Source organism: Nesterenkonia pannonica (assembly GCF_019575955.1).
Lineage (GTDB): Bacteria > Actinomycetota > Actinomycetes > Actinomycetales > Micrococcaceae > Nesterenkonia > Nesterenkonia pannonica.
This window is the reverse complement of the sequence record NZ_CP080575.1, coordinates 2,197,699-2,412,450: the sequence shown is the minus strand read 5'-3', so window position 1 is coordinate 2,412,450 and position 214,752 is coordinate 2,197,699. Positions and strand designations below refer to the sequence as shown.

Sequence of the window (214,752 nt, the reverse complement as noted above, 5' to 3'; positions counted from 1 at the left end):
GGCCCTTGAGGCCGAAGGGGCTGACGCAGACTCGGCCGCCGAGGTGGCTGCGGTGCTGATGCGCTGCGCCCTGGGCGCTGTCGCAGTGGAGCAGAACGCCAGCCTCTTCGGAACGGCTGATGAGGATCGCAGCGCGAAGCTGTATGAGCATGCGATGCGCTCGGTGCTGAGCGGCAGCTGACCCCGTTTTGTACACCGTTCAATGGCGGGCTAGTCTCGACCTATGCTTGCTGAACACCGTTCAAATACCGAGGCCACCGCAGACGAATCCGCCGGACGAGCTGCGCAGCGCTCCCGCAGCCCGGAGACGGTCATGAACGTCGCCCTCATCGGCGTCTTCGCGGCGCTGATCGCGGTGCTGACCTTCGCCCCGCCCATCCCGGCGGGCAATGCTGGTGTTCCGATCACCCTGCAGAGCCTGGGGGTCGCTCTGGCGGGGCTTGTCCTGGGCCCGTGGCGCGCGCCGCCGCAGCAGGCCTCTATGTATGCCTGGGCCTGTTGGGACTTCCCATCCTTGCCGGATTCACCGGAGGGCTGGGCGCGCTCGTGGGCCCCTCGGTAACTACCTGCTGGCCTTCCCCGTATCAGCCCTCATCGTGGGCCTCGTCGCGCGGGCCGCGCTGAGGCGAACGGCCCCCGCTGGTGGATTCCGCTGCTCTTTGCCGCGGCGCTGAGCGGAAGCATCCTGGCCATACATCCGCTGGGCATCGCAGGCATGATGCTCAACCTGGACCTCTCGCTGCAGCAGGCGTTCCTAGCCGACGTCGTCTTCTGGCCGGGCGATCTCGTGAAGTCGTTCGTCGCCGCCCTTGCCGCAGCCCTGATCCATCGAGCATTCCCCGCTCTGCTGGTCCGGCCGCGGTGACCCCTGCTGCCGAGAGGCTGATCGCCTTCGACCGCGTACGCGTGCTCGTCGGCGAGCGAGAGCTGCTGCGCGTTCCTGACCTGTCGCTCACCGAGAAGCGCATCAGTGTGATCGGCCCCAACGGCGGCGGAAAGTCCACGCTGCTTCAGCTCATCAACGGCCTGGTCGAGCCCACCCACGGGTACGTCTCAGTCCATGGCGCCGACACGGTCGACAGCGGCACCCATGTGCGCCGACGCGCAGGGTTCGTCTTCGCGAATCCGGCTGCCCAGCTGGTGATGCCCACCCCGCTCGAGGACGTGGAGCTGTCGCTGCGTCGCCGCACGAAGTCACGGTCGCGGGGCCGCGAGGAGGCGATGGCGTGCCTGGAGGAGCTGGGCATCGCCGAGCTTGCCGAGCGCAGCTCCCATGAGATCTCCGCGGGCCAGCAGCAGCTCGTCGCGCTGGCGACCGTTCTGGTGCTGCAGCCTGAGGTTCTGCTCCTCGATGAGCCGACCACCCTCCTCGACCGGGTCAACGCCCGGCGCTTCACCGCGGTGGTGGATCGCATCCAGTCCCGACAGGGCATCCAGGTCATCACGGCTACGCACGATCTCCAGCTCGCAGTGCAGGCCGAGAGGACGATCCTGGTGCAGGATGGGCAGATTGCCGCTGACGGAACCCCGAGGCGGTCGTCGCCGAGTACATCCGACGGGTCGATGCATGAGCACAGAGACTCGGCGCCCCGAAGGGAAGCGGCGCACCCGCAGACGACCGCGGCCTATACGTCCCCGCGATCAGGTCTTCGGCCAGCGATCTCCCACCGTGGGCTTCCTGCACCGGACGCCGGCGGGGGCGAAGGTCGCAGGCATGGCGGCCACAGCGATCCTCGTCATGGCAGTGCGGGATCCTGCCGTGAGCGCAGCCGTGGTGGTAAGCATCATCGTGCTGGCGGTGGGCGCCTGAGTCCCGCTGCGCATGCTGCTGGTGCTGCTCAGGAGGATCTGGCTGCTGATCGCCGCTGTGCTGCTGGCCCAGCTGATCTTCAACGACGTCGCCACGGGGCTGGAGGTCATCACCCGCGTCCTGGCGGGGTCCTGGCCGCTCAGCTGATGATTCTGACAACTTCCGTCCCGGAGCTCCTGCGGGTCTTCTCAGCCCTGCTGCGTCCGCTTCGGCTCATCGGGCTGAGGCCCGGCAGGATCGTGCTGGCGGCGATGGTGATGCTGCGTGCCGTGCCGTATCTGGCGGACCAGTTCCGTGTGGCCGAGCAGCAGGCGCGGGCCAGGGGCCTGGAGAGGGATCTGCGGGCCAGGACGGTCCCTGTGCTGCTGGCCGCGGTCGCCTATGCCAGAGACACCGGAAAGGCTCTTGCCGCCCGCGGGATCGACGACGTCGAGTGATGCAGACGGGCTATGACCCGTTGGTCCTGCCGATGTCTCCTGTGGTCACGCCGAAGCTGCCGAACAGCTCGGAGGCTTCCACGTAGAGGTTCAGGTCAGGCTCGCCTGCGCCCATCGCGATCCGCCCGCTGATGCTCTCATCCGCGTAGACCGGAAGGGCCGAGCGGGTGCCGAAGGGAGTGATTGTCCCGGGGTGGTATCCGGTGGCACTGAGTCCTTCCTCGGGGGTGGCCATCGCCATCTTCTTGAAGCTTACCAGTCTGCGCAGCTTGGCCCAGTCGACCGCTCGGTCGCCGGGAATGAGTGCGAGGACGAACTCGGACTCGGAGGCCGTCTGGGTGCGTCTGGCGCGGACCACCAAGGTCTTCACGATCCTGCTGACCTCGACGCCGAGTGAGGCCGCCGCCTCCTCGACGGAGCGGGCCGGTCCTCGTCCGGCGAATTCAACGGGGACCCCGCGCTGGTCGGCGTCGTGCTGCACGCGATCGCGTCCGGAAGATTCAGTCATGATGCTCAGTTTTTCACAGCAGAGCACTGAGGACGGGGACGTGGGACCATGGGTGCTGTGGCAGGACTGATCAGGCGCGAAGACATCGATGCGGTCCGCGAGCGTGCCGATCTGCGCGAGATCGTTGAGCAGTACGTCACCCTCAAGAAGGCGGGGTCGACTCCTACAAAGGACTCTGCCCCTTCCATGACGAGCGCACGCCCTCGTTCCACATCCGTCCCCAGGTGGGCACCTACCACTGCTTCGGGTGCGAGGAGTCGGGGACGTCTTCGCCTTCATCCAAGGCATGGAGCACACCAGCTTCGCCGAGACCGTCGAGCGCCTGGCCAACAGGTACGGCGTTGAGCTTCGCTACGAGGACGGCGGCTCAGGCCCGGACAAGCAGGAGGTAAGTAGGCGGCAGCGTCTCCTCGACGCCCACAAGATCGCTGAGGAGTTCTTCGCGCACCACCTGAACTCGCCGGAGGCGCAGATCGCCCGCGACGAGCTCACCTCCCGAGGGTTCACGCGGGAGCATGCCCTGCGCTTCGGAGTGGGCTACGCGCCCCGAGGCTGGAACAACCTGCTGGGACACCTGCGCGGCAAAGGGTTCAGCGATGAGGAGCTCAAGCACACCGGCCTCTTCTCAGAGGGCGGCCGAGGCCTCTACGACAGGTTCAGGGTAGGCTGCTGTGGCCGATCAAAGACATGGCGACGAACACCGTGGGCTTCGGCGGCCGCCGCCTCTATGACGACGATCAGGGCCCGAAGTACCTGAATTCCCCGAGACTCCGATATACAAGAAGTCTCAGGTCCTCTACGGCATGGAGCACGCCAAGCGCAGCATCGCCAAGAAGCGCCAGCTGGTCGTCGTGGAGGGCTATACGGACGTGATGGCCTGCCACATCGCCGGGGTGGACACCGCCGTGGCCACCTGCGGCACCGCCTTCGGCGACGGGCACATCAAGATCGCGCGCGGCTCCTCTCCGACGACGGCTCCCCGGCGGAGGTGATCTTCACCTTCGACGGCGACGAGGCCGGTCAGCAGGCCGCGATTCGGGCATTCAATGAGGCCAGCCAGTTCAACGCCCAGACCTACATCGCTGTCGGCCCCGACGGTATGGACCCCTGCGATGTTCGGCAGCACCGCGGAGATGACGCCGTGGCGCAGGTGATCGAGTCCAAGGCCCCACTGGTGGAGTTCGTGCTGCGGCGTCGTCTGGCGGACTGGGACCTCGCCACGATCGAGGGCGGGTCGGAGCCCTGCGGGTGACGGCTGCGGTGGTGGTAGGCATTCGGGATGCGGCGCTGCGCTCGGCGTACACGCGGGAGCTGGTAGGCTGGCTGGGCACCGACGTGGGCGAGGTGGACTCAGCAGTCCGGTCAGCGGCCAAAGCGGGCCAGGCCAAGGCGAACGCCGCGTCGGGCCCCGATGCTGCCGCGCGCGGCCAGCAGCGATCCGAGGGTGCATCCGGGCAGCCTCCGCAGCCGCGCTACCAGCGCCCTGACACGCGGGATCCTGCGGTGCTGATGGAGCGGCAGGCGCTGGAGGTGATCCTGCAGCACCCGGCACGGCTCACTGCCGAGCAGTGGGAGGAGGTCTTCAGCGTCCGCTTCACCGCCGCGGCGCACCAGGCGCTGCACGACGGCATCCGCCTCGCAGCGGCCAAGGCGACGGATCCTCGCTCGTGGGTGGCCACAGTGCGTCAGGAGGTCCCGGAGCCTCTGCGCGGACTGGTGGGGAGCTGGCCGTCACTGAGCTTCCGGCCAGCACCGAGGAGAACATGGAGCGGTACTGCCGTGAGATCCTCAACCGGCTCGTCGAGCTCAAGATCCAGCACGAGAAGGCCAACCTGCTCGGTCAGCTTCAGCGGATGGACCACTCTCAGCAGTCCCAGGAGTATCGCCGCCTCAACGAGGAGCTGATGCTCCTGGAGCGCAAACGCCGGGCCCTGCGCACGGTCGACTGAGTCCTCGGTCCGCCGGGGCGCGAGGACCTTTCACGTTGTGACCTGCACCACCGCCCCCGCTGTTAGTGTGTGATTCATGACTCAGGATCCTTCCCGTACTGCCGCCCGCCATGAAGTGCCGGAGGGTATGCGCCGAGATGTCGGCCTGCTGGGCGGGCTGCTCGGAGAGGTGCTCCAGGAGTACGGCACCGAGAGCTCCAGCCCTGCCAGCCTCTACGACGACGTCGAGCGGCTGCGCGGACTGTGCATCGGCGCCGTGGAGGACGACACCGAGGAGAAGCTCGCAGAGGCCGAGAGCTTCGTCGAGTCGCTGGACCCTGAGCGTGCCAAGGAGGTCGCCCGCGCTTTCACCTGCTACTTCCTGCTGGCGAACCTCGCCGAGGAGCAGCAGCGGATCCGCACCCTGCGCACCCGGGACGGGGAGACCTCTCTCGAGGAGCAGTCGGCTGCCGACTCGGTCGCTGCGGCCTTCCGGCATCTCTCCGACGAGGTGGGTCAGCGGGAGGCCGAGCGTCGGCTCAAGGAGCTGCGCTTCCACCCGGTGCTCACCGCCCACCCCACAGAGGCCCGGCGCAACGCGGTGACCGCCTCCATCCGTCGCATCGGCCAGCTGCTCGACATCCGCGATGACCCGCGCACCGGGCCCGCCGCCGCGGCGCGCAACACCCGCGAGCTCTTCGAGGAGGTGGACAACCTGTGGCGCACCGCGCAGCTGCGAGTCTCCAACCCCTCGCCGCTGGATGAGGTCCGCACCGCCCTCAGGGTCTTCGACAACTCGTTCTCCAGCGTCTTCACGGAGGCCTATCGGCGGATGGACGACTGGCTCCAGGAGGAGCGGGCCGGTGCGGCCGCTCCCAAGGCCCCGCGTTCATCAGGCTCGGCTCATGGATCGCCGGAGACCGTGACGGCAACCCGAACGTCACCGCGACCATCACTCGCAAGGCGGTGGCCCAGATGGCTGACCGCGTGCTCGAGGACCTGACCCAGCGGGCCCAGCGCCTGGCGCTGTCCATGACGCTGGACGAGGCGTTACACCCCGCCGAGCAAGGGCCTCCTCGCCCTGTGGAACCGGCAGAAGCAGCTCTCCGAGGAGCTGACCTCGACCGCCGCCGAGCACTCGCCGCGGGAGCCCCACCGCCAGGTCATGCTCGCGGTGGTAAGCCGCATTGCCGCCACGCGTGATCGGAACGCGGATCTTGCCTACGACGTCCCGGCTCGGCTCATCGAGGACCTCCGCTGCGTGCAGGAGTCACTGGTGGAGGCGGGGCGAAGCGGGCCGCCTACGGCGACCTCCAGGAGCTCATCTGGCAGGTCGAGACGTTCGGCTTCCACCTGGCCGAGCTGGAGGTCCGTCAGCACTCGGCAGTCCACAGCCAGACCCTCCGGTGGCTCGAGAATCCGGACTCGGAGGAGCGCATGGCGGTGCCGGGCGAGGAGGTCCTTGAGACCTTCCGTGCGGTGGCATCCGTGCAGGGCCGGTACGGCCCCGACGCAGCGCGTCGCTACATCGTCTCCTTCACACAGTCGGCGCAGAACCTCGCAGATGTCTATGATCTCGCCGCCCAAGCTCTGGGCGGGGAGGAGAACGCACCCGTCATCGACGTCATTCCACTCTTCGAAACCTATGAGGACCTTCAGAACGCTCCCCGCATTCTGGAGGAGGCTCTGGCCCACCCCAAGCTGCAGCAGCGCCTGGACGAGACCGGACGTCGCATGGAGGTCATGCTCGGCTACTCGGACTCCTCCAGGACGTGGGCCCGGTGGCAGCGACCCTGGCCCTGTACGAAGCCCAGGAGAAGATCGCAGCCTGGGCGGTCGAGAACGACATCACACTCACTCAGTTCCACGGTCGCGGAGGTGCGCTGGGGCGCGGCGGCGGGCCCGCCAACCGAGCGATCCTTGCCCAGCCGCCCCACTCCGTCGACCTGAGGTTCAAAGTTACGGAGCAGGGCGAGGTGATTTCTGCGCGGTACGGCAACCCGGAGATCGCCCTTCGCCACATCGAGCAGGTCGCAGCCGCCGCACTGATGGCCTCGGCCCCGTCGACGGAGAGGCGAAACGCTGAGGCCGCACGACGTTACGCGGACCTGGCCGAGCAGCTCGATGAGGCCTCGCGCACCCGGTTCCACGCACTGATCCGAGCGGACGGCTTCGCCCCGTGGTTTGCTCAGGTGACCCCGCAGGACGAGATCGGCCTGCTGGCCATCGGATCCCGTCCTGCCAAGCGCGGCCTCTCGGTGGAGTCCCTGGAGGATCTGCGGGCGATCCCGTGGAACTTCGCCTGGTCGCAGGCGCGCATCAACCTCACCGGGTGGTACGGCCTGGGGACGGCGCTGGAGGCTGTGGGCGATCTTGACCAGCTGCGGGAGGCCTACGCTGACTGGCCCCTGTTCCGGGCCATGATCGACAACGTGGAGATGTCGCTGGCGAAGACGGATGAGCGCATCGCCCACCGCTACCTGGCGCTGGGCGACCGCGAGGACCTCTCCCAGGCGGTGCTCGATGAGCTGAGGCTGACGGTCAAGTGGGTGCTGGCCATCACCGATCAGGATCGGCTCCTGCAGAAGCACCGTGTGCTGGGGCGCGCCGTCCAGCTGCGCAACCCCTACGTGGACGCGCTGAGCCTCATTCAGCTCCGTGCGCTGAAGAGCCTGCGTTCCAAGGACCTGCAGGAGGACGAGATCCAGGATCCGCGCAACCTGCTGCTGCTCAGCCTCAAGGGCGTGGCGGCTGGCCTGCAGAACACCGGCTGAGTCCCTCTCAGTCGAGGGGCGTCCCTCTGATGTGCTCAGCCCTTCGCGAAGCGGCCGAGGAATGCGCCCACTGCGGGAAGCTCGTCGTCGTGCAGCAGGTGGCCGAAGTGTCGCTGCAGGCCGCGAAGGTGCGTGCCTGACGCGCGCCTGAGGGACTGTTCGCCCTCAGCGGTGATAGAAACCCGCGTGACGCGGCGGTCTTCGGAGAAGGTCCGGCGCTCCACCAGTGCGCGCTTCTCCATCCGGTCGATCAGGCGGGTGAGGCCCCGGTGGAGTAGAGCAGCGCACGGGCAAGCTCCGACATGCGCAGACAGTGCTCGTCCGCGTCCTGAAGACGATGGAGCACGTCGTACTCGGAGAGGCTGAGGCCGTGCCCGTCGCGGAGCTCCTGCTCCAGCTCGTGCATGACGCGGGTGTGTCCCTCCAGCAGCTGGGTCCATGCATGGAGCCGCTGCTCGTCGATCCTTTCGGGACCGCTCTGCGCTGAGGTCATGCGGGCCATCGTAGCGCCCTGGCCATGCCGCATAGCTGCATCTACAATATCTGTATGTACAGTATCTGCACATACGAGCAGTGCAGTGAAAGCGCCCCGAGCCATCAGGAGCACGCGTGACGGACGAAGGTCAGAGCCCCCAGTCGAACGAGTCCAGCCCCAGGGAGGGGTGAACAGGCGGTCATTCCTCGTCGGGGAGCGGCAGGCCTGGGACTGGCCGCCCTCGGCGCGCATGGATATCAGCTCACCGCGCGCACCCTTGAGGCGGACCCGGCCGAAGAGTTTCAGGACGGGCGGCCCGTGCTCTTCCGCAGCGCCACCGTCGTCACGCAGGATTCGGACCTGGGGACCCTGCGCGAGGCAGACGTGCTCGTCGCCGACGGTGAGGTCCAGGCGGTCGGCTATGACCTCTCCAGCCCAGAGGACGCGACCGTCATCGACGCCGCTGGCGCCATCCTGATGCCCGGCATGATCGACACCCACCGCCACATGTGGCAGTCCGTCCTGCGGGGAGTCGGCGCGGACTGGACCATCACCAACTACTTCCAGCGGATCTACGAGGAGTGGGGTCCGCTGTGGAGGCCCGAGGATGTCTACGCCGGGAACCTGCTCTCCATGGTCGAAGCGATCGACGCCGGTGTGACCACCAGCCTCGACTGGTCCCACGGCCTCCGCACCCCGGATCACGCGGATGCCGCCGCCGACGCGCTCTTCGACTCCGGGGCCGGGCTCGGCTGGCCTACGGAAACATCTTCGACCTCCCGCAGAACTGGGTGCCCGGCGGTGATCCGGACCGGCTGCTCAACGAACGCTTCCCCTCCTCGCACACCAGCACCGACCAGCTGGTCACGATGCAGCTGGCATGGGACGGCGGCGGAGAGGACCCCGACTTCCCCGAGCGGCCCGCCTGGGAGTTCGCCGTCGACCGAGACCTTCCCGTCACGCTTCACGCCGGAGTCTGGGGTACCCGCTGGACATCGCGATCGAGAACCTCAGCAGCAGCGGATTTCTGCTGCCCACCAACACCTATGTCCACGCCGCATCCCTGCAGTCCTCGTCCTACGAGCTGCTGGCCGAGTCCGGCGGCACCGTGTCGATCTCCGCAGAGTCCGAGCTCAACGCCTACCAGGGTATCCGCCGACGGGTGAGGTGCGCGACCACGGCATCCCCATCTCCCTGTCGATGGACACCTCGGTGTGGTGGAGCGCGGACATGTTCGCCGCCATGCGCGCCACCCTCAACGCCGACCGCGGCCTCGACCACATGCAGGCCCACGAGCGCGACGAGACCGTCATCAACAATGATCTGCGCACCGAGGACGTCCTCGGCTATGCGACCCAGGGCGGCGCCGATGCGCTGCACATGGGAGCTCGTCTCGGGTCGATCACCCCGGCAAAGCCGCGGACCTCGTCATGCTTCGCACCGACACAGCCTCCATGTCGCCGCTGAGCGATCCGGCGCACCACGTCGTCTTCCAGGCGCAGCGGTCCGAGGTGGACACCGTGATGGTCGGAGGGACAGTGATGAAGCGTGCTTAGGCTGCTCCGCAGCGACTCCTGGAGCGCGCTCGCCGACTTGCGCAGGAGTCTCAGGACCACCTCCGCGAAGAGATCGGCGAGGAGGCGTGGAGGAGGCGCTGCACCCGCCCGAGTTCGAGACTCAGCCCGCTGACCACAGCGTCGAATAGGACCCCTCGCACTCTCCCGCCGCAGCGCGTCATGACCTACTCTTGAGGCTATGCTTTCAGTTTCCTCCGACTTCGCTGTCCAGACCCGCGGGCTGGTCAAGCGCTTCGGCAAGAAGACCGCGGTCGACGGCGTCGACCTGGACATCCCGCGGGGAGGGATCTACGGCGTCCTGGGCCCCAACGGGGCTGGCAAGACGACGGTGATCAGGATGCTTGCAACCCTGCTGCGGCCGGACGCCGGCGAGGCGACCGTGCTCGGCCATGACGTCTATGCCGAGGCCCGGCTGGTCCGCGAGAAGATCGCGCTGACCGGCCAGTTCGCCTCACTGGACGAGGACCTCACCGGCATCGAGAACCTGACCCTGCTCGGTAAGCTGCTCGGCTTCTCGAAACCGGCTGCCAGAGCTCGCGGACTGGACCTTCTGAGCGCCTTCGGGCTCGCGGATGCGTCAGCGCGTCAGGTGAAGAACTACTCGGGGGCATGCGGCGCCGCCTGGACATCGCGGGTTCGCTCATTGTGACTCCGGAGCTCATCTTCCTGGACGAGCCCACCACCGGCATCGACCCTCGCTCGAGGAATCAGGTGTGGGAGATCATCCGCACCCTGGTGGCGGGCGGGGCGACCATCGTGCTCACCACCCAGTACCTGGAGGAGGCCGACCACCTGGCGGACCGTCTGGCGGTGATCGATCACGGCACCGTGATCGCCGAAGGCACGCCGGGCCAGCTCAAGGCCCAGGTCGGCGCTAAGCGCCCTGAAGGTCAGGCTGACTGACCCCGCGGAGCGCGAGCGTGCCGCATCGGCTCTGGGAGGCGCGCTGGGCGTGGAGATCGTCCGCGAAGCCGACTCGGCGGGGCTGAGCGCAAGCCTGGCCGACGGCCAGTCGGCCGCACCGGGGCTGAGCGCACTGGAGGAGGAGCAGATCGGGCTGGAGACGTTCGCACTGGGTCAGCCCAGCCTCGATGAAGTGTTCCTGGCACTGACCGGCCAGCCCACAGAGGGGCAGGCCGAGGAGAATGAGGAGATTCCCGCATGAGCGTCGACGCACCTGTCCAGGCCGAGGCCCAGGCTATCCATTCCGTGCTGCTGCCCGCTGACCAGCGGCTAAGCCCCTGCGAATGCGGTCAGTTCGTCGTTGGCCTTCGGCTGGCGGGCGATGCTGAAGATCAAGCACATCCCCATGCAGCTGTTCGACGTGACGGTCTTCCTCTGATGATGACGGTGATGTTCACGTTCATCTTCGGCGGCGCGATCGGCGCCACGGTCTCGGAAGGCGGGGAGACAGGCGGCGCGGCCGTCGGCGACTACGTGCAGTTCTTCATCCCCGGCATCTTTGTGCAGACCCTGATTATGGTGACGATGTACACCGGCATGACCCTGAACAAGGACGTGTCGAAGGGCATCTTCGACCGGTTCCGCTCCCTGCCTACCTGGCGCCCCTCCCAGCTGGTGGGAGCGCTGCTGGGCGATCAGGTGCGCTACACGCTGGCCGGGATCATCATTCTGAGCGTCGGCTTCGCAGTCGGCTTCCGGCCGACGGGTGGGCTGACGGGAATCCTCGGGTCCTTTGTGCTTCTGCTGGTGTTCTGCTTCTGCCTGTCATGGGTGTGGACCACCATCGCCCTGCTGCTCCCCAATGAGGAGGCGGTGATGGGGGTGTCGATGACGATCATGATGCCGCTGACCTTCGCCTCGAACATCTTTGTGCCCACGGAGACCATGCCGGACTGGCTGCAGCCGGTGGTGGATGCCAATCCGGTCTCGATCGTGGTCGCCAGCATCCGTGACCTGATGCTCGGCACCGACCAGGAAGCCTGGCCCTGGTGGCGCTGTGCTGTGCAGTGCTCGTCGCCGTCTTCTCGCCGATCTGCATGGTGCTGTACAACCGCAAGAGCTGAGACCTGGCTCACAGCGGTACATTGGTGCCATGTCTGCCGCCCACCCTCCCGACCGGATTCCCGACGATGTCGTCCAGCTTGTCGCCCAAGCGCGCAGGCCGGTGGTGCTGACGGGGTAAGCATCTCGGCCGAGTCAGGCGTGCCGACGTTCCGGGAGGTCCAAACGGGGCTGTGGGAGCGATTCTCCGCCCAGGATCTGGCGAGCGTCGAGGCCTTCGAAGCAGACCCTGCCCTCGTCTGGACCTGGTACCGGTGGCGCCAGTCGCTGATCCGCGCGGTGGAGCCCAACCCGGGGCATATCGCCATCGCAGAGTGGCAGCAGCTTCCCGGTGTGGGGCTCACTCTCTCGACGCAGAACGTCGACGATCTCCATGAGCGTGCCGGGGCTTCCGTCCTGGCCCACCTGCACGGGAGCATCTTTGCCCACCGGTGCTTCTCCTGCGATGAGCCTGTTGAGCTCCCGGACGCTGACTACGACGGATTCCAATCCCTCCCGCAGCGCAGCCGCCGCCCACGTGCGGTGCGTGCGACGGGCCGGTGCGTCCCGGTGTGGTGTGGTTCGGCGAGATGCTGCCGACGGAGGCCTTCGAGCAGACGGCAGCCGCCGTCCGGGCCGCGGACCTGGTGCTGGTTGCAGGGACCTCAGGCATTGTCCAGCTAAGCCGCCTCTCTGCCGCTGCTTGCCCTGGAGCGGGAACGCCGCTGATCGAAGTCAATCCGGAGGAGACGGAGCTCTCTGAGCTGATGGACCACTGCGTGCGCGGACCCAGCGGCGAAGTCCTCCCGAAGCTGGTTCCCACACGCTAGGGTGTTGAGCATACGACACACGCCCTGAGGGAGAAATGATCATGACTGACTATCCGCCGCAGCATCCTGATCCGGCTCAGTCGCCGGTGAGCCCCAACGACGAGAAGACCATGGGCATTCTGATGCACGTGCTCGCCATCTTCTTCGGATTCCTGTCGCCGCTGATCTTCTGGCTCATCTTCAAGGACCGCAGCTACGTGCTGGACCAGCAGGGTCGGACGGCGCTCAACTGGAACATCAGCGCCATGATCTACTACGTCGTCTCGTTCATCCTGGCGTTCATCCTCATCGGCTTCCTGACGATGCTGGTCATCTACGTCCTGCACATCATCTTCTCCATCCTCGCCGCGGTGAAGGCCAGCGACCGGGTCATCTACAAGTACCCGCTCTCGATCCCCTTCCTGAAGCTGTCCTGATCCCCCATGTCTGAGGTGCTGGCTCGCGTCACCGGCAAGGTCCAGGGGTCTCCTACCGGGCCGCCGCGCGAAAGAAGGCCCAAGGCCTCGGGGTCACCGGCTGGGTCCGCAACCTGCCGGACGGATCCGTGGAGCTCCTCGCATCGGGCCCCGATGATGCGGTGGAGAGCCTGATCGAGTGGTGCCGCCGGGGCCGAGCGGCGCCGAGGTGGAGCAGGTGCACACCCGTGACGCATCGCCCGAAGAGCTCGTCGAGCTCCCGGAGAGCTTCGACATTCGGCGGTAGAGTGTGCCGCTATGAGCTTTTGGAATACCCGTGGTCGAACCCTGACCGCTGCGGCAGCGCTGAGCGTGCTGCTGGTCACCTCCTGCGACCTCATGCCGGGCGGGGAGCAGGAGTCTGCCGGGGATGAGCAGAACGGTGCTGGGACGGAGCCCCAGGGTGACGGCGGCGCTGAAACTGGCGGGCAGGACGACGACGGGTCCGAGGATTCAGCCGAGGGCACGGGTGCGGACGCAGACTCCGGCGACGACGCCTTCGCATCGGCGGAGCTCTCCGATGTGGCAGGAAACAGCGTAGGAGAGGTCCGCTTCAGCGACGCAGACGATGCTTGCGTCATGGTCGACATCGAGCTGTGGGACATCAACCCTGGATTCCGAGCCGTCACCCTTCACGAGGAGGGGGTCTGCGAGCCGCAGTCCTCCAACGAAGCCGGGGAGGTGGGCGACTACTTCTCCTCCGGCGATGTGCTGCCGGGCACGGGCTCCGGGGAGGCTGGAGTCGTCGAGGGTGAGGACGAGCTCGAGACTGAGGACCCCGACGCGGAGACCGACGGCGAGGAGCAGGAGGAGGGACTCGGTGAGGCTGAGGACGGCGCAGAGGCCGACGGGGTGAGCACCAGTCTGGAGGGCTACCCCGAGGGCTCCGTCGAAGGTCACACAGCCGCGCAGGTCACCGACCCGGGGAGGTAGCGATGAGGATGAGGACATCATGCACCCTGACCGCGCCGGAGACCTGCCGAACGTCTTCGTCATGGAGAGCGGGGAGGGGCAGATGAGCTTCGTCTCGGACCGACTGTCTGAGAGCCTCCTCACAGAGACGGAGGGCACCTCGGTCATTCTGCGCGGCGAGCCCACACACCATGGCTCCCTTCCCCAGCGCTACGCCCCTATGGGCCGGACGAGACCTCGCAGATCACCGGGGATCTGGGGAGCGGACGGCCTGCGGGGTCATTGAGTAGGTTTTGCGCCCAGGCCGCTGAGCCGCATACGATCTTGTCCTGGTGCGCCGGGAAGACGGGTCGGCAGATGTAAGGACGCTTCAGTCCTGCGCAGAAGCGCGTGCCCATCGCTGCCGAGAGTCGTTGCCCGAGTACGCCCCACTGAAGAGGAGGACCCCTGGTGAGCCTCATACTATTGGTCCTTCTCACTCTTCTTCTGGTGCCAAGCGGCCTCTGCCGTGCACATTGTTCTGCGACGCAACACCGGATGGTTCGCGGCGGCGGCCCTCACCGTGCTGGGGCACTCTCGCTCACGTGGCTCCCGGGCTGCTCGACGGAGAGAACGTCTCCGAGCAGGTGCCCTGGATCCCCACGGCGGTCGATGTGAGCATCTCCCTTCGGCTCGACGGCCTCGGCATGGTCTTCCTGCTGCTGGTGCTGTTCATCGGGGCCCTGGTGATGGCCTACTCCACTCGTTACTTCAGCCCCAAGAAGAAGACCAGCGACTTCTACATGTGGATGCTGCTGTTCGTCTTCGCCATGTCCGGCATGGTGCTGGCCGACGACATGATCCTGCTCTTCGTCTTCTGGGAGTTCACGACTCTCTGCTCGTTCTTCCTGATCAACCGCAGCGGCGACAAAGCCCCGCGCTTACTCAGCGCACCCTGCTGATCACCATGGTAAGCGGGCTCGGCCTCCTCACCGCAGTGCTCTGGATCATTGTGGAGACAGGCACCACAAGTCTGTCTGAGGCGCTGGCCTCGGATGTGTGGGCGGAGAACGCCACCTTCACCTCCGTGGTCGCCGTCCTCATCGCGTTCGCCGCGTTCACCAAGTCGGCCCAGTTCCCGTTCCACCTCTGGCTGCCGGATGCGATGGTGGCCCCCGCGCCGGTCTCGGCCTATCTCCACGCGGCCGCCATGGTGAAGGCCGGGATCTATCTGCTGCTTCGCTTCTCCCCGTCTTCGAAGGCGTGGTCGTCTGGCAGACACTGCTCATCGTCTGCGGCCTCATCACTGCTCTGATCGGGGCGCTCTTCGCTCTTCAGCGCCACGACATCAAAGAGATCATGGCGTACTCCACGGTCTCCCAGCTGGGCTTCCTCGTGGCGATCATCGGAGTGGGGACGCCCACCGCGATCGCCGCAGCGGTCATCCACGTCATCGCCCACGCGCTGTTCAAATCGGCTCTGTTCATGATGGTCGGGATCATCGAGCACGAGTCGCACACCCGTGACATCCGTGTGCTGAACGGCCTGCACCGCACCATGCCGGTCAGCTTCGCCATCACCCTCGTCGGCTGCCTCTCCATGGCAGGCATCCCGCCCCTGTTCGGGTTCGTCTCGAAGGAGAATCTCCTGAAGGGCTTCCTCTCCGCGGGCGAGGACCCGGCGGGCTTCGGGACAGGCCTCACCTGGACCATCACCGTCCTCGGCGTGCTCGCCGCAGTCGGAACCTTCGCGTACTGCGGCCGCATCGTCCTGGGAGCGTTCGGCAGCTACCGGGGCGTCAGCCGGAAGGACGCTTACTACGACGACGGCGAATACCCGCCCATGGACAGGGACGGCGCCCACGAGGCATCCCCGGCCTTCTACCTGTTTAAGCACTGATCCCGGCCTTCGCCGGAGCCGTCCTGGGGTTCATCCCGTTCATCTTCGACGACCTGATCACCCAGGCGACCCAGGCGGCGAGCACCTCGGACTACATGCCGCACTTCTACCTGTGGGGCGGCCTGAGCACCGATCTGATGCTCTCTGTGGTGATCATGGGCGTTGGTGCGGTGGTCGTCCTCGGGCGGACACGCATCGACAGCTTCATCCCACGCACCATCCTCCCGTGGACGGGTGTGGCCGTCGCCGAGAAGATGCGGACCGGCTCCATCACCCTCGGCCGGAGGGTCGGGGACCTCACCCGCACGGACATGCACGCTCTGCACCTGACTGTTCCGGGCATCCTCCTCGCCGCCATCTTCGTGGCGGGTCTGCTCCACGTCGGGGACGTGGGCAGCTTCGACGCGGGGCACACAGTGATGACGGACTGGGTGCTGATCGGCCTTCTGGCCATCTTCCTGCTCGGCTCGGTCATGAGCGCATCGCGTACGGCCGCTGCGGTGCTCGTCGGCGGCGCCGGCTTCGTCGTCGGCGCGTGGTACTTCGCCCTCGGCGCCGTCGATGTGGGCATGACCCAGCTTCTGGTCGAGATCCTGACCGTCGTGGTCCTCGTCCTGGTCCTCCAGAAGCTCCCGCGCAAGTTCCACCGGGTCTCCCGGGGACGCACCGTCGTCTCCGCCGTCATTGCTCTTGCCTTCGGCCTGATGGCCTTCATCGCAGCGTTCGCCCTGACCGGACGCAACGGGCAGTCGGATGCCGGGGAGTGGTACCTGACGGAGACCTACGAGGCAGTGGGCGCACTGAACACCGTGAACTCCATCCTGGTCGACTTCCGTGCCTTGGACACCTTCGGGGAGCTGGTGGTGCTCGGCGTGGCCGGGTTCGCCATCCTCGCTGTGCTCAATTCCGCCTTCTCCACCACGGACACCCAGCCCAGTGCCGCTCAGCAGTGGCAGGGCACCGCTCTGGATGACTCCACCGACAACACGGTGGCGATGCGGACCGTCTTCAAGTGGATGACCCCTTCATCATCCTGCTCTCACTGATCCTGCTGCTGCGCGGGCACTACGAATCCGGAGGCGGCTTCATCTCCGCGCTGGTCCTGGGCGGGTTCTTCGCGCTGCGCTACCTGGTGGCCCCCACGACCACATCGGTGAAGCTGCGCTTCGACTACGCGATGATCATCATCGGCGGCATCCTCGTCGGCGCAGCCACCGGCCTGTTCGGCTTCATCGAAGGCTCCTACCTGCGGCCCATCGTCATCGCCGAAGGGCTGACATGGGTCCCATGGGGCACGGACGCAGGATTCACACTGACCACGGCCCTGGTGTTCGACGTCGGAATCTACCTGGCCGTGGTGGGCACAGTCCTTGTGGCCCTGGACCGGCTGGGGCAGGCCCAGCGGTATCCCGCCGACCTGCTGCGCAAGCACATGCACATCCAGAGCCAGCGCGAGGAGATCGAAATGCATGCTTAGCGCCGACCCCGGAGATCCGCCGCTGGAAGTGCAGGCTGAACACCGGCATGCGCCGAAGGCGGGTGATCAGGCATGAGCATCTCCATCGCCATCGGGCTGCTCGCGGCGGCGGGGTCTACATGATCATGCAGCGCGGCATGGTGCGCATCATCCTGGGCTTCATCCTGGTCTCGCACGCGGCCAACCTGATGTTCTTCGCCGCCAGCAACACCGCATTTCGAGGAGTGCCCTACATCGGCACGTCCGACTTCGGCGAGGGGCGGATCCTCTTCCGCAGGCCTTCGTCCTCACGGCGATCGTGATCGCCTTCGCCATCACGATGTACATGCTCGCGCTGGCCATCACCACCATCCGCGACGACGACACCGAGGATGACGAGCAGTCTGCCGTCAAGATTCTGGGTCCGGCGGGCTCCGCACCCTCCGCCGCAGCAGAGCGGAACATCGACTATGCGGATGAGGAGCTGCCCGACCGCGGCGATGAGCACGACGCGGCAGGATCAAGCTGGACACCATCACCACCGGCGCAGCGGGTGCCGCGACAGGCGGCGCGGATGCGTCGCTTACCAGCCCGGTCCACGACTTTGAGGGCGATATCGACGCTGACCCGAATTCACGCACCGTGCGCAGGGAGGAGAACAGATGACAGAGCTCACTGAGATCCTGCCTCCCCTTCTGCCGCTCCTCGTCGCAGGACCCCTCATCCTGGGCGGGCTGGGGGCTGTCCTGCGCAGGAACGTGGGAGTGCGGCATGCCATCAGCCTCACCACCATGAGCCTGATGCTGGCGGCCTCCATTCTGCTGCTGATCGCCACCCACGACGGCACGGTGCTGGCCCACCAGGTGGGAGGCTGGGACTACGGCATCTCCATACCGTTCGTGGTCGACCAGCTCTCCGCTGCTGTGCTGATGATCATCAGCCTGCTGGGACTCACCTCCGCCCTCTTCGCCATGGCCACGCACGAGGCCCGGGCCAGGTTCTTCCACCCCTTCGTCCTCATCCTGATGGCGGGCGTGGCCGGTGCGCTGATGACCGGGGACATCTTCAACTTCTTCGTCTTCATCGAGGTCATGCTGCTGCCCAGCTACGGGCTGCTGGCCATGATGGGCGCGAAGCTGGGCGCCCACGGAGCCAGGGTGTACGTCTCGGTGAACCTGATGGCCTCCACGCTGCTGCTGGTAAGCATCGCCCTGATCTATGCCACCGCAGGCACCGTGAACCTGGCAGAGCTCCACGGCGCGGCCAACGAGGACCCTGCCGTCGCGGCTGCCGGGGCGGTGGTTCTCGTCGCGATCAGCATCAAAGCCGCCGTCGTGCCGGTCCATGGGTGGCTCACCCGGACCTACCCCATGACCTCTCCGGCGGTCACCACGCTGTTCAGCGGCATCCACACCAAGGTGGCCATCTACGCGCTGTACCGGTTCTACTCGGTGATCTACGACGGGGACGACCGGTTCCTCTGGGTGGCGCTGCTGGTCACGTCGATGACCATGCTGATCGGTGTGCTCGGCGCGATCGGGGAGAAGTCCACGCGCTCCATCCTCGTCTTCCACATGATCAGCCAGATCGGCTACATCCTCATCGGCATCGGCCTGTTCACCGGTCTGGGCCTGACGGCCGGGATCTTCTACCTCCTCCACCACATGGTGGTGAAGGCCAGCCTCTTCCTCTCCACCGGGGCCATCGAAGAGACCTACGGGTCATCGCAGATCGACCGGCTCGGCGGCATGCTGCGACGCGAGCCCCTGATCGCCGTGACCTTCATGATTGCCGCGCTGTCGCTGGCCGGGCTTCCGCCCTTCTCCGGGTTTGTGGCCAAGTTCTCGATCATTCAGGCCACCCTCGCGGAGTCCCACTACTGGGTGGTAAGCGTCGCGGTGCTGGTCTCCATCTTCACGATGCTGTCGATGCTGAAGATCTGGACGGGCGTGTTCATGGCCAAAGAGCCGGAGGGTATGGAAGATCGGGCTCTGGCCTATCAGGAGCGGATGCACGGCAAGCGCTACCTGCGCAGCGAGGCTCAGGCCGAGACGCCCACGCTGACCATCGTCCCGCCGGAGGACCCCACCACTCAGCACGGGCGGGTGAAGGTGCCCATCAGGCTTATCATTCCCGGCATGATCCTGGCAGCTGTGACCCTGTTCTTCGGCGTGGGCGCCGAGGTGCTGATGAGCATCTCCGAAGTGGCGGCGGAGAACCTGCTGAACCCTGAGAACTATGTGGAGGCGGTGAGCGGAGCCTGATGAGTCCCAAGAACCCATCATCTGCGGCGTGGCCGCTGCGGATCCTCTCGTTCCTGCTCTGGTACGCCAAAGAGTTCTTCCTGGCCAACCTGCAGGTCACGGCGGACACCCTGCGCCGCCACCAGCGCATGTCGGCCGCGATCGCGGCGATTCCGGCTGCCTCCCGCACCGAGGCTGAGTGGACCATGATCAGCGTGCTCATCACGCTGACCCCAGGCACCATGACCATGACCGTCTCACGGGATGAGGGGCTTCTCTACGTCCACGGCATGTTCGCGGAGACCCGCGACGCCCTCGCCGAAGAGATCCAAGACATGGAGAACCGCATGCTCCGCGCCATGCGCCGAAGCCCGGGCGATCTCAGTCGGCCCCTGGCTCCCGAGGCAAGGGAGAAGCCATGATCACCGAAGTCGCACTCGAAGTGCTGCTCATCCTGCTGGGCATAGGAATGCTCCTGGCTGGGATACGCGCCTTCCTCGGGCCGCGCATCACGGACAGGGCTGTGGCGGCTGACCTCATCTTCTTCGCCTTCATCGGCTTCATCGCACTGATCGGGCTGCGCGTAGAGATCGAGGCGCTGTTCGACATCATCCTCATCGCCACGCTGCTCGGGTTCATGTCTGCCATCTCGATGGCCCGTCTGGGATTGGGAGGCAAGCGCTGATGAACGAGATCTTCACCGACACCAGCACCGGTGAGCTGGTGATGGACAGCATCGGCCTGCTGCTCATCCTGCTCGGCATCGCAACCATCATCGTGGCAGGCATAGGGCTCTTCAGGCTCCCGGACCTGTACCTGCGCGCCTCGGCGGTCGGCACGTCGGCCTAGGCCTCGGGTGGCGAGCATCGTCGTGGGCGTGCTGTTCATCGACTTCAGCACCGCGAACCTTATCAAGGCCGCGTTGGCGGTCGTGGCCCAGCTGCTGACATCCGCAGTGGGCTCCATGGCCATCGCGCGGTCCGGCTATCTCAACGGTTCGCCGCCTACCTCCGTGACCCACACGGACGAGCTGCAGCTGATCAAGCCGGACGGCAACTAGTTCCAGCCGCCGTTCAGCGCTCGTCCAGCCGGGCCTCCCATAGTGTCGTCCATGAGCGCTGATCAGCCAAGAGAAGGAACCACTCAGGAGTCTGCGCAGGGCCTGGCTCCGCACCAGGCACCGGCGCGGAGCAACGAAAACGACGCCTTCGCGGAGAGTGCGACCTATGAGGACGCTCTGCGTCCCGGATCAGTCGTCGCCGCCGCCGATCAGCCCCATCTGGTGAAGGTTCGTCAGCGCGAAGAGGTCGCAGAGCGCACCAAGCCAAGACACCACGACGATAAGGCCGCCTCACCGGTGAAGCTCACCGGCGTCACGTGGAAATACAGCCTCAAGCGCGCCCTGACCGAGTTCGGCCGCGATCAGTGCACAGACCTGGCGGCCGCCCTGACCTACTACACGGTGCTGGCCATCTTCCCGGCCCTCATCGCACTGGTGTCCCTTCTCAGCCTCGTGGGGAGGCCGACCGGGTGACCGGCTTCTTCGTCGACACGGTGGATGACCTGTCGAACGGCGACGAGGACGTCATGGGCGCCGTGGAGACGGTAGTGGGCAACATCAGCACCGCCGAAGGCGCAGGCATCGGCCTTGCGATCGGCATCCTGGCCGCGATGTGGACAGCCTCGAACTACGTCAATGCATTCTCCCGCTCCATGAACCGGATCTGGGAGGTCACCGAGGGGCGTCCGTCTACAAGCTTCGCCCCATCCTCTACGCGCTCACGGCCGTCATGATCCTTCTGGTCGCGATCGCAGGGCTGAGCCTGGTGATCTCCGGGCCGATCGCAGAGTCCGTGGGCAATACCGTCGGCCTGGGGAGACGGCTGTGACCGTCTGGAACTGGGCCACGCCCGTGCTGCTCGTCCTCGTCGCAGCGGCCGCCATCGGCCTGCTCTACTGGACCACTCCCAACATCCGGCAGCCCAACTTCAAATTCGTCAGCGTGGGCGCCCTGATCGCCATCGTGGTGATGGCGATCGCCACGATCGGCGTGGTGCTCTACGTGACGTTCTTCGGAAACTACGACGCCACCTACGGATCCCTGGCCGGTGTCATCATCCTGCTGTTCTGGCTCTACATCATGAACATGGTTCTGCTGCTGGGCGCGGAGGTGGACGCCGAGCTCGAGCGTGGTAAGCAGCTCCAGGTAGGCATCGAGGCGGAGCGGACCATCATGCTTCCCGCTCGCGAGACCAAGGGGTCGGACAAGAAGGAGAAGAAGTACGAAGCGATCGTCACTTCGGGCTATGCTCTACGCATCTCCAAGGGCGAAACGTCCAGCGTGGACGACCTCTGGCGACGCTAAGTCCGTAACATCGTGTCATAAATCACCCTTTTCTCCCAGCATGTGAAAAAAGCCCGCATCTCCTTGTGAATGGAGGCGTGGTGTCGTCATTACCGGCCCGTCACATGGGCTACGGTGAGACGCACATCTCTTGGCCAGGGTTTCGGCAGGTGCCCATGTTATGGGCGTGCTGACCGAGGATTCGCGGCCAGGCACGCACCATGAGGAGAGAGAACTAAATGGCTGAGACATCTACTTGGCGCAGGTCCGCGCTGGCCACAGCCGCGCTCGGAGCTCTCGTGCTGACCGCCTGCGGCGGCGGCAACGGCGACGGCGACGCTGACGACGCCGAGGGTAGGCGAGGGCGAAAGCGGCGGCACCATTTCCGCGTACAACTGCGAGCCCCAGCACCTTGTGCCGGGCAACTCCACCGAGGTCTGCGGATCCTGGGTCCTGGAGCACCTCTTCACCGGCCTCATCCAGGCCGACACGGAGAACTACGAGCCCATTCCCGGCGTGGCAGAGTCCTGGGACACCGAGGACAACGAGACCTGGACCTTCGAGCTGGGCGAGGACTGGACCTTCCACAACGGAGAGCAGGTCACCGCGCAGAGCTTCGTCGACACCTTCAACTGGGTGGTGGACCCGGAGAACGCGCAGCAGAGCGCCAACTTCTTCGAGCTCTTCGTAAGCTATGACGAGGTCATCGACGGCGAGGCCGACGAGCTTGAGGGCGTCCGCGCAGTGGACGACTACACCCTGGAGATTGAGCTCACCGAGCCGTTCTCCCCGCTTCCCGACATGCTCACCTACACGGCGTTCTACCCGATGCCTGAGGAAGCCTTCGAAGACATCGACGCCTACGAGCAGGCGCCGATCGGCAACGGTCGGTACCAGATCGACGGCGAGTGGGAGCACGACGTCCAGATCGCCGCAGACCGCTTCGAGGACTACAGCCGGCGAGGAGGCTGGTCTCCCCGACCGCATCGAGTGGCGCATCTACTCGGACATCGACACCGCGTACATGGACGTGCAGTCCGGAAGCCTTGACATCCTGGACAACGCTCCTCCGAACCGCATTCCTCAGCTGGAGAGCGACTTCGGAGACAACTACGCCTCGTTCGACACCGGATCCTTCACCTACTTGGGCTTCCCGCTCTACCAGGAGGAGTTCCAGGACGCAGACGTGCGCCACGCCCTCTCGATGGCCATCGACCGCGAGGCGATCATCGACGCGATCTTCGACGGAGCGCAGACGCCTGCCACCAGCATCATCCCGCCGTTCCTGCCTGAGGGCCGTGACGGAGTCTGCGAGTACTGCGAGTTCGACCCGGATGCCGCAGCTGACCTCTACGAAGAGGCTGACGGACCCAGCGAGCTGACCGTCTACTTCAACTCCGGCGCCGGGCACGAAGACTGGGTCGAGGCCGTCTCCAACCAGTGGGAGCAGAACCTGGGCATCGAGGACATCACCTTCGAGTCCCTGGACTTCGCGCAGTACCTGGACCTGCACGACGAGCAGTCCATCACCGGACCGTTCCGCCTGGGCTGGACGATCTCCTACCCCAACGCTCAGTACGCCATGGAGCCGATCTACACCACCGGTGAGTCCTCCAACTACGCCGACTTCTCCAACGAGGAGTTCGACAGCCTGATCGGCGAGGCCAACGCGGCCACTGATGAGGACGAGGCGTCCGAGCTGTACCAGGAGGCCGAGGAGATCCTCCTTGAGGAGATGCCGGTCATCCCCATGTGGTTCTCCACCTTCAACGTGGTCTACTCCGACCAGATCAACGGCGACACTGTCCAGATGGGCGAGGGCAACACCTTCACTCACCTGTGGCAGATCGAGGTCAACCAGGACTGACGCCCTGTGAGGCGAGGGCACGGTCGGCGCGCGTCAGCGTCGGCCGTGCCCTCGGCCATCTTAAACTCCAGCTGATCCGAGGACACCATGACCCGTTACATCATCAGGCGTCTGATCCAGTTCATCCCCGTGGTGATCATCTCGACGCTCATCGTCTACGCGATGGTCTTCGCTCTGCCGGGTGATCCCATCCGCGCCCTGGTAAGCGACCGGCCTATGAGCGAGGCGGCCCAGGAGGTTCTGCGCGAGCAGTACAACCTCAACGACCCGTTCTTCGTCCAGTACGCCAAGTACATCTGGGGCGTGTTCACCGCCGGGGACTTCGGCACCACCTTCAACGGTAAGCCGGTGATGGACATCATCGCCCAACGCCTCCCGGTGACCCTGCAGCTGGCTGCAGTGACCTTCGTGGTGCAGGCCATCATCGGCATCGCAGCCGGTGCACTCGCTGCGATCTTCCGGGACCGGTTCATCGACCGGCTGGTCCAGGTCTCCACCGTCATCGTGGTCGCTATGCCGGTGCTGGTGATCGCGTTCCTGCTGCAGCTGGTCTTCGGCCTGAACCTCGGCTGGTTCCCGATCGCAGGCGCCCAGGAGGGCCTGCGCAGCTTCATCCTGTAAGCCATCGCCCTCGGCGCAGTCTCCATGGCGATGATCGCCCGCCTGCTCCGCAGCGAGCTGCTGGATGCTCTGCACTCTGATTACGTGCGCACCGCCGCCGCCAAGGGTATGAAGCGCAGCCGCGTGGTCACCCGGCACGGTATGCGCAACTCCATGATTCCGATCGTGACATTCATGGGTGCCGACCTGGCCACCATGATGAGCGGCACCATTCTCGTGGAGACCATCTTCAACCTGCCCGGACTGGGAGAGCAGGTCTTCCGCTCCATCCAGCAGCAGGAGGGCACGGTGGTCGTGGGAATCGTCACCCTGTTCGTCCTCTTCTTCGTGGTGATCAACCTCATCGTCGACATCATCTATGGCCTGCTCGACCCAAGGATCCGCTATGAGTGACACCGCACCCGACAAGGCGCATGTGCCTGCCGCGCAGAGCAGCGGGGAAGCCGCTTCCTCATCCCACGAGGCCAGCCTGTGGGCGGATGCGTGGCGCCAGCTGCGACGCAACCCCTGGTTCATCATCGCGGGGCACTTCTCGTCGTCATGATCACGATGGCGCTCTTCCCCAGCTCTTCACCACCACTGATCCTCGAGAATGCCTGCTGGGCAGAGCCCGTGAGAGTCCGTCCGCGGAGCACTGGTTCGGCACGGACGTTCAGGGCTGCGACTACTACACCCGCGTGGTCTACGGCGCACGGAACTCGATGGCGATCGGCGTCGTCGTCGTGCTCGGAACCCTGGTGATCGGCATTGTGCTGGGTCTGCTCGTAAGCTACTTCGGACGGCTGGTCGACACGTTCATCTCCCGCACCGGCGACATGATCTTCGCTGTGCCCTACATCCTCGGCGCCATCGTCTTCCTCAACGTGATCGAGTCCCGAGGCGTCTGGGAGGTTGCGCTGGTGCTGATCGTGTTCACCTGGCCCACCCAGATGCGTCTGATGCGATCATCGGTGCTCTCCGTGGTGAACTCCGACTATGTGATGGCAGCCCGAGCGCTGGGCGCCTACCATATGGCCATCATGCGACGGCACATCCTGCCCAACGCTCTCGGACCCGTGCTCGGCTACTCCGGGCTCTACGTCGGCATCATGATCGCCGCAGAGGCAGCGCTGACCTTCCTCGGGGTGGGGCTGGAGCTTCCTGCCATCTCATGGGGCCTTCAGCTGCAGCAGGCGCAGGGCTACATCCAGCAGCAGACCTACCTGGTGGTCTTCCCGATGATCTTCGTAGGCATCACCGTCTTCGCCTTCATGGCCATGGGAGACGCCGTCCGGGACGCCATCGACCCCAAGTCGAAGAAGAAGTGAGGCCAGCAGTGACACAGCAGCACAGCACTGGGGCTCAGCAGGGCCCGCCTCTGCTGGAGGTCGAGGACCTTCAGGTGGAGTTCGGACCCGCAAAGGTACGGCCCAAGCCATCAACGGGCTGAACTTCACCCTTCATGCCGGCGAGACCCTGGCCATCCTCGGCGAATCCGGGTCCGGCAAGTCGGTCACGGCCCAGACCATCATGGGTATTCTGGACATGCCCCAGGGCACATCGTAAACGGTCAGATCCGATACCGCGGTGAGGATCTCCTCCAGATGCCGGAGGAGAAGCGCCGCAGGCTGCGCGGGGCGAGCATCTCGATGATCTTCCAGGATGCTCTCTCGAGCCTGAATCCTGTACTTCCCGTGGGCTGGCAGATCGCCGAGACGTTCCGCGTCCACCAGGGGATGAAGCGTCGTGAGGCCCGGGAGCGGGCCATCGAGATGATGCGCCGGGTGGGGATCCCGCTCCGGAGAAGCGAGTCGGGGATTTCCCTCATCAGTTCTCCGGGGATGCGGCAGCGCATCATGATTGCGATGGCCATCGCCCTGGATCCGGACGTGCTGATCGCGGACGAGCCGACCACAGCGCTCGATGTGACAGTTCAGGCGCAGGTGATGGCGCTGCTGAAAGAGCTCCAGGAGGAGTTCAGCATGGGCCTGATCCTCATCACCCATGACTTGGGCGTCGTCGCAGACTTCGCGGACAAGATCGCAGTCATGTACGCCGGTCGGGTCATGGAGACTGCTGACGTGTACGAGACGTACGCACGCACCGCGAACCCCTACACGAAGGGGCTGTTGGACTCCATCCCGCGCATCGACCATGAGGGCGATCGGCTCAAGGCCATTCCTGGGCTGCCGCCTACCCTGACGGACATGCCGCCCGGCTGCCCCTTCAGCCCCGATGCGAGTTCGCGACCAGCCGCTGCAGCACGGACCGGCCGGAGCTGCGTGAGATCGTTCCGGGCATCGCTCCGCGTGCCACTACGCAGAAGACATCTACGCTTTGAGCGAGGAGGGCCAGAATGAGCCAGCGTGATCCGTTTGAGCGCGCGGAGACCGTGCTGGACGTGCAGAACCTCGTCAAGCACTTTCCCCTGACGAAGGGGCTCTTCATGCCCCGCAAGGCTGGGGCGGTCCGAGCCGTCGATGACGTGAGCTTCAGCCTTCGGCGGGGAGAGACCCTCGGCATTGTGGGGAGTCAGGCTGCGGCAAGTCGACGCTGGCCAAGCTCCTGATGCGTCTGGAGCAGCCGGACTCCGGCGCTGTGACGTTCCGCGGTGAGGATTTCCTCTCGCTGCGGGGCGAGGAGCTGCGGCGGATGCGCCGAAAGATCCAGATCATCTTCCAGGACCCGTACACCTCGCTGAATCCCCGTATGTCCGTGGGGACATCATTGCCGAGCCGTTCAAGCTCCACCCTGACGCGAAGCCGGCGGAGGGCGTGCGCAACCGGGTCAAGGGCTCCTCGATGTGGTGGGGCTGAACCCTGACCACATCAACCGGTATCCGCACCAGTTCTCCGGCGGTCAGAGGCAGCGAATCGGCATCGCCCGCGGTCTGGCGCTGAAGCCGGACGTCATCATCTGCGACGAGCCGGTGTCCGCGTTGGACGTATCCGTTCAGGCGCAGGTCATGAACCTCCTCGAGGATCTGCAGAAGGAGTTCGGGCTGAGCTACATCTTCATCGCCCATGATCTTTCCGTGGTGCGGCACATCTCTGACCGCGTCGGTGTGATGTATCTCGGGAAGATGGCTGAGCTGGGCCGCCATGAGGACGTCTACTCAGGCCCGGCCCATCCCTACACTCAGGCGCTGCTCTCAGCCGTTCCGGTTCCCGACCCGACGCTGCGCGGCAGGCGCGAGCAGATTGTGCTCCAGGGCGACCCGCCGAACCCTGCCGATCCGCCGTCGGGGTGCCGCTTCCGCACCCGCTGCTGGAAGGCTACTGACATCTGCGCGGAGGTGGAGCCGGAGCTCATCGTCCGGCCCGGCATCTCGCAGCAGGCTGCCTGCCACCACGCCGAGCAGAACGAGAGCGTCGCCGCGATCGACTAGCAGCCTGAGCTGAGCAGCGGGGTGCCGCCCTGCATCGCATCATGAGGCGAGACGGTTTGGCGCTGACCCGTACACTAGACAGGTTGGACTCGCATCTCTTCCGGAAGGCACCATCCGCGTGACTATCACCACCCGCAATGATCTGCGCAATGTCGCGATCGTCGCCCACGTCGACCACGGCAAGACCACCCTGGTGGACGCCATGCTCACCCAGACCAAAGCCTACGGCGGCCACGGTGAGAATCAGGAGCGGGTGATGGACTCCGGTGAGCTCGAGAAGGAGAAGGGCATCACCATCCTGGCCAAGAACACCACCGTGTTCTACTCGGGCCCTGCCGCCCAGGAGAAGGCGGACGCTGAGCAGGTCACCATCAACGTGATCGACACCCCCGGCCACGCCGACTTCGGCGGCGAGGTCGAGCGCGGCCTGTCCATGGTCGACGGCGTCGTCCTTCTGGTGGATGCCTCCGAGGGCCCCTGCCCCAAACCCGCTTCGTGCTCCGCAAGGCGCTCAACGCGAACCTGCCGGTCATCCTCGTGGTGAACAAGACGGACCGCCCCGACGCCCGCATCGACGGAGTCGTCTCCGACACGATGGACCTGCTCCTCGGGCTGGCCTCCGACGTTGCGGAGGAGAACCCCGACCTGGACCTGGACTCCGTCCTCGACGTGCCGGTCGTCTACGCGTCGGGCAAGGCGGGCCGCGCGTCCACGGAGCAGCCCGAGGACGGCGGCCTCCCCGCGAACGAGGACCTCGAGCCTCTCTTCTCCACGATTCTTGAGCACGTCCCCGCACCGACCTACGACAACGAAGAGGTCCTGCAGGCGCACGTCACCAACCTCGACGCCAGCCCCTTCCTCGGCCGTCTTGCCCTGCTGCGCGTCCGCAACGGCACGCTGAAGAAGAACCAGCAGGTCGCATGGGCCCGCAAGGACGGCACGCACAAGACGGTGAAGATCACCGAGCTGCTCGCCACCAAGGGCCTTGAGCGCGTATCAGCTGAGTCCATAAGCCCCGGCGAGATCGTCGCCGTGGCAGGCATCTCCGACATCATGATCGGCGAGACCCTCACCGACCTCGAGAACCCCAAGCCGCTGCCGAACATCGTCGTCGACGACCCGGCCATCAGCATGACCATCGGCATCAACACCGCCCCCACCGCTGGTCGGGTCAAGGGAGCGAAGGTCACGGCGCGCCAGGTCAGGACCGGCTCGACCAGGAACTCATCGGCAACGTGTCCATCAAGGTTCTGCCCACTGAACGCCCTGACATGTGGGAGGTGCAGGGCCGCGGTGAGCTCGCCCTGGCCATCCTCGTGGAGCAGATGCGCCGGGAGGGCTTCGAGCTCACCGTCGGCAAGCCGCAGGTGGTCACCAAGGAGGTCGACGGGAAGCTCCACGAGCCGATGGAGAACATGACCATCGACGCTCCGGAAGAGTTCATGGGCGCCATCACCCAGCTGATGGCGGGCCGCAAGGGCACCATGAACACGATGACCAACAACGGCACCGGCTGGATCCGTATGGAGTTCATGGTCCCCGCCCGCGGCCTCATCGGATTCCGCACCAAGTTCCTCACCGAGACCCGCGGCGTGCATCGCGTCCTCCTACGCGGTAGGCTACGAGCCGTGGAAGGGTGAGATCGAGTACCGCCTCGCAGGCTCCTGATCTCAGACCGGGTAAGCACTGCTACCCCGTTCGCCATGATCAACCTCCAGGAGCGCGGCATGTTCTTCGTGGAGCCCACCTCCGAGGTGTACCAGGGCCAGGTCGTCGGCGAGAACTCCCGGGCCGACGACATGGAGATCAACATCACCAAGGAGAAGAAGCTCACGAACATGCGTGCAGCCTCCGCAGATTCCTTCGAGGGACTCACCCCACCGGCGAAGCTGACACTTGAGGAGTCCCTCGAGTTCGCCAACGAGGACGAGTGCGTCGAGGTCACTCCTGAGGCCATCCGAATCCGCAAGGTCATCCTTGACTCATCCGAGCGCATGAAGGCATCGCGTCGGAAGAAGCAGGCCGACGCGGCCGTCTGAGCTCAAGGATGCCTCGAGCTGGACTTCTCGGCGCCTGTGTCACCATCGGCGTCGTCCTCGGAATCATCGGCACCGCCCTCCACGGCAATATATGGATGGTGGGTGAGGCGGGCTCGCTCGCCCTGGTGCCATGGGGCGTGCTCGTGGCCCTCGGACTGCTGCTGGCTGCCCAGCTCTGGGCCGGGACCACAGCCCGCGCCGCACTGGAGCCGATGGTCATGGGCGCCTCCGCGTTCACCGTGGCCACAGCCGCCTACATATGGCCCGGTCCGGACCAGCTCGTCATTCCCTACAATGAGCTGACCTGGGAAGCTATGCCGGGGCCTGTGCTGGTGTCATTGCTGTGGTGGGGCGGCACCGCAGCAGTCACCGCGGCGTCCATGCTCCTGACCCAGTGGGTGCTCGCACGAGATGACCTCTCGCGTCGTCGAGCGGCGGCCGCGCTTGATCGCCACCCGTAGAATGTTCAGCAGAAGACCATGCACTCCGCGAGCCCGTGAGGACCTATGACCTACATCATTGCGCTTCCCTGTGTGGACGTGAAGGACAAAGCGTGCATCGACGAATGCCCCGTCGACTGCATCTATGAGGGCGAGCGCGCCCTGTACATCCACCCGGACGAATGCGTGGACTGCGGCGCCTGCGAGCCGGTGTGCCCCGTGGAGGCCATCTACTACGAGGATGACCTGCCTGAGGAATGGGACGAGTACTACCGCGCCAACGTCGATTTCTTCGACGACATCAGCTCCCGGGCGGGGCCGCCAAGATGGGCAAGATCGATAAGGATCACGAGGTCATCGCCGCTCTGCCGCCGCAGGCAGAGGGCCTTAGACAGCACTCCGCCCACCGCATAACCCATTGGCGCGTGTGGCCTGGAACACGATAAGTTAGGGCTGTCTTGCCCTAGCTTGAAGGAGAACCTATGACTGAGCAGGCTGCCGCGAAGCTGGCGTACCAGGACCACGAGCTTGAGCTCCCCGTCGAGAGCGCCGTTGAGGGCAACGATGGCCTCGACATCGGTCCGCTGCTGAAAACCACCGGTGCCGTCACATACGACCCCGGATTCATGAACACCGCCAGCACGAAGTCGGCGATCACCTACATCGACGGCGAAGCAGGCATCCTGCGCTACCGCGGATACCCGATTGAGCAGCTTGCGGAGAAGTCCAACTTCCTCGAGGTCTCGTACCTGCTGATCCACGGCGAACTGCCCACCCAGGACCAGCTGGCCGACTTCGACCACGTCACCCGGCGGCACACGCTGCTCCACGAAGACCTGAAGGACTTCTTCTCCGGATTCCCCGGGATGCGCACCCCATGCCGGTGCTGTCCTCGGCCGTCTCGGCTCTGTCGACCTTCTACCAGGACTCGCTGGACCCGTTCGACACCGACCACGTCGAGCGCTCCACCTACCGGCTTCTGGCCAAGCTGCCCACCATCGCCTCCTATGCCTACAAGAAGTCCATCGGCCAGGCCATGCTGTACCCCGACAACAGCCTGAACCTCGTCGAGAACTTCATCCGCGGCTGCTTCGCCGTCCCCGCGGAGGGCTACGAGGTCGACCCGGACATGACGAAGGCCCTGGACACCCTGCTGATCCTGCACGCGGACCACGAGCAGAACTGCTCCACATCCACTGTCAGGCTCGTCGGGTCTGCTCAGGCGAACATGTTCGCGTCCGTCTCGGCAGGCATCAACGCTCTCTTCGGCCCAGCCCACGGCGGCGCCAACGAGGCCGTGCTCCACATGCTCAAGGAGCTTCAGGCCTCCGACATGAGCCCCGAAGAGTACATGACCAAGGTCAAGAACAAAGAGGCCGGAATCCGGCTGATGGGCTTCGGCCACCGGGTCTACAAGAACTACGATCCCCGTGCGCGCATCGTCAAGGGCCTCGCAGACGAGCTGCTCGGCAAGCTGGGCGGCGACAACGAGCTCTTCGAGATTGCCCAGCGCCTCGAGGCAGTGGCACTGGAGGACGACTACTTCGTGGAGCGCAAGCTGTACCCGAACGTCGACTTCTACACCGGTCTCATCTACAAGGCCATGGGCTTCCCCGAGAAGATGTTCACGCCCCTCTTCGCGCTGGGTCGCCTCCCCGGATGGATCGCGCAGTGGCGAGAGATGATGAGTGACCGCGGCACCAAGATCGGTCGCCCCCGTCAGCTCTACACAGGCTACGAGGAGCGCGAGTACCCTCCTGAGCGCAATCCTTCCATGAGAGATGCCCCGGCCGATCGGCCGGGCATCTCTCATGGTGCGGGCTCCTCGTCAGTCCTCATCCCAGTCACGGTCGAAGCCGATGCGGACCGCATCCTCAGCCACGTCCCCGGCGGATGAGTCGGTCCACTCAGCAGCATCGCGATCCCACATGCGGGAATCCAGCTCCACCGTTTGGATGCCGTACTCCCGTGCAGACGCCACAGCCCAGTGGGCCAGCATCCAGTCCATGCTGTAGCCCTCGTCCAGCAGCTCCGAATCCTCTGGCGGCGTCACCGTCACAGTGCCGCTCTCGGAGGATCCCTCCAGGTCGACGATGCCCTCCGGAATCGGCTCGGGATCGAAGTCCTCCGCCTCCTCCTCGTCCTCGTCGCCCTCGTACTCGGTGCTTGGGATCTCCAGGGCCGCAGGAAGGAGAGCCGTGAGCTCCTCGGCGACTCCCTCAGGGTCAGGGAGGGGATCTCATCCTCCAGCTGGGAGAGGGTGCAGGTCAGGGTCGCTTCCGACTGCCCGGCCAGAGGTGAGAGGAACGTCTCAGCTCGGGACCTGTGCTCAGGGTAGAACTGAGGGTTGTGCGGCCTGAGCAGCGCCTCAGAGGCTTCGTCGAGAGGCATATCGCGCTCCCAGACGACCTCCTCCTCGTTGTCGCTGTCTTCGTCCTCCGCAGCTGCGGCGCGCTCCTCCAGCAGATCGTAGAAGCCCGCTGAGTCGATAGGCGTGCCCTCGGCCGATCCCTCGCAAGCCCAGCTGCCCTCCTCGGGCGAACAGCACGCGCTCGCCCAGTTCGCCCTCATCCTCCCGCAGCTCGAGATCCGTCTCCTGCAGCGAGATGGCGATGGCGTGGAGGGCTGCCTCCGGAGGCAGGCCTCGTTCTGCCGCTGAGGCGCTGAGGAAGGCCGCACTGTAGGCCTGGGCGGGACTCAGGCGCTGAGTCTCCCCGCGACCACTGCTTCACAGTGCTCGTCCAGGAGGTACTCGTTCTCATCGATGTAGCGCCAGGCGCCGTAGGCCGTTCCCGCGATAAGGGCGCCTGTCAGCGCCAGCGCGGCCAGCGCCCGGCGGCGCCGTCGTCGCCGGGCCATGGAGCGGGTCGCCGCCGCGTCACGAGGCGGCCGGGAGCGCGGTGCCATCAGTTCTTGTGCAGCGCTTCGTTGAGCTCCACCTTCTGGCCCTGCCGCGGCGAAGCCTCCACTGTGCCGGTGGTGGAGTTGCGCACGAAGAGCAGCCCCGGCACACCGGAGAGCTGTGAGGCCTTGACCACGTCGGTGACGCTGCGGCCCTGGTCAGGACAGAGACTTTGGTGCCTGCGGTGACGTAGAGCCCGGCCTCGACGACGCAGTCGTCGCCCAGGCTGATGCCCACACCGGAGTTCGCTCCCAAGAGGACCCGCTCACCGAGAGTGATCTTTTCCTTCCCTCCGCCGGAGAGGGTGCCCATGATGCTGGCACCGCCGCCCACATCGGTGCCGTCCCCGATGATGACGCCTGCGCTGATCCGTCCCTCCACCATGGAGGCGCCGAGGGTCCCGGCGTTGAAGTTCACGAAGCCCTCATGCATGACCGTGGTGCCTTCGGCCAAGTGCGCGCCGAGCCGGACTCGATCGGCGTCGGCGATGCGAACGCCGGTGGGAGTCACGTAGTCCACCAGCCGGGGAACTTGTCGATCGAGTGCACGGTGACGTGTCCGCGCGCCCGCAGCTTCAGACGAGTGCTCTCAAACCCTTCCACCGCGCACGGCCCAAAGTTGGTCCACACCACGTTCGTCAGGTAGCCGAAGATGCCGTCGAGGTTGATGCTGTTGGGGCGGGCGCGCCGGGTGGAGATCAGGTGCAGCCGCAGCCACACATCCTCGGTGGAGGAGGCGGGGAGTCGAGGTCGGCCTCCACGGAAACGGCCTGCGTTCGCACGCCTCGCGCAGGGTCGGTGCTCTCCGCGTCCTGCAGGGATGCGAGCAGCGCCTCATCGGTGTTCTCAGCCAGCGTCGTCAGCGAGGGCTCGGGAACCACGTGTCGAGAACGGTCCCCTCGTCGGTGACGGTGGCCAGGCCATGTCCGGAAGCAATGCGTGAAGTCATGCCGCCCATCCTATCCAGGGGTGGAGCAGCTCCTGTGTAACGGTTGTGTTTCGGATCACTCCCCAGCTGGTCGCGGACGGGTCTGGTCGCATAGCCTGTGTGAACCCTAGTCTCGGCTGATGTTCAGCTGGGAGCGCACCATCACTTGCAGGAGGAACCCGTATGAGCGTCCGTCGAATGACTCGACTCACCGCCGGAATGACCGCCATCGCCGCCATGACTGCCCTGGCAGCCTGCGGCAACGGCGATGACGCCGAAGACAACGGAGACAACGGAGACGGCGAGGTTGAGACGGGCGACGAGGGCGACTTCATCGACGACCTCGAGTTCGCCACCGGCGGCACCGGCGGCGCGTACTACCCGCTCGGCGGCGACCTCTCCACCATCTTCGAGAACGAGACCGACGCCACGGTGAACTACGTGGAGTCCGGCGGCTCGGTGGACAACCTGGGCCGCATCCTGCAGGAGACTGCTCAGCTGGGGCTCTCGCAGAACGACACCGCCGCCAGCGCCGTCAACGGCGAGCTGGACATCAGCGATGATGACGAGGACGAGGAGCTCATCGCCGTCGACAACTTCGGGTGGATCGCCAACCTCTACCCCGAGGCCATGCACATTGTGGTTCGCGACGACGCCGGAATCGACTCCATCGAGGACCTCGACGGTGCCACCATCGCTGTGGGTGATGTCGGATCGGGAACGCGTGCCATCTCCGACGCGATCCTCGATCACTATGAGATCGACTACACCGCTGAGGAGACTGAGTTCGGCGACTCCACTGAGATGCTGGCCGACGGTCAGATCGACGCCTCCATGTTCGTGGTCGGCGTGCCCGTCGGCTCCCTCACCGAGCTGGCGCAGTCGACCGACACCAGCCTGCTCTCCCTGCCCGACGAGGAGGCCGAGGAGATCGCCGAAGGCGGCCTGTACAGGCCTACACCATCGACTCCGACGCGTACGACTTCCTTGAGGAAGACGTCACAACCCTCTCCGTCTTCGCGGCGCTGGTGGCCTCCACCACGCAGGTCAGTGAGGATCTCGCCTACGACATCACGGCCGCACTGTTCGACAACGTCGACGACGTGTCCGTGGCCCAGGGTGAGAGCATCGACATCGACGAGGCGCTTCTCGGCATCGGTGACATCCCGCTGCACCCCGGCGCTGAGCGCTACTTCGACGAGCAGGGCATCGAGATGGAAAACGGCGACGATTCCGCTGGGGACGCCGATGAGGACGCTGAAGCTGACGAGGATGAGTGAGTCGAGGCTCCCCAACTCTGACTGAGCGGCACCGCTGTGAATAGAACCGCGGCAGAGCAGCCCCGGGCCGGAGCGTTCCCTGAGGACGTCAAGCCCGGGGCTGCTGCTGAGGAGAGCGCCGAAGACATCCTGCGCGAGCATGACATTTCCAGCCGGTTCCGTACGGAGCTCGGCTGGTGGGGGTGGCTCGTCAGGGAATCGCGGTGGTCTTCACCGCGTACCACCTCTTCTCGGCGTTCTACCGCCCGTACAACACATGGATGCATGGGTCCCTGCATGTGGCAGGGGCCCTTGCTCTGATCTTCCTGCTCTACCCAGCCTCTAAGCGGCTTCTGCACACCCGGAGAGCAGCAGCCCAGCGCTGAGCCTGGTTGTGGGGCGCCACCGCGGGGTGCCCTGGTACGACATCATCCTGGCGGGCGCCTCGGTCTACTGCAGCACCTACATCTTCTTCAACTATGACCACCTGGTCTCCAACCGAGTTCAGCTGGTCGGCTTCGAGGACCAGGACATCATGGTGGCGCTGATCGGCGTTGCCCTGGTCCTCGAAGCCACACGCCGCTGCGTCGGTCTGCCGATCGTGATCATCGCGGGCCTGGCTCTGGTCTACGCCGTCTACGGGGATAACCTGCCGATGTTCGCGCATCGAGGTCAGGACTGGACAGAGGTGGGAACCAATCTCTTCCTCAGCTCCGGCCAGGATCTTCGGCACTCCGATCCAAGTCTCAGCGAACTTCATCTTCCTGTTCCTGTTCTTCGCCGTGGTGCTGATGCGCACCAACATCGGACAGTTCTTCAACGACCTGGCCTTCCGCGCGGTAAGCAAATACTCAGGCGGCCCGGCCAAGGCTGCGGTGGGCGCCTCGGGGCTGCAGGGCATGATCTCTGGGTCATCCGTGGCGAACACGGTCGCCTCGGGCTCCTTCACGATCCCCATCATGAAGAAAGTAGGCTTCAAGCCGCATGTGGCGGCCGCGACGGAAGCCACCGCGTCCACCGGCGGTCAGCTGATGCCGCCGATCATGGGAGCCGCAGCCTTCATCATGGCTCAGAACGTGGCCGAGGTGGAGTACAACAGGCTGATCGTCATCGCCATCATTCCCGCAGGTCTGTACTTCCTCGGCGCCCTGCTCTCCATCCACTTCGAGGCCAAGCGCAACGGGCTCAAGGTATGGATCCCTCTGAGCTTCCGGCCTGGCGATCCCTGCTGCTCCGAATGGATATGCTGCTGCCGCTGGTGGTGATCATCGCAACCCTGCTCTCAGGCATGAGCGCCATGCGTGCCGCGCTCTTCGGCATCGGCACAGCGCTGGCGATCGGCCTGATCCGGGCCACATTCCAGAACTTCATCCCGGTGATCGCGCAGGCATCTCAGGAGGGCCGGAGCCCCGTCGTGGAGACGGGCAAGCTGCTCCTGGCTCTGCTTCACGCAGTGATCGAGATGTTCATCGCCGGCGCCCGGACGGCCCTGCCGGTCATCGCAGCATGTGCTACGGTAAGCATTGTGGCCGGAACCGTGACGTCGACAGGGTTGGGCAGCCAGCTCGGATCGGGGCTGATTCAGATCGCAGGCGGGAACTTCCTGCTCGTGCTGTTCTTCGTGATGATCGCCTGCATCGTGCTGGGCATGGGCCTTCCGACCACAGCGAACTACGTGGTGACCGCCACGGTGGCCGCACCCATCCTGTACTCGAACTTCGATGTGCCGATGATCGCTGCGCACATGTTCGTCTTCTTCTTCGGAATTCTGGCTGACATCACGCCGCCCGTCTGTCTGGCCGCCTACGTAAGCGCGGGCATCGCTCACGCGAATCCGATGGCCCGTAAGCGTGACGGCGCTGAAGATCGCATTTGCGGGGTTCATCATCCCGTATGCCTTCATTCTTCAGTAAGCGCTGCTTCTCCAGGGAACGTGGGATGAGACGCTGAGGTACCTGGCCATGACGATCCTCAGGCTCGTCGGTCTCGCGTCAGGCCTGGGCGGGTACCTCCTGATGCGTGCTGTGGTGATCGAGCGTGTGCTGCTGATGGTCGGCGGCGTCCTGCTCGTGTATCCGGACATGCTGATCTCCGTCGCCGGCATGGTCGTCTTCGGGGTGGCAGTCGCCTCGCAGGCGGTCCGTCGTCGTCGGGGCGGCGGGTCGGGCGAAGCCGACGAGGAGTCTCCCGCACGTGCCGCTGCCGCTCCCGCATGACCCGACCGGTCGTCTAGGGTGGGCCTATGGCTGACAAGGTTGCTCTCATCACCGGCGGAACACGCGGCATCGGCCGTGCCATCGCGGCGGATCTGGGCCGTGATCACCGCATCATCGTCGGAGGCTCCGATGCCGAGCGGGTGCGGAGCGCCGCGGAGGAGCTGACCCGGGCAGGGTTCGATGCCTCCGGCTGGACGGCGGATCTGAGCGACGTCGGTTCGATCGCGGATGCGTTCGCGCAGCTGAATCTGACTCGCCTGGATGTCCTGGTCCACAGCGCCGGTGTGGCCTGGCTGCAGCCGGTGGCCGAAGCATCGGCAGAGGAGTGGCAGCGCATGTTCAGCGTGAACCTGTTTGCCGTGGCGGAGCTCACGCGCGCAGCTCTGCCGCTGCTGAGGGCCTCACACGGTCAGGTGGTGTCGATCAATTCGGGCTCAGGCTTTGTGGCTCGGGTCAACAGTGCGATGTACTCCGGCAGCAAGTTCGCCCTGCGGGCCTTCACCGATTCGCTGCGGGAGGAGGAGCGCGGCCAGGTGCGGGTCACCTCCATCCACCCCGGCCGGGTGGACACGGACATGCAGGCGGCTCTGCAGCAGCAGTCGGGCAGCACCGACTACGACGGCAGCATCTATGTCTCGCCGCAGTCGATCGCTGAGACAGTCCGCACCGCGGTGGACCTCGATCCGGCGTCGACGGTTGAGGAGCTGGTCATCCGCCCCGTCGCCCAGAAGCGCTGAGGCTCAGGCCTGCTCACTCATGAGCGCGGCTCATAGTCGCTGAGGTCCACGCCCGCAGCGTGGAGATGAGCTCGTCTGGGGTGTCGGCGACGACGAGGGCGTCGCGCCGCCATTCGGCGATGAAGCCCTCGGCAACCTGGTGGTCGATCATCTCCACCAGCGGGTCCCAGAACCTCTTGGTGCCGTAGAGGGCCACAGGTTTGGTGTGCAGCCCCAGGTACTGCCAGGTCAGGCTTCGAAGAGCTCCTCCAGGGTTCCCATCCCGCCGGGAAGGGTGACGAACGCGTCTCCGAGCTCCGCCATGCGGGCCTTGCGGGCGTGCATGTCCTCGACGATCTCCAGCTCGGTGAGCCCTCGGTGTGCGACCTCTCGGCTCACCAGCACCTCCGGGATCACACCGGTGACACGTCCATGCGGCCTCCAGGGTCGAATCGGCGATCTGGCCCATCAGTCCCACCTTGCCCCCGCCGTAGACGACCTCGACGTCGGCCTCGGCCAGCGCCGCGCCCAGCCGACGGGTCTCGCGCTGGTAGGCCAGATCGGCTCCGGAGGCGCTGCCGGTGAATACGGTGAGACGGTTCAGTTCAGCCACGCCTCTCATCCTATGAGGGGACTTCGCGATGGATCGATCGATTTCGCGCCGATGCGTCGTTCCTGCTAAGATTTCTAAGTCCCATTCCTCCATAGCTCAACGGCAGAGCACTCGACTGTTAATCGAGGCGGTTGCTGGTTCGAATCCAGCTGGGGAGCGAGTTCTCTAGGAGGCCTCCGTCGTGATCGGCGGGGGCCTCTTGTCGTCTGGTGGGGAATCGTCGGCTCACTGCAGGGGCGTAAGCCCAGGCCCGAATACTAGGATGGAGCGCTGTGACAGACTCCGCCGACATCGCACGCCTCATCATCTCCTGCCCGGACCAGCCCGGCATCGTCGCCGCGGTCTCGCAGACCATCGCCGATCTGGGCGGGAACATCATCACCTTGGACCAGTACTCAACTGACCCCGAGGGGACGCTTCTTCCAGCGGACAGTCTTCCGTCTCCCCGGCCTCGCTGCGGTGCGCCCGCAGCTGGAGCAGGCGATCCAGGAGCGGCTTGCGAACCGGTTCGGCATGGAGTGGTCGCTCCACGACACTGCGCGCCGCAAGCGAGTGGCGATCTTCGCCTCCAAGACCGACCACTGCCTTCTTGACCTGCTGTGGAGGCATCGGCGGGGTGAGCTGCCCATGGACATCGCCATGGTCGTCTCCAATCACCCGGATCTCGCCGAGGACGTGCGCACCTTCGGGATCCCGTTCTTCCACGTGCCCGCCACTCCGGCGTCAAGGCCGAGGCGGAGTCGAAGCACCTGGAGCTGCTCGGAGGAAACGTGGACCTCGTGGTTCTGGCCCGCTATATGCAGATTCTGTCCCCGGAGTTCTTGGATGCGGTGGGCGCGCCCGTCATCAACATTCACCACAGCTTCCTGCAAGCCTTCATCGGCGCGGGCCCGTATCAGAAGGCGAAGGACCGCGGCGTGAAGCTCATCGGCGCCACGGCCCACTACGTCACCGAAGACCTCGACGAGGGTCCCATCATCGAGCAGGACGTCATTCGCGTCTCCCACGCGGACGACGTAGCCCAGCTGACCCGGTACGGCGCCGATGTCGAGCGTGCAGTGCTCTCCCGTGCGGTGAAGTGGCACTGCCAGGACAGGGTCCTGCGCCACGGGAGGACCACCGTCGTGTTCTGATGAGCTGACGGGCCGCCCCGTGAGGAGCGGCCCGTCAGTCGGGAAGGACCTGTCAGGCGTCGATCCGCGTGTGGTCCTTCTCCTGGTTCCGCTCGACGCCGTCGGCGCCTGAGCCGCCGGTGCTGATCCGGATCCTGCGGGGCCTGTCCTCGGCGTAGACGCCCGGCACCCGGACCGTCAGCACTCCGTTCTCATAAGTAAGCGCTGATGGAGTCCTGGTCGACGTCGGACGGAAGGCTCACCGTGCGTGAGAAGGTGCCGTAGCGAATCTCGCGCAGACCGTCCGCCTCATGGGCGGAGCGACGTTCCCCGGAGATCGTGAGGTTCCGGCCGGAGAGCTCGACGGTCACGTCGGACTCAGCGTCCATGCCCGGCAGGTCTGCGGCGAGGACGAGGTCGTCCTCCACGCGGCGGGCATCGAGGGCAGGGATGAACCCGGAGGTGCGCTGGACCTCCTGGCTCAGTGGGCCGCGTCGCGCGGACAGCATCTCCTCGAGCACCGAGAAGGGGTCCACGCGGGGGCCGCAGACAGGTTCGCCCCGTGCTGGTTCGAGCGATCGCGGTTAGGGTGACCTTATGTCGGACAAGCCGCGCAAGATTCGCCGCCAGACTCTGCTCCACGTGGTCAGCCGCGAGCAGCTCAGCCCTCATATGGTCCGCCTTGTCCTCGGCGGGCAGGATTTCCGCGCCATCGAGTTCAAAGAGGACACCGACCAATACATCAAGCTCCTCTTCGCCGACCCCTCGCTCGGCCTGGAGCCCCGTTCGACATGGAGGCCCTGCGGGACCGGCTGCCCAAGCATCAGATGCCGACGACGCGCACGTACACCATCCGCCACATCGACCGCGAGGCGGAGCAGATCTGGGTGGACTTCGTCACCCACGGCGACGAAGGCCTCGCGGGCCCATGGGCTGAGCGTGCTCAGCCGGGCGACCCGATCAGCTTCTTCGGCCCCGGATCCGGATATTCTCCGAGGCCGGACGCGGACTGGCATCTGCTCGTAAGCGATGAGGCCGCACTGCAAGCGATCGCACGATCCGTCGAGTCGATGTCGCTGGATGCCTCAGGCCTCGTACTGGTCGAAGTGCGAAGCGAGGAGGAGCGTCAGCAGATCGACGCGCCGGCCGGAGTCGAGGTGAGGTGGCTGTATCGTGGTGCTGACTTCACGCCGGAGACGACGGTCCTGGCCGATGAGATCCGTCGCACCGAGCTGCCGCCGGGAGACGTGCAGGCCTTCGTGCACGGCGAACGGGCCCAGATGAAGGAGATCCGTCGCCATCTGGTGAAGGAGCGGGGCCTCAGCCGCAAGGAGCTCTCGATCTCTGCCTACTGGGCCTATGGGCGCAAGGAGCAGGACTTCCAAGCCGAGAAGAAGACGCCCGCTGGCCAGATCGACGACGACTAGCCGCTGAGCGGAGTCCTCGCGCGGAGGGTGGGAAGCGCTGGGCTAACTCCCGGCGACGCCTGAACTTGTGCCCATGACCAGTGCCACCACCAGCATTCCCGCGAAGAGCAGGACGGTGACGGCTGCGCACGGCCCGGCCCACCTCTCATAGTAAGCCAGCTCATGATCTCTTCTGTCTCTCATGGTGCCTGACAGGAGAAGGAACAGGTCAATGATGGTCCAGGCGCCGGTGATCGACATCGCGGCGAGCGCTGGCCCTATCTGGTCCACTGCGAAGAGCATCAGTGCCAGGCCGAAGAGCATAGTCTTCACGGCAGCCGTGGCGAACAGCCCCAGGTACCAGCGCTGGGCACCGACCAAGCCGCCCACCACGGCCGCTGCCCACGCGATGACGAATCGCTTGCCGCTGATCGGGCGGTTCCGGTGAGCGAGCCGATCCTCTTCGGTGTAGGTGTTCGCGTACAGCTCGTCGAGGTCGTAGTCCGGGCCCACGGGCGCTCGCTTCCTGTCGCATCGCTGATCGGCTGAGTCGGCCTTCCGACTCCTGAAATCCATGGTACTCGGGGATGCGGCTCTCCCGTGAGGCGTAGGCATGTGAATGCGTATGACGGCGGCTCTCGACGCGGAGAGCGCAGTGCCCTACTGTTCTGTGGCCTGCCGCAGCGCTGCGCCGCGACCCCCTCCCTCACCGCTCGTTCCACGAAGGAGCTTCCTCCCCGCTATGCCGACCAACAGAACCCGGATCGACTCCTCGATCTTCCAACCGGCCCCACATGTGCGGCGCCTCCCGTCCCCGACCCCGCACAGTCGCCCCAGGCCCGCAGAATCTCAGTGTTCCTTCTGCTTGCTGCCTAAGCCTGCTGGCCTGGGTCTTCTTCTCCAACGCACTGCGCGAAGGCGCTGAGCGGGGCGTGTACTTCGCCGTGCTTCTGGTGCTGGGGCTCGGTCTCGGAATTGCGCTCTTCCACTCCCGCTTCGGCTTCACCTCTGCGTGGAGGCGGCTGGTGGCCGTGGGCAACGGCCAGGGCGTCCGCAACCATGCGCTGCTCCTGGGCACGACGGCGACGATCTTCATGCTGCTGTTCGTGACCGGCTGGTCGGCGTTCGGCAACGAGCCGACTCCTACAGCGGAACGATCGGAGTGGGACTGCTCATCGGCGCGTTCATCTTCGGCATAGGGATGCAGCTCGGCGGCGGATGCGCCTCCGGCACGCTTTTCGCGGTCGGCTCCGGCCAGTCCACCGTGGTGCCGACGCTGCTGGGGTTCATCAGCCTACTCGGTGATCTTCACGGCACCATGGTTCTTCCCCTGGTGCGGAATCTTCCGGGCATGGACCCCGTGCTGCTGTCCGACCATGTAGGCCATGTGGGCGGATGGGTCGTGACCATCGCAGCTCTGCTGGTGATCGTCGCTGTCTCGAAGGCGGTTCAGGCGCGCCGCAATCCGCCCCCGGCGGGGTTCCTCCGACGACGCGCGGCTGGGCCCGCGCCCTGCGCGGCTCGTGGCCCATGTGGGTCGGGGCTCTGACGCTGGCCGGTCTCGGGGTGCGGTGATGTGGGTGTCCGGCGGCATCTGGGGCATCACCAATGCCCTGGCGCTCTGGGGAGCCAAGTTCCTTCAGCTGTTCGGCATGCAGCCGGAGACGTGGGACTTCTGGCAGCAGGACGGATGGTCCGAGATGCTTGCGAATCCGGTGCTGTCCCACCAGAACTCACTGACGAACTTCGGCATCATGATCAGGGCTGCGATTGCCGCAGCTGTAAGCGGATCCTGGGTTCTGAACAAAAGCATCAGCTGGGGGCACGTAGGGGTTGCCTTCTTCGGCGGGATTCTTATGGGAATCGGCGCGCGCATGGCCGAGGGCTGCAACATCGGCGCCTACTTGGGCGGCATCGCTTCGGGGTCCGTCTCCGGGTGGCTGTGGGCGCTCGCAGCGCTGGTAAGCACCTGGGCCGGGCTGAAGGCGCGCTCGCTGGTGGGGCTGGCCAACCCCGCCCGACTGATTCGGTCTGCTGACAGCCGCGTGTGGTAGCTGCCGCCCTCCCCTGATGCCCAGGCTTCGGCGGGAGGGTGGTGATAGTTTGGGGCAGAAGATCAGCTCGCCCCTCACCGGATGGAGGCACCCACCGTGGCAGAGAACGTCGCGCCGCCGCGCAAGTCAAGACCTCGACGCTCGACGTCGCGAAGCTTCTGCTGCGCCTAGGGCCCAAGCAGATCAATGACGAGATCGGACTGGCCCTTGCGCAGATGAAGGCCAAAGGCGTCGCCGCCGGTGTGGCTGCTGCGCTGATGGTCATCGGGCTGGTCTTCGTCGCCTTCCTGGTGGTGGCGCTGATCGTCGCCGCGATCGCCGGACTGTCCCTCATCTTCCAGATGTGGGCCGCTGCGCTGATCGTCGGCGGAGCCTTCCTGCTGATCGCACTGATCTTCGTGCTGGTGGGACTTGCCAAGCTGAAGGCCGCGATGCCCCTGAAGCCTGAGGACGCCATCCGCGGATTCCGCCTCGATCTGGGGTGGCGCGTGAGGGCACCAGCTTCGACCCGGCGAGCCTGGACCGTGCGGATGAGCAGAAGCGCCAGGCCAAGGCTGAGGCGAAGCGCCAGGCCGCTGAGCAGCGGAAGACTCCCGGCACCGGTGAGCCCGAGAAGCCGAACTACACGGAGCTGCTGCGTCGCACCTCCCTGCGTCGTGACCACATCGCCGGGCTGCAGGATCAGTTCATGGCCCGTCTGCCCAAGGGCAAGCAGGCTGACGACGAGCTTGCCTCGAGCCCCGTGGAGCCCGACCCTCGCGCGGAGCCCGCTCGGCGCGATCCGATCAGGCCCGCGAATTTGTGGCCGGTCGGTGGAAGCCGCTCTCCGTGGCCGCGGGGCTACGGCCGCTGGTGCAGTGTTTCTGCGCGAACTGGTCAAGCGCTGACCGCCCGGAGCAGCCGCGTCGACTCCGAGTAGAATTGAATCCGTGAGACGCATCGGGGTGGGGGCCAGGAGCGGCTTCGAGAACACCGTGCATGAGACGTTCTGGACTGCGCCGAACATCATCACGTGTCTGCGCTTCCTCCTCGTCCCCGTCTTCGTCATATTCGTGCACAACGACGCGTTCATGGCGGCGTTCTGGACGCTGATCGTCCTGGGGATCACAGACTGGGTCGACGGCTTCCTCGCCAGGATCCTGGATCAGGTCAGCGTGATCGGTCTGTGGCTGGACCCCTGGCGGATCGGGTGGCGATGATCATCATCGCCGTCACGCTCGTGGTGTACGGGGTTGTTCCGTCGTGGGTCCTGTGGACCATCGTGATCTCAGACGCAGTCCTGCTCGTCGTCGGGCTCGCACTCTTCCGGGGTCGCCTCAGCTGAAGGTGTCGCCCCTGGGCAAGGTGCGCACCGCGTTCCTGATGCTGGCCTTCCCGCTCAGCCTCCTGGTGTAAGCTGAAGTGTTCGAGGGTCAGATCCTGCCCGTGGTCGCAGAGTCCGCACTCGTCGCAGCGTGCGTTCTGCATGGAATCACATGCCTCGACTACCTCTGGCAGCTGTGGGCCAAATTCTGGCGCCTGCGGCACCTCGGCATCAGCAGCTGGGACCGCAGCGCCTGGGCCCACCCGGAGACCGCACCGGTGCACATCGTGGACCCGGACCAGTACATCGACCCGGCCGACTTGGAGCCGGTGGACCCTTCCGGCTGCCGAGGAGGCCGGTGTCCGAACCCGACCAGACAGACCCGACCCCGCCACGGAGGGCCGCACCAAGTGAGCGACGCTTCGTCACCGTCCACCCGATCCCCGCTTCGAGTCCTCATCGTTGCTGATACGTACCCTCCCGATGTCAACGGTGCCGCAGTCTTCGGCCACCGCTTGGCCAAGCACATGACGGCGAGGGGCCACGAGGTCCACGTCGCGGCCGCGCGTCCGGGGCCCGGACCGGACATGGTGGAGCCGGCCCGAGGCGACCATCCACCGGTTCCGCTCCTTCAAGGCCCCGACGCACGAGTACTTTCGTCTGTGTCTGCCGTGGACGGTCGAACCGGGCATGGAGAGGCTGGTCGACGAGCTGCAGCCCGACGTCATCCACGTGCAGTGCCACTACATGATCGGCAAGGCCGCCATTCTGGCCGCACAGAGACGTCGCATCCGGCTCATCGCCACCAACCACTTCATGCCGGAGAACCTGGATCCTTTCCTCCCCTTCCCCCAATGGTTCAAGAACGTGGTCTCGCGCAACTCGTGGAAGGACATGAGCAGGCTCATGGGCCTCGCCAGCGTGGTCACCACGCCCACACCGCTTGCTGCGCAGACTATGCGCGAGAAGGTAGGCTTCGAGAACGTGCTTCCCCTGTCCAACAGGATAGACGTGGACTACTACGCCCTCCGCCCGGGAGAGGACAGGCCTGCACGCGACCATCCGACGGTGCTCTTCGTCGGGCGCCTTGCGGTGGAGAAGAACGTCGACATTCTCATCGACGCCCTGTCGCGAACGGATCCTCGCCTCGACATCCGCCTGGAGGTCGTCGGCGACGGTGAGCAGCGCGATCATCTGCGCGCGCAGGTGGAGGAGCTTGGCCTGGCCGACCGCGTCCAGATGCGCGGGCATGTCAGTGAGGAGGAGCTGCGGGAGGCGTACTTGGCGGCGGATGTGTTCTGCCAGCCCGGCACGGCGGAGCTGCAGTCGCTGGTGTCCCTGGAGGCGATGAGCGCAGGGAAGCCGGTGGTGCTGGCCGATGCGCTGGCGCTGCCTCATCTGGTCTCCGAGGATCAGAACGGCATGCTCTTCGCTCCCTACGACGCAGACGATCTCGCTCGGAAGCTCGATGCAGTGTTCAGCCGTCCGGCAGCTCAGCGACGCGCGATGGGGAGGCAAGCCGCGACAAGGCCAACCAGCACGCCATCGACAGGACCATGACGGCGTACGAAGGCCTGTACTGCGGCGCTGACTGGTGGGAGACAGGCCAGTTCTTCGAAGAGCCGCCGCGTCGTCGGTGAGCGTCCCGCACCGGGAGGCTGCCGCCAGGGGCTCTGAGACTCAGGCGTAGGCGCCTCGTACGGATTCTGCTGCAGCAAGAAGCCGTTCCGCGGAATCCGTCCACGAGTAGGCGCGCGACCGTTCGAAGGCGCTGCGGCTGGCAGCCTCGAAGACCGCAGGGTCCTCAGTAGGCGTACGGCGAAGGCAAGATCCTCAGGAGTCGCGGCGACCTGCGCCGCGGGGTGTCTGCTGCCTCACCGACGACTTCGCGGAAGATGGGCAGGTCGGAGACGATGACTGGTGTGCCGTGGCTCATCGCCTCGATGACCGGCAGCCCGTATCCCTCCGCCTGGGAGAGCGTCACGAGGGCCGCTGCGGAGCTCAGCAGCCTGCTGTAGTCCTCCTCGGAGATGCCGTTGTGGAAGAGCAGCTGGCTTGGGCGGTGCGCTGCTCCCATCAGCTCCTGGCGCCGTGCGGGGTCGATGGGGAGCAGAGATGGAGGCGGTGCTCGGGCAGCATATTCAGTCCGGCGATGACGGCTTCCACGTTCTTGTATGCCATGAACGAACCCATGTAGATGAGTTCCCGCTGCGGGGCGGCCTCAGGGTCCCGCGGCTGCGCCACAGGCTGGGGCGCGTTGGGCACCAGGTGCACCGGGCGCCGGGTCAGCCGGTGCTCCTCGATGAGCTGTGCGGTGGTGTCGGAGACGGTGGCGACGGCGTCGGCGCGGTTCAGCGTCCACCGCTGGGGCGCATAGCTCAGGTGGTAGAGGCGCCATCCGAGCCGGATGGGTGCAGGCAGGTTTCGAGGCGGTGCGCTGTGCTGGTAGTAGATGAGGTCGTGCAGCGTGAGGATCAGCGGGTAGGTGCGTCCGGCGCTGCCCATGGTCTGCATGGGGAGAAGACGACGTCGGGGGAGTGGGGGTTGATCTGCCGGGAACGAACGGCTCCAGGGGAGGTGGGCGAGCTGATCCGAAGGTGAGGCAGGTCAGGAGCATCTCCAGCTGTGCCGGGTCGCTGATCAGCATGGTGACGTCAGCTCTGCGGGAGAGCTGCGGGAGGCCAGCGCCTGGACCAGGGAGGCAGTGTAGCGGGAGATCCCGTCGTGCACCCGGGTGCGCACATACCGGCAGTCCACGAAGAGTCGCATGCCCGCCATCATGCCGCATTCAGGTTCCATACGGTCTGGGCTGGGAGGCTTCTGCCTGATGCGCAGCCTGCAGTATTGGACCACCGGCCCGGGGACCTCCGAGATCCGTGAGGCAGATGCGCCGACACCGGGTGAGGGCAGGTGCTGATCGAGACTCTGGTCTCCGGGATCTCACGAGGCACCGAGGGGCTGGTCGCTCGAGGACAGGTGCCCTCTGAGATCGCTCATCTCATGCGGGCGCCCAACCAGCTCGGGAGCTGCCCTTTCCGGTCTCCCACGGGTACCTCAATGTGGGCGTGGTCCTCGACGGGCCTGACCGCCTGATGGGGCAGAGAGTATTCACCCTCTCCGGGCATCGCCAGCACGTCCTCATGGCCGCCGAGGACTGCCACGTCGTCCCGCAGGAGATGCCGACCGAACGGGCTCTCCTGGCGGGAATCGCCGAGTGGCGCTGAACGCCGTGTGGGAGGCGCAGCTTACGCTGACGGACCGTGCGGCGGTCGTCGGGTAAGCCTGGTCGGCCTGTGCGCCGGACTGCTCGCCCAGCGGACGGGCGCCGAAGTGCTGATGGTGGAGCCCCACGAGGGCCGACGCCACCTGTGCCGCCAGCTGGGGCTGAATGCCGTCGCTCCGGAGGACGCGCCGGGCAACCACGACGTCGCGGTCCACACATCTGCCGCGGCCGCCGGTCTGGAGACTGCGCTTCGCATCGCGGGCGACGATGGGTCCGTCATTGAGCTCTCCTGGTACGGGACTCGCTCGCCCGAGGTTCCGCTGGGGCCGACTTCCATGCGCGCCGGCTGAGGATCGTCGGAGTGCAGGTGGGTGAAGTGGCAGCGCCGAAGCGCCTTCGCCGGACTCGTCGAGAGAGGCTGGGTGCGGCGCTGAGCCTGCTGGATGATGACCGGTTCGATCGCCTCATCACCGGGCACTCGGCTCTTCAGGACCTTCCGCAGCGTATGGGGCCGCTGCTCGATGAGTCTGAGACGATTCTTCATGTTGTTGACCACCCCAGATACAAACATTCGAACCGCTGAGGAGCCCCTGATGCCAGAGTCCAGCACCGCTGCCCCACCTTCTCCCTGCAGGTGGACGACCATGTGATGATCGCGCACTCGCTGCAGCATGAGTTCTTCGGCCCGGCCCAGCAGCTGCATGGGGCCACGCTGGCCATTCATGCCAGCTTCGAGCGGGAAGGGCTGGATGAGCACGGTGTGGTGATGGACATCGGCGAAGCGTCGCGGCTGCTGGGACAGGTGCTGGAGCCTCTGCGGTTTAAGAACCTGGATGAGCACCCGGACTTCGCGGAGAAGTTCTCCACCACCGAGGTCATCGTGCACTACGTCGCCCTGCAGCTGGCAGAGCTCCTCCCGGAGGGCCACGGGCTGAAGGCGCTGACGATCGAGGCCGAGGAGAACCCCACCGCGCGGGCCAGCGTGCGCCTGCCTCTCACCCCTTAGTCCCCAGCAGCAAGGACGGGGATCCCTCCACTCGGATAGGATAGGGCGGTCCCCTCTGCAGGGGGCACGGGGAGTTAGCTCAGTTGGTTAGAGCAGAGGACTCATAATCCTTTGGTCGCGGGTTCAAGTCCCGCACTCCCTACACGCTGCATCCCCGCCACGATGCGGAAGGGCCCCACTGGATGGTTCCGGTGGGGGCCCTTTTCGCCGTCTGACGGCAATTCTGACGGCCGTTGCTTATCCAGCCTGCCTGGCGGCGGCGTAAGGCATCCAGCTCCACCACTGTGTCCAGGGACGCTGAGGGGCCGTCTACGGATAGGAGCCGTTTCTTGCCGACACGTTGGTCCATCACGAAGCGGCCCCTCAAATTGTGCACTTGTGCAATTAGGTAACGAGTGCATAAAATGCACTCGTGCAAAATGACTTGAGTCAGCGTGAGCGGAATCAGCGCGACACTTGGAATGCCATTCACGAGGTCGCCTATGATCTGGCGCGCCGCGAAGGGCTGACCGCTGCCACAGCAGATGCCATCGCGGCCCGTGCGGCGTCTCCCGAAGGACCCTGTTCAACTACTTCCCCACCAAGGAGGATGCGATTCTCGGCTCCCGGCTCCCCACCGTGTCTGAAGAGACCGTCGAGACTTTCGTGAACTCCCAGGCCGACGATCTGACCCGCGTGGTCCGACTGCTGGTCGCCGTCCTGCGAACCTCGCTTCCGGAGGAGCAGTCTCTGCGGCGTCGCGAGATCCTCAAGCACCATCCCGGGCTGCGCAGTCGCATCGGTCAGCTGCTGACGGAGGTGGAGCAGGCCGTCGGGAGCGTGCTGCGTGAGCGTTCGGGGCCCGGCAGCGGGGACCACCTGGCTCCCACTGCCGGGGACAGCGGCACCCTGCAGACGCTGCTGATGCTCTCAGGCGCCATCACCAAGCATGCGTTCTCCCGTCACCACGAGGACGAGGCCCAGCCTCTGGAAACCTGCCTAGAGGACTCCATTGCGCTGTTCCGAAGGTGGTCGACGAGACGCGATGACATCTCCCACCGAACCCGCTGCCTCGACTCGGGAGAACGAGGGTGACGGCAGTCGGCTGAGACTCATCTTCTCCGCGCTGATCCTGACCATGCTGCTGGCCGCTTTGAGCCAGACGGTTCTCGCCACGGCGCTGCCGACCATCGTCGGCGACCTGCAGGGCGTGGAGCACATGGCCTGGGTGATGACGGCCTTCATCCTGGCCTCCACCATTACGATGCCCGTCTACGGCAAGCTCGGGGACATGTTCGGGCGCAAGCCCCTCTTTCTGGCCGCGATTCTGCTCTTCGTCCTTGGCTCCGCAGGGCGGCGCGGCCCAGGACATGAATCAGCTGATCGCGGCGCGAGTTGTTCAGGGATTGGGCGGCGGGGTCTCATGATCCTCTCCCAGGCCACGATCGCCGATGTCGTTCCCGCCCGCGAACGTGGGCGCTACATGGGCGTGATGGGCGGAGTCTTCGCCTTCTCCTCGGTGGCCGGGCCGCTGCTCGGCGGCTGGCTCACCGACGGGCCGGGCTGGCGATGGACGATGTGGATGAATGTGCCGCTCGGCCTGCTGTCACTGGTGGCCGTTGCGGTGCTGCTGAAGCTGCCCCCACCTCGACGCGGCAGTCCGGACGCATCGACTTCTGGGGATGGCGCTGCTGGGCACGGTCACGACCTGCATCGTGCTGCTGGCCACGTGGGGCGGAACCGAATATGCCTGGGATTCGCCCCTGATTCTCGGACTCGGGGCTGCGGCGCTGGTGACTGGTCTGCTCTTTGTGCTGGTGGAGCGAAGAGTGAGGAGCCGATTATGCCGCTGCTGCTCTTTCGCAGCCGGAACTTCGTCCTCACCATGATCGCCGGACTGATCACCGGTGCCGCCATGTTCAGAGCGTTGGCGTACATGCCCACATATCTGCAGATGGTCACCGGCTACAGCCCGGCGCAGGCGGGACTGCTGATGGTGCCGATGATGGGCATGCTGCTGGTGTCCTCGGTGCTGGTCGGCCGACGCGTCAGCGTCACCGGCCGATACAAGGCGGTCATGGTGGTCGGCAGCCTCATCACCGCGGGCGGACTGGTCCTGCTCTCAACGCTCGAGGCGGGCTCGCCCGTCATCCTGGAGTGCCTGTACCTGGGTGTCCTGGGACTGGGGCTGGGCTTCAATATGCAGCTGCTCACTCTCGTCGCCCAGGATTCCTTCGCGGCACGTCTGGTGGGCACCGCGACGGCCGGTCAGAACTACTTCCGGCAGGTCGGCGCGACGTTGGGCTCAGGCGTGATCGGGGCGCTGTTCGCAGCTCGCCTGTCGACCATGCTGGATGAGCGGCTGCCCGCCGGGGGCTCGACGGCACGCGTGTGGACTCGCTGACTCCGGAACTGGTGCGCCACCTGTCCGCTCCGGTGCACTCGATCGTGGTCGAGGCCTACAACGACGCCCTGGTGCCGCTGTTTCTGTGGGTGGCGCCGCTGGTCCTGGTGTCCGCTGTGCTGCTGCTGTTCATCCAGGAGAAGCCGCTGTCGACCACTCTCGAGCGCTGAGGCTGCCCCTGCGGTCCGCCTCAGCGGCTGCTGGCCTTTGCTGCGACTCGTCTCAGCAGGCGCACGGGCCTGCGCGCTGTGCGGACGAGCCGGTCGAGCGGGGATGGTCCTTGCGGGCTTGGCGGAGCGCGCCGCCGAACGTCGCAGGCTCCGGGGCCTTGGCTGGGCCGCGATTCGCTCGGACCCAATGGGCGGCCGCGCTGTGCGCCCGGGCGAGACGTTCATTGATCGCAGGATCAGCGCCCTCCTCGGCCAACTGGGTCTGTGCCTCTGCGAGCCTGAAGCCGCCCAGCTCGCCGAAGTTGTACAGATAATGGGCGAGCCGCTCGTACTCCTGCGCCCCCACCATCGGCTGCTGAGTCAGGGCTGCCTCATCCGCGGACTCGATGAGAGTGCTCCAATTGTCGGGACGCGCGACGTGCTCACCGCTCAGACGCCTCTCCGCATCGAGGAACAGGTCGTCGAATGTCTCGATCAGCGCATTGCTGAATTTGATGGTTCCCTTGAACTCGGCTCCCGAGGAGAACGTGAATTCCCGAAGTGCGGCCCGGCGAAGGTGTCGTAGAGGTCGACCCTGACGAACGGAGCATCCGTCAGCTTGGAGAGCTCGATCGCCCAGCGCGAGAGCATCGCCGCCGAGCGGGGCACCAGAGGCGCTGCTAAGCTGCACCTTCGAGGGGAGAGCCTGAAGTCTCGCTCGTTGCTCAGCGGGCGGAAGTTCCCGTCGAAGAAGGCATTCCGAATGGGCCCTGAGTTTCGGTCGATCTGAGAGATCATCCCGATCTGGCCCTGGAACATATAGAACTTGTAGTCGAACGGCAGCGTGCCGGGCTGGGGGCCCGCGAGGAGCTCCTCGACGATCCAGGTGGTCTTCTTGCGCCGAAAGCTGGCGGCCGCGTTCTTCTGGGCTTCGCGGATCTCCTCGACCGTCATCTCGCGAAGCGACAGATGGTCGAAGTAGCTCTCCGGGCCTGTGCGCTCCAGGAGCATGACGCCCCGGGCGGACCATCCGTGGGCGAACTTCAGGGCGGCTTTGTCGCCGAGCACCTCCGGCGTGATGTCTTCCGCATTCTTGAGGAAGTGGTGCTGCTGGGGAGACCGAGTAAGCCCCGTTGAGCCTCAGCTTCTCCAGCCTTCCGTGCACCTGCGTCTTGTTCGACAGCTCGCGGCGCAGATCCGTGCCTCGCCTGCCGAACTCACGGGCAAGGAAGCGGAGGTACGGAGAGTTCTCCGGAGTCTTGTCGAATTGCATCTGGCTCCCAGTTCTCTTCGTGCCGTCGACCTCGGCCATCATGTCACGGGAGGCCGCCGAGCCCTCCCTCCGCAGACGCTTCTGCGGCGCAGGGCTGACGCTGGGAACAGGGCTTGGGTGAGGCTACGGTGTACTTCACTCATTAGCTCACATGGTAGTGTTCTATTCATCCCGACGGGGCTTAGAGGGTGATCGAGGCCCCCTGTGCGGGTGTGGCACCCAAGCACCGCCGCTGCTCGCTCCTGTGAAAGGAAATCTCAACCATGCTCCATCAGCGACACCGCGCAGGCCTGTCGGCCATGCTCGTCCTGGCTCTGAGCGCCAGTGCGTGCGCCGACAACGACGAGGGCGCCGACAGTGCCGAAGGCGCCGAGGGCCAGGAAGCTCTGGTCCTCTACTCGGGCCGCGACGAAGTCCTCATCCAGCCCCTCGTGGACGACTTCGCCGAAGAGACCGGCATCGATGTCGACGTCCGCTACGGCGACACAGCCGAACTTGCTGCTCAGATCATCGAAGAGGGGAGAACTCGCCCGCCGACGTCTTCTTGGCCCAGGACAGCCAAGCGCTCTGGGCGCCGTTGCTCAGGAAGGACTCTTCGACGAGCTGCCTGAGGAGCTGCTCAACGAGGTTCCCGAGACATTCCGGGACGACAGCGACCAATGGGTCGGGCTCTCCGGCAGGCTCCGGACACTGATCTACAACACCGACGAGGTCGACGAGGCTGACCTGCCCGACACCGTCGCGGAGCTGACCGGTCCCGAGTACGAAGGCCGGGTCGGCGTCGCCCCGACCAACGCCTCCTTCCAGTCCTTCGTCACCGCCCTGCGTGTGACTGAGGGTGAAGAGACTGCCCAGCAGTGGCTCGAAGATCTCGCAGACAACGACCCCAGTACCGGGAGCGCAACGGCCCGATCGTCTCGGACGTGCTCGACGGCACCCTGGAGATGGGCCTGGTCAACCACTACTACCTCTACGCGCAGGCAGCCGAGCGCGGCGTCGAGCCCGAGGAGCTGCCTGCTGCCAATCACCTCTTCGGCGACGGTGACATCGGTTCACTGATGAACGTTGCTTAAGCGCCGGTGTCTTCGACGGGGAGAACGAGAGCAGCGTAGAGATGCTGGAGTACTTCCTCAGTGAGGAGGGCCAGGGTACTTCGTCGAGGAGACCTCTGAGTACGCACTCATCGATGGGTTCGAAGCACCCGACGGCCTTCCGCCGCTGGACGAGCTCGACGTTCCCGACATCGACCTGAACCAGCTGGAAGACTTGGACACCACCGTGGAAATGATCACTGACGCGGGGCTGGTGGGCTAGCCCATCTCAGCCGTTGCCGACGCTGCACAGGAGGCCACCCGGGCCCAGGAGCCCGGTGGCCTCCTTCAGCGTGCCCGGCGCCGAGGCAGATCAGGAGCAGAACTGGGTCGCGTGCCCAGCTGGCTGCCCCCTCTGTCGGTCCTCTGCGCAGTCGTCGTCCTGGTCCCGCTGCTCTACTTGGGCATACGTGCCACGGAGTACCCTGCCGAGGAGTTCTTCGGAACCGTCTTCAGCGCTCGCACCGCACGGCTCACTCTCACATCCCTGACACTGACCGGAGCCGTCACCGCCTGCTGCGCCATCATCGGTGTGGCGCTCGCCGTGCTGGTGACCCGCACGTCCATACCCTTCCGGCGAACCCTCGCAGTGTTCGCGGCTCTTCCGCTCGCCGTCCCGAGCTATGTGGCGGCGTTCGGGTGGCAGGCCATGAACGGCCTGGTCAGCCCGGGAACCAGCTTCGAAGGACTGGCGGCAGCGGTGGTGGTCATGACATCGGTGACCTACCCCTACGTCTACCTTCCCGCCGTGGCAGCCCTGATGAGCGTCGACCCAGCCCAGGAGGAGGCGGCCCGGTCGCTCGGCAGGGGACCGGCGCAGACGCTCTTCTCCGTCACCATGAGACAGGTGACCCCTGCGATCACAGTAAGCAGCCTCCTCTGCGCCATCTACGTCATCGCCGATTTCGGGGCGCCGGCGATCCTTCGGGTCGATACCTTCACCCGCGCCATCTTCACCAGCTTCTCCATGGGCTTCGACCGGCTCGGAGGGATCGCGCTCTCCTCCATCCTGCTGGTGCTCACCGCCCTGGTGCTGGTGATCGAGGGCGCATCCGCCGCCGCTCCACCCGCTACGCCGCCCTGGGATCGGGAGGAGCGACGACTCCTATCCGCCTCGAGCTTGGACGATGGGGCGCGCCCGCCTCTGGCGCTGCGTGGGTGACGGTGCTCGGCTGCCTCGGCGTCCCCGTGGCCGCGGTGTCCTACTGGTCCTACCGAGGCGTCTCGACTCCCGGGTCCCTGGAGGAAGTGGGCAGCGCCTTCGTCGGCTCTCTGTGGGTGGCGGCCCTGGCCGCTGCGGCCACCACAGTGCTTGCCGTCCCGCTGGCTCTCTACCTCGCCCGTCGTCCTCGCTGATCGCGCGCGGTCTGGAGCGGGCGGCATACTTCGCGCACTCACTGCCCGGCGTGGTGGTTGGGCTGTCCATGGTCATGCTGGGCATCTCGGCGGTCCCCGCGCTGTATCAGACGATCCCCATGCTGATCGTGGCCTACTGCTCGCTGATGCTCCCTCTGGCGATGGGCCCGGCGCTCGCCTCAGCGCTGAACTCCCCGCCGGAGCTCGAGGAGGCCGCCCAGTCCCTGGGCTCCTCATCCGGGCTCGCGTACCTGCGGGTGACGCTGCCGATGATGGCGCCGGGCATCGGGTAAGCGCTCTCATGGTGATGCTGACCGTGATCAAGGAGCTGCCCGCAACGCTGATGCTGCGACCCACCGGCTTCGACACCCTGGCAACACGGCTGTGGACCTACACAGGGAATGAATCCTTCGCCGCCGCCGCGCCATTTGCGGTGCTGCTCATTCTGCTCGCTGCGATTCCGACCGGGATCATCATTTCCAAACTGCTCAAGGAGGTCCGATGAGCGTCAGTGCCGTAGGACGAACTCTCGACGTGACGTCGCTGAATGTCAGCCTGGCCGGTCATGAGGTGCTGACGGATGTTGCCCTGAGTCTGCTTACCCGCACCACCACGGCGGTCGTGGGCCCCTCGGGGTCGGGGAAGACGACGCTGCTGCGCAGCATCGCGGGCTTCCTCCAGCCCTCCAGCGGCGAGATTCTGCTGGACGGGTCGGCGATCACCAAGCAGCCCGTTCACCGCCGCCCGATCGGGCTGGTGTCGCAGGACGGCGCACTGTTCCCGCATATGAGCGTCGAGCGCAATGTCGCGTTCGGCCTCGATTCCTCTGCCCTCAGCAGGAGCCAGCGGCGCGCCAAAGTGGGGAGCTCCTCGACCTGGTCAGCCTGCCGCAGAGCTACGGCGAGCGGAGGCCCGATGAGCTGTCCGGTGGACAGCGCCAACGTGTGGCCCTGGCCCGAGCGCTTGCCCGCGCACCCCAGGTGATCCTGCTGGATGAGCCGTTCTCCGCGTTGGATGCCGGGCTGCGTGAGCGCACCCGCAAGGCGGTGCAGAAGGTGCTGCGCGCCACGGGGACCACGGCTCTGCTCGTCACCCACGATCAGGACGAGGCTCTCTCCTTCGCCGATCAGGTGGCCGTCCTCACCGAGGGCCGCATCCGGCAGACGGGGCGCCTCAGGACGTATACGCCTCTCCCTCGGATCTGGAGACCGCGCAGTTCCTCGGTGAGGCGGTCGTGCTGGACGCAGTCATCTCGGATGGTTGGGCCTCGTGCGTCCTCGGTGAGATTCCGCTGCGCTTTCCCGCCGCAGCGGGTCCGGCGCGAGTCATGCTCCGGCCGGAGCAGCTCACCCTGGCTCCTGCAGGCCGAGGTGTGCTGGGCGTGGTGCTCGACTCGGACTACTTCGGACATGACACCACCGTGACGGTGCGTGTTCATGGACAGGACGAGGTGCTGCGAGTGCGGCAGCTGAATACGCCGCCATGCGGCGCCGGGCGAGACGATCGGGCTGGACGTTGAAGGCCCGGGGATGGCCTACGCGGTCGCCTCGGCCCAATGACAGGGCAGTGAAGCCCTTAGTGGGTCACCTTGGGGTTCTCGCCCCGACTGTCGCGCGCCTGGCGGGCCGAGGCCACATCGTCCACGACCACGACGATGTGGCGCAGGCTCGAGATGAGTGACCCGTAGGTGGGCCACGAATCGGTGGGGAGCCCTTGTCCTCGGCCATGTCGACGGAGAGGGACGTCAGCTCATCATGGAGAGGAGCGACTTCCCTGTCCGGGTCCGCAATGGCTCGTCCTACCTTTGCGACGATCTGTGTCCAGCGCTCGCGGAACTGGTCATCCCACTGGCCATCGGAGTATGAGGCCTCCCTGAGGGAGCGGGCGAGGTGGCGCAGGTGGGAGATGCCTTCATCGGTGCGCTCCAGGATCTCCTCGTAGCTGGCCTCGCGGGTGTCCCAGGTGCTTTGGTCCAGTCTGCTCCTGCCGTGGCGGCCGCGCGGATTCGCCCGGTGAGACTCGCGGGCGAAGCGCACCACAGCCCAGGCGGAGTCGAGCTCCTGGCTCATCGATTCGGTCTCTTTGAACCATGCTTCTGCCTTGTCGGTGTCCCAATCGTCGGAGAACTCCTCCGAGATGCTCGCCAGGACCCCGCCCATGCGCTCGTTGAGGCTGTCCACGTACCGTGCAGCCTGCTTGTCGCCCAGCGGCGGCACGATCAGCAGGTTCACTGCGACGCTAACCGCCACTCCGACGGCGACTTCGAGGATGCGGTCGTCCAGCAGCGGCGCCTGCTCGTCGAAACCGCTTCCGAAGATGAAGATGGCGGTGGTGGCGATAGCGACGCCCTCATCGCGGATCCATGAGATGCGGGCTGCCGCGACGCCGACCAGAAGCGCGAGGGCGAAGGTGAGGATTCCGACGCCCAGGAAGTAGCCGATGAGGAACGAGAGCCCGACGCCGATGCTGGAGGCGACGGTGGTCTGCACCCCTCGCGACAGCGAGCGGTGGACCGTCGCGTGGACGGTGAGCAGCGCCGTCCAGGGAGAGAGGAATGCGAGCTCCGATCCCAGCACGGCGGTGGAGAACCACCACGCCGCCGTGCCAGCGATCACAGTCTTGAGGACCTGAATGACATCGGTCAGGAACTCAGGCTTCTGCATCCTGCTCCGCGCCGAGTAAGCGACGGTTCGCAGAGACGGCACACGTTTGGGCTTGGAGCTGCTCCCGTCGTCGACGCGGTCCTCCAGGTCTTCCTTCGCTTGCTCGGCCACGCGTTCTCCTCGATGTCAGGGAGCAGGGAATGAGTCATGATTCGCCGCAGAGGATGCCCTGCGGCGACGGCTCGTGACCAGAATAGGTCTTTCGCCCCCACGTGGGTATGCCCCGCCCCTGGCGTGTGGCCTTCGACCCTCTACTCGAAGAGAGGCCCGAAACCTGCGGGCAGCTGCGAGCGGAGGTCCGAGATCTCGCCGTCTGACACGGCGTGGGAAAGCGTGGTGAGAACCGCTGCGACCTGGGTGCGCGCCTCAGCTGGGTCGGTTCCTTCGCCCAAGTGGTCGGCGACGCGCCGCAGGAAGTCGTCGACATCGTCGACGACGGGGTCCGCTGCCACGTGCTCAGTCACTGGGCCCTTGAGCTCGGCGGGAAGCTGGGCTGCCAGGTTCTCCGCCTCTCCCCTTGAGGCGCTGCCCCAGGTCTGCCAGGACGACCTGGGTTGTGCGGAGGGCAGCCTCGCGGTCGCTGTGGCCGCCGCGCTCGCCGACTGCTTTGATGAACTCGTCGTACTGCATGATGTGTGTCTCCTTCTCACGGGCAATGCCGTCTTGCTTCGATGCGTCATTCCTGGGGGCAGGCGGTCTTGCCGCTGAACTGGCCCTCGTATGGCGAGAGGTTCAACTCCCGACTTCGATGACGGTTGCACACGGAGTCATGCAGGAGCACAGGACCAGCTGAACAGGCGCCGGGCACAGGAGCCAGCGTCTTCTCCAGAACCGGCCCTGTGGGATAGGTGTAGATTCATGGTCGCTGATCCAACCGCACGACGGTGCGATGCCCGGGAGGGAGTCCACGCGCGATGAATGGCCTTCACCGGCAGCTTCCGCTGTGTCGCATGCTGGCTGTTCGCGCCGATGCCGAGCTGCACCAGGGCTCCAGATATGACTGAGCGGCCCATGCGCGGATGGCTGTGGGTGCTGGTGCTCGCAGCGGTGCTGAGCCAGGCGACAGTCCACATGGTTCGCCCGGCGACCACGTACAAGCTTCTGGCGCTGGACGCCAGCGAGATGACCATCGGGTTGGTCACCGGTGTCTATGCGGTCCTGCCGCTGGTGATGGCCATGCAGATAGGAGCCAGGGCCCAGCGAGCGGTGAGCCTCAGGCCGCTGCTGATAGGCGGCACCGCTCTGAGCGTGCTGGGAGTGGCCTTCGTCGCCGCCGTGAACGATCTGTGGGCGGTCGCAGCGGGCAGTGCGGTGCTCGGCTTGGGGCAGCTGATCTTCACCGTCGCAGGACAGTCGGCGATCGCCCGGTTCGCCTCCAACGCGCAGATGGATACCGCCTTCGGGTGGTTCACTGCGGGGTTCTCTGCGGGACAGCTCATAGGACCGCTGCTGGGAGGTCTCATTCTCAACGCCCCGAGCGACGGGGCCGGAAGCGGGAATCTGTCCCTCATCAACCTCGCCCTGTGGATCGGTGGGGCGCTCTCCCTGATGGTCATCGCGCTGCTGCAGTTCGCCCGGGCCGCCTTTCGAGGCGAGGAGCGGGCGACGGGCAGCACCGACGACGCCCCTCCTCGAGCGGGATTCACAGCGGCTGTGTGGGGAGCCTCAGTCAGAGGCGGAGAAGCCCTCGATCCTGGGGATCCTCACGGTGCCCAACGTGCCCTCCCACATGCTCGCGTCGATCGCCATGATCTCGATCCTGGACATCCTCTCGGCGTTTCTGCCTCTGCTGGGCGAAGAGGCGGGCATCTCCCCTGATGGTGGGCATTCTGCTGTCTGTTCGTGCTGCGGCCTCCGTCGCCTCGCGGCTGTCGCTGCCGCTCCTCAGGAGAGTGTGGAGCCGAGGGGTGCTGGTGCTCGCAGCTCTGTGGATGTCGAGTCTGACGCTGGCCGTCCTGCCGATGGTCACGGGCTGGCTGTGGGCCCTGTTCGTGCTGCTGGTCCTTGCAGGGTTCTTCCTCGGGCTGGGGCAGCCGCTCACGATGAGTCTGGTGACGCAGGCGGTTCCGGTCTCCTGGCGCTCCAATGCGTTGGCGCTGCGCCTGATGGGCAACCGGGTGGGCCAGGTGGCCGTGCCCATCGCCGCAGGCGCACTCGCAGCTCCGCTGGGCTCCGCGGGCGCGATCTGGGCTGGGTGCTTTCTGCTCTTCGTCTCCGGCGCCGAGAAGTCTGTGCGTGCGGCCCGCGGTGGCAGTAGGCGTGCAGGGCACTCGGTGCGCCGAGGCGGTGTCACAGTCCGGTGCTGTGCACGCGTGCGCGTGTGTGCATCACGGACCTGAGAGCGCCTCCCGGACCGCTCCGAGGAACCACGCGTGAGCTGAGGATGCTTCGGCGTCACGGTGGGAGATGAGGTGGACGCCGGTGTGCGGCGATGCGAACGGAAGCTCGAGCAGCTTGGTTCCCTCGAGCCCGGGGATGAGCCTCGAGAAGGCATCCACCGGAACGATCGCGAAGAAGCCGCACTGCGCAACGATGCGTGGCAGCGACGTAAACCGGTTCACCTCGACGTGAGGCACATCCGACAGGACTCCCGCGCCGAGAGTCGTGACCGCTTCGGTGATGATGCGGTGCCCGGCCGAGGTTCCCACGCGCACCTCGGGAGGGCCCGCAGGGTGTCCAGGCTCACGATGCCGTCCTGCGCCTCCAAGTCCTCAGGCACAAGGCAGCCGTACCTGTCATGGAAGAGCACCTCCTGCGCCACGGGTCCGTGCACAGGGAGCTGCCGATCGCTGCATCCACATGTCGGGAGAGCACATCCTGCGCCACGGTCTCGATGTCGAGTGGGACCGTCTCCACCTGAATCCCCGAGCCTGCGCTTCCGGTCGCCTGAAGGATACGGGGAGGAGGCCCGCTTCACCGAGGTCGGTGAGTGCCAGCCGGAAGCGTCTCGTCGAGGTCGCGGGATCGAAGCGCGTCCGATCCTCCGTACTGGCGGCGACCTGCGACAGCGGTCCGTTGACCTCGGCGTAGATGCTGGCTGCCAGTCGGGTGGGAGCGACTCCCGTGCGAGTGCGCACAAACAGAGGGTCTTCGAAGTGGTGGCGAAGTCGCCTCAGCGCGTGGCTGACAGCGGGCTGAGACAGATGCAGAATCTTCGCAGCGCGGGTGATGCTCCGGGCTCGGTAGACGACCACAAAGGTTCTCATCAGGTTGAGATCAATGGTGAGGTCCATCGTTAGATATTAGTCCCATGCATGTTGAAGATGCCGAATATCTATTGGACACACATCATCCGGGACCATAGCGTCTGTGACAGAGGTCACAAACAACGATGGGGAGGCTTGGTGGCATGGCACAGACGATGAGAGTCGCCGACGCGGTGGGCCGCGTTCTGGGCGACCTGGGACTGCTGCAGATCTTCGGTGTGGTCGGCAGCGGAAACTTTCGGGTCACGAACGCATTGCTTCGAGAGGGAGCAGAGTTCACGGCAGCCCGACACGAGATGGGCGCGGCGACGATGGCCGACGCATATGCGCGCGTCACAGGTGATGTGTCGGCGGTCTCGCTGCACCAGGGCTGCGGCCTCACCAATGCGCTGACAGGTGTTGCCGAGGCTGCGAAATGCCACACCCCGGTTCTGGTCCTCGCCGCCGACACCGCCCAGGGCGACGTCACATCGAACTTCTACGTCGACCAGGATGCGCTTGTCGCCTCAGTGGGAGCGACGCCCATGCGCATTCATTCCGCAGAGTCAGCCGTGACCGACGCGGCCCGGGCCTACCACGTCGCGCAGGTCGAGCGGCGAACAGTCGTGCTCTCGATGCCCATCGACATACAGGAGGAGCAGACTCAGTACCCTGCGGCGCGTCCCACGACGGCGCTGAGCTTACCGCAGCCTGCCGTGTCGCACGCGGAAGTGCAGACCCTTGTGGACCTGCTCGACGCAGCCGAGCGGCCCGTCATCGTCGGCGGACGCGGTGCGCGTGCGGCGAAGCACGACATCCGAGAGCTGGCGGAGACGGCCGGTGCCCTGCTGATCGCGTCCGGAGGCGGCCGCGGAGTCTTCGAAGGAGATGAATGGGCTCTGGACATCATGGGCGGGTTCGCCACGGAGGGGCCGCCGCCCTGGTCCGTGAGAGCGACCTCATCGTCGCCTTCGGCGCTTCGCTCAACACATGGACGACCCGCGGGGATCGCTGACCGACGGGACGCAGCTGGTGCAGATCGACGACCGTGCCGAGGCGATCGGTATGCACAGGGGCGTTGACCTGGGAATCGTCGGCGATGCGGCTGCGGTCTCACGAGCAGCACGCGATGCCTTGGCGGCCATGGGGCCAGCACGCAGAGGATATCGCTCACCTGAAGTCGCTGAGCGTGTCAGATCCTCGCGCTACTGGAAGGACCAGCCCGTTGAGCGCGTCGAGGAGCCCGGGTATGTCGACCCTGCCCAGCTGACCAACGAGCTCGACGCACTCGTGCCGATGGAGCGAACGGTGGTCGTCGATGGAGGCAACGTCAACTGCTATCCCGGCGCGCACCTGAGAGTGCCTGACGATGCCGGCTTCGTTCTCCCACTGTCTTTCCAGGCGATCGGCATGGGGCTTGCGAGCGCTGTGGGAGCTGCGATCGCCCGACGCGATCGGATGACAGTGCTCGGCGTCGGCGACGGTTCGCTGCTGATGGCGGCGGCGGAGCTCGAGACGGCCGCGCGGCTGGGCCTGGGCATGCTCATCGTCGTCTATAACGACGCAGCCTACGGTGCCGAGATTCACCTGTTTCCCGACTCGACGGCGGAGGAGCAGGAGATCGTGCGCTTCCCCGACACAGACATCGCCAGCGTCGCTCGCGGCTACGGCTGCGATGCTGTGACGGTGCGCTCGATGGATGACATCGAGCCGGTGCGAGCATGGCTTGAGTCGCCGCGCGAGCGGCCCTGGTGGTCGACGCGAAGATCACTGGCCGACCCTCATGGCTCATGGCCGCTTACCACAGTCCCGATCACAAGTAAAAGGGCAACGGAGCCCTCCAGCTACGCAGAGACAAAGGAGTTTCCGCATGAACAGCACACCAGCAGTCCCAGAACTCACGCCGACCTCATCGCGACGCCGTCGCGTCCCCGTGGCAGTGGGCGCCTTGGCCGCTCTCGTCCTCGCTGTCGGGTGCGCAGAAGGAGACGGACTCGGAAACGGCGGTGAAGGAGCAGACGCCAACGGGGGCGGGGCTGAGAGTGAGAGCGATGCGATCCAGATCGCCTATCTCGCGACCGGCTCGTCCCTCCTCTTTTCCTCATGGCTGAGAAGTATGCCGAGGAAGTCGGCGTCGACGTCGAGATGGTCGAGGTCAGCAGCGGCAACGACGCCATCACGGGTGTCGCAACAGGCCAGTACGAGACCGGCTTTGCAGGCATCGGCTCTGCCTCGTACAACGCCTTCGCAGATGATCTCCCGGTTCGCTACGTGGCACCTATGCACTCAGGCTACGTGGAGGACTATTTCATCCTTTCGTCGGAGGTCGCAGACTCTTCGGAGGAGGCCGAGTCGGTTGCAGAGGACATGTCGGACTACGCGGGTGAGACGTTCGCTGTGAACGGGCCCGGTGTGGTGACCGAAGCGGTCCTGGGCTTTGCCCTGGAGCGGATGGGACTGTCCATAGAAGAGGTCAATCTCGAATACATCCCGTTCCCGGACCAGGTTCCCGCCCTGGCCAACGGGGAATCGTCGGCGGCGTCCTGTCGGAGCCGTTCCCGACCCAAGCCGAGAGCAACGACTCCGGCTACCGGCCCTGGGAGACTCCTGACGAGCCGCCGATTCCCTTCACCGGGATTCTCTTCAACACCGACTGGGCGGAGGAGAACGAGGAAGCTGCCACAGACTTCATGCGGGCATACGCAATGGCCGCTGAGGAGCTGGAGACGGGCGGCTGGGACACTCCGGAGATGCTCGACCTGGTGGAGCAGTACACCGGTGCCGACCCTGATCTCATCGCCGCGTCGCGCCAGCACCACATCGATGAGGATCTGGAAGTCGACCTCGACCTCGTGCTCGAGCTGCAGGAGTTCTACATGGAGCAGGGATCGCTGAACTACGACGAGATCATCCCGGAGGAAGAGATCTGGGACTTCACCTGGCGTGATGCCGCGCTCGAGAACTGACGGAAGGGCTGAATCAGATGAGCGACCCGAAAGTAAGACTCAGAGACGTGACGAAGCGGTTTTCGAGTGCGGAGGAGGTGACTGCCCTCGAGGACGTGTCGCTGGACATCGGCGAGTCGGAGTTCGTCGCAGTCGTCGGACCGTCAGGGTGCGGCAAGTCGACGCTGCTGAGGCTCGTCGCGGGCCTCCATCATCCGACGTCCGGAACGGTGGAGATTCGACAGTCGAAGCCGGGCCGCCCGAAGACGGCCATGGTGTTCCAGGAGCACGCGCTGTTCCCGTGGCTGTCGGTGCGGGACAATGTGGCCTTCGGGCCGCGCAACCGTGACGTGCCGAAGAAGGAGGCGGCAGAGATCGCTCAGACGCAGCTGGCGAGAATGGGGCTCGCCCGTTTCGGCGACTTCTACCCGCACCAGCTCTCGGGCGGCATGAAGCAGCGCGTGGGCATCGCTCGCGCACTTGCGCAGGATGCCGAGATCCTGCTGATGGATGAGCCCTCGGGGCGCTCGACGCGCAGACGCGCACACTTCTGCAGGAGCAGATACTGGAACTGCGGCAGGAGTCCCGGCCTACGGTGATGTACATCACCCATGCCATCGATGAGGCCGTGTTCCTGTCCGACCGGGTGATGCTGATGTCTGCGCGCCCAGGCCGGATCAGCGAAGTCATCGACCTCGACTTCCCTCTCGATCGCGGGCCCGAGCTTCGCGGCACACAGGAGTTTGCGAAGCTGTCCCAGGACATCTGGAATCACCTGCGCGACGAGGTGCAGGCAGCGATGGCTGGCGGGGACCAATGAGCGTGATCGGACGCTTTCTCCGCGAGCGGTGGGCACTCGTCGTAGGCCCACTGGCTCTGCTGACAGCCTGGGAGCTCCTGTCCCGCGCTGGAGTGATCCCGGTGACGTTCTTCCGCCGCCGACGCAGATCGCTGCGGGTGCGTCGATCATCGTCGACATGGAAAGCGGCCTGGGCGGCGATCTTCTGATGACGGTCTTCCGTCTCATCGTGACGATCGTGCTGGCTGTGCTGATCGGCGTCAGTCTCGGCATCGCGATCACGGCTTCACAGTGGACGGAGCGCGGAATCAGCACCGTGCTCGCCTTCGTCTATCCGATTCCGGGTGTGCTGTTCTTCCCGTTTCTCACATTCATTCTGGGCCGTACCGAGACAGCGGTCCTGCTGACCGCGCTCGTGACACCGCTCATCGTGATGATGCTGTACACCGTCGCAGGGTGCACAGCATCAGCAGGACGCTGATCGAAGTGGCCGACAACTACGACTGCCGCGGAGCGAAGCGCTTCTTCTGGGTCTTCGTTCCGGGTGCGCTGCCGTCGATCGTCACGGGCATCCGCATCTCACTGGGCTTCGGGCTCATCGCCGTGATTGCGATCGAGATGATCGGTGCGTCGTCGGGGCTGGGCAACTTCCTGTGGGAGAACTGGCAGATTCTGCGCGTCACCGATATGTACGTCGCCCTGGCCTGCATCGCTGTGCTCGGCCTGCTGGCGACGGTCGGGTTCGATGAGATCGCCAACAAGATCCTGCCGTGGCGGGCCGAGGAGAGGAGCGCATCATGAGTCCCACAGTTCTGCGAGGGCTGCATACGTGGACGACTCCTGTTGCCATTGTCCTGCTCTGGGAGGTCCTGACCAGGCTGGGCGTACTCGACCAGCGCTTCTTCGTCCCGCTGAGTGAGGTCGTCATGACGATCATCGCGCAGCTGACCGACGGACGCTTGGGCGGAGACATCGCCATTACGATCCAGCGTCTGCTGATCTCGTTTGCGATTGCTGCGGTGCTGGGCGTTGCGATCGGCATCGCGTCGGGCGTGTGGCGCACCTTCGAGCTGCTCATCCGACCTGTCACCGACACGCTCTACCCGCTGCCGAAGATTGCCCTGCTGCCGCTCTTCATCATCATCGTCGGCCGCGGCGAGATCGCGTACATCATGACTGCGTTCGCCACCGCGTTCTTCCAGATCATCATCAGTACGCGCAGCAGTGTGCGGAGCATCGACAGCGAGATCATCGAAGCAGGACGCAACTTCGGAGCGACCGGCTGGAAGTACGTCACGAAGCTCCTGTTCCCAGCCATATCGGGACCGCTGTTCAACGGACTGCGGCTCGGAATGGCGACGTGCCTGATCACCCTGATCGCTGCGGAGTTCGTAGGCGCCGAGACGGGCATCGGGGCGATGATTCGCCGGGCCTACCAGCAGTTCGCGGTCGATGAGATGTACGCCGGTCTTGTGCTGACGGGCCTGCTCGGGCTGCTGATCAATCTGCTCTTCCGGGTGCTCGAGCCTGTTCTGCTCCCATGGCAGCGCGGCGCTTCCGGGACGGGCGACCAGTCGCTGCGGGCGCTTAGCTGCACCAGCTGAGCATCTTCGGATGCACAGCATCAGATCGGCCCCAAGCGAGGACATCCTCGCTTGGGGGCCGAATCATGCTGATGGGGAAGCGTTCCCGAGTCCGCAGGACACGGGGACGACGGTCAGCCCTTCAGGACGCCCAGTGCATGAGGCTCCTGGAACTCGCGGAGGCCGATGGTTCCCATCTCACGCCCGATGCCGGACTGCTTGATGCCGCCGAACGGGGCACGCTGATCGAGCAGGGCTTACCCGTGCGTATTGTGGAAGACGTAGCCGGACTGCAGCCGGGTCCCCACGGAGTGGGCGGTCGCCTCGTCGGCCGTCCATACCGAATTGCAGAGTCCGTACTCGGTGTCGTTGATCATGCGGATGCCGTCCTCGACATCCTCGAAGGTGATGATGGGGATAGTCGGACCGAACTGCTCCTCGGTGACGACGCGCAGGTTCGGATCGGGGTCCAGAACGAGGGAAGGACGCATGAAGTTCCCGTCCGCCCATTCGCCGCCGGGCAGCTCCCGAACTCCCGGACGTCAGCGCCGGAGTCCTTGGCCTCCTTCACCAGGGTCTGGACGAACTCCAGCTGGGCCTTCTGGTGGAACGGGCCCATCGTGGTGGAAGAGTCTGATGCGGGTCCGAGCTGCACCTGCTCGAGCCGTTTGGTGAGCTCCGCGACGAGCTCCTCCTTCTTGGAGGAGTGGACGTAGATTCGTTTGGCGTTCATGCACACCTGGCCGGTCGTGCCGAAGATGCCCATGAAGAGCAGGTCCATGTTCTGCTCGTTGAACTGTGCGTCCTCGAGGATCAGCACTCCATCGTTGCCGCCGAGCTCCAGGGTCACATTCGTGAGGGTCTGCGCGGCCATGGTCATGATGCGCTTCCCGCCATTGACCGAACCGGTGAAGCAGACCTTGGCGACGTCTTCGTGGGACACCAAGGCCTCACCAATCTCCGCATCTTCGCCGGTGACGACGTTGAGAACACCCGGTGGAAGCTGCTCAGCGATGCGCTGCACCGCCCGCGTGGTCGCCAACGGGCAGGACGGCGGCGGCTTGACCACAACGGTGTTTCCCGCCATCAGAGCGTATGGCAGTGACGCGCCGAGAATGGCAGCTTACCAGTTGAAGGGCACGATGATGGTCACGACTCCCATGGGCTTGTGAGAGACGTGCACCTCGGTGGGCGGTCCCGGCAGGACCTCGACCGCATCGACCTCCTCGGCCAATCCGCAGGCGAGCTCGAAGCGCTTCGCGAGTCCCATGAGGTCGAATGTTGACTCGCCGACGACCTTCCCATTCTCGCGGGACAGGATCCCGGCTTCCTGCTCTGAGTTCTCCATAATGGCGCCAGCAGCCTGCGTCAGCTGCTGAGCGCGCTCCGCACCGGTCAGAGCGGCCCAGGCAGGAAGGCTTTCTTGGCAGCGCCTACGGCTTCCAGCGCCTGGTCACGGCTGGCCGCGGCCGCCTCACCCACCACCTGGGATGGGTTGGCAGGGTTTGTGATGCGCAGCGTCTGATCGGTGTGGTGCTCTCGGCCTCCGTAGAACAGCGGTGTCCTCGTCGGCGTCTGCTGATCCGTGTGCTGCAACGGCGTGGTGGTGTCCGTCATGATCTCTCCCAGTGAATGCGTGCGGTTTGTGGGCGTGCCGTGAAGTCTCTCGAACGTCAGAGAGTTGCTCTGAGCAGCCGATGACCTCGCTCCTCGAGCATAATGCTCAAATGTGAGCTAGGTCACTGTGGCAAAGTGAAGCAACACTTTGTGGGTGTGTCAAGGGTTTGTGCGGGGCCATGCAGGGATCCGGGCTGTGGGCGCTGTTGCGTGCCGCTCCGCTCCCGTGCCCCTAAGCCTTACGGCTGTCCGGGGGCTGGCCGCTCGCGGGCCGTGCGAACGGCCGAAGCAAGCCGCAGCTGCCGGTCACGGCCCTGACGCGACCACTTATCGCAAGATTGAGCAAACAGCTCTTTACAGCCCTGGGGGCGAGCCTATAGTTCCAGGTGACATAGATCACATTTCGTCAAAGTAGCCGAAATGACGCAAGTTCACTGGAGGATCAGATGCCTAAAACGATCACGCGGCCGGAGGCCAGTGTCGCCGAGTTGGAGGACCTTTCGTACGAACTGCGCGAAAAGCTCCTTCTTCTATGTGGTGAATACGACGGCGCCGTGCACATAGGTGGGGATCTCTCCTCCGCCGATATCTTCACCCTGCTTTTCGAATACGGAATGCATGTTGATCCCGATGATCTCTGGAATCCGGAGCGGGATCGCTTTGTGCTCAGCAAGGGTCACGCTGCGGTGTGCATGTACATCGCAATGGCCATGCGCGGATTCTTCGAGTATGACGACATCGTCCGCACCTATGGACGTCTTGACTCGGCCTACGGGATGCACCCGTGCAAGGTGCAGCTGCCGGGCGTTGAGGTCTCGACCGGTTCGCTCGGCCACGGTCTGCCGCTCGCCACCGGCATGGCGCTGCATGCGCGGCGCAACGGCATGGACCACCGAGTCTTCACCCTGATGGGGGACGGAGAGACCGGCGAGGGGTCAGTGTGGGAGTCCGCCCTGGCGGCGCACAGCAACGACCTGGGCAATCTCGTCGCCTTCATCGATCGGAACCGCCAGCTCATGACCAGCTTCTCCGAGGAGCGCGTCCGATTGGAGCCCTATCCCGACAAATGGCGAGCATTCGGTTGGAACGTGATCGAAGTGGATGGCCACAATATGGCCGAACTGGTGACGGCATTCGACTCACTGCCGGATCCCAAGTCATCGGTGCCGACCGTTGTTATTTGTGACACCATCAAAGGAAAAGGCGTTGATTTTATGGAAAGAAATCTGGGGTGGCATGCGGGATCACTCAACGAGAAAGATTTGCAGCGCGCATTGTCCTCACTGGCTGAAGGTCGAAAGGCGGCTCGATCATGAGTGTCACCACACAGCAGGAAGCATCATTCACATTCGGCGAGATGCTGTCCTCTCGCACCGTGATCGGTCAGACCCTGAAAGAGATCGGCGACGCGAACGACAACCTGTGGGTCCTGACGCCGGACATCGGGGCCACCCTCAAAGAGTTCCGTGACGCACACCCTGACCGTTTTGTGGATGTCGGACTGTCAGAGCAGGCGTGCGTCGGCATCGCAGCAGGCCTCGCCAACGAGAGCAACATCCCCGTGGTCTCCGGCATGCTGCCCTTTCTGAGCATGCGGGCCCTCGAGCAGGTGCGCTCAGACATCTGCTACCCCAATCTTCCCGTCAAAATCGTGGGCACCCACGGCGGACTCGTCGGCAACGGGGATCCACCCACTACGCCGTCGAAGACCTTGGACTCATGACGAGCCTCGTCAACATGACCGTCACCTCGATCGGCGACCCTCTGATGGTCGGCGAGGTTCTGCGACAGTCGATGTCCATGTCGGGGCCCTCTACATTCGTCTTGCCGTCGGCAAGAAGGACAAGGTCATCTACGAGCCCGGGTCCGTCGACATCGAGATCGGGAAGGGCATCACGGCTCGTGAGGGTGAGGATCTGACCATCTTCGCCCACGGGGAGACCGTCGCGCAGGCTCTCGAAGCTGCCGACGTGCTCGCCGCAGACCACGGCATCAGCGCCCGTGTGGTGGACATGTTCACCCTCAAGCCTGTCGATGAGGATCTGATCGTCCGCTGCGCGGAGGAGACGGGCCGCTTCGTCGTCGTGGAGGATCACCTCGCCTACGGCGGGCTGGCCTCCCAGATCTCGGAGGTCCTTGCCGACCGGCAGATCCGCCTGGACGGCTTCCGGCGATTGGGCATCCCCAGGTCTTCGCAGGATTCGGCGAAGCCGACGAGCTGCGGGACAAGCACGGATACGGGCTCAGGGCCACCGTTGAGGCTGCTGCTGCGATCGTGGGAGAGAAGGAATGAGCGGCGTGAACTCCATGACGAGCACCGACCCCGCTTCACCTGAGACCAGTGCGTCCGGCGGAGTGCCGACCGTGGCGGTCACCAAGATCGGCAGCCTGACGGCACTCCACCCGGAGGACCGCGGTGAGATCGGGGTCGTCGAGCTGCCCGCAGACGCCCTAGGCCCTGAGGACGTCCGCATCGATGTGGCATACGCGGCGATCTGCGGCTCCGACCCGCACCTTGCCGAGGGCTTCTTCGGCACCGACGTGCCCATCGGCCTGGGGCATGAGATCTCCGGCGTGGTCGCAGAGGTCGGCCCCACGTCAGCCGTTCCGACATAGACGTCGGAGACCGCGTCTCAGGAAACTTCGTCCGCTTCTGCGGGGCATGCTCCCCCTGCCGAGACGGACGCCAGCAGTTCTGCGAGCGGCTCTTCGACTCCAACCGGCCCGGCATGGCCCGGTCCATCGTCTGGCACGAGTCTCAGGTCCATCGTCTGCCGGAGAGCGTCTCACTCCTCAAAGGCTGCCTGCTGGAGCCCACCTCCGTCGCTGTGCGCATCGCCGACAAGACCCGAGTTCGCGCGGGAGACCGCGTCGCCATCTGCGGGGCGGACCCATCGGCCAGCTGACGCTGCAGGTGATGGAGCGCTTCGGGGCGACGTCGCTGACCATGATCGAGCCGATCGCGGAGCGCCGCCTGCTCGCCCAAGAGTTCGGGGCGCGGCATGTCGTCGACCCGACCACGGAGTCTCTGGCTGAACGAGCCCATGAGATCACCGACGGAGAGGGCTTCGACATCGTCGTCGACGCCTCCGGGTCTCGGCACGCGGCGGCGGGACTGCTGGACATCGCAGTGCCCGGCGGGACCATCGTCTACGGCGCCATGTACCCGGAGGACTACGACCTGCCGCTGAACCTCTCGACCTATCTCTATCGGAAGGAGCTGACGCTCACGGGCGTATTTGTGAGCCCCTATACGTTTCCCCGTGCGCTGCGGCTTCTCGATGAGCTGGATCTCGAACCCTTCCTGCAGTCGGTCTTCGATCTGGAGGACGCGGCTGCTGCCTTCGAAACACACCTCAGCGGACTCCACCCCAAGGTCGTCATCCGCTGCAGCCGAGCGGCGGACGAAGCATGAGCGCCGTGATGGTCCAGGAGGACCAGGACAGCTTACTTGCCCTGCGAGCTCACGACATTCACAAGCACTTCGACGGCGTGGCGGCCCTCAGCGGCGCCAGGCTCGATGTCCGAGAGGGTGAGATCCATGCCCTTCTGGGAGAGAACGGGGCTGGAAAATCCACGCTCATCAAAGTTCTGACGGGAGTCCACCAGCCGGATCAGGGTTCTCTGGAGCGCGACGCAGAGCCCCTGGAGATCCGCACAGTTCGCGACGCGCAGCGTGCAGGCGTGGTGGCTCTCTACCAGGAGACCTCCATCATTCCCACGATCAGCGTGGCGGAGAACATTCTGCTCGGCGAGCGCACCCCAGCTCAGGAGGGATTGTGAGCTGGCGCGCCATGCATCGCCAAGCCCGCCACTACCTGGATCGCCTGAACCAGGGGAATATTCCGCTCCGTCGGCTGGCCGGGAGCCTCTCTCCCGTTCAGCAGACCATGGTCTCGGTGGCACGCGCCCTGGCCTCCAATGCGCGGGTGCTCATTCTTGACGAGCCGACTGCGGCGCTGACCGACACGGAGATCCAGGACCTCTTCGCAGTGCTGCGCGGACTCCGCGACGAAGGGGTCGGGATCGTCTACGTCTCGCACCGCCTCGAAGAGGTGTTCCAGCTGTGCGATCGGGTCACGATCATGCGCAACGGCCAAACCATCATGACCAAAGACGTCGAAGACGTCACCATCGACGAAGTCATCAGCACGATGGTGGGGGATCCCCGACAGCATGTTCCCGATCGAGGCACCGCGACGGACAGAGTGGTTCTCAGCGTTGAGGCGCTGTCCGGGAACAAGGTCCGGGACCTGAGCTTCTCCGCGCATGCAGGCGAAGTGGTGGGCATCGGGGCCTCGCTTACTCCGGGCGCAGCGAAGTGATGCGACTCCTGGCCGGAGACCAGAAGCGAACGGCCGGCACGATCACCGTCGATGGGTCCACACTCGCCGGGGCGGCGGCGTCGACCGCTCGCTGCGCGCTTAAGCATCGCTCTGGTTCCCGAGGAGCGACGCTCCCAGGGGGTCTCGCTGGGCGACACGATCGAGAACAACGTCGCGATGGCGAACCTCTCCAAGGTCAGCGCAGGGGCTGGGTCTCGGCCAAAGCCATCACTGAGCTGGCACGCAAGAGCATCGCCGACCTGCGGATCAAGGCGCGCGGCCCCGGCAGGAGGTCGGTCTGCTCTCCGGAGGGAATCAGCAGAAGGTCGTGCTGGCCAAGATGCTCGCCCGCAGTCCGAAGGTTCTGCTGCTCGACGAGCCGACGCGCGGCATCGACGTCGGCACCAAGGCCGAGATCTATCGGCTCATCCGGGCCCTCGCAGCGAACGGCACGACGATCATCACTGTCAGCTCCGAGCTGCCCGAACTCATCGGCCTGTCCGATCGGATCCTCATCATGCATGAGGGACGTGTATCCGGGGAAGTGTCTGCCACGGGTGCCGACGAAGAAATGCTTCTCTCCTACTGCTACGGAAGGGACGCCTGAGATGACTCAGACGGAAACCGCACCCAAGAAAGTCGACATCGAGCACAAGACTCCTGTGACCCAGATGCTGTGGCAGGAGGGACCGTAATCGCCTTCCTCGGTCTGATCGTCGTCTTCGGCACCCTGAACCCCGGTGCATTCCTGAGCGTCGGAAACCTCACGAATGTGCTCGCCCAGGTGGCCATTCTGACGATCATTGCTGCGGCGCAGACCGTGGTCATGGTCACTGGGTACATCGACCTTTCAGTGGGGACCACCGCGACGCTGGCAGGCGCGACCTCCTCAGCGCTGATGATCGGCGGCACACCCATACCGGCAGCCATCGTCGCCTACTACTCATCGTGGGCGCGCTGGTGGGAATCGTCAACGGGATCCTCGTCGCCTACCTGAAGATCTCCGCGATTGTCGCCACGTTGGCGACGATGACGACCGTCGGAGGGCTCGCCTTCATCGTGACGGACGGTACGACCCTCTACGGGATGCCCGACTCGTTCCACGTCATCGGACAGGCACGAGTCATGGGTCTTCCGATGCCGGTGCTCTTCGCGGCTGCCGTGGCGCTCATCATCTGGGTCGTACTGCGATTCACCACGATCGGCCGCCAGTGGTACGCCGTCGGAGGCAATGGTGAGGTGGCGCGCCTCTCCGGCGTGAACGTGCGCCTGAACACGCTGCTTGCCTTCTCCGTGTCAGGTCTCGTCTCTGCCATAGGCGGCATCATCCTCGTCAGTAAGCTGTCCAGCGCGAGCGCCACCAGCGCCAACGATTACATGATGTTCGCCATCGCAGCGGCGTTCCTCGGCATGACCGTCCTGAAATCAGGCCAAGCGAACATCGGCGGCACTCTCGTGGGCGTAGGAATCATCGGAGTGCTTCAGAACGGGCTGAACATCGAAGGCGTCAACACCTACGCGCAGCAGGTCCTCACTGGAGTGATCATCGTCGGCGCCGTCCTGATGTCGTCCTTCAAATCACGAAACCGCTAGACCGCACACCGCACGAAGAACCTATAAGCAGCAGTTCCAAGGCCACAGCGTCGTGGCACCAATCTAAGGAGAAAAAAATGCGTGCTGATTTCAAAGCCATTGTCGGTTTCACCGCTGTGGGGATGCTGGCGCTGAGCGGATGCTCAGCCGGGGCCGATGCCGAAGGCAGCGCCGACGGCGGAGGCGAGGGCGAGGAGCTCAAGGTCGCTGCCTTCACCGCCGGCTATGGAACGCCGGCAGGCAAGCTCACCCTCGACCACTTCGTCGACGAGGGCGAGGAGCGGGGCTGGGACGTCACTCTACACCAGCGACTTCGACTACGACAAGATCAACTCCGACATCCAGTCCGCCATCACCCAGGGGCGGATGTGATTCTCGCCGGGTTCCCGACCCCGACAGATCGCCCCGCTGGTCACAGCAGCTGAGCAGGCAGACATCCCGATCTTCTCCATCGACGGGGAGTGGAGCCCAACGAAGACTTCGTGGTGGACGTGACCTTCGACCAGACCCAGCTCGCGGAGCTCACAGTGGGTGCCCTCGAAGAGGCGATGGGCGGCCTGGAGGGCAAGGACGTCATGGTCATCGGCCACGACCCGCATGTCGGCATCATGACTCGGAGCAACATCGCGGTGGACATGCTCGAAGAGGCCGGTGCGGACATCGCAGGGGGACAGATGAGACAGGTTCTGAACCCGGGGACCTCGCAGGAGGAGGCGCTGAAGGTCGTCACGGACCACCTTCAGGCGAACCCGGACGGACTTGATGGGGTGTGGGTCGGCTGGGACCACGCTGCCCTCGGTGCCGCTCAGGCGATCGATGAGGCAGGACGGGACGACATCTACGTGACCGGCATCGACGCACTCGGCGTGGCGGTCGAGGAGATCAGGGACGAGGGGCCGTTCTACGCATCGGTTCAGCAGGACTGGTTCAGCGTCGTCGACCTCGTGCTCGCAGACATTGAGGAGTATCACGAGGACGGCTCCTGCCTGAGGAGAGCTTCGTCGAGGTCGAAGGTGAGCTGATCGATCGAAGCAATGCGGATGACTTCACGCCGAGCATGTGACGTCGTGCGACGCGCCGCATAACCCAGCACGAAGCCTGGGGGCATTCGCTCTCAGGCCAGACGGCGGGAGACGAACAGCTGCCGCGCCTGCGTGAGCCTGACCCGGTGAGGACGGGTGGGGGCGATTAAGCCCCATCCGTCCTCACCGGGCCTCACCTCGGGCCCCGCTCTGCTGCGGCGGCTGGCATCGGAGTTCCGCTCATTTCTAAGGAGAATCTATGGGCACTTTGCAGAACAAAGTTCTGATGATCACGGGGAGCCAGCGGCATCGGTCGCGCGACCGCCCTGCGCTGCGCTGAGAAGGGCGCTGAGGTGGTCGTCGCCGACCTGAACCGTGAAGGAGCAGAGGCGGTTGCCGATGAGATTGAGGCCGCAGGGGGCAAGGCCCACGCGGTCGCCGTGGATGTCTCAGACTTCAGCGCCGTCGAGAAGGCGGTGCAGTCTGCTGTGGATGCCTGCGGGCGTCTTGACGGGATCTTCAACAACGCGGGCATCGCTTACGGCAAGCCTCTGCTCTCCCACGAGCCTGAACGCGACTATCACCCGATGATCCGGATCGATCAGGACGGCGTCTACTACGGCATCCTGGCTGCCGCGCGCCAATTCGTGAAGCAGGGGGCGGGGAGTGATCGTCAATACGTCCTCGATCTACGGCGAACAGGCTGCTGAGCTGTCCTTCACGTACAGCGCCGCGAAGGCCGCCGTCATCTCGTTCACCCGGTCAGCGGCCTACGAACTCGCCCAGCATGGGACTCGGGTCCTCGCCATCACGCCAGGGCGGGCCAATACCGCCATCATTCAGCAGTTCCCGCAGCACCTTAAGGAACTGTTCGCATCAGAGCAGCTGCGGAACAGAATGACCGAACCGGAGGAGATCGCCAATGTGGTGGCCTTCCTCTTCTCAGAGGAGTCGAACGCGATGAATGGAACCGTGGTGAACGTCGATGACGGCTACTCGGTGTTCAAGCACCGCTTCGATCTCCCGGAGTTCTGAGATGTCCGCGATGGCAGCGACAGAGACGTCGGACCGGACGGCGCTGGCAGCGGACCTGGCGTGCCAGAGCGCAGCATTCACCACTGACCCGTTCAGCAGCACCTTCGCCCGTTCGCTTCTGATCATGAGGGACGCGGGGTATCGGCGCGTGGTGCTGCCCCCGATAGCTCCCAACGCCCGAGGTGTGGAGCAGCTCGGTGAGCGCATCCGCAACTCGGGCCTGGCCCCATCACCATGGCAGCACAGTCCCCGGAGGCGAACGTCGCCTCCGATGATCCGTACGTGCGCTCGCGAGGCTTTCAGCAGCTGCGACAGTTCATTGAGCTCACCGCAAAGATGGGAGGGGACCAGCTCAACGGGATTCCCTACGGGGTCCACGGCGACACCGGCTCCCGCCCCTCCGAAGGGCGACTGGCTGACACGGCCCAGCTTGTCGGCGATGTGGCGGAGGAGGCTTACCGGTCGGGGATCACGATGACGTTCGAAGTGGTCAACCGCTACGAAACGTCAATGATCAACACTGCGGCGGAAGCCGTGCGGTTTGTGGAGATGTCGGGTTCGGGAACCTCAAGATTCATTTGATACGTTCCATATGTCGATCGAAGAAATCGACATCAGGCGTGCCATAGAGACAGCACTTCCGCATGTGGGGTATATGGAGTTCGGGCAGTCCTCCCGCGGTTTGCTTTCTGAAGGAAATCTGAACTTGAGTGAGCTGCTGGCAGATGTTCGAGCGATGGGCTATGAGGGACGCTGGGGCACAGAGGGATTCAGTCGGCCTCTCATGGAGGAACCGGTGGCCGATGCCCTCAAGATCTGGTCCGCGACCTTCGCCACGGGTGAGGAATTCGTCCGTGACGCAGCGAATCTCTTCGCCTGAGAATCTGCACTCCCATGCGGAGAGGCGCCCAATCCGACCCGATATACTGGCGAGTATGCCCCAGAACGCACTGACCTGCTTGCATATCCGCGGCCCTCTGTCGCTGTCGACGTCGTTCTGCTAACTGTGGCTGATGGAGAATTGAAAGTCGTTCTGCGTCAGCGTAAGAACGATAGTGAATCGGATAGTTGGATGCTGCCGGGGACTATGCTGCGTCATCGTGAGCGGCTCGGCGACGCCGTGCTTCGGTGCTTGGAGACTCGTATGCACATTCAGGGCCGATCTCCTCGGCAGCTGCACGTCTTCGACGACCCGAACCGTGACGAGCGGGGCTGGGTGCTCACGGTGACCCATTTGGACGTGCTCCCGCTCGCCGAGCTCGAGCTGGGGCTGCGACATGGGCACGCGAAGCTGTCGCCTGTGACGGGCATTCCGGGTCTGCCGTTCGGTCACGATGCCATCATCGCGTGGGCAGTGGATGTCGTGCGGGAGAAGTACAGCCAGGAGCCCGATCCGTGGGACCTCCTCGGGAGTCGCTTCACCGTGACTCAGCTGCGCGAGCTTCACGACGCGGTCCTTGGTCAGCCTCACAAGAAGGACACGTTCCGCCGGAGAATGGAGCCTCACTTGGATGCTCTGGAGCAGCGCGCCACACCGCCTGGGAGCAACGGCTTGGGGCGCCCGGCGCGGATCTACCGGAAACGCTCGGAGGGCGATCGGGTCGGGTCGATCATGGCGCAGGTGTGACCAGCGTGCCCCGCTGAGCGGCTGGAGCAGCCTACGAGGCTCGCTGCGGCTCCGCGGCCTGCAGGTCCTCCCGCGGTGAGCGGTTGGCCTCCACGTCGAGCCGCCGCATGGAGAGCAGCGCCGCAGTGGCGATGAGAATGATGAGGCCCACTCCCATATAGATCGTCTGAGGCGTCCAGCCCGCATCGGTCAGCACGCCGGTGACTGTCGGGGCGATGATGGCGCCGAGGCGGCCGACTCCCAGTCCCCATCCGACGCCTGTGGAGCGCAGCCTGGTGGGATACGACTGCGGGGTCAGCGTGTAGAGCCCGGCGATGCAGCCGTTCGCGAAGAAGCCGACGAGGATGCCGACCACCAGCACCAGCGCCATCCAGTTGGCGGTGAAGACGAAGACTGCCATCAGCGTGCTTACCAGGAGGGTGAACCAGGTGAGGGTCTGCCTCGTCGACCACCGAGCGGTGAAGAGTCCGAAGACCACGCAGCCGATCGCCCCGCCCAGGGTGAGCATCACGGTCACGAACATGGCCAAGGATTCGGTGAGTCCGCTGTCGTGCATGAGCGTCGGGGTCCACGAGTTCACGAAGTAGTAGCCGAACATCACCACAAAGAAGCTCACCCAGATCACGATGGTCACTCTCCGCTGCCCGGGAGCGAACAGGCCTGCTATCTCGTTTCCTCCGGACGTCTCAGGCTCCTGCGCCGAGAGGGAGGCAGGCTTGGCCTGCAGGTCCACCGGCTCGGTGTAGCCGAGTCGCCGAGCAATGGAGTCGAGCTTCCGCTGGGCTCTCGCGGCTGCCGCTGGTAGAGGTACTGCGGCGATTCGGGAAGGATGCTGAGCACGAGGGCCAGGGCGAGAATCGTCATCACGCCGCCGAACACGTAGACCGAGCGCCATCCGAAGGCATCGATGAGAGCCATCATGATGGTGCCTCCCACCGCGCCGCCGAGTCCGAAGCCTACTGCATAGATGCTGACCATCAGTCCGCGCCGCTTGCGGGAGGAGTACTCCGAGGCGATCACGTTGGTGCCGACAAGGATCCCTCCGACTCCCAGGCCCGTGACGAAGCGCCACAGGCTCAGCTCGGCCGGACTCTGAGCGGTGGCCGAGAGGAAGAGGCCCGCAGCATTGACGATGAGGGCGGCCACCGTCATATTGCGCCGTCCGATCCGGTCGGCGACCGGGCCCATCGTCACTGCGCCGATCGCCATGCCGATCAGTGCGGCGCTCATCAGCAGCCCCAGAGCTGTGCCGGAGAGTTCGAACTCGCCACGGATCGACGGTGCGGTGAAGGAGATCGCCAGGACGTCGTAGCCGTCCAGGGCGTTCAGGAACGCGACGACGCCGATGATGACGAACTGGTACATCCTCATCGGCGAGGATTCGATCTTTCGCGCAGGTCCATACGGCTCCCTAAGTGTGATACGCATCTCAGTGCTGAGACCTGGATCACGCTAAGCCGGGGGTGTGAGGGGTCAAGCGATGGTGGCCGCCTTGCGAAGAAGGGGGACAAATGTCCCGTTCCGCTTAGGTCGAGGCGCCTATGTCGCTCGCGCTGGAGTCCCCTAGACTCATGAGTGAGCAACATCACACTGTACGCAGAGAAATGGAGGCGGTCGTGTCGTCCTATACCCCAGAGGTGGAGGGGACCCACATCTTCGACGCCCGCAAGAGCTTACAGGCTCGGGCTCTCAACAAGATGCTGTTTTCGCTCAAGCACCCGGAGAACCGGGAAGAGTTCACCGCCGATGAGGCTGCCTACTGCGACAAGCACCGGCTCAATGAGGAGCAGAAGCGGGCAGTCCTCGAGAGGGACTGGAAGGGGATGACCGAAATCGGGGCGTCCATCTTCTACGTCATCAAGCTGGCCGCGATCGACAAGAAGTCGATGCAGGACCTCGGGGCGTCTTCACGGGCATGAGCACAGAGGAATTCACCGCAGAACTACGAGCAGGAGGGCGGAAGTTTGGCTGAGATCATCTGGGGACTGGCGACGTCGCATGTGCCGTCGATCGGCGCAGCCATGGACAACGAGAAGACAGAGGACGACCTCTGGAAGCCGCTCTTCGACGGGTACGCCCCGCCCGGGAATGGATGGCTGAGCACACTCCCGATGTGGCGATCGTCGTCTACAACGACCATGCGAATGCTCTGACATGTCCTTCATCCCCACATTCGCCATCGGAGCCGCTGAGGAGTACGACGTCGCGGATGAGGGGTACGGACCGCGCCAGGTGCCGCAGGTGGTCGGGGATGCTGAGCTCTCGGAGCACCTGCTGGTCAATCTGGTGGACGAGGGCTTCGATATGACCGTCTTCCACGAAATCGACGTGGACCACGGGCTGACCGTTCCGCTCTCCGTCTACACACCTGATCCGGGAGACTCGTGGCCCTGCCGGGTGGTGCCGATGCTCGTCAACGTGCTCCACTACCCACAGCCGACCGCGAAGCGCTGCCTCCAGCTGGGCGAAGCTCTGGGCAGGGCGATCCGCTCCTACCCCGAGGACATCAAAGTGGCGGTGTTCGGCACCGGGGCATGTCTCACCAGCTCTCCGGCGAGCGGGCCGGGCTCATCAACCAGGAGTTCGACCGGAACTTCCTGGACAAGATCGAGACTGACCCGCAGTCCCTGGCAGAGATCTCCCGCGCTGAGTACGTGGAGGAAGCAGGTGCCGAAGGCATTGAGATGATCATGTGGCTCATCATGCGAGGAGCACTGGGCGAGAACGTTCGCCGGGTCCATGACACCTACCACGTGCCTAAGATCCAACACTGCGGCCGCGATGGCGCTCTTCGCCACCGATGCTGCCGAGTAGGACGGTGCCGTCCGGGCGGCCGTCTGAGCTGAGGAGGCTCCTTCGATGAGCACATTCGTTCTGATATCCGGTGCGTGGCACGGAGGCTGGTGCTGGCAGCGTGTGGTCCCGAGGCTCCAGAAGTCGGGGCACGAGGTCCACACCCCACCCTGACCGGCCTTTCGGACCGGGCCCACCTGGTCGCACCGTCGGTGGGGCTCGACACCCACATCGACGATGTCGTGAACTACATCCAGGCCTATGACCTCACCGAGGTGGTCCTGGTGGGGCACAGCTATGCCGGACAGGTCATCACGGGAGTGGCAGACCAGCTGCCGGAGCGTCTCGCCCGTCGCGTCTATCTGGACGCCTTCATAGGAGACGGCCGCCCGGCCATCGAGCTGCTTCCGGAGCAGGTGGCGCACCACTACCGCGAGTCGGTGCAGGATTCCGGGTTCGGATGGCTGATTCCGCCGCGACCGTTGGAGAAGCTCGGCGTCACTGAGGAGCGGGACCTGAACTGGCTCACGCCGCGGCTCACGCCGCACCCGTGGAAGACCTACACGGATCCGCTCACGCTGCTCGGCAGTGCAGACCGAGTGCAGCTTACCTATGTGGAGTGCACCGACTGGATGCGAGTATTCCGGCCCTTCCGCGAACAGGCCGAGGAGGCAGGGTGGGAGGTCCGGGAGATCGCCACGGGCCACGAGGCTATGGTCACAGCCCCTGACGAGCTCGCGGAGGTCCTGCACGATCTTGCCGAACAGACACGCGCCTAGGAGCAGACGCCCATGGAATTTCTCGTACGATTCGAAACCGACCTCCCTGACTCGCTGAGCAGCGCTGAGAAGGCGGAGCTCAAGAGCGCAGAGCGAAGCCGCGCCGCAGAGCTGCGCGAAGCAGGAATCCTGAAGAGGCTCTGGCGGGTGCCCGGACGCAGAGCCGTCGTGGGGCTGTGGGAAGCCTCGGATGCGACTGCGCTCCACGAGGCGCTGTCCTCCCTGCCTCAGTTCCCGTGGATGGATGTCGACGTCGAGCCGTTGGCAGTCCACCCGCAGGAGAGGTGAGCGATGCCGATGCCGTCCGTCGGTGCGCCCTCGGCCGTACCGCAGCGGCTGGAAGGGACAGTGTCCATCGTCACCGGAGCTGCCGGAGGACTCGGCCGCAGCCTGGCGGCAAGGCTCGCCGCAGAGGGAAGCACGGTCGCCTGCCTCGATGTCACCGAGCCTGTACCGGACTCGGCCGACGATTCGCCGGGACAGAACGAGCATCTCTTCGACTGCGACATCACCGATGAGGGCCAGGTCAGCAGGACTGTCTCCGAGGTGGCTGAGCGGTTCGGGGGATCGACATCCTCGTCAACAATGCCGGGCTGCTCTCCGGGCGCCGGAGCTTTCTTGAGGCGACTCCCGAAGAGATGCACCGGTACTTCGACGTCAACGCTGTCGGCCCGCTGCTCATGTCGCAGGCCTGCTGCCCGCACCTGCGAGACAGCGAATGGCGCGGCCGCATCATCAACGTAGCCTCCCGAACGTTCTTCACCGGCAACCCCGGTCAGCTGGCATATATAGCCTCCAAAGGCGCGCTCATGGGCATGACCCGGGTCCTGGCCCACGAGTTGGGCGAGGACAGGATCACCGTCAACGCTGTCATGCCCGCGCAGGTGGCGACCCCGGAACCAGGGAGCACTCCGGGAAGAGGTCTTCGCGAAGACCATGGAGAGGCAGGCGATCAGGAGTTCGTCACGCCCTCCCACTTTGCTTAAGCATGGTCGCCTACCTCGCCTCGCCGGACGGCATGCTGGTGACCGGCCAGACCATGGTCTGCGACGGCGGCGGCCTGATGAGATGACCCAACTATCCGAACTGCAAAGGCGGTAACCGATCCATGGCACAGGAGAAGAACTCAGTCGTAGTCTTCAGCGCCCATTCCGGCGATTTTGTCTGGCGCGCAGGAGGAGCCATCGCGAAATCGGCGGCCAGAGGGGACGACGTGCACGTCATCTGTCTGAGCTTCGGCGAGCGCGGCGAATCGCAGGGGCTGTGGCGCCAAGAGGGCATGACCATGGACACAGTGCGTCGGGTGCGCCGTGAGGAAGCGTCCTCTGCGGCTGAGATCCTCGGTGCCAGCACAGACTTCCTGGACCTCGGCGACTACCCCTGTCCGTCGACGAGTCAGCATTCGACACTGTGGTCGACCTGCTGCGTCAGTACCAGCCGAACACCATCCTGACGCACGTAGCCCAGGACCCGTACAACCGTGATCACAACATGGCTCACGAGGTTCTGCTGCGTGCCCGCATGGTGGCGCAGGCGATGGGCCATCAGACCGAGAACCCGCCCATCGGGGCGCCGCAGGTTCTGATGTTCGAGCCCCACCAGCCCGAAATGTGCGGCTTCTCGGTGGATCTGCTGCTGGACATCACGGACGTCTTCGACCTGAAGCGCCGGGCGATGGAGTGTATGGGGGCCCAGAGCCACCTGATCGAGTACTACACAGACCTGGCGGTGCGCCGGGGAGTTCAGGCGGTGCGCAACGGCGGGTCGAAGTCCATCACGCACGCCGAGGCGCACGCCCGGCTCTTCCCCGTTGTGGGGGAGAGCTCGTATGACTCACAGGATCGTCCGGACCCGCTCCATACGGCCCCTGACCCCGCTGCGCTTGAGACGTTCGGCAGGCTCGGCGTCGCCACTGTCCACGAGGCGATGGGCAAGCGGGGATTGGCGGATCCGGTGCTGCGCCCTATCTATCCCGGGGCCCGCATCGCTGGCCGTGCCGTGACCGTCCTGAGCCACCCGGGGACAATTTGATGATCCACGCGGCTGTGGAGCAGTGCGGGGAGGGCGATGTCCTGGTGGTCGCTCTCACCTCAGGGTCCACCGACGGAATGTTCGAGATCTCTTCGCCGCTGCGCTCAAGGCTCGCGGCACGCGGGGCCTGATCATCGACGCCGGCTGTCCGTGACGTCGCAGATCTCACGGAGATGGGCTTCCCGCATGGTCGAAGGCCGTGCACTCCCAAGGCACCAATAAGCTCAACCCCGGTTCGGTGAACGTTCCGATCCAGCTGCCGGGCGTCACGGTCCGTCCGGGGATGCTGTCGTCGCCGATGACGACGGCATCGTCGTCGTGCCCCGCGATGAGGTAGGCGCCGTTGCGGCGAAGGCCCAGAGCCGCGCGGACAACGAGGCGGAGAAGCGTGAGCAGTTCATCGGGGGTGTTCTCGGGCTCGACCTCTACAACCTGCGCCCGAAGCTGGAAGAATTGGGCATCGAGTACGTCGACGCCGAGGAAGACTGACCAAGGGGGTGAGCTGATGTCGCCCGACCCGCATGGTGATCCCGAGGTGGTGCGGCGCCGAGAGCGGCGCGCGTCAGCCGTCGCCCGCACTGCTGCGCGGGTGGCCTCAGAGCGCTCCCTGCCCGCTACCCTGCGCGCGCTGGCCCACGAGATCCTGCAGACGGACGGGCTGGCCGGGGTGCAGGTTCTCACGAACCTTCACCCGGGGAGAAGCTCCATATGCTGGGCATCGCCGGATTTCCGGCCTCCCAGAGCAGCGACTTCTTCTCACGCCTGATGGAGTGCCAGCGCCTGGGCGCAGACCTGCGCATGCTGGATGTGTTCCACAGCGGCGAGCGGGTAGTGATCCCCCATCGGTACCAGGCGGTGATGAGCAACCCGGCCTGGGGGCCGCTGCACGAGTATCACCGGCACCCCGAATGGGACGCCTTCGCCTCGGTGCCCATCAAAGTCCGCCAGTCCACCATCGGCGTCCTCAACGCCTTCGTCACTCCGGGCAAGGAGATTGATGAGGAGGGCCTCGAGTTTCTCACCGCGATGGCCGAGCAGGCCGGTCTGGCCATCGACTACGCCTCCTCCTGGAGCAGGAGAGATCCGCAGCCCAGCGCGAAGAGCGGCAGCGCCTCGCCCGAGACCTTCACGATTCTGTGGTCCAGCAGGTGTTCTCCATGGGGATGCTGACGCAGACCCTCAAGGTGCTCGGCGAGGACGGCCGCCCGGAGAGCCTGGACCGGATCCGCGAGATCACCGCTGACCTGCAGGACATCACTGGATCAGTGCTCAAGGACCTGCGGGGTCTGGTTGCCCAGCTTCGTCCCTCCGCGACATCCGGGACCGGACTGCGCCACGCGCTGAGGGAGCTCGAAGCAGCCACCCACCGCCAGACCGGAGTCCGTTTCCGCACCAGCATCGGAGGGATCGCAGATGACGTCGAGGGGGATTTTGCCGAGGACCTCTACCACGTCATCGCAGAGGCTGTGCACAATGCGGTCAAGCACTCCTCGGCGGACCTCATCACGGTGACCCTGGAGCTGGACGAGGCTTAGGCACGGTGCAGCTCTGCGTCCGCGACAACGGCAGTCAGCCCGGGAGCTCGGTGGTGCCTGCGGATCCGCAGGAGGGTCACGGGCTGAGCTTTATGCGCCAACGAGTGAGGCGCTGGCGGGGTGAGCTGACTATAGAGTCGGGCCGAGGGGGTGCCGGCACCGCGGTGCGTGCGGAGATTCCCTTCCGGACTCTCAGCTTCACCGATGACGAGGCGCCCCGCACCTCAGAGAGACAGGACGAAGACCTCCTATGACTGAGCCGCTCACCGTTCTCATCGTGGATGATCATGCCGTCGCCCGGCGCGGGATCTCCGCCTATGTTGATGTGCTCGATGACATCGAGTCCCGGGGAGGCTGCGGACGGTCAGGATGCGCTGGACCAGCTCGCCCAGCTGGAGCGGAGCGGACGGCTGCCGGACGTCGTGCTGCTGGACCTGGTCATGCCGCGTATGGACGGCATGACCGCCATGAAGGCGATGCGCCAGCAGTTCCCTCCGTCAAGGTGGTGGTGCTGACCAGCTTCGGCGAGACGGAGCGGCTGAACACCGTCATGCAGCTCGGGGCGGTCGGCTACCTGCTCAAGGACGCCGGGCCGCTGGAGGTCGCCTCGGCGATCCGCGCTGCGGCTCGGAACGAGGTCTTCATCGACACGGCCATGGCGAAGAAGCTCACCCAGATCATGGGCTCTCCTGCCAGCGGCATCTCCTCGCTGACTCAGCGGGAGAGGACTGTGCTGACCCTCGTAGGGAGGGGCGCTCCAATCGGGAGATCGCCAAGGAGCTGTACATCTCTGAGCGTACGGCGCGCACGCATGTGTCCAACATGCTCGGCAAGCTGAACCTGAGCTCCCGGACCCAGGCGGCCCTGGTAGCGGTCAACGCCGGGCTGGTCGCGCCTCCGGCCTGAGCGCGCCGACGCCGACGCCGAAGGCGCAGTGCGAGACATACGTCTCGGAAGAAGTCAGGCCTAATACCCTACGGAGTTAGCTGCGTCACATCTTAGAGTTGCGGTGAAGCAGGTCACGGACCCGACGGACGGCAGTGATCGCCGCTACAGCTCGAACTCTAGGAGATCGCCCATGGCCAAACCCATAGCAGCCACTGACGCGGAGAAGCAGGCGCTCGCCAAGCTTCTGAGTCACATCGGCTACGAGATCATGCCGTTCAAGTCGGCGAAGGACAAGGTTCTCGCCGAAGTGCCCACTGACGTCCCCTCACCGTCACCGCGACAGGGGGCAAGGGGCTGGAGCCGACTCTTGAGCTCGCGATCCTCCTCCACCAGCAGGGGTACACGGTGGCTCCGCATATTCCGGCCCGGCTGGTCACCGGGCGGAGGAGCTCGATCGGATCGCCACCCGTCTGGAGGCCGCTCAGATCAAGCGGATCTTCATCATTGCTGGAGACGCCGAGGAGCCTGCAGGTGAGTTCCATGGAGCTCTCGATCTGCTGAAGGCCCTCGAGCGGCGCGGGCACCACTTCGAGAACATCGGCATCGGCGGGTATCCCGAAGGTCATGCTTTCTTCCCGGCCGAGGACATCGACCAGGCCCTGCGCGAGAAGGCTCCCTATGCCGACCGGATCCTCACCCAGATATGCTTCAGCGCCGACACGTTCCTCACGTGGGGCGAACGTGTTCGCAGCGAAGGCGTGGACCTCCCCATCTACGCAGGCATGCCCGGACCGGTCAGTCGTCAGAAGCTGATGCGCATCTCCGCGAGCCTCGGACTCGGCCAGTCGGCGAGCTTCCTGAAGAAGCAGCAGAACATGCTCTGGAAATTCTTCAGCCCCAGCGGATACAAGCCCACCAAGCTTCTCCGAGGCCTGGTCCAGAACCTGGCGGGTTCTGAGGCCAATATTGCTTACCTGCACATCTTCACCTTCAACGACCTCGCGGCGGCGGAGCAGTGGCGACAAGAGCTGATCGCCCAAACTCGGTAGCCCCACCCCTATTGACGACTGACCCCCACGTGACAGGAGTTCCAGTGGAGACACTCACTTCCAGACCCGAGAGCAGCTCGGCCCCGCATCCATGGACAGCACCGTCGCCGACCCTCAGCAGGAGAACACGGCGCGGCTGATCGTGCAGGGCACTGACTGTCCGGGCATCGTCAGAGCGATCACGGGCACGCTGGCCGATTTCGGCGCCAATATCGCGTCCCTGGACCAGCACACCTCCGACCCGGAGGGTGGGAGGTTCTTCCAGCGCACCCTGTTCTCACTGCCGAACCTCTCCGCCGTGGTCGAGGATCTCCGCACCAGGCTCGGGGAGGTCCTGAACGAGTTCGGGATGGAGTGGCAGCTGGTCGAAGCCAAGAGGCTCAAACGGGTGGCCGTCTTCGCCTCCAAGTCGGATCACTGCCTGCTGGACCTGCTGTGGCGTCAGCGGCGCGGGGAGCTTCCGGTCAGCATCACCATGGTGGTCTCCAACCACCCTGACCTCAGCGATGACGTCCGCGCGTTCGGAATCCCCTACTTCTATGTGCCGGTGGAGAAGGGCAGGCGCGAGGAGGCTGAGGCCCGGCACTTGGAGCTTCTGCAGGACAACGTGGACCTGGTGGTGCTGGCGCGCTATATGCAGGTCCTCACCGAGGACTTCATCAACCGAGTGGGCGTGCCGATCATCAATATCCACCATTCCTTCCTCCCCGCCTTCATCGGTGCGGGCCCGTACCGCAAAGCCAAGGAGCGCGGCGTGAAGCTCATCGGGGCGACGGCGCACTACGTCACCAAGGACCTCGACGAGGGTCCGATCATCGCCCAGGACGTCATCAGCGTCACCCATCGGGAGACTGCGGATGACCTGCAGCGCCGCGGCGCCGATGTGGAGCGCCGCGTCCTGTCCACTGCGGTCGAAGCTCACTGTGAGGATCGGGTGCTGCGAGACGGCAACGCCACGATCGTCTTCTGACCCACGAGTTCGAAGGAGGCAATATATGTCCGCTCAGATCCTCGACGGCCGCGCGACGGCACGTGCCATCGTCGAAGACCTCGGTGACCAGGTCCAGCAGCTCAAGGCAGAGACCGGCAAGGCTCCGGTTCTGGCCACCGTCATCGTTGGCGATGATCCGGCCTCGCACACCTACGTGCGCATGAAGGTCGACCGCAGCCGCAAGGCAGGCATCGAGCCGCGGCAGATCACTCTGGACGCAGCGTCGACCACCGAGCAGGTCGTCGCAGAGGTCAGGGCCCTGTCCGAGGACGACGACGTCGACGGAATCCTGGTCCAGCACCCGGCTCCGCCCCAGGTCGACGAGGCCCAGGTGTTCGGCGCGATCGATCCGGCGAAGGACGTCGACGGCGTGACCCCGGATCGCTGGCGTCGATGGCGTTCGCCGAGCGGGGCTTCCGCTCTGCCACCCCGGGCGGAATCATGCGCCTCTTCGATCACTACGGGATCGAACGTGCTTAAGCGAGGCGGTGGTCGTGGGGCGCAGCAGGATCCTCGGCATTCCGATGGGACTGCTGCTGCTGGCAGACGATGCCACCGTCACGTACTGCCACTCAAAGACCCCAGACCTGCAGGCGGCCGTCTCACGGGCCGACATCGTCGTCGCCGCAGCGGGCCGCCCCCATCTGATCAGGGGCGAATGGATCAAGGAGGGGGCGGTCGTGGCTGATGCCGGATATGCGGACAACACCGGCGATGTCGAGTTCGAGGCGGCCTCCGAACGCGCCAGCTGGATCACTCCGGTCCCGGGCGGGGTGGGCCCGATGACCATCGCATGTCTGCTGGAGCAGACCGTCCAAGCCCATCGGCATCGTCATGGTCTGACCTGACGCCTTCTGCCGAACCCGATAAATCTGTCTCAACGAGAGGAACATGAACATGTCGACCAAGTCCCTGCAGGACGTCCTGACGCATCCGGCGACGTCGTCAACCACCTGCGCAACGTCCAGGTGGGCGCCTACGTCTACCCGGTGGTGGCGGCCGAGTTCACGAACTGGCGCAACGAGGTCCAGGCGTGGCGAGAGAGCGCGGTGCTCTTCGACCAGACCCACCACATGGACAACCTCTACATCGAGGGGCCCGACGCGCTGAAGCTGATCTCTGACACGGCGATTAACTCGGTGGCGAACTTCCCCGTCAACAAGGCGAAGCAGTACGTGCCCGTGACCCCTACGGCCACGTCATCGGCGACGGCATTCTGTTCCGTGAGGCGGAGGAGAGGTTCGTGTACGTCGGCCGCAGCCCTGCCGCCAACTGGCTGATGTTCCACGCCGAGACAGGCGACTACAACGTCGAGCTGACGATCGACCGTCGTTCGCCATCCCGTCCGATGGGCAAGAAGGTCACCCGCGAGGAATGGCGCCTGCAGATTCAGGGCCCCAACGCCTGGAGCGTCATCGAGAAGCTGCACGGCGGGCCCCTGGAGAAGCTGAAGTTCTTCAACATGTCATCGATGAACGTAGGCGGCAAGCAGGTCCGGACGCTGCGCCACGGTATGGCGGGCGCCCCGGGCTCGAGCTCTGGGGCCCCTACGAGGACTACGACTTCATCCGCGAGACCATCCTTGAAGCTTAGCGCTGAGTTCGACTCGAGGCCGGGGCCCGGGCCTACTCCTGCAACACACTGGAGTCCGGCTGGATCCCCTCCCCGCTTCCTGGCATCTACTCGGGGACGAGCTCGCGGACTACCGCAAGTGGCTGGGGCTGACAGCTACGAGGCCAACTCGGCAGTGGCAGGGTCCTACGTGCCGGACTCCATCGAGGGCTACTACACCACTCCTTGGGAGCTGGGCTACGGGGCCTTCATCAAGCACGACCACGACTTCATCGGCGCTGACGCGCTGAAGAAGATGGACCCGGAGGCCCAGCGCAAGAAGGTCACCTCGCATGGGACGGCGACGATGTCGCCACCATCAACGCCTCCATGTACCAGAAGGAGCTGCCACCATATAAGTTCTTCGACCTGCCGAACGCGAACTACGGCGCATCGAACTTCGACGCAGTTCTCGATGAGTCAGGTGCAACGGTGGGACTGTCCATGTTCACCGGGTACAGCTGGAATGAGAAGCGTGCGCTCTCACTGGCCATCGTCGACCCCTCGGTGGAGATCGGCTCCCAGGTCCAGGTGCTCTGGGGCGAGCCCGACGGCGGCACAGCCAAGTCCTCCGTTGAGCCGCACCGCCAGTACGCAGCCAACGCCGATGTGAGCCCGGTGCCCTACTCCGAGGTGGTGCGCCAGACCTACACCGACGGCGGATGGCGCAAGAAGGCTGAATAGGCCTAAGCCGCGAAGCGCCGAGCCGACTACCACCGGGCCACCGGAGAGCACGGCCTAGATGTGAACATGGTCCCCGGTGAGGGCGGCGCAGCAATGCTGCCTGCAGTCCAAACCGGGGACATGGACTTCGCGACAGGCCATCCGCTGTCCCTGCTCGTGGCAGTCGAGCAGGGGTTGGACATGCGCATCGTTTCGGGGTGGTCCCACTCCCTGACCGAAGGTCAAGACATCAATGCCGTGGTGGTGCGTGCAGACTCAGAGCTGGAGACGTGGAGTTACCTTGAGGGTCAGTCCGTTGCGGTGAACGTCCTCAACGGGCAGGGCGATCTCACGATTATTGAGGCCGCTCAGAGCGAGCCCGAGGGCACCGCCGAGACTCTCTCCAACTTCTTGGATATGGACGAAGAAGCAGCTGCTCCGGTGAACATGGAGGAGTTCGATGGTGCGATCCGTCGAGAGCCTCTCGAAGACATGGGTGAGCTGATGGTCGATTACGGCTTCATTGACGAGATGCCTGATCTGGACACTGTCATAGTCGACCGGGAGGACGTGGAGTAAGCGAGGGCTCAGGCGCTGCGCGGGGTGGCATCAGTCGCAGCCTCGGCTGCGTGAACGGACGAAACGACAAGTCTTGCGGAATAATCGCAATCAAGCCATGTAGGCATTGATTGACTCGACGGTCAGTTTTTCTTCGACGAAATTATTCCAGAAAGTCATAATCGTTTCTAAGATGTTGACCGAGCTTGGGTCTACGGCCCAGCGCGACTGTAGGCCGTCCAGCAGGGCAATGATCATGGTGGCCACCTGATGCGCGTCGACAGACGGGTCGAAACGGCCATCGTTCTGTCTTATAGATATATCCGTGGCAACACGATTGCTCACCGTCTCATATCTGCTTCTGAAATACTCGTGTCCCGGGTGGTTCGGGTCGCTCGCATCAGCTTCCACGTTGACGAAGAGATGAATGAGGCCAGGCACCCTCACGTTATGGTGAGCCACTTGCAGACTGCTCGGCACCGGCCCAGTGCCCAGGGGTGCGAGGCGTTGTGTATCCACGAAATCCCGCCTTCTCAGTATCTCGACCAGGAGGTTCTCCTTCGAGCCGAAATGGTGAAGGAGTCCCGCAGGAGTCATGTCCGCCTCGCGCGCAATATCCGCGAGCGATGTCGACCCGTATCCCTGAGTCGAGATTGTCTTCAGAGCTGTATCGAGAATACGCTCTTGGGCCGCTCGGCCTTTGGTATACGGCTTTCGAGGCATCAGCCTGGCTCCTGAGGTGCGGTAGAGAAGTCTTGCCTGATCGTAAACAAGACTAGGCGTTGCATGGGGTCCCGGGCTAGCTGCCCGGAACCCCATGCAACGCTGCAGGCTGGCGCTATGATTCGTCGCTTGGGGAGTAGTTATAAAGGTAGGGGACATCGTTCATGAACTGGTTCTCAACCTCTACGTTGTCATTCCAATAGAACAAATTCATAGGTCGCAGCACAGGTATGAACCAGTATTCATCCACGACGTACTGATTGATCGCCTGTGCAGCCTCGGCCTGTTCGGTCTCGTCACCCTCTTTCGCCGTGCTGACCAAGTCATCGAGCTCATCCGACTGAGTCTCCATCGGGTTCCACGGAGCGTCAGGAGTAAGGAGGAAGTTGATGTGTCTCCATGAGTCACGCGCCGCGAGCTGCATGTAGGCCAGCTCGTGATCACCGCCCTGCATAGCAGGGATAGCTTCGCCGGGACCCCATTGATGGCGCTCTACGGTGATTCCGACGTCTTCCCAGTTCTGCTGGACGGAGTCGTAGATGGCAGGGTCGAAAGTGGTTGAGATCGGAAGTTCGACACTGAGATCGGCGGCCCCCGCCTCCTCCAGCAGCTCCTCGGCGCGTTCCGGGTCGTAGTCGTACTCTTCGTCCAGCGCCTCTACGAAGCCGGTCGAGTCGAGGGCGAACGTTTGGCTGGTCATCTCTCCCTGGCCTTGGGCCACCGCCTCAAAGATTGCTTCCGGGTCGAGAGCCAGAGCGAGCGCCTCGCGCACGCGGCGATCCTCGAGCTCCGGAACGATGTCGCCGTCTCGGTCGAAGAGGAGGACGCCTTGCCAATTGACCTGCAGCTCTTCGGAGTTCAGGTAGCGCCCTCGAGCTCCTCGCCGCTGCTGGGCCGCGCGAACCAGGCGGCGTCGACCTGGTCACTCCGCAGTGCGTTCAATCGTGCCGTTTCATCGTCCATCAGGCTGAATTCGACGGAGTCGAACGGGAGCTGCTCCCCCAGTACTCCTCGTTGCGGCTGAACGCGATCCTGGAACCTGTGACAGTGCGCGTCTCATCCACGACATACGGTCCGGATCCTACTGGCGAAGTGGTCACTTCATCGGTGCCCAGGGCGGCCGGGCTTCCCATGAAGCCGCCCGCTGTGCTGAGTCGCATCTCCAGTGAGGGGTCCGGCTCCGAAAGCTCCAGCACAGCGGTGAACTCTTCCGGAGCGGAGACCGATTCGACAGCCTTGAGTGCGGTGCCCATGGGGCCGTTCGCCTCCTGAAAGTGCTCGATGTTCGCCTTGACAGCTTCTGCGTTGAAGGGTTCGCCATCGCTGAAAGTGACATCCTCACGCAGTTGGAGCGTGAGAGACAGGCGGTCCTCTGAGAGCTCCCAGGATTCGGCGAGCATGGGCGCGAGCTCGCCGTCCGGCTCCATTCTGATAAGCGTGTCGTACGCCGCCTGGTACAGGGGAGCAGGTGCCCCTCGTTCACGTGCGCCGGATCCCAGTTGGTGGGTTCCTGCAGCTGACCGATGCGCAGAAGAGGTGCCGTCTCCGGTGAATCAGCTTCCGCTGAAGAGGCGCCGTCGCTCCCGCACGAGGACAGTGCCAGCGCTCCTGCCAATGCAGCGGCCAAAACCGCTTGTTCCTGTTTCCTCATCGTTCCCTCCTGAGATCGAGTGCTGCGACCAGCCATTCGCTGGGCGGTGTCGAGAAGCGCCAATACCGAACGCTATTCAGTATTACTCATGGTGACCGAGATCACAACCCTTGGGGTGTCACACCCAGACGTCCAGACCGAGTACGTCGTACGCCAGACGCGATTTCGTCAGGGCGTGGCAGTGCGGAAGCCCGTGTTGGACGTGGACGAGTCTGGGTCGTTGCCGGAGCGAGCCGCATTCCGGTAGCGATTGCAGTAGGAGTCGTGGCACAGAAACGATCCGCCGCGCGTGACACGGGCACGGCCTCTCTCAGGCCCAGTGGGGTTCAGGCGGCTCGACCGGGTGTAGTACCTCGGGTCGTACCAGTCCTGGCACCATTCCCACACGTTGCCGACGGTCTGCCATAGCCCATAGCCGTTAGGAGAAAAGCTGCGCACCGGAGAGGTCGCGAGCCAGCCGTCCTCGCCCGTATTGCGAGTGGGGAACTCTCCCTGCCAGATGTTGAGGGGCCACCGCCCAGCTTCTCCTTCGTCGATGCCGAGCGTGTTGCCCCACGGAAAGCGAGCACTGCGCACACCGCCCCGTGATGCGCACTCCCATTCCGCCTCAGTGGGGAGGCGTCGGCCTACCCACTCGCAGTAAGCCTGCGCGTCATTCCAGCTGACCTGCACGACAGGGTGGTCCTCGAGTCCGTCGAGACTGCTGTGCCGCCCCCGGGTGGCGCCAACTCGCTCCCCGGACTTCCAACCACCAGTGCATGCTCGGATGCCTTCCCAGCATGTCTCTGTCCATTCCGTCAAATGCCAGATGGAATACCGCCGATGACCCGAAGAGCTCGGCTTCGGTGAGGTAGTCGGTGTCGTCAACGAAACGCTGGAAGTCTGCGTTGGTGACACAGGTGGTGTCGATGGAGAACGCGTCCAAGCGCACCTCGTGGACCGGCGTCTCACCGTCGGTCGGCTTCCCATCGTCGTGGGAATCGCCCATAAGGAACGTTCCCGCGGGTATGCCAGCCTGCGCGATCATGTGCGTGCCACGACCAGGCGCACGCTCAACGGGTTGGGCGCGTGACTCGCGCCCCGTGCTTCCGGAACCTCGAGCGGGCGCGCAGCACGAGGCGGCAGACCTATCCTGCGGATACGGATCCGGGGAACGCTCACGGTCATTTTCTGAGTCGCGCGGTATTGATCTCTGCCGCGGCATGCCATGACACCGGCACTGAACCGGTAGAAGCGGGGAGGAGCGCTCCTCGAGCTCGCGAGCCTGCTCCTCGCGCCCCGTCGCCCGCAGGTGGGCCGCATAGTCCTGGGGTCGGGAATAGAGGGTCGGCCCCTCCTGCATCGCATTCTGCATCGGATCGGGGAGTGCACCGGGGCGGTTACGTGTGCCTGCCACCATTCCTGGAGCCGAGCACGGAGGAAGTCGGCCGTTTCGGTGTCGCTGTCGATCAGATTGTGCTGCATGTGGGGTCATCCACCATGTTGTAGAGGGCCTCCCAGGCCACTCCGTAGGAGCCGGGGTGATACGTGCAGACATACATGCGGTCCCGGGTGCGCACAGATCGCTGGAAGGTGTGCGCACCATGTCCCAGGACCAGGTAGTCGCGATCCGGGACCTCCGCACCTGTGAGTGCGCTAAGCAAAGGACTCTCCCTGCCACTTCTCCGGAATCTCCAGTCCGAGGAGTTCACAGATCGTCGGTGCGTAGTCGATGTTGTACAGCAGAGAGCTGTCGCTGGAGTTCTGCGCATCTTCGGAGAGCCCGGGCCACGAGATCAGGAGCGGAATGTGGTGCACCGGCTCACTGGCGAAGCCATGCTCGCCGTAGGATCCCAGTTCGCCGAACGCTTCGCCGTGGTCCGCACTGACCACGATTGCGACCTCGTCCCTGATGCCCATCTCTTCGAGAGCGTCCAGAAGCAGACCGAAATGGTGGTCCCAGTAGTGGATAGCACCGTCGTAGCCGTTGATGAGGTGCTTGAAGTCGCCCCGGGTCCTGATCTGATCCGGCATATTGTGGGGCACCCTCGATGCTCGAGGCTGGCCCGCATAGTGCAGATCCTGTGCGGTGCGGGGTCCGTAGATGTCCTGATGGCTGTCGATCGCCTCCTGGTCCGGCCATTCGGGTGCTGGGCCGCTCTGTGCTGCGGCCTCAGTCCACTCCGCTGACTGCAGGTAGTCCATGTGGGGATCCCAATAGGTCACGTGCAGGTACCAATCATCGGTCTCCCGGTGGCGTCGGACCCAGTCGATGGCGGTGTCGGTGATGAGGCTGGCAGGTTCATCACCGATCTGCGGCTCTGCCTGAATGTTCTGCTGAAAGTTGCCCATGAAGAAGTAGGCGCGGTGGCGTTCTGCGAAGGAGGATATCGCTGCAGTGAGGTAGCCGTTGGCCGTCAGGTGCTGCCCGAGGAGGGGCTTAGCCAGACTGGGGGCGATGGCCCGAGTCGAGCCGAAATCGAGCTGCGCTGCCTGCGTGGCCGACCACACCGTTGGTGATGCCGAACTGGCCGCTCATCAGAGCTGTTCTGGAGGGCAGGCACGGAGAGTCCGAGCAGTAGTAGCGATCGAAGCGCACACTCTTCTCGGCGAGCTTGTCGAGATTCGGCGTGATTCTGCGGGGGTACCCGTAGGGGCCCGTGTGGTCTGGCCGCAGGAGTCGACGTCTATGTAGATGATCTTCATCAGAGCCTCCGATGGGCGTTCTCTGGGAACTTCGTCATGTGATGTGTGCGGAAAGTGGGGTGGTCAGGTGGAGCAGTAACGAACATTATTGGAGAGCTGGCGGGCGGGCCTGGAGCTAGGCCTGGTGGCGGACTTCTGCGTCCCAGTAAGCGGAGCTCTCCAGCCTGAGTCCGTGCCCCAGCGGGTAGAGGCTGTGGAAATCTCCGCCCGCGTCCGGTGCCGAGTCTCTGATCGATTCCGAGCTCCGAGGGATGGTGAATGGAAGCCTACCTTGAGGCGGAATCTCGTTCGTCAGCGCTTTCATCAAGGCTTCGTCCGACGTGCCGTAGACCCCCACCAATGCAGAGACATGTGGCTCCAGCGCGGTCAGGACGGCAGGGCGATCCAGGTGGACGATCAGAATGACCGGCACGGACTCCGAGAGGCTTCTCACGGAAAAGATGAACGCTTCATCGAAGTCCAGCGACCCTGCCCGGAACGCGTTCTCCAGCATGTACGTGTCACGGTGCTCATACGGCGCATCGACGCGTATCAGAGCGGCATCGGCATCCTTCGGCTCCTTGACTGGCTGCAGCCCGGCCTCCCTCAGTACGGCGTCTTCGATATTGGTGCTGCAGATCCGCATCCCCGGTCGCAGGGGAGAGCCGTCGGTTCGTTCTTCAGCACGGTGGCCGATTGGGCCTGTGCTCTGAATCCCGCGCGGACGTACTCGGGCGTCTTCGTGCTCTCGACGGCCGCGTCCGCATCGACGAATGGATTGTCGAAAAGGCCAAGATCGAACTTGATTCTGAGGAGGCGTGCCACCGACTCGTTGATGCGAGCCTCGGTGATTAGCCCCGCTCCACGAGATCAACAACGAGCTCTGGGCGTTCCTCACCGCCCAATTGGTCACAGCCCGCGTCGATGATCTTCAGCACTCGCTCCTCAGGTGAGAGATGCTCAACGCCCCATGCCCTCGGGGGCAGCACCTTTCCGCCCAGGACAGACTCGGTGACCAGGCCCCAGTCCGTGCAGACCACGCCGTCATAGCCGAGCTCGTCGCGGAGCAGTCCCGTGATGATCTGCTTGTTGTAGCCGAACCCCACCTGTTCGATCTCCCGTCCGCGATGACGCAGTCCCACGGGCATGCCGTAATAGGGCATGATCGCTGAGACGCCGCGCGCGATCACCTCACGAAAAGGCTCGAGGTGGTACTCGAACTGCCCGGCTGGATAGACCTGCTCTCTGCCGTATGGAAAGTGGGGATCCTCACCGTCCTGCTGCGGACCCCCGCCGGGAAAGTGCTTTGCCATGCACGCGATCGAATCTGCCCCTAGAGCTGGTCCCTCCAGGCCGTCCAGGTATGCCTTCGCCAAGCGGCCGACGGTGGAGGCGTCCTGTCCGAACGTCGTATACTGCCTGGACCAGCGCGGCTCCGTGGCCAGGTCGAGGGTCGGGTGCAGAGCCGCGCGGATTCCCACCGCACGATATTCGGCCCCAGCAATCTTGGCATGCTCATAGACGGCCGCTTCGTCGTTCAGCGCAGCCAGCCCGAGCGGTTCAGGCCACGCTGAGAAATGCTCAGCGATGAATGAGGCCCCGAAATTCTCCGAGAACGAGTGTCGCGGATCGGTCGAGAAGCTGAGAGGGATTCCGTGAGGGCTGGCCTTCTTGGCTTCTGCCTGCATGGCGTTGGCCCAGCGTGCCATCGTCTCTGGGTCCGGTATGGAGTGCAGATTGATGTGGTTGATGGCCTTCTGCCCCACAAGGTCCACGATCTTGCTCGCGCCGATGCGAGGGACCTCGTCGTGGGGGTCTCCGCTGGTAAGCACTGAGGCGGAGGTTTGAAACATCAGTCCCGCCTTCTCGCGCAGCGACAGTCTGCCGACGAGGTCCTTGACTCGCTCTTCTGTGCTGAGGCGCGAGTCTTCGAAAGGGTCGATTCGGCCATTGCCATTGACGCCTCGGGGCTGAACTCGTGAGCCGTCTCGCCTGAGGTGCAGTGACTAGGCCTCATCGGTGATCTCCTGTCGTGTGTGTGCAATACGAGCTGCGCGCCGTTCGCGCTGCCTGTTCGGGTCCGGTACGGGCGCAGACATGAAGAGCTTCTGCGTGTAGGGGTGCTGTGGGGCTTCCGTGACCTGTGAAGCACGGCCCGTTTCGACCACGCGACGTCTGTGGAGCACCGACACGTTGTGGCTGATGGCCCGCACAACTCCCAGGTCGTGAGTGATGAACAGATAGGAGACGCCCGTGTCCTCCTGGATTTCGGTGAAAAGCTCCAAGACTCGAGCTTGGGTCGTGAGATCCAGAGCGGAGACCGGTTCGTCGCACACGATCAGTTTTGGCTTGAGCGCCAGTGCCCGGGCGATGGCGATACGCTGCCTCTGCCCCCGGAGAACTCTCGGGGAGTCGGTGGCGCGCGTCTGCGGGCAGCTGAACACGGTCCAGAAGCTCCGTGATTCGGTTCAGGGCGGGTCGCCTGTCGGACCCAGCCGCTATCAGCGGTTCAGCAAGGATGTCCTCGATCGTCATGGAGGGGTTGAGTGACGTGTAGGGATCTTGGAAGACCACTTGGATGTCCCTGCTCAGGGCGCGCCGTTCGGCTCGACGTATTCGGGTGATGTCCTTCCCCTCGAACGTGATGGTGCCCTCTGAGACTGGCACGAGGCCCAGAACCGCACGGCCGATCGTAGATTTACCCGAACCGGATTCACCGACAAGCCCCAGGGTCTCGGAAGGTCGAATCCTCAAGGAGACGCCTTCCAGTGCCTTGAATGTCTTCCTTGGTCCGCGAACGGAGAATTCAACCCCGATATTTTTGATGTCAAGCAGCGGATTAGTCATCACTTGTTCGTTTCTGTCGGGTCGCTTGGTGCGGAATCGAAGGATTCACTCGCGTCTTCGAACGGGTACGGACGGGGTTCGACGTCCTCGAGGATGGCGTCCAAGAGCCGCTGAGTGTAAGGATGCTGGGCATCTTCGAATGTCCTCTCGACGGTGCTTAAGCCTCGACGAGCCGCCCCTCCTGCATCACCGCGACTCGGTCACATATGTCGGCGACCACGCCGAAGTTGTGGGTGACCAGCAGCATGGACATCCCGAGCTCGCCCTGCAGCTCTCTCAGCAGTTCAAGAACTTCGGCCTGAACGGTGACATCGAGGGCTGTTGTCGGCTCGTCGGCGATGAGCAGCCGAGGTTCGCATGAGACTGCTCCTGCGATGAGGACTCGCTGTGCCATGCCTCCCGAGATTTCGTGAGGATAGGCGTTGAATGTTCGTTCTGGATCAGGAATTCCTACCCGTGCCAGGAGAGCGAGGATCTTCGTCCTTGCGTGTGATGCGGACATGCGCGTCTTCTGCCTGAGTGGAACCGTCAGCTGATGGCCGATCTTGAAGGAAGGATCAAGATTGCTCATGGGCTCTTGGGGAATGTATGCGATGTCGCTACCGCGCAGAGCCGCATGCTGCTTCTTTCGCAGAGCAACAAGGTCGGTGCCTGAGAAATGCACTGATCCCCTGATACACGTCCGCCTTCAGGAGCAGTCCCAACACGGCGAAAGCTGATTGGCTCTTTCCTGAGCCCGATTCGCCGACTAGGCCCAGCACCTCTCCCTGGTGCAGATCGAAGCTCACGCCGCGCACCACTTCCTGGCTGTACGAGACGCGAAGATCTCGCACGCTCAGAAGCGCCTCATGGTCAGGAGCGGGGACCTCCTCCCGATATGCTGCAGAGGCGGAGTATTCCGTCGTCGCACCAGCGGCCTGCTCTGCCCGCACATGAGGTGAGGCGACCGAATCTCTGTCTTCGAGGGCGTCGCGCAGGGCGTTGCCCAATAGGACCAGTGAGACGGAGACCAGGCCGATGACGATGGAGGGCCACAGAACCAGCAGCGGGTCCGCATCGATGCGCCGGAAGCCTTCGTTGAGCATTTGGCCCCAGGAGGGTTGTCGCGAATCTGAGATTCCGAGGAACTCCAGCCCTGCTTGCACCCCAATGGCGATCGACCCCAGACGAGCGCACTGGATCAGCACCGGCGCCCTGACCACTGTGAGGATGTGACGCGAGATGATGCGCGCGTCGCTGAGCCCGGAGACGCGCGCCGCGTCGATGTAGAGCTCGTCGCGCACGGCCATCACAGCCCCGCGAACGATTCTGAAGAAACCGGGTGAGAGGATGACGCCGAATATCGCCATGGCGGTCCATACTGAGGGGCCGATCACGGAGCTCACCGCCAAGAGGACGACGATGCCCGGGAGGGCCATGTTGAGGTTGTTCAACCAGCTCGCGATCGAGTCGAGCCATCCGCGGTAGTAGCCCGCGAGCAGCGCGGCGGTCACTCCGATGACGAAGGCGATGCTCACGGCGATGGCAGCTCCGACGAGGTTGACGCGGCTGCCCCACATCAGGCGGGACAGTATGTCTTGGCCTGACGTATTGGTGCCCAGCCAGTGGTCACCGCTGGGGGCTCAGTAGCATTCCGCAGGTTCGTCGCTCCTGGATCGGGCAGGCCGAGCAGCGGGACGACCAGCGCGAGGACGATGATGATTCCCAGACACAGGGCAGAGGCGACGCCGAGGGATTCTGCAGGAATCGTCTCAAGGCTGCGCGCTGACGCTGCCTGCTGCTGGAGGGAGGAGTCATGGGCGTGGGATCGGCGTTCATGGATTGTGATGTCATTACAGACGCACCTTCGGGTTGAGCCAGGCGACAGCGAGGTCGACGAGCAGGTTCACTGCGACCACGATCAGGACAAAGGCCATGACGGTCCCGATGACCACGGGCAGGTCCGTACGCCGAGCGGACTCGATGGCGAGGAGCCCAGTCCGGGCAGTGCGAAGACCTGTTCGATGACGACGGCGCCGCCCAGGATGCCGACGATCTGCACTCCGAGTGCTGTCAGTCCGTTCGTTGAGCTGTTCTTGAGAACTGACGTGAAGATGATGCGGCGCTCCGACAGTCCCCGACTGCGGAGGGTGCGAATATAGTCGTTCTGAAGCACCCCTATCGTCGCGGACCGCACTTGCTGCACCACCGCCGCGACGCCGCTGATGGTCAGCGCAGCCACGGGCAGAGTGAGTGAAAGGGCCCAATCTGCCGGGGAGTCTCTCAGAGCTGTGTACCCGGTGGCTGGGAACCATCCCAGCTGCAGTGCGAAGAAGGTCACGAGGAAGATGGCGATGATGAAGTTCGGCAGTGCATCTCCGAGGGTCGATATGAGCTGCAGAAACCGATCCAGACGGCCTCGTCGAATTCCGGCGTAGGTGCCGATCGCAAACGCGAAGAGGGCTGTCAGGACCATCACGAGGGCGACCACCGAGAGGGTGACGGGCAGTCTGACCGCCAGCATGTCTGCGACGGGTTGGCTCGTGAAGTACGAGACGCCCAGGTCGCCCGTCGCGGCCCCGAGGAGCCAGTCTCCGTATTGGACCGGAAGAGGCCGGTCGAGTCCCAGCTGCTCATTGAGAAGGCTCACCTGCTCCTGAGTGGCGTTCTCCCCCAGGACATTGGCCGCGATGTTCCCCGCAGCTGGATAGAGGAGCATATAGATGACGAATGACACAGCGACGAGCAGAGTGAGAGCCGCCCCTAGGCGTTTGGCGAAGAACAGCAGCATTACATCTCCTCGTAATGCGGCGATGGGGTGCGGAAGATGTCCATAGAAAATCCTGTCCTCTGGGCGAAGAGCAGCCGCAGCGAGATATGCGGCAAGTGTGATCCTAAACACAACCTTGACTTAAATGCTAAACACCGTTCAGTGTTGGTGCAAGCCGCCTCACACGCTGCGCTGACTGTCTGGGGTATTTTGCCGTCGAGGAGTGCGATGTGGGCGGCACGCAGGCGAAGCGTCCTGTGAGTTTCCCTGCGCCGCAGATTCGAGGAAGAGCATGTTTGCCCCAGCCCTGATGTTCGACAGTTCGCATCCTCGTAGGCTCACGCCAGTATGCAATCGAGTACAGCCGCACCGGTGGCCCTCGTGAGCCAACCATTGTCGAATGATTGGCAGACCCGCCTGCTAGGCGGTGGAGACGATCCTGCTCCACGGTTCACGCTGGCGAACGAGTGAACCTTCCTCGCCTGGATCCGCACGTCACTCGCGCTCGTGGCAGCTGCCATTGGTCTGGAGGCGTTTGAGCACGGTGTATTCGACCCAACGGTGCGAGTGGTGATCTGCTGCTCAAAAGATCACTTCCTCTGCCCCTCATTGGGCCAGTTGTCGCTGTGGTCATCGCTGCTTAAGCTCAGGAGGGCCTCTGATGGCAGTTTTGGGAGCCTGATGCCATGCCTTCGAGCAGCCATCTGCCCCTGCACCATGATCCGGGGCTGCAGCCCGAGCGCACGATTCTTTCGTGGGGAGAACGGCACTGCTGCTTGCCGTCCTAGCAGGTTTCGCGCCGCGTTGGGTTCCCGAATACGGAGCACAGGTGCTTTCCGTCTCAGCTGCGGCCCTGGTGACGAGTGTGGGGCTCTATCTCGGTCAGAGGCGGCGCTACCGGAACTACGGACCCGGACTGAGTGACAACAATTTGCCGAAGAACGTTCCGAGCCTCCTGCTGCTGTCTGCGGCAGTGTCTGGCCTGGGAGTTCTGATACTGATAATCCTTCTGCGTTCCCATATGTGATGGTGCTGTACGCAGGGTGGCCTGACTCTTTGCAGCCAAATAGGGATCAACTGCTTTGTAGTCTCGGGTGCCGCAGATATAAAGGCATCTGAAGTGTTTAAGGGTGTATGGCCCTTCGTCGCTATAGAAATAGCGCTCATCGTCGTATTCTTCGCTTTTCCAGACCTCGTTCTATGGCTGCCCTCGCTCGTGAATTAGTGGGCACGAGATGCGGTGCTAGAGAATCGACCAGAGGTTGATCAGGACCGCGGTCGGTGTTCGCACGCCAAGCCCCCACAACTACTGTCGACTCAAGCCACTTGAGATCCTCGCCCGCGACTTCGAACCTGGGAGAGCAGCGGAAGTAGATTCTTTCCGGAGGCACGGGAGTGCCTTGTGCCAAGGCTGCGATGTCTTCAGCCGAACCGGTGCGATACGCCAGGTTGGACACGAAGATTCGCTCGCCGCTGTCGGCCTCAATGATGTAGCGGGCATCGAGGTCTGAAACCGTCGGCGATCGAATGACCTGAAAGTCCGCGCTTAAGCAGGCAGAACCGTCCCGTTCAGCGCTGGTCCTTGTGCCGTGCCGCCGAGGATGGGAACCACTCTTCGCCGACCCGCGTGCGTATTGCCGACCTCAATGGGGTGGTCAACGTTGATTTCGAGGCAGGTCAGGTACTCCATCTCCAACGAGCTGGGCAGGTCATGACGAGATGCTGGTTTCATGATTCTCCTTCTTTGCGGTTGTCGGAGGGCATTCGAGCCCCTGTCAGTGAGTACCCGTGAGGATGAGCTTCACGGCCTCATGCGGTGCGTCCCACTGGGAAGTGCCCGCACCGGGGAACCAGTGCAGGGCCGCGTCGGGAACGCCTCTGCGGCCCGGTGCGCCTGCCGCGGAACGGTGACGAGGTCCCGACGTCCCCACCCGATGGTGACCCGACCGGGAACTGTCCCCAGTGGTGCACCCTGCTGCTTGGGCCCCTTCGTGAGCGCGTCTATCGCCGGATCCGTCGCTGGGCTGTCGGCCAGTCCGAGCAGGTCAGGCAGCACAGTCTGCTGAGTCAGCGCCCAAGGGCGCGGAGAGAACTGCGCGAGCAGCGCGCTCCGACTGACACGGTTCCCCAACAGTGCCGGCAGGCTACCGCGCAGGGCGCGAACCAGGGCGATGGAGGGCCGAAGCGTATAGCCGAAGATCGCCAGCTCGCGATCGCTCCAGAACCCTCCGGGGGCGAGCGCCACGGTGTCACCGCCGACCCCGCGTCTGGCGAGCTCAAGGACGATTCGCCCACCCATCGACTGCCCGGCAGTCGCAACGCCGTCCAGACCCTGCTCGCTGATGAATTGTGAGACGGAATCGGTGAGCGTGGCGATCGACACCTCGCCAGGCAACGGCGGCGTCTCACCGAAGCCGGGCAGGTCGACGGCGATGACTTCCCGGTGCTCTGCCAGCTCGTCGATGATGGGATCCCAGGAGCGCAGGCCCGCGCCGAGGCCGTGCACCAGCAGCAACGGGCTTCCGGCGCCTCGCCGGACGTGGTGGAGAGTCATCAGACCATCGTACGGCGGGGTTCCGCACCGCATAGCCGGGTCAGGGGCGGACCTTGCTGGAGCGATGGAACTGTTCAGCGGAGTCGATGAACCACCGCATCGACTCAGGATTCGCCAGCGAAGCCAGGTTCACGGCGCGCTCGGGCGCTGTGCCCGCGAACAGCTTCTTGATCGGGACTTCCACACGCTTGTTGGAGTGGGTCTTGGGAATCGCGGGAGCGCTGATGATCTCGTCCGGAACGTGACGCGCGGACGTGCGGCTCCTGATCTGTCGCTTCATCCGCTCGATGAGGTCCTCGGTGAGTTGCGCCTCCCCGCGGAGCACCACGAACATCGGCATGTAGTACCCACCGTCGGGCTGCTCCGCTCCCACCACCAGTGCATCTTCAATCTCGTCGATGCCTTCCAACGCTCCGTAGATGTCAGCGGACCCCAGCCGGACCCCTGACGGTTCAGGGTCGCGTCGGAGCGGCCGTGAACGACGAAAGTGCCCTCGGGCTTCTCCGAAATCCAGTCGCCCTGGCACCACACTCCGTGGTATTTTTCGAAATAGGCCGCCATGTACTTCGAAGCGTCCGGGTCGTCCCAGAACCGGACCGGCATGGACGGCATGGGGCGAGTGATCACCATCTCACCCACATCGCCGATGACTCGTCCGCCGTCGTCGTCCCAGGCCTGCACTGCCACGCCGAGCAAGGGGCCCTGAAGCTCTCCGAGGTGGACCGGTTCCAGCGGGTTCGAGCCGATGAATCCGCTGCAGATATCAGTTCCGCCGGTGTCTGAGCCCAGATGGACATCGGCCTTGACCGAGCGGTGAACCCATGCCCAGGTGGAGTTCGGGAGAGGGAGCCGGTGGAGAGTATCGACGTCAGCTGGGACAGATCCCAGTCCCTGCCTGGTTCCAGCCCTGTCTGCTCGACGAGGGTGAGGTAGGCGGCGCCCACGCCGAACATTGTGGCGCCGGTTGCTGCCAGCACCTCGAACTGCCGGTCCTTGCGGCCGTAGGTGGGAGACCCGGCGTAGGTGACCACCGCCGCGCCGGAGGCCATGTTGTTGACCAAGGTGTTCCACACCATCCACGAGGTGTTGGCAGCCACATAGTAGAGGTCGCCTGGGCCCATGTTCTGGTTCAGACCCGTACCTTTGCACGCCTCGAGGAGCATGCCCCCGTGGCCGTGGATGATGCCTTTGGGCTGGCCGGTCGTGCCAGAGGAGAAGAGCACCCACAGGGGTGGTCGAAGGGCAGCCGCTCGTAGGAGGGCGCCACGGTACGGGCCGTCATCTCGTCGAACGCCAGGCGGTAAGCTGTCAGATTCGCACTGGGATCAAGGGTGCGAACGATGATCACGTGCTCGACGGTGGGCAGCCCTGCGAGGACGTCTTCCATGTGTTCCAGCTGGTCGAACTCTTTGCCGTTGAAGCGGTAGCCGTCGCTTCCGATGAAGACGGTGGGCTCGAGCTGCCGGACTCGGTCCAGCGTCGCGGCTGGGGAGAGGTCTGGTGAGCTGATGGTCCACATCGCCCCGATGGAAGCGGTCGCCAGCAGCCCGATGAGGGCCTCCGGGACGTTGGGCAGCACGGCGGCCACTCGATCTCCGGGCGCACGCCCTGTTCGCGCAGCTGGGCGGCGAAGGAAGCAACTTTCACCTCCAGTTCCCGCCACGTGAGTGTCTGCGTGGCGTTGTCCTCCTCTATGCGGAGCACTGCCGTGGTGTCCGCCATGGCGGGTCGGCGGCGTGACGCAGGACGTTTTCGGCGTAGTTCAGGCGCGCCCGGGGTACCAGAGGGCTCCTGGCATGCGCTCCTCTGCCAGTGCCGGTCCGTGGAGGCCGTCACCTATCAGCTCGAAGTACTCAGCGACGGCTGCCCAGAAATCTGACAGCTCGGTGACAGACCATCGCCACAGGTCCCGGTAGTCGGTGAGAGCGACGCCTCGGGTGCGGCCGACCCATCGCATGAAGTCCCACATGCGGGTGCTGGTGCGAAACTCCTCCGTCGGCGCCCACATGACAGGCGGTCGGGGAGTAAGCGGTCGAGAACCCGTCTGCTGACCTGTTCCTCTCAGACGTCACTGACTGCTCCCATCGGGCTTGAAGCGGCGGTTTCTGCCGCACTGTGTGCACGCCCCGATCCATGTGGTGGGCTCGTGGGTCTTCACCTTCTCCAACGGTGGCACATGGCGACGCTGTTCTCCCTATCCATTTCACGCGGCGGAAGAGGTCGGGCAGTGGGCGGGGACGCAGCCGTACACGCCTGAGGGTGCAGGAGGTTCCGTGCCCGCCTCGGCTGTGACGGGGATAGGCTCACCCGGTGAGCAGTCCCACGTCAAACCCTCATTGCATCTGCTGGGTGTGCTGGCGGGTCTCATGGGAGTAAGCCCGCTCTTCATGCTGACGCTGTCCTCCACCTCGGCGGCAGTGGTCGAGCGCTTCGAGATCACAGCCGGTCAGCTGGGTCTGGTGGCGACCCTCGTCTTCGGGTCGGCAGCCGTGGCGGCGCGGCCGCTGGGCCGCTGGACCGATGTGGTCTCACTGAGGTGGCAGCTGCTGCTCAACTTCGGCGGGGTGGCGCTTTCGCTGCTGGTCGCCGCGCTGACCACCAGCTACCTGCTGATCTGTGTGGTGGCGGTGTTGGCGGGGGCCAGCCAAGCAATTTCAATTCCACCACCAACCGGATGCTGCTCGAAGCGGTTCCTCCGGCGCAGCGGGCCAGCTGGATAGGGATGAAGCAGTCCGGCGTGCCCATAGCGCAGCTCTCCGCCGGTGCCTTCTTCCCCGTGATGGCTGTCTGGCTGGGGTGGACCGGAGCCGCTCTGGGTGGGGTGGCGCTGGTGGTGACGCTGAACATCTACGGCTTCTGGGTGCTGCGTCGGCACTATCACCCGCGCGAAGTGGATTCGGAGACATCGGCACCATCAGTCCGGGAGCCTGTCAGTCAGGCCTCGGACGGCCCCGCTCCTGCGGCAGAGAAGTCTTCAGTGGTCGCGCTGCTGACCCTGTTCTCTGTCCTCTTCGCCTTCAGCCTGCAGGCGCTGAATGTCTACATTCCCCTCTTCGCCGTGGAGCAGCTGGAGTTCTCGCTGGTGGTAAGCGGGCTGACCATCACGGTAAGCGGTGCGATCGGGATGTTCGCCCGCGTCTGGTGGGCCCGCAGGATCGGTGCGGGGCACCGGCCCTCGTCCCTGCTGCTGGGGATCGTCGGCGGGTCCTTGGTCAGTATGGGATTCCTGCTCGCGGCACAGCTGGGCGGCTTCGCCGCGCTCGTGTGGGCAGCTGCGATCGTCCACGGAGCCACCGCCCTGGGAGCGAACGTCATCATCAACGCGGCCGTGATGCGTGCCGCACCGCCCGGCAGGGTCGGTCGAGCCTCTGGAGTCACGTCGATGGGGATGTACGCCGGGTTCGCGCTCGGCCCGCTGACTGTGGGGTGGCTGCGAGACCTGGGCACCGATTTCACACTCAGTTGGACGGTCGCTGCGGCTATGTACCTCTGCACTGTTCCGATCCTGCTTATCCTGCGCTCACGCAGCCCCGAGGGCGATCAGCGCTGGTGAGGGCCTGAGGATCACGCTGGCGATATGTCCAGGACGGGTTTGATGACATCTCCGCTCAGGCTGTCTTGGATGGCCGTCTCGACGTCTTCAAGGGGTAGAACCTGAGAAGCTCATCAAAGGGAAACCGTCCGAGGCGGTGCAGTGAGATCAGCGCCGGAATCAGCTCAGAACTCGTTCCGCTGCCCCCGAGCGTGCCGACTATCCGCTTTCCCCAGAGTGCTTAAGCTGATGCTCGACGGAGAACTGGGCTCCGGCCGGAGCTCCGCCGACCAGGATGCACGTATCCAGCATGCCTATGCATTTCACCGCCTGCTCGATGACTGAGACCACGCCGGTGCATTCGATGGCGTAGTCAGGAGTGCCGCCGCTGTACTCCGCGATCTTCTCCAGCACGTCTTGTGCGCGCGCATTGATCACGTGGGTGGCCCCGTACTGGCGAGCGAGGTCGAGGCGCGAGTCATGGAGGTCCACAGCAATGACGATCGCGGCCGATGTCGTCCGTGCAGCCATGATGGCGGCAAGCCCTACGGCGCCGGCGCCGAAGATGACGATGCTCTCCCCAGGCTGCGGTCGAGCAGTGTTGAGCACGGCCCCGGCGCCAGTCGCAAGACCGCAGGCTAGGGGCCCAGAAGCTTCAGATCCAGGTCCTTGTCGACGAGGACGAGGGACGTCGCATCGGCGATCGAGTAGGTGGCGAAAGAGGATTGGCCGAAGAAGTGTCCGGAGATCGGGGATCCGTCGGCGCGGCGGTAGCCGCTGCTGCCTTCGAGCGGACCCCGGTACCGGGCGCCCGACGCCACTGCCGGTCCCAGCAGCGCGCAGTAGCGGGGCTCCCCACGCAGGCAGTTGCGACATTTTCCGCAGTGAGGCCATCCCATGACGACATGGTCGCCCACTGAGAGACCCTCGACCCCTGCTCCCAAGGCATCGACGACGCCCGCGCCCTCGTGTCCGAGCACCCCGGGCAGCGGGAGCGGCAGGTCGCCGTCCCGCGTGATGGTGTCCGTGTGGCAGACGCCTGTGGCGACCAGGCGAACGCGCACTTCGCCGGGGCCTGGATCTTCGAGCTCGAGCTCCTCCACGGTGATTCGTGCTCCCGTGGACTCCGCGACTGCTGCTTGGATTTTCATTGATCCTCCTTGGATGTGATTCATATCACATTTCAAGGCATGGCGTGCTGCGAAACAGATGTGGCTGGGACAGGGGCCGTTGAGCGACCTCAGCCGCAGTGCACCCCGGCCCTAGAGAGCCGACGAACAAGGTGCGAAACCTGATCGAATTGCGCCTAGAGGGGTTGTGCCAAGAGCTGTTCTGTTGGTTCACTGAAATGCACAGAATAGGGGCTTGTGCAACGACTGGAGTGCCTGATGCCTGAGGTGAGTGAATTCATCGCCCAGCAGAACGCCGACCTGATCAACAGTCTGCCGTTCGAGGACCAGCAGGACTACGCGGACGCCCGCCGTGGGTGGGTCGGGGACTGAACCCGGCGGCAGTGCGGGCCGAGGATGGTCGAGTGGTGTGGGACAACGAGGCCTACACCTTCTTGGAAGGTCCAGCGCCTCCGTGCGTCAACCCGAGCTTATGGCGACAGAGCGGACTTGTGGCGATGCACGGCCTGTACGAGGTGATTGAGGGATTTACCAGGTTCGAGGGTTGGACCTGTCGAACATCACGTTCGTCGAAGGTGGGTCCGGGGTCATTGTGATCGACCCGTTGATCTCAACCGAAACCGCTGCTGCGGCCTTGGCCCTGTATCGGCAGCATCGGGGCGATAGGCCCGTGATTGCAGTCATCTACACTCACTCCCACGCGGACCACTTCGGTGGAGTGAAGGGAGTGATCTCGCAGGATGAGGTAGATGCTGGGAGGTGCAGGGTGATCGCCCCAGCCGGTTTCCTCAAGGAGGCCGTCGCTGAGAACGTATTCGCTGGTGGTGCGATGACCAGACGTGCGGGCTACATGTACGGGGCGGCATTGTCCAAAGGGCCCGAAGGTCAGGTCGGCGCTGGCCTGGGGGCGACGACCAGCACCGGAACAGTGAGTCTGATCGCGCCGACGACCGAGATCATCTCCACCGGTCAGCAGGAGATTGTCGACGGAGTCAGGATCGTATTCCAACTGACGCCCGACACCGAGGCGCCCGCCGAGATGAACTTCACCTTTCCGGACCTCGGTGCTGTCTGCCTGGCAGAGAACGCCTCCCACACGCTGCACAACCTGCTGACCCTGCGGGGAGCGGTGGTTCGAGACGCGCACGAGTGGGCTAGGTATCTCACCGAGAGCATCACGCTTCTCACCGATGACATCACGGTGGCGTTCGCCTCCCACCACTGGCCGACATGGGGCAATGAACGTATCGTGAAGTACCTGAGCCTGCATCGGGATGTGTATGCCTACCTGCATGATCAGACATTGCGGCTCCTGAACAGGGGATATGTTGGAGCGGAGATCGCTGATCTGATCGAACTGCCATAAGCCATAGAGCAGGCTTGGCACGCGCGGGGCTACTACGGTTCGGTCAGCCACAACGTGAAGGCCATCTACCAGCGGTATCTCGGGTGGTTCGATGGCAACCCAGCCCATCTGTGGGAACACCCCGGAGGAGCAGGCCATCCGATACGTCACAGCCATGGGCGGCGCTCAGGCGGCTCTCCACCACGCGCAGGAAGCACACTCCTCCGGTGATTTTCGCTGGGCGGCCACCGTACTGAACCATGTCATCTTTGCCGATCCGCAAAACATGGCAGCACGCGAACTGCAGGCTTCAACATTTGAACAGTTGGCCTACGGGTCAGAGAACGGAACCTGGCGAAACTTCTTCCTCACCGGTGCCCACGAGCTGCGCCACGGCAACGTCGGTACGCCGACGAGCACAGCGTCCCCCGACTTTCTGCAGGCACTCAGTGTGGAGCAGCTGTTGGACTCCCTCGCGATACGCGTTGATGGCCCTCGGTCATGGGACGAACGCATCGTCATCGAATGGGCACTGAACGATTCTGCCCGTCGCATCCGGATCGTTCTGGCCAACGGTGTGCTGACTCACCACCCCACGTCGACCCCAGGGGCTGACCTGGAGCTTGAACTGACCAGCGACATCACCACGCTCCGGCTATTGGTCACCGGCTTGGCCGATCCTTCGGATTTGGCCGAAGCCGGTCGGCTGCAGCATTCCGGAGCGATCGGCCGCTGGCAGGATCTCGTGGCTCTGCTGGACAAGCCCGATCCGGCTTTCGAGATCGTCCTTCCCTGACCTCCATTCGCCGCGGTGCCGGACGCCCCGGTGCATGCAGGCGTAGGTTCCATCGTCTTAGGTCGAAAGCGAGGCGACCTGCCGTCACCCATTCTCTGGTGGCGGCACCCGTACCGGGAGGACCTTGCAGTGAGCAGGGCTCATTGCACTGACCTCTGGATTAGCCTGCTGTGAGCTGTTGGAGCTGAAAGTGTCGTCCTGAACTGGAGAAAAGCAACTTCCAGCCAGGATTCGAGGCTTCTGGTTGTTATAGTCCGTTGATCGCGGATTGAAGTCCCGCACTCCCTGTGCGGGGGTGCCGTCGGCAGCCACTGCGCCCCGGGCCGGGGTCGGAGGCAGTAGTGGGACGGCTACCGAAAGGGTCCTCGTGAAACTAGCTCAGGCGCTGACACGGAGACTTATTCACGCACTGCGCGCTCTGGTCCCGATTCTCTGCGTGGTGGCCCTGTTTCAGCTGGTGGTATTCCGCCAAGTGCCTGACGACTGGTACGCGATTCTGGGCGGTCTGGTGATCGTGGCTGTCGGCATCGCCCTCTTCTTGGAGGGTCTGGAACGCAGCGTCTTTCCAGTCGGGAAGTCCATCACCAATAAGCTCATCCGGTCGGCGTCGCTGTGGAAAATCCTCCCCTTCTGCTTCCTGATCGGCTTTGCCGCAGTGATCGCGGAACCCGCACTGCTGTCGGTGGCAGACCAGGCCGAGGTAGTCAGTGAAGGCCAGGTGGACGGCTTCGTCTTCCGGCTGGTGATCGCAGTCAGTGTGGGCGCAGTGATGGTGCTGGGGGCACTCCGCGTGTTCTTAGGCTGGCCGCTGCACCGCATGCTCCTCATCGGCTACGGGGTCGTGCTGATCCTTACCGTCTCCTCACCGCCGGAGATCGCCAGCCTCGCCTACGACTCCGGCGGGGTCACCACCAACATCGTGACAGTTCCCCTGATAGCTGCCATCGGCATAGGCATGGCGTCCTCGATCACCGGACGCAGTCGGCTCCGTGACGGCTTCGGGCTTGTCGCCCTGTGTGTGATGGTCCCCATTGTCGGGGTGCAGCTCTACGGCCTCGTGGTTTATCAATTTGGGTCACCGGGCGAGGCCGTGGTCGCCAATGGGACAGAGGATGTGCTCCCGTGGTGGCTGGACCTGATGGTTGGGCTGGTCTATGTGGGCCGAGATGTACTGCCAGTCATCCTGGTCGTGCTGTTCTTCCAGTTCGTGATCCTGCGACGGCGACTGGGCAACCCAATTCAGGCCACAGTGGGGTTCGGCATGGTGGTTCTGGGTCTCTACGGGTTCATCGTTGGTCTTGAACTCGGGCTGATCCCTATGGTAAGCAGATGGCGGAACAGCTCATAGAGACTGACCGGATGTTCCTCATCGTCGCCTTCGGAGTGCTGATCGGCTTCGCTGCGACCATGGCTGAGCCTGCGCTGATCGCGATTGCTGAAGAGGCTGAAGAGATCTCAGAGAAGCGCTTGCGGGCTGGCACGCTTCGGCTCCTGGTGGCCTGCGGGGTAGCTGCGGGCATCGGGATAGGAGTGCTGCGGATCCTCACTGGCGCACCGTTTGGGTTGGTCATTGCTTAAGCCTCTATCTGCTGGCGATGGTCCTGCTGCTTCTGGCACCCAAACAGCACGTTCCGCTGGCCTTCGACCTTGGAGGCGTGACAACCAGCGAGATTACGGTCCCGCTGATCACCGCATTGGGTATCGGGCTGGCCGCCGCGGTGCCTGGGCGCGACATGCTCGTCGACGGCTTCGGCCTTATCGCTTTCGCTTCAGTCGGACCAGTGATCGCCGTCCTGAGCTACGCTCTTCTCATCCGGTTCAGTTCCGTCAGAGCTGATTCCAGCCGCACCGACGTCGAATCTACGGAGGCATGATGTCTCATAAGGCCGTGTTCGTCATCATCCCCGATGACCGGGAGGAAAAGGCCATCTCGCTCGTTGAGGAAGCCGGGGCCACCGGCGTGACCGCTCTCTCCGCTCGGGGTGGGCCAGAAGTCGCGGCGGACTTTCTTCGGCGCCAGGTTCGTCGGAGCTCAGACTGCGCTCATTATTCTGGTGACCGAAGACAAAGTCGAGCCGATCTTGTCATGCCTCGAAGAAGTCCTCTTCGAAGACGGAGACCCGCACGGAATCAGTTTCGTCGTGCCGGTGGAGGCAAGCTCCGTTCCTCTGCTGAGCCCCGAATCCGACTGAGATGCCCCCTGCTGATCGCTATGACCCTGCGCGCTGCGCCTGCGCATAGGGACGTCGCCGCTCCCGCGGATTCATGCGCCCCTGCGGCTCAGTGAGGTCGCAGCAATGAGGAGATGCGTGGCTCAGGGGTCGACGTTCTCGGCGAGACGGGCAACCACCTCTGCGACCTCCGGGCCGAACATGATCGGGTCGTTGTGATCGGCATTCTCGACAATCCGCTCCTCGACGAGATTCGGAGCCGCAGCGGCAACTTGCGCACTCAGCTCAGTCGGCACCACCGAGTCGTGCTCCGCCCGGATGACAGAAATCGGCACCTGGGTCTGGCCCACGTGTGCCGCCACGGGAACTCGTCGCGAAGGATCGTACGCACGGGAAGCCACGGGTAGTGCTCCCGGCCCACGTCGGCCAGTTCAGTGAACGGAGAGCGGAACGCCGCTGCGGCTGGGGACGTTCGGTCAGCAGTGCGGCGATCACGCCGCCGCCGATGGATTCTCCGAAATAGATGGTGCGCTCGGGCGGAAACCCCTGGGCCTCGAGGGCGACAACGGCGGCCATCCCATCACGGACGAGCCCCTCCTCGCTCGGATCCCCGGGTTTGTGCTGTAGCCGCGATAGTCCAGGAGGAGCACTGCGAAACCCTCATTCTGCAGTTCACTGGCCAGACCGGTCCGAGAGGCACGGTTTCCGCCGTTTCCGGGGTCATGAGCACTGCTAAGGCCCGGTCCTCTGCCTCTGCTGATGCCGGTGCGAACCACGCGCCCAGGTGAAGGCCGTCAGAGGTTCGGAGAGTCAGGTCTTCACCGCCCGAAAGGGCCTCAGCTGTAAGCGGTACCTCCGTGGTATCCGGGAAGTAGATCAGGGAGCGCTGGAAGGCCCACACAAGTGCCATCACAACCCCGACTGCCACCAGGATCGTGAGAGCCCCGGCCATGAGTTTCCGGCCGCGTAAACGCTCCTCGGCAACTGGTCATCACGTTCCATAAGACCATGATCGCTGATCTGCCGAGCAACTATCCGACTCCCCGGCAGATGAGCGTATAACCGCAGGTGGGGTGGATCACGAATCTCGCTCGGGGAGCCACAGGTCACGCATCGGAGCGTTCGTCGAGGGCAGCAGCACGGAGGGTTCGACTGGGCCTAAGAGGAGCATCGGGTTGATGTATTCGCCGTGGTGTCGGACTCCCCAGTGCAGGCAGGGGAGTCGCAGTGGTGGGTGGCGTTGTCGTAGGTGTCTAGGTGCCCGATGGGTTGTCCTTGGCTGACTCGGTCTCCGACTGTGAGGTCGCTGTCGACGGGCTCGAAGGAGCTGATGTATCCGTTGCCGTGGTTAATCGAGAGCACCTGGCGGTTGACCACTTTGCCTGAGAAGCTGACGACCCCGTCAGCGGGGAGCGGATCTGCGCGTTCTGGGCTGTGTCCAGGTCTGCACCCCGGTGGCCCCGTGCCCACGGGCAGGGAGCCGCAAACGCGCGCACCACGGACGCGCCTGCAGACGGACTCCTCCAATCGTCGGGATGATCCGCCGCGCTCGCCGTCGTCAGGGGCAGTGCCAGCATCATCAGGCACAGCATCGCCCCGGCAAGGGCGGGCAGTCGTCTTCGAAGGCATGAATGCCACTCTGCCCTGAGGCCCAGCGGCCGGGTACACCTGTGCAAGAGCGAGGACGCACCCTGTGGTTGGGCATTCCTTCCCTGTGCCGCTAGACTTTGCCCAGCAGCTGGTGTGCGTGGTCCTTCCGCGCGCCCAACTGACTACGCGCTGTGATTCCCCGCGTTCTGCGCGGGTCGTCCCCTTCGGTCCACTTCCGACGCCCAGACATCTGGGCAAGGCAGGTGCTGGGGCCGCGAGCTTCGGCTTGCTTCGCAGCTAGGAATCCGGGAAAGCCGGAGATATTCGCAACCGATAAAACGAGTAAGCGCTGCATGGGTACGCCCATGTTGTAAGCCCGGCACCGAAAGGACTTTTCATGTCTGTCGTCACTATGCGCCAACTGCTGGACTCCGGCGTTCACTTCGGTCACCAGACCCGCCGCTGGAACCCGAAAATGAAGCGCTACATCTTCACCGAGCGCAACGGCATCTACATCGTCGACCTGCAGCAGTCGCTGTCCTACATCGACCGCGCCTACGAGTTCGTCAAGCAGACGGTCGCCCACGGCGGCACCGTCCTCTTCGTCGGCACCAAGAAGCAGGCCCAGGAAGCCATCGCCGAACAGGCGACCCGCGTCGGCCAGCCCTACGTGAACCACCGTTGGCTCGGAGGCATGCTCACCAACTTCGCCACCGTCTCCAAGCGAGTGCAGCGGATGAAGGAGCTCGAGGAGATCGACTTCGACGACGTCGCAGGCTCCCAGTACACCAAGAAGGAGCTGCTGCTGCTCTCCCGCGAGCTGGAGAAGCTGCGCTCCAACCTGGGCGGCATCCGGAACCTCACCAAGACTCCGTCCGCCATCTGGGTCGTGGACACCAACAAGGAGCACCTGGCCGTCGACGAGGCTCACAAGCTGGGCATCCCCGTGGTCGGCATCCTCGACACCAACTGCGACCCCGACGAGGTCCACTACCCCATCCCCGGCAACGACGACGCCATCCGCTCCGTCGACCTGCTCACCCGCGTGATCGCAGACGCGGCTGCTGACGGCCTCATCGCCCGCGACGAGAAGCGCGGCGGCGGCTCCAGCCAGGCAGCCGCAGAGCCGATGGCTGAGTGGGAGCGCGAGCTGCTCGAGCAGCACGCGGCCGAGAAGGGCGCCGAGCAGCCTGACCAGGCTTCCCCCTCCAACGAGGGAGACGCTGTCGCAGAGGAGGAGACCGGCGAAGCCGCCGTTCCCACCAACGCGGACGCCAGCGAAGCTGCCGAGAAGACCGAAGCCTGATCCTTTAAACCCTCCGGGAGGAACGCAACCCATGGCGAACTACACCGCTGCCGACATCAAGGCCCTGCGCGAGCGCACCGGCGCAGGCATGATGGACGTCAAGAAGGCCCTTGACGAGTCCGACGGCGACGTCGACAAGGCCATCGAGGCCATCCGCATCAAGGGCCTGAAGGGTGCGGCCAAGCGCGAAGGCCGGTCGGCCGCCGAAGGCCTCATCACTGCGAAGGTGACTGACCAGGTAGGCTACCTGCTCGAGGTCAACGCAGAGACCGACTTCGTCGCCAAGTCCGACAAGTTCATCGCCCTCGCAGACAAAGTTCTCGAAGTGGCTGTGGTAAGCGGCCACAACGGCGTCGAAGCTCTGCTCGAGGACGAAGTCGACGGCAAGAAGCTGTCCGACTACGTCACCGAAGAGGCAGCCATCCTGGGCGAGAAGGTCGTCGTCCGCCGCCTGACCAAAATCACCGGCGGATACGTCGACGCCTACCTGCACAAGACCGCCAAGGACCTGCCCGCGCAGGTCGGCGTGCTCGTTGCAGTGGCAGACGACTCCGAAGAGGCCAAGGCCGCCGCTCACGACGTCGCGGTGCACGCCGCCGCGATGTCGCCGAGCTACCTCGTCCGCGACGAAGTTCCCGAGGAGAAGGTGGCCGATGAGCGCCGCATCGCCGAGGAGACTGCCCGCGCCGAGAACAAGCCCGAACAGGCCATCTCGAAGATCATCGAGGGTCGCACCAACGCGTACTTCAAGGAGCACGTCCTGGTGGACCAGCCCTTCGCCAAGGACCCCAAGCAGAGCGTCAGCCAGATCCTCGACGCTGCCGGGACCAAAGCTGTGGGCTTCGTCCGCTTCCGCGTCGGATCCTGAACGAAAGACGCTAGACTGAGCTGAACGTCTTCACAGGAAAGGGGTGGCCATCTTCCAGGTGGCCGCCCCTTTTCCTATGCCCACCCTGTTCGAGAAGCCACGTGCCGCGGAGGACCCCATGACAGAGCCCCTGACCACACGCACCACTGAAGACACCGCCGCAGCAGGCCGCCGACGCGTGCTCCTCAAGCTCTCCGGCGAAGTGTTCGGAGGCGGATCAGTGGGCGTGGACCCCGCCACAGTGCGCGCCATCGCTGAACAGATCGCCGCCGTCCGCGACCAAGTCGAAGTCAGCGTCGTCGTCGGAGGCGGCAACTTCTTCCGCGGAGCCGAACTCTCCAAAGTGGCATGGACCGAGCACGCGCCGACTACATGGGCATGCTCGGCACCGTGATGAACGCCCTGTCGCTCCAAGACTTCCTCGAACAGTCCGGCCAGCCCACCCGTGTGCAGACCGCAATCTCCATGGCACAGGTCGCCGAACCATACATACCCCTGCGCGCAGTGAGGCACATGGAAAAAGGCAGGGTCGTCGTCTTCGGCGCAAGCGCCGGAATGCCCTTCTTCTCCACAGACACCGTCTGCGCCCAGCGTGCCCTGGAAGTCGGAGCGCAGCAGGTGCTCATGGCGAAGTCAGGCGTCGACGGCGTCTACACCGCCGACCCTCGCACCGACCCCACCGCCGAGAAGCTCGACACCTCACCTATGATGAGGCCCTGCGCAGGAACATCCGAGTGATGGACCAGACCGCCATGACCATGTGCAACGACAACGGACTCCCCATGCGCGTCTTCGGCATGGAAGGGGAAGGAACATCACCCGCGCCCTCCTCGGAGAGCCGCTCGGCACCGCCGTCAACCCCTGATCATGCCGCGCGCGACCACACTTCAGTAGACTGCCACCTGGCACAACCGGACACCCAAGGAGAGACCCGTGATTGACGAGACCCTGCTCGAGGCCGAAGAGGCCATGGAGCGGACAGTCGAAGCCACCAGCGAAGACTTCGCCACCGTTCGCACCGGTCGGGCCAACCCCGCCCTGTACTCCAAGGTGCTCGTGAACTACTACGGCAGCGCCACCCCGCTGCAGCAGCTGGCGTCCTTCAACACCCCGACGCCCGCACCATCCTCATCACCCCCTACGACATCTCCGCGATGCGTGAGATCGAAAAGGCCCTCTCCGACTCCGAGATCGGAGCCAACCCGTCCAACGACGGCAAACAGATCCGCATCACCATGCCCGACCTCACCGAAGAGCGGCGCAGGGAATACGTGAAGCTCGTCAAAGGCAAAGCCGAAGACCACAAAGTGTCCGTGCGAAACGCCCGACGCAAAGCCAAAGAAGCCATGGAGAAGGCCGCCAAGGACGGCGAAGTCGGTGAGGATGACGCCGAACGCGGCACCAAAGAGCTCGAGAGCCTGACCAAGAAGCATGTCGACCGCATCGACGACATGGCCAAGCGCAAGGAAGCCGAGCTGCTCGAGGTCTGAGCCTCCTACACCGCATGCCCTCCCCGACGCTGCCCGAACCCGCACGCAACGAGCCTCGGGGTGGCCGTGACCTGCCCGCCGCAATAGCCACAGGCGCTGCGCTGCTGGTCCCGGCAGTCATCGGTATCCTCTTCTTCGTCGAAGTTCTCATACTCCTCTTCTCGGTCCTTCTCTGCTTGGGAGTGTGGGAAGTCGCGCGCGCCCTCAAGGGCCAGGGCTACAACGTGCCCGTTGTGCCGCTGTGCGTCGGATCCGTGGGGATGCTGGTCGCTGCCTACTTCGCAGCAGAGGAAGGCCTCGTCCTGAGCTTCGCCGTGACAAGCGCGCTCATTCTCGTCTGGGTCTGGGTGAGCTCAGCAGTCAGGGCCACGCCCATCGGTGCGGAGAAGCCCCGATCCAGTCCGCCGCCGCAGCAGTCTTCATCGGATGCTGGGTGCCCTTCCTCGTCTCCTTCGCTGTGCTGCTGGTGCAGATGGACGACGGAGCATGGCGACTAACCGTCGTCGTTCTCCTGGTGGTCTGCAACGACACCTTCGGCTACATCGCTTACCGACTGTTCGGCCGCCGTCCCATGGCCCCCAAGGTCAGCCCGAAGAAGTCCTGGGAAGGGTTCGCTTACTCGCTCCTCGGTGCCGCAGCCGTCAGCGCGCTCTTCTCCTGGATCGTCTTCGATGAGCCCCTGTACGCCGGCTGTCCTCCTAGCAGTCATCGTGGTCGTGGCGGCAACCGCTGGCGACTTCGCCGAATCGATGGTCAAAGAGAAGCTAGGCATCAAGGACATGTCCAACGCACTGCCCGGCCACGGCGGCGTCATGGACCGCCTCGACTCCGTCGTCTGGGCAATGCTTACCGCATACCTCGGCGTGGTGGCACTGGGCCTCGCCTGACCAGACTTAGGCTAAAGACCATGTCGCAACCACTGTTCACCCTGCTCTCCGAGAACGAGCACGGCTACAGCCGGGAGGAAGTCGATCAGTTCATGGCGCGCGCCAGGACTGCCTACGACTCCGGACGGAGCATGCCGCTCGCCGAGATTCGCGAGGCAAGCTTCTCCCTCGGTGCCGGGGATACAGCCCCGCTGAAGTCGACGCAGCCTTGGATCGTCTCGAAGACGCGTTCGCCTCCGCTGAGCGCGACCGCTACATCGCAGCGCACGGCGAGGACGCCTGGTACGAGCTGCTTGCTGAGCGCGCCGAGCCCCTGCGCCGCCGTCTCGAACGCCCTGAGGGTCAACGATTCCGCGAGCCCTCAGGCGACGGCACCGGCTACCGCCGGGCAGACGTTGACCAGCTCGCGCACCGGCTGGAGCAGTACCTCGACGGGGAGAACCCCATGAGCGTCGATGAGATCCGCACGGTCGCCTTCGAGACCGCGTCCGGCAGCTCCGCATATGACGAAGCCCAGGTGGACGCCTTCCTCGATCGTATGACTGAGATCATGGCTTCGGTAGGCTGAGCAGAATGAACATCACACTGCGGGACGTCAACGAGGCCGACCTGAACCAGTTCTTCCAATTCCAGCAGGACGCCGACGCCGCCCACATGGCCGGATTCGCGCCCACCAACCCCGGGACCGCAGCGTCTTCGACCACCACTGGGGCCAGCTCCTGGGAGATGAGTCCTCGCTGGTCCGCACCATCGACGTCGACGGGGTTCCCGCCGGTTCGATCGCCGTGTTCCAGGAGGAGGACGCCCACGAGATCATGTTCTGGACCGACAAGCAGTTCTGGTCTCAGGGCATCACCACGTCCGCGGTCGACCAGTTCCTCCAGGAGTTTGCCTCGCGTCCCCTCAGGGCGAGAGTCGTGGCGGACAACGGCGGATCGCTGAAGATCCTCACCACGCGGGGCTTCCGCGAAGTGGGGAGGAGCAGGTCTTCTCCAACGCCCGCGCGAGCGTCGTCACCGAGAAGATCCTGCAGCTCGACTGACCCGCACGCGCTGCTCGCTCAGGCCTCCATGCCGTGAGCCTCAGCCACCTCGCTGCTGCGCAGCGCACCTTCTGCCGTGCTCAGTCCGCTGGCCAAGCCCGGATCACTCTCCAGTGCGCTCTGCCAGCCCTGCCCCGCGAGCTGAAGCACGTAGGGGAGCGTCACGTTGGTCAGCGCCTTCGTCGAGGTGGCAGGGACCGCGCCAGGCATATTCGTGACGCAGTACATCACCGCATCGCCGAGCCGGAACGTCGGCTCAGCATGAGTGGTGCCTGCTGAGCCCTCGAAGCACCCGCCCTGGTCGATCGCCACGTCGACGAACACCGTGCCCGGCTGCGAGCTGCGAATCATCTCCTCGCTGACCAGCTTGGGTGCCGCAGCGCCGGGCACCAGCACCGAGCCGATGACCAGGTCAGCGTCAGCGACCTGCTGAGCGATCTCGTACGGGTTCGAGACCCGGGTTCCGATAGCGCCGCGGTACCGGGCGTCGAGCTCACGCAGGCGCGCCGGAGAAATGTCCAGCACCTCCACGCGTGCTCCCAGCCCCAGGGCCACTCGTGCAGCATTCTCTCCCGCTACGCCGCCGCCGATCACCACGACCTTTCCCGGGAGGCTCCGGGGACGCCGGAGAGCAGCACACCGCGGCCTCCGGCGGCCGCCTTCAGGTGAGCAGCACCCTCCAGCGTGGCGAGCCCCGCCACTTCGCTCATCGGCGTCAGAAGCGGCAGGCTTCCGTCCTTGGCCCGCACCGTCTCATAGGCGATGGATGTGGTCTCCGAGGCGACCAGCGCCTCAGTCAGCGCCTTATCGGCGGCGAGGTGCAGGTAGGTGAAGAGCAGGAGCCCCGGACGAAGGAACCCGTACTCCTCCTCAACAGGCTCCTTGACCTTCAGGACCATATCCGCCGCCCACGCCTGCTGCGCATCGGCGACGATTTCAGCACCGACATCGGTGTAGTCAGCATCGCTGTACCCGGAGGCAGATCCCGCCTGAGTCTGGATGAGAACCTCGTGCCCATCGCGGACCAGCGCATCGACGCCTGCTGGGGTGAGGGCCACTCGGTACTCGTGATTCTTCACTTCTGCGGGAACGCCTACGCGCATAAGATCCTCCGTGGAGTTGATGGGACAGCACTCAGAGTATGCACGGATATTCACCGACAATCATGAACTGTCGAACGAACGGCGGTCACATGGCACAATTCGGTTCGAATATTCTGCGAAAGGGATGGTCAGGGCATGCTTAAGCCAAAGATTATGCTCCGCTGCTGGACTCAGCTGATCGTGCGATTCTGCATCGGCTCAACGTCAACGCGCGAGCAGCGAATGCCGAGCTCGCCCGCGAAGTGGGGCTCTCGCCGAGCGCCTGCCTGGCACGCGTGCGTTCTCTGGTGGACAGAGGCGTCATCTCTCGGTTCACCGTGGAGGTGGACCCCGCGTCCTCGGCTACCACCTGCAGGCGCTCGTCAGCGTCCGCATCCGACCCGGTGCGCGGCATCTCATGGAGCAGATGGCGCAGGACCTTCGCGAGCATCCCGAAGTGACGCAGCTGTTCATCCTGGGCGGCACCGAGGACTTTCTCATCCACGTTCAGGTCAGGGACGCCGAACATGTGCGACGGTTCGTGCTCGAGCACCTGTCCTCCAACCCTGCCGTCGCACTCACGCAGACCAACCTGGTGTTTGAGCACCACACAGCCCGGGCAGGCCTGCCCGTCATGGACCAGGCGCTGCCCGGGCTGCGACGGGGCGTACGGGGTCAGCTGATCATGGAGTGCACAACCCGCACCGCAGCTGCTGCCGCACGTGCTGCGGTGAGCAGTCCGCCGACCTGCTCGTCTCCGCTAAGCGACCTCGTCGGGCTCGGGCGGGAAGAACAGCTGCACAGCGTTGATGAGGGTGTAGATCAGGCCGAAGAGCATCGGAATGGACACGATGATCCAGGCGACGGGGATCGGAACGATCGGTGCGGCCGCGGGCTTCACCGCAGCGGCTTCCTGCTGCGCCCTCTGCTCCGCGGGAGCACCCGACGGAGCCGCGCCCTCAAGAGCATCGGAGTCCTTGGACTCCTCGTGCCACTTCGAGTGGACCGGTCGGACCAGCAGGTTGGCGATGAATCCCACCAGCAGCAGGCCAGCCATGATGAACAGGGCCGGGCGGTAGTCCGCCGCCGTGAGATCCGTCCCTGCGGTGCCCTCGGCCGAGTCAAGGGTGATGTTGACGATGGCGGGACCTGCGATCCCGGCTACTGACCATGCCGTCAGCAGTCGGCCGTGGATGGCTCCACCTGCAGTGTGCCGAAGAGGTCACGCAGGTAGGCCGGAATGGTGGCGAACCCGCCGCCGTAGAAGGACAGGATGATGCTTAAGCCGGGACGATGAACGCGGCCATGTTCGTGTCGCCGAATGTTCCCAGCGATACGTAGAGCGCAGCACCCAGGCCCAGGTACATCATGTAGATCGGCTTGCGGCCGATTTTGTCCGAAGTCGAGGCCCAGATGAACCGTCCCAGGGTGTTGGTCAGCGACAGGTAGCCGACGAAGTAAGCCGCGGCGACCGCTGCGACCTCCGGGTGGGCGAAGGTCTCGCCGGTGTCGTCGCGGAAGAAGTCCTGAACGAAGTTGGCTGCCTGCGGAAGCAGGCCCACTGCGGCGGTGACATTGACGAACAGCACCACCCACAGCAGCCAGAACTGAGGTGTGCGCAGAGCGTTGTTGGCCGTGACGTTGCCCGCGGAGACCATCTTGGAGGTCTTCCGCACGCTCGGGTCGAAGCCCTCGGGCTTCCATCCGTCGGCAGGAACACGGATGATCCAGGCGGCGAAGAGCATCATCGGGGCGTAGATGACCGCGAGGGTCAGGAAGAGGTATCCGACCGAATTGCCGGCGTCGGCGCCCATGGTGTCGAAGACGCCCAGCATCAGGTTGGAGAAGGGTGCGGCGATCATCGCGCCGACGCCGAAGCCCATGATAGCCATGCCGGTGCCCAAGCCGGGACGGTCCGGGAACCACTTCATCAGCGTGGAGACCGGCGCGATGTAGCCGATGCCCAGGCCGATGCCGCCGAGCACTCCGTACCCGAGACCCACGAGCCACAGCTGCTGGGTGAAGATGCCGACCGAGCCGACGACGAATCCGGTGATCCAGAAGGTGGTGGAGGCGAGCATCGCCATCCGTGGGCCGCGGTAGTCGACCCACTTGCCGAACAGGGCCGCGGAGAGGCCCATCAGGAAGATCGAGAGGGAGAAGGCGAAGAATGCCACGGCAGTCTGAGCCGGGTGCTCCCGCCGAAGATGGGGCCCAGGACCTGGCCGAAGATCCCGACCAGGGGTCCTCAGCGAAGTGGCCCGCAAGTCTCGACTGGTAGACGGACGTCCCGTAGACCTGACCGATGCACATGTGGAGCGCCAGGGCCGAAGGCGGAATCAGCCACCGGTTGAATCGAGGACCCGCCTTGATTCGGTGGTACGAGGGGGCGCGCAGCTCGGCAGAGGCAGGGGCTGCCTTCGTCTGCCGCTCGTCGACCGCGGAAGCGGTGGCTGAGTCAGTCATCAGCTGCCTTTCTAGGAAACGTGTAGGGGCACAGAGCAGGTGGTCACCCGTTGTGACTCGGCACACATTTGCATGATGCTCGCGCCAGCGGCCTCCGAGGTACGACGAGCGGCATCGCTCCTGCGGCAAGCGGTCAGTCCGCGCTCAGAACGGTCGGCGAGTCCCTAGACTGGCGGGATGGAGCAGGCGAGCGCGACGACAGTGATCCTGGTGGTCATCATCGCTGTGCTCACCGCGCTGGTGCTCTATGTCGCCGCCCGAGGCCGCGGGGCTGCCCCTTCGGCGGATGATGCCGCGGCGGTCGAGCCGACGCCCGATGATGCTGTGGACTACCGCGCTCTGGCCGAGGCCACACGGCGGCAGCTTGTCGAGGCAGAGCTGAGAACCCTGCGCAGCCAGATCTCTCCGCACTTCATCTACAACAGCCTCAACGCCATCGCCGCGACCATTCCCGCGGACCCGGTCAAAGCGCGAGAGCTCGTCATCGACTTCGCAGACTTCACCCGGTACAGCCTGCGCGGTGCAGGTGACTTCACCACCCTTGAGGAGGAGCTGGCCGCCGTGGAGCGGTACGTGCTGCTCGAGCAGGCCCGATTCGAGGACCGGGTCCAGGTGCGTCTGAAGATCGCCCCGGAGGTCCTGAGCCTCAAGATCCCGTTCCTTGCTGTCCAGCCGCTGGTTGAGAACGCCGTCCGCCACGGGATGGACTCCGTCACCGGCCACGCGAAGGTCCGACTCACCGGGCAGGACGAGGGACGCACGCCGTCATCAGCGTGGAGGACGACGGCCCGGGCGCAGACCCCGAGCAGATCCGCAGGGTGCTCGTGGGCGAAGAGGGCAGCACCCACATCGGGCTGCGCAACGTCGACCTGCGCCTGCGGCAGGCCTACGGCGGGGCCGACGGTCTGCAGATCGAGACCGCAGAGGGCGCCGGGATGCGCGTGTGGATGCGCGTGCCGAAGTTCCAGCCCGGTGCGGAGGAGACCGTATGAAGATTCTGGTCGTCGATGACGAGAAGCCCGCCGTCACCCAGATGCAGTGGATGCTGGACTCCGAACCGTTGGCAGAGACCGTCCACACCGCATACAACGCGGCCCAGGCCAAACACATCATCAGCACCCAGCCCATCGATGTGATGCTGCTGGACATCCACATGCCCGGGCAGAACGGCATGCAGCTGGCGCGGCAGCTCACAGAAAGGGTCGCCGACGGAGAGCCGATCCCGCAGATCATCTTCATCACTGCGGACGCCCAGCCCGCCGTGGAGGCCTTCGAGCTCGCCGCCCGCGACTACCTGCTCAAGCCGGTCAGAGCCTCGCGGCTCCGCGAAGCCCTGCGCCGCGCCTCCGAGGCGCTGAGCTCCCACCCCGGCAGCGCAGCTCCAGCGCCCCCGCGGATCTCCGTCAGCCGCGGCGACTCCATCGTTCTCCTCGAGCTGCCCTCCATACGCCGTGCTGAGGCCCAGGGCGACTATGCCCGGCTCCACACCGACCGCGGCTCCTTCCTGCTGCGTGCCGCCCTTGCTGAGCTGGAGGAGCAGTGGGGTCCGCACGGGTTCGTACGCATCCATCGCTCTCACCTCATCAGTCTGAACCATGTGGAGCGGGTCCAGCAGCGCGCCGGTCGCATGAGCATCCGTGTGGCGGGTGAGGACCTGGAGGTGAGCCGCTAACTCATGCCGCATGTGCGGGACCGGCTCTCCGCGGTGGGCCGATGAGCCAGCATCTTGCCCCGTCGTCGCGCCAGAAGGTGGTGGGCCCCCAGATCCCGCCCACTGCGGAGGAGGCCCTGCTGGATCCCCGTCGCGGGCATCTGCGCGGCGGCTCGCACGAGTCGGAGGCGGATGCTGAAGTCCTTGCGCTGATCTCGGCCAAGCTGCGGATTGCGGTAGCCATCGGAGTGGGATTCTTCGTCCTGCTGGTGACGGTGTGCGCGGCCTTGGCGCTGTCCACGTACCAGGGCCCGCTGATGTGGATCATCCCAGGGGTGGTCCTGTATCCGATCATCCTCGCGGCAGGACGGTTCTACCTCCTGAGGATCCTCCGGTACGACCGCGCATACCGACGCCGCCGCAGCGCACGCGCCGGGACGGAGCCGAGTGCCTGAGGGGCCCATGCGGGAGTACGCCATCGCGGCGATCATCCTCGTCTTCGCGGCCACCATGCTGGTGAGCCTCTTCGGAGTGCGCGTCGTCCGCTCCACGAGCGACTTCTACGTCGCCTCGCGCCGCGTCTCACCGCGGATGAACGCGTCCGCGCTGGTAAGCGAGTACATATCTGCGGCCAGCTTCCTGGGCGTGGCCGGGCTGATCGTCGCCGAGGGCACCTACGGCCTGTGGTTTCCGCTGGGCTACACGGTAAGCTGTCTGACGATGCTGCTGTTCATGACAGGGCCGCTGCGCCGTTCAGGCGCGTACACCGTCCCCGACTTCGTGAGCCTGCGCTTCTCCTCCTCCCGGCTGCGGGTGGCGACAGTCATCATCGTGGTGCTGACGGGGTGGATGTACATCGTCCCTCAGCTCCACGGTGCGGCGCTCGCGCTGACCACCACCACGGGGCTGCCTGCGTGGACCGGGCCTGCCGCAGTGATTCTGGTGGTGCTCGCCACCGTGCTGCCCGGCGGCATGAGGTCGGTAACGATTGCCCAGGCCATCCAGTACTGGATCAAACTCTGCGCACTCCTGATTCCCCTGATCTTCATCCTGCTGCAGACCAACACGCTCGGCGGTCCCGGGCTGCCGGGATGGGACGCGTCCGTCTGGCACGACGGAACAGGCACCTCGCCAGCGGACTTCTACCGGATCGTCTCCCTGCTGCTGGCGCTGATGCTGGGGACCATCGGACTGCCGCACGTGCTGGTGCGGTTCTACACCAACCCCGACGGCGACGCCGCCCGTCGCACCACGTTCCTGCTGCTGGGGCTTCTGTCCGGCTTCTACATCCTGCCGGTCGCTCTGGGCGTGATCTCCCGGGCGGTCTTCGCCGAGGGGAGCTGAGTTCGCCGGATACGGCTCTGCTGCGGCTCCCGAGCGCCGTCTTCGACGGTGCGGGAGGAGACCTGCTGACCGCGGTGATCGCGGCGGCGCGTTCGCGGCGTTCCTCTCAACGTCATCCGGGCTGGTGGTATCGGTCTCCGGGGTGCTGTCCCAGGAGTTCTTCGGCGGGTCGGTGCTCGGCTTCCGGATCGGGGCGGTTCTCGCCTGCGCGCTGCCCCTGGCTATGGCCGTCGCCACCGCGCACATGGCGCTGGCCGGGGCTGTGGCGATGGTGTTCACCTTCGCCGCGTCGTCGCTGACCCCTCTGCTGCTGCTGGGGATCTGGTGGTCGGGAGTGACCGCCCAGGGGGCCATCGCAGGGATGGTCACCGGTGCCGCAGCGTCGCTGGGATCCTTCGCACTGGGGCGGGGACTTGAGCTGGGCTGGGGAACGGACGCAGTGCTCTGAACTATCCGGCGCTGTGGTGTGTGCCGCTGGCCTTCGCCGTCGCCGTGCTCGTCAGCCGGTACGGCGGCGCTCGCCCGCCCGCAACACGGCTCACGTGCTCGCCCGGCTCCATCTCCCCGAAGGCTGACGAACCCGCGCACCGCGGGGCACCCGTCCCAGGGCGATCCCGCGGTAAGCCGCCCTGTGGCGCCGCCCGCCGCCCGCCGCCCGTTCCCGGCCGGGCTCCTGGGGGCTCTCTTCCTCGCCCGCCCAAACACCCGTTCGCTGCTGGATATTGGGCCCATTCCTCGCTCTGAGGAGCGAATTCGCCGCAGGATTCCAGCAGCGAACAGCAGGGTGGGCGGCTCGCTGTTCCACATTCGACCGGAACGCCCGACGCACCGCGGAGTGCGCGAACAGCTGACGCTGAGGCGCAACGCTGTGAGCGGCAGTGACCGTGACTTGAGGGTATGAACGAAGAGAAGCCGGATCAGCGCCGACGAGCTGCCAAGTCCCTCCCTGCCTCCGGAACTCTGGCAGGGCTGCTCCTGAATCAGGGAATGACCCGCGGAGACCTCAGGCATGCGGAGGTCAACGGAGCCGCAGCGCGAGCAGCCTGGGGAATCTATGCCGGTGTCGAACCAGGACGAGCTCCGCGCATCGAGTGGGCCCTGCTCCAAGCACTCACCGCTGACGGGCGACGAGCTGCCTCCCACGAGACCGCCGCCTCCCTGTGGGGCTTCGCAGGCGGCTCGATGACGCGTCCTCTGCATCTGACGAGCCTCTCAGGGCACCGCAGGTTCAGCGGCCCGGTGTGGTCGTCTCCCACAGAGGGTCCGTTCCTTCGCAGTTCCTTCGATGGCGCAACGGGGTCAGAGTGGTGTCTCCTGCTTGGGCGTGGCTCGATGTGGCTTTGCGCAGCTCGGAGGAGGAGGCTTTGGTGCTTGCTGATCAGGTCCTCAGCACCCGGATACGGCGTCCTGGTCTGCCATCGCCCTTGGCCAGGCCGGAGGAGCTGGATGAAGCCCTGCGGCTGAGAGGCCGCGCGAACGGCATTCGAACAGCCCGCTCAGCTGCGAAGCTCGCCACAGATGCTGCGGATTCGCAGCCGGAGACTCGTCTGCGGTATGCGCTTCACCGAGCGGGCCTGCCGCTCCCGAGGTGAACCCCTTGATCTGCGACGAGCGCGGACGACGCTGTTTTCGCCCCGATCTGGCACTGCGGAAATGGAGGCTCGCGATTCAGTACGACGGAGCAGAGGTGCATTCGACGGCTGAGAGGGTTCTGCTCGACGTGCGTAGGCAGGAGACAGCTGAGCTGCTCGGGTGGACTGAGGTTCGCATCACCAAGGACCACATGCGCAGCAACGGCACAGGTGCGGTGCAGAAGATCCTGGGCAAGCTTCGGGAGCAGGGTTACCCATCGTGACGGAAAACCCGCGGTACGGCGCTGGACTTTGGAGCTGGTGGGAGACATTTCGGGCTGAAGCGGGCCCACATTCCAGCACCGAACGGGGTGAGGCGGATGAGGATGGATAATGGAGCGGTGATGAAGAAGGTCGCAATTCTGGGGTCCACCGGCTCCATCGGAACCCAAGCGCTCGACGTGATCGACCAGCACCCGCATGAGTTCGAGGTCGTTGCGCTCGCCGCAGGCAGCAACTCCGCCCTGCTGGCTGAGCAGGCGCGCCGGTTCGGGTAAGCCCTGGTGGGGCTGCGCGATGCTGACGCGGCGGCCCGCCTGCGAGACCAGCTCAGCGGCCGCGCGTCCGAGGTGCTCGCCGGTTCGGACGCTGCTGAGACGATCGCCGCCGAATCCGGCGCCGACGTGGTGCTCAACGCGATGACCGGTTCGATCGGGCTGGAAACCCACGCTGGCCGCGCTGAAGGCAGGAGCTCAGCTGGCCCTGGCGAACAAGGAGTCGCTCGTGGTGGGCGGGGCTCTCATCGCCCAGGCCTGCACGCGCGCTAAGCCAGGTTGTCCCGGTGGACTCGGAGCACTCGGCATTGGCTCAGGCCCTCGCATCGGGCCGCCACCGCAGGGGCTGTGCTCCGCCGACGCCGAAGACGATGGGCACAGTGAGGTGTCACGACTGGTGATCACCGCTTCCGGGGACCCTTCCGCGGATGGGACAGCGTGCAGCTGGCCGAAGTCACACCGAAGATGGCGCTGAACCACCCGAACTTCGACATGGGCCGGATGGTCACCACCAACTCGGCCACAATGGTCAACAAAGCCTTGGAGGTCATCGAGGCGCATCTGCTCTTCGACGTGCCGCTGGACAGCATCGAAGCGGTGGTCCATCCGCAGCAGTACATCCATTCGCTCGTGGAGTTCCAGGACGGCTCCACCATCGCTCAGGCGGGGCCGCCACGGATGCTCGTTCCGATCGGGTGGGCGCTGTCCCACCCGGACCGGCTGGGGCGGGTGGATACGCCCATCGACTGGACTCAGGCGATGAGCTGGGAGTTCGAGCCGCTTGATCACTCGGCCTTTCCAGCGGTGGAGATGGCCAAGACTGCCGCGAAGAGCAGCGCCACCCACATGGCGGTCTACAACGCAGCCAACGAGCAGGCGGTGGAGGCGTTCCACCGCGGCGAGATCCCCTTCCAAGGAATCCTCATCACGGTGACCGACGTCCTCGCCGACCATGACGGCGTGCCCGCGTCCGCCGCGAATCTGGATGCGGTGATCGGCGCGGAGGCATGGGCGCGGGCCCGCGCAGACGAGCTTCTCGCAGCGATGGCGACCAGGGCCGCCGGGGCCGGGATCCGGTGACTGTCGCGCTGCTGACCCTCGTCGGGGTCCTCATCATGGTGGTGGGAATCATCATCTCCATCGCTCTGCATGAGGTGGGGCATCTGCTCCCCGCCAAGCTCTTCAAAGTGCGCGTCACCCAATACATGATCGGCTTCGGCAGGACCCTCTGGTCCGCGAAGAAGGGCGAGACGGAGTATGGGATCAAGGCGCTGCCCCTGGGCGGCTACATCGCCATGATCGGCATGTATCCGCCATAAGCTCAGGATCAGGACCCAGCCGAGGGTCCCTCGAGCTCAGCCGAGGAGCGCCGGTCCGGAGGATCCCTACCTGCGGGAGCTGAGCTCGCAGTACGGGACCCCGCCGGCGCACAGCGCATCGGCCGGGCCCGACCACAGCACCGTCACGTCCCATTCCACCGGAATCTTTCAGCAGATGTCCGCGGAGGCGAGGGAGGTCGCTGCGGAGGAGCTGCAGCCCGGCGACGAGTCCCGCATGTTCTACAACCAGGCCACCTGGAAGAAGATCATCGTGATGCTCGGCGGCCCGGCGATGAACGGTCTGCTCGCGCTGTTCCTGACGGCGGGCACCGTCTCGCTGCACGGCATGAACGAGGCTGTGCCGCGCGTCGTCGAGGTGTACGAATGCGTGGCCACCACGCAGGAGGTCGCAGAGCAGCAGGACGGCGAGTGCGCCTCCGATGCTCCGGCGGGACCGGCCTACGAGGCCGGACTGCGCCCCGGCGACGAGATCGTGGAGTTCGCTGACGATCCGGTCGAGGACTGGGATCATCTCAGCGGCAGGATCCGCGATGCCGCAGGTCAGGAGACGGCGCTGGTGTACGAGCGCGACGGTGAGCGGGTGAGCACCACGCTGACTCCCATCGAGACTGAGCGTCCTGTCTACGACCAGTTCAACCGTGTCCAGCGCGACGATGACGGCGAGGTGCTGACCGAGCGGGCAGGCTTCATCGGCATGGGCGCGGATCAGGAGATCGTGAGGCACCCGCCCTGGGAGGCCGGTCCGATCGTCTGGGAGCAGAGCCAGGCCATCGCCCAGGTAGTGATGACTCTTCCCGTGCGAATGTACGACGTCGCGGTGACGACTTTCACTGATGCCGAGCGCGACCCGGACGGCCCGATGTCTGTGGTGGGAGTGGGCAGGATCGCGGGTGAGATCTCTGCTCAGGAGCAGATCCCGTGGGAGTCGCGGTTTGCCACCCTGATGTCCCTGGTGGCAGGCGTGAATGTGGCCCTGATGATCTTCAACCTCATTCCTCTGCTGCCTCTGGACGGCGGGCATGTCGCCGGGGCGCTCTATGAGGCGCTCCGCCGTCGCCTCGCGAAGCTCTTCGGGCGCCCGGACCCGGGGCCCTTCGACATCTCAAGCTGCTGCCGCTGACCTATGTGGTCGCTGTGTTCATCATCGCGATGGGCGCCATGCTCATCTTTGCCGACATCATCGATCCCATACGTCTGTTTCCGAATGAGTGATAGCGCCGACCGGCAGTAGACTGGATGCGATGACTGCTATCAATCTCGGCATGCCCTCCGCGCCCCCTCCGGTCCTGGCCCCCGACGGAAGACTCGCAACTTCCAGGTCGGAGACGTCGGCGTGGGCAGCGACCACCCCATCTCGGTGCAGTCGATGACGACCACCAAGACGCACGACATCAACGCGACGCTTCAGCAGATCGCGGAGCTCACCGCCTCCGGCTGCGACATCGTCCGGGTGGCGTGCCCCACGGACAAGGACGCCCAGGCGCTGCCCATCATCGCCAAGAAGTCGCAGATCCCTGTGATCGCAGACATTCACTTCCAGCCCAAGTATGTCTACGCGGCCATCGAGTAAGCTGCGGCGCGGTGCGTGTGAACCCCGGCAACATCCGGCAGTTCGACGACCAGGTCAAAGAGATCTCCAAGATGGCTTCCGACCACGGAGTCAGTCTGCGCATCGGTGTGAACGCGCTCCTTGGACAAGCGGCTCATGCAGAAGTACGGCAAGGCCACTCCTGAGGCTCTGGTGGAGTCGGCCGTATGGGAGGCCAGCCTGTTCGAGGAGCACGGCTTCTACGATTTCAAGATCAGTGTGAAGCACTCGGACCCGGTCATCATGACCCAGGCGTACCAGCTGCTCGCCGAACGGGGAGACTGGCCTCTGCACCTCGGTGTGACCGAGTAAGCCCTGCCTTCCAGGGCACCATCAAGTCCTCCACCGCATTCGGCGCCCTGCTTTCTCAGGGCATCGGAGACACGATCCGGGTCTCCCTGTCAGCTCCAGCAAACGGAAGAGGTGAAGGTGGGCAACCAGATCCTTGAGTCCCTGAACCTGCGGCCTCGCAAGCTTGAAATCGTGTCCTGCCCCTCCTGCGGCCGCGCCCAGGTGGACGTGTACACGCTCGCCGATGATGTGACCGCCGGGCTCGAAGGTATGGAGGTGCCTCTGCGCGTCGCCGTCATGGGATGCGTGGTCAACGGTCAGGTGAGGCCCGCGACGCCGACCTCGGCGTCGCCTCCGGCAACGGCAAGGGGCAGATCTTCGTCAAGGGCGAAGTCATCAAGACCGTCCCCGAGGATCAGATCGTCGAGACTCTCATTGAGGAGGCCAACCGACTGGCCGAACAGATGGGTCTGGACAGTGAGGAGAGGACAGCAAGCGCAGGTGCCCCTGTGGTCTCCGTCAGCTGACCCGCAGGCGAAGATCGCCCGCGCCACCGATGGTGCGGTGCGCATCCTTCGTCCCGAAGACACCTCGGCGCTCCTCAGGCTGCTGGATCAGGATCCTGTCGGGAACGTCTCCGCCGCCGCGGCTGTGCGGCAGCGGGGCAGCGCCGGACCGTCGTCGAACCGCATGGGGGCGATGCTCCTCGGCATCGACGACGCCGAGGGCGGGCTCCGCGCAGCGTGCTGGCTGGGATCCAACATCATTCCCATCGGCGCTGACGCCGCCGTCGTACGGCTGTTCGGGCAGGCCGCCGCCTCCCTCAGACGTCGCGTCTCATCGATCTACAGCCACGCCGACGCGGTGCTCGCCCTGTTCAAAGCGACCGGGTGGTCCCACGAGCAGGAGATCCGCGCCGACCAGCCGCTCATGGCGATCTCAGGACCCCCTCGGTGGAGCCGCTGCGCGAGGTGCGCCCCTCACGGATCGAAGAGTTCCGTGCAGTGGAGAAGGCCTGCGCGGCGATGTTCACCGAAGAGCTGGGCTTCAGCCCCTACACCCAAGGCGTCTCCCAGTACCGCGAACGGATCAGGGGCTCATCCGGTCCGGGCACTCGCTGATCGCCGTGGATCCTCAGTCCCGCAGCATCGTCTTCAAGGCGGAGTTCGGTGCTGTGACTGACCTTGCGGTCCAGGTCCAAGGGGTCTGGGTGCCTCCGTCCCGCCGCGGGGAGGGCTTGTAAGCCCAGGCATGGCGGCCGTGGTCGAAGCAGGCCTGAGGCTGGCGCCCACCGTGAGCCTCTACGTCAACGACTACAACGCGCCTGCCCTGAGCACCTACCGGCGCGTGGGCTTCGATCAGGTCGGCACCTACGCCACCGTACTGTTCTAGAGTGACCACATGGATGAGCTGCGAGCGGCACTCGAGGCCCGCGACTGGCGCTCTGCGCGCCGCCTCACCCAGGAGTCTGTCGGAACACCGGCGTTCGACGATGCGCTGGCCGTCCTCGCCTCCGAAGCGCGCACCGAAGGGTCGGCGGCAGAGCTGCTGATCGAGGCGCTGGACTCGTCGGGAGTGATGCGACGATTCGCCGGGGCGGCCCTGCTGGACAGCACCGCCGTCGACGATGTGGCGCAGGAGGCGCTGATCAGCGTCGCTTACTCCATCGAGAGCTACGACGGTCGCGGAAAAGTGACCACGTGGGTGCACAGCATCGTGCGGCGGCGGGTGGTCGATCACCTGCGGCGGCAGCGTCAGGATGCTCCCCTGGACGAGGACGCAGGACCCGCAGCACGCATCAGCTCCATGATCGCCACGCGCACCACCGTCCGTGAGGCTCTGGAGGCGCTTCCCGAGCTGTATCGGCAGCCGGTGGTCCACCGAGATATTGAAGGGCTCAGCTACAAGGAGATTGCCCAACGCCTCGGCCGAGCCGAGGGCACGGTGAAGGCTCAGATCAGCCGGGGCCGAGCGATGGTGGCGGCCCAGCTGAAGGAAGGCCTCACGGATGAGTGAGCAGGTGGGGCGCTATCGCCTTGAGGGAGTGATCGGGGTGGGGTCCTTCGCCACGGTGCACCGTGCCTCAGACGATCTCCTCGGGGACACGGTGGTGGTGAAGCTGCTCGCTGAGAACCACAGCCTGAACCCTGAGATTCGGGAACGCTTCATCGGCGAGGGCCGCTACCTGCGGAAGATACGCAGTGCCGCGGTCGTCACTGTGCACGACATCGGGAGTCAGCGCGGCAGCAGCCATATCTGGTGCTGGAATATGCCGATCAGGGCACCCTCGCCGAACGAGTCAGACGGCTCTGGTCCGACGGGTGGCGAGCATCGCCCCACGATGTGCTCGCCTTCGCGCGCCCTCTGGCGGAGGCGCTGGAGGCAGTGCACCGGGCTCAGCTCGTGCACCGCGATCTCAGCCCCGGAAACCTGCTCTTGGCCACGGCCCCAGCGCCGACGGCGTCTCCGTGACAGGCACGTCGGAGCTTCTTCGCTCTGATGAGCGGCTGCTCCTTGCCGACCTCGGAATGTGCAAAGATCTCGCGGTCAATTCAGGTCTGACCGTCTCTGGCGGCACCGCTGGGTTCCGACCGCCGGAGCAGAACAGGCCAGGTCTGGTGGATGCGCGGGCCGATATCTGGTCCATGTCCGCCCTGCTCAACTGGCTGACCCAGCAGGCCGACCTGCCTGAGAGCTTCCATGAGGTGCTGCGTCGCAGCATGAGTTCAGATCCCTCGCAGCGGCCGGACGACGCAGCTGAGTGGCTCGCTGAGATCGAAGCAGGTCTGGCACCACCGGCCCCTGAGCTGCAAGCTCCCGCTCAAGAGCCCGCGCCGGCACCCGACGAAGGTCCTCGGCCTCGCCGGCGCCCGGATCGGCCTGCGTCGTGGTGCGCTCGCCGTGTGCGCTGCGGCTCTGGCGGCGATGGTGCTGGGACTGGCCGTGGGCTGGCTCATGAGAGGCACGGGCGAGCTTCCGCAGTCCGCTGCTTAAGCTCGTCCCTTGAGATCGAAGGGCCCGAGGAGGCGCAGGTGGGCCGAACCGTGAGCTTCGAGGTCGAGGGGAGGGCCTGGCCGACTGGGTCTGGCTGCTCCCCACAGGCTCATACGAGACCTCCGACGAGGAGATCTCCCTGACCCCCACCGCGCCCGGCCGTGCGGAGATTGTTGTGCGCGGCCGAGCGCAGGACGGCACAGAGCTGGAGGCCCGTCACCCCATACGCGTGGTGGAGTGACGAGCCTCCGGTTCAGCTCAGCAGGGTAGTTCAGTCGACCTTCACGACGTCGCCTGATGCGACATCCACGTACACCTCCACGTCATTGACGAACTCGATCTCCCAGACGACCGCGCCGTTCTCAGTGTCCAAGTCGGCCTGGTCGAAGGTCGGGTCCTCGCTAAGCCTCGTTCTCGGCGGTCTCGAGGGCGTCGAGGAAGCTGATCTCTGCGGACTCAGCCTTCTGCTGGTCGTCGCCGTCGAGGGTCTCCTCGTCGTAGTCCCACATGTCGAACGACTCGGGGTCGAGGTCGAACTCGTACTCCATGCCGCTGGCAAGGTCGAAGATCTCCACCTCGAAGTAGCCGCCCTCATTCTCCAGCTGGCCGATCACCCCTTCTGGGTACTCTTCCGTCAGGAACTGGGCGACGGCGCGGACGTCTTCCTCCGTCTGCGCACCGTTCTCCTCAGGCGTCTCCTCATCATTCTGATCAGACGCCGCCTCGTCATCGTCGGAGCCTGACTCCGGCTCGGCTTCGGGGCTCTCCTCCGCTTGGTCGGACTCTGTCCCGTCAGCAGCAGTGTCCTCGGACGTGTCCGTCTGTGCCTCACCGTTGTCAGATGCTTCCGTGTCCTCCTCGAACTCTGCGTCACCTGGTGCGCACGCCGTCGCGAGCAGTGCACCGCTGACGAGCAGGGCAGCTGCAGCCTTGCGGGGGTTCATAGCTCGGTCGCTCATGAGTTTCTCCTTCTCATCGGAATGTGTTGACGTGCGGTGAGTCGCAGCGGATCAGTGAGAAGTTGCATCATTTTCAGAGCTTTTCTGATGGACGACCGGGACGTCCTCTAAAGTGGCTGCAACTTTCTGCTCGCCCCATGCGACTGACAGGTGTCACTGCACAACAGAATGATGAAGGAGAATTCTATGAGGCCCTCCAGCACTCTCCCCAGTCGGTGACGGCGATCGCCGCTGCTGCTGTCCTGTCCCTCAGCGCCTGCGGCCCGGATGAGGACGCCGAATTTGAAGATGAGGACAACGCCGAGCAGACCTCCGAGAATGAAGAGACCTCCGGCAGTGCCGATGAGGCGGACAGTGAGCACGATGAGCTCCCGGATGAGGAGGCATCCGACGGGGAGGACGACTCGGATGAGGGGAGCGACGCTGCTGCGCCCGGCGAATCATCCGGTCTCGTCGACCCCGAAGACGCCGCTCAGACCGTGACCTACAGCATCCCGAATCCCGACATCGACGGGGACATCACGGTTGGATTTCACCATCTGCGCGCTCGCGACGAGACGATGGAGCTGCTGCTGACCGTCACCCCGGAGTTCGGCGAGCATGAGGCCTACAACCTGTTCACCCTTCACGACGGGCGCTTCGCCGCTCGCCTGAGCGATAGGCAGAATCTCAAGCAGTACACCATCTTGGGCGCTCAGCACGGATCGCCGGGATGGGCTACGCCCGGAACGCCCGGCGAAGTCGAGATCCACGACGGTGAGACGCTTGCCTACTGGGCGAACTATCCGATCCCTGAGGACGATATCGATGTCGTGAGCATCTCGGTGCACGAGAACGCTCCTGAGCTCGAGGACGTCGACATCGATTGGGGCGAGGCTGAGCCGAGCGACCTCGGCGGCGACGGCTCCGACCCCGAGGCTGACGAGGAAGGCGACATCGAGATCGAGGACGAGGCGTGATCAGCATGGGTCGGGCGCGTGCAGCACTGGCGGTCATCTCCTCAGCAGGTCTGCTCAGCAGCGGGGTCGCCCCAGCCACAGCAGCGGCCGATGAGGAACTGTACGAGCGCCCGGAGGAGGTGGACCTCAGCAGCAGCGAGTTCGCTGATTCGGTCATTCGGTACGACCCCGCCGACTCCTGATCGTCTATGACCCGCGCGACTCGATCGAGTACTTGGGCGAGAGCGAGGGTGGTGAGGAGGACGTCATCTCGCTCGAGACCGACATTCTCTTCTCACCCATGGAGTGGGAGCTGCCAGAGCGGGCAGGATCCCGCATCGCAGACCTGGTCGAAGAGGTCCCCGATGGGGTCGAGGTGCAGGTGCACGGGCACACTGACTCGAACCCCGTGCCTGATGAGTACGACTTTGACAACCAGGGGCTCTCCGAGAACCGGGCCCAGGCGGTGGCGGATGCCCTTGAGGAGGAGCGGCCCGACCTGCAGCTGACCGTCGAGGGCTTCGGCGACGATGATCCGGTGGAGGCCGAAGATCCGGATGACCCCTCCACCTATGCCGCCAACCGCCGCGTCGAGATCCGCTACGGGGGCTGAGGGTCCTTCGACAGGTGGCGTCAACGAGGGTGGGCGGCTATGGACCGGGCTGACTCGACGACGCGCAGAGCGGCGGCTGATGGGCCCCGGGGATGCTGGCGCGTCGGAGTCCTCGGCGCGTGCACTGTGACGACGGACGGCAGCGGCGGGATACTGGAACGAATGCGACCCTTGGCCCTGCTGACCCCCGCGCTGACCTGCGCGCTGCTGCTCACCTCCTGCCTCGGCGAGGGTGGAGATGTCCCCGGAGCAGGAGGTGAGGGCGCTCAGCCGGGCGACGTCGCTGCCGGGCAGTCCGAACCGACTCTGACAGCGCCCGAACCCACAGGCGAGCAGCTCGACCACGATGAAATGCGCGAAGCACTCGACACGCATGCCTCCGGCAGCATCACGGACACCGATGACTACTGGGAGCACATGCGCGATCTCAGCACCGAGCTGCAGCGCCTCTCCGTCGATCCCAACGAATGCAAGCCCTACGTGACAGCCTCCGCGCTCCCGGTGCCCTCAGCGGCGCTCGCCGCCTTCGCTGAGGACGAGGACGAGCACACCGCCGTCTACACATTCCCGGACACCGATGCGGCCCAGACCTATGTGGACAATGAGCAGCGCGCCGCGGGCCAATGCGGCGAGCACACTGTCACCCGCGAGCTCGAGGGCGGCGACATCGAGGTGACCACCGAGATCTCCGAGCTCGAGATCCTCTCCGGCGCCGACTCGCATCTTGCCCTGCAGCAGGAGATCAGCCAGGACGGCAGCAGCGAGCACCTCATCGGAGTCGTCCTGAGGCACGAGGCTCAGGTGACGGCGGTCAGCCGCCCTGTGGAGGCGCCGCTGGGTGAGAACGAGGCCGAGGAGGTCGTCGTGGAGCTCGAAGCGGCGGCTGCGACCATCCTCGAAGACCTCACCGGCGCCGATCTGGACCCCCGGAGCCCCAGCCGGAGGACGATGAGGATGACGCGGAATGAGCCCTGGCATTAGCACACCAGCGCGCTGGTGCTTACACTGGAATGTTGACGCCTGACCTGACCTGACTGGAGAAACCAGCTGTGCCGACTCTGCTCGAGAAAGTCCTCAAGACTGGGAGAAGAAGATCCTCAAGCGGCTGCACGGTTATGCCGATGCCGTGAACCTGCTGGAGGACGAGTTCCGCGAGCTGTCTGACGCCGAACTGCGCGAAGAGACCGACCGCTTCCGTGAGCGCGTGGCGCAGGGCGAGACGCTTGACTCCCTGGTGCCTGAAGCCTTCGCCGCGGTGAGAGGCGGCCGATCGCACGCTGGGGCTGCGCCACTTCGACGTTCAGATCATGGGCGGCGCCGCCCTTCACCTGGGCAGCATTGCAGAGATGGGGACCGGTGAGGGCAAGACGCTGGTGGCCACAGCCCCGGCCTATCTCAATGCGCTGACCGGCAAAGGCGTCCACGTCATCACCGTCAACGACTACCTCGCCAAGTACCAGGCAGACCTGATGGGACGCGTCTTCCGGTTCCTGGGGATGAGCACCGGCACGATCACCAACACGATGAAGCTTACCGCCCGCCGGGAGGCCTACGCCGCCGACATCACCTACGGCACCAACAATGAGTTCGGCTTCGACTTCCTGCGCGACAACATGGCGCAGTCGCTGGACGACCTCGTCCAGCGCGAGCACCACTACGCCATCATCGACGAGATCGACTCCATCCTGATCGATGAGGCCCGCACCCCGCTGATCATCTCCGGTGCAGCGACTGGGGACATTTCCCGCTGGTACACGGACTTCGCGAAGCTCGTGCAGCACCTCACCCTTGATGAGGACTACGAGGTTGACGAGAAGAAGCGGACCGTCGGCGTGATGGAGTCCGGCATCGACAAGGTCGAGGACTACCTGGGCATCGAGAACCTCTACGAAACCCAGAACACGACGCTCATCCAGTACCTCAACAACGCGATCCGGGCCAAAGAGCTCTACAAGAAGGACACCGACTACGTGGTGGTCGGCAACGAAGTGCACATCGTTGATGAGCACACCGGGCGCATCCTGAAGGGCCGCCGCTACAACGAAGGCCTCCACCAGGCGATCGAGGCCAAAGAGAGCGTCAAGATCAAGCCTGAGAACCAGACGCGGGCCACTGTCACCCTCCAGAACTACTTCCGTGGGTACGAGAAGATCGCGGGCATGGGAAGCGAGTTTATGTCGACCTACAATCGGCGTGTGCCTATCCCGCCGCAACCGCCCCCGTCAGCTGGACCACACCGACCTCGGTGGAGAAGTCTACAAGAACGAGTCCGTGAAGTTTGAAGCGCGTCAAAGCCAATCGTCGGTCACAAGGGTCAGCCCATCCGCGGCACGAGTCGGTGGAGAAGTCCGAGTACCTGTCCAAGCAGCTGGCCAAGCTCGGCAGCGGTCACGCTCAACGTCGCCACCAACATGGCTTACCGAGGCACCGACATCATCCTCGGCGGAAACGCCGAGTTCAATGCAGTCCAGGAGATGCAGAGCCGCGGTCTGGACCCGGAGGAGCACGCCGAAGAGTACGAGGCCACGTGGAACGAGGTCTTCGACGCCGCCAAGGCCGCGACCAAGGTCGAGGCGGAGGAAGTGCGTGCTCTGGGCGGCCTCTACGTGCTGGGCACGGAGCGCCACCAGTCCCGGCGGATCGACAACCAGCTGCGCGGACGCTCAGGGCGTCAGGGCGACCCGGGCGAGTCGCGGTTCTACATCTCATTGACGGACGATCTGATGCGCCTGTTCAACCAGGCGGCCGCACAGCGGATCATGAACTCCTCAGCAATGGACGAGGAGACGCCCGTGGAGCACAAGATGGTGTCCTCAGCCATCGCCAATGCTCAGCAGCAGCGTGAGTCGCAGAACACGGAGCAGCGCAAGAACGTGCTGAAGTACGACGACGTCATGAATCGTCAGCGTGAGGCGATCTACTCCGATCGCCGGAGAATCCTCGAGGGCGACGACGTCCACGAGAAGGTGCAGCATTTCATCGAGGACGCTGTCGCTCTGGTGGTCGACGAGAAGACTGTCTCCTCATCCCCTGAGGACTGGGACCTCGAAGGACTCTGGGAGGAGGTGGCCAACCTCTACCCGATCTCTCTGGAGATCGAAGACCTCGTTGAGGACGCCGGCGGGCTGGACCAGATCAGTGCGAAGAAGCTCAAGCGTGAGATCACCTCGGACGCAAAGATCGCCTACGAGCAGAAGGAGGAGGAGATCGGGTCGGACCCGCTTCGCGCGCTGGAGCGCCGAGTGATGCTCTCAGTGATCGATGAGAAGTGGCAGGAGCACCTCTACGAGATGGACTACCTGAAGTCAGGCATCGGCCTGCGGTCCATGGCCCAGCGCGACCCGCTGGTGGAGTACCAGCGTGAGGGGTACCTGCTGTTCCAGGGAATGGCCGACCAGATTCGCGAAGAGGCTGTCCGCAAGCTCTTCGCCGCAGAGGTCACCGCTGTGGGACCACCCGCCCAGAAGGTCTCGCTCCTGGGAATCAAGGACGGCCGCGGTGCTGCCGCCGGCACTCAGATCCGGCTTCCCGGCGCTCGTGACGCCAGAGGTCAGGCCTGAGTCACCCCATCTCCATAGCGGTCACCTGCCAGCGGCGTCGGTGCGCCTTCAGACGCAGCGCGCAGGCGCGCACCCGACGCGCGTCGGCGAAGACGACGGAGACCTCCCAGATCCCCGGCCGCACGCGACAGGGTCTGACCGACAGGAACTGAAGGCGTGCCGAATGGGATCCGCCTCCCGCACGCATGTGTGCGACAAGATCAGCGCGCGCCACAATCTTTTCGTAGACCGAAGGGGCAAGCCAGCGCTCCATCTGGTGGGCGGGCCTCAGCCCTGCGAACGTCTCCAGGGCTGCTTGGCAGACGACCTTGGACATGGCCTGAATCTGGCGGCTCTCTTCGGCCTCTGAGGCGAGCTCTGTGGGGCGACGTCCGTCCGACTCCCCGTCGGGAAGCATCGTTGGATCGTCGTATCCCATAGCTCTCAGCAGTCGAGGCACTTCGGCCTCGCGGCGGAGCCTGAATCGCCGAACACTGCGGCGTGTCAGCGTGATGGTGTCCTGTGAATCCGCCGGTGCGGCGGTCATAGCACGTGTCATGTGTTCCGTTCCTTTTCTCGAGTCAGACGCTGCTGGGGGCCGCTTCAGGGCCCCAGAGGGCGTCAGGAGGGTGAGGGGCCGTGGTGCGTTTCAGCAGGGCGTCGCAGCACAGTGCCTGGGCGAAGCCTGCCCGGGTGCTGGCCGATCACGTCCCTGTTTCCCTCATACCAGCGCGGCCATTCGGCAGCGATCTCCCAGGGCGCCGCTCGCTGCCCCAGATGCTCCGCAGCGATGGTCCACAGCGAATCGCCGGGTCTGACCACGACTTCGCCCTCCTGGTCCTCCCTGATGGGGAGTCCTGCATGCCGCGCGGATCCCCGCCGGGATCCTGCGGTCTGAACCGGCCCTCCATGAGTCCCCTCATTAACCGTTCATTTGATGACGTTTGATGCTTTGACGTCTCGCTAGAGCATACACAGAATCGAATGGCGCGTGAATGCCGTGCTAGCTTCACGTCATTCAGAGAGGGAGAGCACGTGCGTTGGGATGCGCTGTTCGAAGATTTGGAGGCCCAGCTGGCGGCGGAGCGTCACCAGGGCCTGGAGCTTGAAGCTGAGGAGGAGTCGGAGCTTCAGCTGCGGCGGATGAGCTTGGCTGAGCGGCTGCGGGCACACCGCGGGGAGTCGGTCAGGCTGCAGCTCTCGGGAGTGGGTGCGGTGCACCTGGTGATCGGAGCCGTGGGCGATGACTGGCTCTTCGGGCTGGCTTAGGCGCGCAGAGCTGCCTGGTGACGCTGAAGGCCGTGGTCTCCGTGGAGGGTCTGGGGGCGAGATCCTGCACGGATTCTGACGGCTCGCACTCGGCTTTGGGACTGCGGAGGGTGCTGACGGGTCTGGTCCGTGACCGGACCGAGGTGAGCGTGCACACTGCGGGGGTGAAGCCGCACGAGGGCTGCTGGCGTCAGTGGGCGCGGACCACATCGACGTGCTTCAGGGTGAGCCTGAACTGCGGCGAACCTCACGGCGCACTGTGCCCCTGGACGCGGTCCTGCTGCTTCGGAGCGAAGCCGCGGCGTTCATCGAGCGCTAGGCGGCGTCAGCCGCATGCTGCGTGCTCCGCGCAGAGCCGGCGGCCTGAGAGTGTTCAGCTGCTCGGGTCTGCCGCTGCAGCTCATACTGCCGGTCGATGTACTCGTCGAGCTTGGCCTCTTCGACTCGCCATTGCCCCCGCCCTCCGATCTGGATGCCCTCAATGTCGCCTGAGCGGATGAGGGACCGAGTCTGGGACATCGAGATGTTCAGCGCCTCTGCCACATCGGGAAGTGTGAGGAATCTGCGCACAGATGATCTCCTGACGTCGCATTTGATGATGTTTCGTTCAAGTGTGGCATCTTCGATGCCCCTGAGCTAGTCTTTGGCCGACCCGGTGAGCTGGACGGAGCCGCCGGGGAGCAGGAGTGACGGCCTGCGGAACGGTTTCTTCATCTCTGCGCGGAGGGCGCTATGACTTTTCACACTGACAGCTCTGCATACCCGGATTCGGATTCGGCAGAATCGACGGCACGACGCATGAAGCCCCCATCGTGGAAGGACCCGCGGCTGATCGTCGGGACGCTGCTGGTGGCGGCTTCAGTGGGCGGTGTGGTGGCCCTCGTTGCGGAGCAGAATCGGACAGCCCCGGCCTATGCGGCTGCGAGGGCGCTCGCTGTGGGTGAGGAGATCACCGAGGACGATCTGGTCACGGTCGATGTGCAGCTGGGGAGGGATCAGGCAAGTATCTGCTCCCCGGCGAGCGGACGCTGGAAGGGATGGTCATCAGCCGTGTGGAGGAGGGGGAGTTCATTCCGCTGAGCTCGCTGGCTGCAAGCGATCCTGAAGGACGGCAGCCAGTGACGGTCGAGATAGAGCACGAGCTTCCGCGCGCGCTCAGCGCGGCAGGGCCGCGGAGGTCTGGGGATCCGCCGCGGAGGCTACGGCGAGGATGGGGAGGTGTCCCGACTCGTGGCCTCGGCGGAGCTCGCAGACGTCAGGGCGCGCGAGTCTGCCTTCGGCACACAGTCGGCGACCACCGTTGAGCTGCTGGTGGATGCGGACGATGTTCCCGGAATCCTTCAGGCCGTCAGCGACGGTCACCAGATCTCGCTGCTGCCCGCCCAGCTTACCGTTGAGTCCGACGCAGACAATACGGGGAGAGTCGGTGAAGCCGCGCTGCTCGGTGCTGACGACCGGCAGGCTCGACATCGACCACATCGCGGCGCTGGAGGCCCTTCAGGGCCCGGTGACGATCGATCGGCGGTGCGAAGTGCTTACCGAGCTGCTCGCAACGGCTCGGCACACGCAGGCCGACGCTGCTCTGCTCATCGGTCAGCCGGAGATCATCACGGGCTCCTTTGTCGAGCAGCTGCGAGGGTGCGGCCTGCGAGTGGTGGTGATCACGGATCTGTTGGCGGAGCGGGAGCGGCTGCGCCTGCTGGGCGTCCGCAGCCTGCCCGACGACGTCCCGGCCGAGACGCTTGCGCAGGCTCTGCAGGTGGAGGGTCGGACTCAGGCGGAGCACACCTCGGGAGGAGGTTCTGCGCAGCGCTGCACCGGGCGCGGTCGAAGGCTGGGGACTGTCCTCAGCGTCTGGCGACCCGATGCCCAAACTGCCCCCGCCTCCTCGTTCCCGCGGATCCCAGGAGATTCCGAAGGACACCGGTGCGGTGCCCCGCGGCATCACTGCGGTGTGGGGCCCGCACGGGGCCCCGGGCCGCACGACGACGGCCATCAGCATCGCGTCCGAACTCGCGATCGCAGGAGCTCAGGTTCTGCTGGTGGACGCTGACAGCTGGTCCGCCTCGGCAGCGGCTCACCTGGGCCTGCTGGAGGAGTCGGCCGGGCTCGCGCAGGCATGCCGAGCCGCCGATCGGGGAACCCTGGACGGCCCTGGGCTCGTCAGACTGGCTCAGACGGTTCGAACCGCGGGAAGCTCGTGGGATGTTCTGACTGGGCTGCCGCGGCCGGAGCGCTGGGCGGAGCTTCGTCCTCGAGCGGTCGAACGCGTGCTCCATCTGGCGGCAGCCCGCTACAGCCACGTCATCATCGATGTGGCTGCCCCTTGGAGCACAACGAGGAGATCAGCTTCGGCACCTCGGCACCGCAGAGAAACTCTGCGGCCGTGAGCAGCCTCAGCGCTGCCGATCAGGTGATCCTCGTCGGCGCCCCGGACCCTGTGGGCTTCTCCAGGCTGGTTCGGTCGCTGGGCGACTACGCCGAGGCGGTCCCCGACGGCGTTGCACCGAAGGTCGTGATCAATCAGCTCCGAGGCGAGGTGGTGGGCCGCTCCCCGCAGCGCCGCATCGCTGAGGCGTGGGCACGGTATGGGGAGGGCAGGTCGGTGCGCCCGCCATCGAGGCCTACCTGCCCTATGACCGCTCAGCCTGCGACACTGCCCTGCGCCACGGCCAGGTGCTGGCCGAATGCGCCGAGCATTCGGAGCTTCGCCGGGCCTTCGCAGCTCTGGTCGGCGTCACTGTTCCGCGTCGTCGTCGCTGGGGTCTGAAGAAGTGAGATAGTGAGGCCTATGGATCCGCACCAGCTGCTGCGCCCCTATTACTCGCACATCGCGGAGGAGGATCTTGCCTCCATTCCGGAGGACGAGCGCCTTGAGCGTCTGAGGTCGCATATCGAAGTGGCCGAGCGCTTCTCCGCGGAGGAGCGCGCTGGCAGTGCGCAGCATCGGTGCTCGCAGCATCGTGCAGCTGGTCACGCAGGATATGCCGTACCTGGTGGACTCCGTCACCGCCGAGATCGCGCGGGACGGTCACGCCATAGCGCTCGTGGTCCACCCCACCCTCCTCACAGAGCGCGATGACCAGGCCCGGCTGCTGCACGTCAAGGAGATACCCGTTGAGGGGCGCACCCTCTCGTCCGGCGATACACAGGCGATGCCGTCCTTGGCCGAGGCCGTATCGGGCTCGGGACGAGCCGCTGTGGAGTCCTGGATATCCGTGGAGCTCGACACCGTCCTGGACGACGCGGCCGCAGAGCGCCTGATGGATGGAATCCGGTCTGTTCTGGAGGATGTCAGGGTCACTGACCGTGACGCCGACCGTATGCGCTCCTGCAGCCGCAGGGCCGCAGATGAGCTCCGGAGCCATGAGCACCTTGCCGAACGAGACGAGTCCGCAGAGCTCCTCGAGTGGATGGCCCACGGGCACTTCCTCTTCTTGGGCTACCGCGAGTATGCCCTGGAGGACTCGGGTCTTGAGCCCCTTCCGGGAACAGGTCTCGGGATTCTTGCGGATATCGACGGCCGTCCGCGGCCGAAGCGAAGCTCCGAGCTGGCCTCCTCGGGTGCCGACCGCTCCGACCGCGATCAGGCCCTGATCATCACCAAGGCCGATGCCCGGTCCACGGTCAGAACCAGGTCCTACATGGACTACATCGCCGTCAAGACCTACGAGCGCAGGGGCTCCGAGCTTCGCCTCACCGGGGAGCGCCGCTTCTTGGGGCTCTTCAGCCAGCGCGCCTACACGAGCTCGATCACCACCATTCCCCTGCTGCGCTCACGGGCTGAGCAGCTGCTCGCCCGCACCGGGTTCACCCCGGACTCGCACTCCGGCTCCGACCTGATGCAGATCCTGGAGACCTATCCGCGCAGCGAGCTGCTGCAGATGGACCTCGATGAGATCGAGGAGACGGCATGGCAGATCCTCCAGCTGCAGGAGCGCCGCAGGGTGAGGCTCTTCCTCCGCGAGGACCATTTCGGACGCTTCATGACCGCCTTGGTGTTCCTGCCTCGTGACCGCTACAACACGGGTGTGAGGCTCCGGCTTGAGGCCGCTCTGGCTGAGCACATCGACGCAGCCTCGATCGACTTCACCGTTCGCCTCTCCGACTCCGTCCTGGCGCGGGTGTTCTTCCGGATCCACCTGAGGGAGGACCCCGGGAGCTCGAGGTGAGCACCCAGCAGCTGCAGGACGAGCTGGCTCGGGCCGTGCGCTCATGGAGCGAAAGCCTCGCCGCGGAGGCTGCCAGGAGGTACAGCAGGAAGCAGGCGGATCGCATATCGACGCGGTGGGCCGAAGCGTTCCCCGAGGACTATCGGGTGCTCTACGAGGTCACGGACGCCCTCGACGACGCCGCCGAATTCGAAACGCTGGAGCATGAGCCGCAGGCTGGACCGCGGCTCGGCTTCGCGCCGCCGCAGAACGGCGACCCGGCCGACCTGCGCCTCAAACTGTATCTGGACGAGCCCAAGACGCTCACCGATACCCTGCCGATGATCGACGATTTCGGCCTTGAGGTCCTCGATGAGCGTGCCTACACCGTCACGACCGAGGATGGGGTCAGCCTGTACCTCTATGATCTCGGGCTCTGCTACCCGCAGGGGTCGACCCCCAAGAGACTCTGCCGATGTTCAAGGAGGCCTACCGAGCCGTCCTGACCGGACGGGCGGAGTCAGACGTCTTCTCGCGACTGGTGCTGACCCTGCGGCTCAGCATCCGCCAGGTCACCGTCCTGCGGGCCTACGCCAAGTACATGCGCCAGCTGGGAAGCGTGCACTCCTATGACTTCCTGGCTGAGGCCCTCGATGACCACCCGCAGGCTGGTCGTGCCCTCATGTCCTACTTCACCGCCCGGTTCGACCCTCGGCTCTCCGGGCCGCGCGAGAACGCTGAGGCTGCGTGCCGAGGAGCGGTGCTGGAGGCGCTCGAGAACGTCGCCACACTCGATGCGGACCGTGTCCTTTCAGGCTTCCTGAACCTCATCGACTCCACTGACCGCACCAGCCTCTACCAGGGGCACGAGCGGATCAGCTTCAAACTGCGCCCACAGGCCATCACGTCTGCCCCGCAGCCCCGCCCGGCGCACGAGATCTGGGTCTATTCCACTGAAGTCGAAGGCTCACACCTGCGCTACGACGCCATCTCACGAGGCGGCCTCAGGTGGTCCGACCGCGTCGAGGACTTCCGCACCGAGGTCTTGGGCCTGGTCAAGGCTCAGATGGCCAAGAACGCGGTCATCGTGCCCTCGGGCGCCAAAGGTGCCTTCTACCCCAAGCGACTGCCCGAGAACGGAAGCCGCGAAGAGATCCAAGAGGCGGGTCGAGAGGCGTACAAAACCTTCATCCGCGCTCTCCTCGACCTCACCGATAAGCAGGTGCGAACCCCATTGAGGAGTCAGACGCCGGGAATGGAGCGCCAGCGGGTGCTCAGGACTTCCGGACAACAGTCACCCACCCCGACAATGTCGTCTGCCATGACGGGGACGATCCCTACCTCGTCGTCGCCGCCGACAAGGGAACCGCGACGTTCTCAGACACCGCCAACCGAATCAGCCAGGAGTACGGGCATTGGTTGGGAGACGCATTCGCCTCCGGCGGTTCGGCTTACTACGACCACAAAGTCATGGGGATCACCGCACGAGGTGCTTGGGAGTCGGTGAAGGCGCACTTCGCGACACTGGGCCACGACACTCAGTCGCAGGACTTCACGGTGATCGGCATCGGCGATATGGGCGGCGACGTCTTCGGCAACGGCATGCTGCTCTCCGAGCACATCATGCTGACGGCGGCCTTCAACCACCTGCACATCTTCGTCGATCCCAACCCCGATCCCGCGACCAGCTTCCGCGAACGGCAGCGGCTCTTCTCCGCACCGCGGCGAGGCTGGGACGCGTATGAGTCTTCGCTCATCTCGGCAGGCGGCGGAGTCTTCTCCCGTGAGGCGCGCAGCATCGCGATCACCCCGGAGATGCGCGAGCGATTCGACATCGGTGAGGAGGTCGAGACGATGACTCCTCCGGAGCTGATCCGTGCGCTGCTGGCCGCACCCACGGACCTCCTGTACAACGGAGGCATCGGCACCTATGTGAAGGCCCGCCACGAGACCCACGAACAGGTGGGAGATCGCGCCAACAACGCAATACGCGTCGACGGTGAGGAGCTCCGAGCGCGAGTTGTCGCTGAGGGCGGGAACCTGGGGCTCACTCAGGCCGGGCGGATCGAAGCTGCGCAGCACGGACGGCTGGTGAACAACGACGCCGTGGACAACTCCGCCGGGGTCGACTGCTCGGACTACGAGGTCAACATCAAGATCCTGCTCGATCAGCTGGTCAGTGCAGGGAAGCTGGACCGGCAGGAGCGCAATCCGCTGCTGGAGAGCATGACGGAGGAGGTCGCTGAGCTGGTCCTGACGACCAACCGGGATCAGAATGTGCTGCTACTGATCGACCGGCAGCGCATCGCCGAGTGGACTCCCAGCTTTGCACGGCTGATCAGCTGGCTTGAGGAGACCGCAGGCCTGAACCGAGATCTGGAGCAGATACCTGACAGCTCCGCGCTGGCCGCCAGGACAGAGTCCGGCATCCCGCCTCTGACGGCTCCTGAGCTCTCTGTGCTGCAGGCCTACATGAAGATTCAGCTGAAGGAGGCGCTCACCGCCTCCGATCTTCCCGATGACCCATGGTTCGCAGGAACGCTGGCCTCCTACTTCCCCGCGCAGATCCGCGAGAGCTACGGCGATCTGCTGCCGCAGCACCCGCTTGCCCACCGGATCGTGGCCACCCGGCTGGCCAACGATTCGGTGAACCTCGGAGGCTCCACATTCGTCTTCCGCACGATGGAGGAGACTTTCGCGGCTGAGGACCAGGTCATCAGAGCCTTCGTGATAGTCCGGGAGCTGTTCGACCTGGTGTCATACGACGCGGCGCTGCGGCGGCTGCAGGTGTCCCTTCCCACCGAAGAGTTCGCCCGGCTGTACATGGACATGCGTCGGTTCGTCGACCGATCCGTCCGATGGTTCTTGGGCCGTCCTAGGACGCAGCTGACGATCGCTGAGGAGATCGAGGCCTATCGCGAAGCCACAGACCCTCTGTACCGCCGTCTGACGGAGTACTTGGGCGATGCCGATATCCAGAGGCTCGCTGCCGACCGCAGCGACCTGATCGACCTCGGTGTGGGGAGGAGCTCGCCTCATGGACCGCCGAGCTGTTCGAGTCCTTCCTCTTCTGGACGTCGCCGCACTCACCCACCGCTTGGGCACGGACCCGCAGGAGACTGCTGCGGTCTACTACAGGGTGTACACGGACTTCGACGTGGAGACGCTGCTGCGTCGCATCAGCGCCCTGCCGCGACGGGACAAGTGGCAGGCTCTGGCCAGAGGAGCCCAGCGCGATGAGCTGTACTCCGCCGTCAAGAGAATCGCCGAGGCGGTGCTCTCCACGACGGAGAGCGGCGACGATGATCCCGTGGGACGCGCAGCCGAGCGGCTCCGTGCCTGGAAGGACTCCCACCGAAGTCAGGTCGATCGCGCCGAGCGGCTCATGGCGGACCTCCCTGATGGAGATGAGTCCCTCGCCTCGATCACTGTTCTGCTGCGGCACCTTCGTGGGCTGGTGAGCAGCTGATGAGCCATTTCGGCGAGCGTCTCAGTTCGAACCGGCACTTGGGGGAGGACGACGTCGAATGGCTCCACGCCCTCATGGGTGACTGGCAGCTCATCGCAGACCTCTCATACTCCGACCTTGTTCTGTGGGGCCCTCACACGCCTGAGGGCTACGTCTCCGCGGAAGGACGCTCGTATGTGGCGCTCTCGCAGGCGCGGCCCTCGACCACCCAGACCATCATTCCCCGAGACATCGTGGGCGACCGGATACGCGCAGACCTGAAGGCGGTGGTCGAGCGCGCCTGGACCTATCGAGTGGAGACGAACTCCTCCGACCAGGGCCAGCCCTACCCTCAAAGACGCGGGTGAGCGCACTCCCGCTGGTGCGACGCGATCGCAGCGGCCAGCGCCGCACCATCGGAGTGATCACGATGCACTTCGCGGTATCAGCGCTGCGCTCACCCTCGAGGATGGAGCTCACCTACAGGCGATGCGCCACAGAGATGCTTGAGATGGTCTCCGCCGGAGTGTGGCCCGACCCTGCGCAGGAGTACACCGGGTATTCGGGCGCCCCCGCGTCGGGGACGGCCTGCTTCGCCTCGACAGTGAGGGCAAAGTGACCTTCGCCAGTCCCAACGCCGTCTCAGCGCTGCTGCGCCTGGGTGTGAACGAAGCGCTTGAGGGCAGGTCGCTGGCCGGGATAGGCGCCGAGCTGCAGCGGGCCACAGGCGTGGCCGTCGACGAGTCCCAGCCCCTGATGCTCACCGGCCGCAAAGCCCAGCGCAGCGAGCTTGAGGCACATGGAGCTGCGGTCACGCTGCGAACGATCCCCTGCACCGGGGCCTTCGGCAGGGGAGGGGAGAGGTTCGCGGCGCTGGTTCTCTGCAGAGACGTGACCGAGCTGCGCTGGCGCGAGAAGCAGCTCATGAGCAAGGACGCCACGATCAAAGAGATCCACCATCGCGTCAAGAACAACCTTCAGACGGTGGCGGCCCTGCTGCGCATGCAGTCCAGGCGCATGGACTCCGCTGAAGGCAGGGAGGGCTCGCGCGTGCCATGCGGCGTGTGCAGACTATCGCAGTGGTGCATGACTCCCTCTCGCAGGGTTTGGAGGAGAGCGTCGACGTCGATGAGCTGATGCGGCGGCAGCTTCGACTGGCCGCCGAAATGGCCCAGTCCGAGAAGTATGCCGCCACCCAGCTCCGAGGCAGCTTCGGCCAGCTGCTTACCGATATGGTCACTCCGCTGGCACTCGTCGTCACAGAAGTGGTGGCGAACTCAGTGGAGCACGGGTTCGGTGAGGGGCAGACAGACCTCACCGTCGTGATGGAGGTCAGCCGCCATACCGACGCTGCAGGGCGAGAGCGCCTCGACGTGGAGATCATTGACGACGGGGTCGGCCTTCCGGACCAGGACTGGGAGCCGGGACTGGGGCTGCAGATCGTCAAGACCCTCGTCAGGGGCGAACTGTCGGGCTCCATCGAGTGGATGTCTGCCGACGAAGGCGGAGGAACGAAAGCAGTCCTGCGGGCCCCATCCTGGGATGAGGGTCAGGAGAATCAGCTGGCGCGACGAGCGCGGGCGGCGCGGCGCTTCAGCGCACGGCGCTCATCCTCGCTCATGCCGCCCCACACACCGGAGTCCTGTCCGGTGTCCAAGGCCCACTGGAGGCACGTATCCATGACCGGGCATCGGCGGCATACGCTCTTCGCCTCTTCGATCTGCAGAAGGGCCGGGCCAGTATTGCCTACAGGGAAGAAAAGCTCGGGGTCCTTGTCGAGACACGCTGCTCGGCTGCGCCAATCCACGGCGATCACTGCTCCTTGGGGGCTGCCACACGGACGTGCCGCGGGCTCGGGTGCGTAGAGCGGGTGATGGAAACATCTTCCCGCAGCTCTCAAGTGGTGCGTGGGATAGGGCGCGGAGTCAGTCGGAAGGCCCACGCCCGGGGAAGAAATCCATTACCCGTCTGGGTACGCAGTCCAGGCTGACATGTTATACGAAGGTAAACAAGACCTATCAGCGGGTTAATTTTCGGCACTCGGCGTGATTATTATCACAGTCGGTAACAGTCGGGACTGTTGCGGTGTCGGCCCGGCGGCTCCCCGGTGATTCAATGGGGGAATGTCTGAGATCTCACGTCCCCGCCGACCCCTGTCGGTGCTTTTCGTCTATCTGATTCTTTTTCTCCAGGGCGGGTTCATCATTCTCGGTGCCGTGGCAGAGGTCGTTGTCAGTGAGGCCGCTGTTCTTGACACGGCGGGAGTGATCGCGCTTCTTGTGCTGATGCTTCTGACCGGCGCCATTCTGATTCTTCTGGGGTTTCAAGTATTTCGCGGCTCGGCCGCGGCTCGTACGCCAGCCATGGTGCTGGAGCTGATGATCGTCATTCTGTCGGCCTCCTTGCTGGTCGGCGGCGGACTGAACGCCGGTTTCGCAGCCCTGGGCCTGCTGCCGGCAGCAGCCGCTCTGATTCTTCTCTTTATCCGCCCCACTCAGCAGTGGCTCGACGAAACGCCTGAGCCTGACCCTAAGGATGCATAGGGCGAGGGCTGGGTCTGCGCATATGAAAGGCGCCCTTCCCCACAGTGTGGAGAAGGGCGCCTCTCTGCTCAGCTATGGTCGCCGACGAGGAGTCAGACTGCAGCCTTAGGGGCGTTGACATCCTCGGGCAGTCCGCTGCGCGCGGTCTCAACCAGTGCTTCGAAAGCCTTGGCATCGGACACTGCAAGCTCTGCCAGCATGCGACGGTCCACCTCGACGCCCGCAGCCTTCAGGCCTTGGATGAAGCGGTTGTAGGTCATGCCGTTGGCGCGAGCCGCAGCGTTGATCCGCTGGATCCACAGGCGACGGAAGTCACCCTTGCGCTTTTTGCGGTGCTGGTAGTTGTAGGTGTAGCTGTGGAGCAGCTGCTCCTTTGCCTTGCGGTACAGGCGGGACCGCTGTCCGCGGTAGCCGGAGGCCCTGTCAAGGACCTTGCGGCGCTTCTTGTGCGCATTCAGTGCGCGCTTCACACGTGCCATACGTCGTTCTCCTGAAGTTCTGTCGAAAGTCTCTGCCGGTGCTGGGCTGTATCAGCCGAGCATCTTCCTGATCCGCTGCTCATCACCTTTGGTGGTGACGATCTGGTCTTTGGCCAGGCGGCGGGTAAGCCGGGATGACTTGTGCTCCAGGTAGTGGCGGCGGTTGGCCTGCTGGCGCTTGATCTTGCCGGAGCCGGTGAGCTTGAAACGCTTCTTGGCCCCCGAATGGGTCTTGTTCTTCGGCATAGTGCCGTACTCCTTACATCGAACGGACCTGCAGCACCTGTGCAGCGGCACGGAGGTGCATGGCGGTGCAGAGGTGGATCGGTTCGCCCCATGAGCGACGATCCCTTTTCATGCGGGCTGATGACGTACGGCGCAGCAGATGTGCGCACGGTCAGCCAGACCCAACGACACAGTCTAACGGGTCACGCCGGTTCTCGCATGCTCGACGCCGGCGCTGCGGCTCAGAGGTTCTTGAGCTCGTCCGGCAGGTAGTCGGCCATGGAGTTCGAAAGGGACTTGGCGTCCTTCGGGTCCGTCGAAACCTTCTCCTGACGCTCCTGCGTCTTGCGGGCACGGCCTTCCTTCTTGGCTCTGGCCTGGGCCTTGTTGTCCTCGTTGTCCGAGGGAGCGTCGGAGTCCTGCTGCTTGGCCTGCTGTGCCTTGGTGCGCAGAGGTCCGACGACCATCACCATGTGACGACCGTCCTGGCGCGGGCTCGACTCCACCTGGCCCAGGTCCGCGACATCCTGGCTGAAGCGGTCCAAGAGCCGGACACCCATCTGCGGACGCTGCTGCTCACGTCCGCGGAACTGGATCATGGCCTTGACCTTGTCGCTTACTCGAGGAATCGCCGCGCATGGCCGACCTTGGTCTCATAGTCGTGATCGTCGATCTTCAGGCGGAAGCGCACCTCTTTGAGCGCGGTGGTGGCCTGGTTCTTGCGGGACTCGCGAGCTTTGACGGCCGACTCGTACTTGAACTTGCCGTAGTCCATCAGCTTGCATACCGGCGGCTTGGCCTGTGGCGCAACTTCCACCAGGTCCAGATCAGCCTCCGCTGCCAGTCTCAGGGCGTCGTCGATCTTGACAATGCCGACCTGCTCGCCGTTCGGTCCGACGAGCCGAACTTCGGGCACACGGATGCGGGTGTTGATACGTGGTTCGCTGATCTGTCCTGCTCCTGCTTCGGGTTCAAGGGGAAAGTGCGGTGTACGGTCAGCATTGGTTCGCCGACCCCACTCAGACTGTGAGAATCTTACCAGCATGGACACGCCTCAAAACAGCCCTGCCCCCGGCTTGGAGCCGGAAGACCTCGCAGCCGCAGTGGGCGGCCAGGCCCGAGACATCTCCGACGTTCCGGCTGTGGAGCTCATCAACACCGTCTCGGTTCACCTGATGAGCGCCGCCGCGGTCAAGGTCGGCCTCGCTGAGGGCCCTCAGGCCGCCGAGCTGAAGGACCTGGATGAGGCCCGCAAGCTGATCACAGCCCTTGCAGGGCTCGTGACCGCAGCAGCCCCTGAGGTCGGCTCGACCCATGCGGCGCCGCTGCGCGACGGGCTGCGCTCTCTGCAGCTGGCGTTCCGCGAAGAGTCGGCCATTCCTGACGCTCCCGGCAAGGGACCAGGCGAGAAGTGGACCGGAGCGGTGAACTGAGCGGTGGCTCACCACGAAGATGTCCTGAGCAGTCCTAAGTCGGATCGCGTCCGTAAGGTCGCGACTCTTGCCACGGCCAAGGCCAGACGGCGCGAGGGGCTGTTCCTCGCAGAGGGTCCGCAGCCGGTTCGAGAGGCGCTCAGGGCCTGGCTCGAGCGCTACGAGGAGCCTGGCTCGGATGCCGCGGCGGAGCGCCGGTCGTCGGGCTCATACAAGCCTGAGCTCGATGCGCTGTACTTCGATCCCCAAGCCCTCGAGCGCCACTCCGACGTCGAAACGCTGCTGGACAGGGTGCGCGGCGTCCTCTTCGATCCTCAGGCGAATCTCCCGTCCGCGGGCCGGGTCTTCCTGCGCGAAGCCGCGCCCGAGGTCTTGGAAGCAATGGGCGACGCAGAGACGTCTCAGGGGATCATCGCCGTATGCCGCATACCTCAGGCACAGCACATTCCTGAGGGCTCTGCGCTGGTCGCGGGTCTGATGCAGGTGCAGGATCCGGGCAACGTCGGAACCATCATCCGCGCCGCCGACGCGGCGGGGCCGATGCCGTGGTCCTCTCGGCCGGAAGTGTGGACCCTTGGTCGCCGAAGGTGGTTCGAAGCGCCGCAGGCTCCCATTTTCACCTCCCGCTGATCACCGGCGCTGATGCCGCTCGGGCGGCTGAGGAGGCTCGACGCTCGGGGCTGCAGGTTCTGGCAGCCGATGGCCGCGGCGAGATCTCCCTGGAGCAGATGACTCGAGCCGCCGGTGCTGACGCCGACGAGTCCGGCGGCAAGGAGCGCTCTGCTGAGGCTCTCCATGAGCCGCGCGCATCGGCGCCGACGATGTGGCTGTTCGGGAACGAGGCCCACGGCCTCGGCGAAGCGGAGCGAGGCGCCGCAGACTCCGTGGTGTCCATTCCGATGTACGGCCAGGCTGAGTCGCTGAACGTCGCCGCCGCAGCAGCGGTCTGCCTGTACACCTCAGCCATGGCTCAGCGCTGAAAGAGCCGCAGTGGGCCTCTACGCTCCGGGTTCGCGCGGTGAGGAGAACACGGGCTTCGCATGTGTGCGCTGCGGTGAGCTGATCCCGGCTCATCCGCGCGGCTCGTACCGCAACCATTGCCCGCGGTGCCTGTGGTCCAGGCACGTGGACGTCTTCCTGGGTGACCGTGCTGCGCACTGCTTGGGCCCGATGCGGCCGGTCGCCGTGGACTATTCGGGCAAGAAGGGGTATGTCCTCATCCACCGATGCACGGTGTGCGCGGCAGAGGACAGGAACAGGGTCGCGCCGGATGACGACTTCGACGCCGTCGTGGAGCTCCAACGCCCTAGCGGATGAACGGAATGGCCCAGTAGCGGAACCGTCGGCGCTGATATGCGCGCACCGCGCCGATGATGGACAGCACAAGGTTCAGGACGAAGAGGGCCAGGGCGCCGAGCCAGAAGAGGCCGTAGCCCGCCATGAAGCCCACCATAGGTCCGTCTCCGCCTGCTGCGCCGGTGATCGCCGCCGTCGCAAAGAGGCCGACCGCGGCGCCTATTCCGAGAACCCCGACGAGGATCAGCGTCAGCTCCCAGTTCAGAGCACTGCGGCCGTGGTCGTTGATCAGTGCGCTGCGACGGCGCAGCACCAGCCAGATCACCAGCGGTACGATCAGCGAGAAGCCGAATCCTCCGAGGAGGAAGCGGCCCAGGTGGATCGCCACGCCCCACCCCTGCTCCTCGCCGGGACGGAGGGGAGGCTCGGGCTGAACAGTCATGCCTCACAGGGTACCGACTGCTGAGGAATGCAGACGCCGCGTGCGAGGACGCGATACAGTGCCGCGGTGACATTTTGGGAAGCCGTGCTCCTGGGCGCGATTCAGGGGCTCTTCATGTTCATTCCCGTGAGCTCGTCGTCCCATCTGGTGATCGCTGAGCACTGGTTGGTGGAGCAGGGGTCACCGCTGCCCAGCCCGGACAGCCCGGAGATGATCTTCTTCAACCTGGTCGTTCACCTGGGAACCATGGTCTCCGTCGCAGTGGTGATGTGGTCGCCGCTGAAGCGGCTGCTCGTGGGCACCGCACGTGAGCTGCGGCTTCTGACCAGGCGGCGCACGCTGCGCCACCTCATCCACATACGTCTGATGCTGCTGGGCGTGATCAGCGTCGGCATCACGGGCAGCCTGGGCCTCATCATCAGAGAGTTCGGCACCGGGATCTTCGCCGTGCCGTGGGTGGTCGCCGTCTTTCTGTTCATCACCGGGGATTCTCTGGTGGACAGACAGCGTGCGGGGAACATGGCGCGGCGCAGGTCAGATGACGATCTGGGTGGCGGTGGTGATCGGCCTGGCTCAGGCCGTGGCTCTCTTCCCCGGCATCTCGCGCTCCGGCATCACGATCGCCGCTGCTCTTGCGCTGGGCATGCACCGACGGATCGCAGCGCAGTACAGCTTCTTCATCGCCATCCCCACCATTCTCGCCGCCACAGGCGTTCAGTCACTGAGCCTGGTGGGGCACCGGGACGGCTTCAGCATCGGGGCCGAGGCTTACTGGGCGGCCTTCTTCGTCTCCGCAGCAGTGGGGGCCGCCGCCCTCTGGGGCGTGCTCAAACTGCTCTACCGCGCTCGCTTCCGTGTGTTCGCCGTCTACGTAGTCCTCTTCGGGGTCTTCATCCTGATCTTCCAGCCGGACCTCTCCGATCCCCTGTCGTCGACGAGGTGCCCGTCGAGGAGGAGCAGATGGAGCTGCGCGACCACATCGACTCCCATGAGGGGCTGAGCAGAGGCTCCCGGGCGTCCAGGGGCAGTAGTCTGGCGTCATGATGTGGCTCTACTTCGCAGCGCTGGCCGTCATCGGGCTGATCGTCACGGTGCTCGCAGGGCGCTGGGGCGGCGCACAGCCCTCAGCGGAGGAGGCACCCGGAAGTCCTGACGGGCTGGAGGAGGTCCTTGCTCACGCAGCGTCGGAGGACCGGGAGCTGACGGCGCAGGATCTCGACGCAGTTCAGCTTCAGACGGGATTCCGCGGCTACCGGATGGATCAGGTCGACCGGCTTCTCGATGTCCTGCGGGATCAGCTCGCGGAGGCCCGTGCGCAGGAGCGTGACACGTCCGGCGTGTGAGGTGGATAATAGGGTCGTCAGAAATGGACGACTTTGAGAGGGAACCAACTCGATGGCTGCTATGAAACCGCGTACTGGCGACGGTCCGATGGAGGTCACTCAGGAAGGCCGCAGCCTGATTATGCGCGTTCCCATCGACGGCGGAGGTCGTCTGGTGCTGGAGATCAACAACGACGAAGCGGAGTCCCTCAAGCAGTGCCTGATCGAGGCTGTGGGCCAGTAGCGACTGCCCTGACCTTGACGGCCGCGAGAAGCCCGGTGCCGGTGGGCAGCAGGGCAGAGAGCATCCGGTCGTCATCTTGACTCTGCGCTCCACCGTGCGCAGGGTCTGAGCGGAGTGCGCCCTGACGGCGGGCTTGGGCAGGCGGTCGCTGTCGAGCGCATCGCTGATGAGGAGCATTCCGCCGGATCGAAGCATGCGGACTGCTTCCTCCATGCAGCGTTCGAGCGTCTCTGCCGGGGTGTGGAAGTGAACCACGTCGTACGACCCTGAGGCGAGACGCGGCAGAACGTCCTCGGCGCGGCCTGAGATGAAACGGGTTCTGGCGCTTCGCAGATTCGTCTGGGCGCACAGGCTTCGCGAGGCGGCCAAGCAGTCCGGATCCGCCTCAATTCCAGTCAGGACGACGCCTCGGCCTGCGTCAGAGGAGCTCGCGCCCCGCAGGAGCGCGAGGGACGCCAGGCCCACGCCGCTTCCCACGTCGACGATGCTCTTCGCCCGGTTAGCGGCGGCCAGCATGCTCAGGGCGGCCGCGGTGCCGGGGTGACGGCGCTCACGCCGAGCTCGCGGGCCAGGGCTCTCGCTCGGACGGCTGGGTCGGACTCCGGCAGGTGCTCCTCTGCGTAGGCCCAGCTGGTGTGCTTGCTGGTGGGGCCCCGGCGGTCATGATCCCACCCCTTCAGGCATCGTTCTTCTCCGGCGAATTTCAGGTTCTTTTCAGGCGGCGTCCGCATAATCATTCCGATGCCACGTGACGTCGGCGAGCCATATGCCGCACCGCACACCCTGAACCGTGACTCTACCCCGACCCCAGAGGTCCAACGCGTTCGGGGTCATCGTCGTCTCTCCGTCGGGTCGGTGCTCATCTTCGTCGCCGGGTGCTTGGCTGCGCTGATCGGCGCTGCGGTGTTCACGGCGTGGCTTCTGGGAGGGCGCTCTGCGGGCCCTCCGCAGGATGTGCAGGCGCTCCTGCCCTCGCCTCAGCTTACTCCGGAGACGGCTGCGTCTCTGCAGGGCGGAGACGAGGCGAATGAGACGTCCGGGGAGATGCTTCGGGACCTCATGAAGGAGAGACCGCTGCTCTTCTGCCGGGGGCGCGCGAAGAGGCTGAGATCTACGAGATTCCTGTCGAGAGCCTGGCCCACCTCAAGCTGATGGGATGGACGGTCCCCTACTTGGAGCGGACTGATATGCAGGCGGACCACGCTGAGACAGGCGTCGTGGAGGGTGTGCGCACCATACGCATCCATATGGCGAACAGCGACCATTGGATCAACGTCTCCGAGACGAGGGCTGAGCAGGGGGACTGGAGCTCAAGCCTCTGGAGGAGGCCATGGCGAACTCCGAGGGAGCGGAAGCCGAGGGCGACGGTGAGCTCCCTCAGCAGCGGCCAGACCGGCAGTCTCCTGCTGGGAGAGGACTACTGGACCTCCGGCGCGGAGCGGGCTGGTGTCCAGTACGTCATCAGCTCCGATCTTCCCAAAGCTCATGCGGCCGAGATCACCTCATGGGTCCTGGCCACTGACCGCTCACGGCTGCAGGTGATGCCTCACGAGCCTGGCGCTGCCGACCGGCTCGAGCGAGGCTTCGACGAAATGGGGTCGTGGTTCTCCGACTGAGCCCTGACCCGGCGCGCAGCGCCTACCCCGTGTCCCGATAGGGTGGTTCCGTGCCCGGGATCAATGCCTACGAATTTCTGGTGCTCCTGCTCCTGGCGGTGATTCTGCTGGGGCCCGAGCGGCTGCCTCAGTACGCCCAGAAGCTGGGCCAATGGGTTCGCCAGGGGCGCCGCATGGCGGAGGACGCGAAGGTGCGCTTCCGTGAGGAGACGGGGACCGACTTCGACGAGGTCGACTGGGACAAGTACGACCCCGGCAGTACGACCCCCGGCGCATCATCCGGGAGGCGCTTGCGGAGGAGGCCGACGAGCTTCGCGGAACCGGCGAGGAGCTGCGCCGGGCCGCTGACCCCAGGGCACTGTTCAGCAGCGGTCCGAAGAAGGTTTACGGCGCGATGGCGGCCGGAGTGGCAGGCGCAGCAGCCTCAGGAACGGGCGCGGATGCTGGGGCGGCCTCCCTGAGCCCCTCGGGCGACTCCGGTTCTGACCCTGCGGGGCAGCTGCCTGCGCCTTTCGACATCGACGCCACCTGACGCCTCACACGTTCAGAGGAAGGAGCGTCCCTGAAGCCCTCGGCCCTGCGCGGTCAGCTTCCCAGCGATCTCGCGCAGAGCTGAGCTTACTGGTGAGTCGGGATGCGACACAGACACGGGTGCACCGTCATCGCCTGCCTGACGCAGTGTGGTGTCCAGGGGACGGACCCCAGCAGGGGAACGGCTGTTCCGAGCCGATCTCCGAGGCGGTCCGCCACAATCTGTCCGCCGCCGGAGCCGAAGAGCTCCAGCACAGACCCGTCCGGCATGGTCATCGGCCCCATGTTCTCGATGACGCCAGCGACCCTCTGCTCCGTCTGGGAGCTGAGAGCGCCTGCCCGCTCGGCCACGTCGGCGGCGGCTGTCTGGGGGTCGTCACCACCAGCAGCTCGGAGTTGGGGAGCAGCTGAGCCACGGAGATCGCGATGTCGCCCGTGCCCGGAGGCAGGTCGAGCAGCAGCGCATCGAGGTCGCCGAAGTACACGTCCGTGAGGAACTGCTCCACGGCACGGTGGAGCATGGGTCCCCGCCATGCCACCGCCTGGTTGCCCTCGACGAACATGCCGATCGAGATGGTCTTCACCCCGTAGGCCACAGGTGGGAGGATCATCTCGTCCAATCGGGTGGGCCTGTCCGTGATGCCCATGAGCCCGGGCACTGAGAAGCCGTGCACATCAGCGTCGACCACGCCCACCTTCAGCCCCTGCTCGGCCATGGCGCAGGCGAGGTTGACGGTCACTGAGGATTTGCCGACGCCGCCTTTGCCGGACGCGACGGCGTAGACCTTGGTCAGGGAGTCCGGGTCCGAGAAGGGTTGGTCCTGCCGCCTCCCGCGCGCAGCTGCTCCTTCAGAGCGGCCCGCTCCTCGGGGCTCATCACGTGGAGGTCCACCTCCGCGGTGGTGACGCCCTCGGCGCGGACGGCGGCTGCTGCCACATCTTCGACGATGCGGCTGCGCATCGGGCACGCTTCGATGGTGAGCTTGACCTGGATCTCCGCTGCGCCGGCTGTCGTCGACGGTGACATCGCCGACCATGCCGATCTGGGTGATCGGCAGGCGAAGCTCCGGGTCCATGACCTCGTCCAGGCGGCGCCGGATTCGGTCAATCACCGTGGGATCAGTTTCAGGCATGACGACCATTGTCTCAGTCGGAGCGGGGCTGGTCAGCAGAACCTGAAACAATGCACGGTATGAGTGTTCAGCCTACCCAGGTTTGCTGCTGCGCATGGTCTGCCCACCGGTGAGCTGCTGGGCCGATACCGAACGTACGACGACGCCCAGAAGGTGGTCGACCACCTTGCCGCAGCGGAGGGCTTCGACATCAAGGCGCTGAGCATCGTCGGCAATGACCTGCGCAGCGTCGAGCACATTCGCACCCGGCTCTCCTACCCGCGGGTGGCTCTGGGCGGAGCCGCTCAGGGAGCCATATTCGGCGGATTCATCGCCATGATCTTCTACCTCTTCACGCCGGAGACACCGCTGATCGAACTTGCCTCGATCGTTCTTCTCGGCGCCGCCGTGTGGATGATCGCTTACACCATCGGCTACGCGGTGCGCAAGGGGCGCCGCGATTTCGCATCGGTCTCCCAGCTGACGGCCACCACGTATGACGTCGTCTGTGACTTCGCAGTCGCAGGCCGGGCCCGTCAGCTGGTGAAGGAGGCAGGTGTGATGAGCCTCAACGCGCAGAACGACCCCACGGGACGCTCCGGGAACCTCGGCGGTGAGCGCTTACGCGCTCCCGAGCCCTCTTCGGGAACGGGGAAGAGCGCCGACTCTGGTGGGCACACGTCCCCCAGTCCTCCTCCGAGGAGCAGGCCAGGCAGCGTGCGGCCCAGTGGCAGACCAGTGACGGCCTACCGCGCTACGGGGTGCGTCGCGACGATGCGGAGTCCGACGCGTCAGCTCAGGCGACGGTGCCGGAGGCGCAGCCCGACAGCGCCGCAGATGACCGGTCAGACTCCGCGGCGCCTCCCGCGATCAGCCTTGAACGCGGCGGATCCAGGCCTCCACATCATCCGTTGTGCGGGGCAGGGCCGCTGAGAGGTTCTCGTACCCGTCTTCGGTGACGAGGACGTCGTCTTCGATGCGAATGCCGATTCCGCGGTACTCCTCCGGAACGGCAAGGTCCTCGTCCTTGAAGTAGAGGCCCGGTTCGATCGTGAAGACCATTCCCGGCTCCAGCTCGGCGTCGAGGTAGAGCTCCCGCTTGGCGGCGGCGCAGTCATGGACGTCCAGGCCCAAGTGGTGGCTCGTGCCGTGAGGCATCCACCGCCGATGGTGCTGCCCCTCCGCGGAGAGCGCCTCCTCGAGGCTGACCGGCAGGAGGCCCCACGCGTCGAGATGCTCGGCGAGGACCTGCACGGCTGCGGCGTGGATCTCCCTGAACTCACCCCGGGCCGCACGACGGCGAATGCGGCGTCGGCGGCGCTGAGGACAGCGTCGTAGACCTTCCGCTGCTGGGCGCTGAAGGTTCCCGAGACGGGGATGGTCCGGGTGATGTCAGCTGTATACAGTGAGTCGACTTCGACTCCGGCATCGAGCAGGAGCAGCTCGCCCGGGCTTACGCGTCCTGTATTGCGGATCCAATGAAGGATGGTGGCGTTGCTGCCTGACGCGGCGATGGTGTCGTACCCGAGATCGTTGCCTCCAAGCGCGCCCGGGCGAAGAATGTCCCCTCGATGAGCCGCTCGCCGCGATCGTGCTCCAATGCTGCGGGCAGGGCGCGGACCACGTCCTCGAAGCCGCTCACCGTCGCGGCGACCGACCGGCGCAGCTCGGAGACCTCGTGCGAGTCCTTGACCAGCCGGAGCTCGGAGAGCAGCTGGCCCAGCGCGGCATCATGGGCACGGGCCTGCTCGGCGTCGACGCCGTGCTCGGAACGGGCTGCTTCGACCACTGCGTCCGCCTGCGGATCTGCCTCTCGCACGACGCGGATGCCCGTGACGCCGGCTGTCCTGCCTGCGGCGGCAGGGAACTCATCGAGATCGCGGGCCGAGATGCCCAGGCGCGCCTCCATGTCTTCGAGGGTGGGCCGGGGACCGATCCAGAACTCGCCGTGCCTGGCGCTCGCGTAGAACTCCTCGCTGTCCCGGCTTACCATGGGCTTGAAGTAGAGGGCAGCGTCGTGGCCTCCGTCCTCGCGGGGTTCGAGGACCAGCACGGCCCCGGGCTCATGGTCCGTGCCTAGGCCGGTGAGGTGCGCGAAGGCGGAGTGGGGGCGGAACCGGTAGTCGGTGTCATTGGACCGGGTCTTCAGCGGTCCCGCGGGGATGATCAGTCGTTCGCCTACGAAGTGCGCTGAGACGCGGCCGCGGCGCTCTGCGGCGAACCCGGCGGCTTCGTCCCGGGCCGGCACTCGCCGGAGGCGGAGCCCACCTGGAGCCCATGAAGTCCTTGAAGGCCTGGGAGGCGGGACGCTGGGATCGGGAGGAGGTCTGCTTCACGTCGTCGTCGTTCATGCTCACCACAGTAGGGTAAGAGGAATGTACGACCTCCACGTGCACTCCGACGCGTCGGACGGCACCGAACCCCAGCGCAGGTGGTCGCGGCTGCGGCCCGAGCCGGTCTGAAGGGCGTCGCCCTGACTGATCACGACACCGCCGCCGGGTGGGAGGAGGCGTCTGCGGCGGCCGTCCGCCATGGTCTGCTGCTGATCCCTGGGGCTGAGATCACCGCTCAGGCGGGACCTGTGAGCGTCCACGTCCTCAGCTACCTCCATGATCCGGAGCACCCGGCTTCGCCGCCATGAGCAGCGCAGTCCGCAGGGGAAGGGTGGCCAGGGCGCAGAGGATCGCGGAGAACCTCGGCCGAGACTTCGACCTCTCCTGGACTGACGTTCTCGCCCAGGTGGGGCCTGACGCGACGGTCGGCCGACCTCACATCGCAGACGCCCTCGTCAGCGTGGGCGTCGTCGCTGACCGGAGCGAGGCGTTCGCCCGACTGCTGCACAAGGGCACCAAGTACTACGTCGCCCAGCAGAGCCCGAGTCCGTCGGAGGCCGTCGCGCAGATCCGCGACGCCGGGGAGTGCCGGTCATCGCCCACGCCATGGCCTCGACCCGAGGCGAGACTCTGAGCACAGCCCAGCTGGAGCGGATGGTGGAGGCCAGCATGCTGGGAGTCGAGATCCATCACCGCGACAACACGCCGCAGGGCAGGAGGCTCCTGAAGGAGCTCGCTGAGCGGCACCGGCTGATCGTGACCGGAGCCTCCGACTACCATGGTGCAGGAAAGCCCAACCGCCTCGGAGAGAACACCACAGACCCGGAGATGGTGCGCCGCATCCTCGAGGCAGGATCCGGCACCCCGCCGGTCGGAGAGGTCTCCCTATGAGCAGCGATGCGGCCTCGGCCCCTCACCCCAAGCGACGGCTCCCGCGAGCGCAGCGTCGGCTGCAGCTGCTCGAATGCGCGCAGCAGCTGTTCGTGGCCAAAGGCTTCCACGCCGCCTCCATGGATGACATCGCCGAAGCGGCCGCCGTGTCCAAGCCCGTGCTCTACCAGCACTTTCCGGGCAAGCACGAGCTCTTCCTCGATCTGCTCGACACCCATCTGCAGGAGCTCACCGGCGAGCTCACCGCAGCGCTGGTTACGAGAAGCCCAACCGGGAGCGGGTGGAGGACACGGTGACGGCCTTCTTCACGTTCATCGCGCGTGAGGACGAGGCGTACCGGCTGGTCTTCACCGCCGGAATGGACCACGACGAGGCGGTGGCGGCGCGGCTCTCCCAATTCCACTCCAGAATGGCGACGGCGATCGCTGAGCTCATCGTCGAGGACACCGGGCAGCCGATCGCGGAGGCCACCATGATCGGCCACGGTCTCATCGGAATGGCGACCCAGGCTGCCCGCCACTGGAACCGGCTCTCCGAACGTCCGCCCATGGAGGTCTCCGCAGAGCTTGCGGGCTTACTGGCGTGGAAGGGAATCAGCGGCTTCCCAAGGAAGCTCCTGGTGCGAGCAGGAGATCCGCAGGCGACCCGCCCCGCCCGTGAGCCCTGCGATTTGCGCGCGAGCGTTAGTATCGACGCAGGATAAGCACAGGTTTCGCGTGCCTGCACGCCCGGCGCGCCCGTTGAAGGAAGTGGCATGGAAGTACGCATCGGAGTCCAGAACGTGGCCCGCGAGATCGTCGTCGAGACCGAGGCCGCCGCGGAGGATGTCGAGAAGACGATCGCCGAGGCCATCGAGTCCAACAAGCCCCTGGTCACCCTCACTGACCGCCGCGACAAGCGGATCGTCGTTCCGACAGCCTCCATCGGCTATGTAGAGATCGGCTCCGACACCAAACAGAGCGTGGGCTTCGCCGCGCTCGCCGAATGAAAGAACGCATGACAGACACACAGCAGGATTCCGCGGCAGCGGAGAAGACCATCACCTTCTCGGACTTCGCCGTCCGCTCAGAAATAGTCGATGCCCTCTCTGAAAAGGGCATCATCGCGCCATTCCCGATCCAGGCTGAGACGCTGCCGATCGCGTTGGCCGGAAATGACATCATCGGGCAGGCCAAGACGGGCACGGGCAAGACGCTGGGGTTCGGCATTCCCGCACTCCAGCGGGTCACGGCCCCGCACGAGGAGGGCTATGACCAGCTCCCCGTGCCGGGCGCGCCCCAGGCGCTGATCATCGCCCCCACCCGTGAGCTCGCCGTCCAGGTGGCAGGCGACATCACCACAGCGGGAGCGAAGCTCGGTGCGCGCACCGCGACGATCTACGGAGGCCGTGCATACGAGCCGCAGATCGAGGAGCTTCAGCGGGGGTCGAGATCGTCGTCGGCACTCCGGGTCGTCTGATCGACCTGCAGCGCCAGAAGCATCTGAACCTGAAGAACGTCCGCATCGTGATCCTCGACGAGGCCGATGAGATGCTGGATCTCGGGTTCCTTCCGGATGTGGAGAAGCTGCTGTCATTCGTGCCGGAGGTGCGGCAGACCATGCTGTTCTCCGCGACGATGCCCGGCCCGGTGGTCTCCATGGCTCGCCGCTTCATGTCGAAGCCGACGCACATCCACGCAGCGGACCCTGAGGACGAAGGCGTGACGAAGAAGGACATCCGACAGGTTGTCTACCGCGCGCATTCGCTCGACAAGGACGAAATGATCGCCCGCATCCTCCAGGCGGAGGGCCGTGGCCGGTCCATCATCTTCACCCGCACCAAGAGGCAGGCTGACAAGCTCTCGCTCGAGCTGATCTCACGAGGCTTCGCAGCCGGAGCGATCCACGGCGACCTCGGGCAGGGCGCCCGTGAGCAGGCTCTGCGCGCGTTCCGCAACGACAAGGTGGATGTGCTGGTGGCCACCGATGTGGCGGCCCGCGGCATCGACGTCACAGACATCACCCACGTCATCAACCTGACCTGCCCAGAGGACGAGTCGATGTACCTTCACCGCATCGGCCGCACCGGCCGCGCCGGGAAGAAGGGCACTGCGGTGACGTTCGTGGACTGGGAGGACATGCCGCGATGGAGCCTCATCAATAAGGCGGTCGGCCTGGACATCCCCGAGCCTGTGGAGACCTACTCCTCGAGCCCGCACCTCTTCGAGGATCTCGACATCCCTCAGGGGACCAAGGGTCGTCTGCCTCGCCACAAGCGGTCAAAGGTCTACCTGGAGGCCGAAGCTGTCGAGGATCTCGGCGGCCCGGACAGCGAGCGCAGCGCCGGCAGGTCCGGAGGCGGCCGCGGAGGCCGTTCGGGCGGAGGCCGCTCCGAGGGAGGCCGCAGTCGCAGCCGTCGTCGCAGCGGTGACGGCGCGGCCGAGCAGAAGGCCCCGTCCCCGAGAAGGCGTCCGGCGAGGGCGCCAAGGACGGCGCTCAGCGGAAGCGTCGGCGTCGGCGCCGCACAGGCGGCTCCGCAGGCGCTTAAGAAGCCAGCTGAGAGCTGAGCGGCTCGGTGGGCGAGCTGTTCAGCATCCTGGCGGTGTGCACGGGCAACATCTGTCGCTCACCCGCCATGGAGCGACTCCTTGCGCACATGTTTGCCGAAGAGGACAGCGTGATCGTCCGCTCGGCGGGAACGTTCGCCCACAGCGGCTGGGACATGCAGCCCGGCACCCGGCAGCGGCTGGAGTGGGCGGGAGCAGCGACGGACGGCTTCGTCGCTGAGCAGACGACCCCTCAGATGCTGAGGGGTGCCGATCTGATCCTCGGAGCGACGCGCGAGCACGTGCGAGACATGCTGGCTGATGCTCCGGAAGCCGCTCCCCGGACCTTCACGGTCAGGCATTTCGGCCGCATCACGGCGCACATTCAGGATGATGAGCTTCCAAGCGCCGGCTGCCGCAGACCGGCTGAAGGCGCTGGTCGCCCTCGCCGACGCCCGGCGCGATCGGACAGGCCCTCTGGGGAGGAGTCCGACGTCGTGGACCCGTACATGCTGCCCGAGGATGTGTACGACCAGGCCTTCGACGAAATCTGCGAGCCGCTTGGGCGGCTGGCGGAGAAGCTGGGCATGCCCGCCCCGCCGTGCGCGTGAACAGCAGCCCTCGGAGTTAGCACTGTGCTTGATCGAGTGCTAACGGAGTCATATAGTTTGGCTTAGCACTCATCGTCAGTGAGTGCTAAGCCGAAGGATGAGCCGCCGGCACCCGCGACGACGGTCGGTCACTCCCGAGGCGTGCAGCAGTCCAAGCATTCACACCATGTGCAAAGGAGAGAGCTGAAATGTCAGTCTCTATCAAGCCCCTCGAGGATCGTATTGTTGTCCGCCCACTGGAGGCCGAGCAGACCACCGCGTCCGGCCTGGTGATTCCGGACACCGCCAAGGAGAAGCCCCAGGAGGGCGAGGTCGTGGCAGTGGGCCCCGGCAAGTTCGACGACAAGGGCGGACGCCTCCCAGTCGATGTCGCCGAGGGCGACGTCGTCATCTACTCGAAGTTCGGCGGCACCGAGGTCAAGGCAGGCGGCGAGGAGCTTCTCGTGCTCAACGCCCGCGACGTGCTGGCCAAGGTCGAGAAGTAAACCCACTACCCGCTCGACTCTTCCAGAGGAGTACACATCCATGCCAAAGCAGCTGCTTTTCGGCGACGATGCTCGCAAGGCCCTCGAGGCCGGCATCGACAAGCTCGCCGACACCGTCAAGGTTACGCTGGGCCCCAAGGGCCGCAACGTGGTCCTGGACAAGTCCTGGGGCGCGCCCACCATCACCAATGACGGCGTGACCATCGCCCGCGAGATCGAGGTCAAGGACTCCTACGAGAACCTCGGCGCTCAGCTGGCAAAAGAGGTCGCAACCAAGACCAACGACGTGGCTTACGACGGAACCACCACCGCCACCGTCCTCGCTCAGGCTCTGGTCAAGGAAGGCCTGCGCAACGTGGCCGCCGGGGCCGCTCCGGGCGAGATCAAGCGCGGCATCGAGGTGTCCGTGGACGCCGTGACTCGCCGCCTGCATGAGAACGCTCGCGAGGTTGAGGGTCAGCAGACCGCCAACGTCGCCGCAATCTCTGCGCAGAACGACGAGGTGGGCGAGCTCATCGCTCGCGCCTTCGAAGCCGTGGGCACCGACGGTGTCATCACCATCGAAGAGGGCTCCACCACCACCACCGAGCTGGACATCACTGAGGGGATGCAGTTCGACAAGGGCTTCCTCTCCCCGCACTTCGTCACCGACGCTGAGCGTCAGGAGGCAGTGCTTGAGGACCCATACATCCTGATCCACCAGGGCAAGATCTCCAACATGCAGGAGTTCCTGCCCGCGCTGGAGAAGGTCCTTCAGACCAAGAAGCCGCTGTTCATCATCGCCGAGGACGTTGAGGGCGAAGCTCTCTCCACACTCGTGGTGAACAAGCTGCGCGGCACGCTCTCCGCTGTGGCCGTCAAGGCTCCCGGCTTCGGCGACCGCCGCAAGGCCATGCTCGAGGACATCGCGGTGCTGACCGGCGCCACGGTCATCACCGAGGACCTGGGCCTGAAGCTGGAGCAGGTCAGCCTGGACGACCTCGGCACCGCACGCCGGGTCACAGTGACCAAGGATGAGACGACGATCGTCGACGGCGCCGGAAGCAAGGAGGACGTCGACGGCCGCGTACAGCTCATCAAGGGCCAGGTCGAGGCGACGGACTCTGAGTGGGACCGCGAGAAGCTGCAGGAGCGTCTGGCCAAGCTGGCCGGAGGCATCGGCGTGATCAAGGTCGGCGCAGCCACCGAAGTTGAGCTCAAGGAGCGCAAGCACCGCATCGAGGACGCTGTCTCCTCGACGCGTGCCGCACTTGAGGAGGGCATTGTCGCCGGAGGCGGCACCTCCCTCATCAACGCGCTGACCGTCCTTGATGAGGACCCGGCAGTGACCGACCTCAAGGGTGACGCAGCAGCAGCAGTCGGCATTGTGCGCCGCGCACTGGTGCAGCCGCTGCGCTGGATCGCGCAGAACGCCGGACAGGACGGCTTCGTCATCGCGTCCAAGGTGTCGGAGCTTGAGGCCAACCACGGCTTCAACGCGAAGACCGGAGAGTACGGCGACCTGATCGCAGCTTGCGTCATCGACCCGGTCAAGGTCACGCGCTCCGCTCTTCAGAACGCAGCATCCATCGCAGCTCTGGTGCTCACCACCGAGACGCTTGTGGTGGAGAAGCCCGAGGAGGACGAGGACCACTGATCCTCTGATCCCTCTGCATAGGGGCCGGTCCGGGTTTTCCCGGGCCTACCTATGCGTCTGTGCCGGGCCGGGTCCTTGTGAGCTGCTGCGGCCAGTAGACTTGTCCCTGATTCCCGCAGCCACGCCAGATTCGTTTTGGGAGAGACTTTGACCGATACCCCCGCCGAGGTGCGCGACCCCTTTGCCCTGACCGGCCTGACCTACGACGATGTGCTTCTGCTGCCCGGCGAGACCGACGTCATTCCCTCCGATGCGGATACCGCCACTCAGTTCTCCAAGCGAGTCACCCTGAACTCGCCTGTGGCCTCAGCGGCGATGGACACTGTCACCGAAGCCCCATGGCGATCGCCCTGGCCCGTCTCGGGGATCGGCATCATCCACCGCAACCTCTCCATCGAGGAGCAGGCCAAGCAGGTCGACCAGGTCAAGCGGTCCGAATCGGGAATGATCAGCGACCCGGTCACCATCTCCCCGGACGCGACGATCGCTGAGCTGGACGATCTCTGCAGGCATTACCGCATCTCCGGGCTGCCCGTGGTCGACGAGCACGGCACGCTGCAGGGCATCATCACCAACCGCGACATCCGATTCCTGCCGGACGAGGAGTACGCCACCACGCGGGTGTCGGCAAAGATGACGCTCGCCCCGCTCATCACCGCACGCGAAGGTGTGGAGCGCGAAGAGGTCATCCGTCTCTTCAGCAAGAACCGCATCGAGAAGCTGCCTCTGGTCGATGATGACGGTCGCCTGACCGGGCTGATCACCATCAAGGACTTCGACAAGGCCGACAAGTATCCGCAGTCCACGAAGGACGACGAGGGCCGCCTCCGCGTGGGAGCGGCCGTCGGATTCTTCGGCGACGGCTGGGAGCGCGCCATGAGCCTGGTCGAGGCGGGCGCCGATGTGCTGGTGGTGGACACCGCCAACGGGCACACCCGCGGTGTGCTCGACATGATCGCCGCGCTCAAGAGTGAGCTTACCGCCGCGCACGTCGATGTCATCGGCGGGCAGGCGGCGACGCGCGCCGGGGCGCAGGCTCTGGTCGACGCGGGCGCCGACGCGATCAAGGTCGGCGTGGGGCCAGGCTCCATCTGCACCACGCGTGTGGTGGCTTAGCGTGGGCGTTCCGCAGATCACCGCGATCTACGAGTCCTCCAAGGCAGCGGCTCCGGCGGGGTGCCTCTGATCGCCGACGGCGGTCTGCAGCACCCCGGAGACATCGGCAAGGCACTGGTGGTAGGCGCCAACTCCGTCATGCTCGGGTCTCTGCTGGCGGGTGCGGCCGAGTCGCCGGGCGACCTGGTGTTCTACAACGGCAAGCAGTTCAAGGCCTACCGGGGCATGGGCTCTTTGGGAGCAATGCAGACCCGCGGGAAGAACACCAGCTTCTCGAAGGACCGCTACTTCCAGGCTGATGTGCCCAGCGATGAAAAGCTCATCCCGGAGGGCATTGAGGGTCAGGTGCCCTACCGGGGCCGCTCTCTGCGGTGCTGCACCAGCTCACCGGCGGGCTGCGCCAGACGATGTTCTACGTGGGCGCGCGCACCGTCGATGATCTGAAGCGCAAGGGAGAGTTCGTCCGGATCACCTCTGCGGGCCTGAAGGAGTCGCACCCGCACGATGTGATGATGACCGTCGAAGCACCTAACTACAGGACCAAGTGATGAGCACCGAACTTCCTATCGGATTGGCCAAGACCGCGCGCCGTGCGTGGGCGTTGGACGATGTCAACGTAGTCCCCACACGCCGGACTCGGGCGTCCCAGGACGTGGACCTGTCGTGGCAGATCGACGCCTTCACCTTCGATTCGCCCGTCATCGCGGCACCTATGGACTCGGTGATGTCACCTGCCACCGCCATCGCGCTGGGACGACTGGGCGGTTTGGGGTGCTGAACCTCGAGGGGCTGTGGACCCGCTACGAGAACCCTCAGCCGATTCTCGATGAGATCGCAGGTCTTGAGGCCAAGGAGATCTCCCGCAGAACACACGCCGCCTCCAGGAGCTCTACTCAGAGCCAATCAAGCCTGAGCTGATCACCGCTCGCCTTGCCGAGATCCGCGAGGCGGGGGTGGTGGTCAGCGGGTCGCTCACCCCTCAGCGGACCCAGGAGTTCTACCAGACGGTGGTCGACGCCGGGGTCGACATGTTCGTCATCCGGGGCACCACCGTGTCGGCTGAGCATGTCTCCTCCCAGGCGGACCCGCTGAACCTGAAGGAATTCATCTATGAGCTCGATGTGCCGGTGATCGTCGGCGGAGCTGCGGGTACACCCCGGCTCTGCACCTGATGCGCACCGGTGCTGCAGGCGTCCTAGTGGGCTTCGGAGGCAGTTCGGCGTCTACGACCCGTCGCGCGCTGGGCATCCGGGTGCCGATGGCGACTGCGATCAGTGACATCGCAGCGGCCCGGCGGGACTACCTGGACGAGTCGGGCGGACGCTATGTGCACGTCATCGCCGACGGAGGTCTCGGCACCTCGGGCGACATCGTCAAGGCACTCGGAGTGGGGGCTGACGCGGTGATGCTGGGCACGACGCTGGCCCGTGCCGAGGAGGCTCCCGGGCGGGGCTGGCACTGGGGCCTGGAGGCCGTGCACCCGGACTTCCCGCGCGGGCACAGGACTCGGGTGGGCACCGTCGCGCCCCTGGAGGAGCTGCTGTGGGGCCTGGTCACCACACGGACGGCACATCCAACCTCATGGGCGGTCTGCGCCATGCGATGGCGGCGACCGGCTACGTGGATCTGAAGTCATTCCAGCGGGTCGAAGCGACGGTGAGCCCCTCGGCACAGGGCCACTGAGTCCTTCGAGGACAGCACTGCAGAAGGCGTGGGCGCCTGCTACCCCATAGGAGCGGGCGCCCACGCCTATGCGCGGGGTGTCAGTCGAAGAGCTCGAGGTCCTCTCGGGCGCGCAGGGCCACCAGTGCGGCCCCCGCTCCGAGGAGGATGATGGCTCCGAGGAGGATTCCGCCGACTGTCGCACCGGTCCGAGCGAGCGTCACCACCTGCTGGTCGGTCTGCTCCTCCTCGACCTGTGTCGGCGCGGGTGCGGTGACGGTGAGCTCAGCGGAGCCGTAGATTCCGGAATCCTGGCCGGTCACCTCGACGGTGTAGGTGCCGGGCTCAGTCTCCTCGGGGATCGTCACCTGGGTCTCGGCGGCTCCTGCTCGTCGGCGGGGACCTCTCCGAGTTCGGGGTTGAAGGCGATGAGAAGCTCCTCGCCTGGACCGTACCCCCTGCGCTCACGGTGAGCTGTTCGCCTACCGTGACGGTGTCGGGGCTGAGCGTCACTGAAGCGTCGCCGGAGTCCGATGCGTCAGGGGCAGGGCTCTGAGGGCCTGCGTCCCCGTCAGCTTGGTCTGTGGGGCCGGGGAGACGGCGTCGTCGTCTTGGTCCTCGTCCTCATCCTGGTCCTCCCCGTCGTCGCGGGGCTCTCCGGTGAGGCGGATGTCGGCCACGATGGGGTCGTGGTCGGAGGATCGCCAGGGGTCCGTCCGGAACAGGTCCGAGGCGCTGGAGTTGAAGCGGCTGTACTCCAGGGCGATGGGCTCCACGGCGTTGATCTGCCAGATCTCGGAGCGGGCGACTGTATCCGTTGCGCTGGGCGAGGAGATCAGGTGGTCCAGGAGCCCACCTCAGCGTCGAACATGTAGGAGTGCTGGCCGGTGGCAGCAGAGACGTTGGTGTACCCCTGGTCGAAGAAGACGCGCAGCGGGTCCTCCTGCTCGTAGGAGTTGAAGTCGCCCATGAGGTGCACGTTGTCCACTCCGGTGGACTCGCTGAGGGCGTCGGCGAAGGCCTGGACGCCCTCAGCCTGGTGGATCCTGTCGAGGTTCCACGGTGCCTGGCCGTCGCCCTGGTCAGCGTTGGGGAGCCCTCGGGGACCCCTGAGGCACCTTTGGACTTGAAGTGATTGACGATGGCGAGGAACTGGTCCGCTTCGCCGCCCTGCGTGGGCTGGAACTGAACGGCGAAGGGTTCGCGTGCGTTGGAGTAGATGTCGGCGAGATCCCGGTCGAGACTTTCGAAGTGCTCAGCATCGAGCTCTTCGATTCCCTCGTCGAAGAGGATCCAGGAGTCGATGACTTCCAGCGCCTCGGGCTTGTAGATGTAGCCGTTGCGGATGACGTCCTCATCTTCGATGGAGGGGACGTTCTCGGGTTCGACCACGTAGTCCCAGGCCTCGTAGCCGAGGTCTGCGTTCAGTGCGTCGACGAGCTCGGCGTGAGCATAGTCGCGGTCCTGTTGGTGGAAGTGCCCGGAGTTCTCCATCTCCTGGAGGGCGACCATGTCGGCGTCCATCGCGTTGATGGCCGAGACGATCTTCGACTGCTGGCGCTCGAAGGATTCGGTGCTCCAGGCGCCCCGCACTTCGCACCAGTCGGCAGTGGTGGGGCTGCCGTCGCGGTCGGCGTAGAAGTCGCAGCCCGGCTCGTCCTCGCCGAGGTGGACGAAGTAGTTCAGCACGTTGAAGCCTGCGATGCGCAGATCGGCGGCCCGCGGTGCGGGTGTCTCACTGCCGGTGCGGGTGTTCTCGAAGCTCGCCGGCGTGGCCTCGTCCTCGGGCCCGTCGAGTAGGCTGGTGGGCTGGAGGCGATATTCGCCGTGGTCGTAGTCGACGATCACCGGCTGCTCCCAGCTCACCTGCGCGCCGACCCGCACCGGGCTGTCGGCGGTGATGTAGGGCAGCTCCAGGTCGGAGTTCTGGAGATCGGCCGTGGAGCCGTCGTCGAGGTAGAACAGCCGTTCGCTGTTGCGGGCGGCCCGGGCGTTAGCCTCAGCGCCGGGGAGACGACGCTGGTCGGGTTGAAGAGGGGTCTTCGCCACGACGATGCCGATCTCGCCGTACTGGTGAAGGGTGTAGTGGTCGGTGACCGTGTAGGTGCCCTGGGGCTCAATGAGCATGCCCATGATGGCGTCCCGCTCTTCCGATGTTTCTGGGAAGGCAATTTCGGCGGGCTCCACCACGGGATTCTCGTCTTCGATCAGGGCGAGCTCGTGGTGGGGGCGTCATCCGAGCCGGGGAAGAGGCTGATCTGCGGCTGGTCGTTGTAGGTGCCGGCGTCGCCGGTGATCTCGACGTAGTCGCCGGGCTGGACGTCGTCCACGCTGGTCGGGGCGTAGACGAAGATCGCGTCGGAATAGTCCGAATCGTCGCCAGTCTCGGGGACTGGATGTAGAAGCCTCCGAAGCTGCGCTCATCCGGGTAGACGCCCGTGACGACGCCGCTGGTCGTCACAGCCTCGTCCTCAGCGCCCCGTCGATCAGTGCGTTGACGTCCTCAATGGACTGAATGTTCTCGTCCGTCTCGTCTTCGTCGGACGCCTCATCGTCTTCTTCGGCGGTGGCTTCCTCGTTCGGCTCGTCGTCCTCGGGGGCGAGGGCTCCTCGGGAGAGGGAGGTTCGTCCTGGGACGAAGTCTCGTTCTCTTCGCCTTCCGCATCACCCGTGGCAGTGCCAGTTGGAGTCGGAGTGCTCGTCTCCGCACCTTCAGGATCGGGCTCACCTGACTCCGTGTCACCAGTCGGCTCGGATGCGCTCGGGGCACTCGCTTCACCGGTGCCAGTGGGCTCCGCTGTCTCTTGGGCCGCTGCCGGGGCACTGCCGAGCAGGGCGACTGCGAGGGCTGAGGCAGTCAGGCCGGAAAAGAGACGCGAGCGCATGGGTTCAAGAGTACCGAGAGGGATGAGAAGTTCCGGGACGCCGCCCGGGAGGGTCCTGCGTGTGACGCGAGCACGCTGGGCACGAAAAGGCCCCACGCGCACCTGCCAGAGCCCGCTTACCCTTGCTACCTTCCGGTCCTGGGGAGTTAGGCAGGATGGCACCACGCGTGGGGCCGGACTCAATGTTACCTGCCCGAGCCCGCCTGAGGCGAACCTGGGGCGGATAGTATGAGCCTCGATGCCTGACAACCTGACTGCCGCCCCCGTGTCCGATCCTGCTCAGCCTCTCGTCAATATTCGTGACCTGGGCGGCATCAAGGTGGAGGGAGGCTCGGTGCGCCAGGGCTGGCTGTGGCGCTCCGACGATCCGACGCTCTCACCCCAGGAGGAGATCCGCTCGCTGGCCGAGCGAGGTGTCACCGCCGTGCTTGACCTGCGCTCCACCCCGGAGTCCCAGGCGTCGCCGCACTCGACGGCCGAATCGTTCGGGATCCGTGCCCACCACCTTCCTCTGGCGGAGGCGGCTGTGCACCCGATGGCCCTGATCCAGGCCGCCCCAGAGTGAAGTCCCCGGTGATGTGGGCCGGTGGTACGCCGCATTGGTGCGCGATCACTCGCAGGAGGTCGTCCAGGGCCTCAGCGTGATGGCGGAGAACGACGGCGGCACGCTGTTCCACTGCGCGGTTAGCAAGGACCGGACCGGGATCCTGGCCGCGGTGGTGCTGACGCTGCTGGGAGCAGACCGGGACGTCGTGGTGGAGGACTACGCGCACACCGAGCAGAACCTCGCCGCCATCTTCAGCCGACTTGCGGGTGCCGCCTACATCCGTGCGCGGGCCAGCAGTGCGCAGATCAGCGAGGAGGAGCAGAAGGCGCATGAGTTCTTCGCCTCGGACCACCCGCTGCTCGGAGCGACGCCTGAGTCCATGGACGCGATGCTGACTGACCTCGGAGGTCAGCGCGGAGTGATGAGCCTCCTCGGCCGTCACACGCAGGCAGACCCGCTGGTCGAGCGGCTCCACCTCAAGCTTGTGCGCTGACGCGGTGCTGACTCTGACGGGGATGTGCGTTCCGGCGGGGCTTTCGTATACGATGTATTTCGCTCTTCATCGGATTGATCCGGTGAGGAGTTCCAGCAGAATCAGGGTGACGTGTCCGAGCGGCCGAAGGAGCAACGCTGGAATCGTTGTGTACGGCAACCCCGTACCGTGGGTTCAAATCCCACCGTCACCGCTGAAGAAGAGGGCCTCTCCGCAGTCAACGCGGAGGGGCCTCTTCTGTGCTTGAACAGGCGCATCCCGAAAGGGCACGTCCGCCGGGAGCATCAGAGGCAGTGCGTCTGGTCTTTGTGGCACCTTGCTGTTCTCAAAAGGGCCTCGCGTCCTCCGCGAGTATTAGAACAGGGTCTCATCAGCAGCTTCTTGGCCATCCTCGACGAGGAGTTCCATGAAGCGTGTGTTGATAAAGATCCGTTCACGGCCTACCCGGAAGTCCTGGAGCACACCTTTATCAAGAAGTGCCGTCAGCCACTTTGTGGCGGTCGGGCGAGAGACATGGCACGCGTCCATCACATTGACTATTCGGCAGTAGGGCTGCTCGAACAAGACATCCAAGAGTCCTACGTGACCGCCACTGGCCAGGGCGTCGCCTATCTCATGTTTCATCTCATTCTGAAGCTCGCGGATGGCCTCAATCTTCCTCAGCGTCGAGTCTGCTGTTTCCCGGACGGCCTCGAGCATGTAACCAACCCATTCCGTCCAGGCGCCCTCGGCCGTAACGCCTAGGAGCCGTCGGTAGTATTCGTTCTTGTTCTTGATGATGAACCGCGACAGATATAGGACGGGGAAATCCAGCAGGCCAGCTGCTACGAGCATCAAGACGTTCAGCACGCGCCCTGTACGACCATTACCGTCATCGAAAGGGTGTATCGCCTCAAACTGATAGTGGGCTATAGCCATTCTGACGAGCGGGTCGTACCCCTGACCCGAATTGACGAAGAGCTCCCAGTCGCTCAGTTTCTCGTCAATGACGGCGTAACCTTCCGGCGGTGTATATATAGGCGTCCGCGTCGCAGGGTCTCCTATGTAGGTCCCTCCGCCGGTCCGTAGGTCAATTGTGTGCAGCTTGATGATTGAGCAGATGTCCCGTGCCGTATTGGTGGTGATGATGCCGCGCCGTTCCACCATCTGGAAGCCTTCAAAGAGGGCCGTCCTGTATCGCAGGGCCTCGCGGGTTGCAGGGCTAGCCGACGATTCATCATTTGCATGCATGAACAGCTCGTCGGTAGTCGTGACTATGTTCTCCACCTCCGAGCTTGCTTGAGCCTCGAGGAGTGGAATCGCGTTGATCAGAACCGAAGCATTTGTCATGGACCGTGCCGCTTCGTTCATTGCCGCCAAAGACGCCCGCGCCTCAATAGCAAGCTTCAGAGTCTCCACGGTCTCTACGTTGGCCACCGGAGGTAGTTTCGGGAGCTCGTTGTAGGGAGTGGCGGCGTTCCATGACGACATGCCAAAAACTAGCAAGACAGCAGTGATGTGTAAAGAATCTGCCATATTTTTTAAACGTCACGAACTCATGTCAACGTATGTGCATGGATTATCCACAGGTTCGAGTGTGCTAGAGGATCTCCCCGAGCACATCTGGGTCCACTTGCCCACAGGTGTTCCGGCTTGATCTTGCGGTCCGTCAGTCCACAACCATCGATTGCCTGACAGGCCCCGCAGGCTCGTGTTCTACAGCTCGTAGAAGTAGACTGGGTCCATGACTTCGACCGCTGACGCCAAGAGTCCTATGCCCCGCCTGACCTTCATCACCGGCGGCCTGCTCGTCATCGTGGGTGTGGCGGGCTACCTGTTCTCCATGCTGAACGACACCCAGCACTTCACCGCCCTGATCCCCTCCGTGGTGGGCCTGCTGCTGCTGGCGTCGGGCGCCCTCGCCCTGAAGAACCTCATGGCCGGAATCCACGTCGCCCTGCTGATCGCGCTCCTGGGCGCCCTGTCGATGGCCATGCCGCTCATGAGCCTCGGCGAGCTCTTCGCAGGCGAGGCCGAACGGCCGGGAGCTGTGATCGCCGCGCTGATCACGCTCATTGCGCTGGTCATCTACCTGATTCTCGGAGTGCGCAGCTTCCTGGCCGCTCGACGGTGGAAGAAGAGCAGCACAGCCGCCTGACCATCAGGTCACAGGTAGTCCGGAATCTCGGCACACAGGGAAGGCCGTCGGCAAACACCTGCTGTTTAGCGGCCTTCGCCTCGTCCCAGGCGCGCTCGATCGTTGCCAGGAACCTGTCGTTGGGCTCGTAGTACGCAGGAGCCCCATAGCCGTCGAGGGCCATCTGCTCGTTGATGAACAGCCCCTCCGCATAGACACCAGCCAGAAGGCGGCCGTAGTGGTCACGCACGTCGTGGTCGAACTCCAGAATCAGCTCATCTCCGGGGCTGATCAGCTGGGCGATCCGCGCGCTGGCCTCCGGGCCCAGGCACTCGACCGGTCGGTCAGGGTGAACAGACTCAGGCGTGTCGATGCTGAGCAGGCGCACACTCTCCTCCACCCCGTCGAGCAGCACCACGACGGTGTCCCCGTCGATCACGCGTTCCAGCACCGCTTACTGGGGCTCGGCGTAGTCGCCGTCTGCTCGCGCTCCATCGTCCCGGCTCTGCAGCCAGCTCAGGGAGGCGGCAGCGGCGATCACCACCAGCAGCACGACGAGCCAGAGGCGGACGCCTCGCGGCGGTCGCCAGCGAGTCTGGTGGGGAGTTCGGCGGACATCCCGACAGGCTAGCCCTCTTCAGGAGGTCGCACCGAGGCCTGTCCACAGGCCCGGAGACTCATCCGCAGGGCGCACCTCGCCCACCGTCGGCAAGCCGAACAGCGCTTTCTTCCCATTTCGAAGAACGGCCAATCTTCTCTCGCACAACGGGGGTCAGACCCGCTTTCTGCTGTGCAGACTGGTTTCACCAGGCGATGACCGCATCGCATACGTGACAGCTCAAGGACGAGCCAGCACGGACAGCCAGCAGCAGCACGACTGAACTGACAAAGGAGTCAGCCATGAGCACCCACATCACCATCACCGCTGATCCTGCTCCCCGCCAGGACGAGGTCTTCACCGAGAGCCTCCTGGCATTCCTCGGGCAGCTGCACGACGAGTTCGGCGCTCGAGTCGCCGAGCTTCGGGCCCATGGGGACGCCAGCACCAAGGCTCAGGGAGAGGCCGAGCGCTTCGCCGCCTCCTGGTCCGCGGTGGTCGAGAAGCACCTCACGGAGCCACCCTGCACGTACATCGCCCCCGCGGGCTGGCTCGCCTGGAGACCCGCATTCAGGCTGATGGTGCGCCCACCTCCGCAGGCATCGTTGACTTCGGGCTGCACCTGCACCGCAACGCCCGCCGCCTGCTGGACGAGGGCCGCGCGCCCTTCATCTCCCTTCTCGGCATGGAGTCCGAGAGCGAACTGCGCATGTGGCAGGACCTGTTCCACCGGGCCGAGCAGCTTTTGACCTGCCCGACGGAACGGTCCGCGCCATCTGCTTCAGCGCCGCCAGCATTCAGGACGAGGAGGATGCGCACCAGGATTCGCAGGCCGTTCTGACCGGCTGAGACGCTCCTGCGAATGCACTGAGGCCCGGTCCCCAGGGACCGGGCCTCAGTGTGTCGTGCTCAGACGTGAAGGCTGTCGATCAGCTCGTCAGACCGTCCACGTAGTCGCTGTTCTCGTCCATCCACTCTTCGACAAGGTCACGGGGTCACCGTCTGCCTCGCCGCCGAAGGTGTGGCCCAGCAGGTCGTTGAGCATCTCGGTGTCCATGTCGAAGTCCTCGAGCCACTGAGTCACCTCAGGGTGGTCGTCGGAGAACCCGTCACGGGCCACGATGTGCAGACCCTCTTCGTCGCCCAGAGTGCCCTCTGGATCCTCGAGGTCGCGGATCTCGTACTCGCCGTAGGTCCAGTGCGGACGCCACAGGGTGACGACGACGTTCTCGCTTAAGCGCTCATCTGGCTGTCCAGCTCGGCGATCATCGCGGAGGTGGAGGAGGTGATGAAGTCCATGTCCTCCAGGCCGTAGGTCGGGATGACCTCGTTCTCCGTGGCGTCGGTCAGGCCAGCGCCCGGCTCGATGCCGTAGATGGTGTTGTCGAACTCGTCGGCGTTGTCGGCGAGCTCCTCGAGGGACTCGATGGGAGCATCCTCGTTGACGGCGATGGTCAGGTAGACCTCGTCGTTCCAGGTGCCGAGGTCTTCGAGGTCGTCGCCGTACTCCTCCCAGTAGGACTCGTGGGTGATGGGCAGCCACGCGTCGAGGTTGACGTCGTAGTCGGCGTTGGCGAGGCCTGCGTAGGCCACACCTGCCTCAGACTCCTCAATGTTCACCTCGTAGCCCTCCTCCTCCAGGAGGATCTCCCAGAGGTGGGTGGCGACGATGCCCTCTTCCCAGCCGGCGAACATGGAGAGGGTGATCTCCTCACCGTCGCCGCCTACCTCAGCGTCGTCGCCAGCTTCAGCGTCGTCGCCGCCGTTCTCGTCAGTCTCGACGTCGGCGTCCTCGGCCTCTTCGTCGTCTGCGTCACTGTTGTCGTCGGCGCAGCCGGTGAGGGCCACCCCAAGCACGGAGAGCACTGCGGCGGATTTGATGAACTTTGAATGTGCGAGTGTCATCTTCTTGATCCTTTCTACTTTTTCTCTTATCGGGTTCGGAAGGTCTATAGGTGTCAGCGGGGCCGAATGATCACGTCTTGGCTCGGCCGGAGTGGGCGGTGATGCGGTCAAGGAACATGGCCAGGACGACGACGCAGATCCCGGCCTCCACACCGAGTGCCAGGTCGTTGCCGGAGAGAGCGCGGACCACCTCGCCGCCGAGCGCACCTGCTCCGACCATGCCCGCGATGACCACCATGGACAGGCCCAGCATGATGACCTGGTTGATGCCTACCATGATGGTCGGCACCGCCAGCGGCAGCTGGATCTGGCGCAGGATGCGTGAGGTGGACGCGCCGAACGCTTCGCCTACCTCCACCACCTCGTGATTGACGCCCCTGATCCCCAGCTCGGTCAGTCGTGCTGAGGGAGCCATGGAGAACAGGATGGTGGCCACCATGCCCGGCACTACGCCGACGCTGAAGAAGGCGATGGCAGGGATGAGGTAGACCATCGGGGGCATGGTCTGCAGGAAGTCCAGCACGGGGCGCAGTCCAGCAGAGAACGTGCGGGAGTAAGCGGCAGCGATGCCCAGCGGCACACCGATGACGATGGAGATCAGGGTTGCCACGGCCACCAGGGCCAGGGTGTCCATCGCCTCCTCCCACAGGCCGACGCCGAAGATCAGCGTCATGCCGACCAGGGTTCCCAGCGCGAGCTTCCACGACTTGGCGAGCCACGCGATGGCCGCGAACACCACGGCGACGATGTACCACGGCGGCAGGTGCAGCCCGCCGAGGATGAGTCCCAGCACCAGCGCTGTGCCCAGCCCCAGGCGCCATGACTTCGCGGCGAAGCCGAGCCCGAGCCCAAGGAGCAGCGCCAGAATCAGCGGAGACCATTCTGGGACCTCTACGGGGAGGACGGATGCCAGCCCGTCTGTGATGATGTCGAACAGCATCCGCATCAGGTCCGCCAGCAGGCCCAGCGGAGTGTCGAAGACGTCTTGGATCCAGTCCTCGGCGGTCTCGGTCCAGTCGCCGAGCGGGATGCGGAAGTCGATTGCCTCGTCAGCCATCACGCATCCTCTCCTGCAGGCTTGACAGTCGATGTCTCGGGTTCAGGAACCGTGGGGTGGGTGCCTGTCTCCGGCGGCGCCATGGCCTCCAGCAGGTTGGCCAGCTTCACGTAGCCCATCTGGACCGGTTCGCCGTCGCGGCCGTCGCCCTCCACGGCCACAGCTCCGTCTGAGCGGATGGCCACCGGGACAAGCTCCTGGAGCGTCATTCCGGCTTTGACGGTGGTCGTGCGTGCGCGGACCTGCTCCTCCTCTGAGAGTGCCGCAGGCGGAACCATGACAGATTCTGCGGTGAGCACTCTGGTGCGGTCCACATCTGCGATGAAGGACGCCACATAGTCGTCTGCGGGTTTGGAGAGGATGTCTGCTGGGGTGCCGATCTGCGCGATCTCGCCGTCCTTCATCACGGCAATGCGGTCGCCCAAGTACATGGCCTCATTGAGGTCGTGCGTGATGAATACGATCGTCTTTCCCAGCTCTTCCTGCAGGTGCAGCAGCTGTCCCTGCATCTCTCGACGAATCAGCGGATCCAGTGCGGAGAATGCCTCGTCCATGAGCATGATGTCCGTGTCGGCCGCCAGGGCACGGGCGAGGCCGACGCGCTGCTGCATGCCTCCGGAAAGCGCGTCCGGATAGTGGTCGGCCCACCCCTCGAGGCCTACCTTGCTCAGGATATCTCCGGCGCGGCGGCGTCGCTCAGCCCGGTCCACGCCCTGAATCTCCAGGCCGTAGGCCGCGTTGTCCAGCACTGTGCGGTGCGGGAACAGGGCGAAGTGCTGGAAGACCATGGCCAGGTGCTCACGTCGCAGACGGCGCAGCTCGGTCTTATTGGCGGCAGTGATGTCCTGGCCCATGATCTTCACCACCCCGTCCGTCGGCGGCTGCAGCCCGTTGAGCGTTCTGATCAGGGTGGACTTGCCCGAGCCGGAGAGGCCCATGACGACGAAGATCTCGCCCGGGTTCACGTCGAAGCTCGCGTCGATCACGGCCGCGGTCCCCTGGGAGGTCAGCTCCTGCCGCGTGGCGCCCTCCTTCAGGCGCTTGACTATCTGCTTCGGCCTGCGGCCGAAAGCCTTATATACGTTCTGGACGCTCACTGCTGGTGCAGCGGCATGGTCGCTTTCGCTCAAAACCTCATACTCCCTCTGGTGCAATAACCAACGCTTCAACATAGCAAAGCACGTATTTCTCGCGATGAATATGACGTGTCAGCACCTCTGCCCGATTTGGCCCTGACAATGATCCTCAGCGACGAGGGTCTACGGAGGGCACGATGCCTGTCTCGGGGCGCCGCTGCCCGGCCAGCGGGCCGCGTCCGTGCACCCCTGCCGCACGCGGTACCGGCCGTGCACCAGCCAGTAGAGCACCAGGTTCAGCGCAATGACCGCAGCGCAGGCCGCGTACATGAACTGATACCCCATGGCCTCCACGACAGGCCCCAGCATGAGCGGGGCAAAGCCGAATCCCACATCCATGCATATGAAGAATGTGGAGACACCAATACTGATTCGGTGGGTCGGCAGGGCATTTGCAATGACCGCCTGGAGCGCCGGCAGCATCGTGCCGAAGCCGCCGTAAACCAGCACTCCTCCCACGTAGAGCGCCCAAGAACCGGGTGCCCAGGCGGTCAGGGCCATAGAAGCAACAAAAAGGCACAGGGCTGGGTAGATCACCGAATTGTCGCCGTACCGGTCCTGGATGCGTCCGGTGAACAGCCGCGTGATCAGCATGCCGCCCGAGTAGAGCAGAAAGTAGACCGAGGCGGCATCGAGCATGCCGAGCTCTCGAGCGTACCCGTTGAGGAACGTCATCACGGAGGCGAATGTCAGACCCAGCAGCATGGCCACCAGGGCCACGGGGAAGATGCGCGGTTCGATGATGTCCGAGGGGCGTAGCGACAGTGCGGCCCACCAGCCGGTGCCTGGTCGTCTGATCTCCGGAATGCGCATGACGACGGCCAGCGCGAACGCCAGGGCGGAGAGTGCGCTGACCACCCAGAACATCGCGTCGAACCCGTACCGCTCGGAGAGCTGCAGGGACAGCAGGGGCCCAGCGCAGGTGGGAGCGCATTGGCCAGGAGGTAGTAGCCCGAGCCCTCGCCCCGACGAGATTTGGGAATGATGTCGAAAACCGACGCCGTGAGAGCCGTCTGCGCGAATCCCAGAGCGATGCCGTGAACGATGCGCACGGTGATCAGAAGCTCGTAGGAGTCCACGCCGAGGTAGGCGACAGTGGCGAGGGTGAACACGGCCAGACAGGTGATCATCACTCGCTTGCGGCCCAGCGTGTTCACATACTTGTAGGCGAAGACCCGGGCACCCAGGGCGCCCACCACGAACGCGCTCGCTGCGAAGCCTGCTGCGGTCTCCCCTGCGGAGAACTCTGCTGCCGCGTAGACGGCCATGCCCGTCACCAGGGTGAAGAAGGTGGTGGTGATCAGCAGGTTGATCAGGGTGGCGAAGAGGAAGTCCCGCGTGAAGAGCCGAGGCTTCGGTTCGGGGTCCTTCGGCTGTGGAGCACCTTGACCCTTCGACGTATCATCAACCACGTCTTTGATTGTGCCACGAGGAGCCCAGCCCCATGCCTGATGCCGTTCTGCCTGCAGGTCAGCGGGCGCTGATCGCAGAGTTCGGCACACTCTCCGAGGTCCTGGCCTTCCACGATCAGGTGAAGGCTTCGCCGCTGCCCGGCCAGACCGAGACGGTGGCGGCCGCGCGGACCGTGCTGCTGGCGTTCCGCTCCCACAGGGAGGCTGTGGCAGGTGCCAAGCAGGTCCGGCGCATGAAGCTGCGCACACCGCGCCACGACCATGCGCCGCAGATCGACGTGCGCGTGCACTACGACGGTGAGGACCTCGAACCGCTCGCCCAGCACCTGGGGACCTCGCCTGAGGCACTCATCAGCTGGCACACCAGCACCGTGTGGGTGGCCGCGTTCGGCGGGGCCGCACCCGGCTTCGCCTACTGCGTCCCCGAGGAGCTGGCGCGTCGCAGGCGCCCCGCAAGTCTGAGCTGCTGGTAGGCGGAGAGCTGATCCCCAAGCGCTCCTCGCCCCGTTCGGCGATTCCGGCCGGAGGCGTGGTGCTGGCCGACGAGTTCTCCGCAGTGTGCCCGCGCAGGACGCCGGGGACTGGCAGCTGATCGGCACCAGCGACGCCGATCTGTGGAACCTGGAGCGGGGCGGGCCCGGAGGCCCCGCGCTCATCCGGCCCGGTGACCGGGTGCGGTACGTTCGAGCCGCTGAGCGGATTGAAGTGGCCGAGCGCGCACCGTCGCCGCCGACGACGCGCAGCCCGATGCTCGAGGTGATCGAGCCGGGTGCGCAGACCCTGATCCAGGATGTGGGCCGCAAGGGCTGCGCCAACCTGGGGCTGCCCGCTCCGGTGCCGCCGATGTGGCTGCGCTGCGGCAGGCGAATCAGCTGGTCGGCAATGATGACGGCGCCGCGGCGTTCGAGGTGCTGTGGGAGGCTTCGCTCTCGAGGTGCATCAGACCTGCGTCTTGGCGGTCACGGGCGCTGAGGCGGAGCTGGAGATCAGCTCGCCGGTGCCGCAGGACAGGTCGAACATGGCAGTGGCGGGCACAGGGGCTGCCCCGCTTGAGGAGCAGAGGCAATGTCGTGAGGCCGCCCAGCGAGCGCCCTTCTGGATGCATGCGGGGAGCGGCTTACCATTGCGCAGCCGTCCGCGGGGCTGCGCAGCTACGTGGCCGTCTCCGGAGGGCTGGAGGCGGCGCCGACGCTCGGGAGCAGATCGACGGATACGCTCTCGGGGCTGGGCCCGCCGCCGGTGAGAGCCGGGGAGACCTTCGGCCTGGAGGGCGTGACATCACGGTTCGTGGGCATCGCAGATGTGGCGCGCACGCCGCTGCCCAGCGACGAGACGGTGGTGCTGCGCTTCGCCGTGGGGCCGCGTGAGGCCTGCTTCGCGGACCAGGAGCGCCCCCGGCGGCGCAACCCCGGCCTGGAGACGCTGCAGCAGCAGCGGTGGACCGTCAGCAAAGATGCGGATCGCGTCGGCGTGCGGCTGCTTCCGGAGGAGGGGAGAGGCTGGAGGTGACCGCCGGTGGGCAGCTGCCCAGCGAACCTGTGGTCCGTGGCGCGGTGCAGGTGCCCCCGACGGCCACCCGGTCCTGCTTCTGGTCGATCACCCGGTCGCGGGCGCATACCCGGTCATCGGGGTGGTCGTGCGGGAGGACCTGGGGCTCGCTGCCCAGCTCCGCCGGGGCCTCGGTGAGCTTCCAGGCAGTGGACCCGGAGACCCTCCAGCCCCTCTGATCGACCGGCGGACTGTCACACACCACGCGTTCTGCGCCCAGCGAGTACTGTTCATCAGCATGCGGACTCTCAGACCCTGGCTCTACGCCGGGATCGCGGTGACGGTGCTTGCCATGGTGCTGCTGCCGTACACCCTGCTCACCGGCGTCAATGCGTGGTATGGCAGCTTCCTGCTTTGGACCGTCGGTGCGGCGGCCGTGCTGGTCGCCAGCGCCCTGCTGAGCTTCGGCTGGGAGGACTGACATGGACCCCATCTGGATCTGGACTGCAGTGGCCGCCTACGTGCTGGTCGCGCTCATCGCCGCCGTGGTGTCTCGGGTAAGCAGGTCCTCCAGCATGTCCGACTATTTCCTCGGCGGGCGCCGCATGGGCGGGTTCGTCTCCGCCATGAGCTACTCCGCCACCACCTACAGCGCGTTCATGATGATCGGGCTGGCGGGACTGACCTACAGCCGGCGGCGTCGGCGCCCTCGGCTTCGAGCTGCTCTACCTGTGCGGAGTCGTTCTCATCGTCATCTTCGGACCCCGGTTCTGGCGGGTGGGGAACAGGTACGGGTTCGTCACGCCCACCGAGATGCTCGCCCATCGATACTCGAGCCGTACGGTGGGCGCCGTCACGGCTCTTGCCAGCTGCGTGTTCCTCATCCCCTACGCCGCGGTGCAGCTGGTAGGCGTGGGGTACCTGCTCTCCGGGCTCTCGGGCGGGGCGGTGAGCTTCACGGCCGGGACGGTGCTGGCCACAGCGCTGGCGATCCTCTTCGCCATGGTGGCGGGGCTGCGCTCGGTGGCCTGGACCGACGCCCTTCAGTCCATCGTGATGGTCGTAGGCGCCAGCCTGGTGGTCGTCTTCATCGTCGCCCACTTCGGCGGGGTGGGCAGCTTCTTCGGCGCGCTCTCAGCGGAGCCGGGAGGGGTCCTCACCGTCCCCGGGCCGGGCTTCTTCACGGTCAGCACCTTCATCGGCCTGACGCTGCCGTGGGTGTTCTTCATGATCTCGAACCCTCAGGTCAGTCAGCGCCTCTACACGCCGGGCTCCATTCGCGAGCTGCGACGGATGATGATCGGCTTCATGGCCTTCGGGCTCGTCTACACGCTGATCTCGGTGGTGTGGGGGCTCAGCGCAGTCCTCGAGTTCGACGAGTTGGAGTCCGCCGACCAGGCCACTCCTGCCCTGCTGGCCTCGGGGTGGTGCCCGCGCCGCTGGCGCTGATCGTGATGGTCGGGATCATGGCAGCGGCCGTCTCCACCATCGACTCGATCATGCTGACTCTGTCCTCCATGGTGAGCCGCGACGTCTACCGCGCCGCCCGTCCGGGTGCGGGTGAGCGGGGACAGCTGCTGGTGGGCAAGCTGACGCTGCCGGTGATCGCGGGCTTGGCCTTCTGGTTCGCCCAGCTGCAGCTTGACCTCATCGCAGTGCTGTCGGTCTCCGCCTCAGCCGGTCTGCTGGTCATGGTGCCGCCTATCGTCGGCGCCTTCTTCTGGAAGAGGGCACGGCCCCTGCCGTGATCATCTCCGTCATCGCAGCAGGGACTCTGGTGCTGGTGCTGGAGTACACGCAGACCGCTCTCCTCGGTCAGGGAAGCGGAGTGTGGGGCCTCACCGCCGCCGTGGTGCTCTACGTCGGGATCAGCCTGCTCACCCGCGCGCCGAGGGCCCGAGCAGAGGAGTTCATCGCCTGCTCGAACTCGTCGACGCGCAGCGGTGACAGAGCCGAAACATCGCTGACCTAGAGTGCCGCCATGCTCGATCGCCTGCACGAATACGTCCGCTGCTTCGCAGACCCGCAGCGATGGGCCATTGCGTCGGTGGTGTCCGTCACAGGTTCCTCGCCGGTGCCGGTCGGTACGTCCATGGCCGTCTCGGATGACCTGGAGATCATCGGCGCCCTCTCCGCAGGCTGCGCTGAGACGGCAGCGGCCCTCTCGGCGCAGCAGGCCATCGAGCGTGACGAAGCCGTTGTGGAGGTCTTCAGCCGCGACGGTGAGCGAGTAAGCTCGGTCAATCTGACCTGCGGAGGAGCCATGGAGGTGCTCATCCTGCCGCTCAGCAGAATGCAGGACCTCGAACGGGCCCGGCAGCTCACCCACCAGGACCGGCGGCACCGGGCGAGCCTCAGCATCGACGTTGCCGAGCTGGCAGCCACAGTGCGCTTCGCACGGAGCGCCGCGCCCACGCTGATCCTGACGGGCGTTCACGATTTCTCGCAGCAGCTGGCCGAAGCGGCCGTGCGCGCCGCTGGTGGACCCACGTTGTGGACATCCGGCGCGAATTCGCCATCCCGAACGGTGCCCGCACGGCGCACAGCTGCACGTGGGGCACCCTCCCTTCGTCGTCAGAGACCTCATCTCAGCGGCCGACTCCCATTCACCGCCGTGTGCGTCATGACCCACCACCCGGACCTTGACGTGCCGGTGCTCAGCGAGGCACTCCGCTCGCCGGGCGTCAGCTTCGTCGGCGCCATGGGGTCTCGCTTCGCGGCTGCCCGGCGGGACATGGAGCTGGCGGAGCTGGGACACCCGGCAGCATCAAGGGGCCGGGTCCGCTCACCGCTGGGCCTCGACATCGGGTCCCAGTCGCCCGCCGAAAGCGCCATTTCGATGTTCGCTGAGATCCTCGGGGCCAAGAACGACGCCTCCGATCACCTGGGGAGGCCCTGTCGGTAGCTCGGGGCCTGTCGACCGCCGCAGACCGCGGCACCGCAGCATCCTGCAGCCGATGGCTGCGCACTAGGGCCTGACTGTGGCTCGGACTGTCGCCGTCATACTCGCCGCAGGGGCAGGGCGGCGGCTCGGCGGGCTGTCGAAGCCCCTGCTGCGCTGGAACGGACGCACCCTCTCGGGCCTGGCGATGCAGGCCGCCCATGATGCAGGAACAGAGCCCCTCCTTGTTCTCGGGCACCGATCCGATGAGGTGCTGGGCACCCTCCGAGCGGAGGAGGCTGACCTGCTCAGCGGCACGAGCGTGGTGCACCTGCAGCAAAGCTGCGCGATGGCCGATTCGCTGCAGGCGGGCGTTCATCGGGCAGCTGAGGGCGCGGCGGACCACGTGCTGCTGATGCTGGTGGACCAGCCTTCGATCGGCGCAGCTGCAGCCCGTGCTGTGCTCGCTGCCCATCGCAGGCAGCGCATCACTCGAGGTCGGATCCAGGGTCAGCCCTCGCATCCGGTGCTGCTGGATACGCCCGATGCTCTCGCAGCGGCGGCGCTCGCCGTCGGCGACGAAGGGGCTCGCCGCTTCCTCCGGCAGCACGAGCATCGGACGACGTGGGTGCCGCTGGACGGCATCGCCGAGGCCTGGGATGTGGACGCGCCCGGTGATCTGAAACGTCTTCGCGGCGGAGCCGCGGGTCGGTGCGCGGCCGAGTAGAGTGGCGGGGCCGCCGGAACGGAACCGCGGCTCTTCGCTCACTCACTTCAGGAGTAATCCCTTGGTGAATGCCTCATGATGGGGCGCATCACGCCGCCTGCGGCGCCGCCGCAGGTGTCCTCGCCGCCGCGTCCTTCCAGGTGCCGCTCACATGGCTCTCCGGCCATGTGGAGTGGCTGCCGGACACCCTGACGCTCGGGTTCGGGCTCCTCGGCCCCATGTCAGACTTCGAGATTCTCACCTTCATCTTCGTGTGCCTAAGCGCTGCCCTTCTGGCCGACGCCGACCACCGCCACGCCACCGTCGCGCATTCGCTGCCGCCGGTGAGCGAAGCTGTCTGCGAGCTGGTGGGGAGGGCGGTAGGCGGGCACCGCAACGGCACCCACTCCGTGGTCGGGGTCATCGCGTTCACCGCTGTCGCGTGGGCCGCGTCGCTGATCGTCGTCGAGACAGCCAGCGGGTGCCGTCAATGTGGGAGCGGGGTGATGACGGTGCTGCTGGCCAGCTTTGCCGCGAAGGTGCTGAAGTTCATGCCGTCCTCAGCAAGCAGAGCGCCATGGGCAGTGGGCGCAGCGGTGGGGCCCTGGTGGCCTTCGGCCTCGGCGGAGAGATGCTTCTCTTCCCGCTGGCGGTCGCGCTGGGGATGGTGGTTCACATCGTGGGGACATGCTGACCCCGCAGGGCGTCAACTGGGTGTGGCCGCTGCGCATTCGCCCGCCCCAGTCTCTGCGCCGCATACCCAGCGTGCGGCGGGTTTGGACGCCGGGCGGCCGTCAGGCCCTCCCCGTGCTGGGCAGTGCTTAGGCTCGTGGCGGGAGTGGGTGGTCTGCGTACCGGTGTCGCTGACAGCCGCTGCGGGGACGGCCCTGGCCCTGAGCGGTGCTCTGGTGGGTGGGGCTTAGAGGGGACAATGCACTTCATGGACGTGGTGAGCTTGGGGCTGTCGCCCATGAAGGGAACGCGTCATCTGGCCGTTCCGTCGCTGAGCCTGGATCGGTACGGACCGGTCGGGGATCGTGAGTTCTGCTTGGTCGACCCTGAGCGTCGAGGCGTGATCCGCACGGTGCAGCACCCCGAATTGGTGGGGGCAGACGTGTCGCGGCTCCCGGAGGGACTGCGCGTGCAGCTGCCCGGTCAGTCGGCTCTCACCATGGGTGCGGCAGAGCCCCGTGGGTTCCTGGACGTCGAGTACTGGGGCGCCGCATCCGGGTGGAGCTGCTGAGCGATGAGCTCAGCGAGCTCTTCTCCGCATTTCTGGGCAGGCCGGTTCTGTTCGCGCGAGCCCAGCGCGGCGACGTGGTCTATGGGGATCACATCACCATCACGGCCTCTGCGTCCCTGGCGGAGCTGGGAAGCGACGCCGACCACCGGCGGTTTCGCTCTGCGGTGCACCTGCGCACCGACGTGCCGTGGGCCGAGGAGGGCTGGTGCGGGCGCACTGCGCAGCTCGGGTCAGCCACAGTCACCCTCGGCGGAGCGGTGCCTCGCTGCGCGGTGATCGACGTCGATCCGCAGACCGGCGAACGGAACGGAGATCTGCTCAGGCGTCTGGTAGGCCGGGGCCTAGCCATGCATACCGGGAGCCGGTCTTCGGAGCCTATGCGCGGGTGAGGAGAGGCGGAACGGTGCATCTCGGATCGCCGTTCCGCCTCCTGTGACTCCGCTCCCTGCAGTCAGCTCAGGGAAGCAGCAGCCGCCTCGAGGGCAGCTCGGCGCTCACGCCGGGCGGCGAGCGCCTCGTCCATGTCCACGGGTTCGAATCGGGTCGCCGTGCCGGGAGCGGCCCGTGCGACCTTGTCCATATCGGCGCTGATGACAGTGGCCACCATCCCGAACCCGCCTCCGGAGACGGCGTCTCGGTGCAGGATGATCGGCTGAGTCCCTCCCGGGATCTGAATGGAGCCCATTGCATAGTGGCGTCGACGATGTTGGACGGATCGGAGCCTGCGCCGAAGGGCTGTTTCTTCTGCATCCATTCCACACCGGGCCCGTCATAGCGCAGCCCCATCCGGTCGGCCACCGGCGTCAGTGTCCATTCCTCCTCGGTCAGGTTCCTCAGTCCCTGTTCGGTGAGGCTGTGGTCGTAGAGGCCCAGAACGATGCGAACCTGCTGGCTGGTGCTGAAGTTCGGCCGGTGCTCTTCAGCAATGGTGCTGCCCTGCGGGACGGTCTGAGGCGCTCCGATGGGTATGACGTCGCCTACCTCGAGCTTTCGGCCCTGGAACCCGCCGAGGGTGCCGAGGGCGTAGGTGGAGCGGCTTCCCATCACCACAGGCACATCGACGCCGCCGGAAAAGGCAATGTAGAAGCGTGTGCCGCCCTCAATGATGCCGAAGCTGAGCTCGTCGCCGGCCTCGAGGCGGAGTCTGCTCCACTGCGGCCGGGACTCGCCGTTGATCAGCACCTGCACAGGCGCGCCGGTGACTGCAATCACTGCTTACTCTGAGGCGGTCATGGCCGACCCCATGTAGGTGCACTCCAGGGCCGCCTCGCCTTCGGTGTTGCCGACGAGGGCGTTGGCAAGCTCGTAGGAGTATTGGTCCAGTGCGCCGCCCTGCGGCAGGCCGAGGTGGTAGTAGCCGAAGCGGCCGCGGTCCTGAACGGAGGTGGCCAGGCCGGGCTGGGTGATCTCGATGCTCATGCGAGGGTCTCCAAGAGTCGCTGGTTGTAGCCTTCGGGGTCGGCCTGGGACGCCTCGGCGTCGAACTCGACAGGAAGGGTGCGGTAGGCGAAGGTGCCGGCAGCCACCTGCTTCTGCATGGTCCGGTACTCCTCCTCGGTGACCGGCGTGAACTTCACGATGTCACCGGGCCGGAAGTAGATCATGGATTCTCCGAAGTCCTCGCCCCTCTGCTGGGGGTCGTAGATGGGTCCCGCTGCGAGGCCGAACATCTGGTAGCCATGCGCTCCGGGCACGGAGTATATGACGCTGAAGGCGCCGCCGTGCCCCACGGTCAGCCCGGGGTGCCGGAGGGCCTCGGGCTGAGGTACTTGGGCACCTCCATCTGCTTCTCCTGGTCGGTGAGCTGGAACATGAACGGCAGCCCGGCCACGAACCCGACCATGGTGACCAGCCAGGGGAGGAGTGATGGCGGCGGATGAACTCGTGCTTGTCGGTGAGCCCGTTGACCTTGGCCGCGTAGTCGAGGTCGCTCATGGTGGGCTCCTGGTGGTAGCCCTCCCGGTACTTCCAGACGGTCTCGTCGGTGTAGGGGTCCTCGTACCAGACGGGGACCTCGACGATGCGGGTCTGGAGCACCACGGATGACGCTGCCTTCGACTGCTCCTCAAGCTTCTGCACCTCAGTCCTGAGGTCTCGAGGGTCCAAGATGTCCGGGTCGACCCGCAGCAGCAGGGAGGCGTTGGCCGGGCAGATTTCGATCAGGCCTGCCAGGTCCATGGACCGCAGACCCTGGGCGATGGTCATAGCCCGAGTGTTGGCAGCCAGGCTCATGGCCGCGTCGATCTCCACGAAGAGGAACTCGTCGCCTCCGAAGGTGTAGCGGGCGTTCTCGGGGATGGTTGGTGCGCTCATGCTTTCTCCAATTCGTTGAGAAGACCGGAGTTCTCGATGAACTTGGTGTGGTGGGCGGCCTCCGATAGGGCCTGATGGGAGGCCAGCAGCCTGTGCATGTCCAGCGTGGTGGTGATGCCGCCGATCTCGGTCTCATCCAGGGCTTGGGACAGACGCGAGAGTGCCTTGTCACGGTCGGCGCCGGAGACGATCAGCTTGGCCACCATCGAGTCGTAGAAGGGTGCCACCATGTCACCCTCCTCCACGCCGGTGTCCACGCGGATGGTCTCGCCCGCGGGCCACTTCAGGGCGGAGATCTCACCGGGGCTGGGGAAGAAGCCGTTGGAGGGGTCCTCAGCGTTGATGCGCACCTCGAAGGCGTGGCCGGTGAGGGCGACGTCGCTCTGAACCATGCTCAGCGGCTCTCCGGAGGCGATCATCAGCTGCTGGGCGACGATGTCGATGCCGGTGATCTCCTCGGTCACGGGGTGCTCCACTTGGAGGCGGGTGTTCATCTCGATGAACGCCGCCTCCTCACGCTGCGGGTCATAGAGGAACTCAACGGTCCCGGCGCTGGAGTACCCGCACTGCTCAGCCAGTGCCACTGAGGTCTCCGCGATGGTCTGACGGACGTGGTCGGGCAGGTGCGGCGCGGGAGCCTCCTCCAGAACCTTCTGCGAGCGGCGCTGCATGGAGCAGTCACGGTCTCCCAGGTGGACGGCGCGCTCGCCGTCGGCGAGGATCTGCACCTCAACGTGACGAGCCTGCCTGACGAACCTCTCGAGGTAGACGGTGTCGTCGCCGAAGCCCGCACGGGCCTCCGCGCGGGTGACATCGAGGGCGGAGAGGAAGTCGCCGGCCTCCTCCACCAGTCGGATCCCCGGCCGCCGCCGCCTGCGGACGCTTTGATCATCAGGGGAATCCGATCTCCTCCGCCCGGGCGAGCGGGTCCGCTTCCACGTCCAGGGGACCGTCGGATCCGGCCAGGGTGGGAACCCCCGCCTTGGCCGCCTGAGCGCGTGCGGCGACTTTGTTCCCCATGGTGCGGATGATGCTGGCTGCTGGGCCGACCCAGATCAGCCCGGAGTCGGCAGCAGCCTGAGCGAAGTCGGCGTTCTCAGAGAGGAAGCCGTATCCGGGGTGGATCACGTCCGCGCCCGTGTCCCGCGCTGCCTTCAGCACGGCGGCCTGGTCGAGGTAGCTCTGCTGGGCGGGAGGCGGACCGATGATGACCACCTCGTCGGCCATGCGGGCGCACAGCGAGTCGGCATCGGCCTCGCTGCAGACCTGCACGGTGGAGATGCCGAGGGTCTTCGCGGAGCGGATGATGCGCACCGCGATCTCCCCGCGATTGGCGATCAGGAGCTTCTTCACAGGCTTTCAGCCCTCGTCGACGGTGACGAGCACTGTGCCGGGGACCACGGTGGCCCCGGATTCGGAGTCCACCGATGCGACCGTTCCCGAGACGTCGGACTTGATCTCGGTGAACTGCTTCATCACCTCCACCAGACCCACGGCCTGTCCTGCCTCGACCGTGTCGCCGGGGCTGACGAAGGGGCTTGTCCGGTCCGGGCGTCGTGTAGAAGACGCCGGGGAGGGGAGACGATCTCTGCCATGGTGGTTGTGCCTTTCGTAGGTGCTGCTGGGGGTGGGTGGTGCTCGACCGGTCAGCGGGGCTCATCGAGGACGCTGCGCACGGCGGCGGCAACATCAGGGGAGTTGGGCGCGTCTGAGTGGACGCAGATGCTGGAGAATTCGATGGCCACCTCGGTGCCGTCCACCGACAGGATCGGCTGACCCGTGAGGGCCCGGCGCACTCGGTCCTTCACCGCCTCCGGGTCGGCCATCTCTGGCCTGCGCTGGATGATCAGTGTGCCTTCGGCGGAGTAGTTCAGGTCCACATAGAGCTCGGGGATGAACTCGACGCCCTTCTCCGCGCAGACGCTTTGGTGCGCTGTCTTAAGCCAGGCCGAAGAATGGGACGCCGTACTGAAGGTTCACATCCGCGACGCTGCGCATCAGCTCTTCGTCTCCGGAGAGCATTCCGTAGAAGGCCCCGTGGGGCTTGATGTGGCTCAGAGCGGCGCCGTGGGCCTGAAGAAAGCCCATCAGGGCTCCTGTCTGGTACCGGACCAGGTCGGCAGCCTCGTCGGGGTCAGCGCCATGCGGCGTCGCCCGAAGCCGGACAGGTCCTGGAGCCCGGGGTGAGCTCCGATCCGCAGGCCTCGCTCCGCAGCGAGCGCGACGGTATGGGCCATGGTGTGCGGGTCGCCGGCATGGTAGCCGCAGGCCAGGTTGATGGCATCGACGGCGGACATGAGCGCCTCATCGTTGCCGAAGGAGTGCAGGCCCAGGCCTTCGCCCATATCGGAGTTGATGAAAATGTGCTGATCTGCCATGTGCTTGAGTCTATGGCGGTGCACATGAATGCGTCATGAGGCGAGGTGCACCATCTTTTGCGTGAGTGTGATGCACGTTGCACTACGGTTGCTGCATGCGTGTTTCCGACGTCGTGCGCACCTCTGAGTTCCATATCGAAGTGCGTGTCTCCGGGCCGGAGGGCGCCTTGGAGCGGCCGATCGATTGGACGGTCCCCACCGAGGCGATGGATCCCTCCGGGTTCCTGACGTCGGGTGCGCTGGTGCTGACCTCAGGGGTGGCGCTGAACGTCACCGACCCTCGCATATGGGACGCCTACGTGGAGCGGCTGGTGAAGGTTCCGGTGGCAGCGCTGGTGTTCGGGGTCGGTCCCGCGCATAAGCAGGTTCCCCAAGGGCTGGAGGCGGCCTGCGCGCATTATGGCCTGCCCCTGCTGGTGGTGCCGTCAGACGTCCCCTTTCCCCTCGTGCACCGGGAAGTCCAGGACACGGTCTCCGCGGAGCGGTACGAGATGATCCGCGACGGTTCGGCCTTGGCGCAGAGGTGCACCGAGCTGGTGGCTCGGGGCGGCACGCTGCAGGATCTTCTGGAGCAGATCGCCGCGGCGGCGGGGAGCGGGTCAGTGTGGAGGACAGGACGGGGCGGAGCTGCTTCGGGCAGGCGGACCGGGCCCGCTGCTGCAGCGGACTGAGTTCACGCTTCCCACCGAGGATGCTGACTCGTTCCGGCTTGTGGTCGAAGTGTCCACGCCGTCGCAGATGATGAGCCCGCTGATTCAGCCGGTGACGGCCGTGCTTGCGATGCACCTGGCGGCAGCCTTGGGGTCCACGGCCGTGGTGCATTCGCGCGGGGCGGGAAGACTCGTCGGTGCGATCTTTGCCCGAAGCAGCATCGCAACGGAGGAGCTGGTCTCCCTGGCCCAGGAGGCTGAGCTTGACCCCTACCGTCCGATCGGCGCCGTGGTGCTTCAGGCCGAGCCGGGACGATCCATCACATATCTGAGGACACTGTCGTGGCGCATCCGGACACGTCTGGCCGCCGAGTACCCGACGATGCGATTCGTGGAGGATGCGGACATGTCGACGATGCTGGTCCAGGGCCGTGGGCTGGAGGCTGCTCGCTTGCAGGATTCGGTGCGCACGGCCATGGGCAGGTCTCCGGCGGCCCGCGGAATGGTCGATGCGGTGGTCAACGCGGCAGAGCTGGGGCTCGTCCTGAGGCATATGCGTCGGTGTGTGGACGCAAGCACCGATGCCGCCGGTGTCCGCCGCGCTCCGCCGATGAGCTTCGACGCGTTGGTGGACGCTCTGCGGCATCCCGGCACGGAGTCCATGGCACGCCGGCTGGTGGCGCCGCTGGCTGCTGCCGAGCACGCTCCGCTGCGCGAGACGCTCGAAGTCTTTCTCCGCAGCAGCGGCACAACGGCTGCGGTGTGCGATGAGCTGTTCATCCACCGGAACACCCTTGCTCACCGTATCCGCAAGATCGAGGAGCTCCTGGGAATCGGACTCCAGGACGGTCAGTCCCGTGCGCTCCTCATGCTCAGCCTGCGGCTCGCCTAGTCACGAACATCACGCCGCAGCGACGCCCGTGCGCAGTGCGGCCGCGTACTGTGGTGACCTGTGAACGAAGCATCAGCAGCGCCCGCCGCCGAGCGGCGAACCTCCCTCCCCGGAAACGTGGTGCGCGGGGCCCTCATCGGCATCGTCGAGACCGTCCCGGGGTCTCCGGGGAACAGTTGCCCTGGTCGTCGGCATCTATCACCAGCTGATCCGATCCGCCTCACTGGTGGTCTCGGCCGGTCGTGCCCTCATCACCGGGCCGCGGCCCGACGACCCCGCCTCGACTCGACGGGCTGCCGCCGGCGTGCACCTGCGCGACGTCGACTGGCGCGTCATCATCCCTGTGCTCATCGGTATGCCCGTGGGTCTGTTCGGCGCCGTGCAGCTGCTCAGCCCCGCCGTGGAGACCTACCCCGAGCTGACGCGTGCCGCATTCTTCGGCATGGTGCTCGCCTCGATCGCAGTGCCCGTGCGGATGGTAAGCCGACTGGCGCTCAAGCACTGGCTGGCGGGGCCGCCGCCGCAGTCGTCACCTGGGTGCTGGTGTCCCTGCCTCCGACCAGCGCGTCACCGTCCTGGTGGATCATTCTGCCCGCCGCAGCGGTAGCGGTCTCAGCTCTGCTGCTGCCCGGGCTGTCGGGGTCATTCCTGCTGCTGACCTTCGGCCTGTATGAGCCCACCATGGCCGCCGCGCGAGACTTCGACCTCGGATACTTAGGCGTCTTCGCCCTCGGCATGGTGCTGGGTGTGGTCAGCATCGTCAAAGGTCTCAGGTGGCTTCTGATGCACCACCACACGTTCACCATGGTGGTTCTGGCCGGGGTCATGCTAGGCGCACTGCGGACCCTCTGGCCCTGGCAGACCGCTGGCCGTGAGCTTCTGGGCCCGGCCGACAACCTCGGCGCCGTCCTGGCTCTCGGCGCAGCCGGGTTCATCATTGTGGCGATCCTCGTCATCATCGACACCCGGCTGACGAGGCAGCAGAAGCGGGCCGAGGTCCGGTGAACGCGCCGTGAACGTGGCACAATCGACCAAATGGCCCCCGTCTGACCGGATTTCCTGATCGTCACATCGCCCGCGACGGTGAAAGAACCATGCTCGAGACCATCGGCTTCGAGTCGCTCGACGAGCTGGTTGACGCAGCCGTGCCCGCGGACATCCGCCAAGATGGGCCGCTGAGCCTCTCGGCAGCGGTGCAGGAGCACCAGGTCCTGAAGCAGCTGCGCGCCTACGCCTCCAAGAACCATCTGAAGTCGAACATGATCGGCCAGGGCTTCTACGGCACGCATACGCCGTCGGTGATCATGCGCAACGTCCTCGAGAACCCCGCCTGGTACACCGCCTACACCCCTACCAGCCGGAGATCAGCCAGGGGCGGCTCGAAGCACTGCTGAACTTCCAGACGATGGTCTCGGACCTCACGGGCCTCGACATCGCCAACGCCTCCCTGCTGGACGAATCCTCGGCCGTCGCCGAAGCCATCCTGCTCATGCGTCGCAGCAACAAGAAGCACGCAGACGCGCCCGTGGTGATCGATTCCGACATCTTCCCCAGACCCGGGCAGTGATCGCAGGACGGGCCGAAGCCGTTGGCATTGAGCTGATCTTCGCCGACCTCGCAGCGGAGGGCCTGCCCGCTGGCGATATCTGCGGCATCGTCCTGCAGCAGCCGAGCTCCTCCGGGCGCGTGGCAGACCGCAGCGCACTCATCGCCGAGGCCAAGGAGCGAGGCGCTCTCGTCGCCGTCGCCGCGGACCTTCTGGCCTGCACCTGATCACCCCGCCAGGCGAGCAGGGAGCGGACATCGCCGTGGGCTCCGCGCAGCGCTTCGGCGTGCCCCTGTTCTTCGGCGGGCCCCACGCAGCCTTCATCGCGGTGCGGGAAGGACTCCAGCGGCAGCTTCCCGGCCGACTGGTCGGCGTCTCCGTAGACGCTGAGGACCGGCCCGCCTACAGGCTTGCCCTGCAGACCCGCGAGCAGCACATCCGCCGGCAGAAGGCCACCTCCAACATCTGCACTGCTCAGGCGCTGCTGGCCGTCGCCGCCGCCATGTACGGGGTGTACCACGGCCCCGACGGGCTCAAGGAGATCGCCGAGCGGATTCACGTGCAGGCGCGCGCCGTTGCCGAGGCGCTCGCCGACTCGGGCCGCGAGCTGGTCAGCGACTCCTTCTTCGACACCGTTCAGTTCCGCACCGCGGACCCGGCAGAGGCCGAGCGCCTGGTGGCACGCACCGCCGACCTCGGCATCAACATACGCCGCGCAGGCGATTCGGTCGTGAGCATCAGCGTCGACGAGGCCACCACAACCCGGGACCTCTACCTGCTCGCGTACGGCCTCGGACTGGTGGCCAAGCCCAGCGCTGCAGCCCAGCTGTTCGACGAGGTGATGATCGAGGGTGACTACGCATTCGGCGACGACCTGGTGCGCACCAGCGACTACATGACGCACCCGATCTTCCACACGGTGCGCACCGAGACCCAGATGATGCGTTACCTGCGTCGGCTCGCCGACCGCGATCTTGCCCTGGACCGCACGATGATCCCTTTGGGCTCGTGCACCATGAAGCTCAACGCTGCTGTGGAGATGGCAGCGATCAGCTGGCCCGAGTTCGCCGATATTCACCCCTACGCGCCGCACGACCAGACGGAGGGCTGGCGGGCGCTGATCGCTGATCTGGAGTCGAAGCTGGCCGAGATCACCGGCTACGCAGAGGTGTCCGTGCAGCCCAATGCTGGGTCGCAGGGAGAGTATGCGGGGCTCTATGCGATCCGCCAGTATCACCTGGCCAACGGCGATGCGGACCGGAGCATCTGCCTGATCCCCGCCTCCGCCCACGGCACGAATGCTGCGTCTGCAGTGTTGGCGGGCCTTGAGGTGGCAGTGGTCGCCTCCGCTGAGGACGGCACGATCGACCTCGCGGACCTGGATGCGAAGCTCGAAGCCAATGAGGGCCGCATCGCAGCCATCATGATCACCTACCCGTCCACCCACGGCGTGTTCGAAGCTGAGGTCGGCGAGGTGTGCTCGAAGGTCCACGCCGCGGCGGGCAGGTCTACATCGACGGTGCGAACCTCAACGCTCTGGTCGGCCTGGCCAAGCCCGGATCCTTCGGCGGAGATGTCAGCCACCTCAACCTGCACAAGACCTTCTGCATCCCCCACGGGGAGGTGGGCCCGGCGTGGGGCCGGTTGCCGTCGCGGACCACCTGCGCAGATACCTCCCCTCCACTGCGGTGGGCACCGGGGAGTACGACGCGGCGGGAACGCTGCGCACCGGCGCGCCGCTGACAGCCTCGCCGTACGGATCCGCGGGCGTGCTGCCGATCAGCTGGGCCTACATCGCCCTGATGGGCGCTGACGGCCTTCGGGGCGCCACGCAGCAGGCGCTGCTGAGCGCCAACTATGTCTCGGCGCGGCTGGCAGAGCACTACCCGACCCTCTACTCCGGGTGGCGCCCGAAGGGATGGAGCTGGGGCTGGTGGCCCACGAATGCGTGCTGGATCTTCGCCAGCTCACCAAGGATTCGGGCATCACCGCCGAGGATGTCTGCAAACGGCTCATCGACTACGGATTCCACGCGCCCACGCTCGCGTTCCCCGTGGTAAGCACCCTGATGGTCGAACCCACTGAGTCGGAGGATCTGGAGGAGATCAACCGGTTCATCGAAGCGATGATCACTATTCGCGCGGAGATTCAGGCCGTCATCGACGAGGAGCTCTCCGCCGAGGATTCCCCGCTTCGGAACGCTCCCCACCCGGCCGACGTGCTGGTGTCGGACGAATGGGAGAGGGCCTACACGCGGGAAGAGGCGGCGTTCCCGGTGGCAGATCTTCGCCAGGACAAGTACTTCCCACCTGTGGGCCGGATCGACAACGCTCACGGAGACCGCAATCTGGTGTGCGCGTGCCCGCCGCCTGAGGCATTCGCCAACTGAGGAGAGCTGACACGATGGCTGAGCTGAAGCAGAGTCCGCTGGCTGCCGAGCATGAGGCGCTCGGCGCCTCGTTCACCGAGTTCGGCGGGTGGCAGATGCCCCTGAAGTACTCCTCTGAGCTGTCTGAGCATCGGGCGGTCCGTGAGGCCGCCGGGCTCTTCGACCTCTCCCATATGGGGAGGTGCGGGCAATCGGACCGGACGCCCCGGAATTCCTGAACGCGGCGCTGGTCTCGGACCTGGCCAAGGTTCAGCCGGGTCGAGCGAAGTACACGCTGATGGTCACCGCCGAGGGCGGGGTGATCGACGACCTGATCGTCTACCGGATCGAGGACTCTGAGTACCTGCTGATTCCCAACGCCTCCAACCGCGAGCGGGTTGTGGCTGAGCTGGAGGCGCGGGCCAGTGGGTTCGATGTGGAGATCTGGGATGAGACCGAGGGATCAGCCTGATCGCTGTTCAGGGGCCCAAGGCGGAGGAGATCGTGTCCTCCGCGGTGCGGCTGGATGAGACGTACCTGGTGGAGGGGCTGAAGTACTACGCCCACACCACGGTCACCATCGGTGGGGAGCAGGTGCTGCTGGCGCGCACCGGGTACACCGGGAGGACGGTTTCGAACTGTACCTGCCCTATGACAAGGCAGGCGCCCTATGGCGAGCTCTTCTGGAGCGCGGCTCGGAGTTCGGCCTCGTCCCCTGCGGACTCTCCTGCCGCGACTCGCTCCGACTGGAGGCGGGAATGCCGCTGTATGGGCAGGAGCTTTCCGAGGAGCGTCTGCCGCAGGAGGCGGGCCTGCCGGTGGTCTCCTACTCCAAGTCTCAGGCGTTCGTGGGCCGCGACGCTTTGGAGAAAGCGCGTGAGGCCGGGCTCGGCAAGACCTCGGGCAGGAGGCTCGTAGGGCTGAAGGGTGCGGGCAAGCGTGCTGCGCGTGCCGGTTCCACAGTGCTGGACGAGGCGGGGAATGTCATCGGTGAGGTCACCTCCGGTGCCCCGAGCCCCACTCTGGGCCACGCGATCGTCCTGGGCTACGTCGACGTCGCCTTCAAAGAGCCGGGAACGGCGCTTCAGGTCGATGTCCGCGGCAAGCCTCAGGACGTCGAGGTCGTCGAACTCCCGTTCTACCGCCGCTGAACCGGACCTGTCCTTAGGGACAATCGCGCGGCTCAGTCCAGTCGAGGGTCCACCAGGCCGAGCTGGGCGCTGCGGATGAGGAGCTGGACCCGGTCCCGCACTTCGAGGCGGTTCATCAGCCGTCCCATGTAGACCTTCACCGTCGCCTCCGAGACCGACATCTGCGTGGCGATCTCAGCGTTCGACGAGCCCTTGGCCAGCAGCTGAAGCCCTTCCAGCTCCCGCTCCGGCAGGTGCGGGGAACGCGGAAACGGGCGAGGGCAGTCTCCACCTCGGTAAGCGAGTTCTCCACAGAGACCATCAGCTGCTGCGCCACAGAGGGAGAGAAGCGGGCGATTCCCTCGTGCACCTGGCGGATGGCGGAGAGAATCTCCTCCGGCTCGGCGTCCTTCACGATGTAGCCATGGCACCCGCGCGCAGAGCCGGAATCACGTAGCGCTCGGTCGAGAACGTGGTGACGGCGAGCACCGATATGGCAGGATCCTCGTCCCGAATTCTGCGGGTGGCTTCGATGCCGCCGATGCCCGGCATATGAAGGTCCATCACGACCACATCCGGCCTGAGCTCCAGAGCCCGAGAGACCGCCGCCTCGCCGTTGTTGGCCTCCCCGATGCACCTCATTCCCGGCGATGAGTCCACGTAGGTGCGCAGTGCGGTGGACATGACCGGATGATCATCGGCGATGAGGACACTCACAGAGGCGGACTCCTCCTGGGTGTCATTGGCATCATCGGATACGGTCATGGAACCATCCTATGGGCCAATACTGGACGAAACCGAACGCGCGACAGCCCTGCGATATGTCCAGCACCTGTACAGGTGGTACAAAATGTGAGGAGCTAGGCTGAAACGTATGTCCCCGCAGAACGGCAGCACCAGCTCCCGTACTAGCGTCCTGGAGGAGTTCGAGTCCGGCACCTTCTGGTCCTGCAGAGAGCTCGACAAGTGGCTGCTGCTGGTCGTGACCCTCCTGGCTGGGATCGCGCTGGGCGCGGACATCATCATTGACCTCTTTGCGATGGGTGACGATGAGTTCCCGGTGGATCTCGCCCTGGTCGGCGTTCTCTCCATCGCTTGCGTACTCCTGCTGGGGATCTGCGTGACCTACGCGGCTCCGGCGGCGCTGGTCGTCCTCATTCTTTCCCTCTTCGTCGAGGGGCTGGTGATGGGGGTGCTCCTGGCGCTGCTGATCACCGGGCTGACGGCCCAGACCTCCACCAAGCGCTTCCGCCGGGGCACACTGGCGGTCATGATGGCATGGTCGGTCGCGCTGGGGATGACCTTCGACGAGCAGCTGCTGGGGCTGCTGGTGGTAAGCTCCGTGGCGATCGCTCTGCTGACCTCCTACGGGGTCGGAGGAGCCTTCAGGCGCTCCACAGATGCGAGCCTGCAGTCGCAGCGGGACCTGGAGGAGCTGGAGAGGCGCCACCGCGAATCGGTCGCCTACGAGCGGAAATCCATCGCGAGAGACCTCCACGACGTCGTCGCACACGACATTACGATCATCGCTATGCAAGCACGCGCAGCCCAGCTGAAGGGCACCCGAGAGGCCTACGAAGGGGCAGTGAAGGTCATAGGGAACGCTTCGCGGACCGCGCTGAACGATATGCGCCGAGTGCTGACCGTCCTCAATCCCGAAGACAGCCAAGCCATGACCGAAGCCGACGGAGAGCTCATCTCTTCGGCCTCCGAGCTCGACGTGCGGCGGGGTCTCCTTCAGTTCACCGAAAGGCTTGAGCACCTGGGTCTGACCGTGGACAGCGACATCACAGGCAGCCTCGACGGCCTCTCAAGGTCGGTCAATGCCGCGCTCTACCGCATCCTCCAGGAGTGTGCGACCAACGCCGCCAAGTACGCGCCCCGGGCACCACAGTGCGGCTGGAGCTTGAAGTGGGGAGGAGGTCTGCCTGACAGTCACGAATTCGCTGGTCTCGGGAGCGCAGACGCAGCATTGGTCCAGCAGCGGCGCGGGGCTGATCGGCGTTCGGGACAGGGTCGCGGCGTTCGGAGGATCGGCGCGCTACGGCGTCGACAACAACGGCAACTGGAAGATCAGCATCACTGGGCTGAAGTCGGCCTGATAAAAGTATGGGCCCGGGCGGCATAGAGGTGCCGCCCGGGCCGCAGGTTGAATCAGAGGTCTCAGCCGGGCCGTTGCACCGGAGCCCATCGAGGTCTGCTCCACCTGAAGTGCACGGCACTCCGTTACTGCACCGCACTTCATTATTCTTTCGCGACGATGTGAGACGAACTAGTCCACTTTCGTCTAAAGAGAGTCGCTCGCATCATCAGGCACTGTGACGTATGCCATGGTTTGGGCAAGCCAGCGGCTGATGCCCATCAGGACACCTGCGGGAAGCCGATGATGGGAATCAGCATCGGCACCAGGCCGCCTGCAGCCAACCGCGAGGATGACGGGCCCATAGAGCAGGCCGACGACCACCCAGCCCAGCACGTGGACCAGAGGGTTCAGCTCGTGGCGCAGCAGCCATCCGACCAGGAGCGTGCCGGGGATGCCGACCACTGCAGCTGCTGCCCCGATGTAGGGGATCAGGGGCGCGATGAACTCCATGTTCCAGTCGAGGTCCAGCCACTGAGGCAGCAGGCCTGCTCCCAGCAGCAGTGTTCCCATGAGGAGGGTGGGGGCCAGCCAGGCCAGCAGCCACGCGGTCAGGAGAGCCTCAGGACCGGTCTGCTCGCTGATGCCCGGCGGGACGATCGGCAGCAGTAAGCCCGCAGGGCGTTCGGGGCGGGTGTCGTCATAGTTCGTTCCCTTCGCGCTCGTTCAGCCCGTGCAGCCCAGGTGCGCCAGAGCCTGCGCGACCAGCTTCTCCCGGCCCCCACGAACTCCATCTGCGTCTCCGTGTCGAGCACCTGCTCCGGCGTCAGCCAGGACACTTCAAGGGCGTCCTGGCGCGGGAGCACTCTCCGTTGACCGGTACCACGTAGGCCAGTGAGACGGCGTGCTGACGATTGTCCACCATGCCTGTTTCGCTCGGATACGGGAAGTACTCGCCGACGCTGAACGGGGTGGGGACGGAGGGATCTGCGGCAGAGCCAGCGAGCCCAGGTCCTTCTCGATGTGGCGCAGCAGGGCGGCACGGACCGTCTCGCGGTACATCACGCGGCCCGAGACCACCGACCGGTGGAACTGGCCCTCGTCGTCGGCCGTGTAGAAGGCCCACCTCGGTGACGTAGCCGAGAGAGTCCAGCCGGACCGGCACCGCCTCGACATAGACGATGGGCAGGCGCTGCCGGGCGAAGTCAAGGTCGTCCTCGGAGAGCCATCCGGGATTCGGGTCGGGGTCCGCACACTCATGAGCTCATTCTTTCAGAGCCTGGGCCGAAGACGGCTCAGGCTCATCAGATGATGTCTTCCAGGGTAAGCCCATGGCTGCGCGGCGCTCCGCATGGTTGATCCGGTGCCTGCGCGACTGCGTGGCCAGGATGACGATGAATGCGCTGATGGCGGCGCCTACGGCCACCCACGCGCTCGTTGCCTCGCCGAGGACACGGGGAAGACCAGCCACATCATGCCCCAGGAGAGCGCGAGGGCGATGGTGATGCGGCCGCGCTCCGTCATGGAGTAGAAGGCTGCTGTCCAGACGCAGATGAAGAGGCCGATGATCGCCCACAGGCTGGGGAGACTCCGGGGATGTCCCAGCCCCAGGAGGTCAGCCGCACCGACACCGCCGAAGCCGCCTGCACCAGGGCGAATCCGAAGAAGGCGCCCACTGCGTCATCGGTGAGTCGCCGCTCAGACAGTGAGCGGGAAGTGTGCTGATTGAACTGGCGCACCGATTCCAGCAGAGGCGGCACGATGGCCAGCGACAGCAGGGCCGCGATCGTCAGCCACTGATAGTGGATCGACAGCGTGAGGGGACCATGAGGACTCCCGCGTAAGCAACGAGCCACCCGGAGTGCCGCTGACGCGGCGTCGACTCTTGGGACGCCTGCCACTGGAAGATCGCGTGGGCGATGAGCCCCACTGTGATCACCGGCCAGATCCAGTACCAGGACCGCTCCGGGGAGAGAAGGGCGAAGTCGCCGTCGAGCCAGGTCTGCCTCAGCTGACCGCCGAGGATGCCGCTGCTTGCGGGAGTGAACACCCCGAACATCCACAGGGTGGAGAAGATGGCCGAGAGGGCGCCGAGGCTGACAGCGATGCGCCGGTAGAGGTCCCATCGCTCCGGCTCGGGGTCAGGATCCCTGGAAGGAAGGTTGTAGGGCGGAATGTAGGTGTAGAGATCTTCCTCATCGTCGGCGAACTCGTACCGCGCCGGCTGTTGGTACGAACTCGTGGCGGCCTCGATCGCTGCGGCCTTCTGGGCGATGACCGTGCGCTGACGCTGTTCGTCAGGGCTCGGCGCACACGCGGCGGCGGCGAAGGCCTGGTGGTGAACTCGCCGGGTGCGGGCGGCAGCGTCGTGGGCACGTTCGCCTCGCCCGGGCGCGCCTGCGCTGGTCCTGCGCCGCGTGAGTCGACGGGCTCCGCATCGGGGCATCGTGCTGCTCCCCTCATGCTCGGTGGGGCGGTAGGCCGGGATGACCTGAGTGGCGTCATCGTGCTGCTCCCAGGAAGGCCTGCGTGTCAGTAGGCGCCGAGGGGCAGGGCCCTGGACAGTCTCAGGGGCAGCCTGCGCCGCGTGCGCCTCTTCGCGCTGACGGCGCTTCTCCTCCGTCGTGCGCTGCGCCCCTTCCACCAGGTCTTCAGGCGCTGGTCGATGCCGTCGAAGAAGTCAGGCTTCGCGTCGTCGCTGCGGGTCGGTGTGGGCTCCATGCGGCGGGTCGGCCGCTAGGACGACGTCCTCGGAGTCTGCGTCTGCTGAGGCCTGAACGTGATCGTGGGGGCCTCGGCCTTTCGCACTCCCTCAGCAGGGCTGAAGGCATAGTGCCGCATGGTGTGTCCGTCCCCTGAGGCTCCTCAGCGGCTCCCGCACGGGGCGCAGAGTCCTCCGACGACGTCTCGGTCACGGTGAAGCCTCCCTGGGCGCTCAATTCAGCATGGAATACGACACAGATATGTCAGTCGGCTGAAGATGCTTCCATCTCAACCTGGGTGCCGCCCCGACGCCGTCTGGTCCAGGCCAGTGCGATGAGGACCCAACAAGGGTACCCACTCCGATGCCGAAGAGAGTGCTGGCCCACGGGGAGCCCGTAGTTGTTCCCGTAATGTAACCAAGCCCTACCAGCCATAACGACCAGATCAACGCACCCAGTACGAGCAGGGGATCATCCGCGGCCAGGAGAGACGGATCATCGCCGACGTCAGCATGGACGCCGAGCGCCCGCCCGGCACCCAGCGGAGCAGCAGCAGGCCCACCACCGTGGACGCCGTGCCAGCGCGGATCGATGCGCGCAGGATGCCGCGGTGCAGCCTGCGCCCCCACCGCCAGCGGTAGATCAGCCGGAGCCCCTGGAATCGCACCATCAGGTGCAGCATCAGGTCCCCAACAGGCAGCCCGCGGTGGTGAACCCCAGCACCGCCCAGAAGCTCAGGCGTCCGTCGGCTGCGTAGGCGCCTGAGGCGATCACCACCGGCTCTGAGGGAAGGGCGGGACAGGTGCCGTCAGAGCGACGGCGAGGGCCTGCAGGGGAGGAACCAGAAGCCCCACTCTGCGAGGAGCTCCTCGAACATTTCCATCCGGAACCCCTCAGGTGTGCGTTTCGTGCGACTGTGCTGGCTGCTCAGAGAGTCTACGACTGGACGTGAAGCGTCGTGGTGAGCCGGTGAGCGGGTCGTCGAAGCCGATCGTGCGGGCCAGCAGCTGCAGGGGCGCGCCGAAGTCGTCGGGGCGTCGTCCCAGAGGTCCGGGTAGAACCTGTCGTTGATGATGCCCAGGCCCAGCATCGCCATGTGCAGGCGCAGCTGGTGCGTCTTGCCGGTATGCGGGGTGAGTCGGAAATGCCCACGTCTCTGCCCTGCGGGCTTCGTCCCGCGGTGAGCAGCTCCACGCGGCTGGAGGAATTCGCGCCTTGGGTCTGATCCCTGCGCCGCCGGCGTCCGGTCCGCCCTTCGAGGCTGCGGCCCGAGAGCTCCGAGGGTAGGGGACGCGCTCGCTGATCACCACGCCCTTGGTCTTCTCGATCCGGCTGCGCATCGTGACGGGGAAGCGGGCGAAGGGGCTGCGCTCTCCGGGGCCGCGGGCATCGCGGACACGCATTCATAGGTTTTGCGGATCGTGCGCCGCTCGAACATCAGCTGGTAGGCGCCGCGGGTCTCGGGACGCTTCGAGAGCAGGACGACGCCCGCGGTGCCGCGGTCCAGGCGGTGGATGGGGATGAGGTCGTCATAGCCCAGGCGGCTGCGCAGACGCACCAGCAGCGATTCCTGCACGTACCGGTAAGGCCGGAGTGGTGGGCAGAAAGTGGGGCTTGTCGACGACGAGCAGATCGTCGTCCTCGTGGATGATGCTCTCGGTCACCGGCAGCGGATCCTCAGCAGGCAGGGAGCGGTAGTACCAGATGAACTCAGCCGAACCCAGGGGTGCGGTGCTCGTGAGCAGGGTGCCTTCTGCGTCGACGACTTCGCCCGCATCGAACCGTGCCGTGATCCCGGCCGCGTCGAGGTGTCCGAACTTCTCCAGCACGTAGGCGTGCACGGTGGGCCAGGGACCTGAGAGCGGAATTCGCAGCCGAGTGGCGTTGACCCCGTTGCGCACCGGCAGCGGTGAGCGGCGCAGGTTGGGCTGGCTCACTCCCAGGCGGGGGCCTGGAGCGGCGAGGCATCCTCGACGGAGCCCGGTGCGGGCGCTCCGGCGTTCGAGGGCAGAACGACCTGCCATGTGACGCCGAAGGTGTCCTTGACCCATGCGTAGTTCTTGGCGAAGTCGTAGTCCCCGGGCTCCATCAGGTACTCGCCCTCGGCGGAGAGGTTGTGGACGATGCGGTCGAAGTCTTCGTCGCTGTCCACGACCACCGAGAGGGACATGGAGGGGGTGAAGTCGAATGCCTGCTCGATCAGCGAATCCTGCAGCATCAGGACCTGGCTGCCGATTCTCAGCTGCGAGGTGGCCACGAGGGTCGGGAGCCTGTCCACGACGGTCTCCATGGCGGCGGTGTCCTGAACGTTCGGCTGCTCGCCCGTCCTGGTCAGCGGCTGAACCTCTGTGCCCTCGGGGTGGTGCACGACTTCCAAGAGCTCAGCGTCGGGGAAGGTCTCGAGATACAGGTCGATGGCCTCTTGGGCGCGGCCCTGGAACATCAGGAACGGCAGGCAGAAAATCACGGTCCAAGTGTATCGCTTGGTGGAATGCTCCGCGTCCAGGCGGGGTCCTCAGAGCCGCAGGCCGCTGGGGCTGCTGTCGAAGCTTCTCGCAGCACTGCGGCGAGCGGGTGAGTGAGCACCGGCTCGCCGTTGACCTTCTCCACTGCCAGGCGTGGGCTCTTCGCGCGCCGCAGTGCTGCGACGAGCGCCTCGGCGACCGGTTTGGCCTCATCTGGGTCCACGTAGAGCAGCATCGTCTTGCCGCCGCGCTCCATGTAGAGGGCCAGGTCCCCCGGTGCATGACGACGACGGCGCCTGCCTTGCGCCCGGGGCGGGCCTTGATGTCCGGCAGGGCGGGCCACTCCAGGGCTGCTCCGTACGGGTTGGCCGGATCGGCGGCTGCCAGGGCGATTGCGGCGCCGATCTTTCCGTCCTCCATGCCTTCGCCGATGTCACGCAGCCGGTCCACGGTGGCCGAGGAGGTGAACTGGGCCGCGCCGAGCTGCTCGATGAAGTAGCCGCGACGCACCTGCCCTGCGGCCTCTGCTGCCGCGAGCACTTTGTACACGCCGGCGAAGCCGCCGGGCACGTCCTCCGAGGCGACGGAGCCTCTGGTGAGGACGCCGTACCGGTCCAGAAGGATTTCGGCTCGAGCATGCGCCGAGGAGGCGACTGCGGCGGGGTCGTCGGCCTGAGGCTGGGAGATGAGGGACCACCGCCCTCCGGAGGGCGTGCCGCCGGTGGTGCCCGTGCGCGCCTGCTGCGCGTCCGCAGCGCGCCTCAGGGCCATGCGGCGGGACGTGTGGCGAGTCCGGGAGGCGGAGGGCTTCCGCTTGTGAGCGGTGCTGCCGCCGCTGAGCCTCGTCCTGATGGGAGCGAAGCTGTCGGGTGCTGCACGGCCGGTCCAGAACAGCTCCCAGAGCGCGTTCTGGGTGGCCGTGACCGAGAGCTCCGCGGCGCCAGCGATCGCCTCGGCGAACCATGCACCCCACGCTCCAGAACCTCCATCACCTGCTGGTGCACCTCAGCGAGCTGCTCTCCACGGCTGCGCTGCTCCAACGCGTCGGCGTCGGCGGTCGGCGTGATGCTGATCCAGCCGTCGTGCCCGGCGAGCTCACCATGCCCGGTGACCACCGCCTCGCCTGCGCTGAGCAGCTCGTCCAGCATTGACGGCGTGTAGTCGCGGACCCGCGCCGGCAGGATGAAGCTCTCCCAGGCGCTCGCGGGGGCGGGATAGCCTACCAGCTGCGAGAGCACGTCGGCCAGTGCGAGAGCACCGGCCGTCCCCTCCTGCCGGGATCCGGGCGCGACGGACTGCCATTCCGTCAGAAAGTGGGCGTACGCGGCGGTGGGCACTGGTTCCACCGCAGATCGCAGGGCGGCCAGGAGCGGCGCCTGATGCGGCCCAGCATGTCGGTTTCGCAGTATTCGCGGTCGACCGGAGTGGTGCGGTCAGGGGTGAACAGGCCTTCCACGATCCGCCCGTGCTCGGCGAGACGGTCGAGGGTCTGCTGCACCGCGGCGAGCGGAGGCCGAGCGCGGCCGCCGCGGCGTCAGGTGTGAAGGGGCCGTGGCTGCGCGCGTAGCGGGATACGAGGTCGCCGAGCGGATCATCGACCGGCTCCAGGAAGACCTGCTGGATGCCTTGGGGCAGCGGCAGGCCGAGGCCGTCCCGCAGGCGCGCGGCGTCCTCCGCGGCGGCGAAGCGCTCTTCGCCGTGCCAGCTGACCGGGAAGGCCCGCTGGGCAGAGATGAGCTCGTGCGCCCAGGTGCGGACGTGCTCCTGCGCTGCGTGGACCTCCTCATCGTCCTGTTCGGGATTCCGGAGTCTGCGCGCCAGCTGCTCGGCGCTGAGGGGCCGAGCAGCCGAAGGAGGTCTGCAACGCCTTCGGCGTCGCCTCGCAGCCTGCGGGAGGGACTCAGCCGCTGGGCGTAGTTCTGGGACTCTTCGATGATGGCGGCATCGAGGAACTCCCGCAGCTCCACACGGCCGAGGAGCTCGTTGAGCAGCCGGGGTCGACGCTGAGCGCGGCGGCCCGGCGCTCAGCCAAAGGGAGTCGCCCTCGTAGAGGTACTGGGCGATGTAGCCGAACAGCAGGCTCTGCGCGAAGGGCGACGGCTGGGAGGTGGTGGTCTCGACGAGGCGGATTCGACGCTGCTCGAGCCGCTGCGTGAGGTCTTTCAGGGCGGGCAGGTCGTAGACGTCCTGCAGCACCTCGCGCATGGTCTCCACGATCAGCGGGAAGTCTGAGTAGTTAGCTGCGACCTCCAGGAGCTGGGATGCTCGCTGCCGCTGCTGCCAGAGGGGCGTGCGCTGGGTGGGGTTCTGCCTGGGCAGCAGCAGCGCACGGGATGAGGTTTCCCGGAATCGTGCGGCGAAGAGGGCTGAGTTCGAGACGTGTGAGATGACGGCCTCTTCGAGCTCGTCGGGCTCGAAGGTGAACAGCTCGGCCCCTGGAGGGTCCTCGTCCATCATGGGGACCCGCAGCACGATCCCGTCGTCGGCGGCGAACGCAGCCCCGTCGAGCCCGTAGCGCTCCGTCAGCCGTGCCCCTACAGCGAGGGCCCACGGGGCATGGACCTGCATCCCGTAGGGGAGTGCAGAATGATCCGCCAGTCACCGAGCTCGTCGGTGGTGCGCTCGATGACCAGTGTGGTGTCGCTGGGGACCTCGCCTGCTGCGGCGTGCTGGTCTTCGATGTAGCGGAGGAGGTTCTCGCGCGCCCACTGGTCCAGCCCGAGGTGTTCAAGCTGCGGAGCAAGCGCCGCGTCGCCGCTGCGGACGCGGCGCACGAACTCGCCCATCGCCTCTCCGAGCTCAGCGGGCTTACCGAGGCCGTCGCCGTGCCAAAACGGCAGGTTGGCGGGCTGCCCGAACGCGGGGAGACCATCACGCGGTCGAAGGTAATCTCCTCGATCCGCCAGCTGGTGGCGCCCAGAGCGAAGACATCCCCGACCCGGGACTCGTAGACCATCTCCTCGTCGAGCTCCCCGACGCGCCGCCCGCCGGTGCGGGAGTCTTCCTGGCCGACCAGGTAGACGCCGAAGAGGCCGCGGTCCGGGATCGTTCCTCCGGAGGTGACGGCAAGCCGCTGAGCTCCGGGGCGCCCGGTGAGGGTTCCGGCGTCGCGGTCCCACACCAGCCGCGGCCGAAGCTCGGCGAACCGGTCGGAGGGGTACCGGTAAGCGAGGAGATCCAGAGTGGCTTCGTAGGCGGAGCGTGGCAGGGCGGTGAAGGGAGCGCTGCGCCGGAGCAGCTGGAACCAGGCCTCAACGTCGAGGGTGTCCATCGCTGCGGCGGCCACGGTCTGCTGGGCCAGGATGTCCAGGGGCTGCGCGGGATCCGCAGCGCCTCGATGCGTCCGGAGAGCATGCGGTCGACGATGACGGCTGTGCTGATGAGGTCCCCGCGATGCTTGGGGAAGAACCATCCCACGGAGACTTCGCCGACCTGGTGCCCGGCCCGGCCGAGGCGCTGCAGGTAAGCGGAGACCGCATGGGGGCCTCGACCTGAATGACCAGGTCCACGGCCCCCATGTCGATGCCGAGCTCGAGCGAGCTGGTGGCCACCACGCAGCGGAGCCGTCCGCCCTTGAGATCATCTTCGATGATGGCCCGCTGGTCCTTCGAGACGGAGCCGTGGTGGGCCTTGGCGAGAGCCGCGGGCTCCTGGTCGCCCTCGGAGCTCTCCTCTGACTCGGCGTCGCTGTGCTCCGCCCTTTCGCGCCAGATCTCGTTGAGGCGGCCGGTGAGCTTCTCTGCCAGGCGTCGAGAGTTCACGAACACGATGGTGGACCGGTTCTGAGCGATGAGGTCCACCACGCGGTGCTCCACGTGGGGCCAGATGGACGGCTGCATGGGCTGCCCGCCGTCCTCGCCGCCCCCTGAGACGACCTCCGGGGCGGACATATCCGGCACGGGCACTGAGACGGTGATGTCCCACTGCTTGTCCATGCGGCGGGGCGACGATGTCTACGGCCTGCGAACCGCCCAAGAACCGTGCCACCTCGTCCTTCGGCTCCACTGTGGCCGAGAGCCCGATCCGCTGAGCAGGCGAGTTCGGCCCCTCCTCCTGCTGACGGCGCAGCTCATCGAGCCTCTCGAGAGAGACGGCGAGGTGGGCCCCGCGCTTGGTGCCTACCAGAGCGTGGACCTCGTCGATGATGACCGTATCGACTCCCGTGAGCGTTTCGCGGGCACGGGATGTCAGCATCAGGTACAGGGACTCGGGAGTGGTGATGAGGATCTCCGGAGGCTGGCGGAGCAGGTCGCGGCGCTGCTTCGACGTGGTGTCTCCGGTGCGCACACCGACGCTGATGGTCCGCGATGGGCTGCCCAGGCGCTCGGCCGTATGCCGGATGCCCACCAGGGGGAGCGCAGGTTCCGCTCGATGTCGACGCCCAGCGCCTTCAGCGGCGAAATGTAGAGGACTCGGGTGCCCCGGTGGGAGGTGAGCCCTTCGACGGGGCGGGCCGTGGTGAGCCGTCCCCGGCCTCGTCCGCAGGTGCCGTGGAGGCTCGCATGAGCCGGTCGATGCTCCACAGGAACGCTGAGAGCGTCTTTCCCGATCCGGTGGGCGCGACGACCAGGGCGCTGCGGTGGCGGCGACTGAGCGCCAGGCGCCCTCCTGGGCTGAGGTCGGGGAGCCGAATGCGGCGCCGAACCACGTTCTTGTGGCCTCGGAGAACTGGTCCAGCGCTGTCATGGCCTCCACCTTAGAAGCCGCCTCTGACCTGCTGCCGGTCACGGCATGTGCCGCAGGATGTCCGGGCGGCGCAGGGGCCGGTTGAAGAGCGGACCGTCGGGCTCCATGAGGCTGCTTGCGGCGAGGGGGCCGATCGATACCGGGTCCAGCCCCATGCGGACCAGCAGCGCCATGGCGCGCGCTCGAGCCTCGTCGCTGTCGGCGGCCAGGGCAGCTGCCCGGCGCTGAGACATCGGAAGGTCGGGGTCGGCTGCATCCTCCAGCTCGTGGTGGGAGATGTGATTGAGCGCCTTGACCACGCTGCTGCGGCGGAACCGGCCCGCAATGCCCTGACTGGTGGGCATCTGCTCATCGACGGCGGCCTGGAGCCAGCCGGGCAGGACCTCGTCGTGCCAGGTGTTCGTCGCGTCGATCAGGACCGTGCTTAAGCCGCTACGTCCGGGTCCACCTCGTCCAGCTCCTCCTGCGGCACAGCGAGCACCACGATTCCTGGCCCGCTGTGACGGGTGCGCTGGGCGATCACGTCCTGCTCCACCGGGTGCGCACCCGGCGCGTAGATCTTCAGGTGGTGCCGGAGGGCCTTGGGGGACCTCGTCGAGCAGATGTCGACCTCGATGCCTGCGCGCAGGAGGGTTCGGGCGAACGCGGTGCCTGCTCGGCCCGCGCCCAGTATGCCCACCACGGGGCTGCGGACTGCTCGGGGCGCTATTCATGGTGGTACGGCCTTCCTGCCGAGATCTCCTGCGCACGATAGATCTGCTCGGCGATGATGAGTCGGACCAGCTGGTGCGGGAAGACGAGTCCGGAGAGCGACCATACGAGGTCGGCGCGCTTCTGGAGCTCCGCACTGACCCCGTACGCGCCGCCGATGATCATGACGACGTTCTTTCCGGTGTCGAACTGCTTCTGCAGCGCGGCAGCGAGCTGGGGCGACGTGAGGCTGCTGCCGCGCTCGTCGAGGAGCACCACAAAGTCCTGAGGCTTGAGGGCTTTGAGGATGCGGTCGGACTCCTCCTCGCGGGCGGCGTCGCCTTCGCGCTGGGAATGGGGAGAAGCTTCCACGCGATCTCGTGGTGCCTGCGCATGCGCTGGGCGTAGCGCTGAATGCCCGGCCGGACCCAGTCCTCATGCTTCTTGCCGACGGCAACCGCTGTGATGCCCATGCGCTCCTCTCACCCATTGGA

Annotated in this window: 266 protein-coding genes, 3 tRNA genes, 1 other RNA gene and 55 pseudogenes (1 of these 325 only partly in view); 222 read left to right on the top strand and 103 right to left on the bottom strand. The window is 65.3% G+C overall.

What is annotated here, in order from left to right; genetic code table 11:
• The 4 genes from K0H76_RS17335 to K0H76_RS17320 form a co-directional block, all read left to right on the top strand.
• Positions 1-181, top strand: the 3' end of a protein-coding gene (locus K0H76_RS17335) for a hypothetical protein (RefSeq protein ID WP_258933811.1). Its footprint begins 194 nt before the window's first position; 181 of the gene's 375 nt are visible here — the last part of the coding sequence; its start codon lies beyond the left edge, outside the window; the stop codon is at positions 179-181.
• A gap of 42 nt (positions 182-223) precedes the next feature.
• Entirely contained in the window at positions 224-562 is a 339-nt protein-coding gene (locus K0H76_RS17330; RefSeq protein ID WP_258933810.1) for an ECF transporter S component, read from the top strand.
• A gap of 153 nt (positions 563-715) precedes the next feature.
• The gene (locus tag K0H76_RS17325; RefSeq protein WP_258933809.1) at positions 716-865 is read left to right on the top strand and encodes a hypothetical protein; all 150 of its coding nucleotides are present in this window, start codon (positions 716-718) and stop codon (positions 863-865) included.
• Positions 862-2,247 (top strand): ATP-binding cassette domain-containing protein, encoded by a 1,386-nt coding sequence (locus K0H76_RS17320; protein WP_258933808.1) that lies wholly within the window; start codon positions 862-864, stop codon positions 2,245-2,247. The genes K0H76_RS17325 and K0H76_RS17320 overlap by 4 nt, the downstream gene beginning before the upstream one ends.
• Before the next feature lie 10 nt (positions 2,248-2,257).
• Here K0H76_RS17320 and K0H76_RS17315 read toward each other — a convergent pair whose 3' ends face one another.
• Positions 2,258-2,755: a YbaK/EbsC family protein gene (locus K0H76_RS17315; RefSeq protein WP_258933807.1), complete on the bottom strand. Its 498-nt coding sequence runs from the start codon at positions 2,753-2,755 to the stop codon at positions 2,258-2,260.
• A gap of 57 nt (positions 2,756-2,812) precedes the next feature.
• Between K0H76_RS17315 and dnaG the strand changes: the two are divergent.
• Positions 2,813-4,704 (top strand): annotated as a pseudogene (gene dnaG / locus K0H76_RS17310) (DNA primase).
• Between the two features lie 76 nt (positions 4,705-4,780).
• Positions 4,781-7,457: pseudogene (locus K0H76_RS17305) on the top strand (phosphoenolpyruvate carboxylase).
• A 35-nt stretch (positions 7,458-7,492) separates the two neighbouring features.
• On the opposite strand, the gene K0H76_RS17300 reads toward K0H76_RS17305, so the two are convergent.
• Together K0H76_RS17300 and K0H76_RS17295 are read right to left on the bottom strand one after the other, a co-directional pair.
• Positions 7,493-7,699 carry a hypothetical protein gene (locus K0H76_RS17300; RefSeq protein WP_258933806.1) on the bottom strand — a complete coding sequence of 69 codons (207 nt, stop codon included), beginning with the start codon at positions 7,697-7,699 and terminating at the stop codon, positions 7,493-7,495.
• An 8-nt stretch (positions 7,700-7,707) separates the two neighbouring features.
• Positions 7,708-7,950, bottom strand: a complete 243-nt coding sequence (locus K0H76_RS17295) for a hypothetical protein (protein ID WP_258933805.1) — start codon at positions 7,948-7,950, stop codon at positions 7,708-7,710.
• Positions 7,951-8,250: 300 nt separating this feature from the next.
• Between K0H76_RS17295 and K0H76_RS17290 the strand changes: the two genes are divergently transcribed.
• From K0H76_RS17290 to K0H76_RS17125, 34 genes and pseudogenes are all read left to right on the top strand, one after another.
• Positions 8,251-9,399, top strand: coding sequence for an amidohydrolase family protein (locus K0H76_RS17290; RefSeq protein ID WP_258933804.1), 1,149 nt, complete (start codon positions 8,251-8,253; stop codon positions 9,397-9,399).
• A gap of 288 nt (positions 9,400-9,687) precedes the next feature.
• Positions 9,688-10,674: pseudogene (locus K0H76_RS17285) on the top strand (ATP-binding cassette domain-containing protein).
• Entirely contained in the window at positions 10,671-12,197 is a 1,527-nt protein-coding gene (locus tag K0H76_RS17280; RefSeq protein WP_258933803.1) for an ABC transporter permease, read from the top strand. Before K0H76_RS17285 ends, K0H76_RS17280 begins: the two are co-directional and overlap by 4 nt.
• A complete protein-coding gene (locus K0H76_RS17275; protein ID WP_258933802.1) occupies positions 12,089-12,343 on the top strand; it encodes a hypothetical protein in 255 nt (84 codons plus the stop codon). Before K0H76_RS17280 ends, K0H76_RS17275 begins: the two co-directional genes overlap by 109 nt.
• Before the next feature lie 41 nt (positions 12,344-12,384).
• Positions 12,385-12,759, top strand: a complete 375-nt coding sequence (locus tag K0H76_RS17270) for a DUF4870 domain-containing protein (protein ID WP_258933801.1) — start codon at positions 12,385-12,387, stop codon at positions 12,757-12,759.
• A 297-nt stretch (positions 12,760-13,056) separates the two neighbouring features.
• A complete protein-coding gene (locus K0H76_RS17265) occupies positions 13,057-13,731 on the top strand; it encodes a hypothetical protein (RefSeq protein ID WP_258933800.1) in 675 nt (224 codons plus the stop codon).
• A 19-nt stretch (positions 13,732-13,750) separates the two neighbouring features.
• Positions 13,751-13,996 (top strand): hypothetical protein, encoded by a 246-nt coding sequence (locus tag K0H76_RS17260; protein WP_258933799.1) that lies wholly within the window; start codon positions 13,751-13,753, stop codon positions 13,994-13,996.
• 298 nt (positions 13,997-14,294) lie between these two features.
• Entirely contained in the window at positions 14,295-14,651 is a 357-nt protein-coding gene (locus K0H76_RS17255) for a hypothetical protein (protein WP_258933798.1), read from the top strand.
• 5 nt (positions 14,652-14,656) lie between these two features.
• Positions 14,657-15,004 carry a hypothetical protein gene (locus K0H76_RS17250; protein ID WP_258933797.1) on the top strand — a complete coding sequence of 116 codons (348 nt, stop codon included), beginning with the start codon at positions 14,657-14,659 and terminating at the stop codon, positions 15,002-15,004.
• The gene (locus tag K0H76_RS17245) at positions 14,953-15,588 is read left to right on the top strand and encodes a hypothetical protein (protein WP_258933796.1); all 636 of its coding nucleotides are present in this window, start codon (positions 14,953-14,955) and stop codon (positions 15,586-15,588) included. The genes K0H76_RS17250 and K0H76_RS17245 overlap by 52 nt, the downstream gene beginning before the upstream one ends.
• Positions 15,589-15,683: 95 nt before the next feature.
• A complete protein-coding gene (locus K0H76_RS17240) occupies positions 15,684-16,634 on the top strand; it encodes a DUF4040 domain-containing protein (RefSeq protein ID WP_258933795.1) in 951 nt (316 codons plus the stop codon).
• Positions 16,601-17,065, top strand: coding sequence for a hypothetical protein (locus K0H76_RS17235; RefSeq protein WP_258933794.1), 465 nt, complete (start codon positions 16,601-16,603; stop codon positions 17,063-17,065). Before K0H76_RS17240 ends, K0H76_RS17235 begins: the two co-directional genes overlap by 34 nt.
• Before the next feature lie 72 nt (positions 17,066-17,137).
• Positions 17,138-17,408 (top strand): annotated as a pseudogene (locus tag K0H76_RS17230) (cation:proton antiporter subunit C); the annotation flags it as partial.
• A gap of 298 nt (positions 17,409-17,706) precedes the next feature.
• Positions 17,707-19,308 (top strand): monovalent cation/H+ antiporter subunit D family protein, encoded by a 1,602-nt coding sequence (locus tag K0H76_RS17225; RefSeq protein WP_258933793.1) that lies wholly within the window; start codon positions 17,707-17,709, stop codon positions 19,306-19,308.
• Positions 19,308-19,709 carry a Na+/H+ antiporter subunit E gene (locus tag K0H76_RS17220; RefSeq protein WP_258933792.1) on the top strand — a complete coding sequence of 134 codons (402 nt, stop codon included), beginning with the start codon at positions 19,308-19,310 and terminating at the stop codon, positions 19,707-19,709. Before K0H76_RS17225 ends, K0H76_RS17220 begins: the two co-directional genes overlap by 1 nt.
• Positions 19,706-19,972: a monovalent cation/H+ antiporter complex subunit F gene (locus K0H76_RS17215; RefSeq protein WP_258933791.1), complete on the top strand. Its 267-nt coding sequence runs from the start codon at positions 19,706-19,708 to the stop codon at positions 19,970-19,972. The genes K0H76_RS17220 and K0H76_RS17215 overlap by 4 nt, the downstream gene beginning before the upstream one ends.
• Entirely contained in the window at positions 19,972-20,136 is a 165-nt protein-coding gene (locus K0H76_RS17210; protein WP_258933790.1) for a monovalent cation/H(+) antiporter subunit G, read from the top strand. Before K0H76_RS17215 ends, K0H76_RS17210 begins: the two co-directional genes overlap by 1 nt.
• A 7-nt stretch (positions 20,137-20,143) precedes the next feature.
• A complete protein-coding gene (locus K0H76_RS17205) occupies positions 20,144-20,347 on the top strand; it encodes a monovalent cation/H(+) antiporter subunit G (RefSeq protein WP_258933789.1) in 204 nt (67 codons plus the stop codon).
• Between the two features lie 51 nt (positions 20,348-20,398).
• A complete protein-coding gene (locus K0H76_RS17200) occupies positions 20,399-20,821 on the top strand; it encodes a YihY/virulence factor BrkB family protein (RefSeq protein ID WP_258933788.1) in 423 nt (140 codons plus the stop codon).
• Entirely contained in the window at positions 20,818-21,081 is a 264-nt protein-coding gene (locus K0H76_RS17195) for a YihY/virulence factor BrkB family protein (RefSeq protein WP_258933787.1), read from the top strand. Before K0H76_RS17200 ends, K0H76_RS17195 begins: the two co-directional genes overlap by 4 nt.
• Positions 21,082-21,172: 91 nt before the next feature.
• Positions 21,173-21,652 carry a YihY/virulence factor BrkB family protein gene (locus K0H76_RS17190; RefSeq protein WP_258933786.1) on the top strand — a complete coding sequence of 160 codons (480 nt, stop codon included), beginning with the start codon at positions 21,173-21,175 and terminating at the stop codon, positions 21,650-21,652.
• A gap of 393 nt (positions 21,653-22,045) precedes the next feature.
• Positions 22,046-22,681 (top strand): ABC transporter substrate-binding protein, encoded by a 636-nt coding sequence (locus K0H76_RS17185; protein ID WP_258933785.1) that lies wholly within the window; start codon positions 22,046-22,048, stop codon positions 22,679-22,681.
• Positions 22,656-23,498, top strand: coding sequence for an ABC transporter substrate-binding protein (locus K0H76_RS17180; RefSeq protein WP_258933784.1), 843 nt, complete (start codon positions 22,656-22,658; stop codon positions 23,496-23,498). Before K0H76_RS17185 ends, K0H76_RS17180 begins: the two co-directional genes overlap by 26 nt.
• 87 nt (positions 23,499-23,585) lie before the next feature.
• Positions 23,586-24,119: an ABC transporter permease gene (locus tag K0H76_RS17175; protein ID WP_258933783.1), complete on the top strand. Its 534-nt coding sequence runs from the start codon at positions 23,586-23,588 to the stop codon at positions 24,117-24,119.
• A 30-nt stretch (positions 24,120-24,149) separates the two neighbouring features.
• A complete protein-coding gene (locus K0H76_RS17170) occupies positions 24,150-24,512 on the top strand; it encodes an ABC transporter permease (protein WP_258933782.1) in 363 nt (120 codons plus the stop codon).
• Positions 24,505-24,663, top strand: a complete 159-nt coding sequence (locus K0H76_RS17165; protein ID WP_258933781.1) for a hypothetical protein — start codon at positions 24,505-24,507, stop codon at positions 24,661-24,663. The genes K0H76_RS17170 and K0H76_RS17165 overlap by 8 nt, the downstream gene beginning before the upstream one ends.
• 133 nt (positions 24,664-24,796) lie before the next feature.
• Positions 24,797-25,426 carry an ABC transporter permease gene (locus K0H76_RS17160; RefSeq protein WP_258933780.1) on the top strand — a complete coding sequence of 210 codons (630 nt, stop codon included), beginning with the start codon at positions 24,797-24,799 and terminating at the stop codon, positions 25,424-25,426.
• 154 nt (positions 25,427-25,580) lie between these two features.
• Positions 25,581-25,664: a hypothetical protein gene (locus K0H76_RS17155; protein WP_258935462.1), complete on the top strand. Its 84-nt coding sequence runs from the start codon at positions 25,581-25,583 to the stop codon at positions 25,662-25,664.
• Positions 25,665-25,702: 38 nt separating this feature from the next.
• A complete protein-coding gene (locus K0H76_RS17150; protein WP_258933779.1) occupies positions 25,703-26,458 on the top strand; it encodes an ABC transporter ATP-binding protein in 756 nt (251 codons plus the stop codon).
• Positions 26,455-27,486, top strand: a pseudogene (locus K0H76_RS17145) (dipeptide ABC transporter ATP-binding protein). Before K0H76_RS17150 ends, K0H76_RS17145 begins: the two are co-directional and overlap by 4 nt.
• 112 nt (positions 27,487-27,598) lie before the next feature.
• A pseudogene (gene typA / locus K0H76_RS17140) lies at positions 27,599-29,525 on the top strand (translational GTPase TypA).
• A gap of 8 nt (positions 29,526-29,533) precedes the next feature.
• Entirely contained in the window at positions 29,534-29,986 is a 453-nt protein-coding gene (locus K0H76_RS17135) for a hypothetical protein (RefSeq protein WP_258933778.1), read from the top strand.
• A 45-nt stretch (positions 29,987-30,031) separates the two neighbouring features.
• A pseudogene (locus K0H76_RS17130) lies at positions 30,032-30,411 on the top strand (ferredoxin family protein).
• 36 nt (positions 30,412-30,447) lie between these two features.
• Positions 30,448-31,721, top strand: a pseudogene (locus tag K0H76_RS17125) (citrate synthase); the annotation flags it as partial.
• Positions 31,722-31,793: 72 nt separating this feature from the next.
• Here the strand turns inward: K0H76_RS17125 and K0H76_RS17120 are convergent.
• From K0H76_RS17120 to dapD, 4 genes and pseudogenes are all read right to left on the bottom strand, one after another.
• Positions 31,794-32,018: a hypothetical protein gene (locus K0H76_RS17120; RefSeq protein ID WP_258933777.1), complete on the bottom strand. Its 225-nt coding sequence runs from the start codon at positions 32,016-32,018 to the stop codon at positions 31,794-31,796.
• Between the two features lie 2 nt (positions 32,019-32,020).
• Entirely contained in the window at positions 32,021-32,536 is a 516-nt protein-coding gene (locus K0H76_RS17115) for a hypothetical protein (RefSeq protein ID WP_258933776.1), read from the bottom strand.
• 126 nt (positions 32,537-32,662) lie between these two features.
• On the bottom strand, positions 32,663-32,872 hold the full coding sequence (locus K0H76_RS17110; RefSeq protein ID WP_258933775.1) for a hypothetical protein: 210 nt from the start codon (positions 32,870-32,872) through the stop codon (positions 32,663-32,665).
• Positions 32,872-33,815, bottom strand: a pseudogene (dapD, locus tag K0H76_RS17105) (2,3,4,5-tetrahydropyridine-2,6-dicarboxylate N-succinyltransferase). The gene K0H76_RS17110 and the pseudogene dapD overlap by 1 nt, the downstream one beginning before the upstream one ends.
• Before the next feature lie 216 nt (positions 33,816-34,031).
• On the opposite strand from dapD, the pseudogene K0H76_RS17100 reads away from it, so the two are divergent.
• The 6 genes and pseudogenes from K0H76_RS17100 to K0H76_RS17075 all read left to right on the top strand — a co-directional run bounded on the left by K0H76_RS17100 (position 34,032) and on the right by K0H76_RS17075 (position 38,006).
• Positions 34,032-35,074: pseudogene (locus tag K0H76_RS17100) on the top strand (TAXI family TRAP transporter solute-binding subunit).
• A gap of 176 nt (positions 35,075-35,250) precedes the next feature.
• Positions 35,251-35,439: a hypothetical protein gene (locus tag K0H76_RS17095; protein WP_258933774.1), complete on the top strand. Its 189-nt coding sequence runs from the start codon at positions 35,251-35,253 to the stop codon at positions 35,437-35,439.
• A 384-nt stretch (positions 35,440-35,823) separates the two neighbouring features.
• The gene (locus K0H76_RS17090) at positions 35,824-36,318 is read left to right on the top strand and encodes a TRAP transporter large permease subunit (protein WP_258935461.1); all 495 of its coding nucleotides are present in this window, start codon (positions 35,824-35,826) and stop codon (positions 36,316-36,318) included.
• Complete coding sequence (locus tag K0H76_RS17085; RefSeq protein WP_258933773.1) at positions 36,297-36,995, top strand: TRAP transporter large permease subunit; 699 nt, start codon at positions 36,297-36,299, stop codon at positions 36,993-36,995. Before K0H76_RS17090 ends, K0H76_RS17085 begins: the two co-directional genes overlap by 22 nt.
• A gap of 19 nt (positions 36,996-37,014) precedes the next feature.
• A complete protein-coding gene (locus K0H76_RS17080; RefSeq protein ID WP_258933772.1) occupies positions 37,015-37,269 on the top strand; it encodes a hypothetical protein in 255 nt (84 codons plus the stop codon).
• A 26-nt stretch (positions 37,270-37,295) separates the two neighbouring features.
• Positions 37,296-38,006, top strand: coding sequence for an SDR family oxidoreductase (locus K0H76_RS17075; protein ID WP_258933771.1), 711 nt, complete (start codon positions 37,296-37,298; stop codon positions 38,004-38,006).
• 13 nt (positions 38,007-38,019) lie between these two features.
• Here the strand turns inward: K0H76_RS17075 and K0H76_RS17070 are convergent.
• Positions 38,020-38,384, bottom strand: a pseudogene (locus K0H76_RS17070) (TIGR00730 family Rossman fold protein).
• 304 nt (positions 38,385-38,688) lie between these two features.
• Between K0H76_RS17070 and K0H76_RS17065 the strand changes: the two are divergent.
• Positions 38,689-38,754 (top strand) — tRNA-Asn (locus K0H76_RS17065).
• Between the two features lie 116 nt (positions 38,755-38,870).
• A pseudogene (purU, locus tag K0H76_RS17060) lies at positions 38,871-39,731 on the top strand (formyltetrahydrofolate deformylase).
• Positions 39,732-39,783: 52 nt separating this feature from the next.
• Here the strand turns inward: purU (K0H76_RS17060) and K0H76_RS17055 are convergent.
• Together K0H76_RS17055 and K0H76_RS17050 are read right to left on the bottom strand one after the other, a co-directional pair.
• Positions 39,784-39,915: a hypothetical protein gene (locus tag K0H76_RS17055; RefSeq protein ID WP_258933770.1), complete on the bottom strand. Its 132-nt coding sequence runs from the start codon at positions 39,913-39,915 to the stop codon at positions 39,784-39,786.
• 7 nt (positions 39,916-39,922) lie between these two features.
• Positions 39,923-40,246 carry an Hsp20/alpha crystallin family protein gene (locus K0H76_RS17050; RefSeq protein ID WP_258933769.1) on the bottom strand — a complete coding sequence of 108 codons (324 nt, stop codon included), beginning with the start codon at positions 40,244-40,246 and terminating at the stop codon, positions 39,923-39,925.
• 61 nt (positions 40,247-40,307) lie between these two features.
• On the opposite strand from K0H76_RS17050, the pseudogene K0H76_RS17045 reads away from it, so the two are divergent.
• Positions 40,308-41,137, top strand: a pseudogene (locus K0H76_RS17045) (siderophore-interacting protein).
• Between the two features lie 42 nt (positions 41,138-41,179).
• On the opposite strand, the gene K0H76_RS17040 reads toward K0H76_RS17045, so the two are convergent.
• Positions 41,180-41,629: a hypothetical protein gene (locus K0H76_RS17040; protein ID WP_258933768.1), complete on the bottom strand. Its 450-nt coding sequence runs from the start codon at positions 41,627-41,629 to the stop codon at positions 41,180-41,182.
• A 419-nt stretch (positions 41,630-42,048) separates the two neighbouring features.
• On the opposite strand from K0H76_RS17040, the gene K0H76_RS17035 reads away from it, so the two are divergent.
• The 7 genes and pseudogenes from K0H76_RS17035 to K0H76_RS17005 all read left to right on the top strand — a co-directional run bounded on the left by K0H76_RS17035 (position 42,049) and on the right by K0H76_RS17005 (position 46,113).
• The gene (locus K0H76_RS17035; protein ID WP_258933767.1) at positions 42,049-42,315 is read left to right on the top strand and encodes a YeeE/YedE family protein; all 267 of its coding nucleotides are present in this window, start codon (positions 42,049-42,051) and stop codon (positions 42,313-42,315) included.
• Positions 42,279-42,665: a YeeE/YedE family protein gene (locus K0H76_RS17030; RefSeq protein ID WP_258933766.1), complete on the top strand. Its 387-nt coding sequence runs from the start codon at positions 42,279-42,281 to the stop codon at positions 42,663-42,665. Before K0H76_RS17035 ends, K0H76_RS17030 begins: the two co-directional genes overlap by 37 nt.
• The gene (locus K0H76_RS17025; protein WP_258933765.1) at positions 42,649-43,170 is read left to right on the top strand and encodes a YeeE/YedE thiosulfate transporter family protein; all 522 of its coding nucleotides are present in this window, start codon (positions 42,649-42,651) and stop codon (positions 43,168-43,170) included. Before K0H76_RS17030 ends, K0H76_RS17025 begins: the two co-directional genes overlap by 17 nt.
• Before the next feature lie 41 nt (positions 43,171-43,211).
• Positions 43,212-44,057 (top strand): phage holin family protein, encoded by an 846-nt coding sequence (locus K0H76_RS17020; protein WP_258933764.1) that lies wholly within the window; start codon positions 43,212-43,214, stop codon positions 44,055-44,057.
• Positions 44,058-44,099: 42 nt separating this feature from the next.
• Positions 44,100-44,369, top strand: a complete 270-nt coding sequence (locus K0H76_RS17015) for a CDP-alcohol phosphatidyltransferase family protein (protein ID WP_258933763.1) — start codon at positions 44,100-44,102, stop codon at positions 44,367-44,369.
• Positions 44,366-44,494 carry a hypothetical protein gene (locus tag K0H76_RS17010; protein WP_258933762.1) on the top strand — a complete coding sequence of 43 codons (129 nt, stop codon included), beginning with the start codon at positions 44,366-44,368 and terminating at the stop codon, positions 44,492-44,494. The genes K0H76_RS17015 and K0H76_RS17010 overlap by 4 nt, the downstream gene beginning before the upstream one ends.
• Before the next feature lie 389 nt (positions 44,495-44,883).
• A pseudogene (locus K0H76_RS17005) lies at positions 44,884-46,113 on the top strand (glycosyltransferase).
• 40 nt (positions 46,114-46,153) lie between these two features.
• Here K0H76_RS17005 and K0H76_RS17000 read toward each other — a convergent pair.
• Positions 46,154-47,242, bottom strand: a pseudogene (locus K0H76_RS17000) (glycosyltransferase family 4 protein).
• A gap of 141 nt (positions 47,243-47,383) precedes the next feature.
• Here K0H76_RS17000 and K0H76_RS16995 point away from each other — a divergent pair.
• The 9 genes from K0H76_RS16995 (at position 47,384) to K0H76_RS16955 (ending at position 51,255) form a co-directional block, all read left to right on the top strand.
• On the top strand, positions 47,384-47,566 hold the full coding sequence (locus K0H76_RS16995; protein WP_258933761.1) for a hypothetical protein: 183 nt from the start codon (positions 47,384-47,386) through the stop codon (positions 47,564-47,566).
• Positions 47,566-47,697 (top strand): hypothetical protein, encoded by a 132-nt coding sequence (locus tag K0H76_RS16990; RefSeq protein ID WP_258933760.1) that lies wholly within the window; start codon positions 47,566-47,568, stop codon positions 47,695-47,697. Before K0H76_RS16995 ends, K0H76_RS16990 begins: the two co-directional genes overlap by 1 nt.
• Positions 47,698-47,704: 7 nt before the next feature.
• Complete coding sequence (locus K0H76_RS16985) at positions 47,705-48,046, top strand: hypothetical protein (RefSeq protein WP_258933759.1); 342 nt, start codon at positions 47,705-47,707, stop codon at positions 48,044-48,046.
• Positions 48,047-48,063: 17 nt separating this feature from the next.
• Positions 48,064-48,279 carry a hypothetical protein gene (locus tag K0H76_RS16980; RefSeq protein ID WP_258933758.1) on the top strand — a complete coding sequence of 72 codons (216 nt, stop codon included), beginning with the start codon at positions 48,064-48,066 and terminating at the stop codon, positions 48,277-48,279.
• Positions 48,280-48,330: 51 nt separating this feature from the next.
• Positions 48,331-48,702, top strand: a complete 372-nt coding sequence (locus tag K0H76_RS16975) for a 6-carboxytetrahydropterin synthase (protein ID WP_258933757.1) — start codon at positions 48,331-48,333, stop codon at positions 48,700-48,702.
• Positions 48,703-48,770: 68 nt separating this feature from the next.
• Positions 48,771-48,844, top strand: a tRNA-Ile gene (locus K0H76_RS16970).
• Between the two features lie 476 nt (positions 48,845-49,320).
• A complete protein-coding gene (locus K0H76_RS16965; protein ID WP_258933756.1) occupies positions 49,321-49,776 on the top strand; it encodes a hypothetical protein in 456 nt (151 codons plus the stop codon).
• Positions 49,727-51,085, top strand: coding sequence for an MFS transporter (locus K0H76_RS16960; RefSeq protein WP_258933755.1), 1,359 nt, complete (start codon positions 49,727-49,729; stop codon positions 51,083-51,085). Before K0H76_RS16965 ends, K0H76_RS16960 begins: the two co-directional genes overlap by 50 nt.
• Complete coding sequence (locus K0H76_RS16955; protein WP_258933754.1) at positions 51,073-51,255, top strand: hypothetical protein; 183 nt, start codon at positions 51,073-51,075, stop codon at positions 51,253-51,255. The genes K0H76_RS16960 and K0H76_RS16955 overlap by 13 nt, the downstream gene beginning before the upstream one ends.
• Positions 51,256-51,307: 52 nt before the next feature.
• On the opposite strand, the gene K0H76_RS16950 is transcribed toward K0H76_RS16955, so the two are convergent.
• Together K0H76_RS16950 and K0H76_RS16945 are read right to left on the bottom strand one after the other, a co-directional pair.
• Entirely contained in the window at positions 51,308-51,604 is a 297-nt protein-coding gene (locus K0H76_RS16950; RefSeq protein ID WP_258933753.1) for a hypothetical protein, read from the bottom strand.
• Positions 51,605-51,729: 125 nt separating this feature from the next.
• Complete coding sequence (locus K0H76_RS16945; protein ID WP_258933752.1) at positions 51,730-52,302, bottom strand: hypothetical protein; 573 nt, start codon at positions 52,300-52,302, stop codon at positions 51,730-51,732.
• Positions 52,303-52,770: 468 nt separating this feature from the next.
• On the opposite strand from K0H76_RS16945, the gene K0H76_RS16940 reads away from it, so the two are divergent.
• From K0H76_RS16940 to K0H76_RS16890, 11 genes and pseudogenes are all read left to right on the top strand, one after another.
• On the top strand, positions 52,771-53,118 hold the full coding sequence (locus K0H76_RS16940; RefSeq protein ID WP_258933751.1) for a hypothetical protein: 348 nt from the start codon (positions 52,771-52,773) through the stop codon (positions 53,116-53,118).
• Positions 53,003-53,341: pseudogene (locus tag K0H76_RS16935) on the top strand (ABC transporter substrate-binding protein); the annotation flags it as partial. The gene K0H76_RS16940 and the pseudogene K0H76_RS16935, both read left to right, overlap by 116 nt.
• Before the next feature lie 23 nt (positions 53,342-53,364).
• Positions 53,365-53,580 carry a hypothetical protein gene (locus tag K0H76_RS16930; RefSeq protein WP_258935508.1) on the top strand — a complete coding sequence of 72 codons (216 nt, stop codon included), beginning with the start codon at positions 53,365-53,367 and terminating at the stop codon, positions 53,578-53,580.
• Between the two features lie 41 nt (positions 53,581-53,621).
• Positions 53,622-53,759 (top strand): hypothetical protein, encoded by a 138-nt coding sequence (locus K0H76_RS16925; protein WP_258933750.1) that lies wholly within the window; start codon positions 53,622-53,624, stop codon positions 53,757-53,759.
• 173 nt (positions 53,760-53,932) lie between these two features.
• Entirely contained in the window at positions 53,933-54,760 is an 828-nt protein-coding gene (locus tag K0H76_RS16920) for an ABC transporter permease subunit (RefSeq protein WP_258933749.1), read from the top strand.
• The gene (locus K0H76_RS16915; RefSeq protein WP_258933748.1) at positions 54,757-54,954 is read left to right on the top strand and encodes a hypothetical protein; all 198 of its coding nucleotides are present in this window, start codon (positions 54,757-54,759) and stop codon (positions 54,952-54,954) included. Before K0H76_RS16920 ends, K0H76_RS16915 begins: the two co-directional genes overlap by 4 nt.
• 50 nt (positions 54,955-55,004) lie before the next feature.
• The gene (locus K0H76_RS16910) at positions 55,005-55,247 is read left to right on the top strand and encodes a hypothetical protein (protein WP_258933747.1); all 243 of its coding nucleotides are present in this window, start codon (positions 55,005-55,007) and stop codon (positions 55,245-55,247) included.
• Between the two features lie 8 nt (positions 55,248-55,255).
• Positions 55,256-55,459: a hypothetical protein gene (locus tag K0H76_RS16905; RefSeq protein ID WP_258933746.1), complete on the top strand. Its 204-nt coding sequence runs from the start codon at positions 55,256-55,258 to the stop codon at positions 55,457-55,459.
• Positions 55,456-55,938, top strand: coding sequence for an ATP-binding cassette domain-containing protein (locus K0H76_RS16900; protein WP_258933745.1), 483 nt, complete (start codon positions 55,456-55,458; stop codon positions 55,936-55,938). The genes K0H76_RS16905 and K0H76_RS16900 overlap by 4 nt, the downstream gene beginning before the upstream one ends.
• Positions 55,839-56,378 carry an ATP-binding cassette domain-containing protein gene (locus K0H76_RS16895; RefSeq protein WP_258935460.1) on the top strand — a complete coding sequence of 180 codons (540 nt, stop codon included), beginning with the start codon at positions 55,839-55,841 and terminating at the stop codon, positions 56,376-56,378. Before K0H76_RS16900 ends, K0H76_RS16895 begins: the two co-directional genes overlap by 100 nt.
• Entirely contained in the window at positions 56,327-56,473 is a 147-nt protein-coding gene (locus K0H76_RS16890; protein WP_258935459.1) for a hypothetical protein, read from the top strand. Before K0H76_RS16895 ends, K0H76_RS16890 begins: the two co-directional genes overlap by 52 nt.
• A gap of 64 nt (positions 56,474-56,537) precedes the next feature.
• Here K0H76_RS16890 and K0H76_RS16885 read toward each other — a convergent pair whose 3' ends face one another.
• From K0H76_RS16885 to K0H76_RS16875, 3 genes are all read right to left on the bottom strand, one after another.
• Positions 56,538-57,728 carry an aromatic acid exporter family protein gene (locus K0H76_RS16885; RefSeq protein WP_258933744.1) on the bottom strand — a complete coding sequence of 397 codons (1,191 nt, stop codon included), beginning with the start codon at positions 57,726-57,728 and terminating at the stop codon, positions 56,538-56,540.
• Positions 57,729-57,868: 140 nt separating this feature from the next.
• Complete coding sequence (locus K0H76_RS16880; protein ID WP_258933743.1) at positions 57,869-58,081, bottom strand: DUF2267 domain-containing protein; 213 nt, start codon at positions 58,079-58,081, stop codon at positions 57,869-57,871.
• On the bottom strand, positions 58,074-58,247 hold the full coding sequence (locus K0H76_RS16875) for a DUF2267 domain-containing protein (RefSeq protein WP_258933742.1): 174 nt from the start codon (positions 58,245-58,247) through the stop codon (positions 58,074-58,076). Before K0H76_RS16875 ends, K0H76_RS16880 begins: the two co-directional genes overlap by 8 nt.
• 366 nt (positions 58,248-58,613) lie before the next feature.
• Between K0H76_RS16875 and K0H76_RS16870 the strand changes: the two genes are divergently transcribed.
• Positions 58,614-59,435 (top strand): MFS transporter, encoded by an 822-nt coding sequence (locus K0H76_RS16870; protein ID WP_258933741.1) that lies wholly within the window; start codon positions 58,614-58,616, stop codon positions 59,433-59,435.
• On the top strand, positions 59,435-59,956 hold the full coding sequence (locus tag K0H76_RS16865) for a hypothetical protein (protein WP_258933740.1): 522 nt from the start codon (positions 59,435-59,437) through the stop codon (positions 59,954-59,956). The genes K0H76_RS16870 and K0H76_RS16865 overlap by 1 nt, the downstream gene beginning before the upstream one ends.
• On the opposite strand, the gene K0H76_RS16860 is transcribed toward K0H76_RS16865, so the two are convergent.
• Together K0H76_RS16860 and K0H76_RS16855 are read right to left on the bottom strand one after the other, a co-directional pair.
• The gene (locus tag K0H76_RS16860) at positions 59,945-60,265 is read right to left on the bottom strand and encodes a hypothetical protein (protein WP_258933739.1); all 321 of its coding nucleotides are present in this window, start codon (positions 60,263-60,265) and stop codon (positions 59,945-59,947) included. The genes K0H76_RS16865 and K0H76_RS16860 overlap by 12 nt on opposite strands.
• An 87-nt stretch (positions 60,266-60,352) precedes the next feature.
• Positions 60,353-60,850 (bottom strand): LysR family transcriptional regulator, encoded by a 498-nt coding sequence (locus tag K0H76_RS16855; RefSeq protein ID WP_258933738.1) that lies wholly within the window; start codon positions 60,848-60,850, stop codon positions 60,353-60,355.
• Between the two features lie 128 nt (positions 60,851-60,978).
• Between K0H76_RS16855 and K0H76_RS16850 the strand changes: the two genes are divergently transcribed.
• The 9 genes from K0H76_RS16850 to K0H76_RS16810 all read left to right on the top strand — a co-directional run bounded on the left by K0H76_RS16850 (position 60,979) and on the right by K0H76_RS16810 (position 66,150).
• Positions 60,979-61,884 carry a thiamine pyrophosphate-binding protein gene (locus K0H76_RS16850; protein WP_258933737.1) on the top strand — a complete coding sequence of 302 codons (906 nt, stop codon included), beginning with the start codon at positions 60,979-60,981 and terminating at the stop codon, positions 61,882-61,884.
• Entirely contained in the window at positions 61,835-62,812 is a 978-nt protein-coding gene (locus tag K0H76_RS16845; RefSeq protein ID WP_258933736.1) for a thiamine pyrophosphate-dependent enzyme, read from the top strand. The genes K0H76_RS16850 and K0H76_RS16845 overlap by 50 nt, the downstream gene beginning before the upstream one ends.
• A gap of 680 nt (positions 62,813-63,492) precedes the next feature.
• Positions 63,493-63,768: a hypothetical protein gene (locus tag K0H76_RS16840; RefSeq protein WP_258933735.1), complete on the top strand. Its 276-nt coding sequence runs from the start codon at positions 63,493-63,495 to the stop codon at positions 63,766-63,768.
• A gap of 77 nt (positions 63,769-63,845) precedes the next feature.
• Positions 63,846-64,346, top strand: coding sequence for an ATP-binding cassette domain-containing protein (locus K0H76_RS16835; protein ID WP_258933734.1), 501 nt, complete (start codon positions 63,846-63,848; stop codon positions 64,344-64,346).
• Positions 64,346-64,567 carry a hypothetical protein gene (locus tag K0H76_RS16830; protein WP_258933733.1) on the top strand — a complete coding sequence of 74 codons (222 nt, stop codon included), beginning with the start codon at positions 64,346-64,348 and terminating at the stop codon, positions 64,565-64,567. The genes K0H76_RS16835 and K0H76_RS16830 overlap by 1 nt, the downstream gene beginning before the upstream one ends.
• Before the next feature lie 2 nt (positions 64,568-64,569).
• On the top strand, positions 64,570-64,755 hold the full coding sequence (locus K0H76_RS16825) for a hypothetical protein (RefSeq protein WP_258933732.1): 186 nt from the start codon (positions 64,570-64,572) through the stop codon (positions 64,753-64,755).
• A complete protein-coding gene (locus tag K0H76_RS16820; RefSeq protein WP_258933731.1) occupies positions 64,725-65,027 on the top strand; it encodes a hypothetical protein in 303 nt (100 codons plus the stop codon). Before K0H76_RS16825 ends, K0H76_RS16820 begins: the two co-directional genes overlap by 31 nt.
• The gene (locus tag K0H76_RS16815; protein ID WP_258933730.1) at positions 65,003-65,347 is read left to right on the top strand and encodes an ABC transporter permease subunit; all 345 of its coding nucleotides are present in this window, start codon (positions 65,003-65,005) and stop codon (positions 65,345-65,347) included. The genes K0H76_RS16820 and K0H76_RS16815 overlap by 25 nt, the downstream gene beginning before the upstream one ends.
• A complete protein-coding gene (locus K0H76_RS16810) occupies positions 65,344-66,150 on the top strand; it encodes an ABC transporter permease (protein WP_258933729.1) in 807 nt (268 codons plus the stop codon). The genes K0H76_RS16815 and K0H76_RS16810 overlap by 4 nt, the downstream gene beginning before the upstream one ends.
• 113 nt (positions 66,151-66,263) lie before the next feature.
• Here K0H76_RS16810 and K0H76_RS16805 read toward each other — a convergent pair.
• From K0H76_RS16805 to K0H76_RS16790, 4 genes and pseudogenes are all read right to left on the bottom strand, one after another.
• Positions 66,264-66,620: pseudogene (locus tag K0H76_RS16805) on the bottom strand (aldehyde dehydrogenase family protein).
• Positions 66,503-67,216 (bottom strand): aldehyde dehydrogenase family protein, encoded by a 714-nt coding sequence (locus K0H76_RS16800; RefSeq protein WP_258933728.1) that lies wholly within the window; start codon positions 67,214-67,216, stop codon positions 66,503-66,505. The pseudogene K0H76_RS16805 and the gene K0H76_RS16800 overlap by 118 nt, the downstream one beginning before the upstream one ends.
• Positions 67,217-67,252: 36 nt before the next feature.
• The gene (locus K0H76_RS16795) at positions 67,253-67,501 is read right to left on the bottom strand and encodes an aldehyde dehydrogenase family protein (protein ID WP_258935458.1); all 249 of its coding nucleotides are present in this window, start codon (positions 67,499-67,501) and stop codon (positions 67,253-67,255) included.
• A gap of 23 nt (positions 67,502-67,524) precedes the next feature.
• Positions 67,525-67,746: a hypothetical protein gene (locus K0H76_RS16790; RefSeq protein ID WP_258933727.1), complete on the bottom strand. Its 222-nt coding sequence runs from the start codon at positions 67,744-67,746 to the stop codon at positions 67,525-67,527.
• Positions 67,747-68,192: 446 nt separating this feature from the next.
• Between K0H76_RS16790 and K0H76_RS16785 the strand changes: the two genes are divergently transcribed.
• Positions 68,193-69,062, top strand: a complete 870-nt coding sequence (locus K0H76_RS16785; protein ID WP_258933726.1) for a transketolase — start codon at positions 68,193-68,195, stop codon at positions 69,060-69,062.
• Positions 69,059-69,469, top strand: a complete 411-nt coding sequence (locus tag K0H76_RS16780) for a hypothetical protein (RefSeq protein WP_258933725.1) — start codon at positions 69,059-69,061, stop codon at positions 69,467-69,469. Before K0H76_RS16785 ends, K0H76_RS16780 begins: the two co-directional genes overlap by 4 nt.
• Here K0H76_RS16780 and K0H76_RS16775 read toward each other — a convergent pair.
• Positions 69,441-69,734 (bottom strand): hypothetical protein, encoded by a 294-nt coding sequence (locus K0H76_RS16775; RefSeq protein WP_258933724.1) that lies wholly within the window; start codon positions 69,732-69,734, stop codon positions 69,441-69,443. The two genes, K0H76_RS16780 and K0H76_RS16775, sit on opposite strands and share 29 nt — an antisense overlap.
• Here K0H76_RS16775 and K0H76_RS16770 point away from each other — a divergent pair.
• The 16 genes from K0H76_RS16770 to K0H76_RS16695 all read left to right on the top strand — a co-directional run bounded on the left by K0H76_RS16770 (position 69,669) and on the right by K0H76_RS16695 (position 77,348).
• Positions 69,669-70,082: a hypothetical protein gene (locus K0H76_RS16770; RefSeq protein ID WP_258935457.1), complete on the top strand. Its 414-nt coding sequence runs from the start codon at positions 69,669-69,671 to the stop codon at positions 70,080-70,082. The genes K0H76_RS16775 and K0H76_RS16770 overlap by 66 nt on opposite strands.
• Positions 70,036-70,362 (top strand): alcohol dehydrogenase catalytic domain-containing protein, encoded by a 327-nt coding sequence (locus K0H76_RS16765; protein WP_258933723.1) that lies wholly within the window; start codon positions 70,036-70,038, stop codon positions 70,360-70,362. Before K0H76_RS16770 ends, K0H76_RS16765 begins: the two co-directional genes overlap by 47 nt.
• Positions 70,363-70,475: 113 nt before the next feature.
• The gene (locus tag K0H76_RS16760; protein ID WP_258933722.1) at positions 70,476-70,652 is read left to right on the top strand and encodes a hypothetical protein; all 177 of its coding nucleotides are present in this window, start codon (positions 70,476-70,478) and stop codon (positions 70,650-70,652) included.
• Between the two features lie 11 nt (positions 70,653-70,663).
• Entirely contained in the window at positions 70,664-71,161 is a 498-nt protein-coding gene (locus K0H76_RS16755; protein ID WP_258935456.1) for a zinc-binding dehydrogenase, read from the top strand.
• Positions 71,158-71,529, top strand: coding sequence for an ATP-binding cassette domain-containing protein (locus tag K0H76_RS16750; protein WP_258933721.1), 372 nt, complete (start codon positions 71,158-71,160; stop codon positions 71,527-71,529). The genes K0H76_RS16755 and K0H76_RS16750 overlap by 4 nt, the downstream gene beginning before the upstream one ends.
• The gene (locus K0H76_RS16745) at positions 71,526-72,071 is read left to right on the top strand and encodes an ATP-binding cassette domain-containing protein (protein ID WP_258933720.1); all 546 of its coding nucleotides are present in this window, start codon (positions 71,526-71,528) and stop codon (positions 72,069-72,071) included. The genes K0H76_RS16750 and K0H76_RS16745 overlap by 4 nt, the downstream gene beginning before the upstream one ends.
• A 328-nt stretch (positions 72,072-72,399) precedes the next feature.
• A complete protein-coding gene (locus tag K0H76_RS16740) occupies positions 72,400-72,678 on the top strand; it encodes a hypothetical protein (RefSeq protein ID WP_258933719.1) in 279 nt (92 codons plus the stop codon).
• Positions 72,679-72,747: 69 nt separating this feature from the next.
• Positions 72,748-73,068 carry a hypothetical protein gene (locus K0H76_RS16735; protein WP_258933718.1) on the top strand — a complete coding sequence of 107 codons (321 nt, stop codon included), beginning with the start codon at positions 72,748-72,750 and terminating at the stop codon, positions 73,066-73,068.
• The gene (locus K0H76_RS16730) at positions 73,020-73,664 is read left to right on the top strand and encodes an ABC transporter permease (protein ID WP_258933717.1); all 645 of its coding nucleotides are present in this window, start codon (positions 73,020-73,022) and stop codon (positions 73,662-73,664) included. Before K0H76_RS16735 ends, K0H76_RS16730 begins: the two co-directional genes overlap by 49 nt.
• A 77-nt stretch (positions 73,665-73,741) precedes the next feature.
• Positions 73,742-74,089, top strand: coding sequence for a hypothetical protein (locus K0H76_RS16725; protein ID WP_258933716.1), 348 nt, complete (start codon positions 73,742-73,744; stop codon positions 74,087-74,089).
• Between the two features lie 36 nt (positions 74,090-74,125).
• Entirely contained in the window at positions 74,126-74,686 is a 561-nt protein-coding gene (locus tag K0H76_RS16720; protein WP_258933715.1) for a sugar ABC transporter substrate-binding protein, read from the top strand.
• 353 nt (positions 74,687-75,039) lie between these two features.
• Positions 75,040-75,396 carry an SDR family NAD(P)-dependent oxidoreductase gene (locus K0H76_RS16715; RefSeq protein WP_258933714.1) on the top strand — a complete coding sequence of 119 codons (357 nt, stop codon included), beginning with the start codon at positions 75,040-75,042 and terminating at the stop codon, positions 75,394-75,396.
• A complete protein-coding gene (locus K0H76_RS16710; protein ID WP_258933713.1) occupies positions 75,353-75,721 on the top strand; it encodes an SDR family oxidoreductase in 369 nt (122 codons plus the stop codon). Before K0H76_RS16715 ends, K0H76_RS16710 begins: the two co-directional genes overlap by 44 nt.
• Positions 75,722-75,955: 234 nt before the next feature.
• Complete coding sequence (locus tag K0H76_RS16705) at positions 75,956-76,303, top strand: sugar phosphate isomerase/epimerase (RefSeq protein ID WP_258933712.1); 348 nt, start codon at positions 75,956-75,958, stop codon at positions 76,301-76,303.
• A 124-nt stretch (positions 76,304-76,427) separates the two neighbouring features.
• Positions 76,428-76,601, top strand: coding sequence for a hypothetical protein (locus K0H76_RS16700; protein ID WP_258933711.1), 174 nt, complete (start codon positions 76,428-76,430; stop codon positions 76,599-76,601).
• A 192-nt stretch (positions 76,602-76,793) separates the two neighbouring features.
• A complete protein-coding gene (locus K0H76_RS16695) occupies positions 76,794-77,348 on the top strand; it encodes an NUDIX hydrolase (protein WP_258933710.1) in 555 nt (184 codons plus the stop codon).
• A 31-nt stretch (positions 77,349-77,379) separates the two neighbouring features.
• Here K0H76_RS16695 and K0H76_RS16690 read toward each other — a convergent pair whose 3' ends face one another.
• Together K0H76_RS16690 and K0H76_RS16685 are read right to left on the bottom strand one after the other, a co-directional pair.
• The gene (locus tag K0H76_RS16690; protein WP_258933709.1) at positions 77,380-77,982 is read right to left on the bottom strand and encodes an MFS transporter; all 603 of its coding nucleotides are present in this window, start codon (positions 77,980-77,982) and stop codon (positions 77,380-77,382) included.
• Between the two features lie 29 nt (positions 77,983-78,011).
• Positions 78,012-78,776: an MFS transporter gene (locus tag K0H76_RS16685; protein ID WP_258933708.1), complete on the bottom strand. Its 765-nt coding sequence runs from the start codon at positions 78,774-78,776 to the stop codon at positions 78,012-78,014.
• Positions 78,777-78,964: 188 nt separating this feature from the next.
• Between K0H76_RS16685 and K0H76_RS16680 the strand changes: the two genes are divergently transcribed.
• The 21 genes and pseudogenes from K0H76_RS16680 (at position 78,965) to K0H76_RS16580 (ending at position 90,267) form a co-directional block, all read left to right on the top strand.
• A complete protein-coding gene (locus K0H76_RS16680; protein ID WP_258933707.1) occupies positions 78,965-79,267 on the top strand; it encodes a protocatechuate 3,4-dioxygenase in 303 nt (100 codons plus the stop codon).
• 45 nt (positions 79,268-79,312) lie between these two features.
• Entirely contained in the window at positions 79,313-79,501 is a 189-nt protein-coding gene (locus tag K0H76_RS16675) for a hypothetical protein (RefSeq protein WP_258933706.1), read from the top strand.
• A 1-nt stretch (position 79,502) separates the two neighbouring features.
• Positions 79,503-80,036: a hypothetical protein gene (locus K0H76_RS16670; RefSeq protein ID WP_258933705.1), complete on the top strand. Its 534-nt coding sequence runs from the start codon at positions 79,503-79,505 to the stop codon at positions 80,034-80,036.
• A 317-nt stretch (positions 80,037-80,353) separates the two neighbouring features.
• Positions 80,354-80,920, top strand: a complete 567-nt coding sequence (locus K0H76_RS16665) for an alpha/beta hydrolase (RefSeq protein ID WP_258933704.1) — start codon at positions 80,354-80,356, stop codon at positions 80,918-80,920.
• Between the two features lie 12 nt (positions 80,921-80,932).
• Positions 80,933-81,208 carry a muconolactone Delta-isomerase family protein gene (locus K0H76_RS16660; protein ID WP_146341151.1) on the top strand — a complete coding sequence of 92 codons (276 nt, stop codon included), beginning with the start codon at positions 80,933-80,935 and terminating at the stop codon, positions 81,206-81,208.
• A gap of 305 nt (positions 81,209-81,513) precedes the next feature.
• Positions 81,514-81,906, top strand: a complete 393-nt coding sequence (locus tag K0H76_RS16655; RefSeq protein WP_258935455.1) for an SDR family oxidoreductase — start codon at positions 81,514-81,516, stop codon at positions 81,904-81,906.
• Between the two features lie 122 nt (positions 81,907-82,028).
• Positions 82,029-82,373, top strand: a complete 345-nt coding sequence (locus tag K0H76_RS16650) for a PIG-L family deacetylase (protein ID WP_258933703.1) — start codon at positions 82,029-82,031, stop codon at positions 82,371-82,373.
• Complete coding sequence (locus K0H76_RS16645; protein ID WP_258933702.1) at positions 82,331-82,951, top strand: hypothetical protein; 621 nt, start codon at positions 82,331-82,333, stop codon at positions 82,949-82,951. Before K0H76_RS16650 ends, K0H76_RS16645 begins: the two co-directional genes overlap by 43 nt.
• Complete coding sequence (locus K0H76_RS16640) at positions 82,951-83,082, top strand: hypothetical protein (protein WP_258933701.1); 132 nt, start codon at positions 82,951-82,953, stop codon at positions 83,080-83,082. Before K0H76_RS16645 ends, K0H76_RS16640 begins: the two co-directional genes overlap by 1 nt.
• A 187-nt stretch (positions 83,083-83,269) precedes the next feature.
• Complete coding sequence (locus K0H76_RS16635; protein WP_258933700.1) at positions 83,270-83,440, top strand: hypothetical protein; 171 nt, start codon at positions 83,270-83,272, stop codon at positions 83,438-83,440.
• Positions 83,441-83,659: 219 nt separating this feature from the next.
• On the top strand, positions 83,660-84,121 hold the full coding sequence (locus K0H76_RS16630) for a GAF domain-containing protein (protein ID WP_258933699.1): 462 nt from the start codon (positions 83,660-83,662) through the stop codon (positions 84,119-84,121).
• Entirely contained in the window at positions 84,109-84,486 is a 378-nt protein-coding gene (locus K0H76_RS16625) for a hypothetical protein (protein WP_258933698.1), read from the top strand. The genes K0H76_RS16630 and K0H76_RS16625 overlap by 13 nt, the downstream gene beginning before the upstream one ends.
• A gap of 5 nt (positions 84,487-84,491) precedes the next feature.
• Positions 84,492-84,740, top strand: a complete 249-nt coding sequence (locus K0H76_RS16620; protein WP_258933697.1) for a hypothetical protein — start codon at positions 84,492-84,494, stop codon at positions 84,738-84,740.
• A 78-nt stretch (positions 84,741-84,818) separates the two neighbouring features.
• On the top strand, positions 84,819-85,001 hold the full coding sequence (locus tag K0H76_RS16615) for a response regulator (RefSeq protein ID WP_258933696.1): 183 nt from the start codon (positions 84,819-84,821) through the stop codon (positions 84,999-85,001).
• Positions 84,992-85,324, top strand: coding sequence for a hypothetical protein (locus K0H76_RS16610; RefSeq protein WP_258933695.1), 333 nt, complete (start codon positions 84,992-84,994; stop codon positions 85,322-85,324). The genes K0H76_RS16615 and K0H76_RS16610 overlap by 10 nt, the downstream gene beginning before the upstream one ends.
• A gap of 832 nt (positions 85,325-86,156) precedes the next feature.
• Positions 86,157-86,423 (top strand): hypothetical protein, encoded by a 267-nt coding sequence (locus tag K0H76_RS16605; protein WP_258933694.1) that lies wholly within the window; start codon positions 86,157-86,159, stop codon positions 86,421-86,423.
• Positions 86,424-86,514: 91 nt separating this feature from the next.
• Positions 86,515-87,393, top strand: coding sequence for a formyltetrahydrofolate deformylase (gene purU, locus K0H76_RS16600; protein ID WP_258933693.1), 879 nt, complete (start codon positions 86,515-86,517; stop codon positions 87,391-87,393).
• A gap of 25 nt (positions 87,394-87,418) precedes the next feature.
• Positions 87,419-87,721, top strand: a pseudogene (locus K0H76_RS16595) (bifunctional 5,10-methylene-tetrahydrofolate dehydrogenase/5,10-methylene-tetrahydrofolate cyclohydrolase); the annotation flags it as partial.
• A 217-nt stretch (positions 87,722-87,938) separates the two neighbouring features.
• Positions 87,939-88,262: a hypothetical protein gene (locus tag K0H76_RS16590; protein ID WP_258933692.1), complete on the top strand. Its 324-nt coding sequence runs from the start codon at positions 87,939-87,941 to the stop codon at positions 88,260-88,262.
• A gap of 49 nt (positions 88,263-88,311) precedes the next feature.
• Positions 88,312-89,709, top strand: a pseudogene (locus K0H76_RS16585) (aminomethyl transferase family protein).
• Between the two features lie 66 nt (positions 89,710-89,775).
• The gene (locus tag K0H76_RS16580; protein ID WP_258933691.1) at positions 89,776-90,267 is read left to right on the top strand and encodes an ABC transporter substrate-binding protein; all 492 of its coding nucleotides are present in this window, start codon (positions 89,776-89,778) and stop codon (positions 90,265-90,267) included.
• A gap of 90 nt (positions 90,268-90,357) precedes the next feature.
• On the opposite strand, the gene K0H76_RS16575 is transcribed toward K0H76_RS16580, so the two are convergent.
• The 12 genes and pseudogenes from K0H76_RS16575 to K0H76_RS16520 form a co-directional block, all read right to left on the bottom strand.
• Positions 90,358-90,969 (bottom strand): TetR/AcrR family transcriptional regulator, encoded by a 612-nt coding sequence (locus K0H76_RS16575; protein WP_258933690.1) that lies wholly within the window; start codon positions 90,967-90,969, stop codon positions 90,358-90,360.
• Positions 90,970-91,084: 115 nt separating this feature from the next.
• Positions 91,085-91,741: an ABC transporter substrate-binding protein gene (locus K0H76_RS16570; protein ID WP_258933689.1), complete on the bottom strand. Its 657-nt coding sequence runs from the start codon at positions 91,739-91,741 to the stop codon at positions 91,085-91,087.
• A gap of 190 nt (positions 91,742-91,931) precedes the next feature.
• Positions 91,932-92,396: an ABC transporter substrate-binding protein gene (locus tag K0H76_RS16565; RefSeq protein ID WP_258933688.1), complete on the bottom strand. Its 465-nt coding sequence runs from the start codon at positions 92,394-92,396 to the stop codon at positions 91,932-91,934.
• Positions 92,397-92,788: 392 nt separating this feature from the next.
• Positions 92,789-93,608, bottom strand: a pseudogene (locus tag K0H76_RS16560) (formylglycine-generating enzyme family protein).
• Positions 93,609-94,068: 460 nt separating this feature from the next.
• On the bottom strand, positions 94,069-94,263 hold the full coding sequence (locus K0H76_RS16555) for a hypothetical protein (protein WP_258933687.1): 195 nt from the start codon (positions 94,261-94,263) through the stop codon (positions 94,069-94,071).
• The gene (locus K0H76_RS16550; RefSeq protein ID WP_258933686.1) at positions 94,256-95,110 is read right to left on the bottom strand and encodes a sulfatase-like hydrolase/transferase; all 855 of its coding nucleotides are present in this window, start codon (positions 95,108-95,110) and stop codon (positions 94,256-94,258) included. Before K0H76_RS16550 ends, K0H76_RS16555 begins: the two co-directional genes overlap by 8 nt.
• Entirely contained in the window at positions 95,040-95,234 is a 195-nt protein-coding gene (locus tag K0H76_RS16545) for a sulfatase-like hydrolase/transferase (RefSeq protein WP_258935454.1), read from the bottom strand. Before K0H76_RS16545 ends, K0H76_RS16550 begins: the two co-directional genes overlap by 71 nt.
• A gap of 186 nt (positions 95,235-95,420) precedes the next feature.
• Positions 95,421-97,287, bottom strand: a pseudogene (locus K0H76_RS16540) (glycoside hydrolase family 3 C-terminal domain-containing protein).
• A 3-nt stretch (positions 97,288-97,290) separates the two neighbouring features.
• A pseudogene (locus tag K0H76_RS16535) lies at positions 97,291-98,131 on the bottom strand (ATP-binding cassette domain-containing protein).
• A 157-nt stretch (positions 98,132-98,288) separates the two neighbouring features.
• Positions 98,289-98,795 carry an ABC transporter ATP-binding protein gene (locus K0H76_RS16530; protein ID WP_258933685.1) on the bottom strand — a complete coding sequence of 169 codons (507 nt, stop codon included), beginning with the start codon at positions 98,793-98,795 and terminating at the stop codon, positions 98,289-98,291.
• On the bottom strand, positions 98,731-99,690 hold the full coding sequence (locus K0H76_RS16525) for an ABC transporter permease subunit (RefSeq protein ID WP_258933684.1): 960 nt from the start codon (positions 99,688-99,690) through the stop codon (positions 98,731-98,733). The genes K0H76_RS16530 and K0H76_RS16525 overlap by 65 nt, the downstream gene beginning before the upstream one ends.
• A 341-nt stretch (positions 99,691-100,031) precedes the next feature.
• On the bottom strand, positions 100,032-100,901 hold the full coding sequence (locus tag K0H76_RS16520) for an ABC transporter permease (RefSeq protein WP_258933683.1): 870 nt from the start codon (positions 100,899-100,901) through the stop codon (positions 100,032-100,034).
• Between the two features lie 327 nt (positions 100,902-101,228).
• On the opposite strand from K0H76_RS16520, the pseudogene K0H76_RS16515 reads away from it, so the two are divergent.
• Positions 101,229-101,447 (top strand): annotated as a pseudogene (locus K0H76_RS16515) (DUF202 domain-containing protein); the annotation flags it as partial.
• Positions 101,448-102,681: 1,234 nt separating this feature from the next.
• Here K0H76_RS16515 and K0H76_RS16510 read toward each other — a convergent pair.
• From K0H76_RS16510 to K0H76_RS16490, 5 genes are all read right to left on the bottom strand, one after another.
• A complete protein-coding gene (locus tag K0H76_RS16510) occupies positions 102,682-103,434 on the bottom strand; it encodes an alpha/beta fold hydrolase (protein ID WP_258933682.1) in 753 nt (250 codons plus the stop codon).
• Between the two features lie 40 nt (positions 103,435-103,474).
• Positions 103,475-103,843: a hypothetical protein gene (locus tag K0H76_RS16505; RefSeq protein WP_258933681.1), complete on the bottom strand. Its 369-nt coding sequence runs from the start codon at positions 103,841-103,843 to the stop codon at positions 103,475-103,477.
• Between the two features lie 214 nt (positions 103,844-104,057).
• A complete protein-coding gene (locus tag K0H76_RS16500) occupies positions 104,058-104,657 on the bottom strand; it encodes an AMP-binding protein (protein ID WP_258933680.1) in 600 nt (199 codons plus the stop codon).
• Positions 104,564-105,013 carry a hypothetical protein gene (locus tag K0H76_RS16495; protein ID WP_258933679.1) on the bottom strand — a complete coding sequence of 150 codons (450 nt, stop codon included), beginning with the start codon at positions 105,011-105,013 and terminating at the stop codon, positions 104,564-104,566. Before K0H76_RS16495 ends, K0H76_RS16500 begins: the two co-directional genes overlap by 94 nt.
• Positions 105,014-105,196: 183 nt before the next feature.
• On the bottom strand, positions 105,197-105,403 hold the full coding sequence (locus K0H76_RS16490) for a hypothetical protein (RefSeq protein WP_258933678.1): 207 nt from the start codon (positions 105,401-105,403) through the stop codon (positions 105,197-105,199).
• Between the two features lie 148 nt (positions 105,404-105,551).
• Here K0H76_RS16490 and K0H76_RS16485 point away from each other — a divergent pair, with 148 nt between their 5' ends.
• Positions 105,552-106,154: a hypothetical protein gene (locus tag K0H76_RS16485; RefSeq protein WP_258933677.1), complete on the top strand. Its 603-nt coding sequence runs from the start codon at positions 105,552-105,554 to the stop codon at positions 106,152-106,154.
• Entirely contained in the window at positions 106,109-106,987 is an 879-nt protein-coding gene (locus K0H76_RS16480) for an MFS transporter (RefSeq protein ID WP_258933676.1), read from the top strand. The genes K0H76_RS16485 and K0H76_RS16480 overlap by 46 nt, the downstream gene beginning before the upstream one ends.
• A 198-nt stretch (positions 106,988-107,185) precedes the next feature.
• On the opposite strand, the gene K0H76_RS16475 is transcribed toward K0H76_RS16480, so the two are convergent.
• Together K0H76_RS16475 and K0H76_RS16470 are read right to left on the bottom strand one after the other, a co-directional pair.
• Complete coding sequence (locus tag K0H76_RS16475) at positions 107,186-107,575, bottom strand: zinc-binding dehydrogenase (RefSeq protein ID WP_258933675.1); 390 nt, start codon at positions 107,573-107,575, stop codon at positions 107,186-107,188.
• Between the two features lie 29 nt (positions 107,576-107,604).
• Complete coding sequence (locus K0H76_RS16470) at positions 107,605-108,117, bottom strand: alcohol dehydrogenase catalytic domain-containing protein (RefSeq protein WP_258933674.1); 513 nt, start codon at positions 108,115-108,117, stop codon at positions 107,605-107,607.
• 571 nt (positions 108,118-108,688) lie between these two features.
• Between K0H76_RS16470 and K0H76_RS16465 the strand changes: the two genes are divergently transcribed.
• From K0H76_RS16465 to K0H76_RS16445, 5 genes are all read left to right on the top strand, one after another.
• Positions 108,689-109,462, top strand: coding sequence for an MBL fold metallo-hydrolase (locus K0H76_RS16465; RefSeq protein ID WP_258935453.1), 774 nt, complete (start codon positions 108,689-108,691; stop codon positions 109,460-109,462).
• Positions 109,463-109,553: 91 nt separating this feature from the next.
• Positions 109,554-110,237 (top strand): hypothetical protein, encoded by a 684-nt coding sequence (locus tag K0H76_RS16460; protein ID WP_258933673.1) that lies wholly within the window; start codon positions 109,554-109,556, stop codon positions 110,235-110,237.
• A gap of 436 nt (positions 110,238-110,673) precedes the next feature.
• Positions 110,674-111,585 carry a DUF1538 domain-containing protein gene (locus K0H76_RS16455; RefSeq protein ID WP_258933672.1) on the top strand — a complete coding sequence of 304 codons (912 nt, stop codon included), beginning with the start codon at positions 110,674-110,676 and terminating at the stop codon, positions 111,583-111,585.
• A complete protein-coding gene (locus K0H76_RS16450) occupies positions 111,567-111,815 on the top strand; it encodes a DUF1538 domain-containing protein (protein ID WP_258933671.1) in 249 nt (82 codons plus the stop codon). The genes K0H76_RS16455 and K0H76_RS16450 overlap by 19 nt, the downstream gene beginning before the upstream one ends.
• 17 nt (positions 111,816-111,832) lie before the next feature.
• Positions 111,833-112,111 (top strand): DUF1538 domain-containing protein, encoded by a 279-nt coding sequence (locus K0H76_RS16445; RefSeq protein ID WP_258933670.1) that lies wholly within the window; start codon positions 111,833-111,835, stop codon positions 112,109-112,111.
• A 440-nt stretch (positions 112,112-112,551) separates the two neighbouring features.
• Here K0H76_RS16445 and K0H76_RS16440 read toward each other — a convergent pair whose 3' ends face one another.
• Together K0H76_RS16440 and K0H76_RS16435 are read right to left on the bottom strand one after the other, a co-directional pair.
• Positions 112,552-112,809 (bottom strand): alpha/beta hydrolase, encoded by a 258-nt coding sequence (locus K0H76_RS16440; protein WP_258933669.1) that lies wholly within the window; start codon positions 112,807-112,809, stop codon positions 112,552-112,554.
• Between the two features lie 757 nt (positions 112,810-113,566).
• Positions 113,567-113,995 carry a M23 family metallopeptidase gene (locus K0H76_RS16435; protein ID WP_258933668.1) on the bottom strand — a complete coding sequence of 143 codons (429 nt, stop codon included), beginning with the start codon at positions 113,993-113,995 and terminating at the stop codon, positions 113,567-113,569.
• 400 nt (positions 113,996-114,395) lie between these two features.
• On the opposite strand from K0H76_RS16435, the gene rpsB reads away from it, so the two are divergent.
• From rpsB to K0H76_RS16395, 8 genes and pseudogenes are all read left to right on the top strand, one after another.
• A complete protein-coding gene (gene rpsB, locus K0H76_RS16430; RefSeq protein WP_258933667.1) occupies positions 114,396-115,304 on the top strand; it encodes a 30S ribosomal protein S2 in 909 nt (302 codons plus the stop codon).
• 31 nt (positions 115,305-115,335) lie between these two features.
• Positions 115,336-116,172 (top strand): translation elongation factor Ts, encoded by an 837-nt coding sequence (gene tsf / locus K0H76_RS16425; protein WP_258933666.1) that lies wholly within the window; start codon positions 115,336-115,338, stop codon positions 116,170-116,172.
• 118 nt (positions 116,173-116,290) lie between these two features.
• Positions 116,291-117,037: pseudogene (gene pyrH / locus K0H76_RS16420) on the top strand (UMP kinase).
• Between the two features lie 68 nt (positions 117,038-117,105).
• Positions 117,106-117,662: pseudogene (gene frr, locus K0H76_RS16415) on the top strand (ribosome recycling factor).
• Between the two features lie 14 nt (positions 117,663-117,676).
• On the top strand, positions 117,677-118,159 hold the full coding sequence (locus tag K0H76_RS16410; RefSeq protein WP_258933665.1) for a hypothetical protein: 483 nt from the start codon (positions 117,677-117,679) through the stop codon (positions 118,157-118,159).
• Between the two features lie 219 nt (positions 118,160-118,378).
• The gene (locus K0H76_RS16405; protein WP_258933664.1) at positions 118,379-118,549 is read left to right on the top strand and encodes a phosphatidate cytidylyltransferase; all 171 of its coding nucleotides are present in this window, start codon (positions 118,379-118,381) and stop codon (positions 118,547-118,549) included.
• A gap of 208 nt (positions 118,550-118,757) precedes the next feature.
• Complete coding sequence (locus tag K0H76_RS16400; protein WP_258933663.1) at positions 118,758-119,117, top strand: DivIVA domain-containing protein; 360 nt, start codon at positions 118,758-118,760, stop codon at positions 119,115-119,117.
• 5 nt (positions 119,118-119,122) lie between these two features.
• Positions 119,123-119,591: pseudogene (locus K0H76_RS16395) on the top strand (GNAT family N-acetyltransferase).
• A gap of 18 nt (positions 119,592-119,609) precedes the next feature.
• Here K0H76_RS16395 and ald read toward each other — a convergent pair.
• Positions 119,610-120,694, bottom strand: a pseudogene (gene ald / locus K0H76_RS16390) (alanine dehydrogenase).
• A gap of 188 nt (positions 120,695-120,882) precedes the next feature.
• On the opposite strand from ald, the gene K0H76_RS16385 reads away from it, so the two are divergent.
• Entirely contained in the window at positions 120,883-121,134 is a 252-nt protein-coding gene (locus K0H76_RS16385; RefSeq protein WP_258935452.1) for a winged helix-turn-helix transcriptional regulator, read from the top strand.
• Positions 121,101-121,217: pseudogene (locus K0H76_RS16380) on the top strand (Lrp/AsnC ligand binding domain-containing protein); the annotation flags it as partial. The gene K0H76_RS16385 and the pseudogene K0H76_RS16380, both read left to right, overlap by 34 nt.
• 216 nt (positions 121,218-121,433) lie before the next feature.
• On the opposite strand, the pseudogene K0H76_RS16375 reads toward K0H76_RS16380, so the two are convergent.
• Positions 121,434-122,986 (bottom strand): annotated as a pseudogene (locus tag K0H76_RS16375) (OFA family MFS transporter).
• 492 nt (positions 122,987-123,478) lie between these two features.
• Here K0H76_RS16375 and K0H76_RS16370 point away from each other — a divergent pair.
• From K0H76_RS16370 to K0H76_RS16295, 16 genes and pseudogenes are all read left to right on the top strand, one after another.
• Positions 123,479-124,131: pseudogene (locus K0H76_RS16370) on the top strand (histidine kinase); the annotation flags it as partial.
• Entirely contained in the window at positions 124,128-124,811 is a 684-nt protein-coding gene (locus tag K0H76_RS16365) for a LytTR family DNA-binding domain-containing protein (protein ID WP_258933662.1), read from the top strand. The pseudogene K0H76_RS16370 and the gene K0H76_RS16365, both read left to right, overlap by 4 nt.
• 80 nt (positions 124,812-124,891) lie before the next feature.
• Positions 124,892-125,245 carry a hypothetical protein gene (locus tag K0H76_RS16360; protein ID WP_258933661.1) on the top strand — a complete coding sequence of 118 codons (354 nt, stop codon included), beginning with the start codon at positions 124,892-124,894 and terminating at the stop codon, positions 125,243-125,245.
• Positions 125,238-126,134 (top strand): hypothetical protein, encoded by an 897-nt coding sequence (locus K0H76_RS16355; protein ID WP_258933660.1) that lies wholly within the window; start codon positions 125,238-125,240, stop codon positions 126,132-126,134. Before K0H76_RS16360 ends, K0H76_RS16355 begins: the two co-directional genes overlap by 8 nt.
• A gap of 124 nt (positions 126,135-126,258) precedes the next feature.
• On the top strand, positions 126,259-126,582 hold the full coding sequence (locus K0H76_RS16350; RefSeq protein ID WP_258933659.1) for a hypothetical protein: 324 nt from the start codon (positions 126,259-126,261) through the stop codon (positions 126,580-126,582).
• Positions 126,583-127,731: 1,149 nt separating this feature from the next.
• Positions 127,732-127,989, top strand: coding sequence for a hypothetical protein (locus K0H76_RS16345; protein ID WP_258933658.1), 258 nt, complete (start codon positions 127,732-127,734; stop codon positions 127,987-127,989).
• Positions 127,990-128,109: 120 nt separating this feature from the next.
• Positions 128,110-129,339 (top strand): annotated as a pseudogene (gene dxr, locus K0H76_RS16340) (1-deoxy-D-xylulose-5-phosphate reductoisomerase).
• A pseudogene (locus K0H76_RS16335) lies at positions 129,336-129,575 on the top strand (site-2 protease family protein); the annotation flags it as partial. The pseudogenes dxr and K0H76_RS16335, both read left to right, overlap by 4 nt.
• A 178-nt stretch (positions 129,576-129,753) precedes the next feature.
• The gene (locus K0H76_RS16330; protein WP_258933657.1) at positions 129,754-130,719 is read left to right on the top strand and encodes a M50 family metallopeptidase; all 966 of its coding nucleotides are present in this window, start codon (positions 129,754-129,756) and stop codon (positions 130,717-130,719) included.
• A gap of 237 nt (positions 130,720-130,956) precedes the next feature.
• Positions 130,957-131,499, top strand: a pseudogene (locus K0H76_RS16325) (flavodoxin-dependent (E)-4-hydroxy-3-methylbut-2-enyl-diphosphate synthase).
• Positions 131,469-131,636 carry a flavodoxin-dependent (E)-4-hydroxy-3-methylbut-2-enyl-diphosphate synthase gene (locus K0H76_RS16320; protein WP_258935451.1) on the top strand — a complete coding sequence of 56 codons (168 nt, stop codon included), beginning with the start codon at positions 131,469-131,471 and terminating at the stop codon, positions 131,634-131,636. The pseudogene K0H76_RS16325 and the gene K0H76_RS16320 overlap by 31 nt, the downstream one beginning before the upstream one ends.
• Positions 131,617-131,739 (top strand): annotated as a pseudogene (locus K0H76_RS16315) (flavodoxin-dependent (E)-4-hydroxy-3-methylbut-2-enyl-diphosphate synthase); the annotation flags it as partial. The gene K0H76_RS16320 and the pseudogene K0H76_RS16315, both read left to right, overlap by 20 nt.
• A gap of 41 nt (positions 131,740-131,780) precedes the next feature.
• Complete coding sequence (locus K0H76_RS16310) at positions 131,781-132,005, top strand: flavodoxin-dependent (E)-4-hydroxy-3-methylbut-2-enyl-diphosphate synthase (protein WP_258935507.1); 225 nt, start codon at positions 131,781-131,783, stop codon at positions 132,003-132,005.
• Positions 131,980-132,660, top strand: a complete 681-nt coding sequence (locus K0H76_RS16305) for a DUF4081 domain-containing protein (protein WP_258935450.1) — start codon at positions 131,980-131,982, stop codon at positions 132,658-132,660. Before K0H76_RS16310 ends, K0H76_RS16305 begins: the two co-directional genes overlap by 26 nt.
• Positions 132,661-132,738: 78 nt before the next feature.
• Positions 132,739-132,870, top strand: a complete 132-nt coding sequence (locus K0H76_RS16300) for a hypothetical protein (RefSeq protein ID WP_258933656.1) — start codon at positions 132,739-132,741, stop codon at positions 132,868-132,870.
• Between the two features lie 9 nt (positions 132,871-132,879).
• Entirely contained in the window at positions 132,880-133,494 is a 615-nt protein-coding gene (locus tag K0H76_RS16295) for an RNA polymerase sigma factor (RefSeq protein ID WP_258933655.1), read from the top strand.
• 67 nt (positions 133,495-133,561) lie between these two features.
• Here the strand turns inward: K0H76_RS16295 and K0H76_RS16290 are convergent, their stop codons facing one another.
• A complete protein-coding gene (locus tag K0H76_RS16290) occupies positions 133,562-133,732 on the bottom strand; it encodes a hypothetical protein (protein WP_258933654.1) in 171 nt (56 codons plus the stop codon).
• On the opposite strand from K0H76_RS16290, the pseudogene K0H76_RS16285 reads away from it, so the two are divergent.
• Positions 133,723-133,950 (top strand): annotated as a pseudogene (locus K0H76_RS16285) (protein kinase); the annotation flags it as partial. The gene K0H76_RS16290 and the pseudogene K0H76_RS16285 sit on opposite strands and share 10 nt — an antisense overlap.
• Before the next feature lie 923 nt (positions 133,951-134,873).
• Here K0H76_RS16285 and K0H76_RS16280 read toward each other — a convergent pair.
• Positions 134,874-135,431, bottom strand: a complete 558-nt coding sequence (locus K0H76_RS16280; protein WP_258933653.1) for a hypothetical protein — start codon at positions 135,429-135,431, stop codon at positions 134,874-134,876.
• Positions 135,432-135,646: 215 nt separating this feature from the next.
• On the opposite strand from K0H76_RS16280, the gene K0H76_RS16275 reads away from it, so the two are divergent.
• From K0H76_RS16275 to K0H76_RS16255, 5 genes and pseudogenes are all read left to right on the top strand, one after another.
• The gene (locus K0H76_RS16275) at positions 135,647-136,390 is read left to right on the top strand and encodes a hypothetical protein (protein WP_258933652.1); all 744 of its coding nucleotides are present in this window, start codon (positions 135,647-135,649) and stop codon (positions 136,388-136,390) included.
• 5 nt (positions 136,391-136,395) lie between these two features.
• Positions 136,396-136,572 carry a hypothetical protein gene (locus K0H76_RS16270; protein ID WP_258933651.1) on the top strand — a complete coding sequence of 59 codons (177 nt, stop codon included), beginning with the start codon at positions 136,396-136,398 and terminating at the stop codon, positions 136,570-136,572.
• Between the two features lie 32 nt (positions 136,573-136,604).
• The gene (locus tag K0H76_RS16265) at positions 136,605-136,982 is read left to right on the top strand and encodes an OmpA family protein (RefSeq protein ID WP_258933650.1); all 378 of its coding nucleotides are present in this window, start codon (positions 136,605-136,607) and stop codon (positions 136,980-136,982) included.
• Positions 136,983-137,021: 39 nt separating this feature from the next.
• Positions 137,022-137,963: a hypothetical protein gene (locus K0H76_RS16260; RefSeq protein ID WP_258933649.1), complete on the top strand. Its 942-nt coding sequence runs from the start codon at positions 137,022-137,024 to the stop codon at positions 137,961-137,963.
• Positions 137,964-138,031: 68 nt separating this feature from the next.
• Positions 138,032-140,542 (top strand): annotated as a pseudogene (locus K0H76_RS16255) (preprotein translocase subunit SecA).
• Between the two features lies 1 nt (position 140,543).
• Here the strand turns inward: K0H76_RS16255 and K0H76_RS16250 are convergent.
• Entirely contained in the window at positions 140,544-140,960 is a 417-nt protein-coding gene (locus tag K0H76_RS16250) for an Rv3235 family protein (RefSeq protein ID WP_258933648.1), read from the bottom strand.
• 182 nt (positions 140,961-141,142) lie between these two features.
• On the bottom strand, positions 141,143-141,343 hold the full coding sequence (locus tag K0H76_RS16245) for a LysM peptidoglycan-binding domain-containing protein (protein WP_258933647.1): 201 nt from the start codon (positions 141,341-141,343) through the stop codon (positions 141,143-141,145).
• Positions 141,344-141,556: 213 nt separating this feature from the next.
• On the opposite strand from K0H76_RS16245, the gene K0H76_RS16240 reads away from it, so the two are divergent.
• Together K0H76_RS16240 and K0H76_RS16235 are read left to right on the top strand one after the other, a co-directional pair.
• The gene (locus K0H76_RS16240; protein ID WP_258933646.1) at positions 141,557-141,790 is read left to right on the top strand and encodes a hypothetical protein; all 234 of its coding nucleotides are present in this window, start codon (positions 141,557-141,559) and stop codon (positions 141,788-141,790) included.
• A gap of 193 nt (positions 141,791-141,983) precedes the next feature.
• On the top strand, positions 141,984-142,109 hold the full coding sequence (locus K0H76_RS16235) for a hypothetical protein (RefSeq protein ID WP_258933645.1): 126 nt from the start codon (positions 141,984-141,986) through the stop codon (positions 142,107-142,109).
• On the opposite strand, the gene K0H76_RS16230 is transcribed toward K0H76_RS16235, so the two are convergent.
• Positions 142,106-142,360, bottom strand: a complete 255-nt coding sequence (locus K0H76_RS16230; protein ID WP_168198674.1) for a helix-turn-helix domain-containing protein — start codon at positions 142,358-142,360, stop codon at positions 142,106-142,108. The genes K0H76_RS16235 and K0H76_RS16230 overlap by 4 nt on opposite strands.
• A 162-nt stretch (positions 142,361-142,522) precedes the next feature.
• Between K0H76_RS16230 and K0H76_RS16225 the strand changes: the two genes are divergently transcribed.
• Positions 142,523-142,870 carry a hypothetical protein gene (locus K0H76_RS16225; protein WP_258933644.1) on the top strand — a complete coding sequence of 116 codons (348 nt, stop codon included), beginning with the start codon at positions 142,523-142,525 and terminating at the stop codon, positions 142,868-142,870.
• Positions 142,871-142,945: 75 nt separating this feature from the next.
• On the opposite strand, the gene K0H76_RS16220 is transcribed toward K0H76_RS16225, so the two are convergent.
• Both K0H76_RS16220 and K0H76_RS16215 read right to left on the bottom strand, forming a co-directional pair.
• Entirely contained in the window at positions 142,946-143,152 is a 207-nt protein-coding gene (locus tag K0H76_RS16220; protein WP_258933643.1) for a hypothetical protein, read from the bottom strand.
• 25 nt (positions 143,153-143,177) lie between these two features.
• Positions 143,178-143,735, bottom strand: a complete 558-nt coding sequence (locus K0H76_RS16215; RefSeq protein WP_258933642.1) for a hypothetical protein — start codon at positions 143,733-143,735, stop codon at positions 143,178-143,180.
• Between K0H76_RS16215 and K0H76_RS16210 the strand changes: the two genes are divergently transcribed.
• From K0H76_RS16210 to K0H76_RS16180, 7 genes and pseudogenes are all read left to right on the top strand, one after another.
• Entirely contained in the window at positions 143,722-144,180 is a 459-nt protein-coding gene (locus K0H76_RS16210) for a hypothetical protein (RefSeq protein WP_258933641.1), read from the top strand. The two genes, K0H76_RS16215 and K0H76_RS16210, sit on opposite strands and share 14 nt — an antisense overlap.
• A complete protein-coding gene (locus tag K0H76_RS16205) occupies positions 144,177-144,560 on the top strand; it encodes a hypothetical protein (RefSeq protein WP_258933640.1) in 384 nt (127 codons plus the stop codon). Before K0H76_RS16210 ends, K0H76_RS16205 begins: the two co-directional genes overlap by 4 nt.
• 166 nt (positions 144,561-144,726) lie before the next feature.
• On the top strand, positions 144,727-145,962 hold the full coding sequence (locus K0H76_RS16200) for an NAD-glutamate dehydrogenase (RefSeq protein WP_258933639.1): 1,236 nt from the start codon (positions 144,727-144,729) through the stop codon (positions 145,960-145,962).
• 35 nt (positions 145,963-145,997) lie between these two features.
• Positions 145,998-147,106 (top strand): annotated as a pseudogene (locus tag K0H76_RS16195) (NAD-glutamate dehydrogenase); the annotation flags it as partial.
• Between the two features lie 68 nt (positions 147,107-147,174).
• A pseudogene (locus tag K0H76_RS16190) lies at positions 147,175-148,905 on the top strand (NAD-glutamate dehydrogenase); the annotation flags it as partial.
• A gap of 73 nt (positions 148,906-148,978) precedes the next feature.
• Positions 148,979-149,410 (top strand): NAD-glutamate dehydrogenase, encoded by a 432-nt coding sequence (locus K0H76_RS16185; protein WP_258933638.1) that lies wholly within the window; start codon positions 148,979-148,981, stop codon positions 149,408-149,410.
• Positions 149,410-150,903, top strand: a pseudogene (locus K0H76_RS16180) (PAS domain-containing sensor histidine kinase); the annotation flags it as partial. The gene K0H76_RS16185 and the pseudogene K0H76_RS16180, both read left to right, overlap by 1 nt.
• Positions 150,904-150,947: 44 nt before the next feature.
• Here K0H76_RS16180 and K0H76_RS16175 read toward each other — a convergent pair.
• Positions 150,948-151,196 carry a WhiB family transcriptional regulator gene (locus K0H76_RS16175; RefSeq protein WP_146341967.1) on the bottom strand — a complete coding sequence of 83 codons (249 nt, stop codon included), beginning with the start codon at positions 151,194-151,196 and terminating at the stop codon, positions 150,948-150,950.
• Positions 151,197-151,548: 352 nt separating this feature from the next.
• Here K0H76_RS16175 and K0H76_RS16170 point away from each other — a divergent pair, with 352 nt between their 5' ends.
• The gene (locus K0H76_RS16170) at positions 151,549-151,932 is read left to right on the top strand and encodes a hypothetical protein (protein ID WP_146341203.1); all 384 of its coding nucleotides are present in this window, start codon (positions 151,549-151,551) and stop codon (positions 151,930-151,932) included.
• A 92-nt stretch (positions 151,933-152,024) separates the two neighbouring features.
• On the opposite strand, the gene rplT is transcribed toward K0H76_RS16170, so the two are convergent.
• The 3 genes and pseudogenes from rplT to infC all read right to left on the bottom strand — a co-directional run bounded on the left by rplT (position 152,025) and on the right by infC (position 153,585).
• Positions 152,025-152,411: a 50S ribosomal protein L20 gene (gene rplT / locus K0H76_RS16165; RefSeq protein WP_146341204.1), complete on the bottom strand. Its 387-nt coding sequence runs from the start codon at positions 152,409-152,411 to the stop codon at positions 152,025-152,027.
• Positions 152,412-152,462: 51 nt separating this feature from the next.
• Positions 152,463-152,657 carry a 50S ribosomal protein L35 gene (rpmI, locus tag K0H76_RS16160; protein ID WP_146341205.1) on the bottom strand — a complete coding sequence of 65 codons (195 nt, stop codon included), beginning with the start codon at positions 152,655-152,657 and terminating at the stop codon, positions 152,463-152,465.
• A gap of 221 nt (positions 152,658-152,878) precedes the next feature.
• Positions 152,879-153,585: pseudogene (gene infC, locus K0H76_RS16155) on the bottom strand (translation initiation factor IF-3).
• 94 nt (positions 153,586-153,679) lie between these two features.
• Between infC and K0H76_RS16150 the strand changes: the two are divergent.
• The 3 genes and pseudogenes from K0H76_RS16150 to K0H76_RS16140 all read left to right on the top strand — a co-directional run bounded on the left by K0H76_RS16150 (position 153,680) and on the right by K0H76_RS16140 (position 155,386).
• Entirely contained in the window at positions 153,680-154,069 is a 390-nt protein-coding gene (locus K0H76_RS16150) for a DUF1844 domain-containing protein (protein ID WP_146341207.1), read from the top strand.
• A gap of 3 nt (positions 154,070-154,072) precedes the next feature.
• Positions 154,073-155,049, top strand: a pseudogene (locus tag K0H76_RS16145) (RNA methyltransferase).
• A 10-nt stretch (positions 155,050-155,059) separates the two neighbouring features.
• On the top strand, positions 155,060-155,386 hold the full coding sequence (locus K0H76_RS16140) for an RNHCP domain-containing protein (protein WP_258933637.1): 327 nt from the start codon (positions 155,060-155,062) through the stop codon (positions 155,384-155,386).
• On the opposite strand, the gene K0H76_RS16135 is transcribed toward K0H76_RS16140, so the two are convergent.
• From K0H76_RS16135 to K0H76_RS16125, 3 genes are all read right to left on the bottom strand, one after another.
• The gene (locus K0H76_RS16135; RefSeq protein ID WP_146341210.1) at positions 155,376-155,807 is read right to left on the bottom strand and encodes a DUF4870 domain-containing protein; all 432 of its coding nucleotides are present in this window, start codon (positions 155,805-155,807) and stop codon (positions 155,376-155,378) included. The genes K0H76_RS16140 and K0H76_RS16135 overlap by 11 nt on opposite strands.
• 101 nt (positions 155,808-155,908) lie before the next feature.
• Complete coding sequence (locus K0H76_RS16130; protein WP_258933636.1) at positions 155,909-156,031, bottom strand: hypothetical protein; 123 nt, start codon at positions 156,029-156,031, stop codon at positions 155,909-155,911.
• A gap of 9 nt (positions 156,032-156,040) precedes the next feature.
• A complete protein-coding gene (locus tag K0H76_RS16125) occupies positions 156,041-156,289 on the bottom strand; it encodes a hypothetical protein (RefSeq protein WP_258933635.1) in 249 nt (82 codons plus the stop codon).
• A 56-nt stretch (positions 156,290-156,345) separates the two neighbouring features.
• Between K0H76_RS16125 and K0H76_RS16120 the strand changes: the two genes are divergently transcribed.
• From K0H76_RS16120 to K0H76_RS16110, 3 genes are read left to right on the top strand one after another with little or no spacing between them, the layout of a single operon-like run.
• Positions 156,346-156,807 (top strand): undecaprenyl-diphosphate phosphatase, encoded by a 462-nt coding sequence (locus tag K0H76_RS16120; RefSeq protein WP_258933634.1) that lies wholly within the window; start codon positions 156,346-156,348, stop codon positions 156,805-156,807.
• A gap of 40 nt (positions 156,808-156,847) precedes the next feature.
• Positions 156,848-157,150 carry a DivIVA domain-containing protein gene (locus K0H76_RS16115; RefSeq protein WP_146341212.1) on the top strand — a complete coding sequence of 101 codons (303 nt, stop codon included), beginning with the start codon at positions 156,848-156,850 and terminating at the stop codon, positions 157,148-157,150.
• 52 nt (positions 157,151-157,202) lie between these two features.
• Positions 157,203-157,373, top strand: a complete 171-nt coding sequence (locus K0H76_RS16110) for a DUF3117 domain-containing protein (RefSeq protein WP_146341213.1) — start codon at positions 157,203-157,205, stop codon at positions 157,371-157,373.
• A gap of 518 nt (positions 157,374-157,891) precedes the next feature.
• Here the strand turns inward: K0H76_RS16110 and K0H76_RS16105 are convergent.
• A complete protein-coding gene (locus tag K0H76_RS16105) occupies positions 157,892-158,104 on the bottom strand; it encodes a hypothetical protein (RefSeq protein ID WP_258933633.1) in 213 nt (70 codons plus the stop codon).
• A gap of 10 nt (positions 158,105-158,114) precedes the next feature.
• On the opposite strand from K0H76_RS16105, the gene K0H76_RS16100 reads away from it, so the two are divergent.
• From K0H76_RS16100 to K0H76_RS16090, 3 genes are read left to right on the top strand one after another with little or no spacing between them, the layout of a single operon-like run.
• Positions 158,115-158,525 (top strand): hypothetical protein, encoded by a 411-nt coding sequence (locus K0H76_RS16100; protein ID WP_258933632.1) that lies wholly within the window; start codon positions 158,115-158,117, stop codon positions 158,523-158,525.
• Positions 158,525-158,989, top strand: coding sequence for a hypothetical protein (locus K0H76_RS16095; RefSeq protein WP_258933631.1), 465 nt, complete (start codon positions 158,525-158,527; stop codon positions 158,987-158,989). Before K0H76_RS16100 ends, K0H76_RS16095 begins: the two co-directional genes overlap by 1 nt.
• A gap of 50 nt (positions 158,990-159,039) precedes the next feature.
• Positions 159,040-159,450, top strand: a complete 411-nt coding sequence (locus tag K0H76_RS16090; RefSeq protein WP_258933630.1) for a twin-arginine translocase TatA/TatE family subunit — start codon at positions 159,040-159,042, stop codon at positions 159,448-159,450.
• Between the two features lie 83 nt (positions 159,451-159,533).
• Here the strand turns inward: K0H76_RS16090 and K0H76_RS16085 are convergent.
• A pseudogene (locus K0H76_RS16085) lies at positions 159,534-160,653 on the bottom strand (Mrp/NBP35 family ATP-binding protein).
• Between the two features lie 63 nt (positions 160,654-160,716).
• Between K0H76_RS16085 and K0H76_RS16080 the strand changes: the two are divergent.
• Entirely contained in the window at positions 160,717-161,565 is an 849-nt protein-coding gene (locus K0H76_RS16080) for a hypothetical protein (protein WP_258933629.1), read from the top strand.
• Here K0H76_RS16080 and K0H76_RS16075 read toward each other — a convergent pair.
• Positions 161,503-162,983: pseudogene (locus K0H76_RS16075) on the bottom strand (aminopeptidase P family protein). The gene K0H76_RS16080 and the pseudogene K0H76_RS16075 sit on opposite strands and share 63 nt — an antisense overlap.
• Before the next feature lie 24 nt (positions 162,984-163,007).
• Here K0H76_RS16075 and K0H76_RS16070 point away from each other — a divergent pair.
• From K0H76_RS16070 to K0H76_RS16020, 11 genes and pseudogenes are all read left to right on the top strand, one after another.
• Positions 163,008-163,856: pseudogene (locus K0H76_RS16070) on the top strand (PHP domain-containing protein).
• The gene (locus K0H76_RS16065) at positions 163,853-164,152 is read left to right on the top strand and encodes a TetR/AcrR family transcriptional regulator (RefSeq protein ID WP_258933628.1); all 300 of its coding nucleotides are present in this window, start codon (positions 163,853-163,855) and stop codon (positions 164,150-164,152) included. Before K0H76_RS16070 ends, K0H76_RS16065 begins: the two are co-directional and overlap by 4 nt.
• On the top strand, positions 164,149-164,559 hold the full coding sequence (locus K0H76_RS16060) for a hypothetical protein (RefSeq protein ID WP_258933627.1): 411 nt from the start codon (positions 164,149-164,151) through the stop codon (positions 164,557-164,559). The genes K0H76_RS16065 and K0H76_RS16060 overlap by 4 nt, the downstream gene beginning before the upstream one ends.
• A 51-nt stretch (positions 164,560-164,610) precedes the next feature.
• Positions 164,611-164,844 (top strand): DUF3107 domain-containing protein, encoded by a 234-nt coding sequence (locus K0H76_RS16055; protein ID WP_146341221.1) that lies wholly within the window; start codon positions 164,611-164,613, stop codon positions 164,842-164,844.
• Positions 164,841-166,402 (top strand): annotated as a pseudogene (locus tag K0H76_RS16050) (DEAD/DEAH box helicase). The gene K0H76_RS16055 and the pseudogene K0H76_RS16050 overlap by 4 nt, the downstream one beginning before the upstream one ends.
• A gap of 8 nt (positions 166,403-166,410) precedes the next feature.
• Positions 166,411-166,992 (top strand): hypothetical protein, encoded by a 582-nt coding sequence (locus tag K0H76_RS16045; RefSeq protein ID WP_258933626.1) that lies wholly within the window; start codon positions 166,411-166,413, stop codon positions 166,990-166,992.
• A gap of 188 nt (positions 166,993-167,180) precedes the next feature.
• Positions 167,181-167,477 carry a co-chaperone GroES gene (groES, locus tag K0H76_RS16040; RefSeq protein ID WP_146341224.1) on the top strand — a complete coding sequence of 99 codons (297 nt, stop codon included), beginning with the start codon at positions 167,181-167,183 and terminating at the stop codon, positions 167,475-167,477.
• A 40-nt stretch (positions 167,478-167,517) separates the two neighbouring features.
• On the top strand, positions 167,518-169,113 hold the full coding sequence (groL, locus tag K0H76_RS16035) for a chaperonin GroEL (RefSeq protein ID WP_258933625.1): 1,596 nt from the start codon (positions 167,518-167,520) through the stop codon (positions 169,111-169,113).
• A gap of 210 nt (positions 169,114-169,323) precedes the next feature.
• Positions 169,324-170,673: pseudogene (locus tag K0H76_RS16030) on the top strand (IMP dehydrogenase).
• Complete coding sequence (locus K0H76_RS16025) at positions 170,637-170,777, top strand: IMP dehydrogenase (protein ID WP_258933624.1); 141 nt, start codon at positions 170,637-170,639, stop codon at positions 170,775-170,777. The pseudogene K0H76_RS16030 and the gene K0H76_RS16025 overlap by 37 nt, the downstream one beginning before the upstream one ends.
• Positions 170,777-171,912: pseudogene (locus K0H76_RS16020) on the top strand (GuaB3 family IMP dehydrogenase-related protein). The gene K0H76_RS16025 and the pseudogene K0H76_RS16020 overlap by 1 nt, the downstream one beginning before the upstream one ends.
• Positions 171,913-171,992: 80 nt before the next feature.
• Here the strand turns inward: K0H76_RS16020 and K0H76_RS16015 are convergent.
• From K0H76_RS16015 to ffs, 5 genes are all read right to left on the bottom strand, one after another.
• A complete protein-coding gene (locus K0H76_RS16015) occupies positions 171,993-172,259 on the bottom strand; it encodes a hypothetical protein (protein ID WP_258933623.1) in 267 nt (88 codons plus the stop codon).
• Positions 172,260-172,400: 141 nt separating this feature from the next.
• Positions 172,401-172,571 carry a hypothetical protein gene (locus K0H76_RS16010; RefSeq protein ID WP_258933622.1) on the bottom strand — a complete coding sequence of 57 codons (171 nt, stop codon included), beginning with the start codon at positions 172,569-172,571 and terminating at the stop codon, positions 172,401-172,403.
• The gene (locus K0H76_RS16005) at positions 172,516-174,081 is read right to left on the bottom strand and encodes a hypothetical protein (RefSeq protein WP_258933621.1); all 1,566 of its coding nucleotides are present in this window, start codon (positions 174,079-174,081) and stop codon (positions 172,516-172,518) included. The genes K0H76_RS16010 and K0H76_RS16005 overlap by 56 nt, the downstream gene beginning before the upstream one ends.
• A 17-nt stretch (positions 174,082-174,098) precedes the next feature.
• Positions 174,099-174,221 carry a hypothetical protein gene (locus K0H76_RS16000; protein ID WP_258933620.1) on the bottom strand — a complete coding sequence of 41 codons (123 nt, stop codon included), beginning with the start codon at positions 174,219-174,221 and terminating at the stop codon, positions 174,099-174,101.
• 637 nt (positions 174,222-174,858) lie between these two features.
• An RNA gene (ffs, locus tag K0H76_RS15995) (signal recognition particle sRNA small type) lies at positions 174,859-174,954 on the bottom strand.
• A gap of 60 nt (positions 174,955-175,014) precedes the next feature.
• On the opposite strand from ffs, the gene K0H76_RS15990 reads away from it, so the two are divergent.
• The 3 genes from K0H76_RS15990 to K0H76_RS15980 all read left to right on the top strand — a co-directional run bounded on the left by K0H76_RS15990 (position 175,015) and on the right by K0H76_RS15980 (position 176,009).
• The gene (locus K0H76_RS15990) at positions 175,015-175,341 is read left to right on the top strand and encodes a tyrosine-protein phosphatase (RefSeq protein WP_258933619.1); all 327 of its coding nucleotides are present in this window, start codon (positions 175,015-175,017) and stop codon (positions 175,339-175,341) included.
• 13 nt (positions 175,342-175,354) lie between these two features.
• Complete coding sequence (locus K0H76_RS15985; RefSeq protein ID WP_258933618.1) at positions 175,355-175,816, top strand: tyrosine-protein phosphatase; 462 nt, start codon at positions 175,355-175,357, stop codon at positions 175,814-175,816.
• Positions 175,817-175,921: 105 nt separating this feature from the next.
• Positions 175,922-176,009, top strand: a tRNA-Ser gene (locus K0H76_RS15980).
• 161 nt (positions 176,010-176,170) lie between these two features.
• Here the strand turns inward: K0H76_RS15980 and K0H76_RS15975 are convergent.
• The gene (locus K0H76_RS15975) at positions 176,171-177,232 is read right to left on the bottom strand and encodes a Fic family protein (protein ID WP_258933617.1); all 1,062 of its coding nucleotides are present in this window, start codon (positions 177,230-177,232) and stop codon (positions 176,171-176,173) included.
• 307 nt (positions 177,233-177,539) lie between these two features.
• Between K0H76_RS15975 and K0H76_RS15970 the strand changes: the two genes are divergently transcribed.
• A complete protein-coding gene (locus tag K0H76_RS15970) occupies positions 177,540-177,953 on the top strand; it encodes a hypothetical protein (RefSeq protein ID WP_246836175.1) in 414 nt (137 codons plus the stop codon).
• Here the strand turns inward: K0H76_RS15970 and K0H76_RS15965 are convergent.
• On the bottom strand, positions 177,880-178,383 hold the full coding sequence (locus tag K0H76_RS15965) for a thermonuclease family protein (protein WP_258933616.1): 504 nt from the start codon (positions 178,381-178,383) through the stop codon (positions 177,880-177,882). The genes K0H76_RS15970 and K0H76_RS15965 overlap by 74 nt on opposite strands.
• A gap of 449 nt (positions 178,384-178,832) precedes the next feature.
• Here K0H76_RS15965 and K0H76_RS15960 point away from each other — a divergent pair, with 449 nt between their 5' ends.
• On the top strand, positions 178,833-179,279 hold the full coding sequence (locus K0H76_RS15960; protein WP_258933615.1) for a hypothetical protein: 447 nt from the start codon (positions 178,833-178,835) through the stop codon (positions 179,277-179,279).
• 188 nt (positions 179,280-179,467) lie between these two features.
• Here the strand turns inward: K0H76_RS15960 and K0H76_RS15955 are convergent, their stop codons facing one another.
• The 6 genes from K0H76_RS15955 to K0H76_RS15930 all read right to left on the bottom strand — a co-directional run bounded on the left by K0H76_RS15955 (position 179,468) and on the right by K0H76_RS15930 (position 184,040).
• Positions 179,468-179,707, bottom strand: a complete 240-nt coding sequence (locus tag K0H76_RS15955; protein ID WP_258935449.1) for a hypothetical protein — start codon at positions 179,705-179,707, stop codon at positions 179,468-179,470.
• A gap of 56 nt (positions 179,708-179,763) precedes the next feature.
• Complete coding sequence (locus K0H76_RS15950) at positions 179,764-180,435, bottom strand: hypothetical protein (protein ID WP_258933614.1); 672 nt, start codon at positions 180,433-180,435, stop codon at positions 179,764-179,766.
• 70 nt (positions 180,436-180,505) lie between these two features.
• A complete protein-coding gene (locus tag K0H76_RS15945) occupies positions 180,506-181,492 on the bottom strand; it encodes an ABC transporter permease subunit (RefSeq protein WP_258933613.1) in 987 nt (328 codons plus the stop codon).
• Complete coding sequence (locus K0H76_RS15940) at positions 181,492-182,622, bottom strand: betaine/proline/choline family ABC transporter ATP-binding protein (RefSeq protein WP_246836176.1); 1,131 nt, start codon at positions 182,620-182,622, stop codon at positions 181,492-181,494. The genes K0H76_RS15945 and K0H76_RS15940 overlap by 1 nt, the downstream gene beginning before the upstream one ends.
• Before the next feature lie 129 nt (positions 182,623-182,751).
• Positions 182,752-183,303: an MFS transporter gene (locus K0H76_RS15935; RefSeq protein ID WP_258935448.1), complete on the bottom strand. Its 552-nt coding sequence runs from the start codon at positions 183,301-183,303 to the stop codon at positions 182,752-182,754.
• Between the two features lie 14 nt (positions 183,304-183,317).
• Entirely contained in the window at positions 183,318-184,040 is a 723-nt protein-coding gene (locus K0H76_RS15930) for an MFS transporter (RefSeq protein ID WP_258933612.1), read from the bottom strand.
• 32 nt (positions 184,041-184,072) lie between these two features.
• Between K0H76_RS15930 and K0H76_RS15925 the strand changes: the two genes are divergently transcribed.
• The 12 genes from K0H76_RS15925 to K0H76_RS15870 all read left to right on the top strand — a co-directional run bounded on the left by K0H76_RS15925 (position 184,073) and on the right by K0H76_RS15870 (position 190,747).
• A complete protein-coding gene (locus tag K0H76_RS15925; RefSeq protein ID WP_258933611.1) occupies positions 184,073-184,513 on the top strand; it encodes an allophanate hydrolase subunit 1 in 441 nt (146 codons plus the stop codon).
• Between the two features lie 85 nt (positions 184,514-184,598).
• A complete protein-coding gene (locus tag K0H76_RS15920; RefSeq protein ID WP_258933610.1) occupies positions 184,599-185,012 on the top strand; it encodes a hypothetical protein in 414 nt (137 codons plus the stop codon).
• Positions 185,013-185,195: 183 nt separating this feature from the next.
• Positions 185,196-185,549 (top strand): biotin-dependent carboxyltransferase family protein, encoded by a 354-nt coding sequence (locus K0H76_RS15915; protein ID WP_258933609.1) that lies wholly within the window; start codon positions 185,196-185,198, stop codon positions 185,547-185,549.
• 127 nt (positions 185,550-185,676) lie between these two features.
• Positions 185,677-186,009, top strand: coding sequence for a hypothetical protein (locus K0H76_RS15910; protein WP_258933608.1), 333 nt, complete (start codon positions 185,677-185,679; stop codon positions 186,007-186,009).
• Positions 186,010-186,281: 272 nt separating this feature from the next.
• The gene (locus K0H76_RS15905; RefSeq protein WP_258935447.1) at positions 186,282-186,977 is read left to right on the top strand and encodes a hypothetical protein; all 696 of its coding nucleotides are present in this window, start codon (positions 186,282-186,284) and stop codon (positions 186,975-186,977) included.
• Positions 186,956-187,276, top strand: a complete 321-nt coding sequence (locus tag K0H76_RS15900) for a hypothetical protein (RefSeq protein WP_258933607.1) — start codon at positions 186,956-186,958, stop codon at positions 187,274-187,276. Before K0H76_RS15905 ends, K0H76_RS15900 begins: the two co-directional genes overlap by 22 nt.
• On the top strand, positions 187,273-187,500 hold the full coding sequence (locus K0H76_RS15895) for a hypothetical protein (protein ID WP_258933606.1): 228 nt from the start codon (positions 187,273-187,275) through the stop codon (positions 187,498-187,500). The genes K0H76_RS15900 and K0H76_RS15895 overlap by 4 nt, the downstream gene beginning before the upstream one ends.
• Before the next feature lie 9 nt (positions 187,501-187,509).
• Positions 187,510-188,433 (top strand): XdhC family protein, encoded by a 924-nt coding sequence (locus tag K0H76_RS15890; protein WP_258933605.1) that lies wholly within the window; start codon positions 187,510-187,512, stop codon positions 188,431-188,433.
• A 76-nt stretch (positions 188,434-188,509) separates the two neighbouring features.
• Positions 188,510-189,136, top strand: coding sequence for an NTP transferase domain-containing protein (locus tag K0H76_RS15885; protein WP_258933604.1), 627 nt, complete (start codon positions 188,510-188,512; stop codon positions 189,134-189,136).
• Between the two features lie 68 nt (positions 189,137-189,204).
• Complete coding sequence (locus tag K0H76_RS15880) at positions 189,205-190,038, top strand: metal-dependent hydrolase (protein ID WP_258933603.1); 834 nt, start codon at positions 189,205-189,207, stop codon at positions 190,036-190,038.
• A 17-nt stretch (positions 190,039-190,055) separates the two neighbouring features.
• Positions 190,056-190,358, top strand: a complete 303-nt coding sequence (locus tag K0H76_RS15875) for an MOSC domain-containing protein (RefSeq protein WP_258933602.1) — start codon at positions 190,056-190,058, stop codon at positions 190,356-190,358.
• Positions 190,346-190,747, top strand: coding sequence for an MOSC domain-containing protein (locus K0H76_RS15870; protein WP_258933601.1), 402 nt, complete (start codon positions 190,346-190,348; stop codon positions 190,745-190,747). The genes K0H76_RS15875 and K0H76_RS15870 overlap by 13 nt, the downstream gene beginning before the upstream one ends.
• Positions 190,748-190,809: 62 nt before the next feature.
• Here K0H76_RS15870 and K0H76_RS15865 read toward each other — a convergent pair whose 3' ends face one another.
• The 9 genes and pseudogenes from K0H76_RS15865 to K0H76_RS15825 form a co-directional block, all read right to left on the bottom strand.
• Positions 190,810-191,043 carry a hypothetical protein gene (locus K0H76_RS15865; protein WP_258933600.1) on the bottom strand — a complete coding sequence of 78 codons (234 nt, stop codon included), beginning with the start codon at positions 191,041-191,043 and terminating at the stop codon, positions 190,810-190,812.
• A gap of 125 nt (positions 191,044-191,168) precedes the next feature.
• A pseudogene (locus tag K0H76_RS15860) lies at positions 191,169-191,777 on the bottom strand (biotin-dependent carboxyltransferase family protein); the annotation flags it as partial.
• Positions 191,774-191,962, bottom strand: coding sequence for a hypothetical protein (locus tag K0H76_RS15855; RefSeq protein ID WP_258933599.1), 189 nt, complete (start codon positions 191,960-191,962; stop codon positions 191,774-191,776). The gene K0H76_RS15855 and the pseudogene K0H76_RS15860, both read right to left, overlap by 4 nt.
• The gene (locus K0H76_RS15850; RefSeq protein ID WP_258933598.1) at positions 191,940-192,671 is read right to left on the bottom strand and encodes a carboxyltransferase domain-containing protein; all 732 of its coding nucleotides are present in this window, start codon (positions 192,669-192,671) and stop codon (positions 191,940-191,942) included. The genes K0H76_RS15855 and K0H76_RS15850 overlap by 23 nt, the downstream gene beginning before the upstream one ends.
• Positions 192,668-193,519, bottom strand: coding sequence for a hypothetical protein (locus tag K0H76_RS15845; RefSeq protein WP_258933597.1), 852 nt, complete (start codon positions 193,517-193,519; stop codon positions 192,668-192,670). The genes K0H76_RS15850 and K0H76_RS15845 overlap by 4 nt, the downstream gene beginning before the upstream one ends.
• A 43-nt stretch (positions 193,520-193,562) precedes the next feature.
• Positions 193,563-194,024: a hypothetical protein gene (locus K0H76_RS15840; RefSeq protein WP_258933596.1), complete on the bottom strand. Its 462-nt coding sequence runs from the start codon at positions 194,022-194,024 to the stop codon at positions 193,563-193,565.
• A 6-nt stretch (positions 194,025-194,030) separates the two neighbouring features.
• On the bottom strand, positions 194,031-194,321 hold the full coding sequence (locus K0H76_RS15835; RefSeq protein WP_258935446.1) for an acetyl-CoA carboxylase biotin carboxyl carrier protein subunit: 291 nt from the start codon (positions 194,319-194,321) through the stop codon (positions 194,031-194,033).
• On the bottom strand, positions 194,318-194,551 hold the full coding sequence (locus K0H76_RS15830) for a LamB/YcsF family protein (protein WP_258933595.1): 234 nt from the start codon (positions 194,549-194,551) through the stop codon (positions 194,318-194,320). The genes K0H76_RS15835 and K0H76_RS15830 overlap by 4 nt, the downstream gene beginning before the upstream one ends.
• 58 nt (positions 194,552-194,609) lie before the next feature.
• Positions 194,610-195,016 (bottom strand): annotated as a pseudogene (locus tag K0H76_RS15825) (LamB/YcsF family protein).
• Between the two features lie 146 nt (positions 195,017-195,162).
• Between K0H76_RS15825 and K0H76_RS15820 the strand changes: the two are divergent.
• From K0H76_RS15820 to gcvT, 6 genes and pseudogenes are all read left to right on the top strand, one after another.
• Positions 195,163-195,720, top strand: a complete 558-nt coding sequence (locus K0H76_RS15820) for a PucR family transcriptional regulator ligand-binding domain-containing protein (protein WP_258933594.1) — start codon at positions 195,163-195,165, stop codon at positions 195,718-195,720.
• Positions 195,721-195,760: 40 nt separating this feature from the next.
• Complete coding sequence (locus K0H76_RS15815; protein ID WP_258933593.1) at positions 195,761-196,591, top strand: helix-turn-helix domain-containing protein; 831 nt, start codon at positions 195,761-195,763, stop codon at positions 196,589-196,591.
• 226 nt (positions 196,592-196,817) lie between these two features.
• Positions 196,818-197,198, top strand: coding sequence for a DUF368 domain-containing protein (locus tag K0H76_RS15810; protein ID WP_258933592.1), 381 nt, complete (start codon positions 196,818-196,820; stop codon positions 197,196-197,198).
• A complete protein-coding gene (locus tag K0H76_RS15805) occupies positions 197,135-197,596 on the top strand; it encodes a DUF368 domain-containing protein (protein WP_258933591.1) in 462 nt (153 codons plus the stop codon). Before K0H76_RS15810 ends, K0H76_RS15805 begins: the two co-directional genes overlap by 64 nt.
• Positions 197,597-197,685: 89 nt before the next feature.
• Positions 197,686-200,526, top strand: a pseudogene (gcvP, locus tag K0H76_RS15800) (aminomethyl-transferring glycine dehydrogenase).
• A 14-nt stretch (positions 200,527-200,540) separates the two neighbouring features.
• Positions 200,541-201,656: pseudogene (gene gcvT, locus K0H76_RS15795) on the top strand (glycine cleavage system aminomethyltransferase GcvT).
• 32 nt (positions 201,657-201,688) lie between these two features.
• Here gcvT and K0H76_RS15790 read toward each other — a convergent pair.
• From K0H76_RS15790 to K0H76_RS15780, 3 genes are read right to left on the bottom strand one after another with little or no spacing between them, the layout of a single operon-like run.
• Positions 201,689-201,829 carry a LuxR C-terminal-related transcriptional regulator gene (locus tag K0H76_RS15790; protein WP_258935445.1) on the bottom strand — a complete coding sequence of 47 codons (141 nt, stop codon included), beginning with the start codon at positions 201,827-201,829 and terminating at the stop codon, positions 201,689-201,691.
• Positions 201,793-202,050 carry a hypothetical protein gene (locus K0H76_RS15785; RefSeq protein ID WP_258935506.1) on the bottom strand — a complete coding sequence of 86 codons (258 nt, stop codon included), beginning with the start codon at positions 202,048-202,050 and terminating at the stop codon, positions 201,793-201,795. Before K0H76_RS15785 ends, K0H76_RS15790 begins: the two co-directional genes overlap by 37 nt.
• Positions 202,047-202,400, bottom strand: a complete 354-nt coding sequence (locus tag K0H76_RS15780; protein ID WP_258933590.1) for a response regulator transcription factor — start codon at positions 202,398-202,400, stop codon at positions 202,047-202,049. Before K0H76_RS15780 ends, K0H76_RS15785 begins: the two co-directional genes overlap by 4 nt.
• A gap of 109 nt (positions 202,401-202,509) precedes the next feature.
• Between K0H76_RS15780 and K0H76_RS15775 the strand changes: the two genes are divergently transcribed.
• Positions 202,510-203,763 carry a histidine kinase gene (locus K0H76_RS15775; RefSeq protein ID WP_258933589.1) on the top strand — a complete coding sequence of 418 codons (1,254 nt, stop codon included), beginning with the start codon at positions 202,510-202,512 and terminating at the stop codon, positions 203,761-203,763.
• A 159-nt stretch (positions 203,764-203,922) separates the two neighbouring features.
• On the opposite strand, the gene K0H76_RS15770 is transcribed toward K0H76_RS15775, so the two are convergent.
• The 12 genes and pseudogenes from K0H76_RS15770 to rlmH all read right to left on the bottom strand — a co-directional run bounded on the left by K0H76_RS15770 (position 203,923) and on the right by rlmH (position 214,731).
• On the bottom strand, positions 203,923-204,288 hold the full coding sequence (locus tag K0H76_RS15770; RefSeq protein ID WP_258933588.1) for a hypothetical protein: 366 nt from the start codon (positions 204,286-204,288) through the stop codon (positions 203,923-203,925).
• 153 nt (positions 204,289-204,441) lie between these two features.
• Positions 204,442-204,961, bottom strand: a pseudogene (locus K0H76_RS15765) (NUDIX hydrolase family protein); the annotation flags it as partial.
• A gap of 18 nt (positions 204,962-204,979) precedes the next feature.
• Positions 204,980-205,141: a hypothetical protein gene (locus K0H76_RS15760; RefSeq protein WP_258933587.1), complete on the bottom strand. Its 162-nt coding sequence runs from the start codon at positions 205,139-205,141 to the stop codon at positions 204,980-204,982.
• A gap of 94 nt (positions 205,142-205,235) precedes the next feature.
• A complete protein-coding gene (locus tag K0H76_RS15755; RefSeq protein ID WP_258933586.1) occupies positions 205,236-205,454 on the bottom strand; it encodes a hypothetical protein in 219 nt (72 codons plus the stop codon).
• 50 nt (positions 205,455-205,504) lie between these two features.
• Positions 205,505-206,359 (bottom strand): hypothetical protein, encoded by an 855-nt coding sequence (locus K0H76_RS15750; protein ID WP_258933585.1) that lies wholly within the window; start codon positions 206,357-206,359, stop codon positions 205,505-205,507.
• A 503-nt stretch (positions 206,360-206,862) separates the two neighbouring features.
• Complete coding sequence (locus tag K0H76_RS15745) at positions 206,863-207,099, bottom strand: hypothetical protein (RefSeq protein WP_258933584.1); 237 nt, start codon at positions 207,097-207,099, stop codon at positions 206,863-206,865.
• Positions 207,100-207,310: 211 nt separating this feature from the next.
• Positions 207,311-208,339: pseudogene (locus tag K0H76_RS15740) on the bottom strand (pseudouridine synthase).
• An 11-nt stretch (positions 208,340-208,350) separates the two neighbouring features.
• Entirely contained in the window at positions 208,351-208,884 is a 534-nt protein-coding gene (locus K0H76_RS15735; protein ID WP_258933583.1) for a VOC family protein, read from the bottom strand.
• A gap of 48 nt (positions 208,885-208,932) precedes the next feature.
• Positions 208,933-213,568 (bottom strand): annotated as a pseudogene (locus K0H76_RS15730) (ATP-dependent helicase).
• Positions 213,569-213,606: 38 nt separating this feature from the next.
• A complete protein-coding gene (locus K0H76_RS15725; RefSeq protein WP_258933582.1) occupies positions 213,607-213,912 on the bottom strand; it encodes a hypothetical protein in 306 nt (101 codons plus the stop codon).
• An 80-nt stretch (positions 213,913-213,992) separates the two neighbouring features.
• Positions 213,993-214,250: an NAD(P)-binding domain-containing protein gene (locus tag K0H76_RS15720; RefSeq protein ID WP_258933581.1), complete on the bottom strand. Its 258-nt coding sequence runs from the start codon at positions 214,248-214,250 to the stop codon at positions 213,993-213,995.
• 23 nt (positions 214,251-214,273) lie between these two features.
• Positions 214,274-214,731 (bottom strand): annotated as a pseudogene (gene rlmH / locus K0H76_RS15715) (23S rRNA (pseudouridine(1915)-N(3))-methyltransferase RlmH).
• Positions 214,732-214,752: the final 21 nt, after the last annotated feature.

Coding starts and splice junctions, on each gene's coding strand:
- K0H76_RS17330 (WP_258933810.1), top strand. CDS start 224: ATGCTTGCTGAACACCGTTCAAATACCGAGGCCACCGCAGACGAATCC.
- K0H76_RS17325 (WP_258933809.1), top strand. CDS start 716: ATGATGCTCAACCTGGACCTCTCGCTGCAGCAGGCGTTCCTAGCCGAC.
- K0H76_RS17315 (WP_258933807.1), bottom strand. CDS start 2,755: ATGACTGAATCTTCCGGACGCGATCGCGTGCAGCACGACGCCGACCAG.
- K0H76_RS17300 (WP_258933806.1), bottom strand. CDS start 7,699: ATGGAGAAGCGCGCACTGGTGGAGCGCCGGACCTTCTCCGAAGACCGC.
- K0H76_RS17295 (WP_258933805.1), bottom strand. CDS start 7,950: ATGACCTCAGCGCAGAGCGGTCCCGAAAGGATCGACGAGCAGCGGCTC.
- K0H76_RS17280 (WP_258933803.1), top strand. CDS start 10,671: ATGAGCGTCGACGCACCTGTCCAGGCCGAGGCCCAGGCTATCCATTCC.
- K0H76_RS17270 (WP_258933801.1), top strand. CDS start 12,385: ATGACTGACTATCCGCCGCAGCATCCTGATCCGGCTCAGTCGCCGGTG.
- K0H76_RS17265 (WP_258933800.1), top strand. CDS start 13,057: ATGAGCTTTTGGAATACCCGTGGTCGAACCCTGACCGCTGCGGCAGCG.
- K0H76_RS17260 (WP_258933799.1), top strand. CDS start 13,751: ATGCACCCTGACCGCGCCGGAGACCTGCCGAACGTCTTCGTCATGGAG.
- K0H76_RS17250 (WP_258933797.1), top strand. CDS start 14,657: ATGGTAAGCGGGCTCGGCCTCCTCACCGCAGTGCTCTGGATCATTGTG.
- K0H76_RS17240 (WP_258933795.1), top strand. CDS start 15,684: ATGCCGCACTTCTACCTGTGGGGCGGCCTGAGCACCGATCTGATGCTC.
- K0H76_RS17225 (WP_258933793.1), top strand. CDS start 17,707: ATGACAGAGCTCACTGAGATCCTGCCTCCCCTTCTGCCGCTCCTCGTC.
- K0H76_RS17220 (WP_258933792.1), top strand. CDS start 19,308: ATGAGTCCCAAGAACCCATCATCTGCGGCGTGGCCGCTGCGGATCCTC.
- K0H76_RS17215 (WP_258933791.1), top strand. CDS start 19,706: ATGATCACCGAAGTCGCACTCGAAGTGCTGCTCATCCTGCTGGGCATA.
- K0H76_RS17210 (WP_258933790.1), top strand. CDS start 19,972: ATGAACGAGATCTTCACCGACACCAGCACCGGTGAGCTGGTGATGGAC.
- K0H76_RS17200 (WP_258933788.1), top strand. CDS start 20,399: ATGAGCGCTGATCAGCCAAGAGAAGGAACCACTCAGGAGTCTGCGCAG.
- K0H76_RS17180 (WP_258933784.1), top strand. CDS start 22,656: ATGGACGTGCAGTCCGGAAGCCTTGACATCCTGGACAACGCTCCTCCG.
- K0H76_RS17175 (WP_258933783.1), top strand. CDS start 23,586: ATGACCCGTTACATCATCAGGCGTCTGATCCAGTTCATCCCCGTGGTG.
- K0H76_RS17170 (WP_258933782.1), top strand. CDS start 24,150: ATGATCGCCCGCCTGCTCCGCAGCGAGCTGCTGGATGCTCTGCACTCT.
- K0H76_RS17165 (WP_258933781.1), top strand. CDS start 24,505: ATGAGTGACACCGCACCCGACAAGGCGCATGTGCCTGCCGCGCAGAGC.
- K0H76_RS17150 (WP_258933779.1), top strand. CDS start 25,703: ATGCCGGAGGAGAAGCGCCGCAGGCTGCGCGGGGCGAGCATCTCGATG.
- K0H76_RS17135 (WP_258933778.1), top strand. CDS start 29,534: ATGCCTCGAGCTGGACTTCTCGGCGCCTGTGTCACCATCGGCGTCGTC.
- K0H76_RS17115 (WP_258933776.1), bottom strand. CDS start 32,536: ATGAGGGCGAACTGGGCGAGCGCGTGCTGTTCGCCCGAGGAGGGCAGC.
- K0H76_RS17110 (WP_258933775.1), bottom strand. CDS start 32,872: ATGGCACCGCGCTCCCGGCCGCCTCGTGACGCGGCGGCGACCCGCTCC.
- K0H76_RS17085 (WP_258933773.1), top strand. CDS start 36,297: ATGCTGCTGCCGCTGGTGGTGATCATCGCAACCCTGCTCTCAGGCATG.
- K0H76_RS17080 (WP_258933772.1), top strand. CDS start 37,015: ATGACGATCCTCAGGCTCGTCGGTCTCGCGTCAGGCCTGGGCGGGTAC.
- K0H76_RS17075 (WP_258933771.1), top strand. CDS start 37,296: ATGGCTGACAAGGTTGCTCTCATCACCGGCGGAACACGCGGCATCGGC.
- K0H76_RS17010 (WP_258933762.1), top strand. CDS start 44,366: ATGATCATCATCGCCGTCACGCTCGTGGTGTACGGGGTTGTTCCGTCG.
- K0H76_RS16990 (WP_258933760.1), top strand. CDS start 47,566: ATGGGGCAGAGAGTATTCACCCTCTCCGGGCATCGCCAGCACGTCCTC.
- K0H76_RS16960 (WP_258933755.1), top strand. CDS start 49,727: ATGACATCTCCCACCGAACCCGCTGCCTCGACTCGGGAGAACGAGGGT.
- K0H76_RS16950 (WP_258933753.1), bottom strand. CDS start 51,604: ATGGTGGGGGCGCAGGAGTACGAGCGGCTCGCCCATTATCTGTACAAC.
- K0H76_RS16940 (WP_258933751.1), top strand. CDS start 52,771: ATGCTCCATCAGCGACACCGCGCAGGCCTGTCGGCCATGCTCGTCCTG.
- K0H76_RS16925 (WP_258933750.1), top strand. CDS start 53,622: ATGCTGGAGTACTTCCTCAGTGAGGAGGGCCAGGGTACTTCGTCGAGG.
- K0H76_RS16905 (WP_258933746.1), top strand. CDS start 55,256: ATGGTGATGCTGACCGTGATCAAGGAGCTGCCCGCAACGCTGATGCTG.
- K0H76_RS16900 (WP_258933745.1), top strand. CDS start 55,456: ATGAGCGTCAGTGCCGTAGGACGAACTCTCGACGTGACGTCGCTGAAT.
- K0H76_RS16875 (WP_258933742.1), bottom strand. CDS start 58,247: ATGCAGTACGACGAGTTCATCAAAGCAGTCGGCGAGCGCGGCGGCCAC.
- K0H76_RS16870 (WP_258933741.1), top strand. CDS start 58,614: ATGACTGAGCGGCCCATGCGCGGATGGCTGTGGGTGCTGGTGCTCGCA.
- K0H76_RS16865 (WP_258933740.1), top strand. CDS start 59,435: ATGGTGGGCATTCTGCTGTCTGTTCGTGCTGCGGCCTCCGTCGCCTCG.
- K0H76_RS16855 (WP_258933738.1), bottom strand. CDS start 60,850: ATGGACCTCACCATTGATCTCAACCTGATGAGAACCTTTGTGGTCGTC.
- K0H76_RS16850 (WP_258933737.1), top strand. CDS start 60,979: ATGAGAGTCGCCGACGCGGTGGGCCGCGTTCTGGGCGACCTGGGACTG.
- K0H76_RS16840 (WP_258933735.1), top strand. CDS start 63,493: ATGCGGGCATACGCAATGGCCGCTGAGGAGCTGGAGACGGGCGGCTGG.
- K0H76_RS16830 (WP_258933733.1), top strand. CDS start 64,346: ATGTACATCACCCATGCCATCGATGAGGCCGTGTTCCTGTCCGACCGG.
- K0H76_RS16820 (WP_258933731.1), top strand. CDS start 64,725: ATGGAAAGCGGCCTGGGCGGCGATCTTCTGATGACGGTCTTCCGTCTC.
- K0H76_RS16810 (WP_258933729.1), top strand. CDS start 65,344: ATGAGTCCCACAGTTCTGCGAGGGCTGCATACGTGGACGACTCCTGTT.
- K0H76_RS16800 (WP_258933728.1), bottom strand. CDS start 67,216: ATGGCGGGAAACACCGTTGTGGTCAAGCCGCCGCCGTCCTGCCCGTTG.
- K0H76_RS16790 (WP_258933727.1), bottom strand. CDS start 67,746: ATGACGGACACCACCACGCCGTTGCAGCACACGGATCAGCAGACGCCG.
- K0H76_RS16785 (WP_258933726.1), top strand. CDS start 68,193: ATGCCTAAAACGATCACGCGGCCGGAGGCCAGTGTCGCCGAGTTGGAG.
- K0H76_RS16780 (WP_258933725.1), top strand. CDS start 69,059: ATGAGTGTCACCACACAGCAGGAAGCATCATTCACATTCGGCGAGATG.
- K0H76_RS16765 (WP_258933723.1), top strand. CDS start 70,036: ATGAGCGGCGTGAACTCCATGACGAGCACCGACCCCGCTTCACCTGAG.
- K0H76_RS16760 (WP_258933722.1), top strand. CDS start 70,476: ATGGCCCGGTCCATCGTCTGGCACGAGTCTCAGGTCCATCGTCTGCCG.
- K0H76_RS16755 (WP_258935456.1), top strand. CDS start 70,664: ATGGAGCGCTTCGGGGCGACGTCGCTGACCATGATCGAGCCGATCGCG.
- K0H76_RS16750 (WP_258933721.1), top strand. CDS start 71,158: ATGAGCGCCGTGATGGTCCAGGAGGACCAGGACAGCTTACTTGCCCTG.
- K0H76_RS16725 (WP_258933716.1), top strand. CDS start 73,742: ATGCGTGCTGATTTCAAAGCCATTGTCGGTTTCACCGCTGTGGGGATG.
- K0H76_RS16705 (WP_258933712.1), top strand. CDS start 75,956: ATGGCAGCACAGTCCCCGGAGGCGAACGTCGCCTCCGATGATCCGTAC.
- K0H76_RS16695 (WP_258933710.1), top strand. CDS start 76,794: ATGCTGCCGGGGACTATGCTGCGTCATCGTGAGCGGCTCGGCGACGCC.
- K0H76_RS16685 (WP_258933708.1), bottom strand. CDS start 78,776: ATGCGTATCACACTTAGGGAGCCGTATGGACCTGCGCGAAAGATCGAA.
- K0H76_RS16670 (WP_258933705.1), top strand. CDS start 79,503: ATGTCCTTCATCCCCACATTCGCCATCGGAGCCGCTGAGGAGTACGAC.
- K0H76_RS16660 (WP_146341151.1), top strand. CDS start 80,933: ATGGAATTTCTCGTACGATTCGAAACCGACCTCCCTGACTCGCTGAGC.
- K0H76_RS16650 (WP_258933703.1), top strand. CDS start 82,029: ATGGCACAGGAGAAGAACTCAGTCGTAGTCTTCAGCGCCCATTCCGGC.
- K0H76_RS16640 (WP_258933701.1), top strand. CDS start 82,951: ATGATCCACGCGGCTGTGGAGCAGTGCGGGGAGGGCGATGTCCTGGTG.
- K0H76_RS16630 (WP_258933699.1), top strand. CDS start 83,660: ATGCTGGGCATCGCCGGATTTCCGGCCTCCCAGAGCAGCGACTTCTTC.
- K0H76_RS16625 (WP_258933698.1), top strand. CDS start 84,109: ATGGGGATGCTGACGCAGACCCTCAAGGTGCTCGGCGAGGACGGCCGC.
- K0H76_RS16615 (WP_258933696.1), top strand. CDS start 84,819: ATGACATCGAGTCCCGGGGAGGCTGCGGACGGTCAGGATGCGCTGGAC.
- K0H76_RS16605 (WP_258933694.1), top strand. CDS start 86,157: ATGCCCGGACCGGTCAGTCGTCAGAAGCTGATGCGCATCTCCGCGAGC.
- purU (WP_258933693.1), top strand. CDS start 86,515: ATGGACAGCACCGTCGCCGACCCTCAGCAGGAGAACACGGCGCGGCTG.
- K0H76_RS16590 (WP_258933692.1), top strand. CDS start 87,939: ATGGGACTGCTGCTGCTGGCAGACGATGCCACCGTCACGTACTGCCAC.
- K0H76_RS16580 (WP_258933691.1), top strand. CDS start 89,776: ATGGTCCCCGGTGAGGGCGGCGCAGCAATGCTGCCTGCAGTCCAAACC.
- K0H76_RS16575 (WP_258933690.1), bottom strand. CDS start 90,969: ATGCCTCGAAAGCCGTATACCAAAGGCCGAGCGGCCCAAGAGCGTATT.
- K0H76_RS16565 (WP_258933688.1), bottom strand. CDS start 92,396: ATGGAGCCGGACGGCGAGCTCGCGCCCATGCTCGCCGAATCCTGGGAG.
- K0H76_RS16525 (WP_258933684.1), bottom strand. CDS start 99,690: ATGTGGGGCAGCCGCGTCAACCTCGTCGGAGCTGCCATCGCCGTGAGC.
- K0H76_RS16520 (WP_258933683.1), bottom strand. CDS start 100,901: ATGCTGCTGTTCTTCGCCAAACGCCTAGGGGCGGCTCTCACTCTGCTC.
- K0H76_RS16510 (WP_258933682.1), bottom strand. CDS start 103,434: ATGACTCTCCACCACGTCCGGCGAGGCGCCGGAAGCCCGTTGCTGCTG.
- K0H76_RS16490 (WP_258933678.1), bottom strand. CDS start 105,403: ATGTGGGACTTCATGCGATGGGTCGGCCGCACCCGAGGCGTCGCTCTC.
- K0H76_RS16480 (WP_258933676.1), top strand. CDS start 106,109: ATGCTGCTCGAAGCGGTTCCTCCGGCGCAGCGGGCCAGCTGGATAGGG.
- K0H76_RS16470 (WP_258933674.1), bottom strand. CDS start 108,117: ATGAAAATCCAAGCAGCAGTCGCGGAGTCCACGGGAGCACGAATCACC.
- K0H76_RS16460 (WP_258933673.1), top strand. CDS start 109,554: ATGGCAACCCAGCCCATCTGTGGGAACACCCCGGAGGAGCAGGCCATC.
- K0H76_RS16450 (WP_258933671.1), top strand. CDS start 111,567: ATGGCGGAACAGCTCATAGAGACTGACCGGATGTTCCTCATCGTCGCC.
- K0H76_RS16445 (WP_258933670.1), top strand. CDS start 111,833: ATGGTCCTGCTGCTTCTGGCACCCAAACAGCACGTTCCGCTGGCCTTC.
- rpsB (WP_258933667.1), top strand. CDS start 114,396: ATGTCTGTCGTCACTATGCGCCAACTGCTGGACTCCGGCGTTCACTTC.
- tsf (WP_258933666.1), top strand. CDS start 115,336: ATGGCGAACTACACCGCTGCCGACATCAAGGCCCTGCGCGAGCGCACC.
- K0H76_RS16410 (WP_258933665.1), top strand. CDS start 117,677: ATGCCCTCCCCGACGCTGCCCGAACCCGCACGCAACGAGCCTCGGGGT.
- K0H76_RS16365 (WP_258933662.1), top strand. CDS start 124,128: ATGAAGATTCTGGTCGTCGATGACGAGAAGCCCGCCGTCACCCAGATG.
- K0H76_RS16330 (WP_258933657.1), top strand. CDS start 129,754: ATGTCCGCGGAGGCGAGGGAGGTCGCTGCGGAGGAGCTGCAGCCCGGC.
- K0H76_RS16310 (WP_258935507.1), top strand. CDS start 131,781: ATGCGTGGTCAACGGTCAGGTGAGGCCCGCGACGCCGACCTCGGCGTC.
- K0H76_RS16295 (WP_258933655.1), top strand. CDS start 132,880: ATGGATGAGCTGCGAGCGGCACTCGAGGCCCGCGACTGGCGCTCTGCG.
- K0H76_RS16290 (WP_258933654.1), bottom strand. CDS start 133,732: ATGGCTGCTGCCGCGCTGACTCCCGATGTCGTGCACAGTGACGACCGC.
- K0H76_RS16280 (WP_258933653.1), bottom strand. CDS start 135,431: ATGAGCGACCGAGCTATGAACCCCCGCAAGGCTGCAGCTGCCCTGCTC.
- K0H76_RS16270 (WP_258933651.1), top strand. CDS start 136,396: ATGGGTCGGGCGCGTGCAGCACTGGCGGTCATCTCCTCAGCAGGTCTG.
- K0H76_RS16260 (WP_258933649.1), top strand. CDS start 137,022: ATGGACCGGGCTGACTCGACGACGCGCAGAGCGGCGGCTGATGGGCCC.
- K0H76_RS16250 (WP_258933648.1), bottom strand. CDS start 140,960: ATGGGATACGACGATCCAACGATGCTTCCCGACGGGGAGTCGGACGGA.
- K0H76_RS16225 (WP_258933644.1), top strand. CDS start 142,523: ATGACTTTTCACACTGACAGCTCTGCATACCCGGATTCGGATTCGGCA.
- K0H76_RS16215 (WP_258933642.1), bottom strand. CDS start 143,735: ATGCCGCGGGGCACCGCACCGGTGTCCTTCGGAATCTCCTGGGATCCG.
- K0H76_RS16185 (WP_258933638.1), top strand. CDS start 148,979: ATGGACCGCCGAGCTGTTCGAGTCCTTCCTCTTCTGGACGTCGCCGCA.
- rplT (WP_146341204.1), bottom strand. CDS start 152,411: ATGGCACGTGTGAAGCGCGCACTGAATGCGCACAAGAAGCGCCGCAAG.
- rpmI (WP_146341205.1), bottom strand. CDS start 152,657: ATGCCGAAGAACAAGACCCATTCGGGGGCCAAGAAGCGTTTCAAGCTC.
- K0H76_RS16150 (WP_146341207.1), top strand. CDS start 153,680: ATGGACACGCCTCAAAACAGCCCTGCCCCCGGCTTGGAGCCGGAAGAC.
- K0H76_RS16135 (WP_146341210.1), bottom strand. CDS start 155,807: ATGACTGTTCAGCCCGAGCCTCCCCTCCGTCCCGGCGAGGAGCAGGGG.
- K0H76_RS16120 (WP_258933634.1), top strand. CDS start 156,346: ATGACGATCTGGGTGGCGGTGGTGATCGGCCTGGCTCAGGCCGTGGCT.
- K0H76_RS16115 (WP_146341212.1), top strand. CDS start 156,848: ATGATGTGGCTCTACTTCGCAGCGCTGGCCGTCATCGGGCTGATCGTC.
- K0H76_RS16110 (WP_146341213.1), top strand. CDS start 157,203: ATGGCTGCTATGAAACCGCGTACTGGCGACGGTCCGATGGAGGTCACT.
- K0H76_RS16105 (WP_258933633.1), bottom strand. CDS start 158,104: ATGCGGACGCCGCCTGAAAAGAACCTGAAATTCGCCGGAGAAGAACGA.
- K0H76_RS16100 (WP_258933632.1), top strand. CDS start 158,115: ATGCCACGTGACGTCGGCGAGCCATATGCCGCACCGCACACCCTGAAC.
- K0H76_RS16095 (WP_258933631.1), top strand. CDS start 158,525: ATGGGATGGACGGTCCCCTACTTGGAGCGGACTGATATGCAGGCGGAC.
- K0H76_RS16065 (WP_258933628.1), top strand. CDS start 163,853: ATGAGCAGCGATGCGGCCTCGGCCCCTCACCCCAAGCGACGGCTCCCG.
- K0H76_RS16055 (WP_146341221.1), top strand. CDS start 164,611: ATGGAAGTACGCATCGGAGTCCAGAACGTGGCCCGCGAGATCGTCGTC.
- groES (WP_146341224.1), top strand. CDS start 167,181: ATGTCAGTCTCTATCAAGCCCCTCGAGGATCGTATTGTTGTCCGCCCA.
- groL (WP_258933625.1), top strand. CDS start 167,518: ATGCCAAAGCAGCTGCTTTTCGGCGACGATGCTCGCAAGGCCCTCGAG.
- K0H76_RS16025 (WP_258933624.1), top strand. CDS start 170,637: ATGTTCTACGTGGGCGCGCGCACCGTCGATGATCTGAAGCGCAAGGGA.
- K0H76_RS15990 (WP_258933619.1), top strand. CDS start 175,015: ATGCCTGACAACCTGACTGCCGCCCCCGTGTCCGATCCTGCTCAGCCT.
- K0H76_RS15970 (WP_246836175.1), top strand. CDS start 177,540: ATGACTTCGACCGCTGACGCCAAGAGTCCTATGCCCCGCCTGACCTTC.
- K0H76_RS15960 (WP_258933615.1), top strand. CDS start 178,833: ATGAGCACCCACATCACCATCACCGCTGATCCTGCTCCCCGCCAGGAC.
- K0H76_RS15950 (WP_258933614.1), bottom strand. CDS start 180,435: ATGACACTCGCACATTCAAAGTTCATCAAATCCGCCGCAGTGCTCTCC.
- K0H76_RS15945 (WP_258933613.1), bottom strand. CDS start 181,492: ATGGCTGACGAGGCAATCGACTTCCGCATCCCGCTCGGCGACTGGACC.
- K0H76_RS15935 (WP_258935448.1), bottom strand. CDS start 183,303: ATGACGTTCCTCAACGGGTACGCTCGAGAGCTCGGCATGCTCGATGCC.
- K0H76_RS15925 (WP_258933611.1), top strand. CDS start 184,073: ATGCCTGATGCCGTTCTGCCTGCAGGTCAGCGGGCGCTGATCGCAGAG.
- K0H76_RS15890 (WP_258933605.1), top strand. CDS start 187,510: ATGCTCGATCGCCTGCACGAATACGTCCGCTGCTTCGCAGACCCGCAG.
- K0H76_RS15880 (WP_258933603.1), top strand. CDS start 189,205: ATGCCTCATGATGGGGCGCATCACGCCGCCTGCGGCGCCGCCGCAGGT.
- K0H76_RS15875 (WP_258933602.1), top strand. CDS start 190,056: ATGGACGTGGTGAGCTTGGGGCTGTCGCCCATGAAGGGAACGCGTCAT.
- K0H76_RS15865 (WP_258933600.1), bottom strand. CDS start 191,043: ATGGGCTCCATTCAGATCCCGGGAGGGACTCAGCCGATCATCCTGCAC.
- K0H76_RS15855 (WP_258933599.1), bottom strand. CDS start 191,962: ATGATCTACTTCCGGCCCGGTGACATCGTGAAGTTCACGCCGGTCACC.
- K0H76_RS15850 (WP_258933598.1), bottom strand. CDS start 192,671: ATGAGCGCACCAACCATCCCCGAGAACGCCCGCTACACCTTCGGAGGC.
- K0H76_RS15780 (WP_258933590.1), bottom strand. CDS start 202,400: ATGACCGTATCCGATGATGCCAATGACACCCAGGAGGAGTCCGCCTCT.
- K0H76_RS15775 (WP_258933589.1), top strand. CDS start 202,510: ATGTCCCCGCAGAACGGCAGCACCAGCTCCCGTACTAGCGTCCTGGAG.
- K0H76_RS15770 (WP_258933588.1), bottom strand. CDS start 204,288: ATGGGAACACTGCTGCTGGGAGCAGGCCTGCTGCCTCAGTGGCTGGAC.
- K0H76_RS15745 (WP_258933584.1), bottom strand. CDS start 207,099: ATGCTGCACCTGATGGTGCGATTCCAGGGGCTCCGGCTGATCTACCGC.
- K0H76_RS15725 (WP_258933582.1), bottom strand. CDS start 213,912: ATGCCCACCAGTCAGGGCATTGCGGGCCGGTTCCGCCGCAGCAGCGTG.